The sequence below is a fragment of the Anabaena sp. CCY 9613 genome (genome assembly GCF_963920895.1).
Lineage (GTDB): Bacteria > Cyanobacteriota > Cyanobacteriia > Cyanobacteriales > Nostocaceae > Cyanocohniella.
Genome location: NZ_CAWUDE010000002.1, coordinates 173015 through 403700, shown reverse-complemented (window position 1 = coordinate 403700; position 230686 = coordinate 173015). Strand labels below are relative to the sequence as shown.

At 41.1% G+C, this 230686-nt stretch carries 198 protein-coding genes, 1 tRNA gene, 4 pseudogenes and 1 riboswitch (2 of these 204 cut by a window edge); of the genes and pseudogenes, 108 read left to right on the top strand and 95 right to left on the bottom strand.

From position 1 onward, the window contains the following. The 4 genes from glpK to ACM0OT_RS03610 form a co-directional block, all read right to left on the bottom strand. A protein-coding gene (gene glpK / locus ACM0OT_RS03625; RefSeq protein ID WP_414562793.1) for a glycerol kinase GlpK crosses the window boundary here: on the bottom strand, nt 1–195 show its beginning. The gene continues 1308 nt to the left of window position 1, outside the view; only the first 195 of its 1503 coding nucleotides appear in the window; it begins with the start codon at nt 193–195; the stop codon falls past the left edge of the window. 39 nt (nt 196–234) lie between these two features. Then, nucleotides 235–759: a GNAT family N-acetyltransferase gene (locus ACM0OT_RS03620; protein WP_414562791.1), complete on the bottom strand. Its 525-nt coding sequence runs from the start codon at nt 757–759 to the stop codon at nt 235–237. Nucleotides 760–936: 177 nt separating this feature from the next. Further along, the gene (locus tag ACM0OT_RS03615; protein ID WP_414562789.1) at nt 937–2103 is read right to left on the bottom strand and encodes a PAS domain-containing protein; all 1167 of its coding nucleotides are present in this window, start codon (nt 2101–2103) and stop codon (nt 937–939) included. 1121 nt (nt 2104–3224) lie between these two features. Next, nucleotides 3225–4460: a glycosyltransferase family 4 protein gene (locus tag ACM0OT_RS03610; RefSeq protein WP_414562787.1), complete on the bottom strand. Its 1236-nt coding sequence runs from the start codon at nt 4458–4460 to the stop codon at nt 3225–3227. Between the two features lie 218 nt (nt 4461–4678). On the opposite strand from ACM0OT_RS03610, the gene ACM0OT_RS03605 reads away from it, so the two are divergent. From ACM0OT_RS03605 to ACM0OT_RS03595, 3 genes are all read left to right on the top strand, one after another. After that, on the top strand, nt 4679–5695 hold the full coding sequence (locus tag ACM0OT_RS03605; RefSeq protein ID WP_414562786.1) for an Npun_R2821/Npun_R2822 family protein: 1017 nt from the start codon (nt 4679–4681) through the stop codon (nt 5693–5695). A gap of 163 nt (nt 5696–5858) precedes the next feature. Continuing rightward, nucleotides 5859–6653 carry a glycosyltransferase family A protein gene (locus ACM0OT_RS03600; RefSeq protein ID WP_414562785.1) on the top strand — a complete coding sequence of 265 codons (795 nt, stop codon included), beginning with the start codon at nt 5859–5861 and terminating at the stop codon, nt 6651–6653. A 223-nt stretch (nt 6654–6876) separates the two neighbouring features. After that, entirely contained in the window at nt 6877–7866 is a 990-nt protein-coding gene (locus tag ACM0OT_RS03595; protein WP_414562783.1) for a glycosyltransferase family 2 protein, read from the top strand. Between the two features lie 20 nt (nt 7867–7886). Here the strand turns inward: ACM0OT_RS03595 and ACM0OT_RS03590 are convergent, their stop codons facing one another. The 3 genes from ACM0OT_RS03590 to ACM0OT_RS03580 all read right to left on the bottom strand — a co-directional run bounded on the left by ACM0OT_RS03590 (nt 7887) and on the right by ACM0OT_RS03580 (nt 10748). Beyond that, nucleotides 7887–8540, bottom strand: a complete 654-nt coding sequence (locus ACM0OT_RS03590; protein WP_414562781.1) for a hypothetical protein — start codon at nt 8538–8540, stop codon at nt 7887–7889. A 98-nt stretch (nt 8541–8638) separates the two neighbouring features. Then, nucleotides 8639–9382, bottom strand: a complete 744-nt coding sequence (locus ACM0OT_RS03585) for a ParB N-terminal domain-containing protein (RefSeq protein ID WP_414562780.1) — start codon at nt 9380–9382, stop codon at nt 8639–8641. Nucleotides 9383–9386: 4 nt separating this feature from the next. Continuing rightward, nucleotides 9387–10748, bottom strand: coding sequence for an AAA family ATPase (locus ACM0OT_RS03580; protein WP_414562779.1), 1362 nt, complete (start codon nt 10746–10748; stop codon nt 9387–9389). Nucleotides 10749–11120: 372 nt separating this feature from the next. On the opposite strand from ACM0OT_RS03580, the gene ACM0OT_RS03575 reads away from it, so the two are divergent. Beyond that, nucleotides 11121–12005 (top strand): ParA family protein, encoded by an 885-nt coding sequence (locus tag ACM0OT_RS03575; RefSeq protein ID WP_414562777.1) that lies wholly within the window; start codon nt 11121–11123, stop codon nt 12003–12005. Between the two features lie 178 nt (nt 12006–12183). On the opposite strand, the gene ACM0OT_RS03570 is transcribed toward ACM0OT_RS03575, so the two are convergent. The 4 genes from ACM0OT_RS03570 to ACM0OT_RS03555 all read right to left on the bottom strand — a co-directional run bounded on the left by ACM0OT_RS03570 (nt 12184) and on the right by ACM0OT_RS03555 (nt 14552). Continuing rightward, entirely contained in the window at nt 12184–12468 is a 285-nt protein-coding gene (locus tag ACM0OT_RS03570) for a hypothetical protein (RefSeq protein WP_414562775.1), read from the bottom strand. Between the two features lie 37 nt (nt 12469–12505). After that, nucleotides 12506–12919 carry a chorismate mutase gene (gene aroH / locus ACM0OT_RS03565; protein WP_414562773.1) on the bottom strand — a complete coding sequence of 138 codons (414 nt, stop codon included), beginning with the start codon at nt 12917–12919 and terminating at the stop codon, nt 12506–12508. Between the two features lie 88 nt (nt 12920–13007). Continuing rightward, entirely contained in the window at nt 13008–13829 is an 822-nt protein-coding gene (gene sppA, locus ACM0OT_RS03560) for a signal peptide peptidase SppA (RefSeq protein WP_414562771.1), read from the bottom strand. Nucleotides 13830–14255: 426 nt separating this feature from the next. After that, nucleotides 14256–14552, bottom strand: a complete 297-nt coding sequence (locus ACM0OT_RS03555; protein ID WP_414562769.1) for a hypothetical protein — start codon at nt 14550–14552, stop codon at nt 14256–14258. 465 nt (nt 14553–15017) lie between these two features. On the opposite strand from ACM0OT_RS03555, the gene ACM0OT_RS03550 reads away from it, so the two are divergent. From ACM0OT_RS03550 to miaB, 5 genes are all read left to right on the top strand, one after another. Further along, a complete protein-coding gene (locus ACM0OT_RS03550; protein ID WP_414562767.1) occupies nt 15018–15815 on the top strand; it encodes an MlaE family lipid ABC transporter permease subunit in 798 nt (265 codons plus the stop codon). Between the two features lie 117 nt (nt 15816–15932). Further along, nucleotides 15933–16319 (top strand): DUF3119 family protein, encoded by a 387-nt coding sequence (locus tag ACM0OT_RS03545; protein ID WP_414562765.1) that lies wholly within the window; start codon nt 15933–15935, stop codon nt 16317–16319. A gap of 75 nt (nt 16320–16394) precedes the next feature. After that, nucleotides 16395–17702: a DUF3086 domain-containing protein gene (locus ACM0OT_RS03540; protein ID WP_414562763.1), complete on the top strand. Its 1308-nt coding sequence runs from the start codon at nt 16395–16397 to the stop codon at nt 17700–17702. A gap of 113 nt (nt 17703–17815) precedes the next feature. Beyond that, complete coding sequence (gene plsY, locus ACM0OT_RS03535; protein ID WP_414562761.1) at nt 17816–18496, top strand: glycerol-3-phosphate 1-O-acyltransferase PlsY; 681 nt, start codon at nt 17816–17818, stop codon at nt 18494–18496. A gap of 184 nt (nt 18497–18680) precedes the next feature. Then, entirely contained in the window at nt 18681–20045 is a 1365-nt protein-coding gene (gene miaB, locus ACM0OT_RS03530; protein ID WP_414562759.1) for a tRNA (N6-isopentenyl adenosine(37)-C2)-methylthiotransferase MiaB, read from the top strand. A gap of 70 nt (nt 20046–20115) precedes the next feature. Here miaB and ACM0OT_RS03525 read toward each other — a convergent pair whose 3' ends face one another. Then, complete coding sequence (locus tag ACM0OT_RS03525; protein ID WP_414562757.1) at nt 20116–22125, bottom strand: cation:proton antiporter; 2010 nt, start codon at nt 22123–22125, stop codon at nt 20116–20118. Between the two features lie 339 nt (nt 22126–22464). Here ACM0OT_RS03525 and ACM0OT_RS03520 point away from each other — a divergent pair, with 339 nt between their 5' ends. Beyond that, nucleotides 22465–22854, top strand: a complete 390-nt coding sequence (locus tag ACM0OT_RS03520; protein WP_414562755.1) for a hypothetical protein — start codon at nt 22465–22467, stop codon at nt 22852–22854. A 90-nt stretch (nt 22855–22944) separates the two neighbouring features. Here ACM0OT_RS03520 and dxs read toward each other — a convergent pair whose 3' ends face one another. Continuing rightward, nucleotides 22945–24852, bottom strand: a complete 1908-nt coding sequence (dxs, locus tag ACM0OT_RS03515) for a 1-deoxy-D-xylulose-5-phosphate synthase (RefSeq protein ID WP_414562753.1) — start codon at nt 24850–24852, stop codon at nt 22945–22947. A 184-nt stretch (nt 24853–25036) separates the two neighbouring features. After that, complete coding sequence (locus ACM0OT_RS03510) at nt 25037–26662, bottom strand: ArnT family glycosyltransferase (RefSeq protein ID WP_414562751.1); 1626 nt, start codon at nt 26660–26662, stop codon at nt 25037–25039. A gap of 96 nt (nt 26663–26758) precedes the next feature. Between ACM0OT_RS03510 and ACM0OT_RS03505 the strand changes: the two genes are divergently transcribed. The 4 genes from ACM0OT_RS03505 to patX all read left to right on the top strand — a co-directional run bounded on the left by ACM0OT_RS03505 (nt 26759) and on the right by patX (nt 30937). Then, entirely contained in the window at nt 26759–27409 is a 651-nt protein-coding gene (locus ACM0OT_RS03505; protein ID WP_414562749.1) for a class I SAM-dependent methyltransferase, read from the top strand. Nucleotides 27410–27630: 221 nt separating this feature from the next. Continuing rightward, on the top strand, nt 27631–28545 hold the full coding sequence (locus ACM0OT_RS03500) for a hypothetical protein (protein WP_414562747.1): 915 nt from the start codon (nt 27631–27633) through the stop codon (nt 28543–28545). A 284-nt stretch (nt 28546–28829) separates the two neighbouring features. Beyond that, the gene (locus ACM0OT_RS03495) at nt 28830–30614 is read left to right on the top strand and encodes an FAD-dependent oxidoreductase (protein ID WP_414562859.1); all 1785 of its coding nucleotides are present in this window, start codon (nt 28830–28832) and stop codon (nt 30612–30614) included. 101 nt (nt 30615–30715) lie between these two features. After that, the gene (patX, locus tag ACM0OT_RS03490) at nt 30716–30937 is read left to right on the top strand and encodes a heterocyst-inhibiting protein PatX (RefSeq protein WP_414562745.1); all 222 of its coding nucleotides are present in this window, start codon (nt 30716–30718) and stop codon (nt 30935–30937) included. 228 nt (nt 30938–31165) lie between these two features. Here patX and gndA read toward each other — a convergent pair whose 3' ends face one another. Further along, nucleotides 31166–32596 carry an NADP-dependent phosphogluconate dehydrogenase gene (gene gndA, locus ACM0OT_RS03485; RefSeq protein ID WP_414541194.1) on the bottom strand — a complete coding sequence of 477 codons (1431 nt, stop codon included), beginning with the start codon at nt 32594–32596 and terminating at the stop codon, nt 31166–31168. A 311-nt stretch (nt 32597–32907) separates the two neighbouring features. Here gndA and ACM0OT_RS03480 point away from each other — a divergent pair, with 311 nt between their 5' ends. Next, nucleotides 32908–33639 carry a Ycf66 family protein gene (locus tag ACM0OT_RS03480; RefSeq protein ID WP_414562744.1) on the top strand — a complete coding sequence of 244 codons (732 nt, stop codon included), beginning with the start codon at nt 32908–32910 and terminating at the stop codon, nt 33637–33639. Between the two features lie 341 nt (nt 33640–33980). On the opposite strand, the gene ACM0OT_RS03475 is transcribed toward ACM0OT_RS03480, so the two are convergent. Next, entirely contained in the window at nt 33981–34169 is a 189-nt protein-coding gene (locus ACM0OT_RS03475; RefSeq protein ID WP_414562742.1) for a hypothetical protein, read from the bottom strand. A 128-nt stretch (nt 34170–34297) separates the two neighbouring features. Between ACM0OT_RS03475 and ACM0OT_RS03470 the strand changes: the two genes are divergently transcribed. After that, complete coding sequence (locus ACM0OT_RS03470; protein WP_414562740.1) at nt 34298–34675, top strand: hypothetical protein; 378 nt, start codon at nt 34298–34300, stop codon at nt 34673–34675. A gap of 131 nt (nt 34676–34806) precedes the next feature. Here the strand turns inward: ACM0OT_RS03470 and ACM0OT_RS03465 are convergent, their stop codons facing one another. From ACM0OT_RS03465 to ACM0OT_RS03450, 4 genes are all read right to left on the bottom strand, one after another. Next, nucleotides 34807–35130, bottom strand: a complete 324-nt coding sequence (locus tag ACM0OT_RS03465; RefSeq protein ID WP_414562739.1) for a hypothetical protein — start codon at nt 35128–35130, stop codon at nt 34807–34809. Then, a complete protein-coding gene (locus ACM0OT_RS03460; RefSeq protein WP_414562738.1) occupies nt 35120–35458 on the bottom strand; it encodes a DUF433 domain-containing protein in 339 nt (112 codons plus the stop codon). Before ACM0OT_RS03460 ends, ACM0OT_RS03465 begins: the two co-directional genes overlap by 11 nt. Nucleotides 35459–35522: 64 nt before the next feature. Next, nucleotides 35523–35771, bottom strand: coding sequence for a DUF4926 domain-containing protein (locus tag ACM0OT_RS03455; RefSeq protein WP_414562737.1), 249 nt, complete (start codon nt 35769–35771; stop codon nt 35523–35525). A gap of 19 nt (nt 35772–35790) precedes the next feature. Further along, nucleotides 35791–36174, bottom strand: a complete 384-nt coding sequence (locus tag ACM0OT_RS03450) for a DUF6883 domain-containing protein (RefSeq protein ID WP_414562736.1) — start codon at nt 36172–36174, stop codon at nt 35791–35793. Nucleotides 36175–36196: 22 nt separating this feature from the next. Between ACM0OT_RS03450 and ileS the strand changes: the two genes are divergently transcribed. The 4 genes and pseudogenes from ileS to ACM0OT_RS03430 form a co-directional block, all read left to right on the top strand. Next, complete coding sequence (gene ileS / locus ACM0OT_RS03445) at nt 36197–39073, top strand: isoleucine--tRNA ligase (RefSeq protein WP_414562734.1); 2877 nt, start codon at nt 36197–36199, stop codon at nt 39071–39073. Between the two features lie 119 nt (nt 39074–39192). Then, the gene (locus ACM0OT_RS03440) at nt 39193–39507 is read left to right on the top strand and encodes a hypothetical protein (protein ID WP_414562733.1); all 315 of its coding nucleotides are present in this window, start codon (nt 39193–39195) and stop codon (nt 39505–39507) included. Next, nucleotides 39504–39920 (top strand): type II toxin-antitoxin system VapC family toxin, encoded by a 417-nt coding sequence (locus ACM0OT_RS03435; RefSeq protein ID WP_414562731.1) that lies wholly within the window; start codon nt 39504–39506, stop codon nt 39918–39920. The genes ACM0OT_RS03440 and ACM0OT_RS03435 overlap by 4 nt, the downstream gene beginning before the upstream one ends. 53 nt (nt 39921–39973) lie before the next feature. Further along, a pseudogene (locus ACM0OT_RS03430) lies at nt 39974–40078 on the top strand (zinc finger domain-containing protein); the annotation flags it as partial. A gap of 77 nt (nt 40079–40155) precedes the next feature. Here ACM0OT_RS03430 and bchD read toward each other — a convergent pair. Beyond that, the gene (gene bchD / locus ACM0OT_RS03425) at nt 40156–42195 is read right to left on the bottom strand and encodes a magnesium chelatase ATPase subunit D (RefSeq protein WP_414562730.1); all 2040 of its coding nucleotides are present in this window, start codon (nt 42193–42195) and stop codon (nt 40156–40158) included. An 87-nt stretch (nt 42196–42282) separates the two neighbouring features. Between bchD and ACM0OT_RS03420 the strand changes: the two genes are divergently transcribed. From ACM0OT_RS03420 to rnc, 4 genes are all read left to right on the top strand, one after another. Next, nucleotides 42283–42864 (top strand): Uma2 family endonuclease, encoded by a 582-nt coding sequence (locus tag ACM0OT_RS03420; RefSeq protein ID WP_414562728.1) that lies wholly within the window; start codon nt 42283–42285, stop codon nt 42862–42864. A 39-nt stretch (nt 42865–42903) separates the two neighbouring features. After that, nucleotides 42904–43182: a hypothetical protein gene (locus tag ACM0OT_RS03415; RefSeq protein WP_414541185.1), complete on the top strand. Its 279-nt coding sequence runs from the start codon at nt 42904–42906 to the stop codon at nt 43180–43182. Next, entirely contained in the window at nt 43182–43568 is a 387-nt protein-coding gene (locus ACM0OT_RS03410; protein ID WP_414562727.1) for a type II toxin-antitoxin system VapC family toxin, read from the top strand. The genes ACM0OT_RS03415 and ACM0OT_RS03410 overlap by 1 nt, the downstream gene beginning before the upstream one ends. Before the next feature lie 77 nt (nt 43569–43645). Continuing rightward, nucleotides 43646–44353 carry a ribonuclease III gene (gene rnc, locus ACM0OT_RS03405; protein ID WP_414562725.1) on the top strand — a complete coding sequence of 236 codons (708 nt, stop codon included), beginning with the start codon at nt 43646–43648 and terminating at the stop codon, nt 44351–44353. An 11-nt stretch (nt 44354–44364) separates the two neighbouring features. Here rnc and ACM0OT_RS03400 read toward each other — a convergent pair whose 3' ends face one another. Then, nucleotides 44365–45564, bottom strand: coding sequence for a sensor histidine kinase (locus ACM0OT_RS03400; protein WP_414562723.1), 1200 nt, complete (start codon nt 45562–45564; stop codon nt 44365–44367). 404 nt (nt 45565–45968) lie between these two features. Then, nucleotides 45969–46101: riboswitch (cyclic di-AMP (ydaO/yuaA leader) on the top strand. 155 nt (nt 46102–46256) lie between these two features. Here ACM0OT_RS03400 and ACM0OT_RS03395 point away from each other — a divergent pair. The 6 genes from ACM0OT_RS03395 to ACM0OT_RS03370 all read left to right on the top strand — a co-directional run bounded on the left by ACM0OT_RS03395 (nt 46257) and on the right by ACM0OT_RS03370 (nt 51588). Continuing rightward, on the top strand, nt 46257–46898 hold the full coding sequence (locus ACM0OT_RS03395; RefSeq protein WP_414562857.1) for a universal stress protein: 642 nt from the start codon (nt 46257–46259) through the stop codon (nt 46896–46898). A 202-nt stretch (nt 46899–47100) separates the two neighbouring features. After that, entirely contained in the window at nt 47101–47697 is a 597-nt protein-coding gene (locus ACM0OT_RS03390) for a hypothetical protein (RefSeq protein ID WP_414562722.1), read from the top strand. A gap of 82 nt (nt 47698–47779) precedes the next feature. Further along, nucleotides 47780–49591: an OmpA family protein gene (locus tag ACM0OT_RS03385; RefSeq protein ID WP_414562720.1), complete on the top strand. Its 1812-nt coding sequence runs from the start codon at nt 47780–47782 to the stop codon at nt 49589–49591. After that, nucleotides 49588–50085 carry a Rab family GTPase gene (locus ACM0OT_RS03380; RefSeq protein WP_414562718.1) on the top strand — a complete coding sequence of 166 codons (498 nt, stop codon included), beginning with the start codon at nt 49588–49590 and terminating at the stop codon, nt 50083–50085. The genes ACM0OT_RS03385 and ACM0OT_RS03380 overlap by 4 nt, the downstream gene beginning before the upstream one ends. Nucleotides 50086–50088: 3 nt before the next feature. Beyond that, the gene (locus ACM0OT_RS03375; RefSeq protein ID WP_414562716.1) at nt 50089–50472 is read left to right on the top strand and encodes a hypothetical protein; all 384 of its coding nucleotides are present in this window, start codon (nt 50089–50091) and stop codon (nt 50470–50472) included. A gap of 3 nt (nt 50473–50475) precedes the next feature. Beyond that, nucleotides 50476–51588: a sensor histidine kinase gene (locus ACM0OT_RS03370; RefSeq protein ID WP_414562715.1), complete on the top strand. Its 1113-nt coding sequence runs from the start codon at nt 50476–50478 to the stop codon at nt 51586–51588. Between the two features lie 78 nt (nt 51589–51666). Here ACM0OT_RS03370 and ACM0OT_RS03365 read toward each other — a convergent pair whose 3' ends face one another. Together ACM0OT_RS03365 and ACM0OT_RS03360 are read right to left on the bottom strand one after the other, a co-directional pair. Then, nucleotides 51667–51879 (bottom strand): chlorophyll a/b-binding protein, encoded by a 213-nt coding sequence (locus ACM0OT_RS03365; RefSeq protein ID WP_414562714.1) that lies wholly within the window; start codon nt 51877–51879, stop codon nt 51667–51669. A 47-nt stretch (nt 51880–51926) separates the two neighbouring features. Further along, entirely contained in the window at nt 51927–52130 is a 204-nt protein-coding gene (locus tag ACM0OT_RS03360) for a chlorophyll a/b-binding protein (RefSeq protein WP_414562712.1), read from the bottom strand. A 519-nt stretch (nt 52131–52649) separates the two neighbouring features. Here ACM0OT_RS03360 and ACM0OT_RS03355 point away from each other — a divergent pair. Further along, entirely contained in the window at nt 52650–55766 is a 3117-nt protein-coding gene (locus ACM0OT_RS03355) for an MFS transporter (RefSeq protein WP_414562711.1), read from the top strand. A gap of 194 nt (nt 55767–55960) precedes the next feature. Then, entirely contained in the window at nt 55961–56536 is a 576-nt protein-coding gene (locus ACM0OT_RS03350; RefSeq protein ID WP_414562709.1) for a Uma2 family endonuclease, read from the top strand. On the opposite strand, the gene ACM0OT_RS03345 is transcribed toward ACM0OT_RS03350, so the two are convergent. The 3 genes from ACM0OT_RS03345 to ACM0OT_RS03335 all read right to left on the bottom strand — a co-directional run bounded on the left by ACM0OT_RS03345 (nt 56537) and on the right by ACM0OT_RS03335 (nt 59501). Further along, on the bottom strand, nt 56537–57415 hold the full coding sequence (locus ACM0OT_RS03345; protein ID WP_414562707.1) for an NAD(P)-dependent oxidoreductase: 879 nt from the start codon (nt 57413–57415) through the stop codon (nt 56537–56539). It lies immediately after the preceding gene. Between the two features lie 341 nt (nt 57416–57756). Beyond that, entirely contained in the window at nt 57757–58926 is a 1170-nt protein-coding gene (locus tag ACM0OT_RS03340; RefSeq protein ID WP_414562705.1) for a class I SAM-dependent methyltransferase, read from the bottom strand. A 53-nt stretch (nt 58927–58979) separates the two neighbouring features. Further along, nucleotides 58980–59501, bottom strand: a complete 522-nt coding sequence (locus ACM0OT_RS03335; protein ID WP_414562704.1) for a pentapeptide repeat-containing protein — start codon at nt 59499–59501, stop codon at nt 58980–58982. 311 nt (nt 59502–59812) lie between these two features. On the opposite strand from ACM0OT_RS03335, the gene ACM0OT_RS03330 reads away from it, so the two are divergent. From ACM0OT_RS03330 to fni, 4 genes are all read left to right on the top strand, one after another. Next, the gene (locus ACM0OT_RS03330; protein WP_414562702.1) at nt 59813–60964 is read left to right on the top strand and encodes a hypothetical protein; all 1152 of its coding nucleotides are present in this window, start codon (nt 59813–59815) and stop codon (nt 60962–60964) included. A gap of 5 nt (nt 60965–60969) precedes the next feature. Next, nucleotides 60970–62328, top strand: coding sequence for a mechanosensitive ion channel family protein (locus ACM0OT_RS03325; RefSeq protein WP_414562701.1), 1359 nt, complete (start codon nt 60970–60972; stop codon nt 62326–62328). A 438-nt stretch (nt 62329–62766) separates the two neighbouring features. Continuing rightward, nucleotides 62767–63804 carry an AI-2E family transporter gene (locus ACM0OT_RS03320; protein ID WP_414562699.1) on the top strand — a complete coding sequence of 346 codons (1038 nt, stop codon included), beginning with the start codon at nt 62767–62769 and terminating at the stop codon, nt 63802–63804. A 116-nt stretch (nt 63805–63920) separates the two neighbouring features. After that, nucleotides 63921–64970: a type 2 isopentenyl-diphosphate Delta-isomerase gene (gene fni / locus ACM0OT_RS03315; RefSeq protein WP_414562697.1), complete on the top strand. Its 1050-nt coding sequence runs from the start codon at nt 63921–63923 to the stop codon at nt 64968–64970. 8 nt (nt 64971–64978) lie between these two features. Here fni and ACM0OT_RS03310 read toward each other — a convergent pair whose 3' ends face one another. Further along, entirely contained in the window at nt 64979–65254 is a 276-nt protein-coding gene (locus ACM0OT_RS03310; protein WP_414562695.1) for a hypothetical protein, read from the bottom strand. A 506-nt stretch (nt 65255–65760) separates the two neighbouring features. On the opposite strand from ACM0OT_RS03310, the gene sppA (ACM0OT_RS03305) reads away from it, so the two are divergent. Both sppA (ACM0OT_RS03305) and ACM0OT_RS03300 read left to right on the top strand, forming a co-directional pair. Further along, nucleotides 65761–67596 carry a signal peptide peptidase SppA gene (gene sppA, locus ACM0OT_RS03305; protein ID WP_414562693.1) on the top strand — a complete coding sequence of 612 codons (1836 nt, stop codon included), beginning with the start codon at nt 65761–65763 and terminating at the stop codon, nt 67594–67596. A 46-nt stretch (nt 67597–67642) separates the two neighbouring features. Then, the gene (locus tag ACM0OT_RS03300; protein WP_414562691.1) at nt 67643–68221 is read left to right on the top strand and encodes a DUF1802 family protein; all 579 of its coding nucleotides are present in this window, start codon (nt 67643–67645) and stop codon (nt 68219–68221) included. A gap of 92 nt (nt 68222–68313) precedes the next feature. Here the strand turns inward: ACM0OT_RS03300 and ACM0OT_RS03295 are convergent, their stop codons facing one another. Both ACM0OT_RS03295 and coaD read right to left on the bottom strand, forming a co-directional pair. Next, on the bottom strand, nt 68314–68976 hold the full coding sequence (locus ACM0OT_RS03295) for a DivIVA domain-containing protein (RefSeq protein WP_414562689.1): 663 nt from the start codon (nt 68974–68976) through the stop codon (nt 68314–68316). Next, complete coding sequence (gene coaD / locus ACM0OT_RS03290; protein ID WP_414562687.1) at nt 68886–69437, bottom strand: pantetheine-phosphate adenylyltransferase; 552 nt, start codon at nt 69435–69437, stop codon at nt 68886–68888. The genes ACM0OT_RS03295 and coaD overlap by 91 nt, the downstream gene beginning before the upstream one ends. Nucleotides 69438–69619: 182 nt before the next feature. Between coaD and lgt the strand changes: the two genes are divergently transcribed. Next, nucleotides 69620–70495, top strand: coding sequence for a prolipoprotein diacylglyceryl transferase (gene lgt, locus ACM0OT_RS03285; protein ID WP_414562686.1), 876 nt, complete (start codon nt 69620–69622; stop codon nt 70493–70495). Between the two features lie 202 nt (nt 70496–70697). Then, nucleotides 70698–71480 (top strand): precorrin-4 C(11)-methyltransferase, encoded by a 783-nt coding sequence (gene cobM / locus ACM0OT_RS03280; RefSeq protein ID WP_414562684.1) that lies wholly within the window; start codon nt 70698–70700, stop codon nt 71478–71480. A 265-nt stretch (nt 71481–71745) separates the two neighbouring features. Here cobM and ACM0OT_RS03275 read toward each other — a convergent pair whose 3' ends face one another. Together ACM0OT_RS03275 and ACM0OT_RS03270 are read right to left on the bottom strand one after the other, a co-directional pair. Further along, nucleotides 71746–75531, bottom strand: coding sequence for a CAAX protease (locus tag ACM0OT_RS03275; RefSeq protein ID WP_414562682.1), 3786 nt, complete (start codon nt 75529–75531; stop codon nt 71746–71748). 23 nt (nt 75532–75554) lie between these two features. After that, nucleotides 75555–75917 (bottom strand): annotated as a pseudogene (locus ACM0OT_RS03270) (DUF3611 family protein); the annotation flags it as partial. Between the two features lie 158 nt (nt 75918–76075). Here ACM0OT_RS03270 and ACM0OT_RS03265 point away from each other — a divergent pair. The 4 genes from ACM0OT_RS03265 (at nt 76076) to recR (ending at nt 79650) form a co-directional block, all read left to right on the top strand. Continuing rightward, the gene (locus ACM0OT_RS03265) at nt 76076–76426 is read left to right on the top strand and encodes a histidine triad nucleotide-binding protein (RefSeq protein WP_414562680.1); all 351 of its coding nucleotides are present in this window, start codon (nt 76076–76078) and stop codon (nt 76424–76426) included. Nucleotides 76427–76598: 172 nt separating this feature from the next. Continuing rightward, nucleotides 76599–77681, top strand: a complete 1083-nt coding sequence (gene psbA / locus ACM0OT_RS03260; protein ID WP_414562678.1) for a photosystem II q(b) protein — start codon at nt 76599–76601, stop codon at nt 77679–77681. A 145-nt stretch (nt 77682–77826) separates the two neighbouring features. Beyond that, nucleotides 77827–78597 carry a CPBP family intramembrane glutamic endopeptidase gene (locus tag ACM0OT_RS03255; protein ID WP_414562676.1) on the top strand — a complete coding sequence of 257 codons (771 nt, stop codon included), beginning with the start codon at nt 77827–77829 and terminating at the stop codon, nt 78595–78597. 495 nt (nt 78598–79092) lie between these two features. Further along, nucleotides 79093–79650, top strand: a complete 558-nt coding sequence (gene recR, locus ACM0OT_RS03250) for a recombination mediator RecR (protein ID WP_414562674.1) — start codon at nt 79093–79095, stop codon at nt 79648–79650. A gap of 220 nt (nt 79651–79870) precedes the next feature. Here recR and ACM0OT_RS03245 read toward each other — a convergent pair whose 3' ends face one another. The 3 genes from ACM0OT_RS03245 to ACM0OT_RS03235 form a co-directional block, all read right to left on the bottom strand. Beyond that, nucleotides 79871–80008, bottom strand: a complete 138-nt coding sequence (locus ACM0OT_RS03245; protein WP_414544284.1) for a hypothetical protein — start codon at nt 80006–80008, stop codon at nt 79871–79873. 468 nt (nt 80009–80476) lie between these two features. Further along, on the bottom strand, nt 80477–81238 hold the full coding sequence (locus tag ACM0OT_RS03240) for a circadian clock KaiB family protein (RefSeq protein ID WP_414562672.1): 762 nt from the start codon (nt 81236–81238) through the stop codon (nt 80477–80479). A gap of 62 nt (nt 81239–81300) precedes the next feature. Further along, the gene (locus ACM0OT_RS03235) at nt 81301–82611 is read right to left on the bottom strand and encodes a type IV pilus twitching motility protein PilT (protein WP_414562670.1); all 1311 of its coding nucleotides are present in this window, start codon (nt 82609–82611) and stop codon (nt 81301–81303) included. Between the two features lie 728 nt (nt 82612–83339). Here ACM0OT_RS03235 and ACM0OT_RS03230 point away from each other — a divergent pair. Both ACM0OT_RS03230 and wecB read left to right on the top strand, forming a co-directional pair. After that, nucleotides 83340–83714, top strand: a complete 375-nt coding sequence (locus tag ACM0OT_RS03230) for a hypothetical protein (RefSeq protein WP_414541323.1) — start codon at nt 83340–83342, stop codon at nt 83712–83714. A gap of 441 nt (nt 83715–84155) precedes the next feature. After that, nucleotides 84156–85277, top strand: coding sequence for a non-hydrolyzing UDP-N-acetylglucosamine 2-epimerase (gene wecB / locus ACM0OT_RS03225; protein WP_414562667.1), 1122 nt, complete (start codon nt 84156–84158; stop codon nt 85275–85277). Here wecB and ACM0OT_RS03220 read toward each other — a convergent pair. The 4 genes from ACM0OT_RS03220 to ACM0OT_RS03205 all read right to left on the bottom strand — a co-directional run bounded on the left by ACM0OT_RS03220 (nt 85263) and on the right by ACM0OT_RS03205 (nt 90284). After that, the gene (locus tag ACM0OT_RS03220; protein ID WP_414562665.1) at nt 85263–86165 is read right to left on the bottom strand and encodes a peptidoglycan-binding protein; all 903 of its coding nucleotides are present in this window, start codon (nt 86163–86165) and stop codon (nt 85263–85265) included. The two genes, wecB and ACM0OT_RS03220, sit on opposite strands and share 15 nt — an antisense overlap. Nucleotides 86166–86415: 250 nt before the next feature. Further along, nucleotides 86416–87276: a M23 family metallopeptidase gene (locus tag ACM0OT_RS03215; protein WP_414562663.1), complete on the bottom strand. Its 861-nt coding sequence runs from the start codon at nt 87274–87276 to the stop codon at nt 86416–86418. Between the two features lie 573 nt (nt 87277–87849). Next, complete coding sequence (locus ACM0OT_RS03210) at nt 87850–88125, bottom strand: TM2 domain-containing protein (protein ID WP_414562661.1); 276 nt, start codon at nt 88123–88125, stop codon at nt 87850–87852. A gap of 590 nt (nt 88126–88715) precedes the next feature. Continuing rightward, nucleotides 88716–90284, bottom strand: coding sequence for a lysostaphin resistance A-like protein (locus ACM0OT_RS03205; RefSeq protein WP_414562659.1), 1569 nt, complete (start codon nt 90282–90284; stop codon nt 88716–88718). Nucleotides 90285–90463: 179 nt separating this feature from the next. Between ACM0OT_RS03205 and ACM0OT_RS03200 the strand changes: the two genes are divergently transcribed. The 5 genes from ACM0OT_RS03200 to ACM0OT_RS03180 all read left to right on the top strand — a co-directional run bounded on the left by ACM0OT_RS03200 (nt 90464) and on the right by ACM0OT_RS03180 (nt 94476). Further along, on the top strand, nt 90464–91144 hold the full coding sequence (locus tag ACM0OT_RS03200; RefSeq protein ID WP_414562657.1) for a uracil-DNA glycosylase: 681 nt from the start codon (nt 90464–90466) through the stop codon (nt 91142–91144). A 339-nt stretch (nt 91145–91483) separates the two neighbouring features. Next, nucleotides 91484–92203: a pyridoxine 5'-phosphate synthase gene (locus tag ACM0OT_RS03195; protein WP_414562656.1), complete on the top strand. Its 720-nt coding sequence runs from the start codon at nt 91484–91486 to the stop codon at nt 92201–92203. A gap of 124 nt (nt 92204–92327) precedes the next feature. Then, nucleotides 92328–93104: an ester cyclase gene (locus ACM0OT_RS03190; protein ID WP_414562654.1), complete on the top strand. Its 777-nt coding sequence runs from the start codon at nt 92328–92330 to the stop codon at nt 93102–93104. Between the two features lie 80 nt (nt 93105–93184). Beyond that, on the top strand, nt 93185–93514 hold the full coding sequence (locus tag ACM0OT_RS03185) for an MgPME-cyclase complex family protein (protein ID WP_414562652.1): 330 nt from the start codon (nt 93185–93187) through the stop codon (nt 93512–93514). 260 nt (nt 93515–93774) lie between these two features. Next, on the top strand, nt 93775–94476 hold the full coding sequence (locus ACM0OT_RS03180; protein ID WP_414562650.1) for a hypothetical protein: 702 nt from the start codon (nt 93775–93777) through the stop codon (nt 94474–94476). A gap of 18 nt (nt 94477–94494) precedes the next feature. Here ACM0OT_RS03180 and ACM0OT_RS03175 read toward each other — a convergent pair whose 3' ends face one another. The 3 genes from ACM0OT_RS03175 to folD form a co-directional block, all read right to left on the bottom strand. Then, entirely contained in the window at nt 94495–94950 is a 456-nt protein-coding gene (locus ACM0OT_RS03175; protein WP_414562648.1) for a divergent PAP2 family protein, read from the bottom strand. 89 nt (nt 94951–95039) lie between these two features. Continuing rightward, on the bottom strand, nt 95040–95969 hold the full coding sequence (gene crtE, locus ACM0OT_RS03170; protein ID WP_414562647.1) for a geranylgeranyl diphosphate synthase CrtE: 930 nt from the start codon (nt 95967–95969) through the stop codon (nt 95040–95042). Nucleotides 95970–96107: 138 nt separating this feature from the next. After that, nucleotides 96108–96983 (bottom strand): bifunctional methylenetetrahydrofolate dehydrogenase/methenyltetrahydrofolate cyclohydrolase FolD, encoded by an 876-nt coding sequence (gene folD / locus ACM0OT_RS03165; RefSeq protein WP_414562645.1) that lies wholly within the window; start codon nt 96981–96983, stop codon nt 96108–96110. A 391-nt stretch (nt 96984–97374) separates the two neighbouring features. Between folD and ACM0OT_RS03160 the strand changes: the two genes are divergently transcribed. The 3 genes from ACM0OT_RS03160 to ACM0OT_RS03150 all read left to right on the top strand — a co-directional run bounded on the left by ACM0OT_RS03160 (nt 97375) and on the right by ACM0OT_RS03150 (nt 98700). Further along, nucleotides 97375–97746 carry a hypothetical protein gene (locus tag ACM0OT_RS03160; RefSeq protein WP_414562644.1) on the top strand — a complete coding sequence of 124 codons (372 nt, stop codon included), beginning with the start codon at nt 97375–97377 and terminating at the stop codon, nt 97744–97746. 21 nt (nt 97747–97767) lie between these two features. Continuing rightward, nucleotides 97768–98190 (top strand): NUDIX hydrolase, encoded by a 423-nt coding sequence (locus ACM0OT_RS03155; RefSeq protein WP_414562643.1) that lies wholly within the window; start codon nt 97768–97770, stop codon nt 98188–98190. Nucleotides 98191–98376: 186 nt separating this feature from the next. Beyond that, nucleotides 98377–98700, top strand: a complete 324-nt coding sequence (locus ACM0OT_RS03150; protein ID WP_414541334.1) for a DUF1825 family protein — start codon at nt 98377–98379, stop codon at nt 98698–98700. Between the two features lie 61 nt (nt 98701–98761). Here ACM0OT_RS03150 and ACM0OT_RS03145 read toward each other — a convergent pair whose 3' ends face one another. After that, nucleotides 98762–100570: a transglycosylase domain-containing protein gene (locus ACM0OT_RS03145; RefSeq protein WP_414562855.1), complete on the bottom strand. Its 1809-nt coding sequence runs from the start codon at nt 100568–100570 to the stop codon at nt 98762–98764. A gap of 287 nt (nt 100571–100857) precedes the next feature. Between ACM0OT_RS03145 and tyrS the strand changes: the two genes are divergently transcribed. The 3 genes from tyrS to ACM0OT_RS03130 are packed head-to-tail and all read left to right on the top strand — an operon-like array spanning nt 100858 to nt 103428. Next, nucleotides 100858–102051 carry a tyrosine--tRNA ligase gene (tyrS, locus tag ACM0OT_RS03140; protein WP_414562640.1) on the top strand — a complete coding sequence of 398 codons (1194 nt, stop codon included), beginning with the start codon at nt 100858–100860 and terminating at the stop codon, nt 102049–102051. Nucleotides 102052–102061: 10 nt separating this feature from the next. Then, complete coding sequence (gene pyrF / locus ACM0OT_RS03135) at nt 102062–102802, top strand: orotidine-5'-phosphate decarboxylase (protein ID WP_414562638.1); 741 nt, start codon at nt 102062–102064, stop codon at nt 102800–102802. After that, nucleotides 102799–103428 carry a hypothetical protein gene (locus ACM0OT_RS03130; RefSeq protein WP_414562636.1) on the top strand — a complete coding sequence of 210 codons (630 nt, stop codon included), beginning with the start codon at nt 102799–102801 and terminating at the stop codon, nt 103426–103428. Before pyrF ends, ACM0OT_RS03130 begins: the two co-directional genes overlap by 4 nt. 106 nt (nt 103429–103534) lie before the next feature. On the opposite strand, the gene ACM0OT_RS03125 is transcribed toward ACM0OT_RS03130, so the two are convergent. Then, a complete protein-coding gene (locus ACM0OT_RS03125; protein WP_414562634.1) occupies nt 103535–104317 on the bottom strand; it encodes an ABC transporter permease in 783 nt (260 codons plus the stop codon). 272 nt (nt 104318–104589) lie between these two features. On the opposite strand from ACM0OT_RS03125, the gene ACM0OT_RS03120 reads away from it, so the two are divergent. From ACM0OT_RS03120 to ACM0OT_RS03105, 4 genes are all read left to right on the top strand, one after another. Then, nucleotides 104590–105213, top strand: coding sequence for an exopolysaccharide biosynthesis protein (locus ACM0OT_RS03120; RefSeq protein ID WP_414562633.1), 624 nt, complete (start codon nt 104590–104592; stop codon nt 105211–105213). A 60-nt stretch (nt 105214–105273) separates the two neighbouring features. Then, on the top strand, nt 105274–105813 hold the full coding sequence (locus ACM0OT_RS03115; protein ID WP_414562631.1) for a hypothetical protein: 540 nt from the start codon (nt 105274–105276) through the stop codon (nt 105811–105813). A gap of 724 nt (nt 105814–106537) precedes the next feature. Beyond that, complete coding sequence (locus tag ACM0OT_RS03110) at nt 106538–106825, top strand: hypothetical protein (protein ID WP_414562630.1); 288 nt, start codon at nt 106538–106540, stop codon at nt 106823–106825. Between the two features lie 115 nt (nt 106826–106940). Beyond that, a complete protein-coding gene (locus ACM0OT_RS03105; protein WP_414562628.1) occupies nt 106941–107918 on the top strand; it encodes a sucrase ferredoxin in 978 nt (325 codons plus the stop codon). Between the two features lie 460 nt (nt 107919–108378). Here the strand turns inward: ACM0OT_RS03105 and ACM0OT_RS03100 are convergent, their stop codons facing one another. From ACM0OT_RS03100 to ACM0OT_RS03090, 3 genes are all read right to left on the bottom strand, one after another. Continuing rightward, nucleotides 108379–110286, bottom strand: a complete 1908-nt coding sequence (locus ACM0OT_RS03100) for an ABC transporter ATP-binding protein (protein ID WP_414562627.1) — start codon at nt 110284–110286, stop codon at nt 108379–108381. Between the two features lie 313 nt (nt 110287–110599). Next, entirely contained in the window at nt 110600–111955 is a 1356-nt protein-coding gene (gor, locus tag ACM0OT_RS03095) for a glutathione-disulfide reductase (protein ID WP_414562625.1), read from the bottom strand. A 153-nt stretch (nt 111956–112108) separates the two neighbouring features. Continuing rightward, nucleotides 112109–112657, bottom strand: a complete 549-nt coding sequence (locus ACM0OT_RS03090; RefSeq protein WP_414562623.1) for a peroxiredoxin — start codon at nt 112655–112657, stop codon at nt 112109–112111. 200 nt (nt 112658–112857) lie between these two features. Here ACM0OT_RS03090 and ACM0OT_RS03085 point away from each other — a divergent pair, with 200 nt between their 5' ends. Beyond that, on the top strand, nt 112858–113280 hold the full coding sequence (locus tag ACM0OT_RS03085; protein ID WP_414562853.1) for a Fur family transcriptional regulator: 423 nt from the start codon (nt 112858–112860) through the stop codon (nt 113278–113280). Between the two features lie 8 nt (nt 113281–113288). On the opposite strand, the gene ACM0OT_RS03080 is transcribed toward ACM0OT_RS03085, so the two are convergent. The 13 genes from ACM0OT_RS03080 to ACM0OT_RS03020 all read right to left on the bottom strand — a co-directional run bounded on the left by ACM0OT_RS03080 (nt 113289) and on the right by ACM0OT_RS03020 (nt 132018). Continuing rightward, a complete protein-coding gene (locus ACM0OT_RS03080) occupies nt 113289–115568 on the bottom strand; it encodes a response regulator (protein WP_414562621.1) in 2280 nt (759 codons plus the stop codon). Between the two features lie 5 nt (nt 115569–115573). Continuing rightward, a complete protein-coding gene (locus tag ACM0OT_RS03075) occupies nt 115574–116014 on the bottom strand; it encodes a response regulator (protein WP_414562619.1) in 441 nt (146 codons plus the stop codon). A 130-nt stretch (nt 116015–116144) separates the two neighbouring features. Next, entirely contained in the window at nt 116145–118706 is a 2562-nt protein-coding gene (locus ACM0OT_RS03070; RefSeq protein WP_414562617.1) for a GAF domain-containing protein, read from the bottom strand. A gap of 353 nt (nt 118707–119059) precedes the next feature. After that, nucleotides 119060–119593: a hypothetical protein gene (locus tag ACM0OT_RS03065; RefSeq protein ID WP_414562615.1), complete on the bottom strand. Its 534-nt coding sequence runs from the start codon at nt 119591–119593 to the stop codon at nt 119060–119062. Nucleotides 119594–119669: 76 nt separating this feature from the next. Continuing rightward, the gene (locus tag ACM0OT_RS03060) at nt 119670–121262 is read right to left on the bottom strand and encodes a TrbI/VirB10 family protein (RefSeq protein ID WP_414562613.1); all 1593 of its coding nucleotides are present in this window, start codon (nt 121260–121262) and stop codon (nt 119670–119672) included. 33 nt (nt 121263–121295) lie between these two features. Further along, nucleotides 121296–121982 carry a hypothetical protein gene (locus tag ACM0OT_RS03055; RefSeq protein ID WP_414562612.1) on the bottom strand — a complete coding sequence of 229 codons (687 nt, stop codon included), beginning with the start codon at nt 121980–121982 and terminating at the stop codon, nt 121296–121298. A 36-nt stretch (nt 121983–122018) separates the two neighbouring features. Next, complete coding sequence (locus ACM0OT_RS03050) at nt 122019–122846, bottom strand: hypothetical protein (RefSeq protein WP_414562610.1); 828 nt, start codon at nt 122844–122846, stop codon at nt 122019–122021. A gap of 29 nt (nt 122847–122875) precedes the next feature. Beyond that, nucleotides 122876–123925: a hypothetical protein gene (locus ACM0OT_RS03045; protein ID WP_414562608.1), complete on the bottom strand. Its 1050-nt coding sequence runs from the start codon at nt 123923–123925 to the stop codon at nt 122876–122878. A gap of 118 nt (nt 123926–124043) precedes the next feature. Next, nucleotides 124044–124811: a hypothetical protein gene (locus ACM0OT_RS03040; RefSeq protein ID WP_414562606.1), complete on the bottom strand. Its 768-nt coding sequence runs from the start codon at nt 124809–124811 to the stop codon at nt 124044–124046. 76 nt (nt 124812–124887) lie between these two features. Then, on the bottom strand, nt 124888–127635 hold the full coding sequence (locus tag ACM0OT_RS03035) for a hypothetical protein (protein ID WP_414562604.1): 2748 nt from the start codon (nt 127633–127635) through the stop codon (nt 124888–124890). Next, nucleotides 127583–127960: a hypothetical protein gene (locus tag ACM0OT_RS03030; protein ID WP_414562603.1), complete on the bottom strand. Its 378-nt coding sequence runs from the start codon at nt 127958–127960 to the stop codon at nt 127583–127585. Before ACM0OT_RS03030 ends, ACM0OT_RS03035 begins: the two co-directional genes overlap by 53 nt. Before the next feature lie 44 nt (nt 127961–128004). After that, nucleotides 128005–128619, bottom strand: a complete 615-nt coding sequence (locus ACM0OT_RS03025; protein ID WP_414562601.1) for a hypothetical protein — start codon at nt 128617–128619, stop codon at nt 128005–128007. A gap of 2043 nt (nt 128620–130662) precedes the next feature. Next, nucleotides 130663–132018 carry a UDP-N-acetylmuramoyl-tripeptide--D-alanyl-D-alanine ligase gene (locus ACM0OT_RS03020; protein ID WP_414562851.1) on the bottom strand — a complete coding sequence of 452 codons (1356 nt, stop codon included), beginning with the start codon at nt 132016–132018 and terminating at the stop codon, nt 130663–130665. A 290-nt stretch (nt 132019–132308) separates the two neighbouring features. Between ACM0OT_RS03020 and ACM0OT_RS03015 the strand changes: the two genes are divergently transcribed. Then, complete coding sequence (locus ACM0OT_RS03015) at nt 132309–132884, top strand: hypothetical protein (RefSeq protein ID WP_414562599.1); 576 nt, start codon at nt 132309–132311, stop codon at nt 132882–132884. Nucleotides 132885–133044: 160 nt separating this feature from the next. Here the strand turns inward: ACM0OT_RS03015 and ACM0OT_RS03010 are convergent, their stop codons facing one another. Further along, complete coding sequence (locus tag ACM0OT_RS03010; protein WP_414562597.1) at nt 133045–133512, bottom strand: Hsp20/alpha crystallin family protein; 468 nt, start codon at nt 133510–133512, stop codon at nt 133045–133047. Between the two features lie 283 nt (nt 133513–133795). Between ACM0OT_RS03010 and ACM0OT_RS03005 the strand changes: the two genes are divergently transcribed. Genes ACM0OT_RS03005 through ACM0OT_RS02995 form a run of 3 tightly spaced genes read left to right on the top strand, consistent with a single transcriptional unit; the run spans nt 133796 to nt 136942 of the window. Beyond that, nucleotides 133796–134896 carry a class I SAM-dependent methyltransferase gene (locus tag ACM0OT_RS03005; RefSeq protein ID WP_414562596.1) on the top strand — a complete coding sequence of 367 codons (1101 nt, stop codon included), beginning with the start codon at nt 133796–133798 and terminating at the stop codon, nt 134894–134896. Nucleotides 134897–134944: 48 nt separating this feature from the next. Beyond that, nucleotides 134945–135607: a glycosyltransferase family 2 protein gene (locus ACM0OT_RS03000; RefSeq protein ID WP_414562594.1), complete on the top strand. Its 663-nt coding sequence runs from the start codon at nt 134945–134947 to the stop codon at nt 135605–135607. A 9-nt stretch (nt 135608–135616) separates the two neighbouring features. Beyond that, entirely contained in the window at nt 135617–136942 is a 1326-nt protein-coding gene (locus ACM0OT_RS02995) for an ABC transporter substrate-binding protein (protein ID WP_414562593.1), read from the top strand. Nucleotides 136943–137015: 73 nt separating this feature from the next. Here ACM0OT_RS02995 and ACM0OT_RS02990 read toward each other — a convergent pair whose 3' ends face one another. From ACM0OT_RS02990 to ACM0OT_RS02980, 3 genes are all read right to left on the bottom strand, one after another. Next, complete coding sequence (locus ACM0OT_RS02990; protein WP_414562591.1) at nt 137016–137726, bottom strand: class I SAM-dependent methyltransferase; 711 nt, start codon at nt 137724–137726, stop codon at nt 137016–137018. Nucleotides 137727–137922: 196 nt separating this feature from the next. Further along, nucleotides 137923–139995, bottom strand: a complete 2073-nt coding sequence (locus tag ACM0OT_RS02985; protein ID WP_414562589.1) for a S9 family peptidase — start codon at nt 139993–139995, stop codon at nt 137923–137925. A gap of 30 nt (nt 139996–140025) precedes the next feature. Next, on the bottom strand, nt 140026–140772 hold the full coding sequence (locus ACM0OT_RS02980; RefSeq protein WP_414562588.1) for a hypothetical protein: 747 nt from the start codon (nt 140770–140772) through the stop codon (nt 140026–140028). 198 nt (nt 140773–140970) lie between these two features. Between ACM0OT_RS02980 and hemE the strand changes: the two genes are divergently transcribed. The 4 genes and pseudogenes from hemE to ACM0OT_RS02960 all read left to right on the top strand — a co-directional run bounded on the left by hemE (nt 140971) and on the right by ACM0OT_RS02960 (nt 146725). Beyond that, complete coding sequence (gene hemE / locus ACM0OT_RS02975) at nt 140971–142026, top strand: uroporphyrinogen decarboxylase (protein ID WP_414562586.1); 1056 nt, start codon at nt 140971–140973, stop codon at nt 142024–142026. 355 nt (nt 142027–142381) lie between these two features. Then, nucleotides 142382–143338 (top strand): NAD-dependent epimerase/dehydratase family protein, encoded by a 957-nt coding sequence (locus tag ACM0OT_RS02970; protein WP_414562584.1) that lies wholly within the window; start codon nt 142382–142384, stop codon nt 143336–143338. Nucleotides 143339–143715: 377 nt separating this feature from the next. Next, nucleotides 143716–146022, top strand: a pseudogene (gene nrdJ / locus ACM0OT_RS02965) (ribonucleoside-triphosphate reductase, adenosylcobalamin-dependent); the annotation flags it as partial. A 484-nt stretch (nt 146023–146506) separates the two neighbouring features. Continuing rightward, nucleotides 146507–146725, top strand: a complete 219-nt coding sequence (locus ACM0OT_RS02960) for a hypothetical protein (RefSeq protein WP_414562583.1) — start codon at nt 146507–146509, stop codon at nt 146723–146725. 228 nt (nt 146726–146953) lie between these two features. On the opposite strand, the gene ACM0OT_RS02955 is transcribed toward ACM0OT_RS02960, so the two are convergent. After that, entirely contained in the window at nt 146954–147970 is a 1017-nt protein-coding gene (locus ACM0OT_RS02955; protein WP_414562849.1) for a mechanosensitive ion channel family protein, read from the bottom strand. A gap of 155 nt (nt 147971–148125) precedes the next feature. On the opposite strand from ACM0OT_RS02955, the gene ACM0OT_RS02950 reads away from it, so the two are divergent. From ACM0OT_RS02950 to ACM0OT_RS02920, 7 genes are all read left to right on the top strand, one after another. Further along, nucleotides 148126–149043, top strand: a complete 918-nt coding sequence (locus tag ACM0OT_RS02950) for a histone deacetylase (protein ID WP_414562581.1) — start codon at nt 148126–148128, stop codon at nt 149041–149043. A 178-nt stretch (nt 149044–149221) separates the two neighbouring features. Then, nucleotides 149222–153439: a DEAD/DEAH box helicase gene (locus ACM0OT_RS02945; RefSeq protein ID WP_414562579.1), complete on the top strand. Its 4218-nt coding sequence runs from the start codon at nt 149222–149224 to the stop codon at nt 153437–153439. After that, a complete protein-coding gene (locus ACM0OT_RS02940) occupies nt 153402–154961 on the top strand; it encodes a hypothetical protein (RefSeq protein WP_414562578.1) in 1560 nt (519 codons plus the stop codon). The genes ACM0OT_RS02945 and ACM0OT_RS02940 overlap by 38 nt, the downstream gene beginning before the upstream one ends. Before the next feature lie 294 nt (nt 154962–155255). Next, on the top strand, nt 155256–156395 hold the full coding sequence (gshA, locus tag ACM0OT_RS02935; RefSeq protein ID WP_414562576.1) for a glutamate--cysteine ligase: 1140 nt from the start codon (nt 155256–155258) through the stop codon (nt 156393–156395). Between the two features lie 325 nt (nt 156396–156720). Next, nucleotides 156721–157182 carry a tRNA (cytidine(34)-2'-O)-methyltransferase gene (locus ACM0OT_RS02930; protein WP_414562574.1) on the top strand — a complete coding sequence of 154 codons (462 nt, stop codon included), beginning with the start codon at nt 156721–156723 and terminating at the stop codon, nt 157180–157182. Nucleotides 157183–158013: 831 nt separating this feature from the next. Continuing rightward, nucleotides 158014–160542, top strand: a complete 2529-nt coding sequence (locus tag ACM0OT_RS02925) for a peptidoglycan DD-metalloendopeptidase family protein (RefSeq protein ID WP_414562572.1) — start codon at nt 158014–158016, stop codon at nt 160540–160542. A gap of 164 nt (nt 160543–160706) precedes the next feature. Further along, nucleotides 160707–160780 (top strand) — tRNA-Met (locus ACM0OT_RS02920). Between the two features lie 113 nt (nt 160781–160893). Here the strand turns inward: ACM0OT_RS02920 and ACM0OT_RS02915 are convergent. The 3 genes from ACM0OT_RS02915 to ACM0OT_RS02905 all read right to left on the bottom strand — a co-directional run bounded on the left by ACM0OT_RS02915 (nt 160894) and on the right by ACM0OT_RS02905 (nt 164391). Beyond that, nucleotides 160894–162141, bottom strand: a complete 1248-nt coding sequence (locus ACM0OT_RS02915; RefSeq protein WP_414562570.1) for a DUF445 domain-containing protein — start codon at nt 162139–162141, stop codon at nt 160894–160896. Between the two features lie 154 nt (nt 162142–162295). Beyond that, on the bottom strand, nt 162296–162988 hold the full coding sequence (ubiE, locus tag ACM0OT_RS02910) for a bifunctional demethylmenaquinone methyltransferase/2-methoxy-6-polyprenyl-1,4-benzoquinol methylase UbiE (RefSeq protein ID WP_414562569.1): 693 nt from the start codon (nt 162986–162988) through the stop codon (nt 162296–162298). A 446-nt stretch (nt 162989–163434) separates the two neighbouring features. Continuing rightward, nucleotides 163435–164391, bottom strand: a complete 957-nt coding sequence (locus ACM0OT_RS02905; RefSeq protein ID WP_414562567.1) for a response regulator — start codon at nt 164389–164391, stop codon at nt 163435–163437. A 294-nt stretch (nt 164392–164685) separates the two neighbouring features. On the opposite strand from ACM0OT_RS02905, the gene ACM0OT_RS02900 reads away from it, so the two are divergent. Next, nucleotides 164686–165774: a RuBisCO accumulation factor 1 gene (locus tag ACM0OT_RS02900; RefSeq protein WP_414562565.1), complete on the top strand. Its 1089-nt coding sequence runs from the start codon at nt 164686–164688 to the stop codon at nt 165772–165774. Between the two features lie 34 nt (nt 165775–165808). Here the strand turns inward: ACM0OT_RS02900 and ACM0OT_RS02895 are convergent, their stop codons facing one another. Further along, nucleotides 165809–167476: a hypothetical protein gene (locus ACM0OT_RS02895; protein ID WP_414562564.1), complete on the bottom strand. Its 1668-nt coding sequence runs from the start codon at nt 167474–167476 to the stop codon at nt 165809–165811. A 203-nt stretch (nt 167477–167679) separates the two neighbouring features. Here ACM0OT_RS02895 and ACM0OT_RS02890 point away from each other — a divergent pair, with 203 nt between their 5' ends. The 7 genes from ACM0OT_RS02890 (at nt 167680) to bchB (ending at nt 174482) form a co-directional block, all read left to right on the top strand. Then, on the top strand, nt 167680–170073 hold the full coding sequence (locus tag ACM0OT_RS02890; protein WP_414562562.1) for an ATP-dependent helicase: 2394 nt from the start codon (nt 167680–167682) through the stop codon (nt 170071–170073). Nucleotide 170074: 1 nt separating this feature from the next. Then, nucleotides 170075–170518, top strand: coding sequence for a hypothetical protein (locus ACM0OT_RS02885; RefSeq protein WP_414562561.1), 444 nt, complete (start codon nt 170075–170077; stop codon nt 170516–170518). A gap of 37 nt (nt 170519–170555) precedes the next feature. Further along, nucleotides 170556–170753: a 50S ribosomal protein L35 gene (gene rpmI / locus ACM0OT_RS02880; protein WP_414562559.1), complete on the top strand. Its 198-nt coding sequence runs from the start codon at nt 170556–170558 to the stop codon at nt 170751–170753. A gap of 28 nt (nt 170754–170781) precedes the next feature. Continuing rightward, nucleotides 170782–171138, top strand: a complete 357-nt coding sequence (gene rplT / locus ACM0OT_RS02875; protein ID WP_414541400.1) for a 50S ribosomal protein L20 — start codon at nt 170782–170784, stop codon at nt 171136–171138. A 12-nt stretch (nt 171139–171150) separates the two neighbouring features. After that, nucleotides 171151–171975 carry a transporter substrate-binding domain-containing protein gene (locus ACM0OT_RS02870; protein ID WP_414562557.1) on the top strand — a complete coding sequence of 275 codons (825 nt, stop codon included), beginning with the start codon at nt 171151–171153 and terminating at the stop codon, nt 171973–171975. A gap of 72 nt (nt 171976–172047) precedes the next feature. Next, complete coding sequence (locus ACM0OT_RS02865; protein ID WP_414562555.1) at nt 172048–172569, top strand: tetratricopeptide repeat protein; 522 nt, start codon at nt 172048–172050, stop codon at nt 172567–172569. A 386-nt stretch (nt 172570–172955) separates the two neighbouring features. After that, nucleotides 172956–174482 (top strand): ferredoxin:protochlorophyllide reductase (ATP-dependent) subunit B, encoded by a 1527-nt coding sequence (bchB, locus tag ACM0OT_RS02860; protein ID WP_414562553.1) that lies wholly within the window; start codon nt 172956–172958, stop codon nt 174480–174482. Nucleotides 174483–174606: 124 nt separating this feature from the next. On the opposite strand, the gene ACM0OT_RS02855 is transcribed toward bchB, so the two are convergent. The 8 genes from ACM0OT_RS02855 to ACM0OT_RS02820 form a co-directional block, all read right to left on the bottom strand. Continuing rightward, nucleotides 174607–175395, bottom strand: coding sequence for a DUF1868 domain-containing protein (locus ACM0OT_RS02855; protein ID WP_414562551.1), 789 nt, complete (start codon nt 175393–175395; stop codon nt 174607–174609). 263 nt (nt 175396–175658) lie between these two features. Beyond that, nucleotides 175659–176273 (bottom strand): cytochrome c oxidase subunit 3, encoded by a 615-nt coding sequence (locus ACM0OT_RS02850; RefSeq protein WP_414562549.1) that lies wholly within the window; start codon nt 176271–176273, stop codon nt 175659–175661. A gap of 47 nt (nt 176274–176320) precedes the next feature. Next, nucleotides 176321–177982, bottom strand: a complete 1662-nt coding sequence (gene ctaD, locus ACM0OT_RS02845; RefSeq protein ID WP_414562548.1) for a cytochrome c oxidase subunit I — start codon at nt 177980–177982, stop codon at nt 176321–176323. Nucleotides 177983–177994: 12 nt separating this feature from the next. Continuing rightward, nucleotides 177995–178921, bottom strand: a complete 927-nt coding sequence (locus tag ACM0OT_RS02840; RefSeq protein WP_414562547.1) for a cytochrome c oxidase subunit II — start codon at nt 178919–178921, stop codon at nt 177995–177997. A gap of 54 nt (nt 178922–178975) precedes the next feature. Then, nucleotides 178976–179581 (bottom strand): DUF2231 domain-containing protein, encoded by a 606-nt coding sequence (locus tag ACM0OT_RS02835; RefSeq protein ID WP_414562546.1) that lies wholly within the window; start codon nt 179579–179581, stop codon nt 178976–178978. Beyond that, nucleotides 179578–180078, bottom strand: a complete 501-nt coding sequence (locus ACM0OT_RS02830) for a DUF2231 domain-containing protein (RefSeq protein ID WP_414546210.1) — start codon at nt 180076–180078, stop codon at nt 179578–179580. Before ACM0OT_RS02830 ends, ACM0OT_RS02835 begins: the two co-directional genes overlap by 4 nt. Nucleotides 180079–181115: 1037 nt before the next feature. Next, nucleotides 181116–181514, bottom strand: a complete 399-nt coding sequence (locus tag ACM0OT_RS02825) for a TIGR02588 family protein (RefSeq protein WP_414562544.1) — start codon at nt 181512–181514, stop codon at nt 181116–181118. Continuing rightward, nucleotides 181511–182395: a TIGR02587 family membrane protein gene (locus ACM0OT_RS02820; protein ID WP_414562542.1), complete on the bottom strand. Its 885-nt coding sequence runs from the start codon at nt 182393–182395 to the stop codon at nt 181511–181513. The genes ACM0OT_RS02825 and ACM0OT_RS02820 overlap by 4 nt, the downstream gene beginning before the upstream one ends. Nucleotides 182396–182734: 339 nt before the next feature. On the opposite strand from ACM0OT_RS02820, the pseudogene xseA (ACM0OT_RS02815) reads away from it, so the two are divergent. The 3 genes and pseudogenes from xseA (ACM0OT_RS02815) to ACM0OT_RS02805 all read left to right on the top strand — a co-directional run bounded on the left by xseA (ACM0OT_RS02815) (nt 182735) and on the right by ACM0OT_RS02805 (nt 184451). Beyond that, a pseudogene (xseA, locus tag ACM0OT_RS02815) lies at nt 182735–183668 on the top strand (exodeoxyribonuclease VII large subunit). After that, complete coding sequence (locus tag ACM0OT_RS02810) at nt 183661–183795, top strand: hypothetical protein (protein ID WP_414562540.1); 135 nt, start codon at nt 183661–183663, stop codon at nt 183793–183795. Before xseA (ACM0OT_RS02815) ends, ACM0OT_RS02810 begins: the two are co-directional and overlap by 8 nt. A gap of 200 nt (nt 183796–183995) precedes the next feature. After that, nucleotides 183996–184451, top strand: coding sequence for a hypothetical protein (locus ACM0OT_RS02805; protein WP_414562539.1), 456 nt, complete (start codon nt 183996–183998; stop codon nt 184449–184451). A 72-nt stretch (nt 184452–184523) separates the two neighbouring features. Here the strand turns inward: ACM0OT_RS02805 and ACM0OT_RS02800 are convergent, their stop codons facing one another. From ACM0OT_RS02800 to ACM0OT_RS02790, 3 genes are all read right to left on the bottom strand, one after another. Then, complete coding sequence (locus ACM0OT_RS02800; RefSeq protein ID WP_414562537.1) at nt 184524–188099, bottom strand: tetratricopeptide repeat protein; 3576 nt, start codon at nt 188097–188099, stop codon at nt 184524–184526. An 88-nt stretch (nt 188100–188187) separates the two neighbouring features. Then, entirely contained in the window at nt 188188–188619 is a 432-nt protein-coding gene (locus tag ACM0OT_RS02795; RefSeq protein ID WP_414562535.1) for a type II toxin-antitoxin system VapC family toxin, read from the bottom strand. Beyond that, nucleotides 188612–188845 (bottom strand): hypothetical protein, encoded by a 234-nt coding sequence (locus tag ACM0OT_RS02790; protein ID WP_414562533.1) that lies wholly within the window; start codon nt 188843–188845, stop codon nt 188612–188614. The genes ACM0OT_RS02795 and ACM0OT_RS02790 overlap by 8 nt, the downstream gene beginning before the upstream one ends. A gap of 92 nt (nt 188846–188937) precedes the next feature. Here ACM0OT_RS02790 and xseA (ACM0OT_RS02785) point away from each other — a divergent pair, with 92 nt between their 5' ends. Genes xseA (ACM0OT_RS02785) through ACM0OT_RS02770 form a run of 4 tightly spaced genes read left to right on the top strand, consistent with a single transcriptional unit; the run spans nt 188938 to nt 192433 of the window. After that, a complete protein-coding gene (gene xseA, locus ACM0OT_RS02785) occupies nt 188938–190197 on the top strand; it encodes an exodeoxyribonuclease VII large subunit (protein ID WP_414562531.1) in 1260 nt (419 codons plus the stop codon). Beyond that, nucleotides 190190–190435, top strand: coding sequence for an exodeoxyribonuclease VII small subunit (gene xseB, locus ACM0OT_RS02780; protein WP_414545838.1), 246 nt, complete (start codon nt 190190–190192; stop codon nt 190433–190435). The genes xseA (ACM0OT_RS02785) and xseB overlap by 8 nt, the downstream gene beginning before the upstream one ends. After that, nucleotides 190432–191550, top strand: coding sequence for a hypothetical protein (locus ACM0OT_RS02775; protein WP_414562529.1), 1119 nt, complete (start codon nt 190432–190434; stop codon nt 191548–191550). The genes xseB and ACM0OT_RS02775 overlap by 4 nt, the downstream gene beginning before the upstream one ends. 4 nt (nt 191551–191554) lie before the next feature. Then, on the top strand, nt 191555–192433 hold the full coding sequence (locus tag ACM0OT_RS02770; RefSeq protein WP_414562527.1) for a mechanosensitive ion channel family protein: 879 nt from the start codon (nt 191555–191557) through the stop codon (nt 192431–192433). On the opposite strand, the gene ACM0OT_RS02765 is transcribed toward ACM0OT_RS02770, so the two are convergent. Continuing rightward, nucleotides 192420–192683 (bottom strand): hypothetical protein, encoded by a 264-nt coding sequence (locus ACM0OT_RS02765; protein ID WP_414562525.1) that lies wholly within the window; start codon nt 192681–192683, stop codon nt 192420–192422. The genes ACM0OT_RS02770 and ACM0OT_RS02765 overlap by 14 nt on opposite strands. 102 nt (nt 192684–192785) lie before the next feature. Here ACM0OT_RS02765 and ACM0OT_RS02760 point away from each other — a divergent pair, with 102 nt between their 5' ends. Beyond that, nucleotides 192786–193127, top strand: coding sequence for a hypothetical protein (locus ACM0OT_RS02760; protein ID WP_414562524.1), 342 nt, complete (start codon nt 192786–192788; stop codon nt 193125–193127). A gap of 123 nt (nt 193128–193250) precedes the next feature. Here the strand turns inward: ACM0OT_RS02760 and ACM0OT_RS02755 are convergent, their stop codons facing one another. Further along, the gene (locus tag ACM0OT_RS02755; protein ID WP_414562522.1) at nt 193251–193649 is read right to left on the bottom strand and encodes a DoxX family protein; all 399 of its coding nucleotides are present in this window, start codon (nt 193647–193649) and stop codon (nt 193251–193253) included. A gap of 264 nt (nt 193650–193913) precedes the next feature. Here ACM0OT_RS02755 and ACM0OT_RS02750 point away from each other — a divergent pair, with 264 nt between their 5' ends. From ACM0OT_RS02750 to ACM0OT_RS02720, 7 genes are all read left to right on the top strand, one after another. Beyond that, the gene (locus ACM0OT_RS02750; protein ID WP_414545833.1) at nt 193914–194663 is read left to right on the top strand and encodes a sucrose-phosphate phosphatase; all 750 of its coding nucleotides are present in this window, start codon (nt 193914–193916) and stop codon (nt 194661–194663) included. After that, the gene (gene ruvA, locus ACM0OT_RS02745; protein WP_414545832.1) at nt 194660–195304 is read left to right on the top strand and encodes a Holliday junction branch migration protein RuvA; all 645 of its coding nucleotides are present in this window, start codon (nt 194660–194662) and stop codon (nt 195302–195304) included. Before ACM0OT_RS02750 ends, ruvA begins: the two co-directional genes overlap by 4 nt. Nucleotides 195305–195355: 51 nt before the next feature. Continuing rightward, on the top strand, nt 195356–196519 hold the full coding sequence (bioF, locus tag ACM0OT_RS02740; RefSeq protein ID WP_414562520.1) for an 8-amino-7-oxononanoate synthase: 1164 nt from the start codon (nt 195356–195358) through the stop codon (nt 196517–196519). Nucleotides 196520–196711: 192 nt separating this feature from the next. Further along, on the top strand, nt 196712–200470 hold the full coding sequence (locus ACM0OT_RS02735) for a PAS domain S-box protein (RefSeq protein ID WP_414562518.1): 3759 nt from the start codon (nt 196712–196714) through the stop codon (nt 200468–200470). Nucleotides 200471–200760: 290 nt separating this feature from the next. Next, nucleotides 200761–201729: a sodium-dependent bicarbonate transport family permease gene (locus tag ACM0OT_RS02730; protein ID WP_414562516.1), complete on the top strand. Its 969-nt coding sequence runs from the start codon at nt 200761–200763 to the stop codon at nt 201727–201729. 4 nt (nt 201730–201733) lie between these two features. Continuing rightward, complete coding sequence (locus ACM0OT_RS02725; RefSeq protein WP_414544581.1) at nt 201734–202045, top strand: P-II family nitrogen regulator; 312 nt, start codon at nt 201734–201736, stop codon at nt 202043–202045. A 16-nt stretch (nt 202046–202061) separates the two neighbouring features. Continuing rightward, nucleotides 202062–202769 (top strand): carbonic anhydrase, encoded by a 708-nt coding sequence (locus ACM0OT_RS02720; protein ID WP_414562514.1) that lies wholly within the window; start codon nt 202062–202064, stop codon nt 202767–202769. A gap of 186 nt (nt 202770–202955) precedes the next feature. Here the strand turns inward: ACM0OT_RS02720 and ACM0OT_RS02715 are convergent, their stop codons facing one another. From ACM0OT_RS02715 to ACM0OT_RS02705, 3 genes are read right to left on the bottom strand one after another with little or no spacing between them, the layout of a single operon-like run. After that, nucleotides 202956–203798, bottom strand: coding sequence for a DNA adenine methylase (locus ACM0OT_RS02715; protein ID WP_414562512.1), 843 nt, complete (start codon nt 203796–203798; stop codon nt 202956–202958). 23 nt (nt 203799–203821) lie between these two features. Beyond that, a complete protein-coding gene (locus ACM0OT_RS02710; protein ID WP_414562510.1) occupies nt 203822–206236 on the bottom strand; it encodes an exonuclease domain-containing protein in 2415 nt (804 codons plus the stop codon). A 53-nt stretch (nt 206237–206289) separates the two neighbouring features. Continuing rightward, complete coding sequence (locus tag ACM0OT_RS02705; RefSeq protein ID WP_414562508.1) at nt 206290–208353, bottom strand: amylo-alpha-1,6-glucosidase; 2064 nt, start codon at nt 208351–208353, stop codon at nt 206290–206292. 138 nt (nt 208354–208491) lie between these two features. On the opposite strand from ACM0OT_RS02705, the gene ACM0OT_RS02700 reads away from it, so the two are divergent. The 3 genes from ACM0OT_RS02700 to ACM0OT_RS02690 all read left to right on the top strand — a co-directional run bounded on the left by ACM0OT_RS02700 (nt 208492) and on the right by ACM0OT_RS02690 (nt 210051). Further along, a complete protein-coding gene (locus ACM0OT_RS02700; protein ID WP_414546453.1) occupies nt 208492–209103 on the top strand; it encodes a peroxiredoxin in 612 nt (203 codons plus the stop codon). Between the two features lie 185 nt (nt 209104–209288). After that, complete coding sequence (locus tag ACM0OT_RS02695) at nt 209289–209822, top strand: peroxiredoxin family protein (RefSeq protein ID WP_414562507.1); 534 nt, start codon at nt 209289–209291, stop codon at nt 209820–209822. Nucleotides 209823–209871: 49 nt separating this feature from the next. Beyond that, the gene (locus tag ACM0OT_RS02690; RefSeq protein WP_414562505.1) at nt 209872–210051 is read left to right on the top strand and encodes a hypothetical protein; all 180 of its coding nucleotides are present in this window, start codon (nt 209872–209874) and stop codon (nt 210049–210051) included. Between the two features lie 76 nt (nt 210052–210127). Here the strand turns inward: ACM0OT_RS02690 and ACM0OT_RS02685 are convergent, their stop codons facing one another. Continuing rightward, nucleotides 210128–210490 (bottom strand): four-helix bundle copper-binding protein, encoded by a 363-nt coding sequence (locus ACM0OT_RS02685; protein WP_414562504.1) that lies wholly within the window; start codon nt 210488–210490, stop codon nt 210128–210130. Nucleotides 210491–211073: 583 nt separating this feature from the next. Here ACM0OT_RS02685 and ACM0OT_RS02680 point away from each other — a divergent pair. Beyond that, nucleotides 211074–211673 carry an MBL fold metallo-hydrolase gene (locus ACM0OT_RS02680; protein WP_414562502.1) on the top strand — a complete coding sequence of 200 codons (600 nt, stop codon included), beginning with the start codon at nt 211074–211076 and terminating at the stop codon, nt 211671–211673. A 6-nt stretch (nt 211674–211679) separates the two neighbouring features. Here the strand turns inward: ACM0OT_RS02680 and ACM0OT_RS02675 are convergent, their stop codons facing one another. Further along, nucleotides 211680–211931, bottom strand: coding sequence for a hypothetical protein (locus ACM0OT_RS02675; RefSeq protein ID WP_414562500.1), 252 nt, complete (start codon nt 211929–211931; stop codon nt 211680–211682). A 319-nt stretch (nt 211932–212250) separates the two neighbouring features. Between ACM0OT_RS02675 and ACM0OT_RS02670 the strand changes: the two genes are divergently transcribed. After that, nucleotides 212251–212718 (top strand): hypothetical protein, encoded by a 468-nt coding sequence (locus tag ACM0OT_RS02670; RefSeq protein ID WP_414562498.1) that lies wholly within the window; start codon nt 212251–212253, stop codon nt 212716–212718. A 131-nt stretch (nt 212719–212849) separates the two neighbouring features. Here ACM0OT_RS02670 and ACM0OT_RS02665 read toward each other — a convergent pair whose 3' ends face one another. The 3 genes from ACM0OT_RS02665 to ACM0OT_RS02655 all read right to left on the bottom strand — a co-directional run bounded on the left by ACM0OT_RS02665 (nt 212850) and on the right by ACM0OT_RS02655 (nt 219457). After that, on the bottom strand, nt 212850–215603 hold the full coding sequence (locus tag ACM0OT_RS02665) for a hypothetical protein (protein WP_414562497.1): 2754 nt from the start codon (nt 215601–215603) through the stop codon (nt 212850–212852). Nucleotides 215604–215848: 245 nt separating this feature from the next. Continuing rightward, nucleotides 215849–218431 carry a GAF domain-containing protein gene (locus ACM0OT_RS02660; RefSeq protein ID WP_414562495.1) on the bottom strand — a complete coding sequence of 861 codons (2583 nt, stop codon included), beginning with the start codon at nt 218429–218431 and terminating at the stop codon, nt 215849–215851. Nucleotides 218432–218944: 513 nt separating this feature from the next. Next, nucleotides 218945–219457 carry a hypothetical protein gene (locus tag ACM0OT_RS02655; RefSeq protein ID WP_414562493.1) on the bottom strand — a complete coding sequence of 171 codons (513 nt, stop codon included), beginning with the start codon at nt 219455–219457 and terminating at the stop codon, nt 218945–218947. A gap of 452 nt (nt 219458–219909) precedes the next feature. Between ACM0OT_RS02655 and aroA the strand changes: the two genes are divergently transcribed. Next, complete coding sequence (aroA, locus tag ACM0OT_RS02650) at nt 219910–221265, top strand: 3-phosphoshikimate 1-carboxyvinyltransferase (RefSeq protein WP_414562492.1); 1356 nt, start codon at nt 219910–219912, stop codon at nt 221263–221265. 82 nt (nt 221266–221347) lie between these two features. On the opposite strand, the gene ACM0OT_RS02645 is transcribed toward aroA, so the two are convergent. The 5 genes from ACM0OT_RS02645 to ACM0OT_RS02625 all read right to left on the bottom strand — a co-directional run bounded on the left by ACM0OT_RS02645 (nt 221348) and on the right by ACM0OT_RS02625 (nt 228444). Next, nucleotides 221348–221842 carry a pentapeptide repeat-containing protein gene (locus ACM0OT_RS02645; protein ID WP_414562490.1) on the bottom strand — a complete coding sequence of 165 codons (495 nt, stop codon included), beginning with the start codon at nt 221840–221842 and terminating at the stop codon, nt 221348–221350. A 181-nt stretch (nt 221843–222023) separates the two neighbouring features. Next, nucleotides 222024–222953, bottom strand: a complete 930-nt coding sequence (gene crtE, locus ACM0OT_RS02640) for a geranylgeranyl diphosphate synthase CrtE (protein ID WP_414562489.1) — start codon at nt 222951–222953, stop codon at nt 222024–222026. 80 nt (nt 222954–223033) lie between these two features. Further along, nucleotides 223034–224440 (bottom strand): family 2B encapsulin nanocompartment shell protein, encoded by a 1407-nt coding sequence (locus tag ACM0OT_RS02635; protein WP_414562487.1) that lies wholly within the window; start codon nt 224438–224440, stop codon nt 223034–223036. A gap of 223 nt (nt 224441–224663) precedes the next feature. Continuing rightward, nucleotides 224664–226073 carry a family 2B encapsulin nanocompartment shell protein gene (locus ACM0OT_RS02630; RefSeq protein ID WP_414562485.1) on the bottom strand — a complete coding sequence of 470 codons (1410 nt, stop codon included), beginning with the start codon at nt 226071–226073 and terminating at the stop codon, nt 224664–224666. Between the two features lie 79 nt (nt 226074–226152). Next, the gene (locus tag ACM0OT_RS02625) at nt 226153–228444 is read right to left on the bottom strand and encodes a family 2 encapsulin nanocompartment cargo protein terpene cyclase (RefSeq protein WP_414562483.1); all 2292 of its coding nucleotides are present in this window, start codon (nt 228442–228444) and stop codon (nt 226153–226155) included. A 752-nt stretch (nt 228445–229196) separates the two neighbouring features. Between ACM0OT_RS02625 and gcvT the strand changes: the two genes are divergently transcribed. Both gcvT and gcvH read left to right on the top strand, forming a co-directional pair. Continuing rightward, nucleotides 229197–230333 carry a glycine cleavage system aminomethyltransferase GcvT gene (gene gcvT / locus ACM0OT_RS02620; protein WP_414562481.1) on the top strand — a complete coding sequence of 379 codons (1137 nt, stop codon included), beginning with the start codon at nt 229197–229199 and terminating at the stop codon, nt 230331–230333. Nucleotides 230334–230458: 125 nt separating this feature from the next. Next, nucleotides 230459–230686 carry the 5' portion of a glycine cleavage system protein GcvH gene (gene gcvH, locus ACM0OT_RS02615; protein WP_414562479.1) on the top strand. 162 nt of this gene lie beyond the right edge of the window, so the window shows 228 of its 390 coding nt (coding positions 1–228); the start codon lies at nt 230459–230461; the stop codon falls past the right edge of the window.

Here is a 230686-nt window from a genome sequence, read left to right as displayed (position 1 = left end):
AGCGGTTTGCATCACCCAACAAGTATCACGCCAAATTTCCTCAGGGTCGTGTTCCAACCATCCCGCCTGAGGATAATATTGTGTAAGTTCTTTGTATGCTTGCCCAATAATCTCGCCGTTTATATTAAATACAAAAGCCCGATTACCAGTTGTTCCTAAATCTAATGCTAGGATATAGCCTGATGATGTTTGCATCTGAAAAAATTCATACTATATTGCTTAAACACCATATTCCTACATCATCTGCCAATCTTCTCGAAGTATCCCGTAAATTAGCACCTCATTTCCCAAAATTTTTGTTGTCCCTTGCAATTTTGCCCCTAACTTTTGGGCAACTCGGATAGAAGCAATATTCTCTGGAACAATTAAATGAATTACCTGGGACTGGTTTAAATCCTCAAAAGCATAATTAATAGCGGCTTTTGCACCTTCTGTAGCCAAACCACATCCCCAAAAAGCCTGGCGTAAACTCCAGCCAATTTCAAAACCTGGCCAACCCTCTGGTTGCCAACAACCAATACGACCAATTATTTCCCCACTTTGACGTTCCTCAACCGCCCACATTCCATAACCCCGTAGTTGCCAGTGACCAACAATCATGGCCATATTTCGCCAAGCATCTTCACGTGATAGAGGTTTTCCCATACCGATGTAGCGCATAACTTCTGAATCACCACACATCTCGGCATAAGCATCAAAATCTGCTGCACACCATCCACGCAGAATCAGACGTGGAGTATCAACTTGAGGAACCAACATATCAAAATTACGAATTAAGTAAGTCGGCGAGAAAAAATCAAACTATGTTAAGCAATATAAAATAATTAAAATTCATTTCGTAGTAAGGGCTACCCTACGGGTTCTGCGAGGCAGTACAGCCCTTATTTGAGGACTAAAGTCCTCACTACAAACCTTTAATTATTTACTTCGTCCTAGTTACGAATTATGAATTATGATATATTTTTTGGCATCAAAACTAATTAAACCCTGTTGTTGTAATTTGCCCATCAATCGGGTAATTGTGACTCTGGTAGTACAGCAAGCACTAGCAATATCTTCATGAGTAAAGCGTACAGTTAGGCGAGTTCCTTCTGCTACAGGTTCACCTATTTCTTGCTTTAACAGTTGCAAGAGATGGTGCAATCGTTCTTCTACTCGCCGTCTACCAGTAATGGCTAACAAAGATTCAGTCTGCTTTAAACGTTGATTGATTTTTGGTAATAGAGTATGACTCAGTAAGGGATCTGTGGCTATTTCTGTCACATAAATTGAGACTAATTCTACATCTGACAGGGCTGTGGCTTGATAAATAGGTAATGAGGTCATGTTAGAGCCAAAAACCATATCTTGACTAGCTAGTCCTATTAATATTTCTTCGCCGGTTTCACAAAAGGTACTTAATTTGACTAAACCCTGACGAACATACCAAATTAATAAGGGATTGAGGGAAATGGTATCTCCTTTAGGATGTTTATGTATAGGACGATCCTGACTGAGATCATGTTCATTGTTGAGTAGTTCAAATTTTTTTCGCTGACGCTGATTGATATCACGTAACTGCCAGCGAATAGAGTTTACCCTACCTTGTTGATTGCGAACTACTGCCACTGTTAAGGCCGCGTTAAATAATTCACCATGATTTTTTTGTAAACTGACAACTAATTCTTTAAATCGATCCGATTGGGATAGGTGGTTGAGTTCCAGGCGAAAAGGTTGCCTTTCTTCGGGGTTGACAAAGTTAACTATTGATGTGCCTATCAACAACTGTCGGGAAACGTTAAGCAATTTAGCTGCGGCGAGATTCGCTTCTTGGATAATTCCTTCGGCATTTGTGACTAAATAGCCGTCGGGGGCTAACTCGAATAAATCTTGGTAGCGTTGGCGTTCTACTTCTAAAAAATTGCGTGTTTGGATGAGTTCTTCGTTTTGCTGATAAAGTTCTTCTGCCGCTAATTGCACCATTTTTGAAGTGCTATAGAGTTCCTTAAATGCTTGCGGCAATAGTTCAGGCGGAATCCAAGGCAGAACGCTAGCTGTTTGATACAAGTCTGCTAAACGGCTATGTAATACTTCTGTTCTTTGGATAAATTGTTCTATATTCACCTTAACTTCCCTCTACTTGCTTGCAGAGGTTGAGCCAAAATTTTACTATATCCATCATGTGAGAAATTTCATCACTCTTGCATCTGGCAGGTGATAGAACTTGCAATAAACTGCCATTGCTGTCCACATGAACTCTGAATATGCACATATATTCTAGTGTTCTACTAATTTTTGAACCTACCACGAAATCGGTAACTCAGTACTTTAGTTACTAAAATGTTGCAATTAAATTTTAATTATCATTCATCTCCAGTGGCTAATTGATGATATGTATTTACATACATATTTCCTGGTAAAACTTGATATTTCGTCATAAAAGCTTATTTTTATCTTTGGTGGGACAAGTCTGAATATTTAGCTAAACGCCCTCAGATCGTCAAGATTTTTGACAAAATCGACGAATAAATCAAAGTTGTGATTAAGGAAGATATTCAATAAGCTGGTATGGTAGGTAACTTCTAAATCTCTAACAGAGAGACAAAGGCTATACCAATAAAAATGGTAGTTCTGATAAAAATAGGACTTACGCACTCGCTACGAAAATTAAGGCATTGAGATTGCTTCCCTACGGTCGCAATGACGAAAATACGTGGTTGGTTACGTAAGTCCTGAAAAGGATTTAGACCAAGTTGTTTTTATATAGCATCTCAGTACTAAAACTTATCTTTGTGAAACAGCTTTGTGTTGATTATTTCCATTCTTCATTAAGATAACTATTATTGTTTTCTTTAACTTCCACCTCCAGAGTCAGTTCATTACTAACTCAGACATAGGGCACAGTTCACGTAAAATTGTGTTACTGAATACAATTATTTTATGGCTCTGGCAGCAGTTTTAAAGGTCTTTTTGGGGAATATAGTGATTTGTACGACAATAAATTTATCAAAATATGGGACTTCTCAATCACACAATAAGTCCAAAAGTGTATAGAAAATTACGTAAAATCTTAATAATTATTAGCAACTTTAGTTAGAGAAAAGTTAAGAATTTATTTGCTGTATTTGTAGGTAAGCATAACAGCTGATCAACGCGCGAGGTCAAAGGAGTGATCAACACAGTGTGAAATTATCGCTGCTGATCATTCCTCTTTCTTGTTTTTTCGCTCGAGTTACAGATGGGATTTATCTATATGGTGTATTGTGCGTTCCTAAACAAACTTGTTCGTAACGTTGACCAGCAATTTCCCAGGTAAATGCTGTTTCTACTAGTTGTCTACCGTTATCAGACAATTGAGAACGTAGTTGTGGATGATCGAATAGTTGACTAATGGCTTTGAGATACTCGGCTGGTTCGTTGGCGCGTAATGCTCGGATGGGAGTATCTGCACCATCTACAGCTAGTCCTTCTAGACCGCGATCGCTTGCTACTATGGGTATACCGGCAGCCATTGCTTCTAAGGTTTTATTTTTAATACCAAATCCTGTCCGCATGGGGACAACACAGACGGTGGCTTTGTGTAGGTAATCTACCATTGAAGGCACACTCCCTGTGACATTAACTCCTGGTTTTTCTTTGAGTGCTAAAACTTCTGGAGTTGGACGAGAACCGACAATATCAAAGGTGGTATCTGGATAAGATTTTTGAATTTCGGGTAAGACTTGGTTGACAAAAAAGCACACAGAATCAATGTTAGCTAAGTTATCCATAGCACCGATAAATACTAATTTATGTCCTCCCGGATCATTGGTACGGTTGGGAAATGTTTCTAAGTCTACGCCATTAGGAATTACCGTAATTTCACTGTCAGGGTTAAATGCTTGCAGTTGAATTTTATCTTCTTCGGTTGTCACTACTATTGCTGAGAACTTAGAGCAGTATCTTTGTTCATAACGTCGTAGTAAGGGTAAATTAATTTTATCTCGCAAGAGATTGTCAGAAACCCCCGTGGCTATCTGGTTACGACAACTACCATAGACAGAACTATGAATATTGACTATGGTTTTGAGAGATTTCTGGAAATGCGATCGCACATAAATTTCATTGACGCTATGCTCGCAGGTAATCACATCATATTTTTTTACTTGCACTGCGTCATCAATCCATGCTTGCATCTCGCTGGAATAGCGGTTAGTCACACTAGGTGGCGTTCCCTGAAGCAGGAATTGGCCCAAGCGCTGCACTTTTTTCCAGGGATTTGTCGCTGTACCGTCATCTATTGGACGATTAAAAACCACCAGATGCTCTACACAATCCCTTAAACTGGTTATTTCCGCATCTATAACACTGCGATCGTGTTGAGTTACCAAGGTGATCGCATGACGTTGACTCAAATATTTTAGTAAATTAAACGTCCTGACTTGAGTTCCTCCCCGTGTTGGTGGATAAGGGAAGGTAGCCGAGAGTATCAAAATATTCATAGAAGTAAATCAAACGATGATACACATACCATGACCTGATTTAAGACTGGATGTCATCATAAATATCTCTTATTCATTTTTTTGTAAAGTTTTCATAAGTTCCTGATAATCAAAAGTTCATCACTATATTCACAGCTGATATGTTGCTTTTATCGTGAAGTATACGTAAAGATATAACTGTCATCAGTAATTTTTTCAGTTAACTAGGATTTAGCAAGATGAAACCCTCCGGTATTTATACCCTTGCCAATGATGCTGTATTTGATCAACTAGTCGCTTTGCTCAATAGCATTGAGGTTAATGTTAGTGGAGACATTCCAGTATGTGTAATTCCGTATAATGACCAACTAGAGCGAGTACAACAGGAAATCAAATCTCGAAAAAACGTCACTCTGTTTGATAACAAGGAATCTATCCAGCGCTGGGATAATTTTGCTCATGAAATTTGTACAGTGCATCCAGCCTTAAAGCAAGGAAATTCATCACGAAACACTTGGTCTCGTACCCCCTTATTAAGAAAGCTATGCGCTTATGATGGGGAATTTGAAAAATTCGTGTTTTATGATGCTGATAGTTTAGCTATGAAACCAATAGATAATCTATTAGAACAACTAGATAATTATGATTTTATTTTTGACGATTGGGAACATAAAAAATCAAGAGAAAAGGCAGCTTTAGATTTATCGGTGATAGAAAATGCTGGTTTATATAAAGAAGCAGATGTAATTCCTAAGTTACATTGTTCTAGTTTTTTTGGTTCTAAGAAAGGGATTTTTGCTCCATCTGAGCTAGAATTTCTCAAAAAATTATTAATTGAAGACAATGAAATTCAGTGGCTACGGGAATGGTATTTCTCAGATGCGTTTTTGTTTTGCTACATGACATTGCGGTGCGATCGCCCGTTATTTAACTATACACTTAGCCCCAATGGTCAAGATAGAACAGGTAATTGTGCCAATGCAGACCCGTTTGTGAACATTAACAATGTTCTTTATAACCAAGAAAAATTAAAACCCATTTTCCGGCTGCACTACATGAATTATTCTGCTACCGATTTTGCCCGATTATGTCGAGGAGAAGATGTAAATATTCGTTATCGAGATGAGTTTCTGCACTATCGCTTTCTCAAGAATCCAGAGCAAAAGCCACAACAATTAAAAGCACCTAGCTTGATGACAAAAAGTAATCGAGTTCTCAATAAAGTAGCAAAAAAAATCACAGCCAGTATATTTTAAGCTGAGGTTTTACAGCAGATTGAAACTAAATTACTCTCATCCAAAATTTAGATTCACTGCTGTTAGGTGTATGAATTAATAACCATTCAAAATTCATGCACAAAATATTTGGTGTTTTTTGTATGTCAATAAAAAGATAATTTAGCTACATTCGAGGTATCAAATGTTAGTATTTATCATACCGCTCAAAAGCAAAAAAATTTGCCAGTCATGGGACAATGTATGTAAATTATTTGAGAGAACAGTAAAATCAATTTGCAATCAAACTACAAATAACTTTAAAGTAATTGTTGTTTGTAACGAAAAGCCAAATATTGAATTTACCCATCCTAATATCACATATATTGAGCGTGATTTTTTCATACCAGTACTAGATTGGCGAAATAAAAATTTAGATAGAACACGTAAACTAATTACTGGTTTAATTTATGCTAAAAATATGGATATCAAGCCCACACATGTTATGTGTGTTGATGCTGATGATTGTATAAGTAAGCATCTAGCTGCATTTGTAAATAGTCATCCTCAAGCTAATGGATGGTTCATCAACAAAGGCTACATTTATTATGATGGTAGTCAATTCATACGCAGTATGAGAAAAGGATTTGATCAATACTGTGGAACCAGTAATATAGTTAGACTTGATTTATATAATGTACCAGAAAGTATTGATGATCTAACTGATAATAAATATGTAGATTATATATTTGATTACTATCGTCATCGAAAAATAACAGCTACCCTAGCACAAAAAGGTAAAGCATTAGAACCTCTACCTTTCGCGGGTGCTATTTATACAAATAATGGCGAAAATAACTACTTTGGTATTTTAGATAAAAATAAGTCAATTAAACTCAAATCAAGAATTTTGCGGGCAAAAGCTTTATTAGATTATCGATGGGTAACACAATCAATACGTGAAGAATTTAAATTGTACAATTTCATGACAATAAACTAAATAAATTATTTAGTGAGTGAGTGTACGCGTATTTACTTAAAATTTACCAATATATACAACGGTATGACAGTAAAACTACAGTTTAAAGTTTATGTTAAAAAAGTATAGCGGTTACTAGACAACTGAAAACATCAAAAGATGATAAAACGCTAACGCCAAGAGATTATCAAACCTGTTGCTTGTTGTCTGTTACTAGTTATATGTTTAGTAAATTTTTTTTATTATGCCTAAAGTTAGTGTTTGCATTCCTACGTACAACCGAGAAAATTTGCTACCTTACGCTGTCAATAGCGTGCTAGCCCAAACTTATACAGATTTTGAACTAATTATATGTGACGATGGTTCTACAGATGATACTTCCCAAATAGTCAGTCAATGGGATGACCAACGTATTCGCTATGTTAGACAGCCTGTAAATGGTGGACGTAGCCGCAATATGCGCGCTGGGTTTGAGGCTGCTTGTGGTAGCTACTTTATCAAATTTGATGATGATGATGCTCTGACTCCTGAATTCTTAGAGAAAACTGTGGCGATTTTAGAAGCAGAGCCGAGTATAGATTTTGTTTGTACGAATCACTGGATTATTAATCAAAACAACGAAAGAATTGAGTCAGCAACTCAGGAAAATTCTAGTAAATGGGGTAAAGATAAACTCGCACAAGGAGTAATTTCTGACTTGCTCAGAGAAACTTTTTTATACCAAAGCTTACAAGTAGGTTCAACTTTATTTCGTCGAGCTGCTTTAGCAGAGATTGATTATATGCGTCCCCAAGCAGACGGATGTGAGGATTTTGACTTACTAGTACGGTTAGCGATCGCTGGTAAACAGGGGTATTTTCTGCCAGAATTTCTCATGGAATATCGTTTTCACGGTGGACAGACTAGTTTGAAACAAAACTTGCACTTTTTATCTGCAAAGGTTTTCTGTATCAGTAGTTATCAATTCCCCGACGCAGAGTTAGAGAAACTGCGATCGCAGAAATTAGCGGGTACACAGCGCGCTTTGGGTTTAAGGCTAATTGAAAAAGGTGATAGTGTAGAAGGGCGTAAATTATTACATCAGTCTACTGAGGTATTGGGAAGCGATCGCAAAGTTATGCTTGGTCTGATGCTATCTTATTTACCAATCAGTTTACGCAAGTTAGCTTTACAGATGTTTCGTCAAGCTCGTCCTAAAGACTACACAGAGCAAGTGCGAGAAGCTACTATTTAATATTTTTTTATTTAGTAAATTTACTGAGACTGGGGAGTTGTTGGGGTAATTTGATTATTGGAACCTAGTCTTAGTTGATTGGTGATCCATATTGTACCAAGAACTAAGGCGATGGATATTGCTGCTGCGATCGCTATACGATTATTCTTCCAAAGACTGAGTTTTCCTTGTTTATAAGCAGTACTGGCTATCCTTACTTCATGTTTAGCCTGTTCCAAAATTGATTGGAGAGCATTAATTTGTTCATCTTCTAGTTCTGCAAATTTATCTTGTCTAAAAACATTTTCTATAATTTTTATCTTTTCTTCTGAAGAGACTTGATTGAGTTCGTTCCTCACAACTTCATAAGGATTACTTTGTCTTCCAGGTCGTGAAGTTGGATTAAGTTTTGTTGGCGGATTAAGAGGGGGATCTTGGTGAATATTATTTTTTGTCAGTCTATACGGGGTATTTGGAGTTGTCGGCTTAGATACTGGAGTTTGAGGTGTTCGAGGCGGAGTGTTTACAGGTTTAGATACTGAAGCTTGAGGTGTCCGGGGTCGAGTAGGTGTAGGCTGAGGAATACTTATGTGATTGGTCTTCAATGACCATTTATAGTCACTGTCTTGCACAACTAAATGCTTCAATGAACTGTATAAGTAATGGTTTACTTCACGTTTTTCAACTCCGAGCATATTAGCAATTTTAACTGCTCTTAGTGGAGTTCCTTGCTTTAATATTTCAAATATTTTGGATTCCAGTTTATCCATAATTTTAATGAAATATCATAAAATCACATAGCAGCTTCAGAAAAACTGTCTATAATCTTAAGCATTGTTTTATCACCTAAGCCTTTAATACGTTCAACAACATTACTAAAGGATGTAAAATTACCATTAGCTTCTCGTTCATTGACAATTTTTTCAATTATTTGAGTTTTAACGTTAACACGTTTCAACCTAGAAACTAGCTCATGTAATTTTAAATTATTAAGTGCTACCAACGGTTCCATTGGTTTGGGAATCATTGTTTCGATTGCATTTAATCTATCATTAATTTTTTTGATTTCATTTCTAAAATCAGTTTGTAATTCTTGAGTATAATTATCAAAGCGAGATTCAATATTTGTCATGCGAGATTCATTATTAGTAACTCTCAAGTCTATATTTGTTGAAAGAGTTTGTTGACTATCTGAATTAGTGGATGCACTACTAGAAATAAGAGATTTCGATTTTCTAAATAACTCTACTTGCTTCGTTAAAACCTCCTCATTTTCTGGTTCAATAATAAATACACTAATCATTTCACCTTTGCGAGGATCTATTTCTCTAGCTCTAGCAGCAGCATAAAATTCAAAGGCTCCATCTACTAACTCATATGATTTTAGACTGGTTCGACGAATTACTATAGGGTTAATAACTCCTTCAGATTCCAAAATAGACTGAGCAGCCTTTTCTAACTCATCATCTGAAAAAAGGGAGCGCGGTTTGGTGCAAGAAATTTTTTTGACTGCTACCAGTGAAGTAGATAATTTCATTGAATTACAATCCTATTTTTTGTAATACTTCTTTGGCTAGTAATTCAAACTCTTGTGCAGATATTGAATCAGGTTTAAAGTCCAAAACAGACATAGGATCTGGTATTTCTATATCTCCTACAATCAAAACTTTTTCTGCACATTTAGCCAAATCATCTCTTTCATAAATTACAGTATCCATCATTGTAATATCATACCTTTCTGGAATTTTTTCCATGCGTTTTCTCAAGGTAGATTGTACAAACTTATGATTTGTCGATATTTTAGAAGCAAGAACTCCTAAGATTTCAATAGGTGGTTTTCTTACTTGTTTTCTAAATCCATTAATAGCTTTTACAAAATCTTTAACGTTTGTCAATCCTTGATTTGCAAAAGGTTTTAAGTCTGATGGAATAATGAGATAATCTGTAGCAATTAAAGCAATTTTGGCATACAAGTTCAAAGAAGGCGGTGTGTCAATCAATACAACGTCATACTGGTCTTTTACTTCCTCCAGTTTTTCAATGAGTATCAACCTACTGTAGTCTAGTGCATTCAGTTCAGTTTCTTGTTTTATCAAATTTATATGTGCAGGAAGTACCTGAATTCCTGGGTCACAAAAATCTGATTTTCTGGAAATTTCTGAAACTGGAAAGAAATCCTCTGTACTTAGTATATGAAAAACATTAGAATCCTTAATATCATCAAATTCTTCATCATCAAATTTCACTAAACCAGTTGCAAATGTAGTATTAGCTTGACTATCAAGGTCAATTATCAATACTTTTTTACCTTTTTTACGAATCGCAGCAGCTAAATTAACTACAGTTGTTGTTTTACCGACACCACCTTTATTATGGTAAACCGCAATTATTTTCATTTTATTTTGCCTCTTATTTTCCAGATTAAAATCATTATCAAATATTTTAATATTTGATTTTTTTAATAACTGATTTTCTTTTAAAATTTCCCTACCAATGAGTTTTTCAATTTCCTTTATTTTCTCCTCAACTTCCTTTCCTAAACATTGAAATACCAAAATAACATCATATTCTAATTTTTCATAAATTCTGATTTCCTTACCATTAGTCAGCAACCCATATCTAATATTCAACTTTGTTAAATAATGCCTGAGCCGGGATACATGATTATTTAAATTTTGTTTAGGATGCTTTGCCTCCATCACCACACTCAATGGTGAGTTTGCATCTAAAACTAAGGGAATTACTTGTGCAGCAAATGCTAAGAAATCTAAACGGATGCTACCCAGTGCAACCTCTTGATGCCAGGTATCAGGAGTATAACCTAGCTGTGGTAGTAAATATTGCACTATAAGTTTGCTTTCTACTTCGCTTTCATTACGGCAAAGCTCAGGATTAAAAGGCAAGTTCTTTACCTCTAAACAGAAAATTGAGTTAAGTAAGAAATACTTAATGTGTGTTCTATTATGCCACAGCCTCAATTATTTCAGCCAAAATAGTTACTTATTTTTATGTATAAATATCAAATTATGTATCGTAATATTACTTAAAATAGAAGTTTATAAGAAATCAAATAAATCTATTCCCAGATTTATTGAGAGACAAATGTTACTGCCAGAATTACACAATTCCAGCATAGTTGCTATATACTCTATCGAGGCAATATTGCGGATACAACTTTTAACGTTCCGGAAAATATTAAATTTACCAGAAGTTTCAATTGTTCAACACGGGTGTACGCTACCTAAGTGGGAAAGCGTCATCAGAGGAATCAACCAATGGGATATGTAATTGCTACTGCAAATATGAAAGGCGGCGTTGGTAAAACCACCCTCACCGTCAACATCGCTACTTGTTTGGCTAAAAATCATGGTAAGCGAGTGCTTGTCCTGGACTTAGACAGCCAAATCAGTGCCACACTTAGTCTGATGTCGCCTTTAGACTTTGCCAAACGTCGCAAACAACGCAAAACATTTAGATATTTAATAGACCAAGTTATTAATCCAGAACCAGAAGCAACACTGACAATTCAAGATATTATTCACGCACAGGTTTGTAATCTCCCTGGACTAGATTTATTACCGGGAGATATTGACTTATATGATGAGTTTGTGGTGTCAGAAATGCTGCATCAACAAGCCACTGCTTTAGGTGAACAGGACTTTGAAACAGTTTGGAATCGCTTTGAAAGGGTCTTGATAAATAATATTTTGAAACCTGTGCGCCAAGAGTATGATTTTATTCTTCTAGATTGTGCGCCTGGTTATAATTTATTGACTCGTAGCGCTTTAGCTGCCAGTGATTTCTACATTTTACCTGCTAAACCAGAACCTTTATCTGTAGTGGGTATTCAACTGCTAGAAAGACGCATTGCTCAATTAAAAGACAGTCACGAACAGGAAGCAAAAATAGATATTAAAATGCTGGGAATTGTTTTCAGTATGGCTAGTTCTAATTTGCTAAATGGTAGATATTACAAACAAGTAATGCACCGGGTTGTGGAAGATTTTGGTGTAGAAAAAATTTGTAAGGCACAAATACCAGTTGATTTCAATGTAGCTAAGGCTGTGGATAGTTTTATGCCAGTTGTGTTAAATGCTCCCCAATCATCGGGTTCTAAAGCATTCTCTCAGTTGACTCAGGAATTGTTGCAGAAGTTATAAGGAACTAGAAGGGGAAAAGAACGAGAATATTTCCATCCTTTGGGAAGCCACAGAAGCGTATAACTTTCTTCCATTTCCAAGAAGTTTTCCTTTTTGTGGCTGACATCTTTAATTTAAATTCCAGAAGCATCAGTATTAATAGTTATGATTACGGGAGGTAGTTGCACTCTAGTTAACTTTAAATATCAGTGCATAGACTCTGAGCGTGAATCACTTCAACATTGCTAGGAAATTCCAAGCGGTCTAAAGACTCTGTAAAAAACACAAAACCTTTGTATGCTGTGACATACTTGTAGATTTTGGTGAAATACCCTTCACTTGTGAAAATTACTAGTGGTTGCTCCATTTTGGCAATAAGGCTCAAAAAATCTGCTAATTTTACGCATACGCCAGTTCCCCGCTCAGTAAACATTCTGCCGCCAATGGCAGTAGGTTGAGCAGTATCACCACTGTAATAGTTCATTTTGTGCTGATTCTTACATATAATTTACAGAGGTATTTTAAACTTTTGACTTAATTGCTTGCTGTGATGCTTGTAACGACTGAGGTAAACTCCAGTCTGGACGTAAGCTAGCAGCTTGGCGCAAATAAATATGATTAATTGGTGTAGAGGCTGGCAGATAAGCGTGGATGAGAAACCGAATGCAACGCTGTAAGCTACCTTCGACGTGCATTTGCTGTACATCCAACATAGCAACATTATCCCAACCACAACGCGATCGCGCGATCGCAGCGGGAAAAACAGCATCCAAATCGCGTGTCACGGAGAAAGTCACACTAATCATCTCTTCTGGTTGGAGTTGATTTCGTTGTTCTAGTTCATCTAGTAGTTCTGTCACCGCTTCTCTAATCGCTTCAATATTATTTTCCGAAACAGTTGTCGCTCCACGAATAGCCCTCATTTGCCACTCCACGCCAAAATCCTCCTTAATTAGTCATGAGTCATGAGTCATGAGTCATTGGTCATTAATGAAAAACTATTGACCAATGACTGTTAGTTCTTTATGGTCGATATAACCACAGTGGTAGACCACTAGTAGACATTTCAAATTCCAGCCAATCGACTCCCGCCCCTAGTCCAGACGAAATCTGACGACTTCCAGGAAGAACGCGACTCAATAAAGGTTTACGTTCTTCTAGGGTATAGCAAGGTGTTTTATCAGGATCAAGACCAACCATTTCTGCTGTCCAACAACGCGCATCTTCTTCGGTTCCCAGACGGTCTACAACACCCAATTCTAGGGCTTGCTGTCCGGTAAATATCCGACCATCCGCGAAACTTTTCACAGTTTCGACTTCCAAAGAACGCGCCTCGGCTATTGTGTGGACAAACTGTTGATAACTGATGTCAATCAATTCTTGCAAGATGCCTTGTTCTGCTTGAGTCAGTTCCCGGTCAAATGCCAAAATATCTTTGTAAGGGCCAGACTTAATTACCTTAAACGAAACACCGACTTTTTCCAGCAGGCGTTCCAAGTTATTGCCCCGCAAAATTACACCAATACTCCCGGTAATTGTACCAGGGTTAGCTATGATGTGTTCAGCACCCATACCAATGTAGACACCGCCAGAAGCCGAAATATTGCCAAAACTGGCGACAATTTTCATTTTCTTGCGTAACCTTTTCAGGGCGCTGTAGATTTCTTGAGAATCTCCTACTGTACCCCCAGGGCTATCAATGCGTAGAAGTAAAGCCGGAAACTTTTTCTCTTCTACGGTTTTCAAGGCTTCTAACACGCGTTTGCGAGTAGAACCTGCGATCGCACCAGTAATTTCAATCCGGGCAATTTGTTTACGAAACTTGGATTTAAAAGGCCAAACCATGAGCAGTTCAAAAACCTCTATAATACACTCAATATAAAATGGCCAGCAGTCAAACGACCTAATTTGCTCTGTTGAGAAACATCAACAGGTGTTGTGCCATCTAAAATCTTAATTAAATTTTTATGTTTGGCAAAGATGTTTATCTGCTATGGTCATACCATGTTGATATAGCCTTTTCAGGTTTAAAAGCCAGGAAAGTTGCCTAAATTACCCATTGCTAAACCGCAAATAGCTGAACATAGCACCAGCTAAAATTGCCACTCTTCCGCAGTTATGCCTTAGAAGCACAGCAGATCTTTATCTGAGACTTAATTTATAAAAACAGCCTAAATTTAAAATAATATCCAGCAACAATAATTCCTGCCTAGTATAGATCTAGCAGGCTATTAGCTATGTCCTAAATTTTGCCAAACCTATTCTTACCGCTTAAGAGTCTATGCGTAAAATTTGACAACGGTAGTAAGCATAACTATCAAACAGCGCCCCGACAAAACTACAAGTCGAACTAATGATGAGTAGTCCATGCAGGGGAGTCCCGCTACCGAAAATGGCGAGAAAATGTATGATTCGAGTAGCGCTGGACTCAGCCGCCGCTTGTAAAGCCGGAACATGACCAATGAGTGGTAAAACAAAGACGACACCACCGACCAAGAGCATGGGAGCGGCAAAACTAAAAAGCATGGTTAGCAGTAGGGAGCGAAGAAAGTTAGTGAAAACAGTCATTTATAGAAAGCTCCGTAAAGGAAGTGAACAATAACTAAAAAGTCATATGTCATCTTCCACAATACGTGCGATCGCTCCACAACAGACGATATGTCAAAAATCTTAAGTTTTCATTAAAATAAACAGCTACTTTTCACATTCAATTATTCGAGCCTTAAAACGGCTAAAAACCTCCGAAAAGATTATCAAATAAAGCTTTTAGACAATGTAGTTTCGTAAAGATGCCACATCACAGGTCTTATCGCCGCTGATCTTTCTGAGATGAGGTTTAATTTAAGTTAATGTTTCTGCTAGGAATTAGGGGCTAAGGACTAGGCTTCGCCGTGAGCGTCAGCCGTTAGTGTATGTAGCTTCCCCAAGGGTACGGGGCTAGAGGCTAGGGACGAAGAAGAAAGTTTATTCCCCATTCCCCTACCAACAGACATCCGCTATCCTTAATGCAGTTACCTAGTTAGCTACAAAACATTGAGTGAGACTACATCCAAATCCAGTTTAGGGGCATGGAGTCAGCGACTGCTGGCAGCGATTTTCTTAGGTGGACAAGTAATAGTTCACCTACTGAGAGGCAAAATTAATTGGCGCAACACCATAGAGCAAATGGCAGCCGTTGGCCCAGATTCACTATTTATTGCCTTGTTGACAGCTGTATTTGTCGGCGCAGTGTTTACTATTCAAGTGGCGCGGGAGTTTATCAATTTTGGTGCAAGTAATCTTGTAGGGGGAGTGCTGGCGGTAGCATTGACACGAGAATTAGCGCCTGTACTCACCGCGGTAGTTTTGGCAGGACGAGTTGGTTCTGCTTTTGCCGCTGAAATCGGCACCATGAAGGTGACTGAACAAATTGATGCTTTGTTGATCTTAAAAACAGATCCCATTGATTACCTCGTTATCCCCCGCGTACTTGCGTGCTGTTTAATGCTGCCCATTTTAACCCTTCTGTCTTTGGTGACAGGAATTTTAGGGGGATTGATTATTGCGACCAATGTATATGATATTGCCGACACAGTATTTCTAGATTCAGCCCGGAATCTTCTGGGGATTTGGGATATTTGTACTGCCTTAATTAAGGCGTGTTGCTTTGGCTTATTAATCGCCGTTATTGGTTGCAGTTGGGGCTTGACGACTACAGGAGGAGCCAAAGGCGTGGGACAATCAACCACTACCGCTGTGGTTACTTCTTTGCTGATTATATTTGTTAGCAACTTCTTTCTTTCATGGTTGATGTTTCAAGGAACCGGCAGTGCCTTGATACAAGGATTATGAGGAGGATGAGGAAAGTATTTTCATTCTTATCCCCTTGTTCCTTTATCCCCTACTCTCCCTGCTCCCCTAGCTTCTAAAATAGGAGGGACATCTATTAACAAAACAGGATTTGCAACTGTGACCAGTTCATTTGCGCCTCAATCTACATCAACGGTGGAACTTAAGCCTAGCTACAATATCCCCATATTTTTGGTGATTGCTGCCATTCCATTACTGGTGGTGCAACCTTGGGTGGGAGCGGTAATTGCTTTGTTAGGCTTGTTTCTTTTGTTTCAAACTGTAACGATACGTTTGCACTTTACGGCTACAGACTTAGATATTTACAGAGGCGAAAAATTACTGCGGCGTTTTCCTTACCAGGAATGGCAAAATTGGCGTATCTTCTGGAATAGAGTTCCTATCCTGTTTTATTTTAAAGAAATTAACAGCATTCACTTTTTACCGATTTTGTTTGACCCCAACACCTTAAAATCTTGTCTAGAACAACGTTGTCCACGTATATAAGTACTGGGTAGTGGGAAATTTAGACTGTATTTCAAAAAGCTATTTATTTGCATCATAGGAATTGCATTATTGTTTATGAACCCAGAGGCATCTCAAACCCCAGAACCAATTGATGAGTGGTTGGAGCAAATACAAGCAGAAAACCCTAAGGTTGACAATTCAGAAAATTCATCTGTAGAGTCAGTCCTGGAAACAGAAACGGAAACTTTATCTGTGGACACACAACCAGATAATGAGTCAATGACTTCTCCTACAGAAGTACCAGATTCTGCAACTGAGTCCACAGAAGAGTCAACTGTGGAATTTTCAGTGCAGTTAGCCTCAGAAACTCCTGTACCAGAGTCAGAAACAAACTTAGAACCAGATAATTCACTGTATACTCAAGCAGAGCAGCGAGTAGCAGATTTACAACGCACCGAAGCCGCCCTGAGGGAAGAAATAGCTAACCTGCAAGCTTTATCGAAAACTCTTCAGGCACAATTAAGTGAAACTCAAAGTTCAATGGGACGACTGGTGCAAGAGTCGCTGGTGCAGTTAGAACAACGCAAACAAGCCCTGCAAATTTCTGTAGAACAGCTAGAACGCCGTCAAGAACGCATCCGTAACGAAATGCGAACCACGTTTGCGGGAGCATCTCAAGATTTGGCAATTCGTGTCCAGGGTTTTAAAGACTATCTCACCGGGAGTTTACAAGATTTAGCAGCAGCAGCAGAACAACTGCAATTGATGCCATCTGTCGTAGAACAAGAAGTGCCAGTGATTGTCAAACAGGAACGACCGACTGAACTCCAGCCAGGAACACCGCAATTTGCCCAACAACAGTTTCAAGATACTACCAAAAAAATTCGCCGCTTAATTGACCAATATCGCAGCAAACCAGATTACTATGGCCCGCCCTGGCAACTGCGCCGCACCTTTGAACCTGTCCATGCTGAACGTGTCTCTAATTGGTTTTTCAGCCAAGGGGGACGAGGTGCTTTGCGGACGATGGGTAGCCGCTTGCAGAATATTTTGGTTGCTTCAGCCGCGATTTCGATCCTACACAGGTTATATAGCGATAGCGCCAGCGCTGACTTGTCAGTTCGCCTCCGCACTTTAGTATTGGCTAATACACCGGAGCGCTTAGGCGAATGGCGGCGCGGTTTACAAGACTGCTTAGGTATAGGTCGCCCAGATTTCGGCCCCGAAAGAGGCGTGGTATTGTTTGAAACAGCGGAAGCTTTGGCACAGAAAGCAGATAGATTGGTGAAAGCTAATCAAATGCCCTTAATTATCATTGATGATTCGGAAGAACAAATCAGTTTGGTAATGCTGCAATTTCCTTTGTGGTTAGCCTTTGCTCCCGACCCCAAAGTCATGAGAAATTATAATGATGACTTTTAAGTAAAGTGGGAGTGGGGAGTGGGGAGTGGGGAGTGCGAAAAAAAGGGGTAATGGGGAAGTTATTTTCCCAATGACTCATGAACAATATTAAATATTACAGTTTTTAACTTTTTATGGCTATTTGGCTCACTTTATGCAGTGTGACTTTGGTTGTAGCTTATCTCTTGGGTTCTTTTCCTACCGGCTACATCACTGTGAAGCAGTTAAAAGGTATTGATATTCGAGAAGTTGGCTCAGGTTCCACTGGTGCAACCAATGTGTTAAGAACTTTGGGTAAAGGGCCAGGAGCGATGGTTTTAGTTGTGGATTGTTTAAAGGGCGTATTAGCGATCGCTCTTGTTTACTGGTTGTTTAGCTTTGCCTCTATACAAAATTTTATCCCGGCAACGGTAGATGTTAACCTATGGCAACCTTGGATGATTACTTTAGCTGGAATAGCCGCCATCCTGGGACATAGTAAATCGATTTTTTTAGGCTTTACTGGAGGAAAATCAGTTGCTACCAGTTTAGGAATTTTATTAGCGATAAATTGGCAAGTAGGTTTAGCCACAGCAGGTGTATTTGCCGTTATTGTAGCTATATCGAGGATAGTATCTTTGAGTTCTATGGCTGGTGCGATCGCTGTTGCTTTTTTGATGGTAATTCTACATCAACCCTTGCCCTACATTTTGTTTGGTATCGCTGGCGGTTTGTATGTAATTTTGCGTCACCGTAGTAATATTGAGCGACTGCTGGCGGGAACGGAACCCAAAATCGGGCAGAAGTTAACAACAGAATTAGAACAAAGTGGTTAGCTAGGGATTAGGAATTGGGCGATCGCCTCAGCACTCAGGTTGCTTTTTCTATACTTTTATAGAATGAGAATATAGTGTCATCAATACTTTTCCTCTAAATGAGGTACATTACTCTAGCCCCTAGCCTTTAGCCTCTTTCCCCAATAAACACTGTATTACAACACTTAAATAAACATAATTTCCCATGACCACTTCTAAACGCCGCTACCACATTATTACCTTCGGTTGCCAAATGAATAAAGCCGACTCTGAGCGCATGGCTGGTATTTTAGAAGACATGGACTTTGAGTTTATAGAAGACCCCAATCAAGCAGATTTAATTCTCTACAATACTTGTACCATTCGTGATAATGCTGAACAGAAAGTATATTCTTACCTCGGTAGACAAGCCAAGCGTAAGCATGAACAGCCGGATTTAACATTGATTGTCGCTGGTTGTGTTGCCCAACAAGAAGGCGAAACTCTGTTGCGGCGAGTGCCAGAAATAGACTTGGTGATGGGGCCACAACACGCCAATCGTCTCAAAGACTTGCTAGAAACCGTGTTCGAGGGTCAGCAAGTTGTGGCTACTGAGGCGGTTCACATCATGGAGGATATCACCCAGCCGCGACGGGATAGCAAAGTGACCTCGTGGGTGAATGTGATTTACGGCTGTAATGAACGCTGCACTTATTGCGTAGTGCCTAATGTGCGGGGTGTAGAACAATCTCGTACGCCGACAGCAATTCGCGCAGAAATGGAGGAGCTAGGACGACAAGGTTACAAAGAAGTGACCCTACTCGGTCAAAATATTGATGCTTATGGCAGAGATTTACCTGGTGCAACTCCAGAAGGTCGGCATCTGCACACACTCACGGATTTGCTTTATTATGTCCATGATGTGCCAGGAATTGAGCGGCTAAGATTTGCTACTAGTCACCCTCGTTATTTCACGGAGAGATTAATTCAAGCTTGTGCCGAGTTACCCAAAGTGTGCGAACACTTCCACATTCCTTTTCAATCTGGAGATAACGAAATTTTGAAAGCGATGTCGCGGGGTTATACCCACGAAAAATATCGCCGGATTATTGATACTGTTCGCCGCTATATGCCTGATGCATCAATTAGTGGTGATGCCATTGTCGGCTTTCCAGGAGAAACAGAAGCACAATTTGCAAAGACTTTGCAACTGGTAGAAGATATTGGCTTTGATTTATTGAACACAGCCGCATATTCGCCACGTCCTGGAACACCAGCCGCTATCTGGGAAAATCAACTCAGCGAAGAAGTGAAAAGCGATCGCCTACAAAGATTAAACCATTTAGTCAACGTCAAAGCCTCTGAGCGATCGCAGCGTTACATGGGACGCGTTGAAGAAGTGTTGGTAGAAGAGCAAAACTCTAAAGATCCTACCCAAGTAATGGGACGTACACGCGGTAATCGTTTAACCTTCTTTACTGGCGATATCAATGAATTAAGAGGGCAGTTGGTACAGGTAAAAATTACCGAAGTCCGCGCTTTTAGCTTGACAGGCGAACCTGTAGAAGTGCGACAAGCCGTGCCAGTTTAATCATATGATTCTAGCCTGCGTAGGCAGGCTTAGTTTGTATAGCCCCAGACTTCCAGTCTGAGGGGCTGTTTTATTGCGGAAAATAAGCAATAATCATTGCTACCTCAGGGTGACTACGAGCGATCGCCTCTGGTGCATGACCGAGCAGTGAAAATAGTTGTGTCTTCTGTTCCACAGTGCCATTTAATACTAGTAAGTCGTTGGTTGTGAGTAACCGAGAAACTTGGCGAACAAAATTACCTCGCACCTGTTGAATTGGTGTATCAGCGGGAATATCAGCATTAGTTAAATCAACCTTGGCTCCTCTAACTGGGACTACTTGTAATAGTTGTAGAGATGCTTTGAGTTCCGTCGCCAAACTTTTAGCTAATTGGATACTCTGCCCAAAAGAACTAGCGTAAGTTTGCTGGGTAGTGAATGCCAAAAATACTCGATTTGTATGCTCAATTGGTAGTGGGAATCGACTGACTAAAACGGGTACTGAGCTACGTTGAACAATTTTGTCAATGACACCACCAAATAAGTTTTCTTGATATGTAGAGTAACCTTTCCAACCGCAGATAATGACACTGGCTTGTTTTTCTTCTGCTACGCGGGCAATACCTTTATCAATCGATTCGTCAATTCGCCCAATGGAGGTGACATCAACAACCGCAGCATGAGCAATCATTTCGGCGGTTGATAGTAATTGGTTTTGTCTGGTTTTATCTTCTAGGGAAATGGGGGCACTTTTTTCTAGTAAAATATGCAGCGGTAATAAAGTACCCGTAGATGATTTTGCTAATAAAATCGCCAACTGAAGCAAGTTGTCTTCAGTACTCGGGTTAGCAACTGGAACTAACACGCGATCGCCTATATTTGCTGTCTGCGGAGTGGTAATAGTGGTTTCTCCGGGCTTGAGGTTTTGTCCCCACTGATTTGTAATCCAAGGAGAAGCAATGCAGGTAACTAAAATCATGGCGATGGTGCCGTTGACTGTTAATTGGTCAACCAACTCAATATTAAAAGCAACTGTAATCGCCGCCAGAGTCGAGGCTGCTTGCGCTACTGATAGTCCAAACAGCACCATAATGTTGTCAAAGTTGAATCCAAATAACTTACCTACACCCCAAGCCGGAATGAATTTGGTACCAACAGCAGCAGCCACCATGACACCTGATACTACTAGGGCTTGCGGTTCCTGAATCAGAATTAAGGGATTCACCAACATGCCTACAGAAATCAGGAAAAATGGTACAAATAGCGTATTACCAATGAACTGAATCCGATTCATCAAGGGGCTAAGGTGCGGTATCAGTTGGGTAATGGCAACACCCGCTAAGAAAGCACCAATAATCGGCTCAACTTGAATTAATTCGGCGCCATAGGAAACTACAAATAAAGTAGCTAAAACAAAGGTAAACTCTGCCCCTTCGTCGTGTCCAAAGCGCTGAAAAAACCAGCGTCCCAAACGCGGTAGTCCCCAAAGTGTGAGGAAGGTGTAGACAATCAGTGAAGGAATCAAGGTTAGCCAAAACTGTAAGGTTAAATTACCTTGATGCGCCCTTACCACCACTGCTAACACCAACAACGCCAAAACATTGGTAATTAACGTCCCTCCCAGAGTGGTAGTCATCACCTGAGAACGCATAATTCCCAGTTTGCTAGCTACAGGTAGCGCCAATAGGGTATGAGAGGCAAAACAGGATGCCACCAAAACAGCTGGCAACAAACCGTAACCAATGGCCATCATGGCTCCCGTACCCAAGATCATCGGTACGAGAAAAGTAGCCAGTCCAAAGAGAACTGCCTTATCAGCGTTATATTTCAGGTCATCTAGGCTTGTTTCCAGCCCGGCCATGAACATGAGAAATAACAAACCCACTGTGCCCAGCAGGATAATCGTGCTATCTCGTGCCAACAGTCCTAGTCCATTTGGCCCGACTATGACCCCAGCCAAAATTAATCCTACAATCCCAGGTAGGCGAATTTTTTCAAATAACAGGGGGGCGATGAGCATAATCCCCAAAATCATCAGAAAAACCGGTACCGGTTCTTTAATGGGGGTGGATATTAGGGTAGTCATTAAAAAGTCAGTCATACTCTGCCCTCAGGTTGCGATAGCCTCTGGTTTTTTAGCTGTTTTTCAGGCACTATAGTTAGTTGCACTGACTCAAATATTAGTACCTTCTGAAAACTTCAATCGCATTGACAGTGTTGAAATACGTATTTTGTACTTAAGTATTGGGTATGAGCGACTAAAGACTGGGGACTGGCTAATCCCTAGCAGCGCGTTCAAATTAATAACAATATTAATTTTACCAACGTTAAATGTTAAGTCAGTTTAAAGTTAGAGATATTATTTTTCAGTAAATTGCCCCTGAGATTTAAAATATCAAAACTCCTAGAATAAATACACTAACTAAAGTTGTATTTTTCTATGAAAATTTGCTCTCAAAGTTTGGCATTTTTAAGTTATACTTGGGGACTTTTAACAATTAATTTTGTTGCTTCTCTGCCTGCTCAAGCATCAATTGTTTGTGAACCCGGAACAATTAGTCATTATGCCAATAACTCACTAGCAACTTGTGTGCTTGGCCAAGACATGACAGTACAGCTATCTAGTTCCAGTTCAGGGACATCTAATTTTTATTGCCAAGCTCAAAGATATATATCTTTTGATGATCAAGGGCAGTTTCAAAGTTGCCAGCTTGCACAAGATATTCAAATTAGACAAGGTAACTCTATACAAACATGTCCAGCCGAATATAGAGTATATGTTTCAGTTTCCACTAATGGTATGACAACAATTAGTTGCAGCCCTCATTAATTACCCATAAACCAAACTGCTTGGCTTTAAAAATCCCATTAGATATAGAAGAGTGGGAAAATAACCCACTCTTTTTTCATTAACTATTAACTAAACAACAGCCGATAATTTTTGCTGAAAGAAAGCTGCCATAACTCTTTCGGCTATTTGACGGCTAGTTAAACCTAGTTCTGCCTTAGATTCATCTGGTGTAGCATGGTCGACCAATATATCTGGCACACCAATACGCTTCACTGGAACTACGACATCAGCATCTAGTAAGGCTTCTGCCACCGCAGAACCGAAACCGCCCATCACACAGCCTTCTTCTAAAGTGACGACACGGCCGATTTGTTTCGCTAAAGGCAAAATCAATTCAGTATCCAAAGGCTTGACAAACCGGGCATTGATCACAGTTGCTTGAATGCCATGTTCACTGAGAATTTCCGCCGCTTGCATACTCGGATAAACCATTGTGCCGTAACCCAGAATTAACACATCATCTCCGTGGCGGAGAATTTCGGCTTTCCCGATTTCTAAAGGTTCCCAGCCTTCTTCCATCAAAGGCACACCGTAACCGTTACCACGAGGGAAACGCATAGATATTGGCCCACTAGTATGGTTAATACCAGTCACTATCATGCGTTGCAGTTCGGCTTCGTCTTTGGGTGCCATCATCACCATGTTAGGTATGCAACGTAGATAGGCAATATCATACATACCTTGGTGAGTAGGGCCATCAGCACCAACGATACCTGCTCTGTCTAGACAAAAGAACACCGGCAGATTTTGAATACAGACATCATGAATGATTTGGTCGTAACCCCGTTGCAGGAAAGTGGAATAGATAGCTGCCACAGGGCGCATCCCTTCAGATGCTAGTCCCGCAGCTAGGGTGACAGCATGTTGTTCGGCAATACCGACATCAATATATTGATGAGGTAATTTGGCTTGCAGCTTATCTAAACCTGTTCCTGTAGCCATTGCTGCCGTAATCCCAATAATTTTGGGGTTTTGTTCGGCCAGTTTGACTAGGGTGTGAGAAAAGACTTTGGCATAAGCCGGGGGTTTGGGTTTGCTGGAGGGAACAGCTTTGCCTGTTGTCAGGTTGAAGGGACTTTGAGCATGATAGCCTACTTGATCTTTTTCGGCGATTTCATAACCTTTACCCTTGACTGTAATCACATGTACCAATACTGGCCCAATGATTTCGTGTGCCTGTTGGAAAGTGGTGATTAATTCTTCTAAGTTATGCCCGTCTACTGGCCCGATATAGGTAAAGCCTAATTCTTCAAAAACTGCACCGACTTTAGGCACAGCTAAACGCTTCATACCTTCTTTGATGCGTCCGAGTTCAGGGGACAGGGACTCACCAACAAAAGGAATTTGTTTAAGCTGTTCCTCAAGATTCTCCTTGATAAACTGCACCGGTGGACTCAGGCGCATTTTGTTGAGATAACGGGGAATCGCCCCCACATTGGGAGATATGGACATTTCGTTGTCGTTGAGAACAACCAGCAGGTTGGTTTTGGGCATGTGTCCTGCATGGTTGATAGCTTCTAAAGCCATACCCCCAGTTAAAGCACCATCACCAATGACAGCGACTGATTTAAATTTTTCCCCTTTCAAATCTCGCGCTAAAGCCATACCCAGTGCTGCGGAAATACTGGTAGAAGCATGTCCGGCGCCAAAGTGATCGAACTTGTTTTCGCACCGCTTGAGATAACCTGCTACTCCGTTTTTTTGCCTGAGAGTATGAAAGTTACTGTAGCGTCCTGTAAGTAATTTGTGGGGATAAGCTTGGTGTCCTACATCCCAAATGACTTTATCCCGATCCAAGTCCAGCGTTTGGTAAAGCCCCAGTGTTAACTCGACAACACCCAAACCAGGCCCCAGATGTCCTCCACTTGCTGCTACGGTTTGTAGGTGCTTGTCTCTAATCTGACGGGCAATTTGTTGCAGTTGCCGGATCGACAAACCATGCAACTGGTTAGGATGGGTGATTTCACTCAGATGCATATTATAGGGTGTTCCTCTCTAAACTCTACTTCTAGCATGATTTGATTTTCCCACGGTGGGGATGTCTCCAGAATTATCGGCAAGCAACTTAACACTGTAGTTGGGGAATGGGAATTAGGCACTGGAGACATGGGGAAAAATCACTTATATCATTCTCCCTTATTTCCCTAATTCCTTGCTGGTATCATTCAGCAACTTGGATTAATTGATGCTGTTGCACAGTACCGAGAACACGGTAAGGGGTAGTTGATTGCGTCGCCTGAACAGCAGAAGTCCAAGCATAGCTAGAAGCTGGCAATTGGGAAATGGATTCTACTGGTTCACCATGAAGAGGAGTGTAAAAATTGAGTAGTACACCAGTTTTACCTTCCACTTGCACAAAGTAAATCGGATGAGTTTGGAGAATCGAGGCGATCGCAGGCTGTTGGAGAAAATTTTTCACCTCAGGGTTATAATCACTAAATAAGCCCAAACTACCTGCCACAGCCAAAGCTAGCCAACAAGGAATTAACCAACCAGCTAGCCAATAACCAGTAGTGAGAAACTTTTGATGCCATTGGTAACGACCAATCCACACCATCGGCAAAATTAACCAACCCAAACCCATAATTAAGCCGATAAGTGCGTATTTGCGGATATCAACATCATTTACCCACATCACCACAACTGTACCTGCTACCACTAGCAAAATACCTAATCCCCCAAAGGCATAACTGAGATTACGCGAAATTTTCTGGATATAGTCATGGGATAATTTTTTGATATCCCTCATCCCCCGCCCCAACCACTCTAAACCCACAGCCGCCAGCAAAGCTATAAAGGGATAAAGACCAAGACTATAGTGAGATAAACGAGTAGAAAAAACACTGAGTTCGGCAAACAATACTACTGGAAAGCCAACTAATATTAATTGATAGCGATTAATAGGATGACGCAATAATAAAACTAAGCCTAAAAGTCCAAAAAAGAACCAAGGAAATGCTTTGAGTGGCACATTCCATAAATAAAATATTACTCCATTCCCCCCACGTTCATTAGACCCTAATTGGAAAACAAATCTGAGTAATTCCTGATAACTATCATTGCCGTAACGTAGCCAGCTAAACCATAACCAACTAAAGGTAGGAATCAAACCGACTATAAAACCTAAATATAAAATGGGGTTGGTAAGATGACGATGACGGCGCTGTTCTCCAATTAAATAAGGTAATAAAGCGATAATTGGTAAAAAAATCATAAAGCTTCTGACCAAGAAGCCCAGACCTAAACTTAAACCAGCAATAACACTCCAAAAATAGTCATATTGAGGATGTAATTCTGCTTTTAATAAACACCAAATTGCTAACAGTACCAGAAATATCATCGGCACATCAGGCGTGCCTAAACGACAATATTGCAACCAGAGAAATTGCACACTTAAAATCGCCCCAGCTAGCCAAGCTAGTCTTTTATTCAGGATGATTTCGCCAATTGCATATATCAGAAATACGCTCAAAATACCCAGCATCATACTCGGTAGTCGCACACTAGTTTCACTAATACCAAACAACTGATAGGAAATCGCAATGATCCAATAAGGGCCTGGGGTTTTATGGTGGACAGTTCCCCAAGGCGCTATCCAATCACCAGATTCAAACATCACACGCGATCGCCTGGCGTAAAGTCCTTCATCATGTGCCATGAGGCTATTTTCCCCAGAACTGAATAACAATAAGGGGAGTAGCCAAAGTAACAAACTAATATAAGGAAATACCGCTGATAAACGGATTTGCTGCCAAATAGGTTGTAATAAACGTAATTTATATAACATTGAATAGATAATATTAAAATATGTTACAAAATAGTTAATGAATTAATACTGACAATTACGCCATTTTAGGGTGAAATCTCCCAAATTTAGATATTTATGCTATTAAAACCTGATCAACGCCAAAAATTAGATGATACGGATGACAAGTTATTTTACGATTATCCCCGCTTTGTCACCCATGTAGATGAAGGATTTATTCAACGGCTAACAGATTTATATGGCGATCGCCTCCAAGTTAACACGCGGATACTTGACCTGATGAGCAGTTGGGTATCTCATCTACCAGAAGAGATGGAATTTGCCCATGTGGAAGGACATGGACTCAATGCAGAAGAACTAGGACGTAATCCCCGGCTAAATCATTACTTTGTCCAAAATATCAACGATAATCCGCAATTACCCCTGCCAGATCAAAGTTTTGATGCGGTTCTCAATTGTGTTTCCGTGCAGTATATGCAATATCCGGAAGCCGTTTTTTCAGAAATTCACCGCATCCTTAAACCGGGTGGTGTAGCAATTATCAGCTTTTCCAACCGCATGTTTTACCAAAAGGCGATTCAGGCTTGGCGAGATGCTTCAGAAGCCACGCGGGTAGAATTAGTCAAGCGCTACTTCACCGCAGTACCCGGATTTACAGATCCAGAGATCATCGTTCATCAATCAACAGTACCGAATTTTTTGCAGTGGTTGGGCGCACCCGGAGGAGATCCATTTTACGCTGCGATCGCTTACCGCATTCATGAATAACTTTGCCGTGCAGGGAAGAAAATAGCTAATTAATTGTAAAGAATTGGTATTAGTAGCACCAGTATGCGGAATCGTACAATGTGCGCTTGATTACTTAATTACACCAGAAAAACTCCACCCTCTAATCTCATCCCCATAGACGAAAAGGTTAGATAAAGCAAGGCTTTAGCAAGGTGGGGACAACTAGTGTTTACTTACTTATACCAATCTAGAAAAATCAAATGTTTCGTTCAAGACTTACTAAAATTGCTACGTTTGCTCTCAGTGTGATTACGTTTAGCTATATTTCTAACTTGTCAATCAATCAGAACGCGATTCAACTGCCATTGGCTCAAGCTGCTAGCGGCCACTGTGGTCCAAGTGGTAGTGCAGCCGGAACCGCTGCAACGAAGTTTTTCTTATTTCCTTATTACGCCACCTTTGATCCTGCATGTAAACAGCATGATATTTGTTATGCCACGTTGACGCAAACAGGTAAAAATAAAGAACAGTGCGAAGCGGAATTTCGCAAGGATCTCTACAAGATTTGCGAAGATCGCTCTCTCTGGGAAAAAATCAGTCGGGACTCCTTTGGTTATCTCACCAATCCCAAACTATGGGGTGGAATTGGCATGACTGGGCCTTGTAAGCGCCAAGCAGATTACGCTTATTGGGCGGTGAGTCAATTGGGTGAAAAGGCCTTGGGTAATCAAGCCATTCATAGTCTGAAAGTGGCCAGTGTTACAGCTAATCGCATCTATGATCGCTGGAGTGATGATGAACTCAAGGTATGTGTCAAAGTCCGCAACGATGGTAACTTGGCCACAGAGTGGGATCTCGTACTACTGGATAAAAAAGGCGCGATTGTCGATACTGAACCGGACACCTACGAACGTAATATCAAAGTGGGTCAAACCGATGAAGAATGTGTTACCACCAGGGGAAGCAGGTATTCTATTTCTGATTTGGGAACGAATGCACAAGTAGTAGTGCGTATGGACGATTATCCTGGTGTGGCACCATTTGCGATGGTAACTAAAATCTCAGTATCAACTCAACGCACACGTGATAAATTTACGTCTGTATCCCACAGTCATCAGAGCCGGATTGAAGCATACAGAGAGTTGCAGCAGATTGGAGCCGGTGCTAATAGGTAAGGTGATTTAATTAGTCAAGAGAGCATATCTGGTATGTTTTTCTACTTCCGCTATGCTCTCACAAGAGTCTAATACAACCAATTGGTTAGCCAATTTCAAGGTTAAAGAATCCTATTCGCAAAATCCGGCTTCTTGACTCATTTGAGTTAGCTTAGTCAAGAATTTATCACGTTTCACGAAATATCCGCAAAATCAAATAAATCATCATAATTTGATGCCAAGTTACAGCAATTGCCCTGTTTGCTATATCTTAGGAGAATTTGCCAACTCAGAGGGTTTTAGTCATGGTACATCAGACATATACAGCAGATATCTTAGTTGTGGGTGGGGGAACCGGAGGAACAGCTGCTGCAATCCAAGCGGCGAGACGGGGAGCGAAAACTATTTTGGTGAGTGAATTTCCTTGGTTGGGGGGAATGCTCACATCGGCTGGGGTATCTGCACCAGATGGGAATGAATTAATGGCTTTCCAAACTGGGTTATGGGGGGCATTTTTACAAGAATTACGGCTGCGTCAGCCAGGAGGATTAGATAATAGCTGGGTCAGCTTTTTTAGTTATGATCCACGTGTTGGGGCAGAGATTTTTGCAGATTGGGTGCAGGAATTATCAAATCTGCATTGGATTTCTGGAAAAGTTCCTTTGGAAGTCTTGCAACAGGAAAACTGTATAACTGGTGTGCGCTTTGCAGATTTGACAGTTACAGCCAAGGTTATTCTCGACGGTACAGAATTAGGTGATTTATTGGCTTTAGCAGAGATACCTCACCGTTGGGGATGGGAGTTGCAATCTGAGTGGGGAGAAATTAGCGCCCCAGTAGATTTTAATCATCTCACAGAGAAATATCCAGTGCAAGCGCCGACTTGGGTAATAGTTATGCAAGACTTTGGCGAAGCCGATGCCCCAGAAATCCTGGCTGCACCTACTTATGATGCATCGTTGTTTGTTGGTGCTTGGGATGATTATGGCCCAGAGAAATTTTTGAATTATGGACGTTGGTCAGGAGGTCGCTTGATGATCAATTGGCCTATCTGTGGCAATGACTATGCTGAAGGAGTGGGACGATTAATCAAGTCAGAACAAGATAAACAAGAATTTTTCCAAGAATCTCGCTGGCATAGTCAAAATTTTGCTCATTTTATCCAAAAAAACTTAGGTAGACGCTATGGTTTAGCGGAGTCAGTCTTTCCCTGTAACCCTAGTGCTTTTGCATTGCATCCTTATTACCGCGAAAGTCGCCGCTTGGTGGGATTAACTACTGTGCGAGAACAGGATATTTTGCCCATGACGGGGGGTATGGTAGCATCACTATTTCCCGATACCATTGCGGTGGGTAACTATGCCAACGATCATCATTATCCTGGGTTTGATTTACCACTACAACCTAAATCTATCTGCTGGGGGGGACGTTGGACTGGTACACCCTTTACGATTCCCTATCGGTGCTTGATTCCCGCTATTGCAGATGGTTTATTAGTTTGTGAAAAGAATATTTCTGTATCTCATATTGCCAATGGCGCTACCAGATTGCAACCTGTAGTCATGGGTATCGGTCAAGCGGCGGGAATGGCAGCGGCTATGTGCGTTGAGTTGAACTGTCAGCCGAGAGATTTACCTGTTAGGCAACTACAAGAGGCTTTGTTAAAAGATTTACAATCTCCTGCATCAATTATACCTTTATTTAATTTAGATTTATCACCCAAATATCCGGAATGGCTTAATTGGCAAGCGTATTACTTAAATGAACCCCAAGCTTATCCATTAAATGGTAATCACCCTAATTCATCTTTAATTAAATATTATTACGCAGAAGATACTTCAGTATTAACACGGCACAGCGACTGTTTTACAGGCGCTTTTCAGCGTCTAAATCAGCAGGATTACCGATTCACGATCGCAACGCCAGGCGCTTATCATGGACAAACTTGGCAGATTGTCACTTGGCGATCGCACATAGATGAGCAGCTACAAGCCGCTGTAAATGGGCAAATGCTGACTATTTGGGGCCGCATGAATCATTCTGGTCAATGGTTATTAGCTGAAAAAATTGAATACGTATCGTTAAAGTAGTTTTTTTTCAGTAAAACACACTACTTTTTTCAAAAATTTCCGGACACACCACAAGAAATTAAGTAGCTCTAAATAAGAAAGTTTAAAAATAGACATTTGTTATGCGAGCTACAACTTCCCTTTTAGTGTCTAGTCTGGTGTTCAGTACCTTAGCTTTTAATTGCCAAGCTAAAGTAAATCGTGCGTCTGAGATCTTACTTTCGCCTTCTGGTTCACAACAATATCAAGCTCAATTTAGTGAACCAGAAAGACCAGTACCACATCGGGGTAGTGGACGCAGAGATTTCATGGAAAAGTCTAGTGCAAATGCTTTTAATTCGTAATTCGTCATCCTGTGTGGGAAGACCTATAGAGCGCGTCTACGTAATTCATCATTGAACGTGAAGTGTCTTGATAAATCAATGGAGACAACGAATTATGATGAAATACCAAGAAATTAATTCACTGGTTTCAGGTATGAAGAGAGTGACCCTGAAACTCAGAGTCACTCTCAAATCTTCAGCCTAAGCAATTTTATCTTTCACAATATGCCGATTTAGAGGCGTGAAAGTTTACTTTTTAGCTTCAGCAATGGGAACCCACTCAGTGTGGAATGTTCCATCTTTGTCAAGACGCTTGTAAGTATGTGCGCCAAAGTAGTCACGTTGTGCTTGAGTCAAGTTTTGAGGCAGGCGATCGCGGCGATAGCTGTCAAAATAATCTAAGGATGCACTAAATGCAGGTACGGGAATACCCAGTTTTGCTGCTGTGATAATCACTTCCCGCCAAGCATCTTGTCTGTCAAGAATTGTCTGCTTAAATTCGGGAGCAAGTAGCAGGTTAGGTAATGCGGGATTTTCGTGAAATGCCTTCTTAATTTTGTTCAAGAAGCCAGCGCGAATAATACAACCGCCCTTCCAAATCCGTGCCATTTCACCCAAATTCAGATCCCAGTTATAAGTCTTGGAAGCTGTAGATAACAGCGCCATACCCTGAGCGTAAGAACAAATTTTGGAACAATAAAGGGCATCACGCACCTTATTCACAAAATCCTTCACATCGCCATCAAACTTAGCACTGGGGCCGGTGAGGCTCTTAGAAGCTGCTACCCGTTCATCTTTAATTGAAGATAGAATCCGGGCATTAACTGCTGCTGTGATGGTGGGAATCGCTACACCCAATTCCAAAGCAGTTTGTACAGTCCAGCGTCCAGTTCCCTTTTGACCGGCTGCGTCAACAATTAAATCGACTAAGGGTTTTTTGGTGTCAGGGTCGATGTAAGGGAAAATATTGGATGTAATCTCAATCAAAAATGAATTGAGTTCGTCGGTGGTGTTCCACTCAGTGAACACTTCATGTAGCTGATTATGATCTAATCCAGCTACGTTTTTCAGCAAGTCATAGGCTTCTGCAATTAACTGCATATCACCGTACTCAATGCCGTTGTGTACCATTTTGACATAGTGACCCGAACCACCGGGGCCAATATAGGTTACACAAGGGCCATCATCAACTTGGGCAGCAATTTTGTTGAAAATTGGTGACAGATACTCATAGGAACTTGGTGTACCACCAGGCATGAGAGAAGGGCCATTGAGAGCGCCTTCTTCACCGCCGCTGACACCCATACCCAGAAACCGCAGTCCAGCGGGTTCTAGTTCCTGAGTGCGGCGTTCTGTATCTTCAAACCAAGAGTTGCCACCGTCGATAATGATATCGCCTTCATCTAGTAAAGGTTTGAGTTGGGCAATCACCGCATCCACTGGCTTACCAGCTTGCACCATCACGAGGATTTTGCGGGGACGTTCCAATGAAGCGACAAATTCTTCTAAGGTAAAGGCGGCTTTGACGTTCCTTCCAGGCGCCCGCTGCGCCATAAACGCGTCCGTTTTTTCTCTGGAGCGGTTATAAACTGCAATTGGGAAGCCATTACGCTCAACATTAAGAGCGATATTCTCGCCCATTACGGCTAATCCAATCACACCAAAGCTTTGTAGTGTCATAAATTAATTTTGGCTAACTCTTGCAGATCCTTTTATCTTTAGGGTAGACCGAGATTTTCGCATCTCTTATAAAGAAGACCTTAAGACTTGAATAAATGACAAAAATCCATAATTAACACAAGGAATTGATTTTATTTTGTATCTAAATCGACAATTGAGTGACAAAATTTGCAAAATTGTTAGTTGAGGGACTGGAGGAAGAAGCAGGGGAGCAGGGAGCAGGGGGGAAATAACTTTCTCACTTTAACCTCTCGCCTCTAGCCTCTATCCTCTAAATTAAAAGACGTATTTTATGAAGGAGTAACCAAAAAATGCTGGCATATGTCCTAGCTTTTGTGGTTGGACTTGGTAGTTTAGCCCTTTACATATCAGCTTTCTTTTTTCCAGAAATCCACCGTAAGAATGATTTTATTTGGAGTGGTGTTGGACTTTTTTATGCCCTGATGTTATGGGTATTTGCACCGCGCATTTCTGGGGGTCTTTTACTCGGTCATGTGGCTAGCGTGGCTCTTTTGGTTTGGTTTGGCTGGCAAACTCTTTCATTACGTCGGCAACTAACCCCACTGCTACAACAAACGCCAATACCCAGTCCTGAGACAGTAAAAACTGATATTCAGCAGCAAGTGACTAAATTATCGCTCCAGGATAGGCTGGCGCAGGTGCAGCAGGGTATTGGTCGCACCTTTGGCGGTGTGAAAGATAAAGTACAAAAGCAACCCGTAACTCCTAAACCTGAAGATATTACCTCTGTGTTGGCAGAGAAATCTGCTGTGGAGATTATCGATAAAACCACTCCCACACCAGAACAACCCGTAGAGGAAGAAGTTACTACCGCCGAGACTGAATCTCAAGCTAAGGTTGTACCAGAAGCCACACCACCAAATCCCCCATCTGCTGAAATGGTGGAAACAGCACAAGCAGAAACGGAGACTGAAGAAAAACAACCGATTCCTGCCGAGGAAATTGCACCGGATGCTGCACTTGCTCCCCCAGCAGAAGCGCAATCGGAACAAATACCACCGAATAATAATCAAACTAGTTGATTGGATTGAAACCCAGCGTTACCTAATATAGCGTTGGGTTTCACTTTGGATTAGTTTAGCTCAATGAGGGTAGGCGATAAGCCCCAGATCTTAGATAAACAATGCTGGAGAAACATCAAAAAATTCTCCCAAGCCAAGGCTTTTGCTTGAGCTTTATCGGTTATTTATAAAAAAATCTCTATCTATTTTACAGTCAATTTTTCCAAAACTATATTCATCAAGACAAATTATGCACTCTATTTTTGGGCGTTGTTGATTAATCGGATGATTTTTGTTTCACGCAAAGGCGCAAAGGTGCAAAGAAGGGAAAGAGCTTTAGTTGATTAATTTTAAAATTATTTTTAACTAGATTTATCCTTGTCTAAAGCTTCCTGGATAGCACGGCGACAAAATTCTGATGGGTCATCTTTTGACTTGACTGCTTCTTTCATAGCTTCTGATACCCGAAAACTGAGATTTGCTGTTAATGGTTCTTCTCTATCTGTCTCGTATGGTTTTAAGTTTTCTGGCTTCCCTTTAGGGTTAGGCATTGTTAAGAAGTATGAAAATAGCTATATCGACGTGCGCGCATGAGAATAGAGTTAAATCGGTGGTGTTCTATAGTCTGGAAAACTGGTACACCACCGATACCACTTTTTAAGAGAGGCAATTCTATTTTATGTTCACGCGCACCGAGTTAGAACTGTTGAGCGTTCCCCAGTTAAAAATGCTCTGTAATCGCTATGGCTTAAAGCCTACTGGGAATCCTGGATACAAAACTAGCTACATCACCACCTTGATGGCCTTTCCTGTACTAGCAATACATCAACTAGAGGAAGGTAAAGGTTTAAAATCACCATCCTTCGGTAGTCTCCAGGAAATAGGTACTACTTTGGATGAGATGGGTAGTCCCACACCTGAACAATCTGCACTCATCAGAATTTCTTTTGAGGGTAGGAGGATGGAGATACCTGCTAGGTATGATCAAGAGAAGCTATTAGCCCTTTATAAAGCTAAGAACCATTTAGAGGAAGTAATTAGCTTGCTGACAATTTAGCGAAACCAATAGAAGCCTCTCGCCTGACTAAAGGGAGGCTTTTTGAGCGATGGCGCAAAGCGCCCACCGGAGGTGAACGCACAAAGCACCCACCGAAAGCGATCGCAACTCTTAAAATAAAGGTAAAAACTCTATGCGGTCTTGATACTCGTTATCAACAGTAACTGTTCTAAATTTTCACCAACGCTTAATTTTGGACTGAGAATAAATATTCCTGGTATATGATGATTTTGCGCTATGTGATCTGCCAAATGAACTGGCATAGATTTGCGATGATTGATAACTAAAATAAAATCGTTTGCTTCACACCAAAGTAAAATTTCCGGGTCTAATGTTTCTTTTTGTGGAGTTGTTAAATCTCCAATTGCCAAAACAAATAAATCAGGTTTTAGTCGGCGTAATTGAACTGTATAAATTGGAGCAACGTTCTCATCTATGAGATACTTAAGCGCCATGAGTGATGGAAGTAGCCATTTTTTCAGTTTTTAATCCACGTAGTTTTTCTACAACTGGGTTAGGGTTGCGACGTTGTTCTTCTCTCATGCGATCGCCCCACTCTAACCAATCTTTTATGTAAGCATCTACTGTTTGTTTGTTATGTAAGTAGTAAAGAATCGTTGCATAAACTTGTTCTAAAGTCAATGATGTGTAAGTTTGAGCAATCTCTTCTGGAGTTTTAGCACGGAACAGATAATCAAACAAAATTGTTTCAATTCCTATTCGTGTACCTTTTAGCCGAATATCATCAGGCGCTAGAAAATTAAAGTAGTCTTCAAGTTGCATAGTTAACTCAGGCTAATAATATATATTCCCTGATCGTAACATTCAGATATTGAGCGATAATTAATTACACTGCCACTATTTCCGGCTTTAAATTAGGGTCTGCTGGTTCAAAATGTAACACCATAACTTGTGCTGGACGTAAACCAACCGATTCATAGGTTTGTCCATTGCGATCGCTAAATTCTACTTCAAATGCAGCACCATCAGCTAACATTTCCACGATTGTTCCGACTTGACCGCGCAATAAATTATATTCGGGTATATCTTCTGTCAGTGCGACTATATCCAGCAGTTTGGGTGTGCTTTGATTCATTTCAGATACCCTCAAGATATTACAACAAAGGATAGCAACTGGTTAACCTGGGAATATCACTATCAGCTTGAATTATCCAACCAGTGCGGATAGTTGCACTTTTATTTTGCCATTCTAGAGTAAAATCCAGTGTGTAACGTTGCCCAAATTCATCACACCGATTTAAACTAGCTGCTTGAGTTTTGACTTTTGCCAAAATAATTTGACGCAATTCTTCGGCATTATCAGCAGTTATCCCCAAAATTGAGGAAAAAAGACGGGCTTTATCCTTACCTGTAGGATGATTTGCATTAAGACAGTAGTCACGCAGTTTACGAATATCAATGATTGCGTTTTCGGCATTGGGCAGCAAAGGATTTTGGGGAATCATGCCATCTTCTATAATTGATTGGATAACCTGCACATATAATCTTAGGCATGAGACTGTGACAGAACCTGGAAGCTACAAAGATACGGTAAACTTACCCAAGACTAAATTCGATATGCGGGCGAACGCCATCAAGCGGGAACCCGAAATCCAGAAGTTCTGGGAAGAAAATAATATTTACGATCGCCTGTCGCAAAATAACCCCGGCGAATTATTTATACTTCATGATGGGCCTCCCTACGCTAACGGCTCATTCCATAGCGGTCATGCTTTGGGTAAAATTCTTAAAGATATTATTAATCGCTACCAACTGCTAAAAGGGCGTAAGATTCGCTACATTCCTGGTTGGGACTGTCATGGTTTGCCGATTGAGTTAAAGGTTTTGCAGAACATGAAGTCAGCAGAACGGCAAAACTTAACGCCTTTACAATTGCGGCAAAAAGCTAAACAATTTGCACTAGAAGCAGTAGCAGATCAAAGAAAAAGTTGTATACGCTTTGGAATGTGGGGCGATTTTGAACACCCTTACCTGACTTTACAGCCGGAATATGAAGCGGCGCAGATTGGTGTGTTTGGTCAGATGTTTTTGAAAGGATACATCTATCGTGGTTTGAAGCCGGTGCATTGGAGTCCTAGTTCTAAGACGGCTTTGGCTGAGGCGGAGTTGGAATATCCTGAAGGTCACACTTCTCGCAGTATTTATGCGGCTTTCCCTGTGACTGGGTTGGCTGAGGCGGTGAAGCCTGTTTTGGGGGAATATTTGCCGCATTTGAGTGTCGCTATCTGGACTACTACTCCTTGGACGATTCCAGGGAATTTGGCTGTGGCGGTGAATGGTGATTTGAATTATGCGGTGGTGGAGGTTTCGCGCAAAGACGCAAAGACGCAAAGTGAGTATTTGATTGTGGCGGCTGATTTGGTGGAAAGGTTGGCTGCTACTTTGGATGTGGATTTAACGGTGAGGGCTACTTTTAAGGGGCGGGAGTTAGAAGGTTCCACTTATCGTCATCCTTTGTTTGACCGTGAAAGTCCGGTGGTGCTTGGTGGTGATTATATTACTACTGAGTCTGGTACTGGGTTGGTACATACTGCGCCTGGTCATGGTCAGGAGGACTATATTGTTGGTCAGCGTTACAAGTTACCTATCCTTGCACCTGTGGATGATAATGGTGATTTTACTCAGGAGGCGGGTGAGTTTGCTGGGTTGAATGTGCTGGGTGAGGGAAATCAGGCGGTTATTGATGCGTTGACGGCTGCTGGTTCTTTGTTGAAGGAGGAAGCTTACGCCCACAAGTATCCTTATGATTGGCGGACTAAGAAGCCGACGATTTTTCGAGCGACGGAACAATGGTTTGCTTCGGTGGCTGGTTTTAGAGATGAAGCTTTGAAGGCGATCGCCAGTGTAAAATGGATTCCAGCCCAAGGGGAAAATCGCATCACGCCGATGGTGGCTGAACGTTCTGATTGGTGTATTTCTCGTCAGCGTAGTTGGGGTGTACCGATTCCGGTGTTTTACGATGAAGCGACCGGGGAACCGTTATTAAATGAGGAAACTATCAACCATGTCCAAGCTATCATTGCTGAAAAAGGTTCTGATGCTTGGTGGGAACTTTCAGTAGAGGAGTTATTACCCCCGTCTTACCGCAACGATGGTAAGTCTTACCGCAAAGGTACGGACACTATGGATGTGTGGTTTGATTCTGGTTCGTCTTGGGCGGCTGTGGCTAAACAGCGTCCTGAGTTACGTTACCCGGCTGATATGTATTTGGAAGGTTCTGACCAACACCGGGGATGGTTCCAGTCAAGTTTGCTGACTAGTGTAGCTGTAAATGGCATTGCACCTTATAAAACTGTATTGACTCACGGCTTTGTTTTAGATGAACAAGGGCGGAAGATGAGTAAGTCAGAAGGAAATGTAGTTGACCCAAATACATTTATTGAAGGCGGAAAAAATAAAAAAGAAGAACCACCTTATGGTGCAGATGTATTGCGGCTGTGGGTGTCGTCAGTAGATTACTCCTCTGATGTCCGTATTGGTAAAAATATCATCAGGCAGCTCAATGATGTTAGAGGTAAGATTCGCAATACAGCCAGGTTTTTGTTGGGAAGCTTGCATGATTTTGACCCCGAAAAAGATGCAGTACCTCTAGAAGATTTACCAGAACTCGACCGCTATATGCTGCACCGCATGACAGAGGTGTTTGCAGAAGTGACGGCTGCTTTTGAAAGTTTTCAATTCTTCCGCTTCTTCCAAACAGTGCAGAATTTCTGCGTTGTGGATTTATCCAACTTTTATTTAGATGTTGCCAAAGATAGACTGTATATCAGTGCTGCTGATGCTTTCCGTCGTCGCAGCTGTCAAACAGTATTGCAGATTGCTTTAGAGAATTTAGCCAGAGCGATCGCACCTGTGTTGTGTCATACTGCTGAGGATATCTGGCAATATATCCCCTATAAAACACCTTATAAATCGGTATTTGAAGCCGGTTGGGTGCAGGTAGACCAAGCCTGGAGTGACCCAGATTTAGGGGAATTTTGGGAAACTCTGCGACAACTCCGCACCGATGTTAACAAGGTATTGGAACAAGCCAGGGTAGAAAAAATGATTGGTTCTTCCCTAGAAGCGAAAGCCTTAATTCACATCCCCCACAAACAGTTAGGCGATGCTATCAAAGCCTTTAACCCCAAAAAAGGTAACGGGATTGACGAACTGCGGTATTTATTGCTGACTTCCCAAGTGGAAATTTTAGATTCTGGTGAGAAACTGCAAGGATTAAAATATACAGCCAAAACAGTAGATTGGGAAATTGGCGTAGTCAATGCAGATGGACAAAAGTGCGATCGCTGCTGGAATTACTCTGTCCATGTGGGAGAATCACAAGAGCATCCCTTATTATGTGAACGGTGCGTTCCCGCCTTAGCCGGAGAGTTTTAGAGAGTAGAAATACTCCGGTTTGATGCAACCCAGCGTTTCCTAGTGAAGCGTTGGGTTTTGCTGATCAGATGAATATATAAGTAGTAAAATTAAATAGTAAATACTTATCATATAAAATTATGAGTGAAACATTAATAGTTACATTTGATGGTCAATTTTTGCGTCCAGATTTACCTTTAAATTTGGAACCTAACAAGCGTTATGTTATCAAAATTGAATCTGCCATTGAATCAGTGCCTAATGGTAATGCTTGGGATGTATTAGAAGCTCTCATCGGGACAGTTGAGATAGAAAATGAAATGTGTCAAATACCCATAGATTTTATGCAATTTGCTGGTATTGCTAGTGGTGAGGAAGCCACAATTTTACAAACTCTCGAACATGAAATTGAAGAACAGCGATCGTTAGATTTACAAAGACAAATCGACCTGTGAAAAAAGCTTTATTAGATACAAATATCTTGTCATACTTTTTGCGAGGTGAAAAACAAGTTGTCAAAAAATTCAGTGAATACCAACAATTTCACAATAAATTGACTTTTTCTATTCTCACCTACTACGAAATCAAAAGTGGTTTACTCTACAAAGATGCACGAAAACTGTTGCAAAAATTTGAAATACTTGCCAATAGCAGTGAAATTTTTCCACTAGATTTAGAAACAGCTAACATTGCAAGTCTCATTTACACAGACTTACGTCAAAAAGGTTTACTCATTGCTCCGATTGACTTGCTTATTGCAGCATCAGCAATTCAACATGAATGCGTTTTAATTACTGCAAATATCAAACATTTTCAAAATATATCTAATCTAGAATATGACAATTGGGCAGCATCTCCCTTGTCATAAAGATTTACTCTGATGCGCCTTTAGAACAAAGAAAGAAACTCTAACTCTATAGGAAGAAATGCGATCGCTGCTGGAATTACTCTGTCCATGTGGGAGAATCAGCAGAGCATCTCTTGTTGTGTGAACGCTGCATCCCAGCTTTAGCGGGAGAGTTTTAAGAGTCGGGAATAGGCGATAAAACCGAAGAATTAAACCCAGCGTTTCCTAGCGAAGCGTTGGGTTTTACTTTATGCCCTTATCGAGATTTTAAATCAGCGATCGCACCTTTAGTCATAGCAGCTATGGTTTTATCGTTGGCTTTGGGCAAATGATAATACTTGCCTCCGGCTGTTTGCGATAATTCTTTAGCAAAACCAGTTGATACAAATTTACTTTCTGTATCAATTACCAATAGTTGCATTCCTGCGGCGCGAATCCTTGCAGCAATATCTAATAATTCTGCTTTGATATCTGGCTTTTCTCCTGGTTCTAGTTGTTCACCCAAAGAACGCGCCAAGGGAATATTACCCCGGCCATCGGTGATGGCCACAATCACAACTTGCCCAACATCGCCACTCATCTGGGCATTAACGCCAACACGTACAGCTTGAGTTAAACCATGTGCTAAGGGCGAACCACCGCCACAGGGTAATCTTTCTAAACGGTTACGTGCTAAAGCAATGGAACGTGTGGGGGGTAATAATACCTCTGCTTGTTCTCCCCGAAAGGGAATCAATGCTACTTGGTCACGGTTTTGATAAGCTTCTGTTAATAGTTGCATGACTGCGCCTTTAGCCGATTGCATCCTGTTAAGTGCCATTGAACCAGAAGCATCTACCACAAATACAACCAACGCCCCGGCTTTACGTACCAAGCGTTTGGAACGAATATCACTTTGTTCGACAATGACGTTTCTACCTGGGTTTTTTTCGCGTCTAGCTTTTTGATAGGGTGCAGCTGACCTCAGGGTGGCATCTACAGCAATGCGTCGTACTTTACCCTTGGGTAACATCGGCTTAATATAGCGTCCCCGGTCTTCGGAAAAAATTATACTGCGACTACCAGATTTGCCTTGCCGTTTCGCCATTTGGGCAAAATACAGGATGCTATCATCTAAAATCACCCCTTCTGGATCAAAAACAAATTCCTCTGGAATATCAGGTGGTTCTTGTTCTTGATTTTCGTCTTGGTCTTGTTCTTCTTGGTCTTCCTGGTCGTCTTCGTCGTCTTGGTCTTCCTGTTCTGCTTGGTCTTGTGGTGGTGGTGGCGGCGGTGGCGGTGGTTGGTCAGGGGGTGGCGTTTGGACGATGGTTGACCGGGGGACAATGACTAATTCCACAGCCCGGCGTAAATCTTCGGCGTTGACTGTAGTGCGTCCTTCCAAGGCCGCCGCAGCTTTTGCAACGCGCACAGCAAATAATTCAGCGCGATGTCCTTGGACTCCACCACGAATCGCTTCATCTACTAAATAGGCAATTTGTTCTTGGGTAATGGTGACTTCTTTTAACCATTCCCGCGCCAAGATAATTTGAGTTTTCAGGCCGTCTAAGTCTTCGTTATATTGCTGGAGAAACTCTTGGGGAGATTGAGAGTAGGCGATCGCTTGCTCTACTGCTGCTACTCTTTGATCTAAGCCCAGTACACCATCAGCAGAAAGGGAGATGGCAATTCTATCAAGTAAATGCTCCCGTAATCCGCCTTCTTCTGGATTATAGGTGGCAATAAATAAGGATTTGCAAGGATGCTGAAAACTAATTCCCTCACGTTCTATTTGGTTGCGCCCTTCAGATAATACTGTGAGTAGCTGATTGGAGATTTGATCATCTAATAAATTCAATTCATCCACATACAGCACACCTCGGTTGGCTGTGGCGAGTAACCCAGGCTGAAAAATGGTATCACCTTGTTGGACAGATTTTTCGACATCCACAGAACCCAAAAGTCTGTCTTCTGTCACTCCCAAGGGTATCTGCACAAAAGGTGCTGGGACAATTTCGGTGGGGACATGGTTAATATCTTGATCTGCGTACTCTGCTGATAGATAATCATCCCAATCTTCTGGACGGTTGGGGTCGCAGTTGCTAATGGAGCCTTTAACAATTTCGATGGGTGGTAGTAAGGCATGAATAGCACGAGCCATAACTGATTTTGCCGTACCACGACGACCTGCGATCGCTACTCCCCCCAAACCAGGATCGACTGCTGCTAACAGCAAGGCTAATTTAATTGCTTCTTGGCCGACTACGGCTGTCAAGGGAAAGGCTGTAATTGTAGGGTTTAAAGTAGGCGCGGGCATGGTTAGCAAAATAGCTGGTCTCGGCTTTTAGCATAGCAATTTCTGGCACACTTAGAATATACGATATAGAAATTTGGGAGCAAGTTGATGAGTATTGCTCAAGCTAAACGTTTTACTTTGGATGAATACCACAGGCTTACAGAACTGGGCTTTTTTCATGAAGATGATCATATTGAATTAATTAATGGAGAAATTATTCAAATGGTATCCAAGGGTACAGCCCACGAAACTTGTTTACGAAATTTGTTGCGGGAACTGCCAAAACTTGTAGGAGATAGGGCAACATTGCAATCTCAAGCCCCAATTGCTTTACCACCTAACAGCGAACCTGAGCCAGATTTTGCCATTGTCAAAAATCGAGATGATAATTATCTTTCATCTCACCCTGTCCCTGTGGATATTTTATTGGTCATGGAAGTTGCTGATTCTTCTTTAGCTTACGACCAAGATGTCAAAATACCTCTTTATGCCCAAGCAGGTATTCATGATTATTGGATCTTTAATTTATTTGATCATCATCTGGAATGTTACAGTGAACCATATTTAGACAATCAAGGAAGATATGGTTATTTAAATAAGCGTATTGTTTTGCCTAATCAGGTAATAGCTTTGCCTTGTTTCCCTGATTTATTGCTCGACTTAAATAAAGTATTTCCACCAAACATTTAAAGTAGCTATAATGCTGGTAATGAGTAGGGCATAAACAAAATGTCACCAAAAACTTTTGATATTGCTGATTTATCGAATAATGTAGCTGATTTATTGTCAGATATTCAAAATCATGTTGAAGTTACCCTAACTCATCAGGGTATTCCTTTTGCAAAAGTTTTGCCATTGCCTCAACCTGAACCTAAAGTTACTGAAACTGAGGTAAATGATGCCTTAAAACCAAGAGTTGCAGGTTTTTGGCAAGGACAAGTTAAGATTGCTGATGATTTTGATGAGACTTCAGAAGAAGTAATTGCAGCATTTTATGGGGATGAGTAGTGAGTTTTTTGTTAGATACTCATGTTTTGTTGTGGTTTTTAGAAAATGATTCTAAATTGTCATATCAGGTAAGAGAGGTAATTACTAATCCTGAAAATTTAATTTTTGTTAGTGCGATTAGTGCTTGGGAGATTTCAATTAAACAGTCTTTAGGAAAGTTAATTGCTCCTAATAATTTGGAGGAGGCTTTACGATTTAGTCGTTTTGAGATTTTGTCTATGACGTTGGCACATGGAATAAAGGTTGCGGATTTACCTCTACACCATAAAGATCCTTTTGATAGGATATTAATTGCTCAAGCTTTGGTAGAAGGTTTAACAATTATAACAGTAGACCAAAAGTTTAAATTTTATGATGTCCCATTATTATCTGATGATTGGGGATAGTTCAAAATTATCGAAATTTACTAGATAATATGCCTTTATGCTGTGATTAACAAGCAGTATCAAGACAATTAAACAAAATGAATAAAAAAATTACGGAAACACTTCCACTTCTAATATTCCGCGATGAAAAACTTTTACGTCGTGCGTTGACACATCGTTCTTATGTAAATGAAAACCCAGAAGAAGGTGAACACAATGAACGTTTAGAATTTCTCGGTGATGCTATATTGAATTTTTTAAGTGGTGAATATCTTTATCGTCGTCATCCAGAAAGAGGAGAAGATGAATTAACTCGACGGCGTTCGGCTTTGGTAGACGAGAAGCAATTAGCTAAGTTTGCGCTTGAGGTGGGTTTAGATTTGAGAATGCGGTTAGGAAAAGGTGCTATTAGAGATGGCGGCTACCAAAATCCTAATTTGCTGAGTAGTACTTTTGAATCAGTGATTGCTGCTTACTATCTAGATAACAATTTAGATATTGAAGCAGTTCGCGCCATTGTCGAACCATTATTTGATGCTGTACCTGAGCAAATTGTCATGTCTCGCTCGAATGTAGACTGCAAAAATCGCTTTCAAGAATGGGTACAACGCAACGTAACGCCCAATCCTCCTAAATATGTCACAGTTCAAGTAGGTGGTTTGTCTCATGCACCAGAATTTATCGCTAAAGTTTTAGTGGATGACAAAGAATATGGAGAAGGTAAGGGGCGCAACAAAAAAACAGCAGAAAAAGCTGCTGCGGAAGATGCGTTAGCTAAGTTAGAAAAACAAGGTTTGTTGTTATAGTAATTTGGGATTCACTCTTGCGGTATATTTAGTTTCAAAGGCAGAGTAATTGTAAAAGTAGAACCCACATCCACCTCAGATACTAAATCAATTTCACCTTGCAATAATTTAACTAAACGAGAAACTATTGCCAAGCCCAAACCAGTGCTATCTGGTAGATAAGGCTGATTACCTGCATTAGCCCGAAAATAAGGTTCAAATATCTGCTCTAGGTTTTCTGGTGCAATACCAATTCCGGTATCAGCAACTGCGATCGCCCATCTGTCATTATTTACTAGCTGACATTTTATTTCAATAGTCCCAGACTTGGTGTAACGAATTGCATTACTCACAAGATTGGTCATAATCTGTTGTAAATGAAACTCGTCTGTGACTATTTCCTCAGGGATGCTATCGTAATCCACCACTACACGCAAATTTTTTTCCTCTGTTAAAGGCTGCAACATTTCACATATGTTGTCGATTAACTCACGCACATCAGTCTTGACTGGGTTGAGTTTCATCTGTCCGGCGTCATACCGAGAAATTTCTAACACATCGTTAATCAAACGCAGTAAATGTCTGCCATTGCGTAGTACGCGCTCAATATGTTCTAAATTGGTGTAAGTATCTCTGACGTTTGGCTTCTTGCGTTGTTGGCGTAAAAATAGATCGGAGTAACCAATAATCGAACTTAAAGGGTGTTTTAAATCATGGGCTAGTTGAGCAATATAATCTTGATTAGCCACAATTAAGCGATTTAATTGCTGATTATGCAGTGTTAATGACAACTGCAAATGCTTTAACTCACGCAAGCGTTCTTCAACATAACTATTAACACAGCGGGCGATCGCTTCATCGATTACTGCATCAATCAAACGCATTGCTCGAATGATCTCTAAAGGTGTTCCTTTTAATAAATCAGATTCCAAAGTATCAAATACTACCATTCGTAGCAAATGATATTCATGGGCAATTTCTGTGGGGTCAAAGCCTTGTTTAGCCCGCAGAACCCCATGATTCCAGCTAGCCGTAATTATCGACTGGACATCACTTCCCTGAGACTTAGAAAGTACTGTTACCATTGCGTCTAAGACATCAGGAAGATCATTTTGAATGGCTGTATAAGTTAAATCATCAGCACTTTCAATCTCTCTATCTTTACGAACTGCTGTAACCCATTTATTGAGAATAATATCAGTATTTTCAGCCAGTAATAGACTAAAATCCATTATTTTAAGGTGAGTCCGGAGTAGGTGGATAAATTTACATATACGCTTAGTTTAGCGATAGCGGTACGGCTCATCAAAATCAGTGATATAGTTCAACTGCCAAAAGAAATAGATATCATAATATTATATTGAAAATTGCCCCTAAATTTGACGCACATGGGAAATAAGGCGATCGCCTATGCTGCGTTCTTCATGTATTGTCAATAGAAAATGGGCTTGATCTCTGGTGTAGCAACCTAAAACCAGAATATGTGTCTGTTAATGACTGTATATAATTAGCGATCGCCTACATAAAAAGTTATAGTTGTCACGCCAAACTCAAAAGGCCATTAAGTAATTTTAATCAGACCTTCAATGTACTCGATAAATACTTTTGCAAAATTGGTAAATTAGACTATCATTTTTTTAGTGGGTAGCCTAATTCAAATTCATCGACACTGGATTTGAAACGGAGGAACCAATGTTTGGGGCTAATCTTACGAGAGACATCTTCCAGTCTTAGCCCGTCAGCTAACTCCGTCGGCAATGGAAGGAAACCCCCAAAGTATTGGCTTTAATACCAGTTGTTATTGGGGCTTCCTTGCGGATATCACATGTATATCCTCTGGGATATGGGCTATCTGTGTTCTACCCTGCTTCTCATTCATTATTCGTTTCCTTGGGGAGAAGGTAAAGCTGTGAAAATCAAGCCAATGTTAGTGCGCCTGCAAAGCGCCATAGGTCGAGATGACTTAATTGGTCAAATGGTATTATTACCAGAACCGAAAAAACCTTTTTCTCAAAAAGATCACAAAACAGAATCTGTTAGCTTAATCGTTGGCTATGATGCCTCTCCTAACAGTCACACCGCGCTAGATATAGCTTTTTGGATTGCTCATCAAACGCGTTTAGCTACCAATGTCCAAGTTACAGTACAAGCTGTTTATGTAGTAGAAAATAATTATAGCAGTCAGTATCCAGAGGTGTTGAGCTTTGCTAAACCTGTGCCTACCTTGGAATGTCCTGTTAGTGAAGTTTCCCATTCTTTTACCCCCGTTTTAACTCCAGCAAAATTACGGGGTATTAATTCCTGTTTACAAGAAAATCCTACAACTCATCTCCAGCAAGCAGATATAATTCTTTGGCAAGCACGTAGTTTGGCTGAAGAATGGGAAGGTTCCTTTAAATCTCATTTGCGGTTTGGCTGTGTGGGAACCGAACTCACAAAAGTTGTGGAATCGGAAGCGGCTGATGCGTTATTTTTGGGATGCAAATCAGTTAACCACCCCATTATCCAGACACTAGGTGCTAATTTTCCTTGTGGTGTTTTAGGTATACCCAATCGGATTGATTGATCTAATCACCCCCAATCCTTTATAAGGGTGTGTTGTCGCGTAGCGCAATGCACCTTCAATAATTCAATTTATCTCTTCAGGTAGATGCAAAGTAATTCTGTATTTAAATATACTTCGTTTTGACTAGAACCTAAACCCCATATTATGATATCTCCATTGCTAAAAATTACACCAAACTTCAGATTTAATCAGGATTAAAAGTATGAACCCACCTGAAGAATACATCAATAATAATTCAGGAGAACTAGTTAAACAGGGGTCAAATCAGCTGACTAGTAATGGTATTAGTGAAGTTAACAATTTAGATAAAGTTAGAGATATTCTTTTTGGTAGCCAATCACGGGAATTTGAAAAAAGGTTTTTCCGCTTAGAAGAACGCTTATTAAAAGAATTTTCTAATGGGCGAGATGAAACAAGAAAACGTTTAGATGCTTTAGAAAGTTATGTTAAACAAGAAGTAGATTCTTTAGCAGAAAGATTGAAAAATGAACAAGTAGAACGTGACCATAAAGTCACCCTACTTACTGAAGAACATAAAAACATATCTATATCATTAGAGAAAAAAATTGCTCAAGTTGATGAGCAGAATACTAATAGTCAAAGGGAATTACGCGAACAAATTCTCAACCAATCTAAAAGTTTGCAAGATGACATCCAGCACAAATATGAAGAGATTTTGGCTTTACTAGAACGAGAAGCACAGGAACTGCGGAGAAACAAAACTGATCGCTCTAATTTAGCAGCCTTATTTACCGATTTAGCTATTCGATTAAGTACGGAAAATAAATCAGAATTTTAAGTCAAAATCCCCTGATTATTTGATGAATTTATATCGAATCAATGCAACTTAATATTAATTATGAATTAAGGGGAGTTGGGTAATGAAAGACTACGCTCCTAATCCCAGAAGTAAAGTATCTACTCAAGTTGTGAGTAGTCATAGCCAACCCTCTGATTTGTCTGTCAATAACAAAGATCAAAAAGTTATTGATGATCTGAGTGAACTGCGTAGTTTGCTGCTGGGACTTGAACCGACTAAAGTTAAAAATCTTTATCAGCGATTAGATAATCCTCACATTCACCCAGAAGATATTAGCCGTTTATTACCAGAAGCAGTACTGTTGCGATCGCAGCAAGATAAAAAATTGGGTGAAGCTATTGTATCAACGGTGGAAGACGCCATTCAAGCTTCTGTACAGCAAGACCAAAATGTGCTATCCGAAGCATTTTTTCCTATTATCGGCCCAGCCACCCGCAAAGCAATTGCGACAGCTCTCAATGAGATGATGCAATCCTTGAATCAAACCTTGGAACATAGCTTATCACCAGAGAGCCTCAAATGGAGACTAGAAGCAAAACGCACTGGCAAATCATTTGCAGAAATTGTCCTACTGCGATCGCTTGTTTATCGCGTTGAGCAAGTATTTTTAATACATAAACAAACTGGGTTATTACTGCAACATTTAGTCGCAACTGAGGTAACAACTCAAGATCCAGATTTGGTGTCTGCGATGTTGACAGCTATTCAAGATTTTGTCCAGGACTCTTTTAATGTATCTCAAGAAACTGGGATAAAAAGTTTACGCTTTGGAGAACTGACAATTTGGATTGAAGCAGGGCCTCAAGCGTTAGTTGCAGGTATTATTCGGGGTATCCCTCCCCAAGATTTAAGGTTAGTTTTTCAAGAAGCTATCGAAAAAATTCACCTCAAACTCGCACAAGAAATTAATGCTTTTACTGGGGATACAGCAGTATTGCAGCCTAGTAAATCTTATTTAGAACCCTGTCTGGCAATCCAATATAAAACGCCAGCTAAAAAAAATTATACTTACGCATGGGCTTTTTTAGGTACTGCTGCGATCGCTTGTAGTATTTGGGGCTTTTTTGCTATTAGAGAACAACTCCGCTGGCGCAACTATCTGCAACAACTCAATTCCCAACCAGGAATAGTGGTGATTAACACCAAGCAGCGTTATGGAAAATATCACATTTCGGGAATGCGTGATCCATTAGCAGTAGATCCTCATACTCTGATACCAGCCACAAATCTGAAATCCCAAAATGTCATCAGTCATTGGCAACCTTACTTGTCCCTTGAGTCACCATTCATCACTAAAAGAGTTAAAGCATTACTCCAACCACCAACAACTGTATCATTACAAGTTGACAACAATGGCATTCTGCAAGCTACTGGTTCTGCACCTCATCAATGGATATTAGAAGCACGTAAATTATGGCGTTATCTTCCGGGAATTATTCAATTTGATGAGCAAAATCTTGTAGCTACAGAACTAAGTCAACTAGAGTCATACAAAAAACAACTCGAACAAGCAACATTCTTTTTTAATGAAGGAACTACTAACTTGGTGGCTGGTAGTAACAATCAATTAAATAACTTAGTATTAATTATTAATCAAATTTTAAATACTGCTAAAGATTTAAACAAAGATGTCCAAATTCAAATTATAGGACACACGGATATCACTGGAACAAAAGAGCAAAATGTTCTTCTCAGTCAAGCACGTGCTAATAGAATATTATCTTATTTAAATTCTCAAGGCATCAATACCAGTAAATTTATAGCCCAAGGAATGAGTCATCAGGCGCTTTTACAGTCAGACTTGACATCAAAATCCCCAGAGAATCATCGCCGAGTATCTTTTAAAGTATTGATAACGAATATTCAATTATGATGCAAAAAAAAATTTGTATGGTAGGTGCATTTGCTACAGGTAAAACTAGTTTAGTTACGCGCTTCGTTCACAGCATATTTTCGGAAAAATATCAGACTACCGTAGGTGTAAAAATTGATAAAAAAACTGTAAATATACAAGATAATAAATTAAATTTTATCCTCTGGGATATTCATGGAGAAGACGAATTTCAAAAAATTAGAATGTCTTACCTCAGAGGTTCAGCAGGATATTTATTAGTCGTAGATGGTACCCGGAAAAATACCTTAGAAAAAGCTTTTGATATTCAAACAAGAGTAGAAGCCGCAATTGGTAAAGTTCCCTTTATTCTGGTACTGAACAAAGAAGACATGACAGATGAATGGGAAATTGAAAAGACTGACATAGATGCTGTTGTTAAGAAGGGTTGGACTATGATTAAAACTAGCGCTAAAAATGGACTAGGTGTTGAAGAAGTTTTTCAAACTCTTGCTAGACAAATACTGGATAAATAAACAGTGAATATTCCTAACTCTGTAAATAGTTATATTTTTAACTTTCTCATAGAAGAGCGTTCCCTGGCCTATCTATTAGTCAAAAAAGATGGTGAACTATTAACTTGGGGCGGTAAACTAACAGAATACGGCATTAAAAACCTCTGCAAAGGAAAGAATGTCACAGAACAAGTTTTCTTTTTAGAAGGGTTGCTACCATTAGATAATGTCACTATTTTTTTACCACTTGTAAATATAGGACAAAAAATCTTTGCCGATGTCCATCTATTTCCTTCCGAAGAAGGAGATTGGGTATTACTATTAGATAATGTTTGGGATCATCAGTACCTTTCCTTGCTGCAACAAAAAGCTAATGCTTTTAGCTTATTACAAGAAAAATTAAGATAATTTATGAATGCATCTATAAATAAGGCACTATTTGCAGCTTTAAACATTCTCGCTTTAGAAAGAATGAGTGCAGGATCATTTAAAATAATTGGAGATATACCTAATTGGTTACAGCGATTTAATCTACAAAATCTGATATCTGATACAGATAAATTTCTTCCCCATAATCATATACCATTTTTGGAGAATTTCTTAATTGATGCCGAGGAATTTTGGCTGCAAAATAGTGAATTAAAGCTGAAGTCTGGCTTATGGAATGAAATAGATGTAAATGGCAAAGAATACCAATTTGAAGCCTATGCACTTTGTGTCAATTCTCAAAAAATTCTCTTAATCAAATTATTAACTGACCCCTTTGAAAACAACAAATATATTATTCAAAAAGCCAGAGAAAATAATTTAAATTATCAAAAAATCTTAAAAGAAAATCAAAAAAAAGAAATATTAATTCACTGTATCGTGCATGATATAGCGGGACAACTAAGTGCCATTAATTGTTGTTTAGCTTTACTAGAATTTGAAAACTTGACCCCAAAAGGTAAAGAATATTTAGAAGTTGCTAGAAAGCAGTCTCTTAATCAAGAAATGCTCATTAGGCAAATTTTAGATGTCTTTTCTGTTGAGGTAATGTCACTAGAAAATTTTACAGTTGAAAGTGAAATGTTGCCTAACATTTTAAGTTCTGCACAGGATGTATTCGAGCTATTAAACCCAAGTTTCACACTAAATAATATCCAGTTGCAGCTAAGTGCTGATATTGACAGGCAAGCAGACTGGAAGGTCATCGGGGATAAATCACGTTTGGATAGAGTGATTTCCAATCTCGTAGAAAATGCTTATCGCCACAGTTCACCACAGTCTACTGTAACCATTAATTTACAACCTGATGGAGAATATGTACTCTTGTCCGTAGATGACGAAGGTAGTGGTGTACCACCAGAGATGGTAGATACTTTATTTAAAAAGTTTTCCCAAGGCAAATACAAGTCAGGTAAGGCTGGGTTAGGACTTTATTTTTGCCGAATTACCATTGAGCGCTGGGGAGGAACCATTGGTTATCTCCCACGTGCAAAAGGCGGTTCCCGATTTTGGTTCCGCCTACCTAGACCAGTATGAGTGAGGAGTTAAGAATTTTTTGTGAGGTATCTGTGGAAATTACCAGATAATTTGTCTATCCCAACTCCTCATTTATCACTAATACCCCACAATATGTAGAATGTCGCGTAAGACACTATATCCTGCTAAATCCCAAATTAAGTAAGCAAGAAAGCCAATCATTGCCAAACGACCATTCCACAATTCAGCTTGAGGATTTAAGCCAAATATAAAAGCATTGCGGTCTACACCATTATACGCTTTAGCAACAGGTGGTAAATCTGTAGATGGACGATTTTCTCTAGTTTCCATTTTTTTCTCCCAAATCCAATTTATTTTTGAACGATTAATCTTTATCTTTAGTAACCGATGAGATGTAACACGTCTCTAAGAACGCTATATCCTGCTAAATCCCACAGTAAATAAGCGAGAAAGCCAATCATTGCAAACCGACCATTCCAGATTTCTGCTTGGGGAGTCCAGCCGAAAAGAAAAGCATTGCGATCTCTACCGTTATATTCGTTTGCAATTGTTGGTAAATCAGAGGAAGATCGAGTTTCCATATTTTTGTCCTGAAAAATTTATTGCTTAACTTTACTTTACCTAATTATCAATAAGCTGCTTTCTGTCTGGAGGTACAAACTACATGCACATATTGTGGACGATTTCAACAACGTATGACTACAGACAAATCCACCTTGAGGGGGTGATAAAATTTATATTTGTAAATAAATGTAAATCTCTCCTCAAGAAATCAGAATCAATTTATGATTTAAACAGATAAACTCGCTATTGTAGCTGTTATAAATAGTTAGAAAATAAATTGCTTATTCTACCATGATTCAGCTTTTAGCTGCATAATACTTACAAATTTTATGTGAATTCCTGCTATTAAATAACAAACTTCCATCTAGCGCTAGATATACTTTTCAAACCTTAGAGAGATGCATTGAACAGCTAAATTCCTGGATTCTGAAAGTTATCAAGACTTGGGTACTGCCATAGATACAGACATAATTACACAGTTGCTTCTCATGAAATTCTTAATCCCCCCAAATTTAACCCTAGAAGAAGGAAATATAATGTTTCAACATCCGGAAAACTTGTTGGCAGCCTACAAGCCGCTATTGTGGGTAGCACAGGTTCCAGTAGTTCCCACAGGTATTACACCAGAGCAAGCATCAGTGATCAATTCAGGGCCGCGCTTTTTTGTAGCTTTAATTTCTGGTGTCATCCTAGCGTTTGCCTTTCAATTAGTATTAACTAACCTCTCCGTCGCAGCAGGTATTTCCTACTTGGGGCATTCCTCTGACTCAGATTCGGGTAGTGGGGAAGTAGGAAGTTTGGGTGGCACAATTCGCAAAATTGGCACAGCAGTGGGGATTTGGACATTAATCACTGTGACGATCGCCTTATTGCTGGCTTGTTTCCTCGCAGTTAAATTAAGTCTACTAGTTTTAGATGCCCGACTCGGTGCAATTCTGGGATTAGTAATTTGGGGTGCATACTTTTTATTACTAGTGTGGGTGAGTTCCACTACCGTAGGTTCTTTAATCGGTTCGGTGGTCAATTCAGCTACTTCCGGTTTTCAAGCGATTATGGGGACTGCAACGGCAGCATTAGGGGCCAAAGCTGTTAATCAGCAAGTAGTAGCCACAGCCGAAGCGGCGGCGGCCGCTGTGCGCCGAGAAATAGGCAGCGCTGTTGACCCCGATAGTATCCGGGAGAACGTAGAAGACTACCTCGAAAAGATTCGTCCCCCCGAATTAGATTTATCCAAGATTCGTGGTGATTTTGAAAATCTCCTCAAAGATCCCAACCTGCAAGCCATTGCAGGTAGTCCTGATCTGCGCCACATTGACCGCCAGAAGTTTATCGATTTAGTTAGCAGTCGCACTGACCTTTCCAAACGAGACGTTAACCGTATAGCTGACACACTATACAAAGTTTGGCAGCAGGTAGTCAGTCAACAACCCAACCAAGACCGTTTAGGTGAGTTAGTAGATTATCTCAAGTCACTACCACCAGGGCAAACCAAGACAGATGAACTTAGTGCCAAACTAGATCGGTTAATTTCAGAAACCAAGACCTCCAAGGAAGCACCAGCAGCACAAAAAACTGGTTTGATGCAACAGACCTTACAACAAGGCCTGACAGCACTAACTGGGATTACCCTGGGACGGACTGATTTGTCAGATTTAGATGTGGAAAAAATCTGGCACGCCCTGACTCAAGCCAAAGACAAAGCCACCGAACAAGCAGATAAACTGGGTTTACCCACACCATCACAACCCTACAGCCCCATTCGCGCTGATGTAGAAAACTACCTACTCAACACATATGCTTGGCAATTGAGTCGGGAAAGAATCGCCCAAGAATTTCGTGATGTCATCTACGACCCAGCAGCCGACCCTGGTATAATTCGGCGGGAATTAGAGAAAATGTCTCGCAGCGATTTTGCCAAGACCCTGCAACAACGAGGATTACTAACTCAAAGACAAATTCAGCAAATTGCTAACCAACTAGAAGCTGTTCGCCGAGAAGTTTTGGTCATCGTCACCGCTGATGAAGAAAGGGAAATAGCACAAGACTTACAACGTCAAGTCGCCAGTTATCTCTTAGTAACCAGTAAAGCAGATTTAACTCCAGAAGGTATTGAGCATAACTTTAAACCCATACTAGAAGACCCAGAAGCAGATTACGAAACTCTGTCGCTGCGACTAGCTCAATTTGACCGTAAAGGAATGAGCGATATTCTCTTAGAACGTAATGATGTTTATATAGGAGAAGTAGACCCGATTCTGGATGAATTGGAAAAACAGATTGAACATGTCTTGGTAGAATCCAAAGGACTGGCAGACCAAGCCAAATATCAAGCAGAAACCCTGTGGCTGAATGTAGAGTCATATCTGCGTAACACTGGAAAAGCTGAATTAAATCCTGATGCTATCCGCGCTGATTTGCAAAAGTTGCTAGAAGATCCCCAAGCAGGTATGACAGCCATTCGCGCCCGATTGGCTCGCTTTGACGAGGATACTTTGGTACAGTTATTGAGTCAACGCCAAGACTTGAGCGAAGAGCAAGTTAATCAAATCGTTCATGCAGTGGAAGACTCTTGGCATAGCGTCCGCCATGCACCTCAAGCCTTAGCACACAGAGCCAAAGAGCAATACGACTCTGTAACTACGACCATCGCAGATTACTTGCGGAACACTGGCAAAACTGAATTGAATCCCGAAGGTATCCAACGTGATCTCAACAGATTATTTGAAAACCCCAAAGAAGGAGCCTTAGCACTGCGTCGTCGCTTGTCACAGCTAGACAGAGATACGTTGGTACAGTTATTAAGTCAACGTCAAGACTTAAGTGAACAGCAAGTCAATGAAGTCATTGATTCTGTACAAACTTCCATTCGTGATATTGTGCGATCGCCCCGTCGCTTGGCAATCCGGACACAGCAGAGAGTGGAAACATTCCAAGCTTATTTGGAAGAGTATCTGCGACAAACAGGCAAAGAAGAACTGAATCCCGAAGGTATCAAACGCGACTTGCAATTATTGTTGCATGATCCACGAGTAGGAATGGAAAGCTTTAGCGATCGCCTGGCTCATTTTGACCGTTCAACAATTATTGCCTTGCTGAAAATTCGGGAAGATATGACCGATGAAGAAGCAGCCAGAATTGCCGATAATATCGTCTCAGTCCGAGATCAATTTGTCGAACAGATACGGGGTATCCAACGGCGGATTCAAGATGTCGTTGACGGGATTTTTGCCAGTATCCGGAACTATCTCAACTCCTTAGATCGTCCTGAACTCAACTACGATGGCGTTAAACACGATGTCCGCCAATTGTTTGACGATCCCCAAGCTGGTTTTGATGCCCTACGCGATCGCCTGTCTTCTTTCAACCGCGATACCCTAGTAGCCATTATGAGTTCCCGTGAGGATATCTCCGAAGCAGATGCCAACCGGATTATTGACCAAGTTGAACGGGCACGTAACACAGTATTACAACGCGCCGAGCGCATCCAACATGAAGCGCAACGCCGCCTAGAAGAAATCAAGCATCAAGCACAACGGCAAGCAGAAGAAACCCGTAAAGCCGCAGCTACAGCGTCCTGGTGGTTATTTGCCACAGCATTCGTTTCCGCAGTATTCTCCGCCTTAGGAGGAGCGCTGGCTGTGCTTGCAGTGTAAAATTACAAGTTTTCTCCGCTAAATTTAAGCCTCCCGATATGGGGGGTTTTTTTGTAGAAACTATTTGCACAGGAATGTTAAAACAACCGTATTGCTGAAGACGAGGAATTTTGCACCCATAACCTAACTTGATTTTTGTTAGACTACTACCTAAAAGCAATTCGCTCTTGCTGTTGAATTTGGAGCAAAACGACGTGACTGCCCTGATTCTAAACCTTAGCCCCGCCATTGATTTAACAGATGAACAGTTCTTTCAACTCTGTGTTAACAATCGAGAGCTACGACTTGAGCGCACAGCTGAGGGTGAGTTAATTATTATGCCGCCAACTGGATGGAAAAGCGGAAATCGCAATAGTAAACTGACACAACGTTTGGCTAATTGGGCTGATGCTGATGATACTGGACTAGTTTTTGACTCGTCTACAGGTTTTAAGTTGCCTAATGGTGCAAACCGTTCTCCTGATGCATCTTGGGTGAGTCGAGAACGATTAGAGGCTTTAAATCCTGACCCTACTCGATTTTTGCCAATGGCCCCTGATTTTGCTGTAGAGTTACGCTCTGCTTCTGATAACTTGGAGAGTCTACAACAAAAAATGCAGGAGTATTTAAATAATGGGGTGCGTCTCGGCTGGTTGATTGACCCCCAAAACCAACGAGTAGAAATTTACCGTCCAGGGGAAGAAGTCGAAATTCTACAATCACCTACTAGCTTGTCGGGAGAGGATATTTTACCGGGGTTTGTATTGGATTTATCAGGCATTTTAAATTAACTATTCCCCACTAGCTTCTCCCCATTCATTCATGGCAGAGAATATTGACGAGTAGTCATCATTAGCAAATGACATTTTCATGGCTGTTTGTAAAATGTGTCGCACAGCTTCAACACTAGTGAGATCTAAACCTAGTGCTTTGGCTTCCGAAATAAATAAATCTGTATCTTTGAGTAAGTGTTTGGTGGGAAAGTTAGGATTGGTATAATTTCCATCCAACATTCTTCGCAGCTTTTTGTCAAAGGTCGGTGCATACAAGGCACTATCACGCAGGATTTGCATGAATAAATCTACATCTATACCTTGACGTTCTACAAAAGCTAGACTGAGGGCAAAACCAGTTGTCAGAGAAGCAATCAGTTGATTGAGTGCTAACTTTAAGCCAGAAGCCGCTCCTACTGGCCCTATAAGTATTGGTTCTGACCCAAAATTTTGCAGTATTTTTAAGTGGCGTTGATATTGTTCTGGTTCAGCGCCTACCATGACAATTAGTTTGCCAGATTTGGCTTCGGGAATGCTACCTAATACTGGTGCTTCTATATACTCTCCACCGCCGCCAATCACAGCATCTCTAATTTCTTGGCTTTCTGTGGGAGTAATTGTCCCCATTTGAATCACAGTCCGCCCTTCTAGGGTGCGCCAAGATGTATCTGATAGCAAAACATGATAAATGGCCGCAGCATTAGTCAGCATGAGAATAATATACTCAGCCTCACGTATGGCTTGGCGAGGATGTGTGACAATTTCCGCACCAGCTGCCTGTAGTGGAGCTAATTTTTCTGGGGTGCGGTTGTAAGCCACTAACTCTATGTTGGCTGCTAACAACCTTTGAGCCATCGGTAATCCCATGAGTCCAGTTCCCAGAAATGCCACCTTCATTTTTCACGTTCCTTTGGTACAGCGTAGGCGTAGCCTGTTGTAGACATCGCGTTTCTCTTGTTTGATTCTATTGCCAGTGAACAATTATCAGTGTCCACAGATAACTGTTCACCGTTGATTCATTACTGATTATTGATCAACCACCTGCGGCAAAAGTTACCATAATTATCACTGAAAGTAAGATGCCGGGAGTAAGTAGTGTCACTAATAATAGCAATTCATGGGGAGTCATAATTAATACTTTCCTATGATTTTTGTCTGCACAGTAGCCAATGATATGCTAGTCCATATCAGGTTGATCTAGCATTCTTACATAGAGTTTTAACTTTTTACACTGACTTTTACTCTGGCACAGTTAATCCTTTGAGGGGTTGAGAACTTTCTGCCTTGTGCAGTCCTTTACTTTGAACTAAAACCCCAAAGCCGCCTAGTTCTGTGGGGTCTATCAGCTGGTGTAGTGCAGCTCGCCGCTGTAATAGTTGGGCTAAAGGCAGTTTTTGATCAGAGATAGCAGCGATGCGATCGCCTAGACCCAACGCCATCAAAAATAAACCCTGCTGGATAAAACCCAGGTTCTCTAAGCCGTATTGCTCACCCCATCTTTCCAAGGCAGTAAAGTCAACGTGGGCTGTGATGTCTTGCTGTCCAATATTAATATAAGGGTTGTTGTGATAACGATGCTGGTAGTAGCACTGTAATGTTCCTTGCGATCGCCTGGGGTTATAATAACGATGGGCAGGATAGCCATAATCAATTGTTAACACATACCCCCGTTGCAAGTGGTCAGCTACTATACTCAACCAGTCTAAAGCCGCTAAGTTAATTTCACTGCGATAACCATCTTCATAGACAGTAGGTGCTAGATCAATACCCACTAAATTAAAATATTCTCTTAATCGGGGCGTAGAAACTTCCCCCGTAACTTCCACAAATAATGTATCTTCTTCATCCCCTGTCGTCACATAGACTTCTCGCATCTCCCCAGCTTCTAAAATAAACTGGTGTACTGGCAAAGCATCCACCAACTCATTAGAAAAAAAACAGCCAGTAATGGCATCAGTGGGGATATCTGCTAAATTACACCAGCGTACAGGAAAATTCTGCAAGCATTGCTGTTGTTGTTGCCTTAACCCTGGAGATTTCTCCACAATTACATATTCCAACGCCTCAAACAAATCTGGGTGGTGCAGATGTAAGTAACTGAGGATATGTAAAGCCAAAAGTCCTTGACCTGCGCCCATTTCTACCACAGAAAAAGGTACAGGTCGTCCTAAAATCTCCCACATCTGCACAAACTGTACTGCTAGTAACTCACCAAAGTCAGTACCGAGACTGGGAGATGTGAAAAAATCACCGTCTTTAAAGCCGATTTTGACTGCATTACTGGAATAATAGCCGTATTCAGGATGATATAAGGCCAAATCCATATATTCAGCAAAAGTAATTCGCCTTTGGGGACTATTGGCAATTTGTTCTGCTATGGCTGCACACAACGCTGGATGAAAATCCATAGAAAAGCTAGAAATTAAGAATTATTTGGGCGATCGTACAGTCATCATCCTACCTAATCTAGAATTGTTCCGCCTAAATCAGTCCCATCTAAATTAGCTCCATTTAAATTGGCCTCATTCAAATCTGCTTCGTTAAGATTCGCTTGAGTTAAGTCAGCTACAGCTAAATCTGCACCACTTAAATCTGCTTGATCTAAGTTTGCTGCTTGTAAGTTTGCTGCTTGTAACTCTGCATCACTTAAATTTGCTCCAATGAGATTGGCTATAGTTAAATCTGCTTGACTTAAATTAGCTCCATCTAAAATGGCTCCGTCTAAAATTGCACCATCTAAAATTGCACCAACTAAGTTACTTTCACTAAGATTGGCATTACTCAAATCCGCTCCATTGAGGTCTGCTTCTATTAAACTGGTTTGGGCTAAATTAGCATGATTGAGTTTAGCTCCATCTAATATGGCTTGATCTAAAACTGCTCCACTAAGGTCAGATCCTCTTAAGTCCGCTTCGCTAAGATTGACACCAGTAAAGTCTCTGACACCTGCATTGTAGTTTTTCAGTAATTCATCTACTTTCATCTGTTTTAGTGTCTGTTGATTTGCTAAGAAACGTTTATGGGAGTAGTTAAAATATATGAGACAATCCAGCCAAAGTTATGTATCCTCAGTACGCGCAACGTGAGGATTTTGTAGTGAAATACTGGACTACCTATAACTACAATAACTAATCTGAATTACTGGTGCCACTATCTAGAGTTATTAATTAATTTCATACCTCAGAGGGTTATCTAGAAATGAAAATGCTTAGACATTAGTGCAAGGCGATCGCTCTGGTTTTAGTCCAGTGATGTCCTGATATTTTGTCAAAATTACTAAGGAGAAAAACTAAGTTGAAATTATTTTCTATTGACGAACTGGCAATATTAGCAGCAGCTAAAGATACTTGCGTTTCAATTTTTCTACCAACCGAGCGTCGAGGAGTAGAGACTCAACAGAACCCCATTCGGTTTAAAAATTTACTCCGGGAAGCTGAAGAACAACTAATTGCTACCGGAATGCGGCCACAAGATGCTAGAGACTTACTCAAACCTGCTCAAGAATTAGATGAATATGATTTTTGGCAACATCAAAGTGATGGATTAGCAATTTTTATCTCTGGCGATGTATTTAGTTACTACTGTGTGCCACTCGATTTTGCGGAATTAGTAGTAGTAAGTGACCGTTTTCACTTCAAGCCTCTGCTACCTTTGCTCACAGGCGATGGACAATTTTATATTTTGGCACTCAGTCAAAATCAAGTGCGATTGTTCCAAGGTAGTCGCTACAGTGTCAGCGAGATGGAGTTAGGCGATGTGCCTCAAAGTATTGCGGAGGCACTAAAATATGATGATCCCGAAAAAAGCCTCCAGTTTCATACTGGCATATCACAAGGGGGAGGAGGGGGCGATCGCTCCGCTATATTTCATGGTCAAGGTGCCGGCAATGAGGAGCAAAAAGATGACTTGTTGCGTTACTTCCAAAAGGTGAATGGCGGTTTACACGAGTTGCTGAACAATCAAAGATCGCCTCTGGTGGTAGCAGGTGTTGACTACCTTTTACCCATTTATAAGCAAGCTAATACTTATCCTCACTTAATGGATGAAGGCATTACAGGTAATCCAGAGGAGATACAAGCTGAAGAATTACAGCAACAAGCTTGGAATATTGTCCAGCCATACTTTGAGCAAGCACAACATGCAGCAATGGAACGCTATCAAGAAATGGCAGGGACAGGACAAACTGCAAGTAATGTCTCAGAAGCTGTTTCCGCCGCTTATTACCAACGAGTTGATTCTTTATTCGTTCCTGTGGGACAACAAAAGTGGGGACATTTTGATCCAGAGACAGGCAGAGTAGAGGTACATCCTCAACAAGAAGTCGGCGATGAGGACTTGATGGATTTAGCAGCTGTACATACACTGTTAAACGGTGGTACTGTATATGCCGTTGAGCCAGAACAATTACCAGGAGCAGCTCCTTTAGCGGCGGTATTGCGTTATTAAAGATCATGGTGAGACGGTTTCTCAAGGGTATTGGCAGATTTCATACCCGTAAATTTCTAGTTGTCATATTTTTTTTGAGTTTGCTGCTTGTACCTATGGGAAAGGGGCTAACACAGGCAATTCCCCCCATACCTGTAACGCCCCCACCAGGGGAAACTCAATCAATTCCCGCAGCCGGCCCATTTTTTGCCGATATAGTCGTCAGGGGACAGCCTGTGTTTCAACTTGGTAGCCTGGGAAAACTCAGTGCTACTGAACGGGCGCAGATTATTAACCGTCGTATTGCCAGCGTTTTAGTCCAAAATCCAGTTAATAGGACTGTTTCTGTGGTCCTAGACCCCCAGCGTGATATCGCCACGTTGCAACTCAATAACCGGGTGTTAATGACTGTCACCCAACAGGATGCCCAAGACTTTAACCTAGAAGTAGAAACATTAGCACAACAGTGGGCACAGCAGTTGACTCAAGCATTTGAGCAACCTCCCCTAGCCATTGATGTGGGGCAACGACTATTATCTACTCTGCGGCAGTTTCAGCGAGACACTATTGATAACCTACCATCCTTTATAGGTATGATTTTAGTGGCGATCGCCACTGGGTTAATCGCTACTAGTATGCGTCGTCTGACTTTGGCAGGGGCACATCGCTGGGAAATAGATCGTAGCTCCAAAATTTTAGTTAGCCGCCTGGTATATGGCGTGGTGTGGGTGGTAGGTGCAATTGTGGCATTGGGAGTCCTGGGATTAGACTTTGCCACTTTACTGGGAACTTTGGGGTTAACTAGTGTGGCCATAGGTTTTAGTCTCAAAGATATTTTGAGCAACTATTTTTCCGGTATTATTTTGCTGGTATCTCGTCCTTTTCATTTAGGGGATCAGATAGTCATTCAAGAATTTGAAGGTACAGTTACTCAAATTCAACTACGAGCGACAACATTGAAAACCTATGATGGGCGTGTTGTTTATATTCCCAATCAAGAAGTTTTTGGTGCCACTATTGTTAATAACACTGCGTCAACTGTTCGCCGCAATTCCATTATTTTTGGTATTGATTACAATGCCGACATCACAAAAGCCAAACAAATTATCAAAGACACGGTGTTAGGAGTTGAAGGCATCGAAAAAGAACCAAAACCAGATATTTTAGTGCGCGAACTTGCAGCAAGTACAGTGAATATTGAGGTGCGCTGTTGGGTAAATTCTCGACGATTACCATTTTTAGAAACTACATCTTTGATGGCTCAAGCAATTAAAGAAGCACTAGAACAAGCAGGAATTGGAATGCCTACAGAAATACATACTTTACAATTTCGTGATTCATTAAAAATTTCTAATAATGGCACAGGAGTAGCAAGTAGGGAGTAGACAAATAAGGGGAATAACTCTAACTACATTCAGTAATGTAAAAAAGTCCACGGGAAATCTAACTTCCAAATCAGGAATTCAGATCTTTTTAGTAGGGCGGTATTTTTTTGGTCTATTTCTTGGTCAAACTGATTTTGGTTCTGCTTATGGTGTAGCTGGGTCGTTTGTAATTGTGATCACTTGGATTTTTTATGTTGCCCACATTTTGTTTTTAGGAGCAGAGTTTACCAAAGTTTACGTCAAACAGCGCGGCGCGGCAATTGTACCTTCTGAGTATGCTATACATATTTCTGAAGAAGAACAGTATAACCATTCGTCTTCCAAAAAAAAGCGTCACCGTAGGTAGATGAAATTATCTTTTATTACTTGACAAAATGCTTGGCAGAAGATTTTGGTAATCATTATGCAAAAAAAAGAATATCAAATTAATTTAAATTTATGAATGAGCCAAGTGTTAAAAAATTTTGGGATCAACTGAATAATACAAGACTGATTCGTTATGTATTACTATTTGCGCTGGGTTGGGCAATTATCCAAGTTTTGGCTTATTTTGAAACAGTACTTATCGTTTTTATATTTGCGGGAATTTTAGCCTTTTTACTAAATTATCCAGTTAAATGGGCTGAACGTTTTTTACCACATGGTATTGCAGTTATTATAATTTTTTTACTTAGTCTGTTGATTTTAGGTGGTTTAGTAGCAACTCTCGGTTTTGCTATCTTATCTCAGTTCCAAGAATTACTCAATCAGGCACCTCAATTTCTTGATTATGTAATTTCTCTATTAGATACATTACAAAATTTGCTCACAAGATTTAATTTTCAAGTAGATTTGCAAGCAGTTGAGGAAGAATTACGCAATCAAATTTTAGCAGGTATTGGTACGGGTTGGACGACATTTCAAATTATAATAACTAATTTAGTTGATTTAGTTTTGATAGCTGTGGTCGCTTTTTTTATGTTGTTAGATGGGAAAAGAATTTGGAATTTTATTATAAAGATTTTTCCACCCAATACACGGGATAAACTCACTTCTGCCATCCAGCAAAATTTTTTGGGATTCTTTTGGGGGCGTTTATTATTATCCTTATTTTTTGGTATTTCAATATTTATTGTTTTTATTTTTATGCAACTACCTTATGCTTTATTTTTAGCCGCGATCGCAGGTGTATTTGACTTAATTCCTGGCATTGGTGCCACCATCGGTATTACCCTAGTTTCTTTAATTGTTTTACCTCAAGGAATTTTGGTAAGTTTACAAGTATTAATTGGTTGTGTTCTCCTCCAGCAGGTAGAAGAAAACTTACTCATGCCGCGAATTATGCAAGGTTCAATAAATATGAATCCAGTCTTCATGTTCTTTGCCTTATTAGTAGGAGCGAAAGTCGCTGGTTTAGTAGGAGTGTTTCTATCAATTCCCCTTGCTGGAGTATTGATTAGTATGTTTGAAGTTGAAGAAATTCAGGGCGGAAATTAGAAAAGTGTAATTAATTTTGTTTAACTACTTATCCTATACCGATTTTGAAGAATTGGGCTTTCCCGCTGACTTCCTGTAACAATAGAGATCAAAACTGCTTTGACTCATATTTACCAGTGAACGCCTCTACCAGCAACTCTGCCCAAACCCAGTCACGCAAAGCGGATCACATCCGGATTTGTCTAGAAGAAGATGTTCAATGTCACCAAATTACCAATGGACTAGAACATTATCGGTTTACTCATTGCTGTTTACCGGAACTCAACAGCGAAGATATTGATATCAGTACAACTTTTTTCGGCAAACACCTCGGCGCACCCCTGTTAATTTCGTCCATGACTGGCGGTACAGCACAAGCCGCAATGATTAACCAACGTTTAGCGCAAGTAGCCCAACATTACAAAATCCCGATGGGTGTTGGTTCCCAGCGTGTAGTTGTGGAAAAACCTCAAGTGGCTGATACTTTTGCTGTGCGTAAATACGCACCGGATGTGCTTCTGTTTGCTAATCTGGGCGCTGTCCAACTTAACTATAAGTATGGTTTGGATGAATGCCGACGAATTATCGATATTTTAGAAGCTGATGCGTTGATTTTGCACATTAACCCTCTGCAAGAGTTTATTCAACCCAGAGGTGATACTAATTTCCGTGGTGTGCTTGATAAAATCGCTGATTTATGTATTAAATTACCAGTACCAGTAATTGCCAAGGAAGTAGGTAACGGGATTTCCGCCGCAATGGCAGAAAAACTCATAGCAGCGGGAGTACAAGCAATTGATGTCGCTGGTGCTGGTGGTACTTCTTGGGCCAAGGTAGAAGGTGAACGCGCGGAAAATGCTTTGCAAAGACGCTTAGGACAAACCTTTGCTGATTGGGGTTTACCGACAGCAGAATGTCTCACCAGTATTCAGGCGATCGCTCCTCACATACCCTTGATTGCTTCAGGGGGGTTACGTCACGGACTAGATGTAGCTAAGGCGATCGCTTTAGGAGCAGATTTAGCTGGTTTAGCTATGCCCTTTTTGCAAGCAGCCGCAGCATCAGAAGCAGCAGTCTATGATTTAGCTGAGGTGTTAATTGCAGAAATTACTACGGTATTATTTTGCACTGGTAATGCTACTTTGAAAAATTTGCAGGATTCCGGAAATTTACAGCGAATTTCCTAATTCTCACTTTAGGGAATGGAAAGAAAAATTTGACAATTATGTTTTTCCCAGCAAATTGTTCTCAGTCGCCAACCAAAACTTTTAACGGAATCACGGAAGTCCCCACTTTCAGCGAAGCAAGGTGGGGATGGACAGTGGGCGGTGACGATTGACCCCCGACTAATATCAACTACTAGGTTGATGAGGGAGTGGGGTCGTTGAGGAGTCGCCAATTGTTTGGGATGGCAGTCTATCAATCCAATCTTCAACAAGTTGCGTGATTGTTTTTTCTTTGCTTTGTGCATAAAGTCGTAGCTTGTTCAACCTGTTTTCGGAAAGCCTCAAATTCAATCTTCCAGTTTTCATATAAAGACGTACAATGTATGTCTTTATATGTTAGTGTATAAATGGTTGTTGACCCACCCACTCGACTCATCACAAACGGTCACAGTAGCGGTCGCACGCTTACCAAGTCTAAGAGCGAGAGAAAGGGGGAAAGACCTCGGTCACTGGTTCGCAAGGTTACGTCCTGCGGTAAAAATAAGCCATACAGAGGTGTACGAGAAAGTAATCAAACTGTCCCAGGAAGTGGGATGGCTGCGCGGGTTCTTCCTTGAGAAGATCAAGGTAGCAATACCAGAGACGCTGTGTAAGACCATGATCGGGTTTAGTCCCGAATATCTTTGTGATATACCCAACGTGGCAACGACGAATGAGACGCGAAACGATGATGGTTGTTTTACTGAAGCTCCGGTTTCAGCGAAGCAAGCCGGAGTACTTCACTTATTGTCTATTGTGATTTATAACTAAAATGCGTAATTTTGTTAAACAAACTTTTGCTAGCTTACTCGGTACTATTTTAGGACTGTTTATTTTCTTCGGTATCGGCACAACAGGAATTTTTTTACTGTTAATTGCAGCTACAAGTACCAGAGAAAGTAGTCCACCGGTGAGAGATAAATCTGTGGTAGTTTTTGACTTATCGATGAATATCACTGACAGGGAACCCGGTTCTGGCGAATTGTTTCAAAGAGCATTATCTGGAGCAGAAGTAGAAAGGATGACACTGCGTCGTGTTCTCGAAACCATAGAAAAGGCCAGGCTTGATCCGCGCATTGTCGGTATTTATTTAGATGCTAGCCGCACCAGAACAGTTGGGAATATGGGCTTTGCTTCCCTGACAGAAATTCGTCAAGCATTAGCAGAATTTCGCGCCTCCGGAAAGAAGATTGTTGCCTATGGTGTAGGTTTGGGACAAAGGGAATATTACTTAAGTTCGGTGGCAGATACTATTGTCATTAACCCTTTAGGTTTGATGGAAATTCAGGGTTTGAGTAGTCAACCCTTATTTCTGACGGGAGCTTTAGACAAATTCGGCATTGGTGTTCAGGTGGTGCGCGTGGGGAAATTTAAAGGAGGAGTGGAACCATTTACCCTCACTCAGATGAGTCCAGAAAACCGCGAACAAATACAAACCTTGTTGAACGATGTTTGGGGAGATTGGCGGACTACGGTAGGTTCTAGCCGGAAACTGACCCCCCAACAGTTGCAAGCGATCGCAGATACTCAAGCCATTCTCGCACCGGAAGAAGCTAAAGCCAGTGGTTTGGTAGATCAGGTAGGATACATCGATCAGGTGGTGACTGACTTAAAAAAATTGACGGACAGCAGTCAGTCTGATCGGACATTCCGACAAATCAACTTGATAAATTACGCCCAAGTTTCCGGCAAAAATCTCGGTGTAGAACGTAACTCCAAAAACCGCATTGCTGTGGTTTATGCTGAGGGCGAAATTGTCGATGGTAGAGGTGAAGAGGGTCAAGTAGGAGGCGATCGCTTTGCCAGAATTTTCAATCGACTACGCCAAGATGATGATGTCAAGGCGGTTGTTTTACGAATTAACACCCCCGGCGGTAGTGCGACAGCATCTGAGATCATGCAGCGAGAAGTACAACTCACCCGTGAAGTCAAACCTGTTGTTGTATCTATGGGAGATGTCGCCGCCTCTGGTGGTTACTGGATTGCTAGCGATTCCAGTCGCATTTTTGCCGAACCAAACACCATTACAGGTTCCATAGGTGTATTTGGTGTGCTGTTTAATGGACAGGAATTAGCAAATGATAATGGCATTACTTGGGATTCCGTGAAAACAGCACAGTTTGCTGATACTCAAACAGTAACTCGCCCAAAAACAACCCAAGAGATAGCTATTTATCAGCGTAGTGTTGACCGTATTTATAATCTATTCCTCGACAAAGTTGTGCAAGGACGCAAACTATCACAACAAAAAGTCTCAGAAATTGCCCAGGGTAGAGTTTGGTCTGGTTCTGCGGCTAAAGAACTTGGTTTGGTCGATGAAATAGGTGGTCTTAGTGCTGCTATTGAATATGCTGCTGAACAAGCGCAACTGGGTAAAGATTGGCAATTGCAAGAGTATCCTCAAGTCAGCAGCTTTGAAGAAAGATTTTTCGGGCGCGCTACTGAAGAAATACTGACCGTTTTCAAAAATATGGGAATACAAACTCAAACATCTAACTTCTTGACAGCTGAATTGCAAAAAATACAACAAGAAATGGCAATTTTGCAAAATATGAACGATCCATTAGGGGTTTACGCTCGTTTACCCTTCAATTTCCAGATTGAATAGTACAGCCAGAATTTTTCCTAGCGATAAATTTAAAAATTAACAGCTAATGGAATTAACTACAACTTCACATGCACTCAAAGAATGGGCAGTTGCCATAAATGCCTTAGAACACGGTAAAACTATTATGTTGCTCCGGAAAGGTGGGATTCATGAAAAAAACGGACGTTTCCAGGTAGCCCATGAGCAAATTTTGCTTTACCCTACTTATGAACATCAACAATCTTTGATGCTTAAGTCTGAGTATGCCAATCTCGTATCTCCTGTTACTCCGGGTTGGCATCCTGAAATGGTTCCTATAAGTAGTTGGGCGCAAATCACCGATATTTTGCCAGTTAATGACGAGTTGATTGTTAACGCCTTGCTTCCCTTTCATATCTGGAACGAGCATTTCATTAGCGATCGCCTCAAATGGAAGCCTCGTCAATCAATGTATATTCTTTTACTTAGAACTTATAAATTACCCCAAGTTGTAGAAATTCCTTATCTTCAGGAATACGGTGGTTGCAAGTCATGGATTGATTTAGCGCCAACTATTCCCATACAAGATACAGACGCAGTGTTATCGGACTCTCACTACACAGAATTAGTCCACAAAATTCGCAGTGTAATTTTGGGCAACACATAAACTTATGTCTTAATTTTTACTTTTACTATGATAAAACCCAAACCTTGGTATTTTCTTGGCAACTCTTTGATCCCATATTCTGCATATCAGTGTTAGCCTTTCTTGTAAGGATGACGTTGTGTTGTGGCATCATGTCTTAGTTGTTGCCGCCCATTTGTAATAATACGTAACATATCTTTGAGGTCTTGCTCGATACCTTCGAGGACATTATCAGCGTATTCATCAGCGCCATTTTCAATATCTTGGGCTTGGGCGATCGCAGTTTGTCGCATTTCCTCCAACTCTTGTTGGCAAATACGCCGTCTGTTATCAATTTCTGTGAGGGTTTCTTGCATCATCGCCTCACATTGTTGTTGCACTTGTCGCCGCAACTGATCAGCTTCCTGTTCTGCCTGTCGAATAATATCGCTTTCCGCCAAAATTTGCGCTCTTTTAGCTTGGGCTGCCTCAATAACTTGCTGCCCATATTCTTCCGCTTCCAACAACACCTCTTCCTTATGTTGTAGGAGTGAGGCCGATTGCTGAAAAATCGATGGCAAAGAAAGCCTGATGAAATCTAACTGTTCTAATAACAGTTCTTCATCTATTAATGTGCGTCCTGTTAGGGGAATGCGAAGACCATCCAGAATCAACTCTTCTAAACGGTTGAGTTCTTGTTGAAGATCTAAGCTTCCCGTTCCGTTGGGAGACTCTTGAGAGGGGGGATAGCTTCCGTTGTAATTTGGTTCGCCATTGGAGAGGTGTGGTTGTAGCATTTGTATATATCTAGGGCAATTTGTTCGGGAACAAGATGATCAACAGATCCGCCAAACCTTGCAATCTCTTTTACCACACTACTACTTAAAAAACTATACTCATTTGATGTTGCGAGAAAAACTGTCTCGATTTGAGTGGATATAGTTTTATTAGTATGAGCCATTTGCAACTCCACTTCAAAATCAGAAATTGCCCGTAAACCTCGTAACAACACTTGTGCGTGCCGCTTTTGAGCATAATTGACAGTTAAACCGTCAAAAGCATCCGCCTCTACATTAGTCAGATGTTGAGTAGTCCGACGAATTTGTTCTAATCTTTCCTGCACAGTAAACAATGGTACTTTATTAGGATTCCCCAGAACAGCGACAATCACCTGCTCAAACAACCGACTTCCACGCTGAATAATGTCAAGGTGACCTAAAGTGATAGGGTCAAAGCTACCAGGATAAATAGCAATCACAATATTTTTGATGTATCAAAGCTACTTAGGTCAGTATAGGTCATTGGTCATTAGTCATTAGTTATTAGCCATCGGTTAAACTTCTCACATCTCCCTAGCCCCTAGTCCCTAGCCTCTAGCCCCAAAAAACCTGCTCTAATTGTTTATAACGCTTAACAATGTAGTCAACTAGGTAGTTTTGCATGATATTGGATCTTTCGGCTTTGCCTTTAGCGTTTCAATTTACTTCTCCAGGCCCCGTTCTAGTAGAGATAGGGCCAATAACTATTCGTTGGTATGGTTTATTAATTGCCTCAGCAGTCTTAATCGGTGTCAGCCTTTCCCAATATCTGGCAAAGCGCCGTAACGTGAACCCAGATTTGGTGAGCGATTTGTCAATTTGGCTGGTGATTGGGGCAATTCCCGCAGCACGACTTTATTATGTTTTGTTTCAATGGCCAGAATATTCCCAACAACCAGGGCGGATTATCGCTATTTGGGAGGGAGGTATTGCCATTCACGGAGCAATTCTTGGTGGGACTTTGGCGACTATAATTTTTGCCAAACTCAAACAAATTTCTTTTTGGCAACTTGCTGATTTAGTGGCTCCTTCGCTGATTTTAGGTCAGGCCATCGGACGTTGGGGAAATTTCTTTAACTCGGAAGCTTTTGGTCGTCCCACCGATTTACCGTGGAAGTTATATATTCCCTTGGCAAATCGCCCGCCAGCATTAGCTAATTTTGAATACTTTCATCCCACCTTCCTCTACGAATCTTTGTGGAATTTAATTGTTTTTGCCTTGCTGATCACTTTATTTTTTCGAGGTTTATCTGGCAAGCCATATCTGCGCTTAGGGACGATATTTCTGGTTTATTTGGCAACCTACAGTTTAGGCCGGGTATGGATTGAAGGTTTTCGCCTTGATAGTTTAATGCTGGGGCCACTGCGAATTGCCCAAGTTGTGAGTTTCACCGGCATTATTTTGGGATTAGCTGGATTAGCTTGGCTGTATTTGCTGAAACGGCCCTTACCTGATGTAGTTTCTCACCCGAAAAGTAATGAGGAGATGAGGGGATAAGGGGAAGTGATTTCCCAAGGATTAATGACCAAAATAAAAAATGCCCCAGAGTATTCTCTAGGGCTTAACCAGGGTGCATCTACCATTCATCTCTACTAGAGATAAAGGGTAAATCCGGAAAGTTACTGAGTGAACACCAAAAAAAATTTCTTGAGAATTTTATTCTTAAGTTTAAATACGTAGAAAATTTTAAAGTTTTTGTATGAAAAGCAATTTATATTCTGTAGAACCCGCAGTTTACATTGTAGGAGCAGGCCCCGGAGATCCAGATTTATTAACGGTTAAAGCGCAGAAACTACTGGCTGTGGCAGATGTAATTTTATTTGCTGATTCTTTAGTACCAGAACATATTTTGCATCTTTGCCGACAAGATGCGGAAATAATTCGGACTGCGAGTAAAACTTTAGAAGAAATTTTGGCGCTGATGATAGAACGGGTGCGATCGCACAAGTCTGTAGTTCGTCTGCATTCTGGTGACCCTAGTCTTTACAGCGCTGTCCATGAGCAAATGCAGCTTTTAGCGGAGGCTAACATTCCCTTTGAAGTCATACCAGGTATTAGCGCTTTTCAAGCCGCAGCAGCCAAGCTCAAAATAGAGTTGACTGTTCCTGGTTTAGTCCAAACTATTATTTTGACGCGCATTAGTGGACGCACAGAAGTCCCAAAGAGTGAAGAATTAGCTAGTCTGGCTGCACATCAGGCTAGTCTGTGTCTTTATCTGAGTGCGCGTCATATCGAAAAGGCCCAAGCCAAACTCCTAGAACACTACTCACCAGAAACCCCAATAGCGATTTGCTTTCGCATCGGATGGCCCGATGAAAAAATCATGGTTGTTCCCCTCAAGCAAATGGCAAATTACACTCATCAAGAAAACCTGATTCGGACGACACTTTATCTCATCAGTCCAGCACTTGCACCCACAACCGGGCGATCGCGTTTATATCATCCTGAACATAATCATCTATTTCGTTCATCTCATCGTTAGAGACTGGGGAACTCGCGGCCCCCTCTGGTTCGATAAACTTAACAATGTCAACAAAAATCAAAATTTGAATTCGATACTATGCCTTTGTCTTGGTTCCACTTTTGCCCTGTTTGGATAATTAGTTGAGTGGGTTTTGAGGGCAGGATATTAGATCGAATAAATTGAATCATATTATTGATTCTTGATTCTGATTTTTTTAACTAAGGCAACTCCAAAAACTACTCAATTATTACATCAAATTTCTTCTCCCCAATTGGGAAGTTATTCATAGCGTTATAGGGGCGATTGGTTCAATTTCCGGGTCATATCCACCAATTTGATTAGTTCGCAATACCCAAATAGTTGCACCATGATCCAGGAATATTTTGACTAAGGTATCACTAGCAAGCCTGGGTAACATTGTCCGCCAACTGCCCAAACCCATAATCAAATTGCGGAGTGGCTCATCTTCTAAAGTGCTACCCAGATTGTACTCATTTTCTTCCCAACCTGATTGAGCAGCACTCAAGGGTTGCAACTTGAGTTTGAGTTTTCTACCCAGCCTGAGGAGTTCTTTAAATTGTTGTGCCTGTTCGGGATTATCTGTACTCCATCGACGCAGAGATTCTATATTGGCGCGAACCTGTTGTTTCATCTGGCGCATACTAGTGAACAAAGCTTGATTGGAATCTTGGGCGCAGTTATTAGCAAGTCCGACGTAAGTGCCTCCGGTGCCGTCTCCGATGCGATAACGCGCTGTCATCACCTCTAGTTGCAACATGATCACATCCAATGGTGAATGCTGCCCAGAGGCAAAGTTATAGTAGCCAGTCAAAGCATCATGTTTGATTAAAATGTCACAAACTGGTCGAGTACCAGCCCAACCAAATTGGCGATCGCCCATATAGCGAGACCAGTGAAATGTGCCGGCAATTAGACCATCTGTATTGTGAGTATAGACCTGATGATAGCGGACATCGAAGCGTAGATCATCACTGAGTGGGTCACGAATCACTTGCGCTAAACCCAAGGCAAAGTGTCCAAAAAATATCGGCGTTTTAGCAGCAGGTTCGGCTTTTTTTCCGCCAATACCACCATAAACATGAATCAACAGTGCGCGATCGCCTTCTTGCCAATTATTAATGGCATTCTGAATTGCTGGAGGTGAAATGTTCTTATTTGCTGTGCATAATACAGATGAGATTTGTCCTTTCTGCGCCTTAATATCTGCCCAACAGCGTTTACGTATGTAGCGATAAGATGCTTGTTTGCCAAACACAACTTCACCGGGTTGCAGGCGAAACAAAGCTCGCGGTGCTAAAGACTGCACTACAAATCGACCTTGAGCATCTTTGGCACCGTAGATATACCAACCTATCTCATTAAAAATAGACTTTTCTAAATCACGGGTAGTAGATGGGGAACTACCTTGATTGGCTGAAATCACGACTTCTGGTAAGCGGACAATTTCTGCTGTGCCATTAAACTCACGCTCCGCAGAGTTAAAGTGAACTACCCGAAATTGGTCGGTATTAGCAATGGGCTGGATAAACTTTACTAGTGCATAGAAGCGCCCAGTAATTTGCACTGGCTGGTTGCCAATGCCAAGAGAAATGGGGAGATAAGATAAGGAAGTAGAGGCATCAGAAGATTGCCACGTTTCCAGACTTTCATTACCAGTTTGTTCAATTTCCACAGGTTCATTGAGCATCACAACTATGTCATCTATGGGATGAGAACCTGCAAGTGATTCGAGAGGGTCAACTTGTTGCCAATGATTGAGACGTTCTGGGTGAATCAGTCCTTCGTATTTGCTGGAGTACTCGGCATCGGGACTGAAGTGAACATCGTGAGTTGTGACTTGCCGCAAATGTTTGACAAATGAAGTTTTAGCCCAACGCAGTCTGACAGTTTTTCCCACTAAATGCTGATAATCGGCAGGGGCATGATGTACTTCAAATAGAACACCTTTGATCATTGACCGAGCCTCACGATGCGGTAAAATCAAACGTCCCATCCAAGGTGCGATCGCTTGATATTCTGGCCCATGAACTGTCTGATTCAAAGGGTAATAGGCAGTATCGTTAAAAGCAGCTTGTTTGTAGTGTGCGTAACTACTTAGTTTGACAGGAAACTTTTCTTCTGGTTGCAGTAGATTTCCTTGCAAAATTTGCACGATGACTTCAACAGTGTGTTGTAGATTGCTGCGGCCATTGGACAAAAATTTTGCCGCATCCATATACCCCCCAGGAACTTGATGCCCTAATGCTCCTATGGACAGAATCGAGATTTTGCCCTTGCGTTTTGCTCGATTCCAGTAAGACAAGGGAATCATTTTCCAGCGTCCAGGAAACATCAGCACACCTAACTGCTGCACCACATCCTGATCGCCCATCAAATGATATAGATGTTCTAGCTTCAGGTAATTGTTGTTAGCACTCATCACACCACCCAGGGATATCACATCAATGGGCGCTCTCAGTGCTTGTCTTAAGTAAGGCGCAGAAGCCACAGCCATCTGTCCACCGCCACTGTAGCCAATCAGGGTAATTGGTGTCAGACTATCTATTTGGTAGCCTTGTGCAACTAAGCCATTGTAAAGTACCTGGGCAATACCCCGGTTGTAGATGGGGCCATAGCGCTGATCGGCAGACACCGCCACAATTAAAACGTTCCGCAGGTTCACTAGCATTCCCAGTAATGCCTGAGGATTCTGCCAACGCAACTTGTCTGCTAATTGCCAAAGAAAAGCTAATGGACGGTCTTCATGCAGGGGCTTATTTAAGACGGAATACATCATCAGTCCCCGCACCAATTTCACATCCTGGGGTAGCTCATCTGCTAACACCGTGAGAAAATCTTCGACGTCGGGGGTATATGCCTCACCTGACTGGCCAACGCCATCTAGATAGATGATATAGCGAGAAAACGGTTTACCATTGTTGCTTTGTGGCTCTTGAGGTTCAGCAAGAGTAGCATTGAGTGAAGTTTCGTCTACTTGTTCACCAAACCATCCTGCCCACCATCCTAAGGTTTCAAAGGGAGCTAACAATCCTGAAAAAACCAAGGCAATCACGCCAATCCATCCCAAATCAAACATTAACCGCGAGAATCTAGGTAGTGTTTGATACCAACCAAAGACTCCGCTGCGAATAGGTCGCAGTAGAATGCTCACAACAACAAACAACGCAATTAAACCCAACAAACTCAACAGCAGCTTGATGGGTTGAGGAATGCTATTAGCTTGGTGAGATAAATGAATAAAGCGATCGCTTGTATGAGTTCCTGGAGTAAGAGTGACCCTCGCAGCAGGTGTGGTTTGAACAGTAACTCCTTGAGTACCTTGAGAATGGGAGCGACCTCTGGCCGGAATTACATGTTGCACCTCAGGTAAAGTAGTTTGGGAAGCCGCAATCAGTGGTGAAGGAACTGTTTCCAAAAAGGCAGACCTGATTTTTTCGGCAATTTCTTCACGATTTGCCGCCAAATTTACACCCGCAACTCGATTGGCAATAATTTTACCCAATTGGGCAATCGGCTGACCGATGGTATTTTCTAAAATTTCTTTAACAAACCAGCCAACTGCTACATAACCAAAGGAAAAGCTGAGATCGATGTTAGCAACAGCACTAAATCCCACTACCATTGCTAACAAGTTCCAGATGGACAGGATTCTTAAAAGCGGAAACCCCAAGTAAGGTAAAGCGCCTAAAAAGCTAAATAGTAATGGTGCGTAACCCAGCCCAAGAACAATTAATAAAGTGGTAAACGGTATATAAACTGACCAAGGAAGCAAACAAATTAACCAGGTACTCAGTACTAAAAATAGAAATTCAAATAAAGATAAAATCGCGCTGACGAATAAACTCCAAACAAAGCGTAGCGGTTGAACACGGTTAATAAATAAAATAATACTTTGAGCGATCGCCAGTGATAATTGCGACAGTAAGACCACGACAATGGCCAACATCAAGCCTCTCGGTAAAGTGGCAACTTTTTGGAACACTTCGCCGTTCAGTACAAAAACCCAACCAAGAATTTCCCAAACGCGATCCATTGCTGTAGATGTCATGAGTAGATAATGGGAAATAGAAATTAATACTGTTCAGTGGGATGACAATGTTGCCCAAGTTGATAGAGCAACAGCAATGCCACAATAGTTCCCACTAATCCAGCTGCGATCGCATTCACCATTGCTTGAATAGCAATCATATTTGATGGGGTAATTATTGCTCCTTGAGTCACCATCGTGGCTGTTTGATTGGGAGTAATCATGGTGGAACCTTGAGGCATAATCAACATTTTAAATGTCAATGTACCTACTTGCGACAAGGCAATTAGTACTGCAATCGCCATGATGCCAATGTTGGCAAGTAGTCCCAGTTTGAGATTTTGGCTCACCTGAGACTTGGCTGGACGCAAATGTGGAATTTCTAATTGATTTGCCAATTGTGTGTAGCGAAAGCACCAATCTTATAGAGCAAGTAAGTGAGTTGGCAGCACAACTTATCAATATGTAACAAAAATTTAACCTACTCCCCACTCCCCACTCCCAGCATTAGCTATGCCGTCAGGCGATCGCCTAAAATCTCTAGCAGATGAGTAATTAAATCGGCATGAGTGAAACCACAGAAACAATTTTCAGTAAAATTATTCGCCACGAAATTCCCGCGAATATAGTTTATGAGGATGATTTAGCTTTAGCATTTACAGACGTTAACCCCCAAGCACCAGTTCATATCTTGGTCATTCCCAAACAACCCATTGTTAAGTTAGCTGATGCTGAACCGGAGGATCAGGCTCTTTTAGGACATCTTTTATTAACAGCCAAGCATGTTGCCGCAGAAGCTGGATTAAAAAACGGTTATCGAGTTGTCATCAATACCGATGTTGATGGTGGTCAAAGTGTCTACCACTTGCATTTGCATATCCTCGGAGGACGGCCAATGGACTGGCCTCCTGGTTGATCTAACTAGATGAATCGTGTCTGGAGATGCGATTCATAAGAAAAATAAATCAATTTAATAAATAAAACTTAATTAAAATTGCTTTACAAAACTCAATTTATCCTCTAAGGTTGTAAACAAGTAGGCAAGTTTACCTACCTCATTCATAAAAAACCAAAGCAATCATAAAAATATGACCACTACCTTACAACAGCGTCAAAGCGCTAACGTATGGGATCGCTTCTGCGAGTGGATCACCAGCACCGACAACCGGATTTACATCGGTTGGTTCGGCGTCCTCATGATCCCAACCCTACTAGCAGCTACCACCTGCTTCATCATCGCCTTCGTTGCCGCACCTCCAGTAGACATCGATGGTATCCGTGAACCAGTAGCAGGTTCATTGATCTACGGAAACAACATCATCTCTGGTGCAGTTGTTCCTTCTTCCAACGCTATTGGCTTGCACTTCTACCCCATCTGGGAAGCAGCTTCCTTAGATGAGTGGTTGTACAACGGCGGCCCTTACCAATTGGTAATTTTCCACTTCTTGATCGGTTGCGCCTGCTACCTAGGTCGTCAGTGGGAACTATCTTACCGTTTAGGTATGCGTCCTTGGATCTGTGTAGCTTACTCTGCGCCTTTGGCATCAGCTACAGCAGTATTCTTGATCTACCCCATCGGTCAAGGTTCATTCTCTGATGGTATGCCTTTGGGTATCTCCGGAACCTTCAACTTCATGATCGTGTTCCAAGCAGAACACAACATCTTGATGCACCCCTTCCACATGTTAGGTGTGGCAGGTGTCTTCGGCGGTTCTTTGTTCTCCGCGATGCACGGTTCCTTGGTAACCTCATCCTTGGTACGTGAAACCACCGAAACCGAATCACAAAACTACGGTTACAAGTTCGGACAAGAAGAAGAAACCTACAACATCGTTGCAGCCCACGGCTACTTCGGTCGGTTGATCTTCCAATACGCATCATTCAACAACAGCCGTTCCTTGCACTTCTTCTTGGCTGCATGGCCAGTAATCGGTATTTGGTTTACCGCACTGGGTATCAGCACAATGGCGTTCAACTTGAACGGTTTCAACTTCAACCAATCAGTAATTGATTCTCAAGGTCGCGTCATCGCTACTTGGGCAGACGTAATCAACCGCGCTAACTTAGGTATGGAAGTAATGCACGAGCGTAACGCTCACAACTTCCCCCTAGACTTGGCTGCTGGTGACGTTGCACCTGTTGCATTGACTGCACCTGCAATCAACGGCTAATCTTCAAGCTTAGTTGCATAAGAAACGCCTCCTGGAAACGGGGGGCGTTTTTTATGTATGTATATTTGTGAAGATTATTTTTAACCACAGAGGACGCAGAGAACACAGAGTTGAGAGAAGCATTAAGAATGGAGAAACTTCAGATATGAGAGTTGATATTGACTCAAAAATTCCTCATGATACCTGGTTTTCATTCAAAGTTCTAGGTATTTTACTCCTGGCTTCGGTCTTCGCTTCGATGGGAACTATTCTTTACGGTTTGATTATTGCCCATCAGGTTGTTTCTTTACCTGAAGTTTTATTGTTTGCAGGTCTGTTAACGGCTATTGTGACTGCACCTTTAGCTGTATTGGGATTGTGGTCACGAAGTAGACAAGGTTTAGAAGTTTCTAGTTTGGCAAAACTTTTAATTAAAGATGGTTTGCTTATTAACAGTCTGTTATTAGCTGTTGCTTTCGGCTGTTTTTGTGGGATTTTTGTTGTTTTCTCGGATAAAGCGTTTTATTCTTTTCTTCCTACTGAATACAGAGATATAGAATTACCCGGTTCTCTACCGGGGTTCCTTGCTGCCTTTGGCGCAGGGATAAATGAAGAAATTTGGTTCCGGTTAGGTATGCTGACTGGGTTAATGACATTTGGATGCTGGCTGCTGAAACAATATCAAGCAAGTACAGCATTATTTTGGAGTACTAATATAATTTCGGCTTTGTTGTTTGGTGTAGCGCATTTACCTCAATTTGCACTCATGATGAGTGGATTATCATTAGCCGTTATTGGGGCCGTATTACTGCAAAATGGTATCGTAGGGTTAATTTTTGGGTGGTTGTACTGGCACAGAGGGTTGCTCGCTGCTATGTTGGCTCATATTACTGCCGATATTGCTATTCATTTGATTGTTCCAACATTTTTTGCCTAACAACGCTTTACAAAAAACAAGGAAAATCATCCTGCGCCAACGGGATGTTATTAAGTTTAGCTAAAGAAGAAACGCCTCCTCGCAACAGGGGGCGTTTTTTCATGCAATGGAATTTTCACTCGGGTTATTACCTTTAATTAAAAACACAAAAGTATCTTGGAAGCTCCAATCATATCAATCCTAATTATCCATTCAGGCTCACTTACTTTGTGTAGGTGTTGGTCACCTATGTTTTAATAAATAATTATTGTTCTATAAATTCACTAACCCAAAGTAATAAAATACGGTGAAACAATTATGTCTGATGATAGAGAGTGCTAAATATTTTAATTTTTTATCATCTTTTTTAACGCATTCTAACTTGATCTAATTTTACAATCAGTATTATCCCCGAAAGATAATACTACGCGAAAAATGTCATCATAGTTAAGTTGAGAAAATACTGGAGATAAGACTACGGTTTACGCACGTCCTTTAGCACGGTTAATTGAGCAATTGCAACGCCTACCAGGAGTTGGCCCCAAATCAGCCCAACGCCTAGCTTTGCACATCCTGAAGCGCCCAGAAGCAGAAGTAGAAGCTTTAGCACAAGCTTTGATTGAAGCGAAAAAGCAGATAGGCTTGTGTTCCGTTTGCTTTCACCTATCTGCTGATCCTGTTTGTGAAATTTGTCGCAATCCTAACCGTGACAATACCTCTATCTGTGTGGTAGGGGATTCTCGTGATTTGATTGCACTGGAGAAAACCCGCGAATATAAAGGCAAGTATCACGTCTTGGGTGGTGTGATTTCCCCTATTGATGGTATTGGCCCAGAACAGCTAACTATCCAAGCTTTGGTGCGGCGGGTGAGTCAGCAAAAAACTCAAGAAGTGATTTTGGCAATTAGTCCGAGTATAGAAGGGGAGACGACAACCCTGTATATTGGTCAACTACTGAAACCATTTACCAAGGTGACACGAATAGCCTTTGGTTTGCCTGTGGGTGGTGATTTGGAGTATGCCGATGAAGTGACATTGGCAAGAGCCTTGGAAGGGCGGCGGGAGTTAGATTAAGTTTTATTGACAATTCCCACAGATGGATTTAACAAATTCACTGTTGTGGATTCTTGCTGTCTGTCCCAGTGGCGGTACAGTTAATTACCTAGGCATGTGTTGAATTTCAGGTAAGACTGCAACACTTTGAGACTTACATGGTTTAGTGTTGTGAGAATTTCTTCATTGTCAACACTATCAAACAATGGTTTGTCACAAGAAGCATACCACCAGGGTTGATTTAGCGTTCTCCTGCTTTTTCAATAGTTTCGATCACAGCCAAGCCTATACCGGAAGCTGCAATTAGCAGTACTGCTGATAGCAAATAGGCGTTGGTAAATATCCGAAGGGCATCTTCAAAGAAAATGTAGGTGGTCATTGCTTCACCTTTTGAAATGTATGCTACTGGTACTGTTTATTTCTCCACACGCTGAGCTAATAATTCCCGTGGAAAAACTGCTAGCATTAGCATCTTAACAAAACTTTAGCTCTTTCATCAGACTGCTAAGATTTTTTTTTCTGAAGATTTGATGAATTTATGGGAATTTTTGTCCTCGACAATACAGAAAAATTTTTAATGTAACGTGCGGCTTCCTTGGAGACTCACGTTAATTCAAGTGCTATTTTAATTAAACCATCGACTCCAGATGCATTCTTGGGAGACAATTGTTTAAAGTGGTTGGATAATGAGACGCAAATTATTTATTATTTATTTAAAGTATTCTTCCATCCGGATTCATGGTTCCATCGTGGATGATTGAGGGAACCCGCCCACGGCGCTGTTTCCCCAACGCACTGGCTACTTTTGATTTCCAAGGGAGCGAGCGAATTGGAGTTCTGGGGTACTTCACACTTTTTGGGTAGCACCTAACATATTTAAAAGTTTATCTACATTATCTATATCCCCAACAATACGCCGAATTGGTTGTGGCGAAACTTTAACCAGGGTGGGAGTTGCAGAAACTTGATCAATCTCTGCTTGTTCAGGATTAGTTAAAACATCAATCACTTTCATTGTGTAAGGATACCCCAGCGATCGCTCCAACAGTTCATGCAAATTCTGGAGGATACGTTCTGTATTTATACTATGTCCAGCGACAAACAGACGCAAAACATAACATTGTGCTGGCGTTTGTAGTTTTGGCGTATTAATAACTGGTGGATGGTACTTGGGTTTGGGTTGGGAACAGTCCAAATCTATGATTAAATCATGGTCTTCCCACAGTTGGGGAAATGAAGCGCGATAAGTAGTTAATACCATGCGATCGCACAAACCTTCTTGCCAAGGTGCTGTTTGCCAAACTAGCTCACCAGTGCCAAAAATAGCATTAAGTACAGCCTGATGTTGCATGACGGCTGGATAAGCTTCTGCGAAGGTTCGCACCTGGTGGGTATGGGGATCTAACCAGTGATCAATTGTTGCAGTATAACAAGGCACTAAAAAATGTGGCGGTTCTGGTAAGTCTAAAATTTCCTGTAAAGCCGCACACAAATGCAAATGCCATCGACCCTGTTTATTAGGGTCGATGCAGTAAATTAAATCACCTCCCGGTGTAAAAAGGGCAATGCCTTTGAACAACTGGGGTTTAGATAGTTTATCTGTGATCAAGGAGTTACAAGGGTTAGGGAACTCAAAGGTAAAAATTTTTTACTTTTTATCTTTTACTGTAACTAAACTCTTCCTCGGAGAAACTGCGCCATTTCGTTAGGAGTTGGTGACATTTCCAAAGCCGTTTCTTCTGTAATGCGGCCTTCTTGGTAGAGGTTGAGCAAAGACTGATTCATGGTAATCATACCGTCAAAACTGGCTTGCTTCATCAACTCACCAATTTCATCATATTTACCGTCTTTGACCCATTCTTTAATGGCTTCGGTATTAATCAAGATATCGTGGAACGCTGCCCGTTTGCCATCGGTAGTGCGGCACAAACCTTGAGCAATTACTGCCACTAAAGATTCAGCCAGTGCTACCCGCATCGCATCCTGTTCCTCACCTGAGTAAAGGTTGAGAATCCGTTCAATGGTTTTCACAGCACTATTGGTGTGTAGAGTTCCCATGACTAAGTGACCAGTTTGCGCTGCTTTCAGGGCAGTATTGACTGTTTCTTTATCCCGCATTTCCCCCACCAGAATCAAATCTGGATCTTCGCGCAAAGCTGCTTTTAAAGCGTTGTCAAACTTTTGGGTGTGCATCCCCACTTCCCGTTGCTTTACTAGGGACTTACGGCTTTGGTGTACAAATTCAATGGGATCTTCAATAGTGATGATATGTTTGGCCATCTCTCTATTGATGTAATCGATCATTGCCGCCATTGTGGTCGATTTACCAGAACCAGTGGGCCCAGTAACTAAGATTAAGCCTTTGTGGTGGTGGCAAATCTCCCGAAAAACCGTCGGTAATCTCAACTGTTCCATAGACAAGATTTTCAGGGGAATTAACCGCAGCACCATTGAATAGCCTTTGAGGGAACCAAAAACATTAATCCGCACACGGGCAAAATCGTACTGTGTTGCACCATCAAATTCGAGATATTCTTGAAAACGCTGAATTTCTGCTTCTGTCAACACTTCCTGCAACCATCTCAGAAAAGTATCTGGGTCTGTTTCTGGATAATCTGTTGGCTGAATTTCTCCCCGGTTGCGGAAGCGGGGAATTTCACCTACTCCCAAATGAATATCAGAATATCCTTGATCATAAGCTTCTCTAATAATCTGCGCTAAACTTAGCCCCGAACTGTTACTTTTAGTAGTCGCCGAACTAGCCATTGGTGGGGGCGTTCCTGGACGATGGGCAGAACTTGGGGGTGGCGGTGGTGCAGCGTGAGTAGCAGGTTGACCGGAACTTCTATGGGCTGACATATCCAACGTTTGAGTAGACTGGCGCTGCGTCGTTAATGATGATGGTGGTGGTGGTGGTGGTATAGGCGGTATCTGACGGGAAGCAACAGGATGAGAATTTGATGGAAGCTGTGATTCTGTCATATATGTTTACAATGCGGGATTAATTAACGAAAATTAGCAAAAAATCTCTGATGGTGGCTCTAATGGCGGTGAGAAGAGGAGTTGCTGGCATTTGTCTATGCAAAACTGTCTTGTAACAATCTGTTACATTACTTTTTCCTACCTGTATCTTTTTAATTAAAATCTTGGATGTTGTTGATAAAGAGACAATTTTAATTTTTCTCTCATACAAACTGGTTTAACACATTACAGCCCTGTAAGTACTTCAGTAATATTTACTATAAATAAATGTCATAAATGATGCATGAAATGGTTTTGTAAATACTTTCCCCTGAGAGATGAGAATTTTTGCTGCCAAATAAGGAGACAAAATGCTAGCAACAAGCGGCAAAATCAGTAATAGATCATTTTTCAGCTTTGTTTGAGAATTATGAGAATTAGGAACAACTATTATAAGAAATGTTAAGCAAAGTCGACTTAAAGAGTTAAAAATGCAATTGATTTACTGAAGTTGATTACCCTCTATGCCTAAAGATAGATAGCCTAAGCTGTGTTAAAGCTGCAATGTAACGTGGGCTTTACATTCATATTTATAAAAAGTTAACTGTAAAGTTTAGTAAATAAATGCTCATTTTATCAATAGCTTTTTATATACTGAAACTTCAATTGAACGAATTCAGTTAAATCGTTAGAAACGAAAGAAAACTGAAAATAAAATTATTGCTGTGTATTATTGGGAGGAAAAGTCAATGGTTTCTGCTCAAAGCTCTAATCTAGGAAAGACCTACTCCTTGATGATGATCAAAAGCTTTTTGATCTGGACTTTCACATTAGCAGTGTGCTTGTTAGTTGTCGGTTTTCCATTAGTCTTTTTGATGGCTACGGTCGGATGCTTGTTGTCGATTGTTCTGCAATCAGTAATGCCTGCTAGTGCGGTTTTACTGGTGTCAGGCGGTTTAATTTTGTTGAATGTTATGGCAGTTGTGGTGGCCGCCGGCGTGTTGACTTTTAAAGGTATACATCCAAATGAAGTCAAATGGTTAAGCTGGTTGCATGGAGAAGCAGAGCAGATGCAAACTACTGTATATGCGGCTTGTCCCTTGACTTGTGACATCGAAGTATAGTTGATTGAACTAAATTCGATAAACAACGCATCTGCCCGGTTTAGCCGGGTTTTTTCATGCTTTTTTAGGGGCTAGTACCGCTGCTTTGGAAGTCAAAAGTCAAAAGTCAAAAGTCAAAAAGCTTATCAAACAGGCTGTTTGACGATTTCAAATGGTATGCCTATTTACGCCGTGCTGTACTAGAGGCTAGACGTTAGGGGCTAGAGAAGAGAAGTTTTAAAATTTTTGTGCGGAAAAACGGGATGCGTAAGGTTTGCTCTGCGTTTATCTTCTTCTGTCACTGCTTAACTTCGTTTTGATATACCTCTCGAATAGAGGAATTGCTTGATTGATCAAGCTCAAGAGAAAAAATTAAATTTAAAATAGTTTTTTAGTTCCGAATGAGTGCGTTAGCCCTTAAGATAACGAAATAATTTCGTTTATTTATATCTTCATGAACTAATGACTATTAAAAAGAAAGTTTGTATTATTTTGGGTACACGTCCGGAAGCGATTAAACTGGCTCCGGTAATTCAAGTCTTCCAAAACTCTCCAGACTTTGATTTGCAGGTAATTTTAACTGGACAGCATCGCGAGATGGTTGAACAAGTGATGCAGTTATTTAACCTGAAAGCAGATGATGATCTAGAGATTATGCAGCCTCAGCAGACTTTAAATGATATTACTTGTCGTAGCTTGCGGGGATTAGAAGCTTTATTTCAAAAAAATAAGCCAGATTTAGTTATAGTCCAGGGAGATACTACTACAGCTTTCGCCGCTGCTTTGGCAGCTTTTTACCAACAAATTCCCATTGGTCATGTAGAGGCGGGGTTAAGAACTGATGATTTATTTAATCCATATCCTGAAGAAGCTAATCGACGGTTGATTTCTCAACTGACTCAGTTGCATTTTGCACCCACGGCTTGGGCTGCGGAGAATTTACAACGTTCTGGGGTGTTAGGTGAAATTCATTTGACGGGTAACACTGTCATTGATGCTTTATTAAATGTAGCTGCAACCCAACCAGCCTGTAATATTCCAAATTTAAACTGGAACTCATACCGCACCTTGCTAGCCACAGTCCATCGGCGAGAAAATTGGGGAGAACCACTGCAAGCGATCGCCCAGGCTTTTTTACAGATATTAGATAAGTTTCCCGATACAGCCTTGCTGTTACCATTACACCGTAACCCTACCGTGCGAGAACCATTGCAGGTACTTTTAGGTAATCATCCGCGAGTGTTTTTAACAGAACCCTTAGATTATGGTGAACTAGTAGGTGCCATCGGGCGATCGCATTTCTTATTGACTGATTCTGGTGGTTTGCAAGAAGAAGCCCCTAGTCTGGGAAAACCAGTATTAGTGATGAGAGACACTACAGAAAGACCAGAGGCTGTGACTGCGGGGACAGCCAAGCTTGTGGGAACTATCACTACAAATATTGTTCAAGCTGCGGGTGAGTTGTTAAGTAACCCCAGCGTCTATGAAGCAATGGCAAACGCCATAAATCCCTATGGAGATGGTCATGCAGCAGAACGTATTTTGCAAATTGTGCAAAATTATTTAGGTTTAGCTTCTAAATAAAGCACTGCGAGTTTGTGGGCCGACAATCCCATCTGCCAGTAAATTATTTCTTGCTTGAAATTCTCTAACTACACGAGCTGTAGTAGGGCCATAATATCCTGTCGGTTCCACACCCAAAACTCGTTGAACATCTGTCACCGCTGCACCACTCGCTCCCAAACTGAGAATCATAGGGCCACCAGTGGGGCTTGGTGGGGTGCTAGTTCTAAATAAAGCGCTGCGGGTTTGTGGGCCGACAATCCCATCTACACGCAAATTATTTCGTGCCTGAAAATTCCTGACTGCGCGAGTAGTCGTAGTGCCATAATATCCTGTTGGTTGTACACCTAAAGCTCGTTGTACTTCTGTTACAGCCGCACTGCGCGATCCCAATCTTAAATTTACTGGGCCACCCACACCAGCTGTAGGAGTAACAGTAATGGGTCTGGCAGCAATATTATTAGGTGTACTACCAATCCATCTAGCAGCAACGTATTTATTTTCAGATAGCCGGACAAAACCGTTCATAGTTCCCGTATTCGATATTTGGGTACGGTTAGGAATACAGCCCACAACTGGGGAATTGAGGGTTGCTGCTGTACGCACACGAAGACAACTACCATTAGTCCTGACATAGGATGTAGAAATTGTCTGCGCGTGGGTAACTGTGGCAAACAGTACACTGATCCCAGCTAAAGCTAACCAAGCTGATGATTTGAGAAAATTTTTCCAGTTAAATTGCAACTTGGGAAAATCAATCCTTTGGGCTTTCTCTGATTTGGCTGGAACTGTTGCAGAAGATTTAAACAGCTTTTTCCAATCGAACTCAAATTTGGGAAAATGACATTCAATATTTTCCGCCCCCTCTTCATTAGCCATAAACATATGGGAATAGGCCATAGAGTCCATAATGCGCTCCTTGGTGTAATAAATGGCAAAGTTATAGTGAATTAATTGTTTTCACTCTATATCCAATTTTAGTGTATTTTAAATTACAACAATCTCAATGTGATTTTATTGTCAGCAAAATCAAACAACAACAAAAATGAAACTAGTATTAAGAAAACCTACTAAATTGGATTTTTATGAAAATAAGTAAATTTTCGTTGAGACTCTCCTATTTTCGGGAACAAAACTAATAGAAAAAATTGTTATTCAATCACTTAGAAGTATTAAAAATTTCAGTCCGCAGAAGAATACCGTTACGCCAGACTTCTATGCCTTGAGGATTAACTAAGTACGAAAAACTACCATTATCTGCGCGATATTTATCTTGACCAATATTTCTAGCTGTGATTTTAATCGGCTGGCTTAAGTCTTGCTTTAACTGCCCAACATAAAATAGCCGCCCATTATTTTCACAGACTTTGATCAGATTGTTTGCAGTTTCACCTTGAATAATCGTGACTCCAGTGCATTTAGTTTCTACATTCACAGGTGCCAGATTTACAGAAATTTGTGGCAGAGGTGAAACTGGTTGTTGGGGATGCGGTGTTGTTATCTGTGCGGTTGTAGATGCTAAGAGGCGAGAGGGATCAGCCGCTATCCGACCATTGGGATAAATTTCAAAATGCAGATGGGGTGCAGAACTATTACCAGTAGAACCCATTTCTGCAATGATTTGACCTTGATTTACCTGTTGACCCTTACTAACCAACAAACGGCGGTTATGACCATAAACTGTGATACTTCCATCCAAATGTTTAATTTCTACAGCATTCCCTAATCCCCAGTTGTCCCAACCAGCTTTGACAACTGTACCGGATGTCACAGCCACTATGGGAGTTCCCGATGGCCCAGCAATATCGATGCCTTCATGTTGATATTTACGGAAGCCTTGAGAAATATAACCTTGAGTCGGCCAAATGAAGTTAGCAGCCGACGGGATATTTGGTGCTGAAGAATCTTTTGCTATCTGAGTCAGGGCTGAGGTATTGAGACTGAGTACAAGGATTAAGGATGTGATCCCAATTAAGGCATAGGTACAAAATCGACGAATATTGTAAATATTTTTTTTCATAACTCAACGTGTATACACTTGCTGGTTATTTTGTTGTTTCAACTTAACACTGACTAAATCAGGAGAGTATATGTGTCAAATTGGCAACTTTTGTTTAATAACCTGTGTCAACGTGAGTTTAATTTTATAGCCCCTCAGACTGGGCGCCGACTGCTTTCCCCAGGAAAGCCTACCTACGTAGGTAAGAATCAGTCATTTAATTGTAAAAAAGCCTCAAGGGTTAGGACTACTAAACCTTGTCTACGGTAACCAAGATGGTGAGATTGCTTCCTGACGTCGCAATGACAAAAACTCTACTTTTGACAATAGACGAGGTTTAGATTATCGATTTACAATTCAACTCCGATTCCAACGCAGATAAGTTGTGTAGACAATGACTATAACTTGGATCGGCATGATGGCAATCAGGCTTTTGAAAAAATAGTTAAGTTCTAAACTAGACATAAAGTTAAAATAGCCCATACCCACTAACAATAAAAATGCCCATAAAAGATATTTACGTTTAATAGTCAGCATCCCTGTCAAATAAATTAAAAATATGCATCCAGAATTGGTAGTCAGTCAGAGAAATTTTTAAAACCATCCCTGTTTATTCACAAAGTAAGTATTGACAAAACCCTCTGATGACTTATTGAGGTAGATCATGCCTTCCATCAAACCTACAAGCTGCATAATTAATAAACTAACGCCGTAAGTAAAAGAACCTCCAATTAAGGAAATAACGAGCATGATAAATCCTTCCTGGGCATAGCCTAAAATAAATTTATGAATGCCAAATCCTCCAAGAATAATGCCGCAGTAACCAGCTAGCAGTTGTTTAGTCGGTTGGCTAGGATTGAGATTTGTCATATGGTTGCTGTTCCTGAAAAAGTGAATATAGAACTAAAATTTTAATTTTAATTACTGCTAGAAAATATATTAAATTAATAAAAAAATGGTAAAATCTTTGTAAGAATAAATACTTTTATATATCAACAATAAGTACTAATTTGCTCACATATGAAAAAACTAATAACAAAATTAAGCAAATGATTTAGTCCTAATTTTGCGATACTGAAAATATCTAAAATTTGGGTAGTTTTTATGCAGATGTTCTGAACTGAATTATTTTTTGTCGTCAAAACAGTTTGACCATACCAACTTTTACAAGTCCATTATTTTTATGTCCGGACTTTTTTGAGATAGTTATTTATGATCTCTTGCCATTTAATTTATGTCTGGGGAGGGCAAGAAATATTTTAGCGATCGCCTAACTGATCTAGATAATACTAAATGTTGACCCAGATATTTTGTCTTCTACTTTACGAGATTGCGGTAATGATAATTACTAACCGTATACTGATATTGAAAAATAGTCATATAAAAACTATTTGATGATGAGTGCATATGCAGACAAAAGCAAATGCTTTGATATTTTATAACCGTAAATCAACGTTATTTTAATTACCGCTGCCCAAGAGAAATAGGCTGAGTAAAGTACCACTATTCCATAGACTATGAAGCAGCATAGGTGCTAAGAGATTACGCGATCGCGTGTAAACGACCCCTAAGACCATACCTAAAGCTGTAAGGGGCAGAATTTCCGACAAGCTGAGGTGAGCGATGGCAAATAGCAAACTGCTGAGGATAATTGATCCCCACACGGGTACGTAACGAGTCAAAGAAGGCAATAAAAAGCCCCGAAACAATAGTTCTTCAAAAATAGGAGCTGCGATCGCAGCTGTAAAGAAAAACATTCCCAAAGCGACAGTATCTCGACTTTCCAAAGCTAGTTGTAATAAGGGGTTACTACCACCTTGTCCTTGCCATAGCTGTTGATTAATTAATGACACCACCACCACTATTGGTAAAGCCGCACAATAACCACCAAATCCCCACAAAAACCATTTATCTCCCAATCGGAAGCGAAACCAGTTTTCTGGTAAGGGAAAAAAGCGCTTGAGTGAAAAATAAAGCACTCCCAACGCACCTGCGGCCACCATCATGTAACTTACCAACACAGACAAAGCCTGAAGTCTGACATTAACAATGGGACGGGGGATGGGAAGTAGCAATAACAAAGAGGGTACAAAAAGTTGCCCCATGAAGAAAAAGCCGACGACAAAAACCTGCAAAATCGTTTCCACATCCCAAGGGGTTGACCAAGGTAAATCGGCATTTTGAGCAAATATGGCAGCTTTACCCTTCCACAAACGCTGACCTATTAAGAAAACTAGTAATATTAGACCAATTAATGCCGCTAGTGTGGGAATCGTGCCAATTAAGACTAATTTTCCCACAGCTTCAGCCGCAGCTTCTTGCTGTGTAGCTTGAACTGTAGCTAAAGCTTCTTGTCGTTGCTGAAGTTCATATAGTTGAATTAAAGCAGTAGAGCAAAACCAACCATCTAAATTTTTTTGGATCACCTGTTGAGCATTAGGCAGAATCCGCGGAGGATCACTCCACAAACCACTCAACACCGCTGCCGTTTCGGGAAATTCAGCATTAATATCAGTAGCTTGCTGTAATTTATTCCAAGTTTCGATGGCTGTATCCATCTTTCCTTGCTTGGCTTGTAAAATTCCCAGTCGCAAATCTAATTCAGCCAGTAACTTTTGTAGTTGCTGAAGAGACTGCTGCAATTTTTGCGGCTTTTCCTGGCTAGGCGTTTGAGTTTCGAGAGAGTTTGTTGGTAAAGGTTTAGGGGGGATGGGCAGAGTTTTTGGTTGTCCCAGTTGGTTTTGAGCTTTATCTAAATTAGCTTGAACTGATTCACGTGCTGCCTGATATTGCTTTGTAGCACTTTCTAGCGGTTGTTCACCCAGTATTGATTGCCGAATCGTCTGCAAATTCTGATCATTAATCTCTTCTGGTTGCCAAGCTTGTGCTTGCAGGGCAATGTTGGTTTGATAGAGTTCTAAGCGACTTTGAAACTGGGGTTGTTGCCAACTACCAAATAAAGACGAAACTGATAACACAACTGCTATCGGTGTCAGTACAAAAAATAAAACCAACCGCTTAATTGTCATCTATCCCCCTTTGGAACGTTAGAGGGCAAAGCATCCCCCTTGAAAATTATCGCAAGAAAAAGCCAGAGGTTGATATCTCTCATCAATATTGGGTTTGGAGTCAGGACTTTAGTCCTCACAAAGTCACTGATACAATACTCATATAAGCATCTGGTGCTGATCCCAATATCCCGATTTTCATGAGTAGCGAAATCCAACTCAGTCTCTTTGATAACTCCAACTCGAACCAACAAGATTTAATTCCCACAGACGCGAAAATTCCCATTACGTCTGGGACATACAATAATATGACCGAATTGGCACAGCATTGCAATCAGTGCCACCGTTGCAGTTTAGGAGACACCAGGACTCATGCTGTTGTGGGACGCGGTAACCTCCAAGCACCAATCATGGTTATCGGGGAAGCACCAGGCCAAAACGAAGATGAAACAGGCTTACCATTTGTCGGTAGATCAGGCCAGTTGCTCGAAAAAATCTTGGCATCTGTGAATCTGAGTACCGAACATGATGTATATATTGCCAATATCAATAAATGCCGTCCACCAAATAACCGAGTTCCCACCCCCGACGAAATGGCGGCTTGTAAACCTTACTTATTAGAACAAATTCGCCTTGTTGACCCAAAAATGATTTTATTAACAGGTGCAACTGCCGTCAAAGGGATTACTGGTGATAAGCGAGGGATTACGAAAATTCGCGGTCAGTGGTTAGAGTGGGAAGGGCGTTTGTGTATGCCAATTTTTCACCCCTCTTATTTATTGCGTAACCCTTCAAAAGAAAAAGGTGCGCCTAAATGGTTGATGTGGCAAGATATTCAAGCAGTACGTGCCAAGCTGAATGAAATTAGAAAAAATAGTTAAAATTCTCAACTTAACTTTAAATAGCTGGGCGCAGTGAAGAGTATCCAGCCAAATTTTTAAGTTGCTAATTGGGCAAGTTTTTATTCTTCAGTTGCAAGTACAACATTTTTACATAGCAGTTCCCTGACATATTGACAATGCTCCTAACTTAGAGTTTTTGAAAAATTCTCAAACATTGTGGAAACCTCCGGTGAGTTGGCGAACGGCAACTTCTGATGATGCAACTTAATCCTTAGATTAGGCGATCGCACCTGATGTGTATCCAAATTAGCTGATCAGGCAATATCTAAATTCCGATAAAATCAAAACCTAAGGAATAATGGATAGGGAGATACAAGGGTGCCTACACTTGGCGTTAACATTGACCACATTGCCACCATCCGACAAGCACGGCGGACAGTGGAACCAGACCCCGTAGCCGCTGCGGTACTAGCAGAATTAGGCGGTGCCGATGGCATTACCGTGCATCTGCGGGAAGATAGAAGACATATTCAAGATAGAGATGTCCGACTATTGCGGCAGACAGTGCGATCGCACCTAAACTTAGAAATGGCCGCCACCGATGAAATGGTAGGAATCGCCCTGGAAATCAAACCCGATTATGTAACTTTAGTACCCGAAAAACGGGAAGAAGTCACCACAGAAGGCGGATTAGATATAATTGGGCAAATTGGTAGAATAGGAGAGATAGTCGATAAATTACAGAGTGCTAGTATTCCTGTGAGTTTATTTATCGACGCTCAAGAATCACAAATTGAAGCATCTGTCAAGGTACAAGCACAGTTTATTGAACTGCACACCGGGCAATATGCAGAGGCGAAAACTGAAGGCGATCGCCAGCGAGAGTTAGCAGTATTAAAGACAGGGTGTGAACAAGCGATTAAAGCCGGCTTGCGTGTGAACGCTGGTCACGGACTCACCTACTGGAACGTTTATCCGGTAGCTGCACTTCCAGGTATGGAAGAACTGAACATTGGTCATACCATTATCAGTCGGGCAGCATTAGTAGGAATAGAACGAGCAGTCCGTGAAATGAAACAAGCCATACAAGTTCAGTAGTAATTAGCATGGGCTACATCCTGTACGGAAAAAACTCATTTTTCTAGCCTCTAGCCTCTAACCAGAGGGGTTATCACTGCGAAATCCAAAAAATGTGGAGTTAAATCTTTCAGCAAAAACTTCTATGACCTCAACAGAGTCTAACAGCCTGCCGCTTTGGGTACAACACAGAGATAAAGTGCTAGAACAGAGCAATGACGTTGAGTGGCGCTACGGTAAATTTCCTGACTATACCCGCTCCAACGAAAATCTGGCTAAGGAAAGCATCAAGAATCATCCGAATGGTTCCTTAGAAGCGATCGTGCAGAACTTGGTGAGAACCTTCGATGTAGAAGCCAACTTCAAAACCAACCCCCAGCAGTGGATATCGGTTGTCAATGAAAAGTTCCGTATGAGTACTAATGGAGGCCCTAGCTACACGGTATCAGACGTGGTAGAGTCAGGTACTTACAAGCTCTTAATTGGCAACACTGAACATTACAAAGCTGCTGAGGAAAACTTTGAAACATCGACAAATCTTTTCCACACAGCATTTCCTGAAGGATTTCAATGGGAAGTTCTAGAGGTGTTTTCAGCCCCTCCAACTGTGGCCTTTAAGTGGCGGCATTGGGGACATTTCAACGGTTTATACAAAGACCACCCACCAACAGGAGAGACAATAGAAGTTATCGGCATGAGCATTGCCCGTGTCACCGACGACTTAAAAATTCTTTCCTTAGAACACTATTACGACAACACCAAGTTCTTAGATAAGCTGACAGCAGGACGCAAACAAGGAACTAGTGAACAAAAGCAACCAACTTTTTGGAGTTTTTTCCAACGTCTTTGGCATGGAGAAGCAAAACCCCAAACGGGTGAACCTAAAGTTAGTGCTTGTCCCTTTAGTGCTTTGATCAGGTAATTCCGGTTTAATTATTTTTTAGGGGTACAGAATACAATCTTGTACCCTGAAATTATTCAATAGCCAGCAAAGGACGAAAAATGCAAACATACTATTACGTTTTGGCAAGTCAACAGTTTTTAATACAAGAAGAACCCACCGATGAAGTGCTGAAAGAACGCACTCGTTATTACCACGAACAAGAAAAAGAAATTGATTTTTGGTTAGTCAAGCAGCCAGCTTTTTTAGAAGCACCTGAGATGGCAAATATCAAGGCAAATTGCCCCAAACCAGCAGCCGCAATTATTTCCACCAATTCCCAGTTTATTACCTGGCTCAAATTGCGATTAGAGTACGTTGTTACCGGAGAATTTCAGGCTCCCTCTGAAACTATATCTGATCCTTTGGCCTCTCTGACATCAGTGTCTTAATATACTCTTGTATTCTTGGCAATTGCCCTCTTAGAGAACACCAGAAAATAAATTATCCCATCTTGTGGGATAGGTAGTGTATGGCTTCGCCACGCAAGCTATCGACTGACTTGTACTGAGCGTTGTCAAAGTAGCGCTCACGCCCAAGTCCTTCCCGTCCTTGGTGATTAGCGAGGATAAATTAGGGTGGGTGATGTACCTGCCCTAACATCAAAGGAACTCTAAATGCACTTTTGAAATCTTGGGAAAAAATCCAGTTTATGCGTTCTAATTTTGTGCAAAAATTTGATCCTTTATCCAGTGCATTAGTACTAACAACAGCAGGCTTGATAGCTAGCATGACTTCTGTCACTGCTCAACAAAATATTCCCATTTGCCAACCTCCCAGTCCTGGGGAATATCTTTTGTTAATAGTCAGTCCCACGGCAAATAGTCAGACGCAGTTGCGTAAAGCCTTACCAAGTGAAATTCAAACTACAACTTGTCAATATCTCACCGATACAGTAACGCGCATCGGGGGATTTAACAGAATCGACGATGCTAATCGGTGGGCAAGATATGTCAATAATATTGTTGGGTTGTCTGCCATCGTCGCTACACGTCCTGCCGTGACAAATGCAGTACAATCTCCACCATCTACACAGACACCGACACTGGCACCTGCACCTACTCCTGTTCCCACTCAGACCATCAGCTTTAATCCCCAAGTATTAGGAGGTGGTTATGCTGTATTGGTAGATTATTTTAACCGCCCAGAACTTGCCAATAGCGTGCAACAAGTGGTTGGAGGTAATATAGGTTTTGCTTCCTACGGACAACGCCCTTACTTGCTAGCTGTTCATACAGCTAACCAACAAGAAGCATATAATACACTGCAAAAGCTCAATGAGCGTGGTTTTTTTGCTGTTTTAGTGGACAGTAGCAAGGTAATGTTACTGCGGTCAGCTGTGCGTTTACAGTAATTCGTAATTTTGAAATACTTAATAAGCATACCTAGCTAACCAATAAATAGTTATGCCCAATACTGAACCAGCTATTACTTGTACTGGTGTATGACCCAACAATTCCTTGAGCCTGTCTTGGCTAAAGTCTGGTTTTTCGTGAAATAATTCATCAATCATTTGATTAAGAATTCGAGCTTGCTTACCAGCAGCCTGGCGAACTCCGGCTGCATCGTACATGACGATGATGGCAAAAATTGTAGCCAAAGCAAAGTCAGGGGAAGCCCAACCAAGAGTTTGCCCAACACCTGCGGCTAGAGCTGTGACTAAAGCTGAATGGGCACTGGGCATACCTCCCGTTGTTACTAAAACACGCACATTCAGCTTACGATTTTTGACTAGCTCAACTACGAGCTTTAATGCTTGAGCAATTAAACAAGCTACCAGAGCAACCAGCAGCACCCGGTTGTCTAAAATGTCGCCTATGTCCTGCATGGTGTTTTGGTTCGGTTAGTAAATTTAGCAGCAGTAGTTTTCTGAGGAAACATTTCGATGCAGCCCAAAATCCCCAAGCCAATATTGACCTAGTGATTGCGACTAGTAATAAAGTGAGCGAGTGCTTGGAGTGGCTGTGCCAGTTCCCCAAATGTATCTAATTCTATACAAGCGGACTCAACTAATTGTTGGGCTTTGGAGCGCGATTCTTCAATTCCCCACAAGCTAGGATAAGTAACTTTTTGAGCAATTAAGTCTTTACCCGCGGTCTTACCTAATTGCTCTTGGGTCGCAGTAACATCCAGAATATCATCGATGATCTGAAATGCCAGTCCAATATTTTGCGAATAGCGAGAAAGTCGTTGCAAATCTGCCGCTGACGCTCCTGCTACCATACCTCCACACACAACAGCGGCTTCTAAAAGGGCAGCTGTTTTGTGGTTATGAATGAAATTTAGGGTTTCTAAAGAAGTATCAGACTTACCTTCCGAGTCTAGATCAACCACTTGACCACCCACCAAACCAGCTGCACCCAATGCTTTTCCCAGACGAGCAATTACCTGCAAAACTCTTTCTCTAGCAACGCTTTCAGGGGTTTGCATGGCAACTAACTCAAATGCATAAGCCAACAAACCATCACCAGCCAAAATTGCGATATCTTCGCCATATACCTTATGATTTGTCAGCTGACCACGACGATAATCATCATTATCCATTGCTGGCAGATCATCGTGAATTAACGACATGGTATGGATCATTTCCACAGCACAAGCTGTAGGCATAGCCATTTCGATTGTGCCACCGATCATTTCACAGGCAGCAAGGCAGAGAATGGGTCTTAAACGCTTACCGCCAGCTAATAACGAGTAGCGCATTGATTCATAAATCTTTTCTGGATAAATGATGGGAATAGACTTATCCAGGGCAGTTTCACAAAGCTTTTGTCGCTCTTTAAGATAAGCTGCCAAGTTAAAAGTGGTATCCTTTGGCATTTTCTGAAGGTTATCAGCTGCTACCATTCTTCAATTCCTTCAATTTTGGGCTGTTGGCTATTTGTGGTATACGTCACAATTTTAAGATGCTCTGGCGCTGAAAAAGTCATGAGTCAAGATTGAAGAGCCAAAAATTCAGAATTAATAACTCACCATGCATAACTCCTAACTAACTGTCTTCAAATAGCTGGCAACTGTATTTTGCAACAAAATGGCGACAGTCATAGGGCCAACACCACCAGGAACCGGAGTCATAAATTCTGCCACACTAGCAGTTGATTCCCAGTGAACATCACCAACTAAGCGACTTTTGCCACTAGCATCTGTAACGCGATTCATCCCCACATCTACCACAACAGCGCCCGCTTTCACCATCTCGGCTGTAATTAATCCTGGACAACCTACCGCAGCGATGAGAATATCAGCACTCTTAGTGATACTACCGAGGTCTTGCGATCGCGAATGAGCAATAGTAACAGTAGCATCAGCTTCCAGTAACATCAAGGCCATGGGCTTACCCACCAAGATACTACGTCCCACCACCACAGCTTGTTTTCCCTGTAAAGGAATTTTATATTCCTGCAATAACCGCATGACACCAGCTGGTGTACAACTACGTAAACCGTCTTCCCCCCGCACTAACCGCCCTAGGTTCACTGGGTGTAAACCATCAGCATCTTTATCTGGATCTATCTTATTTAGCAGGGCCACAGCATCCAAATGGTTAGGTAAGGGTAACTGCACCAGAATGCCATCCACCCGTTCATCCTGGTTAAGTGCAGTAATCATTTCCTCTAGTTCTGCTTGAGTAGTTTCTGTGGGAAAATGCTTGCCAAAAGAAGCAATCCCGACCTTAGTGCAAGCGCGTTCTTTATTGCGTACATAAGCCGCTGAAGCTGGATTATCGCCCACCATGAGTACAGCTAAACCAGGAGGTCGTCCAACTTTTACTTGTAATTCTGTAGTCAGAGCAGATAATTCCTGATGAATTTTTTCAGCTAAAGCTTTACCATCGAGAAGTTTGGCAGTTTTTATTTCCATGAAAATCCCCAGAAGACTCGCCTTAATACCAAATTTCAATTGTTTGTAGCGGAGTCAACAGTTACAAATAATGTTTGCCTATTGACTATTGATGGAGTTGCTGTTTGTTGCCGTAACGTCTCTCCCATGTTCATCTTCTCAGATTCAATGCCTCAAGGGAATGGGGCGATGGAGGAGATGAGGAAGAAAATTGTAGGACTGGCCGGACGTCTTCCCTCCTGTACCCTGTCCCCCTGCTTTTTCACCCCAGTCCCCACCTCTGTGACTAAAAAAGGGAACTGACACCATAAAACTGGCGACAAAGCAAGCATTAATACACAAATTTGCTCAACCAATGCCTGTCATGCAACCTCAAAAAAACTTTTTACTTTCGTTTTTAAACAGGCGTAGCATGATTTCTTGCCGCCTAGGATTTACATTGTTACTTGTAGTGGGACTTTTTGGTTGTGGTTATTTGACAACACCTGGATTACAAGCCAGTAACTTAAGTTTTGGCAGCAATGTCACGCCAATTCGGTCAATTAAACCAGAACAAGAACAGCAGGATACCACCGTTTATGTGCAAGGTAAGGTAGAAACACAAGTGCCACTACTGAATCAGTGGGCGTATCAAATTAACGATTCCACCGGCAAAATTTGGGTTGTTACGAATCAGCCCAATCTTCAAGAAGGACAGCAAGTAGTAATTAAAGGTAAAGTTCGTTACAAAAGTATTCCCTTAGCTAACCAAGAGTTTGGGGAAATATACATAGAAGAAAGGTAATATTTTTACAAACATCCAAGTATGAAAAAGCCCCCAGTACATGTAGCGATCGCAATTCTCTACCAAGAAGACAAGTTTCTCATGCAACTGCGAGATAATATCCCTGGTATTCTCTACCCTGGTTACTGGGGGCTATTTGGTGGTCATATTGAACCAGGTGAAACGCCAGATGTAGCTGTGAAGCGAGAGATATTAGAAGAAATCACCTACACCCTACCACCATATTTTGAGTTTGGCTGTTATGCCGATGATGTAGCTATTCGTCATGTTTTTCATGCACCGCTCTTAGTCGAATTAAATCAACTCACCTTAAACGAAGGGTGGGATATGGGTTTATTAACACCAAAAGATATTCAACAGGGTCAGTACTATTCATCAATAGCCGATGAAGTCAGACCTTTAGGCCCCATACATCAGCAAATTATGCTGGATTTTATCAATTAGTCATTAGGAAGAAAATTCTCTAGTCTCTAGTCTCTAGTCGCCACTCCCCAGTCAAGTGTTGAAATTCCGGTAAAAAACCGTACTTAAACCGAAACGTATTCCCTAGATGAATCCCCTAGACTAGAATAAAAATAGAGGCGAAACTATAAGCTGCTGAGTCTAAATACTCAGTTGAATATAAGCAAAATGGGATTCTTTGACTCTGATATCGTTCAGCAAGAAGCAAAACAGCTGTTTGAAGATTATCAAGCGCTGATCAACCTTGGCAACAACTACGGCAAGTTTGATCGCGAAGGTAAGAAGCTGTTTATTGACCAAATGGAAGCTATGATGGATCGCTATCGCGTCTTTATGAAGCGATTTGAGCTATCAGAAGATTTTATGGCACAGATGACGGTGCAGCAACTCAAAACTCAGTTAGGGCAATTTGGTGTGACTCCGCAACAGATGTTTGAGCAGATGAACCTTACCCTAGAGCGGATGAAAACTGAGTTAGAAAAACAGCCATAGTGAATTTTAAATTTTACGTTTGGGATTTTGGATGGGCAATTATCCAAAATCCACAATTTATTTATGATTTGGGGCGCGGAAACTGAGAAGGTGGCTTAAAGTTTTCCGAAGGTATACCTTTGAGGGCTTGCTGCATAAAATCTTTCCAAATGGGAGCTACCATCCCACCACCTGTAGCGCCTCTAGCTAATGGTCCGTTATCATCTCTCCCCACCCAAACAGCAGTGGTTAACTGGGGTACAGTACCCACATACCAAATATCTCTTTCAGAAGAAGTTGTTCCTGTCTTCCCTGCACTGGGCCGACCTATATCGGCACCTTTACCAGTACCGTCAGTCACGACTGAACGCATTACGTCGATAATAGCTGCCGATGCCCATTGGTCTAGAACTAGCTGGGGTTTGGGCGTATTATCTAACAAGATATTGCCACTGCTGTCGGTAACACGAGCCATAACCGTCGCTGGTGACTGCCAGCCATAATTGGCAAATGTGGCATAAGCACTAGCCATTTCTAATGGTGTCATCCCTACAGCACCCAAAGGCAAGGAAGTCACCGGTTCCATTGGACTGTTAATTCCTAAGGTACGGCAAACTTCTACGACTTTATTCATACCTATAGTCATACCTAGCTTAATCACAGGAATATTCCGAGATTGGGCTAGAGCCGTGCGAATAGGCATTGGGCCTTTAAAGCTACTATCATAGTTTTTCGGACTATACCAACCGCTACCATCTCGGTAACGAACTGGTGTATCTTGCACAATTGAGTCTGGAGCAAATTTACCAGTGGCAAAGGCAGCATAATATACAAACGGTTTAAAAGCAGAGCCTGGTTGGCGCTGGGCTTGAATTGCCCGGTTGAATTCGCTACTTCTGGAATTTACACCGCCCACTAGTGCCTTAACAAAATGTGTACGGGGATCAACGGCTACTAAAGCAATTTGATTATTACGTAAGCCTTGACCAGATAGGGATTTATGCCATTTGCTGACAGTTTGTTCGGCCATGGTTTGGAACTCGGCATCAACTGTGGTTTGCACCCGCATTCCACCTTTAAGCAGTGCCTCGCGCCCGAACTTCTGAGCCAATTCTTGAGCGACAGCATTGGTCACATAAGGTAGGGCACTACCTTGAAATGACCTGATTCGGCCTAATTTGATTTCTTGTTTGAGAGCATCATCATATTCTTGCTGGCTAATCCACTTCAAGTCCAGCATCCGCCCCAAAACTTCCTTTTGTTTCTGTTTGGCCAATCTCTCACTGGCAAATGGGCTGAATTCTTCTGGCGCTTGGATTAAACCCGCCATCATTGCTGACTCAGCCAAGTTTAAAATTTCTGCTGACTTGTCAAAGTAAGTGCGTGCTGCTGTTTGGACACCATAGTTATTGTGACCCCAATAAACTTGATTGAGGTACATTTCTAAAATTTGGTCTTTGCTGAGAATTTGTTCTAGGCGAATTGCCAGTACCCCTTCAGCTAACTTCCGAGTAAAAGCACGTCTTTGAGATAAGAACAAATTTTTTACCAGCTGCATGGTGATGGTGGAACCTCCCTCCCGCACACCACCTGCTGCCAAGTTAACTATTAAAGCCCGCCCCACACCGCTAGGATTGATACCGTGGTGATCATAAAAATGACCATCTTCACTAGCTAATACCGCCCGTTTTAAATGGGGGGAAATTCTATCTAGGGGCATGACTTCTCGGTTAGCTTCACCGTGGATACTCGCTAACAGTTTGCCTTTAATGTCATAGATATATGTTGTTTCCGACGGTAAAAAGTTACGCAACTGCCTCACATCGGGCAAGTTCCGGAAACTAATGGCCAGTCCCACCAGCCCTCCAGCTACAATAGAGCTTGCCAGCATAGTGATTGATAGTAAAGTACCGCCAGTGATCTGACCTACTCCTTTCAAAAACTCAAAACCTGGTGAAGCCTGACGTTGTGTTTGCTTATTTGTAAAAGTCCTAGAAGACGACACGGCGTTCTTATTTCCTCACTTGTAAATGTAACTGTAATTTATTTCATGAAGCAGGGCGGTTAATTTTTTGCAATTATATTAATTTGGCAGATTCAAAAACGGACAAATTGCCAGTGAACATAACCAACCTAACTTATAAAGTAAAAAGCGTAGTTGATAGCGAATCTCTGAGTATGACACAAGATTTTTCGTGGTTGCATCGTGGGACAGTAGAAATTTTTCCCCAATCAAATGATGCTGAAAGTGAAAGTTTAGAGAAGCGCTTGGTAACTACTAATCGACCTTTGAGGGTCAAATTGGGCATTGACCCCACAGGTGCTGATATTCACCTTGGTCATAGCATACCAGTACGCAAACTGCGAGCATTTCAAGATGCTGGTCATACAGCAGTTCTAATTATTGGTGATTTTACGGCACGGATTGGCGATCCGACGGGTAAATCTGAGGTGCGTCGTCAGCTGAGTGAAGCAGACGTAAAACACAATGCTCAAACTTACCTTGACCAAGTGCGCCCTATTTTGGATTTTGACACACCAGGCCGGTTGGAAGTGCGTTATAACTCTGAATGGCTTTCCCGGCTGAATTTAGGGAAAGTTTTAGAGTTACTTTCTACCATGACGGTAGGGCAGATGTTAGCGAAAGAGGGATTCGCTGAACGCTATAAAAAAGAGAATCCGATTTTTATCCATGAGTTCCTATATCCGTTGATGCAAGGCTATGATTCTGTTGCTGTCGAGGCAGATGTGGAGCTAGGGGGAACTGATCAAAAGTTTAACATTGCTGTAGGTAGAGATTTGCAACGCCATTTTGGGCAAAAGCCGCAATTTGGGTTACTGCTGCCGATTTTAATTGGGACAGATGGTGTGCAAAAAATGTCTAAGTCTCTAAGTAATTATGTCGGCTTATCGGAACACCCGGCACAAAAATATCAAAAATTACAAGGTGTTCCCGACAATTTGCTGTCACAGTATTTTGAACTACTGACGAATTTACCTTTGGAGAAGTTGCCAGAAAATCCCCGCGATCGCCAGATGCTTTTAGCCTGGGAAGTGGTAAAACAGTACAACGGTGAAACAGCCGCTAATGAAGCGAAAGAAGCCGCCAAAAGCGGGGGAAAAGAAGGTGCTGTACCAGAATTTTCGTTATCAGGAGGGACGACACAGTTTCCCGCCAAATTAGCATATCTGCTCAATGTCAGTGGCTTATGCAAAAGTACTGGGGAAGGCAAGCGAAAAATTCAAGAAGGTGGGGTACGCTTAGATGGCGATCGCATTACTGATGTGGATACCATTTTTGAGCAGCCTAGTGAATTACACGGACGAGTGCTGCAAGTTGGTAAAAATAAGTTTGTCCGCCTTGTGAATTAACTAATGACTAATGATTTATCCTGAGCGTAGCCGCAGGGCTAATAATCAAATAATTGTGCCTTTGGATGTGCCGGATCTGCAAAGTGCGATCGCTCTTGTGGATCGATTGCCGCAAGTTAGTTTCTGGAAAGTGGGTTTAGAATTATTTACTAGTTCTGGCCCCACAATCCTGGAAGTTTTAAAATCTCGGCAAAAGCGCATTTTTCTAGATTTGAAGTTTCACGATATCCCCAACACTGTGGCTGGGGCTTGTCGTGGTGCGGCTAGTTACGGAGTAGATTTATTGACTATTCACGCCACGGCTGGCAGAGATGCCCTCAAAGCTGCCACAGAAGCGGTACAGGTAGGGGCTGCACAAGCTGGTGTCAAACCACCTCAATTAATTGCCATTACTCTGTTAACAAGTATCTCTACTAGACAACTGGCTTTTGATTTAAAAATTCCTCTAGAACTGCCAGAATATGCCTTAGAAATGGCACTCATAGCCCAAGAGTCGGGGTTAAATGGCGCAGTATGTTCGCCTCAAGAGGTGGCACAGTTACGGCAAACTTGTGGAAATGACTTTTTGCTCGTTTGTCCGGGGGTGAGGCCAACCTGGGCAGAGAAAACAGATCAAAAGCGATCGCTTACCCCAGCCCAAGCCATTAAAGCTGGTGCAGATTATTTGGTGATTGGACGTCCTATCACTGCGGCGGCTGAACCTGAGTTAGCCTGGAATACGATTGTTGAGGAGTTAACTACAGTGCTATGAAGGCAACAGTCCAAAAGAAAAATTATGGCTTGTGGCTTGTAGTTTTTGCTTTGTGTCTTGTAGCAGCAGATAGCATTAATAACTCAGTATTTGCCCATACACCTGTTTTAGCAACTCAGAAGAAAAACATTAAAGATGGTCTGAGTTCTGTTTGTTCTGAGCAAAATTCTGAAAATTTAACTACTTACTTATTGCGTGATTTACCTAGTTATGCTAATCGTGTAACTCAACGCGCCCGGCGTCGCAGCAGAAGCAGTGATATTTACAGTTATATGTTGGTTGCAGGAAAACCTGAGTTTCAACCTCTACCTCTTAACCCTGATGAATATCACTCAGATCATCAAAAAAATGCCACAACAGAAGTTGAGCAGGTTTTTTTTACTACCTTAGAACGGCAGTACATTGGAGGCAAAGCAGTAGAATCACAGCAATTTCATTGGCTGCTATTGACAAAAACTCAAAGCGGCTGGCGTTTGATCATGATGTTTACCCAAATTGGTGCGTATCCCCAACAACAAGTAGTATCGCCTCCACGGGATAGTAGTAATGGTGTTGTGGCCCAAGCCGTGAAAACTTGGTTGCGTGATTGTCAAGCAGGAAGTGTGCGGATGCGTACTGGGGTTTAAAAGTGAAAAAATACCTGACAAAGGAATTGGCTACAATCAAACCAAGACTATTTTTGGCTAGGTGTTTCAAGGTAATGATCAGGTATATACCAGCGTCACTTTCAGGCTAACTCGACGCACTAGTATAAAAGCGTAGTGCAAACCGCCAAAATCCACTGGAAACCCATAATAAAACTACCGTTAATACAGCTGCACCTATTAACCAGTTACTTTGACCCCGACCGAGCATTGTTTCTGCTGGTATGGTTGTTAAAAAAGCTACTGGGATAACAAAGGTGAAGAAAAAGCGGTAAGCAGCAGGGTAAGCTATGATTGGATATCTCCCAGCTTCCAATAAACCCCGTAACACTTCTGTGGCGTTGTATATTTTGACAAACCAAATGCTAGTTGCACCCAGCATAAACCACAGGCTGTAGAGAATTGCCAAGCCAAATAATAATGGCACTGCACTCAAAAGGTAATTATTAATACTCAAACTCAGGCTTCTACCTGCATAACCAATAATCATACTGCCGAAAATTAAATCTGGTAGTCCCCAAGGTGAAAGGGTATGAGTAGAGAGCCAAAACTGACTGCGGATAGGTTTAAGAAGGATAAAATCTAATGTGCCTTCTTGGACATGGCGCACAATGCGGTTGAGGTTGGGGGCTAAAAAAGTAGCAGCAAAGCCTTGGAGTAAGGTAAAAATTCCCAAAACTACTAAAGCTGCTTCCCATGACCAGCCATCAAAGGTGTAGCCAGTACGGTAAAACAAAAATAAGCTAAAAAGACTACCTGCGAGATTACCCAAGCTACTCAAGGTAGCTATGAGAAAGTTGAGGCGATACTCCATCTCTGCGGCTATGGCTGTACTCCAAAATAGCCCTAGTACTTTCCAATATCTTCCCATTTTGCACCCTTAAGCCATACTTAGCGCTGCTCATGACATCTCTAAGAAGGCAGAATAAATTTACTCAAACTTGATAATATTCGGCATTTTATGGGTTTAATTATAATTGTTTCTTGAGTACAACTGATTATTTATTTAACTCCAGTAAATAGAGTTGGGTTGCAAGACTTAAGCACAAAAAAGCAGACTGGATTGTGCTTTAGGGTATGCTGTTTATTTGTATAAGAAACAGGTATATTGTTTTACCAAATTACACTAGGATTCGGTAATCTATGGCTAGACTATCCCATGAGTTACAACGCTATTTTTTTGAGGAAGAGCGACCTGCACAAGTAACTTTGGCAGAGATTTTATTGCTAGCAAAGGAAAGAATTTTTGGCTTTTTGCTGGTTATTTTGTCTTTACCTTCGGCTTTACCTGTTCCTGCGCCTGGTTACTCGATTCCTTTCGGTATTTTGATTTTTTTACTGGCTGTACAGTTGATTATCGGGGCGAAAATTCCTTGGCTACCCCAGCGCATGATGAACCATCCCATAAAACTGGAAACAGTCCAGAAGTTTTTGAAAGCCGGGATTCCGTGGTTACGCAGGATTGAAGCGATCGCTCGGCCGCGTTTTACTTATATATGTACTACTTTACCAGGTAGAGTTACCCTTGGCAGTGCGATCGCCTTAATGGCTATTTCCATGATGATTCCTATTCCCGGAACCAATACCTTACCAGCCATTGGGGTGTTCGTTACTAGCTTCGGTTTACTGGAAGATGATGGTGCTATTAGCTTGGGTGGATTAGTTCTGTGCCTCATGGGGGCAATTTTAAGTACCTCAATTATCATCGCAGTGATTTGGGGAGGTTCCAGTATCCTGGATTTAATCAAAGTTTGGCTGGGGCGTTAATTTCCTAAAATACTACTAGAGGAGTATGGCAGTAAAACTTGAGGGGTGAATAATACTGTCATGACTGCCTTTAATATTCATCTCTACCTATTTTGGGAAAACTGCCTGTTTTTCCTATCTGCGACATCTTTTTTTGTCGCCGTGGCTTGGGCGTGGAAAAATACCCAGCCCTTCCATCTACCACAACCATTTCCGAGATGGTTTACCCCCTGGTTTAGCACAATGCAAGTACTGGGAGGATTACTACCTGTGGTGGTAATGCTGTTATGGGGTGTATTGTGGGGCTACACGTCGGTATTCAGCATACTACTTTGGTACTTTGTGATGTTAGGGTTACAAATCCTCTCAGAAAGTATCACATTAAGACTGTTTCATAGCGTAGTTTGGGTAATGATACCTTACTTATACGTGCCTTACCGCATTTGGCAAATGTATGAAGGGATGAAATTAGTTGGCTCGACAACTGAGCTGTTTTGGGTACACAATTTATTAGTTTTAGAAATTTTGCTGTGGACTGGGAACTATGCTTTAGATGTATCACAGCTACCAAGGTTATTTCGCTGGGGTGTCAAACATAACTCTGATATTAATATCAATTAATTATGGAGAAGTTAATCATAAATACTTGATATCAAAAAAGTTAAGTAAAATTATTAACACTTCAAAGGCATATCTATGGCATTAAAAATCCCAATACTTATGATAGAAAGTTTCTTGTTAAATCAATTCTGATGAATTTAAAATCGAATGAGTTTTTCCGCAGAAAAAAATCAACAAACTTCATAAAAATTATCTAACACTTGCATTTCGTATTAACTTCAGCTAAAGTCGAGATATCAACCTGAAATACATCTAAATAGCTCTAGTACCGTCAGGCGTTAATAAGGATACTCTTGTAAAAAAGTTTTTGAGACTTCCTCCTAGTAGTACTACCTTTCAGTAGATGAGATAATATAAGCTTTATTTATATAATTTACAGACTACAAATAAATTGTATAGATCATTGCTTATAAACTATAATATTTTATTTTTTTGCTTGTTAATTGAGAATTATTTGCAACATGAACTTATTTTTTGTTATATTAAAAGTACCCAGTGTCATAGCAATATTCCCACAACGTCGGCTAAATCAAGCAGATTTTATCCGGGAATTTACGCAAAATCAACTATTAAGGTTATGCAATCTCAGCTTAGGAATGTATATTCACAAAGATTTCTACAGATGGAAATGGTTAGCTAAACCACCAAATTACTTACAAAAGTGCTGTATACGTCAGATCTGGGATATTGATATCAAGATAATAGCTAGATATGTCAAAGATTTATGGGAACTCCTGAAATGTATCAAGTAGCTATAAAGTACATACGAGACTATTTCCTTCAGCACACAGAAACCAAAAGTTATTGTGATATTGCTGCTAATAATAAATTCAGAGCATCAGCACTCCCACAAGTCATTTTTTTTGCCCTGCTAGATAAGAAACAATACAAAATTAATTTTCAATTTACGGTAATATCTCTCCCAAGATTAGTTGACACCAATATGGAAATTTTATTAACCAAAAAGACGTTTAGTGAAAATGATGTTATAACGTGGCTACCTAGTTTTTAGCAGTAAATGCAGATTATTCTCGTTTATTTTTCGAGTTGAAGATATTGTAGCCAAGATAACAATATCACCTTTTCATAGTCCTTTGTCCAAAAAATTAACTAATGAGTAAAGTTCGATGAATACTTTTTTTTGTTCTGACCATGCGCGAGAAGTAGGAGAAGATATTATTGGTAGTGCTACCAATTACCAAACTTATATTTTAGTGGAATGTCCTCAACCGTGGACATATAATGCCTTTAATTCTAAATGGGTTCCCAGCAATTTACAAAAGTTGGTAGAAGAAGTATCTCGTGCTAAATTGCCCGTCAGGTTTTTGTTGATTGCTAATGATGTGTCCCATAAAGTAGACTATACAACTCTGTTGATTTATCAAAAACAAGAGGGGCTAAGTAGTGGATTCCAAAAACACGAATTCAAACTACCACATATTGAGCAAGTAGCCGCTGTAGTCAAACAATGCTTGTGGGGCAAAATGCCTGATGCAGAAACAGAAACAAACATCACCAGAGATATTTTAGTCTGTACCCACGGTAGCCATGATCAGTGCTGTGCTAGATATGGTAATCCTTTTTATTTTCATGCAGCTGCTAGTATTACTAATTTGGCATTGGATAATATGCGGATTTGGAAATCTAGTCATTTGGGTGGACATCGATTTGCACCAACAGCTATAGACTTTCCTAATGGCAGATATTACGGGTTTCTAGATCAAGAATCATTTCAGTCAATTTTGACACATACAGGTGATATTCAATGCCTAAATAAAGTATACCGAGGCTGGGGGATTATCCCAAATCCCCTTCAGATATTAGAAAAAGAACTAATGCTTTGTCATGGATGGAACTGGTTTAATTACAAAGTAGCCGGCAAAATCATTCAGCAAAGTTTAGATAATAATACGATATTAGCTGAATTAACATTTGAAGAACCCTGTGGTTCTCTATCCACGTATCAAGCTCAACTGATTAAAGATCAAACTAAGACGCTAAAACTGAAGAGTTCTTGTAATTCTAAAGAAGATTCTGTAATTGTTAAATATGTTGTAGATAGACTAGGCATTGTCTGTAATAAAGTGGCAACTTATAGTATATAAAAAGCTAAGTTAACAACTCATTTAAGGGTTGCTATCTACCAAATAATTATTGTAAAAAAATAAGTTTGTTTCAAATCATCTTATGTAAAGCCTTGAATCATTGGTGATTTTCTACAAATTACAGCAGATTTCGTAGCAGTGAGGGATACAATGGCGGGCAAGATGCCCACCCTACAAGATTTAAAATATACAAGTTTGTGCCTCATTTACTTGCAAAGCGCTGTATATTTATGGCTATTTATAAATTAATCCAGTAAGAATAATTAATAAGTTTAGATGCGTTCGCCCTGGATGTTGGGTTACACACTGATGAACGCCAATAAATGGCAATAAAAGTAGGTTGGTTTATTCGCGTCAGCGTTGCGAAGCAATATAACGCGAAACCTAAAGCTGATAAAAATATTGGGTTTCCTGATGTCAACCCAACCTAAAAATTTTGGATCTTATTTAATTTCCCATCCTAAGTACCCAACATTTGCAAATTATGTAAAGTAGCGTACAATCCTCCCTGTTGCAACAATTCCTCATGACTTCCCTGTTCAATTAATTCGCCTCGTTTCAATACCAAAATTCGATCTACATTGCGAATTGTTGATAGACGGTGAGCAATAATAATGGCTGTACGTTTTACCAAAAGTTTGTTTAATGCCTCTTGCACTAAAGCTTCTGTACTCACGTCTAAACTAGCGGTGGCTTCATCCAGTACCAAAATTTGGGGATTGCGAATTGCAGCACGAGCAAAAGCTAAAAGTTGTTTTTGACCACTAGAAATATTTGTACCTCGTTGTCGCAGTTGAGTATTGTAACCTTGAGGTAATTGCTCAATAAACTCAGCAATATTTGTGTTATTTGCAGCTTGTTTAATGGCATCAAAAGTGTAGCTATCACCTAAAGTGATGTTGCTTTTGACATTACCCGCAAACACAAAGCCTTCCTGCAAAATTACCGCCATGTAACGCCGTAAGTCTGCTTGTGGTAAATCTCGGATATCGATACCATCAACTAAAATCCTGCCTTTTGTGGGTTCGTAAAGTCGGCACAAAAGACGAATAATCGAACTTTTACCGGCACCAGTAGGGCCTACTAATGCCACTTTTTCACCTGGATGAATAATCAAGTCTAAGTCTTTAATGACATAATCATCATCTTTATAGGCAAACCAGACGTGTTCAAAGCGAATTTCTCCCAATTCCTGTGAAGTAGTGAAGTCTTGAGATTCCAAACTGGCAATAATTTCATCTATGTAACCAAGTCGAGAATCAATGATGGAAAGGTTGTGATCAGTCTCTGAATCTAAGTTCTCAACCTTAGTGGCATCTTTGATTTCTATCGGTTCATCTAAAATGTCGGTAATCCGTTCAATGGCAGTGAAGCCTGCTTGAATAACGGTGAATTTTTCGGCAAAATCTCTTAAAGGGTCAAATAAGCGTTGGGCATATAAAATAAACGCAGATAACACTCCAAATGTGAGATCTTCGCCTAAAAGCAACCAACCACCTAGCCAAAGAACTCCAGCGATCGCAACTAGTCCAATCCATTCTAGGGTAGCCGAAACCGATGAATCATAAAAGATGGTTTGATCTACCTGCTGGGTATAGCGTTTGTTAGTGTGGCGAAACAATTCAGCATTGAATCTTTCTCGGCGGAACAACTGTACGACATTAATGCCAACCACATTCTCTTGTAGTTGGGAGTTTAGAGCAGACAGTTCTTCCCGCGCTTTATAATTGGCTTTACGGTATTGTTGCTGAAAGATAATGATTAACCAAGTGATGGGCAATAACATCACCAGCAGCAAGCAAGCAAGTTTCCACTCAATAGACAGCATAATCCCGATGATTACCAGCATGGTAAACACATTGGAGATAATACCGATAGCCCCAGTGGAAAAAACATCCCCCAGGACTTCTACATCACTGGTGAGTCGAGTAATTAATTTACCGATGGGTGTCCGATCAAAGAAACGCACCGCTAGAGATGTCACATGATGAAATAAGTCTTGGCGGATGGCGGCTGTGATTTTTTGTCCCAGCTTCTGTAAGAGATAACCTTGAACACCATTTAAGAGCAATCGGATGGCGATCGCAATTAAAATGATTACTTGCAGGATATTTAGCCCTTGCGACAAGGGGCGATTCCTGAGAAACTCATAAGTGCTGGGTTCGTTGCGAATTAAAGAAATCACCTGGCCAATCAGCAGTGGTTGTACAGCGTTAGCTAATGCAATGGGCACAAGTAACACCATTGCCAGTGTCAGCAATAGTCCACTGCGACGGGCATAAGGCACTAGACGTAAAAACAACCGCCAGTCACTGTTACCCCAGCGGTTTTGTCTATAAGATTTTTTTAAGGTCTGGTAGATGCTCATAGTAAGAGCAATTATATTAATTTTTGCAATAGGAAAAACACGTTTTCTTAATGTAGCATTCTCACTGATGCTTTGATGCTATGTATGGAAGATTGGACGATAGCTCAAAGCGATAGGTAATTCGCAGAGCGTACCGGAGGTAATTGCCTTGAAGAAATTTAAAATTGTAGTATTTATAGCACAATAAATATGTAATTATACTAACATGATCAACAGAAGTGCGATCGCTTCATGGTCACATCATATATTTTGCAAAAAATGCCCTCATATCAGTAGATATAGGGCATTTTCAAATTTATTTAGCTGATCAGCTTCAGCGCATAGTCACAAATTCTTCAGCAGAAGTAGGATGGATTCCCACTGTGGCATCAAAATTAGCTTTAGTAGCACCCATCTTAACTGCGATCGCTACTCCTTGAATAATCTCTGCGGCCCCAGTTCCCACCATATGTGCCCCTACCACTTTATCGGTGTTCTGGTCAACCACTAATTTCATCATGGTTTTTTCCTCTTTACCAGCCAATGTGTAGTACATCGGGCGAAAGCGACTACGGTAAACCTTCACCGCATCACCATATTTTTCTCTGGCTTCCGCTTCTGTTAAACCAACAGTGGCCGCTTCTGGTGTGGTAAAAATGGCGGTGGGCACATTCTCATAACTCATGGTGCGCGACTTGTTGCCAAAGACTGTATCTGCTAACGCTCGACCTTCATTAATGGCTACGGGAGTTAAATTAATGTTGTCTGTACAATCGCCCACTGCATAGATATTATCTTCAGCAGTTTGACTGTATTCATCAACTATAATTGCTCCATTATCGTCTAGCTGGACTTTGGTGTTTTCCAAGCCCAGTTTTTGGGTATTGGGTTTGCGACCGGTGGCTGCTAAACTCACTGCATCCACAACTACCGTCTCTTCCCCATCACCATCTTTGCGAACTTTTACTAGAAGGCCTGTGTCGCTTTTCTCTATTTTCGTTAATTGGGAGTTGTTGAGAATCCGAATGCCGTGGTTACCCATTGCTTGCTGAATTTCAGTCTGCAAATCTTCATCGAAACCACGTAAAATTTTGTCATGACGAATCACTTGGGTAACTTCGCTTCCCAGCCCATTGAGAATACAAGCAAATTCCGAACCGATGTAACCTCCTCCCAAAATTACGATGCGTTTTGGTTGTTGTTTGAGGTGGAAAATATCATCGGAGGTCATGGCATATTCAATACCGGGAATATCTGGCTTTACAGGACGCCCACCCACAGCAATTAATATCTTGTCGGCGGTGACTTGACGTTCCCCTACCTGAATTGTATGAGCATCAATAAACTTGCCATAACCCTGCAAAATTTCCACTTTGGAGTTATCCAGCATTCGTTGATAAATGCCATTCAGACGAGTCACTTCATCGTTGACCGCCGTAATCATTTTTTCCCAATCTAGAGAACTCTTGACTGCACTCCAGCCATATCCTTGGGCATCTGCAAACAGTTCTGGAAAGTGGGAAGCGTAGACCATTAACTTTTTGGGGACACAGCCACGATTTACGCAGGTTCCGCCTAGTCTATCAAACTCAGCAACCCCTACTTTGGCACCATATTCGGCAGATCGTCTGGCGGTTGCAATGCCACCAGACCCTGCACCAATTACAACTAAATCGAAATCGTGCTTCATGTGTCCCTCAAGTTTTAGATTTTCAATATAGGGGAATGGGGAAATCGGGGCCCCCTCTGGGGATAAAGGGCAATGGGGACTGGGAAGTTTTTCTCCCCTGCCCCCTACTCCCTGCCCCCCTGCTTCTATTTTCGTACCCATTCCCTAAAAACGTTACACAGCGGCAGCTGTTCTAGCTTCTTTGAGGTAACCCAACATGGTGTCGGCATCCGAAACTTCAAAAGGATCGGTGGGGCAGTTATCAGTGTGGCCTGCCTCAGTAAAAATCTTTTCGATTTTGCCGTCATTGACTACCATCGAATAGCGCCAAGAACGCATTCCGAAGCCTAGGTTGGATTTATCAACTAACATCCCCATTCTACGGGTGAATTCGCCATTGCCGTCAGGGAGTAAAAATACTTTTTGTGCGCCTTGCTGTTTGCCCCACTGGAACATGACAAAGGCATCATTTACAGATACACATACTATTTCATCAACTCCCAGGGCTTTGAACTCGTCATAGAGTTCTTCATAGCGGGGAAGGTGGGAGGTAGAACAGGTGGGTGTAAAAGCTCCAGGTAGTGAAAACACTACAACACGCTTGCCACCGAAAATGTCTTGAGTTGTGCGGTCTTCCCAGCGATAAGGGTTGGGGCCAGAAATAGACTCATCTCGCACGCGGGTTTTAAATACAACGTCGGGAACTCTTTCGATAACAGCCATATTAATCTTGATTGATGAGTTAGTTTTTTAGTTTGTGATTGCATGTCGCTTACACCATCTCAGAATAATTCTGATTTAAGAAAAACTCAATAGTTATAAATACTTATTTATTTGATTAATTAAAACATAATATTAATTAATTACTGGTGGCGATTATAATAGAAGCACAAATCATTAACAGGCAAGATGTAGCAGCAAATATGCAGCAAGAGGCACACACAATTATTCAAACCTTAAAATCCAAGGGTTTGAGGGTGACTCCTCAGCGGTTTGCAGTCTATGCAAATTTGTTATCTCGAGCAGACCACCCCACAGTTGAAATTATCCTGGCGGATCTCAATAAAGATTTTCCAGTGTCATCTCAGGCGACTATATATAGTTCGTTACAAGCCCTGCGAGAAGTGGGACTGGTGCGGGAGGTGCTGCTAGAAGAGGGGGTTTGTCGCTATGATGCGAAGGTTGAACCCCATCATCACTTTTGTTGTCACCGTTGTGGGGCCATTGAAGATATTGCTTGGGAAACTTTCCAATGCATAGATATGCAGAAGTTAGGACCTGGTGTGCGCGGCGAAAGCTATGAAGTAATTGTGCGGGGTTGGTGCGATCGCTGTCATGTAGAATAGGCTAGGGGCTACTTGAGGACTTTATGTAAAGCTAGTAGCAATTCGTTGATAGTGTAGGGCTTTGGTAGAAATGTCTGCGTACCAGTGTTCATCACTTCCCCTAACCTACTTTTGGACATCAGACCGCTGGTGGCAATGATTTTCACCTGGGGGTTGATTTTTTGCAAGGTGCGGATAGCAATTATTCCATCTAATGAAGGCAACATGATATCCATCAGTACAGCACTAATTTTGTCTGCATATTTAGCATATAGGGCGATCGCCTCGATGCCATCACCAGCAATCATGGTTTGGTATTGGTGCGTTTCCAGCGATATGCGGGTAATATCCTGAATCGAAGCCTCATCATCGACAATCAAAATTAATTCCCCATGTCCTATGGATGTTGTTAAATCTTCGGGAATGGGTGTTTCGGTTTCCCCGACTGCTGGCAAATACACCTTAAAACTGGTACCACGTCCCATTTCACTATAAACATTTACGAAACCACCGTGGCTTTTGGTGATGCCAATGACGGTAGAAAGACCTAAACCGGTGCCTTGTCCTACGGGTTTGGTAGTAAAAAATGGTTCAAAAATTCTATCTAAGACTTCCTCGGAAATACCAGTTCCAGTATCCGAAACCGTAATTACTATATATAGTCCTTCTTGGGCTTCCAGATTCATTTGAACGTAATTTTCGTCTAGCCATACATTTTCCGCAGAGATGCTTAAAGTGCCACCATTGGGCATAGCATCGCGGGCATTGACGCATAAGTTCATTAGTACCTGATGCAATTGGGTACTATCTCCAGACACCATCCATAAGTCGTGGGGGATATCAGTAGAAATTTCGATGGATTTGGGGAAGGTTTCTTTGAGAATTTTTGATACTTCCACAATCAGGTGTCTCACTTGCAAAGTGATGCGCTTACCTTCTACACCCCTAGCAAACGACAACACTTGCTTGACTAAATCGGCTCCTCGTCTAGCGTTAATTTCCAGAATTTCCAACAGTCGCTGAGTCCGCTCATCAGCATCGGGGAACTTTAACGGTAGTAGTTGCGCTCCGGCGAGAATTGGCGTCAAAATATTGTTGAGGTCGTGAGCAATACCACTAGCTAAAGTGCCAATGCTTTCTAAGCGTTGAGCGCGAAATAATTGAGATTCTAAATGCTTCTTCTCAGTAATATCCGTATCAACGATGAGAATTGATTTCGGTTGTCCCTGGGGATCGCGTACCAAACTCCAACGACTGGCTACTAAAACTTCTTTCCCTGCTTTAGTGACTTTAGTAAGTTCGCCTTGCCATTTACCTTTGGTAATCACATTTAACAAAGCCACTTGAACTTCTTGAGAGGTTTCATTATAAAGAAACTCATTGACATTTCTACCCAGAGTTTCTTCAGCCTGCCAGCCATAAAGATTTTCTGCGCCTTGATTCCAAAAGAGAATCAGGTTTTCTAAATCGCGCACACAAATGGCATCAGTGGTGATATCTAATAATGCTGCTTGTTCACGAATTTTGGCTTCGGCCAGCTTGCGTTCTTGAAGTGCAGCTTGCTGTTCGCTAATATCGATACTTGCACAAGTGATGCCGATGATTTCCTGGGACTCATTCCGTAATGGCTCAACAGTCAAATCGTAATAACGGGTTCCTTGGGGAGTAGTGATAGATACTTCCTCCCTAGTACCGATGCCGTTACTCAGCACACTATGTTTAATAGCCGTTAGACGTTGGGCATCTTTAACTGGGATCAGATCGAAGTCATCTTTACCCAACATTTCTTCAACTGTCCACCCAGGAATGGGGTTATAAACCCAGGTATAATTTAAATTTCTGTCTTGGTTAAAAACAAATATAGGAGAATTTTTCAGGGCAACCCGAAATCTTTCTTCACTCTGGCGCAGGGCATTTTCTGAACTTTGACGTTCAATGGCGTAGCGCATGGAGCGTACTAGTAAGTCGCCATTCACTTGACCTTTGACTAAATAATCTTGAGCGCCTTCTTGCATTGCCCGCAGTGCTAGGGTTTCATCATTGATCCCCGTTAGCACAATAATCGGAGTTGCTTTCGCCTTCCGAGTTGCTCTGACAAAGGTTTCTAGTCCCTGGCTATCGGGTAACGATAGGTCTAACAACATCACATCAAAGCTATCTTGAGCTAAATACTCAAGGGCTTCTGAGAGTCGCTCCACTGGCTGCAACTCGACTTGGACTGTAGTTACTTCTTGTAATATCTCTTGTAATAAAAAGACATCACCAGGATTATCTTCAACTAATAAGACTTTAATAAATGCACCTGCCATTTTGATTACTCCGGTGGCAGTTTTACGATGGCAAACCAAAAATTTTCGATGGATTTTACAATTTTAACGAATTGGTCAAAATCAACTGGCTTTGTAATAAAGCAATTAGCCGAGAGGTTATAAGCTTTGAGAATATCTTCTTCTGATTGAGATGTGGTCAACACAACTACAGGAATGCGCTTGAGATTTTGATCAGCTTTAATTTCCGCCAATACCTCCCGCCCGTCTTTTCGGGGTAAGTTTAAATCAAGCAGCACAATATCTGGATGGGGAACCTTAATATATTTGTCTTCCTTGCGTAAAAATGCCATGGCCTCTACGCCATCCTCAACCACATTTAGGTTAATTGAGATTTTGCTATCTTCCAAGGCGATGCGTGTCAATTGGGCATCGCCGGGATTATCTTCTACTAACAAAACCTCAATGGGCATAATTGCTGCTGTCATCTTTACGATAGTTTACCGAATTTGGTATTAGGTATTGAGTAATGGGATCAATTGGAACTTTTTGATCCCCATTACACTTTATCCCCAGAGAGGTCCCCGATTTTGCCGAATCCTCCTCCCTAATTCAATATCAAGCACTTTTAACTTGTGTTTCGGGAATTGTGAAGTAGAAAGTCGAGCCTTGACTCGGTTCCGACTCAACCCAGATTCGTCCGCCGTGGCGTTCTATAATCTTCCTACATATTGCCAACCCAATTCCAGTACCTGGGTACTTACTTCTACCGTGCAACCGTTGAAAAATGACAAAAATGCGTTCAGCGTATTGGGATTCTATGCCGATACCGTTATCACATACAGAGAACAGCCATTCGTTGGCGGGAACTGGGAGGTGTTCATCTGTTTGTGCTGTTTCATCTGAACCTCTAACTGCGGCCAGATGAATTTTTAGTGGTAATTTCCCCCGAAATTTAATGGCATTACCAATTAAGTTTTGTAACACTTGGGTAAGTTGGGTAGGATCAGCCATAACTATGGGTAGGGGGTCATGGGTGATTATGGCACCACATTCTTCAATAGCAATTTTGAGATTAGCGATCGCTCGGTCAAAAACTTCCTGAACATCAACTTCCACAAAGGGCTGTCCCCGACTGGTGACACGGGAATAGTTCAACAAATCATTAATCAAACTCTGCATCCGGCGAGCCCCATCTACAGCATAAGTAATGAACTGTTCGGCATTGGCATCGAGTTGATTGTGATATTTGCGTTCTAGTAGTTGTAAATAACTAGTCACCATTCGTAGTGGTTCTTGTAAATCATGGGAAGCTACATAAGCAAACTGTTCTAGTTCGGCATTAGAACGAGCTAGTTCTTGGGCTTGGTGGATTTCTTTTTCTAATAGCTGTGATTGAGATAAGGCAATACCAATTTGGTCGGCTAACTGTTGTAGTAACTCCAATTCAAAGTTGTTCCACTGTCTAGGGGTGGCGCACTGATGAGCAATTAGTAAACCCCAAATGCCGTCTCGGACACGAATCGGGACTACAAGGTTAGCTTTGACACCAAAATTTTGCAAAAATTGGCGATGGCAGTCTCGGATATTTGCTTTGTCAATGTCTACAATGGCACTGACTCGGCCTTGTCGATATTTTTCTACGTAATCTTGCTGGAAGCAGGGGTCAAGAATATAGTGTCCCAGCACCACAGGCCAACCAGGTAGCACCGCTTCTTGGACTACTGTTCCTGAACCATCAGCCGCTAGTTGAAAAATTAATACTCGGTCAGCTTGCAGGAGATTTTGGACTTCATTGACAGTAGTTTGGAGAATTTCTGCTAGTTGGAGACTTTCACGAATTTTCAGGGTAATTTCTGCAAATAATTGCGATCGCCTATTTTGGCGTTTTAATTCTTCTTCTGCCCGCTTACGTTCGGTAATATCAGTATGGGAACCCACCATCCGCACCACATTACCCGTTTCATCCCAGAGTGCTTGTCCCCGATCTAAAATCCATTTATAACTGCCGTTTTTGCATAAGACACGATGCTCGGTCACATAAAACGGTGTTTTTTTGGCAAAGTGATCCTGAATAGATTGCAGTACCCAATTTAAATCATCGGGATAGACATGTTTTTTCCATTCATCCCAATTATGGGGAATTTCATGGTCTGCATATCCCAGCATTTCCTTCCAGCGAGTGGAAAAGAACACTTCATTAGTTGTGACATTCCAGTCCCAAATCCCGTCATTGTTACCATGTAAAGCTAAGTGCCAACGTTCTTCGCTAGCCCGTAATGCTGCTGCTGTATACTGCCGTTCGGTAATATCTTGGAAATACACCGATATACCATCTCGTGCTGGGTATGCGTGAACATTAAACCAACAGTTAAGCGGCGAATAGAATTCTTCCAATTCCACGCTCACTTGTGTGGCGATCGCTCGCTGATACTCATGGTAAAATTTGGTTCCTACCAGTGCAGGTAAAGCTTCCCAGATGTTTTTACCCAATAGCTCATTTTGGGTTTTCTGCAACAACCTTTCTGCTTGACTGTTGACATAGGTAAACTGCGATTTTTCATCTAAGGCAAAAAAAGCATCAGTAATACTCTCAAGAATATTAGTAATCCGAGTTTTAGCAGCTTCCACAGTGGCCCTAGCTGCTTGCTCTTGGGTAATTAATTCCTCACTAATCCGCGATACCTCAGAAACATTACGTCTGAGTTCCAGTTGGTTAATGACTAAACGACTCAGTGCCACAAGTGCGTCTACTTGTTGTTGACTCAACTCTCGTGGTACCTTGTCAATTACACATAGGGTTCCCAACATATACCCCTTTGGTGTAATTAAGGGTACACCTGCATAAAAGCGTACATAAGGCTCACAAGTTACTACCTGATTTTTTGCCAGTCGTTCATCAGCCCAAGCATCTGGTACGATCACAACATCCTGGCGCTCTTGGCAGAGGTAAGATAACCCAACATTCCGGGGCATTTCCCGGACATCTAAACCTAGTTTGGCTTTAAACCATTGCCGATTTTCATCAATAAAATTGACTAAGGCTATGGGTGTACCACAAATAAAAGCAGCTAACTGGGCGAGATTTTCATAGACTTCTTCCGGTTCCGTATCCAAAATCTGATACTCACGGAGAGCTTGTAGTCTCGCCGCTTCTTGATTATTCGATGCCGTGTTCATTAAGTTTTATTAAAAGAGCAAAAAATTAAAAGTTTATACCAATTAAAAAAAATGTTGGTGACAATATGTGCGCTATTAGGCATCCACCCCACATGCCTACAGTTTACACAACAAGTAACCAAAACTGGGAGCAATCCAATTTGGTGAGATGGCAAGGCTAGGGAATTAGGAAAACGTCAGTTCGGGTTAAGAACTAAATATTATATCCAGTAGAAAAATTGTCATTGCGATCACAGGGTAATAAAAATGCGTGTATTTATTATTTAGTAGAGATTTTAGGCATGAGACTTATCTTGATAAGAGGGCGATCGCCTGTTGAATCCAAACTCAGAATTTGCGATTTGCGGATAAGTCTATTGTGGAGGTCTGACACAAGTTGCTCCTCCAGGAGAAGATGGATCTGGATAAATTGCTAGAGTATGATAATCAGGCGCTGTATCTTCATAAAGTATTCTGAAAGTATATAAACTAGACGTCCCTTGATCTTCGGTAATTACGGTTAACAGAGTATTATCAGTCTTAGGTAATCCCCGAATGTTGAGCCGGGGAATACGCCGTAGGTGAATAACATTCGCGGCAGAATTTTTACAATCGCCTGAATTAAAATTACGTTCTGCACCAAACTGCATACACATGGGCCCATCAAAATCCATCGTTACTTGTGATGGGTCATTTAACCAAACTTTTTTAATAGTTTTACCAGTGGGAAGAAAGCTTAAATTGGTACCTTGCTGATAAGAAACTGCGATAGTTGGTACTACTCCCCCTAACCCTTGTGCTTGGCAAGAAAACATGGAACGCAGAACAGCGTTGTTAGCTACAGCACGACCTGTCAACAATAACATTGCTGTAGAAAAAATTAGGGAGGCTAAGTGAATAGGTTTCATGACTGTAAATAGGATAGCAGGGGAGTAGGTAAAGTTGATTTTCCTAATGACCAATGATCAATGACTCAATTACAAATTAGAACTGCATCATGCGGTTAACATATATTTCTACTTCTTTGCCAGCTGGTATATACCAAACATTAGTTTGTTGCATCATTTGGGAAATTGCTTGTTGATTACGTTGGGAAATTTGGGGAACTACAGAGTTTAAACCACCTTCCACAATTCCCGCTGCTAGATTCCGTTGGGGATTAGAGCTGGTAACTTGAGTACTACCACCATTGTTGATGACAACTTGGGAATCAGTCCGGTTAAATAATTCTGCGGCTTTACCAATACCCCCCAAAACGAATAGTCCCGCATCCATCCCGGCTATAGATGAACCTTTATCGGGAAACTTATCGGCTACTAAAGGTCTACCTTGGGGCGCGCGGACAATTAGGGCATTGCTGGGTAAGCTTCTTTCTGTGAGTTCGCCGTTTTCTTGGGATATCACTTTGACCACATTTAGCCGCAGCAAACCTTGTTCAGAAATAGAATTAATTTCCGCTAGTAATTCGGTATTGGTAGGTAAAACAACTTCGCCATCCGCATTTTTTAGTGGTTCTTTCAACTGCAAAACAAATATATTGGCGCTTTCATCGGCTTCATTATTTCTAGCTCTAGTAGTTTCACCAAATACAGCTGTTGCTAACACAGCTTTGGCACTAGTACCAGCTTTAACGGATTTCGAGTTGGCTGATTGTGCTTGGCTGATTAAAGACTCTTGCTGTGGAGGTGGCTCTGGGTTGTAGTTATTTGGTTGTGTTTCTGCATTATGAGAATTATTAGGAGGAATGTTTTCTGGGGTATTTCTAGCGGCTTGAACACTTGATTGGCCCGTAACAGCAACTTGACCATAACTACCTAATTTGGCTAACCTTGTCCATTCCTCAAGGGGGTCTGGTGGAGATGGTGGAGTTGCTGGTGGAGTCGGTACGGGAGCAGGTAATGGAGCAGGTGCAGGAGTTGGAGCCACTGCAATTGGGGGTAAGGTCGGTGGAACTGAGTAAGGTCTTTCCACGACGCGCTCAACTACCCGTGGTGCTGCGGCGGTTTGTACAGGTATGGGTATTCTGGTAACGGTAGGCGATGGTGTGTTAACCCGTGCAGTTTCTACCCTTGTAGCAGGTCTATTTCTGAGATTTTGTTGGGCTGCGGTGATTGCTTGTGATTGTTCTGCAAGAGCTAATTTGGTTTTGAGAGTTTCTATTTCTTGTTCTAAGTTTTGCTGGCGGGGTTCACTAATTGGTGGTGATGGGGCTGTAGAAGACGCGAGATTATTACTACTGGGTCTTTGATTGCTGGAGTTCATCATCTGTGATAAGAACAAACCAGCTACTAAAACTACACTCAAGGTCGCACCAGCCACCAACAATAATTTCGCAAAGGGGTTGGATGAAAGAGGTTGTTGAGTGGCAATTTCTTGGGGCTGAGGCTCTGGTGGCTGCTCGCTGACTGCTTCTTCTACTTCGTTAACTTTGACCTTTGGGGCTTCTTCTTGAAAGCCAACCAATCTAGCCATCCTCGATTCCCAATCTAAAGAGTCTACTTCCGGTTGATAGGTATCAGCGATTGGTTGAATGAAATTTTGTGCGGTAAGTTCTGACTGAATTGAATAAGAAGTCATAATGTATTGCTTGGTTGTAAAATTTACTGAATTTTAATTTCCGGAGCAGTTACTTTCTTTTATGTCACATATTTGATAAATTTCTAGTCTAGCTTCACCTAGACGATAAGCTGCTAAATGCCACGGTAGTGGATTTGCCGGTAGTGAAGCTGCTGGTTGATCGATGGCTCGTACTAAAATTTGTTTATTGAATGGGGTTGATGTTCCCAGATTATTAGAACCACTAAAGGTTAATTGATTAGCCAGCATTTCTACTTTCCAACTACCATCATCTAAGGTAACTGGTTGAGAAATTCTTTCGATTACTAAGACATATTCTGTTCCTTGATTGATATTTGCAAATTGTGCGGATGAATTTAAATTAGTAATTTCTGCCTGAAACTTTGGTTTTAAATTATTAGCTAAAAGTTGTGAACTAATTTCCCATACTGTCATGGGCGGCTGTTGACGTGACCAAGTAAGCATCAGGGTCATGGTTTCACCCACAAAGCGGCGAATTGTTTCTGGATGTCGCTCATAACTTGGATTGGGATCGACGGTAATTGCCCGGCCATCTGTGAGTTGTACTAGACTTCTGGGTGTTAATTGCTGTTTTAAATCCTGCAACAGAGAACCGTTGAACAAGAGTAAGAGTAAAGTAAATAGATGCAAACCGAATGTGACTACGGCTAAAAGTGGCAGGATGCTACTTTTTTTATTTTCTGGTTTGATTAGTTGCATGAATATTCAAAATTGATCATGTTTAAAGTTCTTGTTTTATCTTGTAAAGTTATTATTGTTAGAGCCATTTACACAGGGATTGAATTTATCATCATTCAGACCACTATAGTCATCTACTAAACACAAGTTTCTCATTTCATAAATTTCTAATTTATTGGCACGATTACTATAAATTGCTTTTTGAATATCTGTACGAGTATCCGATAGGGGATAGGGAAAATAATCTACTGCTCTGACTAAAAAATCTTTATTAAAAGGTGTAATACTTTTACGATCATCATCTCTTTTTTTCTGCACCAGGTCGGCTACCATACCAACTCGCCACTGACCAGGAGCAATTTGTTCGGGAGGATAAATGCGTTGAATTACTAACTCTGCTGACATAGCTTGGTTAGGATTATTGGAAAATACTTCCGGCGGTGTCATTTCGGCGATCGCACTTAAAAAACCTTTACGAAAATCTTCGGAGATGGCAAAACCGGCTACCCAACTACTGGTAGTTACTTTTTGGCTACCACCTTGTGGTGTTCTGACTGTAATTCCTGGGTCTGGTTGGGGTTTTGCGGCTTCTTCAATGGTTTGCACTGGGAGAGTTCCCGACCAGTTAAACATAGTTGTCATGGTTTGACTGACAAATTGGCGAATAACTTCGGAGTCTCTAGCTAAATCATCAGTAGCAACTAGCGGTTGTCCGTCGATCATCTGGACAAAGTTGGGTGGCTTTCTCAGGCTGAGTTGACGAATATTCAATCCTTGCAAGATGAATAAAAATAATACCAAGACGTGCAAACTGAAGGTAGCGATCGCAAAGCTCGTTAAAATACTACTACCTGTTTGTTTTCTTTTGTTAAGTAAATTCACCATTGTCTTATTTTCACCCTGTCTACCCAAAGTTAAATTCTGTCTTTTACCAAAGCCGCTGTATTACTAATAGCACTAAAAACCGCAAATCCCCCAGCACCAGCTACCACTAAAGATAACAATGGGGCTAAAATTCCTAGAAAGATTATGAACCACATTAAGTCAGGATTAGCATTAGGATTTTCTGCTGGCCCATTAATAATTACCGCAGCCGTCACCGCAGCAATGATATTAAATGATATTTTGGCAATTCCCGCCGAGAAAAACCCTGTCATCCAGGCAAAAATCGGCTTTCCTGCCCCAGGTAGCAAAGACGCGCCTACAGCTAATGGCCCTAAAGCTGCTATCAGCAACATTGTCGCTTCAATTAAATTTTGAAAGGCATATTGCAACGAAATCAAAAAGCTTTTGATGCTGGTTTGGGCTGTATTACCCAATAATGAATTAAAGGTAGTATCCGAGATATTTCCTGTACCAAACTTCAGCGAAATTACCTGATTTTCTAGTCTTTGAATCCAAATTCTATTACCATATAAATTTCTATATTCTCGCCACAAATTATCAATTTGGTCGCTGGCTTTAGCAAAACATTGGGTTTGTTGTTCTCCAGTCAAAGACTGACAAGGACGTAGTAAAGAACCAGCTACTTCTTCCGCCAAACTCATATTTAATGCTTGCTGATAAGTTTGTTCCGCATCGGCTGTGGTGACTACTTGCTGATTGACTGTGTTGATAAAGTTTCGTACACCCAATGTCAATGTCGAAAGTATACTGCCATTTCCGGCATTACTTAATAGTACAACGACAATAAAAGGCCAAATCAAACCGGATATGGGGCGAGAATATTCACTGTAGATGACATCTTTGAGCCACTGCACCATGAAAAATAATAAAGTGCCCACAGCGAAAAACACACCCAGATTTGTTAGCGCTCCATATAAGTTGTTGCTAGTATTATTTTGTAATAAATCTAGCCATTGATTATCCCAACCTTCTGCCATACTTCTGGCAGTTGCTGCACCACTGTCTAGGGTTTCATTAATGCCAATTTCAGGAAATATTTGTAAAAGATGCAGATGCATTTTGGTTCACGGGTTTTTAGGGAAGGTAATTAAATGCAGGGATAGTTTGCTTGATGTTGTAGTCAGGTCTTTTTTAACGAACCGCAAAAGACGCTATTAAGTATTTAAGATTGTTTTACTAATTTTCTTCTCTACCCCACAAATCTACTTGGGAAGTTGTGCGAAGTAGTCTAGCCGCCTCAGTTGATCCATCTACTCTGCGAGAGCGATTCATTTCTTCCATTTGCTGGGAAATATTGGCTAAATTTAAGTTGGAGTATTGCAGAGATTGCTGGGTTTGAATTGATTGCGCTAGGGTTTCACTAATAATTTTTGTTTGTTCTTGTTGGAGTTTAATGGCTTGTAATTGCAAATTACCTTTCTGGCTTTCTAGGGAAGCTAATGGATTTTGCTCGGCTAACTTAGCAGCAGCATCAACAAGTCTTTGAAAAATATTATCTGAATCCTGAGAAAGTTGTTCAATGTTATCTAGAATAGCCTCAGTATTTTGCAACTTGGATTTTAATCGTACTTGTCCATCTCTACCCATAATACTTTCTATGGAACTACGGGTAATTAAACGATTAATTTCATTGCTTAATGCATTGGCTCGCACAACTGGATTATTCTCAAACTTATCTGTTGTGGGATTAAACAATAAATCCTGGCGCGCTTTGTTACCAGCCTCTATGGGGTTAGGTATATTCAATTCTCCTGAGGAATTATTTAAAGCATTTTGACTTCTTGTTTCCAGAGGTCTTACGGTTTCGCTGAGATTATTTCTGAGATAATTTTGCATATCTACAGAGTAAGATTGAAAGTCAGTCCAAACATTGCCTAATTGTGCCATTGCTGGTAGGACTAACAACCCTGAAAAAGCCAGTGTAAAAAAGGTAGTTTTTCGCATATATCCCTGAAATAACATGAAAAAAGTGTGTAGCTATTCTCGGTCAATATTGAATGTTTACTAGTTTTTATCTCAATTAACTACCACGCAACGAAGCTACTAATTGCCGGGCAAATACAGAAATTGCTTCATATTTATCGTTGTAACGTAGCATTGTTTGTTGGCGTGCAGTTTGTTCATTGGGGTTGTTAGCAACTACTGCCAATTGTTCATATCCTGGATAGTAACGACAGAAGGTATAAATGCCGTTATCATCTAACAACCATTGGCTATAAATGCCTTCTTTACGAGGGAAAAAGCTTTCTGTGGCATTGCGAGAAATAATATCGCGGGGATATTTTAAGATGCTGACAAAACTATCTACTGCTACTGGCTGGATACGACCAATTAAACGTGTGGTTAAGTTTTGCAGAATTTTGGATGCGGCTTTGGATTTGGCAATGGTATCAGGGTCTTGTGCTGATAAAATTACCCGAATCCCTGCTTTAGCACCGTTGGCGCAAATTCTGCCGACTAAATCAGAAATTTGGTCAAATTCAAATAAAATTGGGGCTTCGTCAATAAAGAAGATGGAAGCTGGACTGCTTAATGCACGTCGCAACGCCGCAGAATAAGCACTTAAAGATAATACGGCTGCATCTTCGTTATCTGATAAGTTTCGCAGGGCAAAAACTAAAAGTTGGGCATCTGTGGGAAAGCTAGATGGTGCAGAAATGGATTGTCCTACGCGGCTAGAAAGCCAAAACCGCAGGCGCAGTTGAATTTGACTGAGGGCATCATCAACTCTGCCACTGAGAGATTCTAATTGCAGATGTTCTGGTGAACAAAAATACAGAAAGTCTTTTAAGGTAGGGGTTTTTTGCCAAGCTTCACTACCAAATCCTCCAGCTATAGCTTGTTTATATCGCTCTTGAATACCTGCATCAGCAAAGAAAGCACTTAAAGCTAAGTTGATGAGGGAACGTACTGTTTGGGCTAGCAGTTGACTTTCGGTGGATGACCCCAAAACCATTGTCATGAGAGCCGATTCTAAAAAGCCAGTATAATCGAGCAGGCGATCGCGCTGTTGTTCTAGAGAAAGCGATCGCAAATCTGGTTGTTCAAATAAGTTATTTGATTGTTTGGAAATATCAAAATAAGCGCCATTGCCCTCCATGAACTCGGTATAGTCGGTAAAGGTGGATGAGCCATCAGGTTTGGGAAAGTCCAAGGCGACTACGGGAATACCATGAGCTAAGGCTTGAGTTAAAATTCCTGACACTAATACTGATTTACCAGCACGAGTTGTCGCAAATAGTGCTAAATTTTTGTGTTGGTTAAATAAATCTAGATGTATGGGTGTTCCTCCTTCTTCAGCAATCAACTCAAAGCCGTGGCTATCTCCAGCTTTGGTGATGACTAAGGGCATTAACCCAGGAACTTCACTAGTTAAATACAATTGACGACGGTTAAAGGGTTTAACTAACAAACCTTCCCAAACTATGGGTAAAGATTGTAGCCAAATTTTCCAGGTATACTCTATTTCTCTAATTACCTGGGCTGGGCGTTGAAAGCAGTTTTCAATATATCTTGTGGCTTGGTCTAATTGTTCCACGCTGGGACGATGCACAAAAATCGCTACACTCGTATATATTGGCACCGCTCCTTCATACAATTGTTCCTGGGCTGCTACGGATTTTTTTAACTTTAATTGCGCGTTGACATCAATAGTTTTACTTTTTTCTTGAGCCATGAGTGCTGTCATGTTTGACTGTTTTAACACTCGTTGCAAAGTAGTTTTGACTAATGCTGGGTTAGCAGCTGTTAACTCACAAAAAATTTCTGTATCTACTACTGTTTCTCTAGCCAGTAGCTCCCATAAATAACGCAGCTGAGAAAATTTATTCTGCCAACCACCAGGTTTTTCTAAAAATGTCAACGCGCCAATATACTTGTTTTTCACATTAACCCAACGGCGGTCGGCACAAGGTACACCAGACTCCATCAACAAGGTTGTGCTGTGAATATTTTCTATCAGTAATTTGGTACTAGGTAAATCTGAATTTACTTGTTCGTGTAATCCATTTTCATCTAAATGAATTAATTGGGGAATTTCTATAGGTGGGGTATCATTAAATCGCTGCCAAGCGTGTGCCCATAATTCATCAGCATTTAAAGGTTTAACATCTAAACCCATTTTGTTAGATAACAACTGTTCCCATCGGGAAAAACCTTGTTGGTAAGCTTTGATGATTAATGTTTCAATGCGCTGATTCTGCACATCTGCCAGTTCACCTTTGAATTTTAACCACCATACTTCAGCTTTGGATAAAAGTTTTTCAATCCAGTCGTCTGCTTGGGTTGTATTTGGTTCTATGGTATAAGTAACATAAATTTTGAGAAATTTTGGCTTGCGAATCCCCGAATTAGTCAGTTCTTGAATTCTGGCTCTTTCGGCTGTCAGTAAATATTTGATATCCCGTGATGGTGTGTGCTTTACCAAGTCGCCTAGTTCGTGTTGGCGTTGTTTATCTGAACTAAAAGACCCCATATGTAAGGTCATTTTTTCACCTTCAGGAATATCTTTTAACCCTGATTCGATGTTATTAAAAATCGTGTCTATTTGTTCACTTCTTAAGGTGGTATGGATACCTCGGCATTCAAAACCAAAGACAAAGCAAAACTTATCTTTTTGAGTTCCTTTATTTAAAATGTAAGCGCCGATATCGCGTCCGTTCAGCGAAATGCGGAGCATTGTCGCCAAATGTAACGCATCTTCAAATGGAGTCAATCTACTTTCTTGACCTGCGAGAACGACGCTTTGTTTTCCGATTTTTTGCTTCATGATTAACTTCTAGCAAGCTTTGATAACGAGCAAAGCCTCTTGTCCAAGTGGGAACTCCAACAAATTTGCTTAAAAACCGCCAACTCCTACCACCAGTTAATATCCACCAAGTTGCTATCCCCCAGCCGGCAATCAATACTGTCCACAACCATCTTTGGAAATCGTCGGCAAAAATTCCTCCGAAAACTCCATTGACAATAAAATAAGCAGCTAACACAATTACCAGCCAAGGGAAAATTTGATCAGCTGGAATTGGCCCTAATGATGGTTGTGATCCTAGGATTTGATTGACTGGACGAAATTCTGGTTCTCGTTCTTGAGACATAAGACATTTCTTAACTTTACTTCATCTGACTCATAAGAGATGAATTAGTTACTGCTATCCCCAATTACAAAGCCTGTCAGCACATCAGCGACAGTTACAGCAACCACTACTAATAAGGGAACTCTAGCGATACTTTGCCAATCTTCATCTTTACGGACGGCATTAATGACACCAATGAGAGAAACAGCTATATAGAGTAGATAAATTGCTCGCAACACGTTGAATATTAAACTGACTGCTGCTTGGGTATTAGTATTGCTGCCTGTACCTTCTGTTAAAGTAGTTCTAAAAAAATTTTCGGCTCTACCAAAAAATTGTGCGTTTGCCGTCCCTGCAAAATAGTCTAACCAAAATAAACTGAGGATGATGGCTGCTGCAAATATTTGTAATAGTATCAGCCATCGCTGCGGTAAACTAACGAGCTGACCAACTTGCTGGAAGATTATTGTTATTAAACTACCAACCAGCAAACAAAATACCAGCATGGGGCTTTTCAGGCTAACAACGCTTAAAAATACAGCGCAAGCAATCAAAAAAGGCAGCGATTCTACCACCCGCAGTCGCCATAATGACCATATTTTTCTTGACTTGCCAGATGTTATCGTTGCACTATCATTTAAATTTTGGTCGAATTTTCTCACACTGTGATTTCTAAACATTTACTCATTTCCCTGTTATCTATAACAACTATTAGTGATATTCATCCTTAAAAGTTTTACCATTTAACGCCCGCTAAGATTTCATCTTTAGAAATCAGTGTGAGTAAATGAAACACATAAAACATCATATATGTTCATTTAGGAACATGTTATTAAGGATGTATTAATCAATTCTTAACATTAAGTTAAGTACTTTATTTAAAATACATAGCCATTCCCTCATGTGTGAGGTATTACAAGTAAGAATTAACTGCCCAGAAAAGAAGATGGATGCAGATAAATTTGTAATTCGGCAGCCGAAGATACTCTCTATTATAGTCATTATAAATGTTAGTTTTTTTACCTATTGATTACCTGATTTATGAGTGAGGTGAGTAGTGATAATGAAAAAATTTTTTTCCTCTAAACCTAAATTGTGATCAAAATGAGATTTGATATGAGATGCCTAAAATCTTTCATGTTATTTACTTGACATGTTAGGCAGCAAGTAGTCCAGAGATGGGTGGATTTTTGGGAAGTTGGCTTACAGAACAACTGATGCCAGCTAAAAGTAATTTTCACAACTTCAAGATGATAAGATGATGACTGAAAAACCTACTTGTGGAAAACACTAGATAGGCACGGAGAATGGCGTAACTGTTTACACTGCATTGAGCTAATGATTTGGCGATCGCTTAGTTCATTTCGTGTAGGCTTCCAGTCTTAAATATTAACAGTGTTCGGATATCCTTTATGTATTTTTTACTTGATTGTCAACAGAAATCTGAGATTAGTTGAGTAATATCTGGTGTTTTTCAGTTCAATTCGGGGATTGTAGCTAGTGAGATGTTGTTGATTGAGTGTTTGTTCGGTGAAATTCATCATAACTCTACAATCAAGGTCAAACTTTACGTAGTACTATCATTTGTTACCCGTTTATTATCCCTTATTTGCGACCAACAGGATTAGGTTACTGGATAGGTAGCAAAATGTCCAGTGTAGAAACACACAAGAATGAATGACAATAGTAAAGATACAGAAAAATAGAGTTTAACTGCAACAATTTGGTACTAGTAGAAGAGAGCAAGGAGAGCCGGGGAAGAAAGGGTGACTGGGCTACGTGTACACACCTAACTTTTTACGGTATCTGGAAAACCTCTCTCTAAATCTTTCTCCTGCGATGAGCTACGGTGTACACACATCTTTGTGCTGCGTACAAAATGTGGCTTGATCCCCCTAAATCCACGCCACTTGCTACAAGTCGGGGAACCCGCCCATCGCGCTGTCTCTATGTTTGAATAACAAAGATATAGTCAGGTATACGTGACTTCTAGTTATACGAGATTCACAGGACTTACGCACTCGCTACGAAAATCAAGGCTTTGAGATTGCTAGAGCCTCCGGTACGCTACGCGGTAAGCGCAGCCATCCATCGTTAGTTAGGGCTTTACCCTACGGTTGCAATGACGAACATACGTGTTTGGTTGCATAAGTCCTGTTGTCCTATTCCTAGTTTCCTAGCTCCATAAATAGATTTAATTTTCGCCAACTATTTATTTCCCATAAGCCAAGAATACAGACATAATTTTCTGATTTATATCTGTTTGATAAGTGATATAAATTACTCTGGGCGCAACCACAAATCAAGTGTGGCATTTTCAGAATAAATTACTGAAAAAACAGGCAGTAAAAACTCTGTATTGTTGATGTAATATTTCATTTGTTAGAAAAGACATAAATATAGGAATTAAGTCTAAAGTCTATTTGAGAGATACTTGATTTTTTTTAGTTATGCATAAACAATAAAGATAACCTCTAACAAGTTGTAGTCCATCTTGTTAAGAACCTAACCTTATCCAATTTAAAAGTCCGCTGGTGCGGACTTTTTTTTTGTCTACTCAAATTTGGTTTTTCATATAATAATTGATGTCTAAATATTTCATCCCATAGGCTTGATTATTTAAATTAATCACCAAAAAAAAGATGTTATGTGACATTATTGTTGACCTTTTGAGTGACAATTAGCTCTGATATAACAATGTTTTTCCACATTTGTTTTGAGGATTAAGGAGAAAATTCTGCACGCAACTGATTAACAACGCGATCTAGTCCCACCGAATGGGCGGCTTTGAATAATAAGCGATCGCCTGCTTGGACAAATGTAGTTAATCTGGCTAGTAAATCGGCATGAGTAGCAAAACACTCACAGGGTATACCTGTGGCACTTTTAGCCATCGCTTCGGCATCTTGTCCATCCACCAATACCAGCAAACCATCTAATTGCAACTGTTGTACTGTTTCACCGACTTTTTCATGCAATTGTTGCGATCGCTCGCCTAATTCTTTCATGGCACCCAACACCGCAATCTTACGTTTTCCGGGTGTATCTGCCAATAAATGCAACGCTGCTAACATCGCTTCTGGTGCAGCATTATAAGTCTCATCTAAAATTAAGACATCATTGGGCAAACTAAATTGTTGCGATCGCCCCGTGGGCATATTCACTACAACACCCTGTTTTAAATGTGACCAATCAATGCCCAAAACCTTCGCCACTGCTAAAGCCGCTAAAAAATTTGTGGCATTATGACGGCCAGCCAAAGGTAAAGGCAATTCCATTCCGGAAACGTTGATTGTCTGATGATCAATTAATGATCCTTGGATGTCACCACCAGTTAAACCATAAGTTAAAACTTCCCCTGACCAAACTTTCGCCGCCGTAGCCATCAGTAAGGGATTGTCATGATTGAGAATGGCTACACTATCTGGGGGCATTTGGGCCAATAACTCACATTTAGCCTCTGCGATCGCCTCTTCCGAACCCAGCAACTCAATATGCGCTGTGCCTACATTGGTAATTACCCCCACAGTCGGACGTGCTATGTGCGTTAATTCAGCAATTTGACCCCGGCCGCGCATTGCCATTTCAATTACAGCATAGTTATGATCTATACCGAGTTCTAATAAGGTTTTAGGTACACCAATTTCGTTATTAAAATTTCCATAGGTTTTGTGAACCTTACCTTGGGTTGCCAAAACGGCTGCAATCAGTTCCTTCGTTGTGGTTTTGCCCACAGAACCCGTCACCCCAATCACCGGAATATCAAAGCGATCGCGCCACCATCTGCCAATTTTTTGATATGCCTCTAAAGTATTACCAACCCGCAATACAGGCAATTCGGTATTTTCATAAGAAAAATCGACAATAGCAGCTAAAGCACCCTTAGCGATCGCCGTAGCCACAAACTCATGTCCATCAAAATTTTCGCCTCGTAACGCCAAAAACACTCCACCTGGTTGCAAAATCCGAGTATCTGTTTGGATAGTGCTACCTACTTGGGCTAAAGCAGTCTCAGATAAATTCACAGGTTGAGCCGAAAGAACTTCTAACAGTTGGGAAAGGGTAGCAGACAAAGGCATAAATATCAGGTATAAATTTAGTTGCAGTTGGGAAACAACCAAGTATACAAATTTTCTGGTGTTGTGGGGACTGGAAACTGGGGAAGATGAAGGAGAAAAATTTTTAGCCCCTAACCCCTAGCCCATCACTTTTTGGTAATAAAACTATATGGTTTGCTTTGCAATTCGTTACAGTTTTCGTAACGGGACGCTGAGTGGTTAGCTATCTATGCATAAAATGACCTTCATTGAAGACGGACTGTTTCAGATGTGAGGTTAATGACAGAATGAAGAGAAAATATTTGACCCTGATGGGTACAGCTCTAACATTGGCGCTAACCACTAATGTTGCCACCGCTGAAGTTAAAGAAATCGAGTTGTCACCCGAAGGTCTCGAAATTTTGTGTGAGGCATCTCCGCTCAATTCTCGTTGTCCAGGTGGTACCCCACTATCACCGAGAGCCGAATCTGACAGCCTTACCGAAGAAGAAACTCCCACCAAACCAGGTGCTACAACTCCAGGTAGCTCTACCGAACCAGAAATCATTACACCAGCACCAGCACCTGGCACTTTAAATAACTCTACCGAACCAGAAACCATTACACCAGCACCTGATACTACCATTCCAGGTAGCTCTACCGAACCAGAAACCATTACACCAGCACCTGGTACTACCATTCCAGATAGCTCTACCGAACCAGAAACCATTACACCAGCACCTGGTACTACCATTCCAGATAGCTCCGAACCAGGAATGATCGCGCCAGACGCTGGCACTCCAGAAAGCCCTGCTGAAGAAGAAAACGAATCAGAAACCATGACACCAGCGCCAGGCACTGAAGAAAGCCCTGCTGAACCAGGAATCACCCCGCTACCGATGAATTAAAAACTCAGTTTCGTTGGTCAATTAAAGACAAAAATAGTGCCAAGGAAGTTAGACTTCTTTGGCACACTTAAGTTTTATCTGTAGAGCGATCGCCCCAGAACTTGGGCAAAAATTCATTCAGGAGCAGATTACTTGCCTACTCGCCACTTCCTCATTCACATCAACCAACATTCACTTTGACAACTTTGTGTCTTTCTGATTCAGCTTTTGGCAAGGTCAAGCGGAGAATACCGTGTTGATAATCAGCTTGCACTTTGTCGTTTTGAATTAGTGAAGGTAAGGGAATTACCCGTTGAAATTGGCCATACTGAAATTCAGACCGAGTGACACCGTGGTCTTCAGTTCTAGATTCAGACTTCCTCTCACCACTAATAGAAACTGATTCAGGAGTTACTTCTATATCTATATCTTTGGCTTCTAAACCAGGAACTTCGAGTTTCAAGTGAATTGCATCCTCGGTTTCTTCAAGTTCAGCCGCAGGGGTGAAGAGAAATCCCATTCTTTCACCACCATCACTTGGGCTTATCCTTTCTAACAAGCGATTCATTTGCCGCTGTAAGGTGTCAATTTCCCGAAACGGTTCCCAACGTTCAAACCCTCGGAATGGTTCCCAACGAGTTATTGCCATAGCTATCACCTCTAAGATGTCTTAAGTATTCTGTTTAGTCTTAGGAGGCTCAATCTCAAGCTTCTGGACTATTTATTGTCAATCTTGTATCTATTAAAGCTTAATCTTCAGCTTCCTAATAACACATTAGATTCACGTTAAATCAAGTAGGTTCGGTTCTATCGTCAGGTGCGATCGCAATAACCGTACTCCATAATTAATTTCATATTTCGTTACAAACCCGGAAATAGCTTATAATACCTGAGTCAATCTGAACTCCTAGCAAATTCCGATAATTAATTGCATGGCTAAACAATATGTTCCCAATGCTTTTTTGAAAATAGAAGATGCCAAGTTATATGCCATTTTTGCGTGGAGTCAGCGCACAGCAGAAATGATTCCGGTCAAGTCATGGTTAATTATTCTAGAAATTTTTGTCCATGAACATTCTTTAGAAACATCCTACGAAATATTTCAAAAAATTAAATTAACAAATTATCAATATATTAATGAACTAAACAAATATGAACAATTGATGCCAGATGCCATAGTCTATTTAGCAGATGGCAGTGTCACAATTTTTGGTAAAGGATTTCGCAGTTTTATCGAAAAAGAGATGCAATTTGAACTTGGTTCGTTAAGTCAAGAAAATTACCAAGTTTTGCTACAATTGTTCTCTCAATGTGAATTAAATGATGACCTAGACTCAATTCAAAATTTAGAAGACTTCCGCAAAATAGTAGAAATCTTAGAAAATATAGGTTTACTTTCACCTGCTACTGGCTCTATAGACTGGGGCGATTTGAAAAAAACAGTGCCTATTTGTCAGGCATTTGGCTTAACTAGGGGAACTCCTGTTGATAGATACTACCTCAGTAAATTTATTGCCGAAATTCGTCCACAAATTGTCGGTAATGTGTTAGAAATTGGCGGAACACCAAAAGATAAAGATTTTTATGAAGTTAACTCAGGAACTTCATATCAAATTCTCAACTTAGAAGCAGGCCCAGGCATTGATATAGTGGGTGATGTTCACGAAGTCTCAGTCATCGAGCCAGAATCTTTCGATTCAATTATCATCTTCAATGTATTAGAACATTGTTATGCCCCTTGGATAGCAGTAGAAAATATTCACACATGGTTAAAACCTGGTGGGAAATGTTTTGCTATGGTACCAAGCGCTATCAGAGTTCATGCTACCCCTATGGATTACTGGCGACCTTTACCTGATGCTTTTGCATCGATATTTAGACATTTCTCCCAACAACAGTTATACGTCTATGGTAATCCTATCAGCGTCATCGCCAGTTATCATGGAATTGCCGTAGAAGAACTAACTACCGAAGAACTAGACGCTTTTCATCCAGATTACCCCGTCGCCACTTGTATGATGGCTGAAAAATAAACATAGATGATGCCTAATATACTTTTAATACACAATTAATCACGATTTATGAGTTGTATCAACTTTGATGTAAAACCAGAAATATCAGTTATTCTCTGTACTTATAACCGTGCAGAATATCTAAATAACTGTATTAATAGTGTTATTGATCAAACTTTTGCTGATTGGGAATTAGTTGTAGTAGATGACGGTAGTCAAGATAATACCTTTGAAATTGTCAACCCATATCTGCAAAAATTCCACAATGTTCGTTATTTGAGACATCAAAATCGGAAATTAGGATACTCTAAAAATGCAGGGATTCAGGCATCATTTGGCAATTACATTACATTTCTCGACAGTGATGATGCTTACAAACCTAATCATCTAGATTCCCGACTAGAATATATGCAAGCTAATCCCGAAATTGACTTAATCCAAGGTGGATTTTACTCTACAGAAGAAATTTGGGTAGCAGATTATTTTCAACCTGGAAAAACAATTAATTTACGAGAATGCGTTTTAGGCCCCACCTTTTTTGGGAAAAGGAAAGTATTTTTTGAATTAAAGGGATTTAATGATATTCCTTATGGAGAAGATACCGACTTTTGGGAACGGGCAGAAAAAATCTTCCATACCCAAAAAGTCAGTGAACCGCAAACTTATATTTATACCAGAGCCGAAACTAGTATAACTAAAAGTGTTTTAGAAAAAATTTCTTCATCTAGCTAATCAGTTGGTATGAAAAGTATCCCTTTACTACACCCAATCAGAAGTTCTTGGCGTCAATTAATTGCTTCTACTTGGAAGCTATTATTTTTAGGAATTGTTCTAAGTTCGTGTCTCATATTTTTATCGGGTTGTCAAGCTTCAGCACAAAAAGATGATGGAGTAATTCGCCTAACACTATGGCAAGGAATTAATCCCCCAGCTAATCGGGATGTGTTTCAAAAACTAGTAGATAAATTTAATCAAACTCATCCTGATATCCAAGTAGAATCTATCTTTGCAGGTGGACTAGACCAACAATTGCCGAAAATTCTCGCCGCAGTTGTGGGGAATGTACCTCCAGATATTTTAACTTTTTACCCGCAAATTACAGGTCAGTTTGTCGAACTAGATGCGATTCGACCTTTAGAAGATTTGCTGGAAAAATCACCCGTCAAATCGGAAGTTAGCCCCAATTTATTGGAGGCATTAACATTAGATAATCACCTTTGGTCAGTTCCACTTTACACCAGTAATATTGGCATTTTTTACCGCCCCGATTTGTTTCAAGCAGCAGGAATTACACAAACACCAAAAACTTGGGAGGAATTAAGAGAAGCTGCGAAAAAATTGACTATAGACAAAGATGGTGATGGTCAACCCGAACAGCATGGTATGTTATTACCTTTAGGTAAAGGTGAATGGACTGTATTTAGTTGGTTGCCCTTTTTATGGAGTGCTGGAGGAGAAATTATTACTGATAATCGACCCAATTTGACTACTGATGCTGCTGTGACGGCTTTGCAATTTTGGCAAGATTTAATTAAAGATGGTTCGGTTAAATTGTCTGCACCTGAACGGGGTTATGAAGAAGACGACTTTATTGCTGGTCGTGTTGCTATGCAGATTACTGGCCCTTGGACTTATATCATGAAGTCTGATGTGGATTATCAAGTCTTTCCTATGCCGGCTAGTGTGGAACAAGCTACAGCTATTGGTGATGGTAATTTGTATGTGATGAAAACCACACCAGAGAGAGAACAAGCCGCTTTCAAATTTTTAGAGTTTGTTTTAAGTGAAGGATTTCAAACAGAATGGAGTATTGGGACGGGTTTTTTGCCAGTAAATATTAAATCTACCCAAAGTGAAGCTTTTCAGCAATTTATTAATCAAAAACCTGTGCTGAAGGTGTTTCTAGAACAAATGCCCGCAGCACGTGGTCGGCCAATTCTTGCAGGTTATAGTAGTCTATCTGATAGCCTTGGTCGAGCCATTGAGGCCTCCTTGTTGGGTGAGTCTCCAGAAAAAGCTCTGAAAACAGCCCAAGAGCGTCTAGAACTAATTTGGCAAAATAAGTAAAGGTTTGTGTTTGTAGTCAGGACTTTAGTCCTGTCTTACCAACCCCTACGCGCATACCCTGTCCTGACACCCTTTAATCATCCAACACAATTAACCCCTGTTCCTGGAGCGCATAAAGTTTAGAACGTTGTTCATAATAAGCTGTAGTAGCAGCAGATTCCGATGCAATTAAGCGACGAATAACTTCATCAGGTTGGGGAATTTGTGCATGGTCAATATGAACATAATCCAAAATATTGAGACGATACCAATGTGCAATACTAGGATGCAGGCGTAACTTTTCCCGTATGCGGTCAGCGGCTATAAAATTAGCTTGAGTAAATAAGCTGTGCCAATAATCACGGGGACGTAAATTGATATGTCCATGCGCTTCTTGACCGGGAACCCCTGCGGAAAATATGACAACGGGAGCAATTTTAGTTAGCCAATTAGCTATGGTAGGAGAAACTTCTGGTTCTAGGTGTTCGGCTACTTCTAGCGATAAAGCTAAATCAAAAGATTTATTGGTGAAAAGGTGAGCGATCGCAGTAGGATCGTTGAGGTTTAGAGAATGAAATTCTACTGCTAATTCGGCAAAATCTGGTTGAGAATAACCGTCAACTGCTGTAACTTGTACCCCTAGTTTAGCCAGTTCTCGACTGAGGTGACCGGGGCCGCAACCAAACTCGACGACTGTTTTTGGTTGATAAATTTCCCAAATAATCGCAGCTATAGTTTGATAATCTGTTTCAAAAAACCAACTTTTAAAATAATCGGCAGGGTACGAAACAGTTTCATTAGTCATAATGCTTTTGCTCTAGGTATGTGTATGTACAGTTATGATTACGCGCTAATTTTATCAGGCTCTGCGATAGATGTGCCTGTAGTGAGCGTAGACGAAAAAATACTTGCCTATTCTGATGTCAAAACTATTTCTCCCTATTGATTAAAGTTTGTTCAATCCATTAGGTCAATTGGTGATCAATGTTAGATAATTGTGCTTATTTTCCTAAACCCAATCTATCGAGAATAAAAGCATATTCAAAAGCCAATTCGCGCAAGCTTTCATAACGTCCAGATGCGCCGCTATGTCCTGCACCCATGTTGGTTTTTAACAACAAAATATGATTATCTGTTTTCATTTCTCGGAGTTTAGCTGTCCATTTGGCGGGTTCCCAATATTTAACGCGAGAATCATTTAAGCCGGCTGTAATTAATAAATCTGGGTAGTCTTTAGATTCTACGTTATCGTAGGGTGAGTAAGATTTCATGTAGTCATAATAAACCTTGTCGTTGGGATTTCCCCATTCTTCCCATTCCATTGCTGACAATGGTAGGGAGGTATCTAAAATTGTGGTGACAACATCTACAAAGGGGACATTAGCAACAACGACTTTAAACAAATCAGGACGCATATTGATGACTGCACCCATTAATAAACCGCCTGCACTCCCGCCAGTAATTGCTAGGCGATCGCTTGCTGTCCAACCTTGATTAATTAAATACTCTCCACAGGCGATAAAATCTGTAAAGGTATTCTTTTTTTGTAAGAATTTGCCGTCTTCATACCACTTGCGCCCCATTTCTTCACCGCCGCGAATATGGGCAATGGCACACACTACTCCCCGGTCTAACAATGTTAATCTTGTTGATGAAAATGATGCCGGGTAAGAAGAACCATAAGCACCATATCCTGTTAATAACAAGGGATTTTTGCCGTCTTTTTGCATTCCTTGTTTGTAAACAATAGATATGGGAATATTTGTCCCATCTGGGGCGGTGGCCATTAGCCACTCACTCTGATATTGAGTTTTATCGTAGCCACCTAAAACTTCTGTTTGCTTTTTTAACTCTCTTTCATTGGTTTCCATATTGTAATCGAAAACAGATGCCGGCGTAATGAAAGAGGTGTAATGAAAGCGGAGGATTTTAGTATTAAATTCTGGATTATTGCCTTCGTAAAATTCATAAGTTGGTTCAGGAAAAAGAATATCATTTTCCTCACCTGTGGATAAATTTTGTACCCTAGCAGTTGGTAATCCGCCTTTTCTTTCATAAATTACTAAGTGGTTGGCAAACAGGCTCACATCTAACAGCAATACATCGTCTCGATGGGGTATTATAGTTTGCCAATTTTCCAGTGATGGTTCAGCAACAGGCGTTTTCACTAATTTAAAATTAGTGGCTGCATCGTTGGTAACAATATAAAAGTTATCATTATGATGTTCAACACTGTATTCTATTCCCGTCGTGCGTGGGCGAATAATTTGCAACTCACTCTGGGGATTGTTGGCATCTAAATAATGTACTTCTGTGGTGATGCTACTTTGCAAATGCATCATTATATATGCTTGGCTGCGGGTTTCCCCTACATATAAATGATAAATATCATCTGTTTCTTCATAAAGCAGCACGTCTTGGTTTGCCGCAGTTCCTAACGTGTGTCTAAACAGTTGATAAGGACGGTTGGCATCATCAATTTTAGTGTAAAAGCCTGTTTGGTTATCGTTGCCCCAAGCAAAAGAAAAATAAGTTTCGGGAATTGTTTCTGGATACAATTGATATGTATTTAAATCCAGAAAATACAGTGTGTACTGTTCCGAACCACTAGTATCAAATGAATAAGCTAATATTTGATGATTAGGACTAATTGCGAACACACCTAATTCAAAAAACTCATGTTCTTGGGCTAATTCATTTTCATCGATTAATACTTCTTCAGTAGCTTCTAAACTACCCTTTTTTCGGCAATGAATGGGATATGCTTTACCTTCTTCGGTGCGTGAATAATAATAATATTCATCTTTACGGTATGGCACTGATAAATCCGTTTCTTTGATTCGTGCCAGCATTTCATTGTAAAGCTGGGTTTGCAGAGCTTCTGTATGCTGCATCATCGCTGCTGTATGGGCGTTTTCTGCCTCTAGATAGGCGATGACTTGGGGATTTTCGAGATCGCGCATCCAAAAGTATTTATCTATGCGGCGATCGCCATGTAACTCTAAAACATACGGTTGCTGCTCGGCAACTGGCGGGTGGGTGACGATATTTTGTAAAACGTTATCTTTATTCATAATTTTTAACCTGTAGCAATTATCCAGCAACTAGCTATTGGTAACTGAGGATGAACTAGAAATTTTTGTTGGGCGATGAAAGTTTCTTTTCAAGGTACACAAGCCAATTGCTGGTATAACTCCGAGAATAACAGCCGTAAATCCTTGTTCACTCCAATACAATATCGGAGTACGATTCATTTCTGGAATCAAATCCTGCACTTGAGACAGCGACCAAACAAAAATACTAATCAAAAAAAAGGCAACAGAAGGCAGAAAATTCCATAACCACGCTTGTTTTGTGTAGCGTCGCAACACCAGCCATTGGCACATTCCCAGCCAAATTCCGGAAAGAATGTAAGAGACTGTTGACAAAACGCCGAGAATGATAGTGACTTGTGGAGATGCTGTTTCATTTAAAGAAGCGGCAATAGATGAAATATAGTTTACCCAGGCGATCGCCACATTGTTGGCAATTAACCAACCAGTAGTGGTGGCCAACAGCCATAGCCCACCGGAGAGATAGCGCCGCAAAACCAGGGCTTGATCGGCAGCAAAAATAATCGCAAACACAACGCTACCAAGTAATCTCACCCAGTGAAAAGAATCAGATGGTGGTAGGCTGCCTAAGATTGTTTTCTCTAAACCTATACTGGTAATGCCACCCACAACCCATCCTAAGACCGTCATCAAAGTAAACAAAAGGCAAAATTGCCGTCTATGGGAACGGGGAATCAATAATTTTCTTGGTTGGGAGGTAGATGCAGCACGAGAAGGACTATTAGAGTCAGTTTGCATATTGAGATTGAGGGAGTCGGGAATAGGGAGTAGAGAGTAGAGAGTAGGGAAGAATATTTAATTACGTTCGCGTTAGCGTGCCGTAGGCTCCATTACGAATTACGAATTGCGAATTACGAATTACGAATTACGAAAGCGTAATCCCAGAATGATAAGCTAAACAGTGGCATAAAAAAATGACTTAGGATGAAGTGTTAAATGGGTGTTTCGTTAACGGCTCCTCATCTCCTCCGGGCTGCTCGTGGTGAAGTAGTAGATCGTCCCCCTGTCTGGATGATGCGTCAAGCGGGACGATATATGAAAGCATATCGAGATTTACGGGAAAAATATCCTTCTTTCCGCGATCGCTCAGAAATTCCCGAAGTGGCGATTGAGGTTTCCCTACAACCTTGGAGAGCGTTCCAGCCAGACGGAGTGATTTTATTTTCCGACATTGTTACCCCATTGCCTGGGTTGGGCATTGACATGGACATTGCGGAAGGTAAAGGCCCCATCATCCACTCGCCCCTCCGCACCCAAGAACAAATTGATCGCCTGCGTCCTTTGGAACCAGAAGCAGAACTACCGTTTATCAAAACCATTTTGCAGGCATTACGCCAGGAAGTAGGCAATCAATCCACCGTGTTAGGCTTCGTGGGTGCGCCGTGGACATTAGCGGCTTATGCAGTTGAGGGTAAAGGTTCCAAAACCTACTCTGTGATCAAAAACATGGCGTTTTCCGACCCGACCATGTTACATCAGTTGTTAGCAAAATTAGCTGATGCGATCGCCGTCTATACACGCTATCAAATTGACTGCGGCGCTCAAGTTGTGCAAATGTTCGATTCTTGGGCCGGCCAACTCAGCCCCCAAGATTATGACACTTTTGCTTTGCCTTATCAGCAAAGAGTATTCCAGCAAGTCAAGCAAACTCATCCTGATACACCGTTGATTTTGTTGGTTAGCGGTAGCGCAGGTGTGTTGGAAAGAATGCCCAAATCAGGTGCAGATATTGTCACCGTCGATTGGGCTGTAGATATGGCAGAAGCCAGAGCTAGATTAGGCAAAAACGTGAAAGTCCAAGGAAATCTTGACCCTGGTGTGTTATTTGGTTCCCAAGACTTTATCCGCGATCGAATTTTAGATACTGTTCGCAAAGCTGGTAATTGGGGTCATATTCTCAATCTCGGTCATGGTGTACTACCAGAAACTCCCGAAGAGAATGTTGCTTTCTTCTTTGAAACAGCCAAGCAACTCAAAGCTGTAGGAGTTTAATTGTATTTCCTCAATCTCCTGTGGGGTGGGCATACTTTGGCAAGCTCAGTACAAGTCTTGCCCGCCCTTACGAAACAAGCTTTAATTTAATCGGTGTTAGGTTGTTATTCAATCATGACTTACGTAACCAACCACGTATTTTCGTCATTGCGACCGTAGGGAAGCAATCTCAAAGCCTTGATTTTCGTAGCGATTGCGTAAGTCCTATCAATGACAAAACTTTGGTTTAGGTTTAAAAATAAAAAATAATTTATCTAACCACAGAGACACAGAGGAAACAGAGTTAAGAGGGGAACTTTTAAGTTTATTTTTAATTCTTCATTTTTAATTACTAAGTTTTATTTAAAATTTCATAATGAGTCAAAAGAGAATTTTAGTCACCGGTGCTAGCGGTTGTATAGGTCACTACATAACAGAAACTTTAATTCAAAATACCAATCACGAACTTTATTTATTAGTCAGAAATCCCAGCAAATTGCAAGTTGATACTACGGTGCGCCCTGGTATCAATGTTGTACAGGGTGATATGCAAAAAATTAATTTGTTGGCTGATTTATTACCGACAATTGATATAGCAGTTCTCACAGCTACGGCTTGGGGTGGCGATGAAACATTTGATATTAACGTCGTCAAGACTCTAGATTTGATGAAAATGTTAGATCCCCAACGCTGTGAACAAGTAATTTATTTTTCTACAGCTAGTGTTTTGGATAGAAACAATCAACCCCTCAAAGAAGCTGGGGAAATTGGCACAGATTATATTCGTTCTAAATACGACTGTTTACACAAAACTGCGGAATTAGAAATAGCTCCCAAAATTACTAAAGTTTTCCCAACTTTGGTTTTAGGTGGCGATGACCATAAACCTTATTCTCATCTCACATCGGGAATTACCGAAGTTGTCAAATATATTAATTTAATTCGCTTGTTGCAAGTAGATGGTAGTTTCCATTTTATCCACGGGCGAGACATTGCGACTACGGTGCAACATTTAATTGATCATCCTCCCCAAGCAAACGAACCACGCCAATTGGTTTTGGGACAAACAGCGTTAACAGCAAATCAAGCTGTAGAAGAAGTTTGTGCTTATCTGGGTAAAAAAATTCGTTTTCGTATTCCTTTATCTGTAGCATTAGCTAATTTGATTATTGCTGTGTTCCGCATTCAAATGGCTGCCTGGGATCGGTTCTGCATGAACTATCGCCATTTTAATTATGAAACTGTGGTCAATCCTGCTAGTTTTGGTTTACCAAATTACTGTGCAACTATGAGTGATGTTTTACAAATTAGCGGTGTTAAAGGTGTTAAATAAAAAAGCGGTTAATTAATTAGCTAATTGCTCAATTTTTTCTAGGATCATGCCACATACCAGTCAATGAAAGTGTACTGTTATTTACCTGAATTGGGAACAGTTGCTAAAAACCTTGCCGTGCGCTCTTGCTGGGGGGAATAACAAGCTCCCTCTATGTTTTCTCCCTTGCTCCCTACCCCCTGTTCCCCTGCCTCTTTTGACTCATCTGTTTTAAAACTCAGTAAGGAGATTCCCTCGTAGGGGAAGAATATTATACAACATAAAATTAAGTTGCAATTAAGACCATTAAAGCGGTAGCGCAAATTGGAAAATTTGACAATCTTTAATCCTCCATCTAGTTAGCGTATAGTCATAATCTATTAGCAAGCAACAAGACTGGATTTATGGTTCGAGAGTTAGAAAGAAAACGTCAGAGTGCAGAGTTTCCTGAAACAGCCCCGGCTGCCAATCCGGTATTTTTCAGAACCTACAGCCGTAGGTCAAAAGCAGGATTAAGGGAAACATGGGATGAAGTATGCGATCGCACCCTCCAAGGCATTATAGAATTGGGCAAGCTCACCCCAGCCGAAGTTGCCATCTTAGAGGACATGCAACGTAACCTCAAAGCTTTGCCTAGTGGACGCTGGTTATGGGTAGGCGGTACGGATTGGATAGCTAAACAAAAGAATTTTTCTGGGGCTTATAATTGCACCTCCACCAACCTGCAAGACTGGAGTGCATTTGGATTGATGATGGATTTGGCCATGATGGGCTGTGGTACTGGAGCCATCATTGAACCCCAATATATTAATCAGTTGCCTGCCATCCGCAATTACCTAAATGTTACAGTAGAGGGACAAATTGGTAGCACGCCGAAAGAACAACGTCGTGAATATACGGAAACCCATATAGAAGGTAACAGCGTTGCTATCCACGTGGGAGATAGCCGAGAAGGTTGGGTAGAATCTTATAAAAGCTTGTTGGAACTCTCCACAGATGAAAGATTTTCTGGGGAAGTACAAGTAATAGTTAATATCAGTGATGTCCGGACAGCCGGAGAAACTCTCAATGGCTTTGGCGGAGTTGCCAATCCCGTCAAGTTACCTGCACTTTATCAAAATTGTGCGTCAATTCTTAATAAAGCAGTAGGACGACAATTAAATTCAGTAGAGTGCTGTTTGTTAATTGATCAAGCCGCAGTAACAATTGTTGCAGGCAATATTAGAAGAAGCGCGGGGATGCGTCAGTTCACTGCTGAAGATCAACTAGGAGCTACAGCCAAAGATAATTTATGGCAACAGGATGAAAATGGCAACTGGCGCATTGACCCAGAGCGTGATGCTTTACGGATGGCAAATCATACCAGAGTATTTCACCGCAAGCCCACATTAGAAGAATCTATTGAAGCTGTACGTAAACAATATTACAGTGGCGAAGGTGCGATTCAATGGGCGGGTGAAGCTGTAGCCAGAGCAAACTGTGATTTACTCACAACACACGCCTTAAAAGTTGATTTCTTGAAAGCTTATGAACAAGGAACAGCAAAGCAATGGTTACAAGAACGCCATCCAGAGCTTGATGCTAATGAGCTAGAGCATCGTTTAGGTCGTTACGGTCTGAACCCTTGCGGAGAAATTATAGGTAGCAATTTTCACTGTAATTTATCAGAAATTCACTTAAATCAAATTGATCCACATAACTATAAAGAACAAGAGTCAGCTTTCACCGCCGGGGCGCTATCGGTAGCAGCACTTTTAAACCATCAATTTTTAGAACCCCGCTACCAAGAAAGTCGGGAATTAGATCCCATTGTAGGGGTTTCTTTCACAGGTTTATTTGATTTCTTTGTCCATGCTTTTGGTGTAGACTGGCTGCGTTGGTGGGAAGAAGGCAGACCCGAAACCCCCCAAGGATTAGCCTTTAAGCGCGAAGAAGCAAAATATCTCAGCTTCTGGAAAGATACAGTACATCGAGTTGTGTGGGAATATTGCGATCGCCACAATATTAAACGACCTAATCGCTGTACTACAGTCCAACCCAGTGGCACCAAATCTCTCTTAACTGGTGCTAGTTCGGGATGGCATCCCCCCAAAGCCCAGAGATTTATTCGCCGCATTACCTTCGGGAAAAATGACCCAGTAGCCTTAGCTTGTATAGACTACGGTTACAACGTCATTCCCTCCCAATCTGACAAAGACGAACAGGGTAATTTATTAAATGATCCCTTCGATCCCCGCGTCAGTGAATGGCTGGTAGAAATCCCCGTTGCTGTACCTTGGGCTGATGTACCAGGCGCTGATCAAATTGATGTTTCTCAGTTCTCTGTGTTAGCTCAATTCGATTTTGTTTTGCAAGTTCAACGCTGGTATGTAACACATAATACATCAGCTACCTTAGAATTGCGTTCTGAGGAAGTTGAAGCTTTAGGACAGAAGATTTACGAAACCATCCAAAATGACGAGGGATATATCTCAGCAGCACTTTTAGCCCGTTTTGACGACCTGCAATCATTCCCCCGTTTACCGTTTGAGCCAATAGACAAAGCCACTTATGAGCTTTTAAGTGAAGAAGTGAAAGCGCGACGGCAAACAGACGACTTCTGTGCAGTCCTCAGCCGCTATGATTCTGGTGAGTTGACAGAAGCAGGCCCTAGTGGCTGTGATTCTGATAAGTGTATGTTTCCCGACCAACAGCCGACTAATTAGGGAGTGGGGAGAAGAAGCAGGGGGGCAGGGAGCAGCTGACAGGTGTAGGTATTTTACAAACGTGCCTGAAATGGAGTTTTTACGTTGGTTAACAACTCAAATTTTAGTTTCTGATTTCCCAACCAAGAACGAAATTTCGTTATTTGAACCACGTTTATCGCTCTGTTTGAGAGTGCCTACTCATACCCAAATAAAAAACCTACACTTGTGAGGGCAGGGAGCAGGGGGAAAGACTTCTAGCTATGACGAACATTTTCCCTATTGCCTTGTCCCCTTGTCCCCTTGTCCCCTTGTCCCCTTGTCCCCTTATCCCCTTATCCCCTTGTCCCCTTATCCCCTTATCCCCTTGTCCCCTTATCCCCTTGTCCCCTTGTCCCCTTGTCCCCTTGTCCCCTTGTCCCCTTCCAGTCCCCACTCCCAACCTAAGTTACGATCAATTAAGAACTGATAATTTTTTATGACAATACCAGGAGATTCTTAAAATATGTTCCTTGATGAATTATCACCAATATTTCAACAGATGACTAAGCACCCCATTTCATTTATGGGTGGGTTTTTCTCTGGTGTGTTGCGACTCAACCTCAAGGATGATCCTGTTAAAAGCTGGCTGGATAAACAAATCTACTCCACTGGTTACACTTCCTCAACGGTTGAAATGCATAACGGTAAAGCTACCGGGCCTCAGCAAATTTCAATTGATTGAAATGTTGACTAATTTTTCCCAGAATTTACTTCTTTGTTAAGATAACTTTGCCTTGCTTCACCTGCAACTACTATTTTCTCTGTTCATCAGGTATTGCAGGTGAATTTTTATGCTAGAAATAGCCAAAATTTGTAGCTACATCTAAGACAATATTTTAACTGTGTCAGTTCACTACAGTTCTTAGAAGAGACTTTTTGATTTTTGACTTTTGACTTCCGCGCAGCGGCACTAGGCTTTATTTTGTACATAAATATCTCTGATAGGAAAGGGAATCTCAATTCCTTCTTCCTGATAGCGCTTATGTAGTTTCTTAATAAATAAATGTTTAGCAATTCGCTGGTCAAAATATTCATTGACTCGCATATACAGTCGAAAATCTATACTAAAATCATTAAAAGTATGAAATCGAATATTAGGTTCAATTTCGATTAATTGGGGTGCAATTTCTTGCATGACATCTTTGGCTACTTCTACAGTCACTTTTTCTACATATTCTAAATCTGAATCATAACTAACACCTACATCTAGTGTTAAAGTAATTGCCTTAACTGGTAGATGATAATTAGTAAAAATTGCCGAAGATAGCCGCGAATTGGGTACAATAATTACATTATTAGAAAATTCTTTGATGGTTGTATTTCGCCAATTAATATCTGTGACGTAACCTTCATAACCACCATCTAATTTTAAGTAATCTCCAGTTCTGACTTGCTTAGAAATAATTAGATAAAAACCAGAAAATAAATTTGCCAGTGTATCTTGTAGGGCCAAACCAACGGCTAAACCACCAACGCCTAAAGTAGTGACTATTGGTGTAACTTCTACACCTACAGTTTGTAAAAGTATAAGTGTGCCTAAAGTTAAAACAGCAATTTTTGCTAAATTAGAAATTAGTGATGCGGGTACTCCTTCTTTTCTGCGAATAAATATATTCACGAAACCAGCAGCCAGTCTTGCTAAAACCAAGGTGACTGAATATAGAAAAATAATGGTGATGATTTTTTGCAGCATGATTTTAAAATCATTGCTGATGTTAACAGAAGAATAGACAATTGCCCCAAAGAAACCAGCCAGCACGAACCACAGAAATGTCATGCGGTTTAAGGCGGGAAATATTACTTCACTCCCTGGTATCTGTTTTTCTGTAACAAATTTTCTCAGTTTTTTAAAGATAACTTTTTCCCCAATTAACCCAGCTAGCAAGCCAACTAGAATAAATACGACTGGTACAATCCACTGCTGCATCATCAATTTGGAATTTTAGATTTTGAAGGAAAAATTTGGGACATCTGCCATAGCAACGCCATGATTGCTAGATTTTACCTTGTTTAGTTGCCTCACTGCTCCCTAATCCCAACTCTTTAGTAATTGGTGTCAGACTATGGTTCAAAATAAGAATCATGGAACTGCCAATTATTTACCACCCAGATTATATTGCGCCTCTGCCTACAGGGCATCGCTTCCCCATGTCCAAGTTTCGACAACTATATGAATTGCTGTTGGCTGACGGTGTGGCGCAAACATCACAATTTCACATCCCTAAACGCCCGCCCCTGGAGTTGATAGAGTTAGTTCATACACCAGATTACGTTCAAGCTTACTGTGAGGGAACATTAGAACCCAAAGCACAGCGTCGTATTGGTTTGCCTTGGAGTCCAGACCTAGCTAATCGTACCTGTGTAGCGGTTGGTGGTACAATACTTACTGCCCAGCTAGCACTTAGTCAAGGTTTGGCTTGTAATACAGCTGGTGGTACACATCATGCGTTTCCTAGTTATGGTTCTGGTTTTTGTATTTTCAATGATTTAGCGATCGCCTGTCGCGTTTTACAAAAATTGGGGTTGGTACAAAAAGTTTTAATTGTGGATTTAGATGTGCATCAAGGGGATGGTACAGCTTTTATATTTCAAGAAGATGAGAGTGTTTTCACCTTTTCCATGCACTGTGAAGTTAATTTTCCCGGTACGAAACAAACCAGCGATTTGGATGTACCCCTAGCTGTGGGTATGGAAGACGATACTTATTTGCAAACCTTGGGACATTATTTACCAGATTTATTATCTCAGGTGCAGCCAGATTTAGTATTATACGACGCAGGTGTTGATATTCATGTAGGCGATCGCTTGGGTAAATTAGCCGTGACTGATACCGGAATTTTTCGTCGGGAAATGCAGGTTTTAAGCACTTGTGTAAGTGCAGGTTATCCTGTCGCTTGCGTCATTGGTGGCGGTTACGCCGATGATATGCAGTCTCTCGTCTGGCGACATTCCCTAGTGCATCGTGCGGCTAGTCAGGTTTATCAGCAGTATCGGCTGTGAGTTCAAGATTAAAGTTATGATTTTTTCATGACAGCAAGGTAATTTTATCCCCGAATTTGGGATAATCTAAATTATGTATCTATTAGTGTTTATTTCTTTGTTTTTATTTTTTCTAACCAATTATTAAATTATTTTGGATTAATCATTTAACCCAACATGAGGAGATTCAAGATTATCAATGCCGACTTTTCCAAATAACATTAATTTAGAAAAATGGGGTTATAAATGTGTCGGATCAGCGGCTAATGATGAAATGCTTGATATGTTGGGTGATCAACCTTGTATTTTCTATGTACGTCGTCAAGGCCCAGGGAAACATCCAGCGGAAGAAATTTGGGAATTGACAATAGCAACAGATAGAGATGATTTTACCTTACCCACTAAACTAGAAAAGCAAGGCAAAACTTTAGGACTCAAAGCCGCTGTTCAACAAGATGGATATGGTGGCTTAAAAATATTATCTACGCGGTTACTACAACTACCACGGGGACGCGCCGATGGTTATGCTGTACCCTGTCGCTTGCGTCTACTACCTCAACGTATTGGCATTCCATCAGCAACATGGGCATATATCACAGATATGCCCATATGTGGAGATCATGTCCCTACAGAAGATCAGCTAAAAGCTTGGAAGGCATTTTTACAAGTTGAGGAAAACATTGCTAAAGCTCGACAATTTTGTGTGGCATTTGTCGGTTATGATTATGGTTCAAATGCCAGGCAAATCACCTTAGAAATTGATATTAAATCAGCCACCCTAGATGGTTCTGAAGAAAATTATTTGCAGGTAAATAACTTTTGGGAACGGGTTAAAAAATCAACCAACGAAGATGTAAAAATTTGTGAAACTGTACCTCTAGGAAACAATACTTTTAAAATTCCTAAACTTGGTTCAATTGATAAATTTGACGCTAAACGTTGCTTAATTAAAGTAAAACTAGAACGAGAATTAGCTGAATACATCGCTACCAAACGTTATCAAATACCAGCGAAGGGATTCTTATTTTTTGATGCAGCCGGTGATATTCAACAGGTTCGCCGCAAAAAAGAAGCATTAGAACAGTTAAGGCAAGGATACACACAAAATCCCTACTTGGGTAACTTCTTATTTGACGCTTCCCAAGCCAGACGTAATCGCAAAACTGTGACATTGAAAGCCGAGGATTTATTATTATCTTCTGCCAATGCTGGACAAAAAGCAGCCGTAGAAAAAGTATTAGCATCGGAAGATTTAATTCTCATCCAAGGGCCGCCTGGTACTGGAAAAACTACTGTAATTGCTGAAATTTGTTATCAAATCGCCCTGCGGGGTGGACGCACTCTCATAGCATCTCAAGCCAATTTAGCTGTTGATAATGCCCTCAGTCGCTTAGTTCACAACCCAGTCATCCGGGCTGTACGTAAGGGACGAGCTGAAAGAGTCGGGGAGGAAGGACAGCCTTTTTTAGAAGACCAAGTTATTGGGAGATGGTTAGAAAATACTGCGGCTGACTGCGAAAATAGTTTGGCAAAACGCCAAGAAGACGTGCAAATTATCCGCGAATTGTTGACATCATTACCAAGATTTACAGCTTATTTACAACTCGAAGAAGACTTTCATCAGCAACAAAGTGAATTTAATAAAAATAAAGAAGTAATAGCAGGAAACTTAAAACATCAAGAAACAATTTATCAGGAAACTTTAGCTAAAAAAGATGAAATTGCAGCTTTGATTTTGGGTTTAGATAATTTACTCAAGTCTGCACCCCATGTTAATTGGGAATCTCCGGAAGTTGCCGAGGTATTACCACAACTCCAGCCATATACACAAAATAATAGTTTAATCCAAACTTTCTTAACCAATGTTCGCCAAGCTATTAAGTATACAGGTGAACTAGGCTTAGTTCGTCCAGCTTATGGTGCATTTGGTTTAGCAGTTTGGTTGCGTGAAACAGTAACCACGGAAATTTCTGAATATAGTACAGCATTTGGTTATGCCCAAGATGCAATTATCGCTATGTCAGAACTTACGGCTGCGCTAGAGGTTATTCAACAAAGTGCGACTAAATTAAAGCAAACACAAATAGATGACCAGCAATTACTAGCCCAACAACACAGCCTACAACAAACAATTCATGGTTGGCAAAACCGTAAACGAGAAATTGATTATCTGATTGAAGCAGTTAAAGAATGGAAATCTACAGCACCTTTGGAATTATATCAAATAATCAAAGACTGCCAGCAATCCGGGACACCGTTAACCGAGGAAACAGTACAATTACCACTGGGTTTGTTGCTGTTTGCTAATCAATTAAAATTATCTCTAGTTCCCAAAAAATATCAAATTAATCTACCAGATTGGCAAGCCTTAAAAAAGGCTTTAACTTATGAAGCCGATGGTGGGTTTGTTGATAGAAAAGGCAAACAGCATAACTTTAGTTACTTTTTAGAGCAAAGTTTTAGTCAAATACCGATGGTGTTATCAGCGAGCGATCGCACCCAATGGCGTAAGATATATGAAGAGTTCAATAATTATCAGCTACTTAACCCCAATCAACGAAAGCTGCTAGTAGAAAATACCCAATTTTTTTTGCTGAGAATGCAAAAAATGTATGGTAAAGCCTGGGAATTAGATAACATTGACTCTACCCTAAAACAGATTACTCAAGAATTATTAGAAACAATCCTCACAAATGCTCGCCAATGCGTTGCTAGAATTAAAAGTCAAACTGAACACCAGCTTCAGTATCTACAACAGCAATTAAATGAAGTTCAAAGTCAGATAATTAACCAACAACAAACATCCGCCAATCAAGCGCAGATTGCAGCAGCCAATTTAAAACTTGAGCGCGTTCTGGAGATTTTACAATTACTTAACCAACAAAAAAATGTCCCGGAAAAATTACGTGCTTTAGTTGCAGAATATCTGACAACACAATCAAACATTTGGCAACAGACACAAGAATTTGTCACAAAAGTAAATACTTGGCAAGGTGCTAGCAGTAATTTAGAAAGTTTAATTTTATCGCTAGAGCCTTTTAGTATATTAGAGATCATCAAAAAATCGCTAGATGAACACCTGACTAAGCTAATAGAAGAAAATACACTTGCTAAAAAGCAACTTAAAAAAATTCAAACCCAACTAACTAAATTAGAGAAACAAAACCAGATACAGGCATCAGATGATTTAATTTTAGCCAGGAATTGGTTACAGTCGTTTTGGCAAGCCATACCTGAAAGGTTTCAGCCAGAAAATAGAGATCCAGACTTGTTGAATCTGGACTTTATCCGCAGCCTTCAAACACAGTTTAATTCTTGGCAAAACCAACTTACTCAAGAAGAAACTTATCTCCAGAGATATCAAAATTTTACCGAAGATTGGATCAAAAAAGTCAAAAACCCATCAGAGCGCGATCGCAATGATTTAAGACGCATTTATTTAGATAATGCTAACGTCGTGGGTATCACTTGTGTACAAGCCGCAAATTACAATTTTTCCCAAGAATTTACAACCTTTGATGTAGTCATTATTGATGAAGTTAGTAAGTGTACTCCACCAGAGTTACTCATCCCAGCTTTAAAAGGTAAAAAATTAGTCATGGTAGGTGATCATCGACAACTACCACCCATGCTTGATACTAGCACCGTAGAAGAAGTTGCCCAATCCCTTGGCAGTACAAAATCCCAATTGCAATTTTTAGAAGAATCACTATTTAAAATTCAGTTTGAAGCTGCTGATAATAGCATTAAACAAATGCTAACTACTCAATATCGAATGCATCCCTTTATTATGGGGGCAATTAATCAATTTTATGATGGTAAACTCAAATGTGGATTATTAGAGCCAGATACTAAACGCGCCCATAATTTGGTAGATGAAATAATTCAACCAGAACATCATCTAATTTGGGTAAAAATGCCCTTAGAAAATCAATTTCAAGAACAGCGTGAAGGTACTTCCTTTGTTAACATACAAGAAATTGATGTCATAGAAAGTTTGTGTCAACACTTTGAGAAAACTTGGAGTGCTAAAGTTGCCAATGGGGAAGACAAAAAAGCAATAGCAGTAATTACTTTTTATGGTGCCCAACTGCGAAAAATTGATGAACGTTTACAATCTGAATTTTTTCCTTCATTGGAAATTCGTACTGGTACAGTAGATAGATTTCAGGGTATGGAACGCCCAGTTGTCATTGTCAGTATGGTACGTAATAATAAGCAAGGCGACGTGGGATTTGCCAAAAAACCAGAACGGGTAAATGTGGCATTTTCTCGCGCCCAAGAACTACTAGTAATTGTCGGTTGTCACGATTTATTCACCCGTCAAGGTGGTAAAGTCGGCAGCATGTATTCAGAAGTTGCCAATACTGTTAGTCGTCATGGAGGTTTCGTTGATATTTCACGCCTTTTCAGCTAAACCTATTGACGATAAACTTAAAAATGTAGTAGAAGAAATTGAAATAAAAAAGCCTAATTTATTAGTTTTAGCAGCACGCCAATTTCGCTATAGTTTACATCAAACAACTGTCGAAATATCCATTAAAGAACCGCGTGAATTTAACGTCCTTGAAGAATTTATCATCCGTGCTGGTTTGGAATTTGATCCTCCACTAACAGAAGATGAATTAGCATCTATCTTGGCACTTGATCCTATATTTGTCCGCAGTACCGCTGCAAATTTAAAAAAGTTACAAACTCTATCATCAACATCACCAATTACAGTCACAGATGAAGGGCGCTCCTTCTACGAAAAAGGGTCTGTACCCCAGCCGCCACAATCTGTACAAATTTATGCTATTGCCGATTCTTTAGGCGGAAATCTCAGCTTTCAATTAGAACCATTAAGCGATGTACTGGTAAAATTACCTGATTTAGCAGAATTTATTAAAATCTCTCAAAAAATTCCCGACATAGCTTCCTTTTCTGTTGCAGAAATCCAACAAAGTATGCAATCTTCAGATTTAGATTTTCATACACCAGAAGCAGGGAAAATTGTCACCGCCTGTAAAGTAGTATCTCCCACGAAAACAATTTGGAAAAAAATATCTTTATTTGTGATTTTCGACTCATTGGCAGATAAAATCAGTATCCAAATTAGAGGTGGAAAGCAAATTCAGTCTGCTGCCAAATGGCTAGATTCATTGCAAGCTAAAAATAAAATATCTTTGTCGGCGTTATGTAAATCATCAAATGAAACTATCGATTTTGAACGCGAATCAGCTTTAAAACATAAAAATGTGGAAATAGCAGCTAGACTCGCCAAAATTAATCAAAATCAAAATGCTGTACAGTTACGCGATGGACAAATTGCTACCACCTGCTTAGAAATTTTAAATGCAGCCACAAATCAAATTCTCATTTATTTGCCTTGGTTGAATCAGACTGTAGTTGAGCCAGAATTTTTGAATTTGCTACAAAAATTAGCTAACCGTGGCGTTTGGATTATCATTGGCTATGGAATTTCGCCAGAACAGGAATTAATATCATCAGAAATAGCAGTAAAACTTCGTAATATCAAAACTGCTGATAATTTACCAGGTATACAGCTTTTATACTTGGGAGATTCTCATATTAAAGAAATCATAGTTGATCAAAAAACTTATCTTTGGGGATTTCATAACTACCTTGATTATCGTGGGGAACTTCTTCCAACAGGTGAGTCAGTTTATCAAATGACAACTCCCCAGCAAGTCGAGGAAGCATATCAATTTCTGGTTCATCGCTTGCAAAGCCAAGCAGAAAAACTCTGGAATCATGCTGTAGAAAACCGTGATTCTCAACTAGCCATAGAACCTCTGTGCGTATGGGGTGCCCTGGGAATGGAAGATACAGCATTAAAGTATATAGAAAGCCACAGCTGGCTAGAACTTCCCCCGGAGTGGCGAAACATCATAGTCCGCAACTTAAAATCGCCAAAATTACCAACTGATTTAACGTGAGTCGAACAGGTTGGCTGAAAAGTAGAATACAATTATCCTTCACTTAACCCCATCATGGCTATTCAAGAACTCGAACAACAACTTCTTCAGCTTTCGCCCAACGATAAACTATATAACGATCGCCCTAATTGACTCTGATAGCAACCCCGACATCTTCAAGCAGAATAACATGGGGCAACAATCCCTCTAACCCGGATTTATTTGATTCTTAACTTTAAGTTAAGTCAAACGCGGATGCGAAAATTCGTCTAATTAGATACAATTTTTAGATTAGGAGAGGCGAGGAAAACGAAAGTGGTGCTATTAAAAGGCTTTGAGATTGAGATGTATACTGGCACGCCTCAAGGCGAAATAGTGGGTCTCTCTGACAAAATTGTTGCATCTTTGGATGGATTTGTACGGGAACCAGATAGCCGCAACGTAGAATACATCACCCCGCCATTGAGTAATTACGAAAATATATTGTGTGCCTTGCTGCGTCCCCGGCGGACATTGCGAAAATACCTCCAGACTTTAGGCAACTACACCCTCATTCCCGGCAGTACCCTATCTTTAGGTGGGAGCGATCGCTTCTTTCGCTCCAATCCCGATAACCCCTATCACGACTATATAGAAAATACTTACGGCACAAAAGTCGTTACCGCCAGCGTTCATATCAACATCGGCATCAGTGACCCAGAAATACTGATGCGGGCTTGTCGATTGATTCGCTTAGAAGCACCTTTATTCCTTGCCCTCAGCGCCTCATCTCCCTTCATAGATAGCAAAGCTACTGGCTATCACTCTACCCGTTGGGGTGTGTTTCCCCAAACACCCGCCCATGTCCCCTTATTTGCTAGCCACGCCCATCATATTCAATGGGTGGAAGAACAGATAGCGGCGGGAACCATGCAAAACGTGCGGCATTTATGGACTTCAGTCCGACCCAATGGTAATGACCGTCCTCATGACCTGAATCGCCTAGAATTGCGAATTTGTGACTTGGTAACCGATCCCATTGCCTTATTAGCCATTACAGCCCTCCTAGAAGCGCGCATATTGCAATTAATCGATAACCCTGACCTCGATCCTTTAACTCAAAGTACCTTCTCCCCCGAAGAACTCATTTCTCTCACCGCCAAGAACGAAGCCGCCGCCGCTACTGCTAGTCTTGATGCCCAACTCACCCATTGGCAAGACGGCAGAACCATCCTAGTCAGAGACTGGATTGCTGAACTGTATGCAGAAGTTTGGTCCATCGCTAAACAACATGGTTTTAGCTGCTTCCTTTCTCCCCTGCATAAAATCCTCCGCGAAGGTAACGAAGCCCAGCAGTGGTTACAACTGCACGCAGTTGGTGTTGACTGTCAGCGTGTGATTACTCAGGCGATCGTTGCTACTCAAGAATGCGAAGTCGAATTAGAAAACAAATTGTGTTCTACCCTAAATACTTAGGGACTGGCAAGTCAATCCATCACCAATTGCTGAGTTAACAGCAACAGTAGGGAAAAAACATGTTTGTTTCCAGAAAACTACATCTAAAGGTAGATGTTTCGGGAAATGCCAAAAATTATTTTCTCTACAAACAAATATTATTGACTAGTTTTTAGCCAATAGTATTTTGAAATCAAGCTATTAGAGTGTTTATATTCCGTTTTAAAAATCTAATCTATAGGTGTAGTTTGATAATTATTAACAAAACCTATAGATTGTCTCTATCTTTTGGTAGACTATTTATGTTTAAAAGTATAAAATATTACGTCTTACTGATATACGGACAATGCCTCAGGTCGTTTTAGTTTATCCGCAAATCCCTCCCAATACAGGTAATATTGCGCGTACTTGTGCAGCGACAGGTACAGAATTACATTTAGTAGCTCCATTGGGTTTTGAAATTAGCGATCGCTACCTCAAACGAGCTGGTTTAGATTACTGGCCCTACGTTAAACTGCACTATCACGAATCCCTAGAAGCCTTTAAAGCTATACATCAAGAGCGTGGAGGTAGAAGTTTAGGTTTCACTGTCAGGGGCAATTTTAATTACGCCAGTTTTCAATTTAAAGCCGATGATTGGTTGCTTTTTGGCAGTGAAACTACTGGCTTACCATCCACAATTCTTTCAACTTGTGATGCTACTATCTATATTCCTATGGACGAACCTCAGGTTCGCAGCTTAAATCTTTCGGTAAGTGTGGCAGTAAGTTTGTTTGAAGCCCGTCGCCAACTAGGTTACTTACTGTAAGTAAAGCACAAACTAAATTAAGTATGTTTATTTAATTTAGTTTGTGCTATCAACCTAATAATAGTATTTATGCAAGATGAGGGCTTTATTTATCTAAAAATATACGGTGTGCTTTTATACTAAAAAATCAGAAAATACGTCTTTTTTGCCATCAATACTCACTAGATATAGTAAGTTCATATAAGAAATTTCTATAACTAATCTGCGAGGATACCGAATTTAAATGATAGATTTTGGTGAATTTGGTATGCCCCTAAATGGAGTAAAAAAGATGTGAAACCTTTTCTTCTCAAGCATTTGCGCTATTTTGGCTGAATAGGTATTTTCCAGGAGGACAAAAGTGCTTGGAAGTTTGTACGGTTGTCTTTTAGGGAATAATCAACGTAAAGTCTCCTTTTGAGAAGACGGATCAGGTAGAAAAACCTTGAAGATATCTACAGCAAAGGGCATAGCTTTTCCAGAGTTCGCAGCCGACATATTCCTGAACAGCAACATTGGACTTGGTAAATATATAATTATTCTCCAGTCCCAGCTAGTGCAGGAAAATCGGCGAAGATAACTTAACAAGAGCAAACGTTCTAGGGTGTGTAGGAGTTGAGTGGACAAGTAAGCACAGCAATTTTAAGTTTTGCGTTCCATGTGTGAACTTGTCTAAATCAGAGAAGCAAGTTAATCTTGCGTAAGTATCTCTGGTGAATGTGATCTTGATCTATCGTTCGATGTGATCTAAATCATTGACTAGTATCCGACTGAAAAAATCGAGATCAGTTAAGCGCTAGTGATCATAGGAGGTCGTCTTTGAAACGAGCATTGAAAAAAAGAGAAAAGGCTGTGCTGAAAAATACCCCCAGCGGTGATGATGCCCCAGTGGAACACTTAAACCTAAATGTAGTTAATCCCAAGGTCAACCGCCGGGTGCGGACTCAAGCCGCCATGATTGGCTTGGCAATCTCAATGGGAGCAACCAGCCTTTTGGTGACTCGACAAAGCGATCAAGCCCAAGCAGCAGCACCTGTAGGCAGCCAAAAGGCAGCCTCAACTATTCCAGCTGCTCCTGATAGTGAGGTGAAATTTGCTTCCACAAAGCTGGAGACTCCCATAGTCTCATTAGCCAGTGTGCCAGAAAATCCTGTCATCGTGGAACCTACAGCAATTTCACAGTTGCCAGGGCTTGAAGCTAAATGGCAAGTTGCCGCGGGTGGAATGTCTGTGCCAGTTCGCACTTTAGATAATTTTTCTACTAAAACAGCAGCGAACAAAATTTCCTGGCAACAATCACCAGTGTTGCAGGAATTGCCAACAGGAAACAAGCTAGAGGAGACAGAAAAAGAACTGTCTAGTGACAATAGCATTACTGATGGCCAAACCGCATACCTAAACGCCCAACCAGAAACACAGGCACAAGAAAATCCAGTTGCCAATGGTGAAGTTGATGCTCAACTAAAGGCGCAACAAGAGTTTGCACTAAATCGCTTACAAGAAAAATCGAACCGTTTAAGAAAAAGTCTGGCGGAGTTGCGGTCTGAGGAGACCCAAAATTTATCAAAAGCTGAGATAGCGTTGACGCAGCCGCAAACCATAGAAAACACGCTACAACAACCTAGCGTTATCAATACGGCAGCAGAAGAGTCGTCAACCCTGACCAATGACAGTACAGAAAGTTTCATATCGAGGTTAAAGCAAACACCACAAACAATAGCCCCGCAGCCACAAGCAGTCACAATACCTGTGCCAGCTACACCACAAATTGTGGCATCATCGGTGACTACAGCCTACGAAGTTAAACCTGGAGATACACTAGCGGCCATCGCTAGTAGATACAATACTTCAGTGTCAGAACTAGTCAGGGCAAATAATCTTAGCAATCCGGATCAATTAAAAATCAGCCAAAGACTGATTATTCCTGCTACTGGGGCTAATCGTCCTAGTGCTACTCAGATACCAGTAGTTGTTAACTCCCCTAGCGTGAATCCTGGCAGTACGCCGATGGTAGTTAGTTACTCTAGTAACAACCTGAATCCCAATCCGCCGATTGCTGCATCACAGCTACCATTACCAGTCTTTGCCAATAACAGCAGTGTCAATATCCCTACACCAGTCACTGCCAACAACCAGATACAGGTAAATACTGCGATCGCACCAACAGTAGAATCTACCAGTACTGGCACTAATGGCATCGGTGGTGATACCCCAGTACCGACAGTGTTTGCCGAAATTCAGCAGTCGAGACAAGCAGCTGAGCAAGCGGCAAACACTCAAGATAACGAAGGTATTCGCAGCTTACATGCGGACATTGAGAAATTACGGGAAAAATACCGCACCCAACAATCTGGCAATGCAGTGGCATCTGCACCGGCTACAAACGAGAATGCTTCTATACCCATTCCCGTTACTCAACCAAACAGCCGACAAGCGGATATCCAGCCATCACCTCAGAAACAGCCTAGCCAGCAATCTGAGAATGTAGCTGCACCAGCACCTATAAACAGCCTACAAGCAGAACTCCAGAGATTACAGGCAAAATACCGCACCCAACAATCTGGCAATGCAGTAGCGCCAGCAGCAACTGTCAACGAGAATGCTGCTGTGCCCATTCCTGTGGCGACACCGAAGAATTTTGCAGCATCTCAACCTGTTTCATCACAGAATAGTGCAGCAATATCAATTCCTGTGCCCAGCCCGATGTTACCTGGTGTTAGTAATCAACCTGCAAATTCTCAGTTGCGTGCGACGCGCTCCAACGAGCCAGTCAATCCAGAGTTCTTGCGTAACCAAAGAACTGCTCAACCCTCCAATACATCACCTACCAGAGTCGCAACACCTCCCACTAGTGCTGCTACCTCTGATAATCTAGGAAACTTACGGGGAACTACAGTTTCTCCACAAATGCGTCAACAGCTACCACCTTTGGCAGCAGTAGACCAATACTTACCTAGACCGATTGATGCGACCACAGCACCCCCTTCAACCGCTTCTACAGATTTCATGTGGCCTGCTAAGGGTGTATTGACTTCCGGCTATGGACAGCGCTGGGGAAGGATGCACAGAGGCATTGACATTGCTAACGGCGTTGGCACACCAATTTACGCAGCCGCTGATGGTGTGGTGGAAACATCTGGTTGGAACCGAGGTGGTTACGGCATCCTTGTCGATGTTCGCCATGCTGATGGCAGTATGACTCGCTATGCCCACAATAACCGCACCTTAGTACGTGTAGGTCAAGAGGTGACCCAAGGGCAACAAATTGCCGAAATGGGCAGCACTGGTTTCAGCACAGGGCCACACACCCACTTTGAAATCCATGCATCAGGCAAGGGAGCCGTTAACCCCATTGCCTTATTACCAGCAGAACGCCTGTAATTCTTTACCTGTTGTCAACTACATAATTGTCTTTTTAATTGAGGGGGCTAGACTCCCTCTTTTGCTTTCTATGTCTTGCCAGAAGCACTACCTGAAATTTAATCAAGCCAAATACTAGCCATCACCAAATTCGTATGCTATGCTAGGAAACGATTAAAACGCATGGCTCAGTAGCTCAGTTGGTTAGAGCACGGGACTCATAAGCCTGGGGTCGTTGGTTCAAATCCGACCTGAGCCATTTTGTTAAAGCATCTCTCTAGCCTTTGAGAAGCAATATATATGCCTGTATCTTCATGTTTAGCTATTCTGCTGGTTGAATAGTAGCTGATTCAGGGCAGTTCAAGTAATGAATTACAAGGCCAATGTAGATTGACTCAAGACGAAAAATGCTACCTGGAATAAGCCGACGATAAAACCTAGCACACCGCCCAAAGTGACAATTGCCTGCAATTCATTTTTGACAATTCCCTCAATAGCGTTTTCTAAATCAGCAGGTGAAGTGGACTTCACACGGTCAATAATCACTTGATCTATCGATAAAATCGGGATTACCTGGGCGACAATATTTTCTAAATCTTTTTCTAGATACCGCTCTAAAATTTGGGCTAATTCTTGACTCACCACTTCCAGGGAAGAACTAACTACAGGTGAAGAACTCAAACGATTCAGTAAGAGTGTAGCAATATTGTCCCAGTTCACGGAATCTGTTAATCCTTGGAGTAAATCGCCACCACTCGTTTGGATATAATGACGGACACTTTCGCGTGTAGTTTTGCGGAGTTGTCTGACTGTACCCACGGGCAAATTTTGGAGTGATAAATTTACCAGTACTCGCTTCAGGCGATCGCGCATCTGTAAGACTTCGACTAATTCCTTTAAACGCCCATTGGTAGCATCTTTTTCGTCCAAGCAAAAAGTTCGCAGCCGCGTCAGAGTATTCCGTAAGCCAAATAAATTTGCTACTACCCAATAAGTACCACTAGTTTTTTCCCGAAAGCTTTCATCAATAGTTTGAATCGTGCGATCAGTTAAAAAATCTATAATTATCTGCCGTAATACATCTGGTGGTAAAACCACCTGCAATAGCCAATCAGCCAAACGTGTCGCTTGTTCGTCAGTTAGTTGCAATTCCAGCAACACTTGGTCAAAAATTTGATTGATCTGTGCTTCGAGAAAATCTTCCCGCCGGGCTAAAACTTTTAGCAGACGTGGCAATGATTCTCCTAACAAATCACGCAAAATTCCCGCCACAATTTTGGCGCTTTTTTGGTTTTTATCTGCCTTGATTTGTTCTACAGCCATTCGCAATAACCACAGAATTGCTGACTGTACACGTTCTGTTTGTAACAAGCGCCGCGCCAGATTTTGCAATTCCCCTGGAGTCAACAATGACCCCATAATTGTGTTGGAAATATTCTTAGCCAGACGTTCCTGATTGCGAGGAATCAATCCAGGAGTGAATGGTATTCTTCGCCCACTAATATAAATTGCTCGGTAGGGACGAAATAACATTTTGATGGCTATATCATTCGTGAAATAGCCAATAACCCCACCCAGCACCGGGGGTAATACATAAAACCAGAGTGAAGACGAATCCACAGGATTTTGGATTTGGGATTTGGGATTTTTTCAAAAGTTCTTAGGAAGGTAAGCCACTCCTAAAAGACTTTTCCGGATGGATGTTGGATTTTGAATTGGGGATTGGAGCATTTGCCCATTTCCAGCCTTCAAACTCATATTTTCCATCTCAAATCTAAAATTTAGATAGTACCAGCACTCCCATCATACCGTTCGCAATGGGATAGTGTGTGACTGACGCAAAACCAACTTGGCGGGCTAACTCTACTTGCTCTTTCCCTGTGGGGAAACGATCTAGGCTGGGACTGATGTAAGCGTATTCTTCTTTTACACCCATATGTTGGGCAATTGGTACGACTATATTATCCAAATACCATTGCTGAAAAGTGCGAATTTGCTGATTGTCGGGACGATGAAAGTCTAAAATTGCCGCTTTAGCACCAGGCTTGAGGACGCGATGTAATTCTTGCAGGCTACGGGGAATATCTGTAACGTTTCTTAAACCATAGCCCATCGTGGCTGCATCAAATTGGTTGTCATCGCAGGGTAAATTGAGTACGTCCGCTTCTATCCAAGACACAGTAGGTTGAGGATATTGCTTTTGGGAGCGTTCTTGAGCTGCGGCTAAAAGGTTTGGGGAGAAATCCACACCATGCACATGTCCTGTGGCTCCGACACGACGTGCCAAACGCAAAGCTAAATCACCACTCCCACAACATAAATCAATGCAATTATCTCCCGGTTTGGCTGCGCTCCATTTGACTGTCATTTCCTTCCATATACGATGTTGTCCCAGACTCAAGAAATTATTTAATTGGTCATAAACTGGAGCAATCCGGTTGAAAATATCACGAATTTCTTGATTCATTTGTCAACTAGAAGGACAATTGTCCCTCTTTCCGATAGGTGAAATCTGGGATAAAGCTCCCGCTACAATCGGTACTCCGATTTAGCGGCGAGTTGTTTACGTGTGGCTGATTCGCATTTTAAGAAGTTGATCACCCAGTCCAGCATAGCCAAACCTGTGCCAAATAAAAAGACACTCAAGTTAGGGACTTGCAAATAATTAAAGGATCAAATCCCTGCGGGACGCTACGCGGTAAGCGCAGCTATGCCCGTTAGGGCTTTACGCTTTGGGGAGCAGGGGAAACAGGGGAAGAATAAATCTGATAGTCGTATTAGATGCAGGAATTGAGTAATTTAATTTTTGGATGTCCCTAAATTTTGGAACCTACAGCAGTTTTCAGATCAATAGAGTACCCTAGCCCCTAGCCTCAGTCTCTCCCCCATATTTCATGACCATCCCATAAGCAACTAAACTGCTACTGGTTCGCAGCGATTACTAGTAAGAGCGATCGCTACTAGTTCTGTAGATAAGCGAATTAAATTCAATTCATCTTCTCGCAACGAGCAAGGTTGTTGCCACTGAAGGGACAACACACCTAACATATTATGGCGGTAGATGATGGGAATAACTAAATGTGCTTGTGTACTAGTATCTTGATAATGAGTTACATCAGCTAGTTTGGCATCTTTGGCTACATTTAAGGAAACTTGCATTTGCCCAGTGGCGATCGCTTCACTTGTCAGTGGATCTTGATCTAGCCAGTTGTTGATAGCACCCACACCACAATAACCACCTTGGGTTGGCGCCAGCTTATTTCCCTGAACTAGCTGCAAAATACAACTATCTACGGCAAAACTTTCACTAAATACCGTAGCAATTGGTGTGAGAGTTTCCTCTAAACTATGAGCTGCTTGTGTTACCTGCACCAAAACAGTTAACAATGCCATTTGAGCATTAGCCCGGCGTAATTCTTCTGTTCGTTGCTTGAGTAAGTCGTAAGTTTCTGCGGCCCTCTGCACGACTGCTTTAAGTTCACCAGGGTCCCAAGGCTTGGTGATATATTTGTAGACTTGTCCGGCATTAATTGCCTCTACCAAGTCCTCAATATCAGTAAACCCGGTGAGGATGATTCTGACAGTATCCGGAAACTGAGGCACAGTTTTGCTGAGAAACTCAGTTCCTTTCATTTCTGGCATTCGTTGATCGGAAATGATTACCGCCACTTCCCCTTCTGCTGCCAATACTTCGAGAGCATTAACGCCACTATCGGCTTTGAGGACATTAAAGTCCCGCCGAAAAGTGCGATATAGCAAATCAAGATTATCTGGCTCATCATCAACTACCAAAATTTTGAGTTTTTTTGGTCTTTCTAAATTAGATAATTGACGATGACTTGTATGAGTTTCCGCAATGGGATTATCCATGAGATAATTCTTATCAATATTGATTAATTTTGTTATATTCCATACCCAGGTTATTTGAGAATAGCCGTCAAGCCTTGCGTAAATGTACGAATGTAATTTCAAATTGCTTGACTTTAAGAGATGTTTAGCTTTTTGTCCTATATTCTTAGTTTTTATACCTTACTTGTAAGTATTATTTATAACTCATATTTTTGTTCGGCGGTAGAGTGTAGGGATAGTCAACGGTTAAAGATTACAATAAGATTTGCCGACGAGGAAATCACCCTCTCAAGTTGAAGCTCCCACCCCAGAATTATGACTAATCTACCTCCCAATGCTCAAAATCCTGAAAATGCTACTAACGATGTCGTCATTCCAGAGTTACTCAAAAAACTAAGGCAAAAACAAGGCACCTGGGTAGAATGGGGAATGGCGATCGCTTCCCTACAAAAAGCCGGTTACAATCCCCAGGAGATTTTTGAGGAAACTGGGTTTGAGCCAATTCAACAAAATCAGGTAATTGTTGGTTCCCAAGTTTATAATTCTTTAGAAAAAGGTGGGGCATCAGAAGCCGCGCGATCGCACTTCACTACACGCGGTAGTGATGTTTTGTATGAACTGCGCTTACTCACCCAAGAAGAACGCGCAGCAGCGGCTGAATTGACTTTTGTCCACAAACTTGATGTTGATGAAGCAAGGGAAGTAGCCAAAGCCATTAAAGATTTTTCTCGCTTGCGAAATTTACCAACTGGATTTTCTGCCCACCCTGGTGATGCTGTGGCTTACCAAGCGTGGAAATTAGCACGGCAATATACAGATTTACAAGAGCGATCGCGCCTGATTGCCAAAGGCTTAAAATTTGCCCATACACCCACAGCCAGAAAACAAATTGAACAATTATTAATAGATTTTACGGTAGTATCCCAGCGTCCGGCTCCCATTCTGCCTTTTTATCGATTTGAGTCGGAAGACGAAGTACCACGCATCGTGCCCGTGGTAGGGGAGTTGCCATTAACACCACAAGACTTGCAAGGAGTACCCTTGGTAGAAACGATTCAGCCGTTTGCGATGGTTAAGTTTGCTGGTGAGCAAGCATGGGTACCATTACCAGGATGGCAAGTATTATTGAATGCAGAAGATCCCGTAGCGATTTTGTGTAATAGCGATCGCCTCCCTAATCAAACAAACACCACATCTACACCAGTCCTAGTAGTTGTAGATCGTGCCGATAGACAATGGAGTGACTCTAGCTACTTTGTGGTTGATCAAGGTGGTGAATTAGAATTTCAGTGGTTTGAAACTGATCCAGAAATTCCCCTACTAGGACGAATTGCGGTTATTGTGCGTCCTAAGAAAATCTTTGATGAAGAAATTAGCAAGGATGCTTGGCAGATTGATGAATAGTTGACTGGGGACTGAGAAATTAAAAAACTAAGCTTTAATCGGCGTTGCACCGATAAAGCTGATAGGGAACACCTATGCGATAGTGCTGGGCGGTGTCTATGTTACAAGTTTCTTCCCCAGTAGCTACTTGCGGGGGATAATCTCGTCTTCTCAGTCCTGGTGCAACTATCCATAAATTTAGCTGTGAAGCTTCCGGTGTAGGTATTTCGGCTAATTTTTGCCAAAAAAGGGATAAATCAGGACGTTGATTTAAAATAGCCAAGCTATCAGAGTTATAAAAACTAACTGGAACTTCTGTACTTGTATGACTCCTGAGTTTTTCTAAGGCTAAAGCAAAACTTAACCCTAATGCGACATCCTGATAATTGCTGTATCCCACTACTAGCATCAGGGGAACAGAAGGTTCTAAATTCATATTGTGGGCAACTTGTTCAGGCTGAAAGGGTTTTTGAAACACTAAATTAGAAACTACAAAAACACAACTGAGAATACCCACAAGTAAAATAGTGAATTTTGATTTTTTACTGTTGCTAAAACTGGCTGCTAGCAAAGCACAAACACTGGGATAGTAAACAAAATTGTAACGGGGAACAACAGTAATATCTTTACCTAAAAAATAAGCAATAGTAAAAAATTGGATCAATATCAGAATTGTAAAACTTAAAAGTGTGAATATTGCTAAATGAGTCTGATTATTTAACCATAAAATTTTTATTTTTTTGCAACAGTACCATCCCACCAAAATAGCAAAAATTACCATCAGTAAACCACAGATAATGGTAATTACTAAAGGCTGATTTTCCACAGGTAAAGCAATTAACATTAACACCCAACTAATCAAAGTTTGATATATGGGTGCTATGTGCATAGTAGCAGGTAACCAATTAGTTTCAGAACTTTGAAAATGACTAATAAAAACTATTGCCCAGGGAACAAAACTAATAATAACTCCACTAGTGGATAAAATGAGAGCCAAGCAAACTTGAGATTTTTTTAGTTTAGGATTATACCAATAAATTAATGCCAAAATTGTAGTAATTTCAGCAATAAAAGCCAGAATAAAAAAGTAATGTACATAAATACCAATGCTATTAATAATAGCCCATAAAACCCAAACCCAAACTTTCAGGTGTTGCTGCTCAAAAATATCCTTTTGAATTTGTACGAGTCCCAATAATGCTAACGTGATAAAAAACATAGGCATTGTATAGTGCCTTGCTTCTTGGGAAAGGTAAACAGCAAAAGGAGAAACAGCCATAATTAATGCTGCCATGATTCCAGAAGCGCGAGAAAAGGCTATGCAATTGACTCCATAAATTGCGGCGATCGCTCCGACACCAAATAAAGCTGGTAGCGATCGCAATTTTTCCACCCACTCTGCACCCAAAGGACTCAGCCACCCTAACCAACGGTACATCCCGCAAAAAAATAGTGGCGGATGGGTAGAATGATTAGCCAGATTTGCAGCAATTTGAGAACAGCTAACCCCCGACTGGTAAGTAAAAATTTCTGGTACGCTGGCCAGTGGTAACGCTGTATCCAAGGGCAAATCGTAATAACTTTTGCCTAAACTAAAAATAGCTGTAATGACCTCATCCATCCACAGTGGTTTTAAGTCTAAATGCCAAAATCGCAAAACAGCACCAAGGGCTATCGCCCCAGCTAAACCCAGATAATGTAAATACCGTTTAATATTTGTCATTATTTAGTTATTCGCAATCCTATGGGATATCTACAAAAAAATATAAGGAGGACATATTCATAACTCACTGAAGATTGCTATATATAGATAATTATTTATCTTTGCAGTTTAATACAGCAATGCTAATTTGAGTGAATTTTTTCAGATGCCTTACTTAATAGCAAAATGCTGTAATTTTATTCAAAAACTAAAATTTTCTATTTATGTCAGACGCTAATTTTACGGCTACAGTGCCTCCAGAATCTCGTCAGCCACAATTATCTCAACTTCTTTGGGAAAAAACTTTAAAAATCCGTAATAGTCTGCGTCCGGGACAACAGCAAATGGCTGATTGGCAATCTGGGCCATTAGCTATTTCCGCCGTTCCTGGTGCTGGCAAATCTACAGGTATGGCCGCCGCCGCAGCCATCGCCATTGCGCGTCAGTACGCAATTCCCCCCGAATCGCGCCCATTGTACCGTCGTCAAATTGTCGTTGTGACCTTTACGCGTTCAGCGGCTGCTAATATTAAAGCCAAAATTCGCAAATACTTACGAGAGGATTTATCTTTACCGCAGACAGGCTTTGCTGTGTATACTTTGCATGGTCTAGCTTTGAACATTGCCAGTCGCCATCCTAATTTATCAGGTTTAGAGTTAGATAATGTCACATTAATCACACCTAGTCAAAGCCATCGTTTTATCCGCACAGCCGTAGAACAATGGATTGCTGAACATCCAGGGCGATACCTACGGTTACTAGAAGGGCATCAATTTGACGGGGAGGAAACAGAAAGATTACGCCGTCAATCTGTGCTGCGAACAGAAGTATTACCAGATTTAGCGACTACAGTTATTCATGAAGCCAAAAGTTCTGGGATATCGCCAGAACAACTACGCGATTGGAGTCAGCAAACCACAGACGAATATGCAATTTTGCAGGTAGCCGCAGGATTGTATGAACAATATCAAAACTTAATGCGATCGCGTGACTTCATCGACTACGACGACATGATTTTAGCCGCCCTCCGCGTCCTCGAAAACGACAGCGCCCGTCGCCGAGAACAAAAGGAAGTTTACGCCGTTTTTGAAGACGAAGCCCAAGATTCTAGTCCCTTACAGACGCATCTGTTAGAGATTTTGGCAAGGGATGAGGAAGCAGGAAGCAGGGAGCAGGGGGGAAATTTTTTCACTAGTCTCCAGTCTTCACTAAATCTGGTACGAGTTGGTGATCCTAATCAGGCGATTAACTCAACTTTCACGCCAGCCGATCCGATTTATTTTCGGGAATTTTGCCAACAGTGCGATCGCTCTGGCAAACTAGCAACAATGGATCAAGCCGGTCGCAGTACCAGAATTATCATTGAAGCGGCAAACTTTACCCTGGAATGGGTAAACAAGTTTTATCAAAACAAAAATCAACCATCTCCCCCCACCGCCCCATCCCCCTTTCGGTCGCAAAAAATTCGCCCTGTGGACAGTAACGATCCTCAACTTAATGCCAACCCAGCACCCATAGGTAGAGGATTAGAACTGTATACACCGCGTGATATTCATCATACAGTTGAGTTAATTTCCCAAAGAGTAATTGAATTATTTGCTGAAAACCCTACAGAAGTGAGTGCGGCAATTTTGGTGCGGGAAAATCGCCAAGGAAGATGGCTAGCAGCAGCCTTAACACCTGTATGCAAAGAGCATAATATTACACTTTATGATGTGGGTGAACGCGATCGCCGTTCGCATATTCCCCAAGAAATTTTGGCATTATTGCAATTTTGCCATCGCCCTCATTCCCCGGACTACCTGAAAGCCTCTTTAGAGGTATTGGTACAGCGTCAATTGATTCCTACCCAAGACCTCAACGCTTTAGCTAGTCTCCCAGAAGAATTTTTGTATCCCGGCCCCCTAGCGCCACCCCAGTCAGAACCCATACAAAAAGCCGCTAGTTTGTGCCGTAAATTACTCCGCGCTCGTTTGGAATTGCCTTTATATCAGCTTATTTCCTTTCTGGCCTTAACTTTAAATTACGACCAAGCAGAATTGGCAACGGCTGACAAACTTGCAGAACGAGTAAATCAACAAATAGCCGGCAATAGTTCAATGGGGGCGATGCTCTCAACTTTAAGTGAAATTGTCAGTTCTGAACGGTTTGAACCAGTGGAAACAGATGATTTAGAAGCGCGTTATACCCGTTGCGGTCAATTGACAATTATCACCATGCACAAAGCTAAAGGGTTAGACTGGGACTATGTATTTATGCCCTTTCTTCACGAAAACTTGATTCCTGGCAGATTTTGGGTTCCTCCCCAAAGCCAGTTTTTAGGCGATTTCACCTTATCAGAAGTAGCTCGGGCCCAAATTCGGGCGGCTCTCCACGGTGAATCTGCTATACCCGATGTCACCCAAGCGTGGGAACAAGCAAAACATCTGAAAACGGCTGAGGAATATCGATTACTCTATGTTGCCATGACCAGAGCTAAACGCCTGCTGTGGATGTCTGCATCACAAAAAGCGCCTTTTACTTGGAGTAAACCAGAGAATTTACAAGAACAAGCGCCATGTCCGGTGTTTCCGGCTTTAAAAAGTCACTTTTCTAAATTCGTAATTCGTAATTCGTAATATGAAATCAGTGATTAAGGTACGTGCTTTCATTAACCGCGCCAGCATATTCGCCTTGATGTTGACGAGTCTGCTAACTTGGGGATGTGGCATCACGAATAACAATGCTGTTGCCGATGGATTGGGTACACAAACTCAAATCAGCCAGAATGATTCTCCGAAATTGCCCAAGGCGATCGCAGATAAAATTTTAACCGATGCTTCCCAGTATTCTGGGGTGGCGATTTCTGATTTAAAAATCACTCAAGTTAAATCCCAAACTTTTAGCAATCCCTGTAGATTCAACTTTGGCGAAATCTGTACCCAAGAATACAACCCGGTTCCTGCTTGGGAAGTGATTGTAAAAGTACAAAATCAATCTTGGACTTACCACGTTAATCAATCCGCCTCCCAAATTGTTTTAGATCCTCAATTTAAAGTGGACTCTGGAAATACCAGAAAATAGTATATAATTATGGATTGTGTCGAATTGAAGCCAGACAATGCCTAAACTAAAGACCCGTAAAGCAGCGTCCAAGCGATTCCGTGCCACCGGTAGCGGTAAAATCGTCCGTCGCAAAGCTTTTAAAAACCACCTTTTAGAACACAAGACTTCTAACAAAAAGCGTAGCTTTTCTAAAATGGCAGTTGTCAACGAACGCGATGAAGAAAACGTACGCTTGATGCTTCCTTATTTGTAACTTTTTCAGGAAATACAGGAAATAAACTATGACTCGGGTAAAACGCGGTAACGTAGCTCGTAAACGCCGCAATAAAATTCTCAAACTAGCTAAAGGTTTTCGCGGTTCCCACTCAACTCTATTTAGAACCGCCAACCAACAGGTAATGAAAGCATTGCGGAGTGCTTACCGCGATCGCAAAAAGAAAAAGCGTGATTTTCGTCGCCTGTGGATCACCAGAATTAATGCGGCGGCTAGACAGCATGGTTTGAGCTACAGCCAATTGATTGGTAATTTGAAAAAAGCCGATATTCAACTCAACCGTAAGATGTTGGCGCAATTGGCAGTTCTCGACCCAGCTAGTTTTGGCAAAGTTGCGGAATTAGCACTTCAAGCTAAACAATAAAGGTGGTAACGGATGAATAACCGATGTAACAGATGGCGCATGATAAATCCGTTACATCTGGTATTATCCGCTATCATTTTTTGTATTTTCTGGTGGACAATTTGGGGAACAGGAGCGATAGCGTCAGCCGCCCCAATGCCAGAAATTCAACGACGAGGTTATTTAACTATTGCCGTCAAAGATAACTTGCGTCCCTTAGGATTTAGAGACGAGAGTGGTAACTTACAAGGCTTAGAAATCGACTTAGCAAAGCGTTTGGCATTGGACTTGTTAGGGAAAGCAGATGCTATCAAGTTTCAACCAGTAGCCAACCGCGATCGCCTGTCTGTAGTCTTAAACAATAAAGTTGATTTCGCTATCGCCAGAGTCACAGCCACAGAATCCCGCGCCCGGTTAGTTAGCTTCAGTGTTCCTTACTACTATGATGGGGCTGTCATAGTGACAAAAGATACTACCGTGCGGCGGATCAGTGATTTAACTAACAGGAAAATAGCCGTCATTAACAACTCCAGCACAGTCGCCCAAGTGCGGTACTATGTGCCCGAAGCCGAGTTAGTGGGAGTTAAATCATATCAAGAAGGGCGATCGCTCACAGAAAATAATACCGTAGATGCCTTTGCCGCCGATGCCAGCGTTCTCAGCGGTTGGGTGCAACAATATCCCCAATACAAGATTTTACCCACCAAACTATCCACAGAACCCTTATCTGTAGTCATGCCCAAAGGATTACAGTACGATCAATTAAGAAGACAAGTCAACGAAGCGATCGCTCGATACACAGCAGAAGGTTGGCTCAAAGAACGAGTCCAACATTGGGGACTAGGAACAAGAATGTAAATACTTCCTCATCTCTCCACGTCCCCCAGTATCCGATAATAGATCAAGAAATAATATTTGTATTTGCAGGCAATGGATAAAAACTTAGCTATTATTTATCTCTCAATTTTTGTGGGTTTGCTTTTATTTGCAGTGGTGAATGTATTTCAGCAAATTTTCAAAACTCGCAAACGTGAAACGGCCTTATCACGGTTACGCAAAAAGCTAGAAAAGGAAAAAGGTACGGCTCAAGAATATTACGAGTTGGCTAGTATTTATTCAGAAAAAAAACTATTTTCTCAAGCTGTGGTGTTGTTTCAAAAAGCTCTTAAAGCGGCTGAAGAAGAAGAAGAAAATACTGCGCCTATTTACAACGGACTAGGTTATGTTTACTTTGGTCAAGAGCAATATGACTTAGCAATTCGTCAATACAAAGAAGCTTTAAAACTAAAACCAGATTATGTGACAGCACTGAATAATCTCGGTCACGCCTACGAACGAAAAAAATTAACTGCACAGGCCCTACAAATGTATGAAGATGCACTCAAGTTTGCTCCCAATAATAAAACTGCAAAACGCCGTGCTGAATCTTTGCGCCGCTTGGTTTCTGCGTAGATAGTCAAAGCTCAAAAACTCAGATATTTATTCTACGTCTTTGTGGTTAAATAAATTACTTTTAAACCACAGAGACGCGGAAAATACTGAGAGAAAAAACACAACCTTTGTGGCTAATATATTTTTACCAATAATTTTATAACGAGCATTATCAACAAAAATTAATAAAAATATTTGTCCAATCGTTAAGAGTTATTTAATTAAACAACAAGAATATTGTTAAATACAGAGGCTAGACCCCAATCAGTAACTAGGTTTGAGCTATTAATTACCAACCAAATCGGCAAAAAGTCCTATTTCTTCCTCACTCCAACTTTTGAGACAATCAAAAGCGATTTAATAATCATGCACTCATAGTTATTTGAGTTGAAAAGGGAGAACCAGTCATGAAATTGGCTTACTGGATGTATGCAGGGCCAGCCCACATCGGCACTTTGCGGATTGCGAGTTCATTTAAAAACGTTCATGCGATCATGCACGCCCCACTAGGTGATGACTACTTTAACGTCATGCGCTCTATGCTATCGCGGGAGAGAAACTTCACCCCAGTAACCACCAGTGTTGTTGACCGCAACGTTTTAGCACGGGGTTCTCAAGAAAAGGTGGTAGACAACATCACCCGCAAAGATGCCGAAGAACACCCAGATTTGATTGTGTTAACTCCCACCTGCACCTCTAGCATTTTGCAAGAAGACCTGCACAACTTTGTCGAACGGGCGCAGTTGGAGGCGAAAGGAGACGTAATGCTAGCGGATGTCAACCACTACCGCTTCAACGAACTGCAAGCAGCCGATCGCACTCTACATCAAATCGTCCACTACTACATCGAGAAAGCTCGTAAGAAAGGTGAACTCCCAGAAGGCAAAACCGAAAAACCCTCAGTTAACATCATCGGTAATTCCACCCTTGGGTTTCATAACAACCACGATTGCACCGAACTCAAGCGGCTGATGGCTGATTTGGGAATTGAAATAAATACAATCATTCCCGAAGGTGCGGCGGTGCATGATTTGAAAAAAATGCCCAAAGCCTGGTTTAACTTAGTTCCTTACCGTGAACTGGGCTTAATGACTGCTCATTACTTAGAAGAACAATTTGGCACACCTTACATAGACATTACCCCAATGGGTGTAGTGGAAACAGCACGGTGTATCCGCAAAATTCAGCAGGTAATTAATGCCCAAGGGGCTGATGTTGACTACGAAGACTTCATCAACGAGCAAACTTTACATGTCTCTCAAGCTGCTTGGTTCTCTCGTTCCATTGACTGTCAAAACTTGACTGGTAAAAAAGCTGTGGTGTTTGGTGACAATACCCACGCCGCCGCCATCACCAAAATTTTAGCCAGAGAAATGGGGATTCATGTGGTTTGGGCTGGAACCTACTGTAAATATGATGCCGATTGGTTCCGCGAACAAGTTAGTGAATACTGTGATGAAGTTCTGATTACCGACGATCATGGAGAAATTGGGGATGCGATCGCTCGTGTCGAACCTTCTGCTATATTTGGTACTCAAATGGAACGTCACGTTGGTAAACGCTTAGACATTCCTTGTGGTGTCATTGCTTCACCCATCCACGTGCAAAACTTCCCCATTGGTTACAAACCATTCTTAGGTTATGAAGGTACCAACCAGATTACCGATTTGATCTACAACTCCTTTACCTTAGGAATGGAAGATCACCTCTTAGAAATCTTCGGTGGTCACGACACCAAGGAAGTCATTACCAAAGGCATTTCTGCCGACTCTGACCTGAACTGGACAAAAGACGGTCAAGCCGAATTAAACAAAATTCCTGGTTTTGTCCGTGGTAAAGTCAAACGCAACACCGAGAAATTTGCTCGTGAGCGAGGCATGAAAGAGATTAACGCTGAAGTACTTTACGCAGCTAAGGAAGCTGTTGGTGCTTAGTGAGGGAGTAGGAAGTAGGGAGTAGGGAGTAGAGGGGATGAAGAAGTATTTTTGTTTATCCCCTTATCCCCTTGTCCCCATTGCCCTGATCCCCAGAGGGGGCCCCGAGTTCCCCAATCACTTACTAAAACTCCAAACTCGGCCAGTCCGGTTCACGATAATAGTGCGTCATATCGTCAAATTTCCGCAGTTCGATGCGGTGAATCAAAAATTCCGGAAAATTTAACAACCATTGCTGATTCAATTGGGAAAGCATGGTGCTAAGGTTTGTCCGGTCTAAATCTGAAGACACCTCCCCGAAATAACCTAAGGTCACGTGGGCTGTAAAGTGATAATGCTGCTCAATACCCAAAGCCATTAACTTCGGATTTTGATAAATTGTGCGGCGAAATTGAATAATCTGCTCATAACAACGCTCATCTTTGGGTACTAAACAAATACCAACAGCCCTTGGCATGACAATCAAACCCAACATTTGCCATTGAATTGGATTAGCCCCGTTTGTCATGGATTGTTGATACTGTTGAAAGATTTCAGCACAACAAAGGCGTAATTCTTGTTCAAATTCGGGATTTTTTTCACAAGCGTGATGATAGGCACTGTCCCAAATTAGGTCTGCCAAAGTCAGATGAAAGCTAGCAGGGGGTACAGGAACAATCAAATCACTGTTCACCGGCAGCTGCAAAAGTTCCTGCTGGTAAGCTTGTAACTGGGTATGAAAAGTAGCGTTTTTTGCTTCTTCTCCCGCCGGTGGGGTAATGAGTGAATACCCCGGAAAAGGTGCAGCTTGTCTAGATCCGGATTGCAATTGAAACTTAGCAGATTCCTGGATGTGCTGAATTTGCGATCTGTAAGCTTCTGGCAGCGTCATTCTTGCTACCCGATTCAGGTAAGTTTGATAGTTGTCGTCCAATCTTCGTAGCCTCGCGCTCTCACTGGATAGATTTTAGGGAAGTTTAATCAGATTAACAGAGTGATTTCAAAAGTATTTAGCTTTTTCAAGATGATGATAGAGCAAGACAGTTCAGATCAAACCAAAACTTTTGTAGATATGTAGCCGCGCTCAGTCTTTGAGAACAGGTGAGAAAACCCAGTAATTACGTAAAAAAAGCTCTCAGGGCATAAAATACCACTGAGAGCTATTAGTAAAGCTGATCTTAGCAACCTGATCCCAGATTATTGCCAAAGATAAATCAGGATAAACAAAACAATCCAGATTACATCTACAAAGTGCCAGAATAACGAGGTGGCATTCACACCAAAGTGGCCTGATTCGTAGTTGCCAGGAAAGAAAGAACGGATAAAAATAATCAACTGCAACAGAATACCTGTGAGAACATGCAAACCGTGGAAACCAGTTAGCAGGTAGAACATGCCACCGTATACCCCAGAGGTGAAGCCAAATTCTAGGTGACTCCATTCAATACCTTGCCCTACTAAGAAGTAGCTGCCCATAGCCATTGTGGCCGCGAGATACAGACGAAATCCCTTCAAGTTGTGGCGTTGTAGGGCGCGTTCTGCTAGGTAGATGACAAAACTACTAGAAACAAGAATAACTGTATTGATTGCAGGGTCTTTGATTTCTAGTCCCGAAACTCCGGCTGGTAGCCAGTTAGGAGTTGTGGTTTTGTAGACAATATATCCTGCAAAAAAACTGAGAAAAATAACGCTTTCGGACAGGAGGAAGACAATGAAGCCGAACATTTTGTTGCCTTCTTCGTCGTGTCCGTGTTCAGCGTTTGTGTGATGGGAAGGCAATTGCAACTCGTTGGAGTTGATAGAACTGTCCATTGTGGGAAATTCTCCTTTTGTAAACGCAGAGGAACGTGAAGGGGTAACTATTCTGCGTTTTTCAATGCAGGGTTATTTGCTGTTAAGGGATCTGATTTACCGTAGCCGTAAGGTTCAGAGATGATAATGGGGATTTCTTCAAAGTTTTCTACTGGGGGTGGTGAAGAAACCATCCACTCTAGTCCAATGGCGCGCCAAGGATTATCAGGTGCTTTCTCGCCTTGCAGCCAAGAAATTACCATGTTGAAGATGAAGGGTAAGGTGGACATTCCCAACATAAAGCCGCCCAAACTAGCGATAATGTTCCAAAATTCGTACTCTGGGGCGTAGGAGGAGACACGGCGTAACATGCCTTGCAACCCTAAGGGGTGCATGGGTAAAAAGTTGAGGTTAGTACCAATGAATGTTAACCAAAAGTGTAATTTGCCCCAGCCTTCGTTGTACATTCTGCCGGTCATTTTGGGGAACCAGTGGTAAATGGCTGCATACAAGCCCATGGTCACTGTGCCAAAGAGAACGTAGTGGAAGTGACCGACAACAAAGTAGGTATTATTTACGTGAACATCTACAGGTACAGAGGAAAGCATAATGCCTGTAATCCCTGCAAACACAAACATGATTAAAGCACCCAAGGAAAACAGCATGGCTGTATCTAGCCGCAGTTTACCGCCCCAAATGGTGGCTACCCAAGCAAATACTTTAATTCCTGTGGGTACAGAGACAAACATGGTTGTCAGCATGAAAATCAACCGCATCCAGCCTGGTGTACCACTAACGTACATATGGTGTACCCAGACAATGCCGCTGACTACGGCGATTAACATTGATGAAATGGCAACTACTTTGTAGCCAAATAACGGTTTGCGGGAGTAAACGGGAAAGATTTCGGAGAAAATGCCAAAGATGGGCAAAATAATCACGTAAACCGCAGGGTGGGAATAAAACCAGAAGTAATGCTGGAAGAGAACTGGATTACCCCCATGACTGGGATTGAAAAAAGCAGTACCGGCTGTGAGGTCAAGTAGCAGCATAACTGCACCTGCTGTCAGTGCAGGTAATCCAAACAATTGGATAATTTGGGCGCTGAATACTGCCCAGACAAATAAAGGCATCCGAAAGAAGCCCATACCTGGGGCGCGCATCTTCACAATGGTGGTGACAAAGTTTACTGCCCCCATAATTGAAGATACGCCGGATATGGCTACTGCTAGTAACCACAGCACTTGACCATTAATTAAGTTACCTGTGGGATTTTGCAGACTAACTGGAGGATAAGACCACCAACCGGCTTGGGCTGGGCCACCAGGAACTAAGAAACTGCCCATTAAGAGAAGACCGACCACCGGCACCATCCAAAAGGCGACGGCGTTAAGTCGGGGAAAGGCCATGTCTCGCGCCCCAATCATTAAAGGCACAAGATAATTGGCAAAACCCACTAAAGAGGGGAATGTCCACAAAAACAGCATAATGGTGCCGTGCATTGTAAACATACCGTTATAGACGGTGCGGTCAACTACGTCAGATTCGGGGGTAATGAGTTCTCCCCGAATGACCATTGCAAAGATACCGCCGATGAGAAAGAAAAGAAATGAGGTCACAAGGTACTGAATACCAATTACCTTGTGGTCGGTGCTAAAGCTAAAGTATTCTTTCCAGGCACCTGGCTTCTCACCAGGGTGACTGATGCCTGCAACAGGGATATGTGTCATGGTGAGTTACTATTAACCAGGATAATTGACTAGAGGAGATGCCGCAGGTGCTACGGTAGTCCAACCAGTTTTCACTGACTGACTAGCGGCTTGGGCATATTCAGAAGCTGCTTGATTATGAGCGGGAGTGGGTTTTTGGGTTGCAGCTTGGGCTAGCCATTGTTGGTAATCTGCGGGTGATTCCACGACGACATTGGCTTGCATCGTCGCAAAGTAAGTGCCGCTATATTGAGAATCAGTGAGTCGATACTGACCGGCACGAATGGGAGTAAATTCAAAGTCAATTGTGTGGTTAGGAATAATATCTTGCTTGAGACGAAATGCAGGAATATAAAAGCCATGCAGCACATCTTCTGATTGCAATGCTAAATGTACCCGGCGATCGCTTGGTAAATGTAGTTCGGTACTGGTAACATTTTTTTCAGGATAGTGGAATACCCACGCCCATTGTTTAGCCAGTACGTCGATGTTTTCTACAGGTTCAGCTAAGGTATTGACTGGTTCATCTTTGGGGACTGCATAAGCAGATTCCATACCCACAGGATTATGCAAATGCACAAGTTCCATTGGCCCTTGAATATCCATTTGCTCGTACACTTGGTAGCTGTAGCTAGCAATCCACAGCACTAACATAATGGGAATGGCTGTCCAAACAACTTCTAAGGTGACATTACCTTCAATGTGAGGGCCATCACTGAAGTCGCCTGTTTTAGCACGATGAAAAATTACGGAATACATCAATGTGCTAGTCACACCCAAAAAGATAAATGCACCCAGCGTTACTAAGAAGCTAATCAAATCATCAATTAGCTGAGATTCTGCGGCTGCTTGTGGGGGAAGCCAAGAATAAGCTTGCTGGCCTATCCAAAGACTGATGACAGTCACGATGATTCCACCCACAAACACGGTGAAAATATTGCCAATCTTGCGGACGTTCATAGTTGTTGATTAATTGTTAGTCATTAGTCATTAGTCAAAAATGACCAACATTGGTTACTTGAGCGTTGTGTTGAGGTCTGCGCCCAATCTCAGTAAGGTATCAGCGGTATTATGTACGCCAAATTCGGCGGCCATTTGTGCCCCTAGTGTGCCGTGGATGTACATGATGAACATGATTGCCATTCCTGTGGCCAGATAACTCCACTGGACTTTTTCATCGCCGTCTTGACTCAAAATGAAGCGCTGCCATCCTCTCCAAACAGTCATGCCAACAATTAGTCCTAGCAAGAATACGCCACCGATGCCATGCCAAAGCATCGTTTCCATTGCCTGCATTCCCCAGGCACTCTTGACATCAGTTGGTGGTGTAGCCAGCAGCATTTCATAGAAGCCTGCGGCGACTGTAAAAATAGTAATGATGGTAGAACCTACCATGTTGTACCAACCCACATCAAAAAAGTTGGTACGTTCTACAGAAATGGCAAAAAATTTGAAGACCCACGTTTGCAAGGGAACTAGCATCCCGACAATATCAAAGATGATGCCAATAATGAACAAACCCAAAGTTAAATGGACTAAGTTGGGATGAATGGGAATCGAATAAGGTAATCCATTGGCGCCTAATTGGCTACTTAATTGGTCAATTAGTTCACTATTCATGGTAAAAGACCTTCCTTGACTGCTTCAACAACTGGTACTGTGTGCAGTCCATATACCCAAACAAGTTGATCACCGAGATATACTTGCACACCCACAATCACAGTCAAAAATAACCCGGCTAACATATAGTGAATCGACAATTTGTAAGGGTTGCGGGTACGAATTACATAGCGCCAAGCTGTAATTGCCGCGATAATTCCAGACAACGACCAGCCAACTAATGTATGTACATTTAGTACAGATTTAGCTAAGTCGTAAGGTTGTGCCAAGCCAGCTTCAAACTGACCAAAAATAATGGCAACGAAGATGGCGATCGTGGCTACAAACATATTCCACCAACTCACTTCATAAAGATGAGTTCTACCAGTGAAATAGCCTAATATATCACAGAAAAATGCAAACAAAACCATCGCAATTACGAAGTGGACAACGATGGGATGCATTGTATCTGGATAGGGCAAATTGTGGTCGTTTAAAGATGTCAGATACTCAAGCATTGTGTTCTCCTGGACATATCTATATGCACCTCATTGGTCAATATGAATAGCCACTCACACCGCTACAATTATTAACACTTGACCGATTTTTTTGTTACGCGCGGCGAAATCCGGTTACTCAAGTGTTGGTCTGATTGTAATTCAATGGGATGAAGTTACTACTTATATTGAATGATTGAGTTCAATGCATTTGTTCATACTGATAATTTACAACAGCGATTTTCAATTTATCTCACAAAATTGCTGTTGTTTGTTTTATTTGTGAAACCTATCTTTTAGCTTAAAGATTTTTTTACTAATTGTCAAAAAAATTAAGATAAACTTTCAAAAAAGCTTTTATTAATCAAATAAATAGTTTAGGAGTGTAACTTATCTTGCTATTTCTCATATATTGCATATATAAACAAGATTGAATGTGCAGGAGTTAACAAGCTTAAATTATTGATTTGTGATGTCAAATACAAAAGATATTCTAAACTTATTACTCCATTAGTTAGCAACAACAGGGATATCTTTTAAGCATCCTTATCTTGGGACTACCAAATTAAATCAACATGATTGACATTTTTTAAACTTGACTGTGATTTGATTACAATTTCCCAGGCGATCGCATAATTTAAAAATAAGCTATTTCTGGCTGTAGATAGAAGCCGGGTATTATTAATAACCAACTAAATACATAAAAGTGCGTTTGTATCACCCAAATAAGTAAAATCATAAGCATTTATACTTATTGATTGACAGACAAAATCAATTAGCCAGCCGTAGCACCAACTCAAAATTTTCCAGGACAGAAAAACAGTCAGATTTTGTGAAAATATTGTTAGTTCTTTACAGCATATGGGCATATCAAATATCAAACAACTATACTTTCATCAGGGTAAACAGTATGTTAAAAATACAGTGGCAAGACGAAACTACTGCATTGCAACATAATAGCCACGTCGCCACTGTGAATAATGTCAAAACGGTTCAAGCGCTGTTTAAGTAAAGGCGCAATTACCTAAAACTGGGATAGTCTGTGTTTTTCAATTGGATTACGGTAACTTATAACTAGCAACGCGTACAGTTAATTGTCCTTGAAGCGGATTTTGACTAAATATAAATGCTCCTTCTTCTTTTTCGCCATCAGATAAAAAATCAATTTGTTGCTCTCCTGTTTCCACAACTTTATCAGCAATTTGTAACTCAGCAATAATTTGCACTGATTCAGCAGTTTCACCACCAGTATTAACTATTTCAAAGGGAACATAAAAATTACCATCAATTTCTCGAATCGTTTGTTTTTTATGCACCGACAAAATTGGAGGTTGATTCTTTTCATTCAGCCACATATACCCTACTAAGCCAATAACGATTACGAGAATAGATAAAGAAATCCCGAATGTTATCCACTCAGCGAAAGAACGTTCTGGTTTGGGTTCTGTTTCCATCATATTGCTAACCTACCCGCTGCACCGCCAATAGTTGCAGGTAATCCCAATATTAGAGTATGTTCTAACCACATCATCCACGGGTCTGCAAAAGTTACCTTTTGGAAAAAAAGCAGCATTAATCCACTTGCTAACAAAGATACTAAATAAGATATAGTAGTTTCACTTAATGGGCGCTGAAAAATTCCCTTTTGCTCTCTGCGTTTTTGTTGGTCTGAAAAACCAGCTTGAAAGACAATAGCGTAGGAAATTACTAGAGATGCAACCATTAACGCCAGTAACCAAGGGGGTGAAATGGCAGCTGCTAACATAGGAACTTCATCGGTTGGTGCAATATTAAAGGCAATCACCATTGCACCAATGAGAGTTGCACCTAAATCAGCAAATGTGGCGTACAAACCATTTTGTTTATGTTTGCTGTTTTTGTTACTTTTCTGAGTACTTGATATTGAATTATTTTGATTTCCGTCTTGGAGAACCTGGTTGGCTAATGCCACACCTAGGGTAAATGGTACACCTTCAAATACAATTTTACCCAGGGATTCTTTTAAGGAAGTTTCTGGCGTAATTTCTTGCAACAACCATAACATAAATGCAGAACAAACAAAGCCAATTGCCATTGCCTCTACAGTATCTATGACTGCTTCATCAATTCGACAGGTATTTCTGTGTTTACGAAAACCTTCTGTATAATTGAGTAAAAAGACTACAATAAACATTAAGGCGATCGCCATTACCAGCAATCTTGGTTTTGCTAGCGATCCAATCCACCATACTTCCATAGTATATATTAGTGGAATACCAAATAAAAAACCTCCACAAGTACCACGCACAATATCATTTATTTCTTGTTTCCAAGTGTTTTTATAACGTTTTTTAGCCACTAATAATATGTACCTGATTATTTGATTTTAATATTTTCATATGTTGTAAACTGTCTCACAAAATAAATATCTTTAACATCTATCCTAGGATATTTTACAGACATATGGTTATATACTTCCTGCGGTAGACACAGAAAAAATTGTTTTTTAGCGAATTGGAGCAACTGAGGATAACATTTTGCATCATTCCCACATATTACAATTGGTTATTTTGTGCTTTTTGCTAATAAGTAAAAGTAAAATATTTGCTATCTGTCAAACTTCAAGAATCATTAGCCTCGTTGATTGATTACATTATTTGCTAAGATTTCACTAGGCTTTTGCTAACACACATCTTTGATGACTTTTAACTCTCTCATTCCTGATACGGCGCTTTCGGTATCTGGATTAACTGACTATATTCGCTTGCTGTTAGAGCAAGATGAGCAATTACGGCAAGTTTGGGTGACTGGGGAAGTTTCCAGTGCTAATCACCATCGCAGTGGGTTGTTTTTTACGCTACAAGACCCAGATGGAACAGCTGGTATTAAATGTGTGGTCTGGAATGGTCAAATCCCGAAGTTGGCTCAAATGCCTGTTCCTGGTGAGCAGGTAATTATCTTAGGTAGTATCCGGGTTTACCCGCAAAGGGGAGAGTATCAATTATCTGTATGGCAAGCTTTACCTGCTGGGGCTGGGTTACAAGCTTTACGCTATCAACAATTAAAAAATCGCTTGCTGGCTGAGGGTTTATTCGACTTAGAACGTAAACGTCCTCTACCGCTGCACCCCCAAACGATCGCAGTGGTAACTTCTCCGACAGCAGCGGCTTGGGGGGATATTCAAAAAACTCTTAAGCAACGATATCCCGGTTTACAGGTTTTATTTTCTCCGGCTACAGTACAAGGTGAGCAAGCACCAGAGTCTATCGTCAAGGCGATTAATCGGGTAAATCGTGATAGTCGGACTGAGGTGTTAATTTTATCACGGGGTGGTGGTGCGGTTAAGTTGAAAGAGAAAGCAGCTGTTACAGGTGACTTTGGGGCGATCGCAGCAAGCACAGCAGCGTTTAGAATTGTTACGGGAAAAACTGGCTAGTCTTGACCCTAAGGCGGTTTTGCAGCGTGGTTATGCTGTGGTAAGAAGGGAAGATGGGGCGATCGCTCGTTCTGCTTCTGAGTTAATTGTGGGGGAGGATTTGGTGATTCAGTTGGGGCAGGGGGAGGTTACAGTTAAGGTGGTGGGAATTAACGAATCACAGAGACACAGAGGGCGCAGAGAGTTACGTGGTTAAGCGTCAGGGTGCTTCTAGTTCCGATTCTATGGAGGGTTGGATTTTAGAGCAAATTCATAATATCCCAGATGGCACAGAAATCATCTTAGAATTAGAATTTATTGAAAGTCAAATTACAGCCCACTAGCAACCAATAACAGAGTACAAGAAAAACAATTTAAATATTTCTGTCTTTAAATTACATAAATATTGAAGAAATTTGGTTACCTAATTTACGTAATTACGTGAACTTTGCGTAAGTCCTAATAATTAAAGGTTTGTAGTAAAATGCTAAAGTTTGAAAATTGGGGTCAACTTGAGAACTTAAACCAAAAAACTAACTAAAGTATGGAAGCTCAAATCAGTACTAATGAAATTATGGCTATACGGGAAGTCTTGCAAGATTACAAACCTGCACAGTATGCCCTAGATAACTTAGCCAGACACAATGGTCAAGTTGAACGCTCATTTGAGGATTTATGGACTGAGAAAAATGGCAAAACATTAATGTCAGAGGGCAAATCTCTCTGGAAAGTCACGCTGAATGTACTGCGTAAAGAACTCTGCGATGATGATGGCTTTCGTTGTCAACTTAAAGAATACAAAAAAAATCCAGCGAGTTCACCGTTGCTATCAGGTTTGATTGTCTCTTTAGTAGGTCTTGCAACCACAAGTGGATTACCAATTGATCCAGCTATAGCCACTGTGATTGTTTTGTACATACTCAAAATAGGATTAAATATATTTTGTGACTACACAGAACCACCTGCGGAAAAGGTTGGAACTCTCCCACCGGGAGACTAATATGGTTTAGTTTTATCTTTAAATCTTAGCCCTTTCTTCGCTTGCGGGGAGGGGTAATGCCTCACTTCATGATTAATCTGGTAATTTGTCTAAATTTTCCCGTGTCATCGCTGCATAATATTCATCCTGATACTCAACAAATATCTCTAACGCTGTCTGCAAGTTAGCCCTCGCCTCTGGGTAATTTTCCTCTGCTTCTGCAAGTAGTCCTAAGTTGTGGTATGTGATGGCTTGGGAATAGCGATCGCCATATTCGATTTTGATATTCAAAGCCTGTTGATAATTGTGCCGTGCTTCTTCATATTCTCGCAAATCTTGGGCAACCATTCCCAAATTATGGTAGGTTTTGGCTTGGGAATAATGATCGTTATATTCGATGTCGATATTCAAAGCCTGTTGATAATTGCGCCGTGCCTTTTCATATTCTCGCAATTCGTCGGCAACTGTTCCCAAATTATGGTAGGTTTGAGCTTGGGAATAGCGATCGCCATATTCGATGAAGATATTCAAAGCCTGTTGATAATTGCGCCGTGCTTCTTCATATTCTCGCAATTCGTCGGCAACTGTTCCCAAATTATGGTAGGTTTGAGCTTGGGAATAGCGATCGCCATATTCGATGAAGATGTTCAAAGCCTGTTGATAATTGCGCCGTGCTTCTTCATATTCTCGCAATTTTTGGGCAACATATCCCAAATTATGGTAGGTTTTGGCTTGTTCATAGCGATCGCCATATTCGATAAAAATATTCAAAGCCTGTTGATAATTGCGCCGTGCCTCTCCATATTCTCGCAATTCTTGGGCAACATATCCCAAATTATGGTAGACGACGGCTTGCCAAAGTTGTTTTTGTCTTTCTTCTATACCCACTAAAGTAGGATAAAGTTCTAAAGTCTTTTCGTAAGAACATTTAGCTTGATAGTACTGCTTTGCCTTCAGTTGACAAATACCCAGTCTATCAATTGCCAGTGCTATCTGATAACCTAATTCACTCTGGATAAATGCCGGGGGATAATTTTTTAAATTTTGACAAACCATTTCTGCCAACTTGAGGTTACTTTGGTTATCACTAATCAAATAAAGGTATTGAAATAAACAAAAGTAGATACTAATACTTTCTTGTTTATGCAAACAAATTTGCAGGGCATGATAAAGGTTTTCATATTCCCAGCTACAGAAAGCTATACCCCTTTGACGTTCTTGAGCATCTTGAAAATCCATCCTCTGAGAATAATATCCTGCCAAATCTATATAGTAGTTTTTAAATCCATCTTCTAAAGCTGCCTGTATTGTCTCATCAACAGATCCTAACTTAGTCTTTAAAAAGTAGGGGAAAATAGGTTGAATTTTGAGGAAGTTCTTATTCTTATCAATCAGTGAGAGTAAACCCCAGTTAATTGCCTCTTGAATGGCATCATCTAACTTATCAAAATCATAATCATTTAATGGTTCTAGCTTTTCTAGTTCCTTGATGTAATGCGGAATAGTTCCACGTCCAATAAACCCACTAAAAGGAGCTAAACACAGCAACAACTTCTGTGCATCTGGTGACAAATTACTGTGAGAATATTCCACACATTTCAAAATACTCTTGGTCTTATCCTCACTCACCACATCCAAATTTACATCAGCACTTTGCAACCCCTGCAAAATCTCCTGGGGTGATTGCCTTTGCAAATTCGTCAACACAACTTCCATCGCCAAGGGATACCCTGCCAACAATTTAATCAACTTGTCAAAATCCGCATCTTGACGAATCCCATCAATAAGGTGTGCAGCTACATTCCGTTCTAAAATTTTCTCTGCTAATTCAGTTCGAGCTTCTTTATCTAATCCTTGTAACTCGTAAATATTCTGTTTAAAAGTCTGACTTTGTAGCCATTCTTCCCGACTCCGCGAACCCAAAACCACCCGCGTTTTACCACCTACCAACTTCCCAATAAAATCCCGGATTTGCTGACGTTCTGCCTCTGGTAAAGTATTTTGAATCGCCAGTTGTTGCCCAGTCACCGATTCCAAATTATCCAAAATTACAGCGTAAGCTGCACTCCGCAACTTTGCCACTAATTTCTGTACTTGTGCAGGCTGACTCATGGCTTGAAACTGCACCTGTTCAAACTTACCATACACTTGCTGACCAATATCAAACAGAATTTGTGTCAGTGTCCAGGCTTTTTGGTCATAGCCAAAATAAAATACATCCTCAACAAAATGTGTCCTCTGCCACCATTCCCTTAAATAATTTAACAAAGTAGTTTTACCTGTTCCCCCCATACCTTGCAACAGCAAAACATTATGCCTGATCAAAGCTTTCTCAATTTTGAGAATCTCCAAATCCCGACCAATAAATCCATATTCCGGCAAGGAAAAACTATACTGAATGGCGACAGATTCGTAATATTTCTCTTCTTCTTCTGGTGTAAACTGCCGTAAATTAAAATTCACTACCTGATGAGAATAAACCACAGGTAATAACCAATCTTCTAAATTAATATATTTATTGAAATAGGCTTTACGTTCTTTATCATTGAACAGTTCCAGCCTCCCCAGCCTGATAGCTTCATTCATGGGTTTATGATCAAACAAATGTTGATAAAGCTGTGACATCATCAACTTTGCCGCCGACACAGTGACAGAATACCCCATAGCCACCACCATCTGCATCCCTGCGGTCATTAACCGGCTTCCCAGACTGGTTTCACGAGCATCTTCACTTAACCCCTCCTCGCTGGCGGAGTTCTTCACCTGTTTCCCCGACTGACAAGCATTGAGAATACACACAGGAATCCCCTTTCCTGTCAACAATGCGGCTAACTCTGAAGCTTCTACCAAATCAACCTTACCCTGAGACTCGCCCTCAAAGCAGACAAAAGCTTTCACCCCATCAAAGGGCTGCAAATCACCACGTCCATAGCGCCCTTTATAAAAATAGCGTTCAGGTTTGCTGGAAGACTGAACCTGTTGATAATTTAGCAGCGCCCCGTGCATATCCAAATGAACGATATGGTAAAATCCCGCACCTTTTTCTTGTAAATGCTTAGACAAACTTTCGTAAGTTCCCGGACGCAGCAACTCAACATTTACCCGCAAATTGCTATTATCAATCAACTCTAGCAACGGGCGAGAAATTGTCCGATAGCCCACATCCCTTTCCTCATCTGGACGCGCCACCACTACCAACAGATTAATCACAGGCGATGACTGCACATTAGCTGATACAGGTGGTGCAGGTCTGACATTCTTCCGCAACATTACACAGTCTACCGCCAGTGGTCGGCTTAAATCTGGGTCTTGTAGAGCTTCCCAGTGTAAAGCGTGAAATTCTGGGGTTTTCGCCACGATTTCAATCTGTACTTGACTCAGATTACCCCGCAGTTGTCGATATAAGCTGTAAGCATTGAAATCTGCCTGAAAAACCTGCTTAAATAGGCTTTCACCGTATATTTTAACGCTAGCTGCTGCCCTCTCTGCAATTACAGTATCACTAAAAGGAAACGTTACCCATTCTTCAAAATACCACTCTAGTAGTTTTTCTTCCTTGGGGGTAAAGGGGTCACTAATCGTAACTGGGTATTCTCCGCCATCAAATTGGAGAATTGCTGCAAATCCGGTATCTATTCGCCCTTCTTCCCGAATTGTGATGACTGTCATGGGGTAAGCTGGCCCGCACGTATGATTACATACCTACATACTACACTGATGATTAGTATTGCTGTGCGTAAATTAAATACCCTGATGACTATAAACGCCAATTATTTAGTTTTAGTGAATAACCTAAGTCTTGAATCCTTTGATAGTGAGATAAGTTACCAGTCACTAAAGTCAGATTATGATGGATAGCAATAGCAGCAATCATACAATCAGGATAACCAATCCTTTTTCCTACTACCTCTAAATCTGCATATATTTTTCCAGCTAATACTGCTTCTGTTAATTTAAAAGATAATATTTCCTGTGAATCCAGGATAGTTAAAAATTGCTGTAGACGTTGTTCTTGTCTTCTTTTTTGCCAACCTTCTACAATTTCCATTACAGTGATTACAGAAATTGTGTATTTATCAAATTGGTTCAAATAAGCGTTAGCCTTATCAATCACCCGAGGATTGATTCTTTTAATAATTTCTGAAAGAATATCTGTATCAAGTAGGGACTTATCTATTTTTTCATTCATCCTCTATCCTATGCCCTCTGTTTTCCATCGCTTCAGCAACAATTTCATCTACAATTTCTGGAACATCAGCATATAATCCCATTAATGGATCTTTTTTCTCCTGAATTTCTGCCAACCTTTCAATTACATGACTAATCAATTCTGTTAAACTTGATTGATTAACTATAGCCAGAGTTTTTGCTCGTTCAAAGGTAACTCTATCTAGTTCAAGTTCTATTTTTTCCATAATTATTTAAACCTTTGACATAACGATGTATTTAGTGTAACGCAAAATTATTTGCTAAGATTTCACTAGGCTTTTGCTAACACGCATCTTTGATGACTTTTAACTCTCTCATTCCTGATACGGCGCTTTCGGTATCTGGATTAACTGACTATATTCGCTTGCTGTTAGAGCAAGATGAGCAATTACGGCAAGTTTGGGTGACTGGGGAAGTTTCCAGTGCTAATCACCATCGCAGTGGGTTGTTTTTTACGCTACAAGACCCAGATGGAACAGCTGGTATTAAATGTGTGGTCTGGAATGGTCAAATCCCGAAGTTGGCTCAAATGCCTGTTCCTGGTGAGCAGGTAATTATCTTAGGTAGTATCCGGGTTTACCCGCAAAGGGGAGAGTATCAATTATCTGTATGGCAAGCTTTACCTGCTGGGGCTGGGTTACAAGCTTTACGCTATCAACAATTAAAAAATCGCTTGCTGGCTGAGGGTTTATTCGACTTAGAACGTAAACGTCCTCTACCGCTGCACCCCCAAACGATCGCAGTGGTAACTTCTCCGACAGCAGCGGCTTGGGGGGATATTCAAAAAACTCTTAAGCAACGATATCCCGGTTTACAGGTTTTATTTTCTCCGGCTACGGTACAAGGTGAGCAAGCACCAGAGTCTATAGTTAAGGCGATTAATCGGGTAAATCGTGATGGTCGGGCTGAGGTGTTAATTTTATCACGGGGTGGTGGTGCGGTTGAGGAGTTGGCTTGCTTTAATGATGAACGGGTGGTACGGGCTGTTGCTAGTTGTTCTGTCCCGGTAATTACTGGTATTGGTCATCAACGCGATGAGTCTTTGGCGGATTTAGTTGCTGATTTTTGCGCCCATACACCAACGGCGGCGGCGGAAACTGTGGTACCTGCTATATCTGAGTTATATCATCAGCATCGGCAAAGGGTGATGGCTTTGCGTGAGGCGGTACTGGAATTTGAGGCGAGTGCTGAGAATAAGTTGCAAGGTTTACGTCAGCGATTGCGGCGTTTGGGTTTGGATCGACAGGTACAGCAGGAGATGCTGCGGTTAAGTTGGAAAAAAAAGCAGCTGTTACAGGTGACGTTGGGGCGATCGCAGCAAGCACAGCAGCGTTTAGAATTGTTACGGGAAAAGCTGGCTAGTCTTGACCCTAAGGCGGTTTTGCAGCGTGGTTATGCTGTGGTCAGAAGGGAAGATGGGGCGATCGCTCGTTCTGCTTCTGAGTTGGCTGTGGGGGAGGATTTGTTGATTCAGTTGGGGCAGGGGGAGGTTACAGTTAAGGTGGTGAATGTTAACGAACCGCCGAGGCGCCAAGGACGCCAAGATTTTCATGGTTAAGCGTAAGGGTGCTTCTAGTTCTGACTCGATGGAGGGTTGGAATTATGAGGCGAAGGTTTTGGAGATTGAGGAAATTATCGCTCGTATTGAGGCGGGTGAGTTGGAGTTGGAGGATGTGTTTGCACAGTTCGCTAGTGCTGTTGAGTCTTTGCGTCAGTGTGAGGGTTTTTTGCAGCAGCGACAGCAGCAGGTGAATTTGTTGATTGAGACTTTGAGTGATGATTCAACTATGCAATGATGATGGGTGCAAAACTCAGATCGGCTATCAATTGGTTTCAGTCTGGGCTTTCTCAGGCGAAAACAACTAATCCTGATAATCTGCTTGATAGTCCTCCTGAGGGAATTATTCAGGAATTTGCAGAAAAAATAAATCGGTTATCTCATCCGGTTGATTATACTACCAGCATTCAAGAAGTACTGAAAACGGCTTTGACAAATTGGCAGCAAAATACTAATTCTGCTAATAGTTTGGTGGTTTTAGGTTGTCCTGTGGAACCAATTGCAGAAATTTTGCAGGGAAGTTTGACAGGCGAGTTGTTAAAAGATTTACAAGTTATCAATCCTTTGAGAAGTTGGCGGCGAACAACTGATGCTTCGGCTTTAATAAGGGTAATTGAGGAGGTTTTATCTTCAGATTCTCATCAAGAACTGATTGTAATTCCTTGTTTGGCACAATGTTTTTTGCGATGTATAGGCGGCTGGGAAGGTATCGAGTTTCTGCAAAATGCAGTTGTACATGACCAGTCTAAGTTTTGGTTGATTGGTTGTAATTCTTGGGCTTGGTCATTTTTAGATCAGGTTTGTCAAATAAGTGCTTATTTAGAAGAAGTTCATTACCTACCTCAATTAAATGGGAAAGCACTGGAACAATGGTTAGCACCAGTAACTCAAGAATTATCTACCCAAGATAATCAAGAAAATACAAATTTAGCTGACTCTAAATCACTGGCTAGTTTAGCTGATGGGGTGAGTAGTGTGGCGGCTTATTTGTGGTTGCAAAGACTGCGAATGCGTGCGGCTGATATACCTGATGCTGTTTCTAAATCTCCAGGTGTGACTCAAGAAATGGCTAGTAATCTGCAACAAACTAAGCCGATTTTACCAAGTTTACCTGATTTGACGGCAATTGATCGTTACCTATTGCATTCTCTACTAGTCCACGGTCAAATTACTCGGACTCATTTAGCTTTCAGTTTAGGTGAAAGTGAACAACTGGTGCGATCGCGTGTACAAATGCTGCTACGTGCGGGTGTCATCATCCAACAGCAAGAACAGTTAAGTCTTTATCCCGCTTATTATCCTTCTCTTAAAACTGAGTTGAATAATAACAATTTTTTGATTGGCAAAGACTAAATATATGTCTTTTGATAATTCTACATTTCTACTTTTTATAGCTCAAGTGGCAAATGGTAATCAAGCCATCAGCAAACTTCTGGCTGAAATTACAGTCAACAAAATTCTCAAAGCCTTGATTTGCATTGTCGTCGCCTACACAATCTCAATCACATTTCAATCGTTCTTTAATTGGTTATCTGAACGAGTCCCCCGGCGCTTTCGACTTTTGATTAAACAATCAGTACCTTTTTGGAAAGCGCTAATTTTATTGGCGACTATAGTTTACCTACTGCATCTATTTCTCAAACTTTCCGAAACTAATCTTTTAGCGCTAACTGGTACTGTTGCTGTGGCATTGGGATTTGCTTTTAAAGATTATGTAAGTTCCATTATTGCAGGTATTGTCACCTTATTTGAAGCACCTTATCGAGTAGGCGATCGCATTACTATTGGCGAACACTACGGTGAAGTAATTGGTTACGGTTTACGTGGACTAAGACTACAAACCCCTGATGATAATGTTGTGACTATTCCCCACAATAAAACTTGGACAGATGCTATTTCTAATGCCAACAGTGGCGAGTTAGAAGCACAGGTTGTTACGGAATTTTATTTAAATCATACAGTTGATTTTGAGCAGGTAATCCGCATTCTCTATCAAGCTGCTTACAGTAGCAAATACACACAATTAAAACTACCCATTGTTGTAGTTATGGAAGAATTACCTTGGTGTACCAAATTTAAACTTAAGTCTTACCCAATGGATGCGAGAGAAGAGTTTCTTTACAAAACTGATCTTCTGCGACAAGCTAAACAAGCATTTGCTACACAAAGTCTTTGCTATCCACAACCAGGTGAAACATCTGAGGATAGCACACATATCTTAATTAGAGACACTTAGGAGATGTGTCTAAGTTTTGACTTTCTTGATTCAGTAATTTTAGCCATTTCTGAATGCGCTTTCTTTGTAATTCACAGACTTGCACACTGGATACTGTCAATCCTTGACGGGGAAAGATTTCTCTTAAATCAGCCAGCATATCTATAGATGTACAAGCTTCTAAACATTCTGCAATATATCCCATTGAATCTAAACACAACCACTCCTGAGTCGCCTCTAGCTGACAAATTTTATGCTTTCTCGTTTCCATAAGCTTTGGTTGTGTTAGATACAAAAAATTTTCTCGTTCAATTCTACTTCATCTAGAAACTGATAAACTATAGTTAGCCGCTATGAATACCAATATGTTGAGATGTCTGATTCTATACAGTATGTTACCAATCAAAATGGAGAACGAGTTGGTGTGCTGTTAGATTTAGCAACATACCAAAATTTGACAAATTCATCGGTAGAAGATAGTGAAATTTTAACTGGACTAAGCTTGGATGAATTACAGGCTTTGGCAGCAAGTATGTTGTCACCAAAATCCCAAGTTGAGTTAAATAATTTATTGGAGCGAAATGCAGAGAATTTGCTGTCAGCTGAAGAAAAATCTAATTTAGATAGCTTGTTATCACAGATTGACCAATTAAATATTTTAAAAACTAGGGCTAAATATACTTTAAAAACCAAAGGCATATCAAAAGTGGCGTGAGTGTTTATATTCCTGTTGAATTACAACGCAAAATCCGGGCAAAATTTGCTGATTTTTGTGCTTACTGCCATACTGCTAAATACCTGACAGTTCGTAATGAATCAGAAGCGATCGCCACTACAACTAAGGTTTATCGTCCAAAGTATACCAGTATGCCCAAGCAATCAAAACTGCCTGAAAAGGTAGCCTAGCTAAATACAATAATTGATTATGGGGAATGCCTTCAATCTGAATGTTGTGTATAGTCATGTAAATATTGGCAGGAAAGACACCAATAAATAAAGCAATTAGTCCCCATGCTGCTGTCGCACTGACAAACGGTATCATTAAGCCAATGCCACCGAGAATTTCAAACACACCGCTGACATAGACTGATGTTAATGGCGGAAAAACTGGCGGGACAATGCGGGCGTATTGCTCTGGTATGAGAAAATGAGTAATGCCAACGATGATGATGCATATAGCAAAAATCACACGAAGTAATTCTTTGCGGTGATGAATTTGTTTAAATGCAAAAGACATAGACAATAGCAGAAATACTGATTAAATCGTAGCGATTACTGTGATCTGATACTTCTATCTCAAGATAGCTTTGGTAAATTGCTAGATACAGAATCACAGACCAACAATTACAGAATTATGACATCAGTCAGAATACACAAGAACCAAAATCTGGTAAATTAACTCGGAACGCATCGTCAAGAATCAGTTTCCACAGATTGCATTTGGGCGACTGTGGGATTTTCGGGTATTTCTGCAACTACCAACTTGGAGTACATCAAAATCATGAAACCTTTTCTTTTTGTCACTGATCTAGATCACACCTTCGTGGGTAATGACGCGGCGTTAACAGAACTGAGTCAAAAACTTGACCAACATCGCCAAGCCTACGGAACTAAAATTGTTTATGCTACTGGGCGATCGCCTATACTTTACCGCGAACTTCAGCAAGAAAAAAATCTCATGCAACCCGATGCACTCGTCCTGTCTGTGGGTACAGAAATTTATCTCGATGGTCATGATACCCCCGATGCAGGTTGGTCAGAAATCCTCTCCACTGGCTGGGATCGGGAATTAGTATTAAAAATTGCTAAGTCTTTTCCGGAGTTAGAACTGCAACCAGACTCAGAACAACGTGAATTTAAAGTTAGTTGCTTTATCGATCAACAAGTCGCTGTCACGGTTCTACCAAAACTAGAAGCAGAATTGCAAAAATGTGAACTAAATATAAAGTTAATTTATAGTAGCGGTATTGACCTTGACATTTTGCCCCGTACCAGCGATAAAGGTCAGGCAATGCAGTTTCTGCGTCAAAAGTGGAAATTTGCAGCAGAACAAACAGTTGTCTGTGGTGATTCGGGTAATGATATTGCTTTATTCGCTGTAGGCAACGAACGGGGAATCATAGTCGGGAATGCCCGTCCAGAGTTACTCCAGTGGCACAACGAGTATCCCGCTAACTATCGTTACCTAGCACAAGACTTGTGTGCAGGTGGAATTCTTGAAGGGTTAAAATATTTTGGGTTCTTAGAATGATTAGCTATCTCAAAGGGATCGTTGCTGGTATTCAAACAATTGGCGGGAGTCGCGTGATGTTGACTCTAGAAGTAAATAATTTGGGCTATGATTTGCAAATTCCCCAGCGCCTGTCACAACAGTTGCCAGAATCGGGAGGAGTGATCCAAATTTTCACCCATTTACAAATTCGTGACGAAGTACCATTTCTCTACGGCTTTGCTTCCCCTTCAGAACGTGATTTATTCCGCCACTTACTAACTGTTAGCGGTATCGGCGCAGCCTTAGCTATCGCCTTATTAGACACCTTAGAACTGCCAGATTTAGTCCAAGCCATCATCGCCGCCAACACCCAAGTTTTAATCCAAGCCCCTGGCGTTGGCAAAAAAACTGCTGAACGCATTTGTTTAGAACTGAAAAGCAAACTAGTCGAATGGCGCAAATCAGCAGGCTTCTTCGTGGCTACAGGCGGCCCAGCACCAGGAATACTCGAAGAAGTACAAATGACCCTCTTCGCCTTAGGATATACTGCCCATGAAGTCAGTCACGCCCTCCATGTAGTTAGCGAAGACATTGGACTACCAAAAGACGCCTACGTAGAAGACTGGATCAAACAAGCGATCGCTCATCTTAGCAGCAGCGAACAAGTGAGTCAGTTGTAATTCGTAATTCTTAATTAGTCTCCCCTACTCCCTACTCCCCACTCCCCACAAATGCCCCCAGACCCCTACGCTTGGATAGAAAAATCCCTGGCAACTATTCATCGGGCAGACTGGTATCGTTCTGTAAAAACAATCCACGGTCGCTCCGGTGCAACTGTGTTGTTGGCTGGGGAAGAGGTGATTAATTTTGCTAGTAATGATTATTTGGGATTAGCTGGGGATGAACGCTTAATTAAGGCTGCCGTGAGTGCGATCGCTGAATTTGGTACTGGTAGTACTGGTTCTAGATTACTCAGCGGTCATAGGGAATTACACAGAGAATTGGAACAGGCGATCGCCTCGCTCAAACAAACAGCAGATGCAGTAGTATTTAGTTCTGGGTATCTGGCTAATTTGGGTGCGATCGCCGCTTTGATGGGTAAGCGGGATTTAATTTTATCTGACCAATATAATCATTCCAGTTTGAAAAATGGGGCGATTCTTAGCGGTGCAACGTTAATTGAATACCCCCACTGTGATGTCGCAGTATTAAAAACTCAGTTGCTTGAGCATCGACACAATTATCAACGCTGTTTAATTATTACTGATAGCGTCTTCAGCATGGATGGCGACTTATGCCCATTACCAGCGCTGTTGGATTTAGCTGATGAGTTTAGCTGTATGCTGCTAGTTGATGAAGCTCATGCCACTGGTGTCATGGGAAAAACTGGTGCTGGGTGTGTAGAACATTTTGGTTGCACAGGCAGAAATTTAATTCAAATTGGCACATTGAGTAAAGCCTTGGGTAGTTTAGGCGGTTATGTAGCGGGAAGTGCCACCTTAATTGATTTTTTACGCAATCGCGCACCGAGTTGGATTTATACCACAGCCCTTTCACCCGCAGACACGGCGGCGGCTTTAGCTGCAATTGAGATTGTACAAACAGAACCGCAACGCCGAGTCCAACTTTGGGAGAATGTAGACTACTTGAAAAAGTTAATGCAATCACAGTTATCCCATCTCCCATTACTGCCTACTGCATCACCCATACTATGTTTTCAGTTACCTAGCGCCACCAAAGCCCTCAATATAGGCAAGCAACTCCAACAAGCTGGCATTTTCGCCCCAGCTATTCGGCCACCCACAGTCCCCACCAGTCGCATACGTATATCTGTGATGGCAACTCATCAAGCCTCACACATAGCAAAATTGGTATCAGTTCTCAAGGAAAATTAGCTACCAGTCAATTTTTTAGTCATCTGAATATGCTAGGATTCTTGAATTTCTGATAGTGCTAATATCTGATTAAACTATTTCAACAATTTCTCAGATACTAACTTAGGCTGGGAGTAAGGAGTGGGATTTTTGTGGCATACAACATTTAACTAAAGCATCTGCAATCAGTATAAGTTTTTTCTAAATAGTTTCATGTCTGATATTAATGCTTCTCAGTCACTACGTTATGGCATTGTTGTCTTAATTGTGGGAATTGCTTTAGCACTGATGTTGTTGCTAGATCCTTGGCTCAATATCAGCGTTACTCCATTCCTGCTGTTTTTTGGCGCTGTCATGGTCAGTGCTTGGTATGGTGGTTTAAAAGCAGGGCTGTTAGCAACTTTATTGTCATCTTTTGCCAGTAACTACTTCTTCCTGAATCCCACTTATGAGCTGAGTCTTGACTTCACTAGCTTTGTGCGACTGGGATTGTTTGCATTACAGGGCGTTGTCATTAGTATCTTATGTGAAGTATCTAGAACTGCTAAAAAACAAGCTGAGGTAAATCTCCAAAAGCTGAAAGTAAGTGAGGAACAATTTCGATTAGCCCTCAGTAGTTCCAATATCGTAGTTTTTCAACAAGATAAAAATTTAAACTATCAGTGGATTCATAACCCTCAAGGTAAAAAAACTGTTGCCGAAATTATTGGCAAATCTGACTATGAATTATATCCAACTTCCGTAGCAGACTACTTGACAAAAATAAAAAAAAATGCATTAGAAAGCGGGGTTTCTACCCGTGAAGAAGTTGCTTTGATTTTGGGTGGACAAATCGGTTATTATGATTTGCTGATTGAACCATTCAAAAATAAAGATAATAGGGTTGAGGGTATTACTTGCGCGGCGTTGAATATTACTGAGCGCAAGCAGACAGAATTAGAAAAAGCTAATTTAAATCGAGAACTTCGACAAGCCATTCAGCAAAAAGACGAAACCTTAGCATTACTGAATGCCTGGCTGAGTAGTTCACCAGTAGCACTGGCTTTTCTCGATACAGAACTGCGTTATGTGTACGCAAATGAATCCCTGGCAGCTATCAACGGTGTACCATCCAACCAACACATCGGTCGTACTTTAAGGGAAGTTTTACCCCAATGGTCATCGCAACTAGAACCGATTTTTCATCAACTGATGGCAACCAGAGAACCATTGCTGAATCAAGAAATTAGTGGTGAAACTTATCCACCAGGGACATATCGTTATGGTCTGGTCAACTACTATCCAGTATGTTTACCAAATGGGCAGTTACTAGGAGTAGGTGTTACAGCAATTGATATTACCCAACTCAAGCAAGCTGAACAAGCATTAAGAGAAAGTGAAGAAAGATTTCGCACAATGTTTGACCAAGCTGCCGTAGGTATTGCCCAAGTAGACTTAGATGGACAATTCCTGCAAGTGAATCCCGCTTTGTGTGAGATTACTGGATATAGTCATGAAGAATTAATACAGTTAAACTTCCAAGAAATTACTCATCCTCATGACATAGAACTGGATTGGATCAATACTCAGCGAGTTTTAGCTAAAGAAATTAAAGGTTATTCTTTAGAGAAGCGCTACATCCGCAAAGATAATTCCATTGTGTGGGTGAATCTGACTTCTACAGCTGTGTGGGATAGTGAAGGGAAAGCAAAATATGGATTTGGGATTATTGAAGATATAAGTGAACGCAAACAAGTAGAAGCAGCGCAACAGTTTTTAGTGGAAACTAGCACCATATTGGCGGCTACTCTCGATTATGAAATCACCTTAAACAACCTTGTTAAATTGGCAGTACCCTTCATGGCAGATTGGTGTACTGTCGATATTCTGCAACCAGACTCATCCATGCGACAAGTGGCGATCGCCACAACTAATGTAGCAAAACGTCAGCAATTAGCCCAAATCCAACAGCGTTATCCCCTAGATGGTACGAGAAAACATCCGTTTCGTAAGTCACTCATACAAGGGCAATCTGTTTTTTATCCTGAACTAACAGACGCTTTTCTTGGGGAATTAGCTGAAGATGAAGGACACCTGCAATTACTACGCAATTTGGGTATGCGTTCCTTGATGCTAATTCCTCTCTATTCCAGAGGGCAATTATTTGGAACTTTGTGTTTTGTCACCGCCGAATCTCATCGTCACTACCAACAAACAGATTTAACTTTAGCTGAAGACATTGCCCGGCGTGCAGCTATAGCCATTGATAACGCTAGATTGTATCAAGAAACTCAACAGGCAAAACAAGCAGCAGAACAAGCCGTCAGTCGCATACTACGTCTGCAAAAGGTTACCGCCGCCCTTTCAGAAGCCTTAACTCCCCAACAAGTAGCTGATGTAGTCGTCAACCAAGGAATTGCTGCTTTGGGAGCTACAGCAGGTTCAGTGGTTTTGCTAGCTAAAGGTGCAACTGTCCTCAAGGTGGTACAAGCAGTTGGCTATCCCCAGTCCATAATCAATAGCTGGACAAGTTTCCCCATAACTGCGCCTGTTCCCTTGGCAGAAACATTCAGAACAAGACAGCCCATTTTCATCCAAAATCCACAAGCTTTAATTGACCGATACCCCAACTTAGCAAGTGCTATAAATACAACTGGTAATAGTGCCCAAGCTTCTATTCCCTTAATGGTAGAAGGAAAAGCAATTGGGGCATTGGGATTAAGCTTTGTTAACCCGCAAGCATTTAATGAGGAAGATCGCGGCTTTATTTGGACATTAGGACAGCAATGTGCCCAAGCGATCGCCCGCGCCCAACTTTACGCCGCCGAACAAACTGCACGGGATGAAGCTGAGACAGCCAATCGCATCAAAGATGAATTTTTAGCTGTACTTTCTCATGAACTGCGAACTCCCCTGAATCCAATTTTAGGGTGGGCCAAGTTACTCCGCACTCGTAAGTATGATGAAGCGACTACAGATCGAGCATTGGCAACCATTGAGCGGAATGCTCAGTTACAAACCCAATTAATTGAAGACTTACTGGATGTATCGCGGATTTTACGGGGTAAGCTGAATTTAAATATCTCTGCGGTCGATTTGAAAATGACTATCGCCGCAGCCCTAGAAACAGTGAGTTTAGCCGCAGAAGCTAAGTCAATTCAAATTCAAACAATATTCACCAATGAAAATATACAGGTAATGGGGGATGCCAGTCGCTTGCAACAGGTGTTCTGGAATCTAGTGTCTAATGCTGTAAAATTTACACCTCCAGGGGGCAGGGTAGAGGTACATTTAGCACAGATAGGACTTGATGCTCAAATTCAGGTGATTGATACAGGTCAAGGGATCACTCCAGAATTTTTGCCTCATGTTTTTGAATACTTCCGCCAAGCCGATGCCAAAACCACTAGAGTATTTGGCGGACTGGGACTAGGACTAGCAATTGTCCATCATCTAGTAGAACTTCATGGGGGTACGGTGCAGGTACAAAGCCCCGGAGAAGGACAGGGGGCAACTTTTACAGTCAAGCTACCGTTGCATAAAAAGCCTGAAACCCGCGTCATGAGTGCTAATTCTTTGCCAGCACAAGTCAGCATTCCCGATTCATTGTTAGCGGGAGTGGAAATTCTTTTGGTAGACGATCAAGCTGATGTCCGAGAGTTTTTTACTGTAGCACTATCACATTATGGTGCAGTCGTCAAGTCTGTAGCATCAGCACGTGAGGCACTCAAAGCATTAGCCCAATCCCAGCCAGATATTTTATTAAGTGATATTGGGATGCCCATCATGGATGGCTATATGCTCATGCGCCAAGTGAGAACAAAGCCACCAGAACTAGGCGGACAAATTCCGGCCATCGCCTTGACTGCTTATGCTGGAGAAATCAACCATCAACAAGCCATAGCCGCCGGATTTCAAAAACATATTTCCAAGCCCGTTGATCCAGTAGAGTTAGCCCAAGCGATCGCTAGTCTGATTCCGCCCAAATGTTAGGCGCACTACTACCACCCTTAAGGACTTCCAAAGAATAAATTATCCAATTTACTCAAATAATATTTGTTATCTTCCCCCTTGCCCCCTGCTCCCTGCCCCCCACTCCCCACCCCTATTACTCAAACAAAAGTATATTTTATAACAATAAATAATTACCAAGTTACTCAGTTTCAACTAGCACACAATTGACATGGGGTAACAAGACACGATACATGATGAGTCAACGGTTAAATTGTTTCAAATGAAAAATTTGATTAATTGCAAGTTTCATCAGTATCAGGAGGGTGATAATGGATGCCAACTTAATTGTTTTTAATATCCTGAATCCGCCAATCTTGTTTTTCTTTTTAGGGATGATTGCTGTTTTTGTCAAGTCGGATCTAGAAATTCCGGCACCAATACCCAAACTCTTTTCGCTGTATCTGCTGTTGGCGATTGGCTTTAAAGGGGGAGTGGAACTGATCAAAAGCGGTATTACTCAGGAAGTAGTGCTAACGCTGTTAGCCGCAATGTTGATGGCTTGTTTTGTGCCAGTTTATTCCTTTTTTATCCTGAGACTGAAACTTGATACTTACGATGCAGCTGCGATCGCAGCCACCTACGGCTCTATTAGCGCTGTCACCTTCATTACGGCTAGTGCCTTTCTCAGTGAGCTGGGCATTGATTATGATGGTTATATGGTCGCAGCTCTGGCCCTGATGGAATCTCCAGCAATTATTGTTGGTCTTCTTCTGGTAAATATATTTACTACCGATGGCAAGCGGGACTTATCTTGGACGGAAGTCTTACAAGAGGCATTTCTCAATAGTTCAGTTTTTCTCCTAGTGGGTAGTCTTTTGATTGGTGTTTTAACAGGAGAACATGGTTGGCAGGTATTAGAACCCTTTACTCAGGGCTTATTTTATGGTGTTCTCACCTTCTTTTTACTTGATATGGGAATAATTGCTGCCAAAAGAATTAAAGACTTGCAAAAAACCGGATTTTTTCTGATTTCATTTGCCATACTAATTCCAATAGTCAATGCCGGTCTTGGGTTACTGATTGCCAAAGTCATCGGTATGCCACAGGGAGATTCACTCTTATTTGCTGTACTATGTGCCAGTGCTTCTTATATTGCTGTCCCTGCTGCCATGCGAATGACTGTCCCCGAAGCAAACCCTAGTCTGTACGTTTCTACCGCTTTGGCAGTGACTTTCCCATTCAATATTATTGTGGGAATTCCGTTATATCTCTACGGAATCAACCTGTTCTGGAGGTAATAATATGCACCTAGTTAAAAAGATAGAAGTGATTGCCAACTCCTTTGAACTTGGCAAAATTTTAGATGTTTTAGACAAATCAAGTGTACATAATCATATTGTGATTCGTAATGTGGCTGGTAAAGGATTACGAGGCACAACAGAAGATTTAGACATGACAATGCTCGATAATGTTTACATCATCGCCTTTTGTATGCCAGAGGAAATCAAGCCTGTAGTCGAAAACATTAGACCACTGCTCAACAAATTTGGAGGAACCTGTTACATCTCAGATGTCATGGAGATTCGCTCTGTCAAATGTGTAGCATCTCTGTAAGAGGTTAATCAATTTCATGAAGCATTTTAGAGAACGTCGTGACTTTTTGAAGTTGGGGGTCACAGGAGCATTGGGGATGATGGTAACTGGCGGGGATTTACTTTGGCACAGCGAACAAGCTCAAGCTGCTACCCTAGCTACCTCTGAGTCCCTGAGTGCCGATGCTGTGCTACAAAAGCTAATGGCAGGAAATCAGCGATTTGTGCAACATCAACCTCAATACCCTGATCAATCTGCGGCTAGAGTCCAGGAAGTTTCTCAAGCGCAACATCCATTTGCAACTATCCTCAGTTGTGCTGATTCAAGAGTTTCACCAGAAATTATTTTTGATCAGGGGATTGGTGATATTTTTGATGTCCGGGTTGCGGGAAATATTGCCACGCGGGAAGTACTCGGTAGTATTGAATATGCTGTTGTGTTGTTAGGTACGCCCTTGCTAATGGTGCTGGGTCATGAACGATGCGGTGCAGTTACTGCGGCTGTGCAAAAAGAATCGCTGCTGGGTGACATTGGCAGTTTTGTCAAAGCAATCCAACCAGCTGTGACAAGAGTCAAAAATCAGCCAGGCGATGCAGTTGAGAATGCTGTGGTGGCAAATGTGCAATATCAAATTGAGCGATTAAAGCGCTCAAAGCTTTTAACTGAACGGATAAAGACAGGCAAGTTAGAAATTGTGGGGGGTCGTTACGACTTGGATACAGGTAGTGTCACCATTATTACTTGAGGCACCATAATCATCAAAGTTGGGTTGAGGCGACAAAACCCAACATCTTGTCCCTGTTGGCGATCGCTTGACTTTTAAGACAGTAGCTACGAATTTTGGATCTTATTTCATCCCCGATCCTAACCTCTTCAATCTGTAATTTGTAATTACTATAAATCAGGTATTTAACTGAATAAGTTATGTCTTTTATCCAATAATTCCAGTATCTTGAAACCTGAGAGTGTCAAGATAATTGGTGATAAATAATTCTTTACCTTTAGCAGCATTACTTTGTTTATAATTATTCATTCCATACTGTAATTCCCACTCAAAAATATTAGATGCTGGAAAATTTTCTCTAATTTTAGGTGAGTTATCATAAGTTATTAGCCAACGGTGATCACATCGTGTGACTAATTCAGCAAACCTTTGATGCTCAAAAGATGTATGTAAATCACCATCTTTTCCATACAACCTAGATTTAGTTGCAGCAAAATAAGGCGGATCTAAAAATATAAATACATTTTTACCATCTGCGTGTAATAGTTCACCGTAATCTAAATTAGTAATTTTGACATCACTTGTTAAAATATTTTCTAATTTCTCTAGGCGGTCTATTGATGAGTAAGTAAAGCGTTTGTGAAAAGCTTGCTCAGAAAATCCCCCAGATTCGACAGTTCCAGAAAAAGTAATTCTATTGAGAATAAAAAAGCGTACTGCTCTATCAAAATCAGATAAATTATTGGTATCTATACTTGTTAATTCTGTAAATAATAATTTACCATCTGTATATTTATCTTTAACATGACGGATTTCTTGTACTAATTTTGCTAAATGAGATTGAGAGTATTTCCAAAACAAAAATAGTTCCCGATTTAAATCATTAATCCAAATTTTTAGGTGAGGAAATTCTTGTTTTAAATAAATAAATACAGAACCTCCGCCCACAAAAGGCTCTCTAAACTCCGAAAAGCTATCTGGTAAGTAATCGGCTATTTGTTTAATAGCTTTTGACTTACCACCTGGGTAACGTAGTGGACTTTTGATCATTATTTTAAATCTGGATTAAAATATTATTTAGTTGGCGAATTGAAACCAAATATAGATAGAATCCAGTGATACCATTCTGGAAGAGTAATTAAAACATTTAATGCTGATTCCAAATCTACATTATCTAAATCTTTATTATAAATACTTACGATTAGATCATAAAACAAGTCTAAAAAAACTCTATCTTGTTTATTTAATAAAATAAAATTTCCGTTATGACTATTTTGTAATTGCCTAATATGTTCTTTACCTACCTTACCTGTAATTTCTGGTAGTCGTTCATCTCGAAAAAGTTCAAATTTACTTTGGGGATAAATATTAACTAATTCATTAAAATTGCCAATGCGACTTGTAAAAGAATTACCATTTATTTGCAGAAAACCAATTACATAATTTCGCACACCGTTTTCTATAACAATATGTTCTGGCAATTGTTTTTTACCTAAACGATATTGTGTTAATTTTACGGGCTTAATCTTGTTGAAAGCATCAGCAATAGTTTTTAATTTACCGATATCATCGGAATCAGTAATAATAGCCGAATTGCTATATTTTTGCTCTAGTTCATTTTTATGTTGATTTAGATATTTAATTACAGGATTTACTAAAGTACGTTCAATTTTATCTCTATCAGGTAAAAAAGGTGATAACTTATCATATAGATTGCTAATATCAATAGAACCAGGTTGTTGAATTGCCTGGATAACATGCATTAGAACTTCGATTGATACCTGTTGTTGATGTTGTAAAATTCTCAACTGCTGTTCTGCTTTTTCATCTTTATCTGGTTCATGTATGACTTTTTTCTCAATTGGTAAGGGAATGTCATGAACTTTATAGTTATAGTAATCAGCAGCACGATTTAACACTGCTCTAATGGGTTTGTGTCCTAAAATATCATCTAATTCTTCTGGAGAAAATAACTGCTCTAAAGTTATGCTTGTAGATTGAAGCTTAATTTGTAGAATTGCTTTGATTTCGCTTTCGGTAGGCTGACGTAAATAAACTTGATACTGTGAGATTCTTCCGATAACAGCATAATCAAAAGTTGTTTTAAATTGTTCCCATCTATCAGGAAATAAATTGAGAATAATTAAGCTATTGGGAACATGGGTGAAAATTTCTTTGACAGCTTCCCCAAAGTTTAACAAGATTTCTTTATTATGAGATTGCCCTAATGCTTCTAATTGATCAAAAATAATAATTAACGGCTCATCTAATATAGAAAGCTTACCTAAAACTGAAATAACTTCCAAAGAAAAAGCTTCTTGGCTAACTTCTTCTCCCCAATTAGGTAAACCAACTTTTTCTGCTTCTTCGTCGGTTAAAACATTCCCTGCTAACCAACGAGTAGTAATATTTTTGTATCCATAATCTGTATAGCTACAATACTTAACCATTCCTTTGATGATAGATAAAGCATAACGACCCGCAGCATAATTGCTCATCCACCAATCATTAATAGTTTTTTCAATATACTGCCATGAATCTCGCTTAATTTGGGTATTTTCGCCTAATAAATTATTAATATTATTTGCTGATAAATCATTTAAATTATTGACAAATTCTTTATATTTTTGTGAAACATTTATATTACCTAGATTAATAATCGTCCGAAAAGAATTAATAATTAAATATTCTAACTGAGAAAGATGACCAACTTTCTCAACTAAAGATTCTAAAATTCGGCTATAAATATGATAAAGTATCGCTTGAGCATTATTAGGCTGACGAATAAATAATAATCTGTTACTGGGTAATCGATTTTGAGCCAGTCGCATCATCAAGTGGGTTTTACCGGAACCTGGTTCACCAATAACAACTATACCTTTACTTTGATAATTGATATCTTGTTTGACATCTTCTAAGCCTCTTGTCAAAATGAGAAATTCTCGATGGTAAGTATCAAAATAATCTGGATGATTTTGAAAAGGAGTATCAACTCTGCTGCTACTAAACGGGTTGGCTTGATATTTTAAATTTTCTAGCATGATTTTTTTATAAAGTTGGTATGTAAATTCGGCATCATATCTAGCTGTATGTGCCATAACAGAGTTGAAATATTGATTATTAGCTCGTAAATTTAAATACTTACTCAAGTAGTCTAAAGAATAACTTTCCAATCCTTGCCAATAACTTTTAGCTAAGTTGTAAGTACACTCAAATTGTAAATTGGGACAAGTTAGACCTACTTTGCGGAAACTATATTTAAGAACATCAATATCATGCTCGGCATAATGGCAAATTATTGTTTTACCTTGAACAGTAGTAAGAAATTCTGTTAGCAGAGTTTTCAAACTTTTGAGGTTAGAAAATTTTGGGGATATACGAGGATGTTCATTAGATAAACCCTCATAAATCACTACACCGTGACTGTCTATAATTGCTAATTCGCTTAATTCCGGTTTGCCTTCCGTGTCTACAACAACAAAATTCATATTTAAGTAAATTCACTTAAACGAAAGTAATATTTATCAAGATTATAAACTATTCATTTAAAATGGCGAATTACCTCAGCTACAGACCAAGCTTGAGCGATCGCACCTTGAGGTTGATGAGGCCAGTCACCATCAAAAATTTCCGAAATCGAGTTCAGACAAGCATCAAATAAAAAGTGATCCAATAAAGGTTGCCAATCAAAAGGTAATGGCTCTTCTGGGTAAGAACGCTGCCAAGCTCGAATAAAAGGGCCAATCAGCCAACCCCAAACTGTACCCTGGTGGTAGGAGCGATCGCGCTGTGTTGAGTCGCCTATGTATTGACCTATATAATCTGGATCAGCTGGATCAAGACTGCGAAGTCCATAGGGGGTAAGTAAACGAGCCAGTGCCAAATCAACTATTGCGCGCCCTTGCTGTTGCGAAAACCCACAATGATGCAGCGATAATGCCAAAATCGCATTGGGACGAATCTGGGAATTGCGGCCATCATCCGGATCAATCGAGTCATACAAATAGCCGATCTGGGGATTCCAAAATTTTTGTAGGGAAAATGTAACTTGTTGCGCTTGTTGTGCATAACGCTGTGCCTGTTTTGCAAGACGCGCAGGTTCGCCCAATTCAAGTTGACTCAAACGTTCTGCCCACTGGCTCATCCAACATAAAGCCGAATACCACAGGGCATTAATTTCCACTGGTTTCCCATTTCGGGGGGTTACAGGCTGCCCCTCAATCACCACATCCATCCAAGTAAGAGCTACACCTGGCACATCCCAACTTAGTAGCCCATCGATAGCGTCAACTTGGATGTTGTAACGTGTCCCACCGATAAAGGCTTTGTGAATTTGCTGTACTACAGGGAATTGTTCTGCCAAAAACTGCCAGTCTTGTGTGGCTTCTAAGTAAAGTCCTAAAGTTTCAATCCACCACAAAGCAGCATCAATACTGTTATAAGACGGTTCATCATCGACATCAGGAAAAACATTAGGGATTAAACCGTGGCGACAGTAACGCCCAAAAGTTTGCAGTAGTCCTTTTGCCAACTCAAAGCGCTTTGTGACTAGGGCTAAACCAGGTAAAGCAATTAAGGTATCACGTCCCCAGTCATTGAACCAGTGATAACCAGCAATCACTGTGGGGCCAGCGATGGAAGCTCGATAAACGATAAATTGATCGCTGGCTTTTAGTAGTTGTTGCCAAATTGGGCATGAGGGGGAAGAAGTAGAGGACACGGGGGAAGAAAGTTTTTGATCTTCCAACTCCCTACTAACTTGATTCCAGCCGAAAATCTGGGAAAGCCTTTCTTGTTCTGCTTCTACTGATTCTGTAAAGGTTTCGGAAGTGAGTACACTTTGCAGTGGATCGGGAAAACCCATCTGTGCTTCTAAAGTCACCACATCTCCTGGCTGGAGAGTCACTGTCAAGTAACCAGGGCTGTAGAGTTCTTCGCGATCGCCTAATCCTCTTTTCTTTTCTTCTGGTAACTCATAATCCCAATACCACACTGCGTCTGCTTGATATTCTCCTTGCGTCCAACGCAGGTGCCAAGGTGTACCAAAGTCTCCCGAAAAGATGGCTTGGAGACAGACTTGATTGTGACCAAGTAATTGCGAAAACTGTAAACCTGGATGCTGATGTTGTTGGTGATGAAAATCGCGATCGCCTATTAATAACCGCAGCCGTAAAATGGCGGTGTCACTTCCCTCATAGCGATAGTGAATCAACACCCGATGGGAAAAAGATGGCGTCACTCCCCATTGTCCAACCTCCCCACTTCCCCAACTGTGGGGCATGATTAATTGCCTGCTTAACTGCCAATTATCTTCACCCCAAATCCATTTAGGAACTGGGTTAATATCAAAAGAGCGTAGCTGTTTATAGCCTGCCGGCGAAATTTTACCACTCCCCCAAAAGTTCGTTCCTAAGGCTATCACTCTTCCTGATACTTCCACGCTAGCTTCTAGGTGAGAAAATAGCAGAGTCCGGCTGGAAGGCGGATTAGTCGCCGCAAATAGCCAACCATGATAAGTGCGTGTGCGGACATCAGAAACTGTACCACTGGCAAAACTTCCCAAGCCATTGGTGAGTAACCATTCTCTTGTATCTAAATCAGGCATTTGCTACTCAAAATCGTTATGACTATGATATAGTCGTAACAGAACGTAATTAAATTTGCACAGCGTTAATGGGTAAGTGTTAGCTGACCCAAATTTTAACGCTATTATACGGATATAAGTTGAAGGAGAATTCGGTTAATGTCCCTCACTTACGCAACAGAAGGATGCCTACGTGTAGGCCAGCAGGCTCCTGACTTTACAGCGACAGCTGTGGTAGATCAAGAATTTAAGACGATTAAACTTTCCGACTATCGCGGTAAGTATGTCATCCTGTTTTTCTACCCTCTAGACTTTACCTTTGTTTGTCCCACAGAGATCACAGCATTTAGCGATCGCTACGAAGAATTTAAAAAAGTTAACACCGAAGTTCTAGGTGTTTCCGTTGATAGCGAGTTTTCTCATCTCGCGTGGGTTCAAACTGATCGCAAATCTGGCGGTGTTGGCGACCTCAACTATCCTCTAGTTTCCGACATCAGGAAAGAAATTAGCGCCGCTTACAACGTCCTTGATCCAGCAGCGGGTATTGCCTTACGTGGTCTGTTCATCATTGATAAAGATGGTGTAATTCAGCACGCTACCATCAACAACCTAGCCTTTGGTCGTAGCGTTGATGAAACCCTGCGGACATTACAAGCAATTCAGTATGTTCAGTCCCATCCCGATGAAGTTTGCCCAGCTGGTTGGCAACCTGGGGACAAAACCATGAATCCTGATCCAGTGAAGTCTAAAGTCTACTTCTCTGCTGTCTAGATTTCCCTAGCAGGCAAGATTGCCAAAACCACAGATGCACACAGCGAAAAGTTTACGCGTCCAATTTTCCCGGCGCCAATCTTTTCCAGACAGATGAACACAGATATTTATTATTTAGTGTTAGTTTGTATGCATATCTGTGGTTTTTTAATTTAAAGTTTTTTATAAAAAATTGGCATAAAAATATGTTGACTTCTACTGATTTTAGTGGCTTATTAAATGAGCGGTTCTTTCGCAACTTTTTCCCAATCCCAGCTATAAATCAGCTAAGAATGGGAGTAGGTACACCAGATTTTCAACTGCCAGATATCACCAATGGCACAGTGGTGAAATTATCGAATTACAGAGGCAAACAACCAGTATTGCTCGCCTTTACACGCATATTTACTGAAAAGCAATATTGTCCCTTTTGTTTTCCTCATATCAAAGCTTTGAATGAAAACTACGAACAATTTAAAAATCGTGGTATCGAAGTTTTAATGATTACTAGTACGGATGAAAAACAAAGTCAAATAGTTGTTAAAGATTTGGGTTTAAAAATGCCGTTGCTGAGTGACCCTAGTTGTCGGGTATTTCGCACATACAAAGTAGGACAAGCTTTAGGTGCGCCTTTACCAGCCCAGTTTGTTTTGGATAAAGATGGCAAATTGACCTACAGGCATTTGTTTTCCTTCTTAGATCACAATGCTAGTGTGGAGAGATTATTAACAGAATTTTGAAGGGGCTAGAGAATTTATAGTGCCCAACCCCAATTTCTGATAAAACTTTGTGGACGCAAGTGCAATTCCCTGGTTACCAAATTTAGGTTTTCCCTTGATGGACTACCAAAAACTAAGTGCTTGGACTGAACGCTTAATGACACGTCCTTCATGGCAAGCAACTCAACCCACACCAGAAATAATTGCCGCCTTTAAGTCTCGGATGCAAGCCTTAACTGCAAAACAGTAGCACTTTTAAGCGCCCAGACTTGAAAGCTTGAGCGCTTGCATAATAGTTGCAGAGAAACTTCTGCCAAGTAGTGGAATTAAGCAGGCATCATTTGCATAGATCTGCAAGCTTCTGCACATTTACGACAAGCCGCAGCACATTGCATCATCTTTTGGTCTGCGCTCATTTGTTCGCAAGCCATTGCACAGCGATCGCACATTTCAGCACACAGCATACAAGTGCGTCCCATGAACTCAGAACCACCCATCATCATGTTCATGCACATCATGCACATTTCTGAGCAGTCGCGCATCATGCCCATCATACTTGTGTTCATTTGCTTACCACCTTGACTCATGCAGTAAGTCATAGTTTCCATGCACATTTTGTGACATTCCATGCAGGCATTAATGCAGTTTTGCATTTCGGTAGTCATGGTTTCCGTCATCATCATCATCATCGGAAATACCTCCTGATTTGTTGATGCTTAGATATATTTTTGGCAGGGATACTTTTAACACTAATCATATTTTTTGTATAGTCAATAGTTTTTTATTTGATTTTATCAGGCTACTAACTCGATATAATTACCGGATTTTTTTAGCCAATACTACATAAAATTAGTGTTGTTTTTACAGTAACCTATGTTTGGCAATACTTATAAACTCCCTGCTATTACTGGGGATTTATTTTAGTTATCCAATATTCCATTGGGGATCACTATAGCAACCGATATTTTGCCAGATAATAATGTCTGATTTTTTTACAAAAGCTGTACATAAGCACCTCGCCCTGGCGATTATAAAAATGCCTCCGGCACGCTACTCGGCTATAAAAACTAAGTCCGCCTGCGTGGACTAACGGAAAATCAAGGTTTTTAACCCGCGTATGTGCCTTCCCTTCGGGAAGATGCTATGCGTCTTGCCTGTGTAGCCGTGACTTCCAGTCGCCTGGTGTTCTTTGAACATAGACTGGATTGTTGATACATTATTTATGCTGAGTTATGAATCCAGAATTATTGAAGGTACTGAACCAGAATCGTTATGAAATCTCTACACCGTCCCGATTTATATGGCTGGTCTACTTTCAATCCTGCAAGAAATATTGATTTCAATGGGATTGCCTGGGTTCGTCCAGGGGGCAATATCTTGATTGACCCAGTAGCCCTATCCAACCATGATTGGAATCACTTGCAATCCCTTGGTGGTGTGGTTTGGATTGTGTTGACAAACTCTGAACATGTCAGATCTGCTAAGGAAATTGCTGATCAAACTTATGCCAAGATAGCTGGCCCTGTGGGGGAGAAGGATTGTTTTCCTATACATTGCGATCGCTGGCTGGCGGATGGTGATGAAGTGGTACCAGGATTAAAGGTGCTGGAACTCCACGGTTCTAAAACTCCGGGTGAGTTGGCGTTGTTACTGGAGGACACAACTTTAATTACAGGGGACTTGGTACGCGCCCGCAAGGCTGGTAGTTTAACAATTTTACCAGATGAGAAGTTGCTGAATCGTAAGGCGGCAGTGGCTTCTGTGGAGCGGTTAGCCGCACTACCTCACGTTGAAGCGGTATTAGTGGGTGATGGTTGGCCTGTATTTCGAGATGGACGCGATCGCTTGAAGGAACTTGCAGCAACTCTATGATTTAGGTTACTTTACGCCCCACTTCTGTGTTCTTAAATTCATTTCTGTCATCTTGTCTGCGGGAAACCAACTTTTAATTCTTAATTCTTGCAACAAGATGTCATAAGGAGTGCCTAAGGCAGTGATTGTGGTAAATAAGTTAAAACGTCCCAATAAAACCGCTAATCCTTGGCATTCTCGTCCAGCAAATTGGTTATAAACCTCATCCATCATGAAAAGTGGAGTTTTTGTCATGGCGACGCCAGGAAGCAATCTCATAATCTTGACTACAAACTACAGTTTTCAAAGTAAACAAGGTTTAACTTTGTTTTATTTATAACCGTTATCTTGTTTTTTCCAGTGGCTTCATTCACTAGCAAAATGCCATAAGAATCCAATTTTATTTATGAAAATGCGGTTTTTTTCATTAATCGGAATGATGTTCCCATAAATAATTGAATATGGCTAAAAATTCGTCCATATCTATTGTGGATTCACCGCTATCATTAAAGTAAATTATCAAGCAGACGCTTTCCAGTTGCATTAAACAACTCCCTGACGACAAAGCTCAAGTTCTCATAACACAGGATTTCCTAGTATGAACTTATTTTCTAGCTCTGTTTCAGTTTTTGGGAAAGCTGGTCTATTCTTGGCAGGTTTTATTAGCTTTGTATCTACCCCAGTATCAGCACAAATAGTGGACACCATAGGTACCCTAGAAGCAGAACAAGGCGGTTTAACAGGTTCAATTACATTTATTACTCCTAGTGGTTATATCACCTCGATTGCTGCCGAGAAAGTTTCTCCTGAAGGCACATATTTGGCAGGTATTGGTGGTGGTGGTGTCTATACAGTTACAGGCACAATACTTCATGATTCGATTACTAGAACCACTATTCCAAGCATAACGCTCATTGCTGGCCCAACGGTACCACTAGCAATCTTACTCCCTGGAGAAGATACTCTTGCACGTAATGTTATTAATTTACTCAGATCCGGTACACTCACACTAGACGAATACACAGCAATTCTCCGAGCTTCTCTTGGTCCAGGTGGTTTAGATTAATTATATACTACCAAGATTTATTCACACCTAATCCAGTTAAAAATAAACATCCTCAGAAGTTCATAAAATTATTGAATCAGGGCACTAAATAGTGTCCTTTTTAATATTTTCTATATGAGAGCCAGGAACAGCTAAAATTGCAGCCCTCCTTCAAAACGTACTTCTAAACCATTATCGCTAATTCCTAGACGAGATTCCCAAAAACCACCATTACCTGCAAGATTCTTTTTTATTATTAATCCATAAGATAAATCAGATACTCGATTCTTAATTCCTTGCTCACTAGTTCTAAAGTTTTGCAAATAAGCTCCAATAGACCAATAAGAATTAAGCTGTTGTATACTTTCTAATGAATAGAAAAAATTATCTTTTATTTCCATGAAAGTGCTAAATTCTAATCCACTTATCAGACTCAATTCCCCTTGAAAGAAACCTAATTCTCTTAAATTGCGTTTATTATTAATCAATAAAACTCCTGAGGTCAGTGAATAATTTAAATTTCTATCTTGTCGAGAAAAAGAATAACTTAAATTTAAATAATCAGGATTTGAAGAATTGGCAGCACTATTCCAAGAAAAACGTAAAGCGGGAATATGATTAGTAATTGCTTGGGTTTGTCCTCTTGCATCAACTTCTACATGAGTATTCAGAAACTTTAATAAGCCATTAGCATAAATACCTATATTTGGTTCTGATACACCTAAGTTATTGTTGGCAATATGAAATGCCGAGTCAGAATTTAAGTTAAACCAAATGCCAGAATTAACACTGTAATTCCATTTACCAGAAGAACCTGCCCATAGTGCTTCTGTAGTAGGTAAATATAAATAACCTCTAAAAGATTGAAGATGAGTATTAATTTGACCAATTTGAGAAAGTTCAAGGCGGTCAAAGGCAATATCAAATGAACGTACATTTACTGGTACAGCAATCATATCTACTGAGTTAAAGTTTTGGACAAATTGCTGGCCATTAGGACTAATCAAATTTACCTGGACAGCCGATGAGCGATTACTAGGACTAACAGATGTTTGATCTATAGGAATAGGTACACCTGTAAATGATAAAGGGCCAAAACTATTGTCAGAAAGTCGAACTTTAGTAATGTATGTATTACCTGCATTCCAACTACTATTGCCATGAATAAATTGAACACCCCGTTTATGATTACCAGTACGAATTTGGAAAATATCTGAATTATTAGGTGTAATCAAACTGGGAAAAGTAAATGTTCCAGAAACTTGTTCTAAACCACTGCTACGATTACCCAATAACAATGTTTTGTTAAGTCGTTCATTGATTTGTCTTCTTTGATCTGGAGTTGCTTTTGAGTTAAGTAGTGCAAAGTTTTCTTGCCGCTCTAATCTGGCTTTTGCTTCTGTTAAACTTTGTGATAATGGCTGAGGCTCAATTAATTTAAAAATACCTCCCATTAACATGCCTAAAGTAGAATTAGCACTTTGTAATTTATCTATTTGACTTGAATTACTAGATAAAGATAAGGAAATACCAAGATTAGTAAAAACATTAGTATAAATTACTTTAGTTTCTGCGGCATCATATTGTAATAAAGTCTGATTATGAGGGCGGCTAAATTCAAACTTATGCCAGTTATAACTTTCTGTTCTTTCTGTGCGACGAATAAGTCGAGGCTCTCTTTGACCCAAAGAAACCCAATATAAGGAATTTAGGTAATATTCCTTGCGTTCCTTTTCACTGAGGAAAGGATTAACTAAGATATTCAATAAATCCCGATTGTCGAATTTGCCTAACTGACCGATTTTGATTCCTGGTACAGAGGTAGTTTCTGCTTGAAAATTTGAATTTTCTCCATTTAAAGGGTTTCCCCAAGAAATACCTAACTTTTCTAAAGTTGTTTGAGATACTTGTGAGCCTACAAACAAACCATCTTCTAATAATGGTTGTAAATTATTAGTAGGAAATGCTTGTAAAATTAAAGGAGTATTTTCTATATCTAAGTTTTCAAATAAAGCTCCTCCACCCCTAGAAGTATAAGTTGATGCACTGGATAAATTGATAATATTATTGATGGGTAAACTGGCAGAATTTTTCTCTAAATTCAGTTCCAATTCACTATTGATCATAATTGGAGGTGCAGCAATTTCTCCAGGGTTAAAAGCCTCTGCGGCAATAGATTGAATATATAATTTTTTGATGTCAATTTCACCTGTTAGTTCTTCAAAAGTTTGAGGAATTGCCCAAACTGCTTGCTTTCCCCAGAGCCTTTGAGTTAATTGGACACTTTGTTGCCTTTGAATTTCAGTTGATTGAGCTTGGTAAGATATTCCACTTTGCCAGCCCTGAGTTTCAATGACAACTCGATTATCAGATAATACCCAGTAAAATTGTTCTTGATTGGGAAAATGGGCAAAGTTAAATTTATTAACTATCGGTTCTCCAGTGGCAAATATAAAGGAAACATCAGTATAGTTTTGATGATGGTTAGGATTAAATAAAGATGAGAATTTAATATTGTCTGAGGGATGAACAATCCAAGGGTATCTATTAACACTATTAGTAATAGCATTTAAGATAATTACTTCTTGAGCTTGTCTGGGTAAGAGTTGATTGGTAGTTTCTTCATTGGTATCTCTAGGCTCAGATTCTAAAATTTCTGGAGTATTGAGTATTCCTGGAATATCTATTTTATTAAAATTGGGAAAAATTTGAATTGTGTCTGGAGTTAATGTTTGTGTAATAAATATATCTTCTGTCAAAATTTTGCTTGGCGTATCTTGAGAAGATATGCTAAATTGCTTGTAATCTATATTTGGTTGTATTTTGGCTGCGGATTTTACCGGAAAGAGAATAATAAAGGACAAGAATGTAGTCAATGTTAAGTTGATATAACTCTGACTAATCATTAATTTATTTAATATAAATATTCACTTTTTTTTAAGTGGTAACTTGAATATAGGCATTCACCTTTTGCTCCATATCCTAATCTAGGACGTGGAATTTATTATTCAACCAGAGATAGAATGAATTAAGGAGTTAAAGAGTTATAGTAATGCACCTTGAATTAATGACTAATGCAGTTATTTAACAATAACCGTCCACATAGCGTGTAACGCATACCGCCAAATGCGCCCAGAAAATAAATTTATTGCTATTTTTCTTGGAATGTCCAAACACCTTCATCCCAATCGAAATCTGTTGGAGGTGATTGTAACCAATGTTGACAACGTAAAAGATGCAACATGGCCGCTTTATCTTGATTATCAACAGCTAAAACTTTGGCAAACTCAGCCCTAGCATAAGTGAAATTACGACCAAGATAATACTCACGCCCTTTGTGATAATGTTCAATTACTTGTAATTTTTCACTACTAACAGGATCAGAACGCAAACCGACTAATTCGTAAATTGCTACTGGTTCGTTTCTGCCTTTAACACGAATATAATCTAGTTCTCTAGCCCAAATATATTCTTGGCAAGGTTTAAAAGTATTATCACTGAGAATAATATCGCAACCGTATTGTTTACTCACACTTTCTAAGCGTGAACCGAGGTTAACACCGTCACCAATGGCAGTAAATTCCATGCGTTTACTGGAGCCAATATTACCACTGATGACAGTATCAGAATTGATGCCAATACCAATATTAATTCTCGGCTTACTAGCGGCGTAGCGACGTTGATTAAATTCGTGCAAACGATGGCGCATTTCTACTGATGTTTGTACTGCCATCCAAGCATGGTCTTCTAAAGGTAGGGGGGAACCAAACACAGCCATGATGGCATCACCGATATATTTATCTAAAGTGCCTTTATGTTTAAAAACGGCTTCTACCATCGATTCAAAATAGTCATTGAGCATACTCACCACTTCTTCTGCTTCCAGATTTTCTGTCAAAGTGGTGTAGCCGCGAATATCAGAAAATAAAATCGAAACTTCCTTGCGATCGCCTCCTAGTTTAGCATCATCTAATTTCAATAATTCTTCGGCTAATTCCTGGGTCATGTAGCGATACATGGTACTTTTGAGGCGCTTTTCATCGCTGATATCTTCCATCACCACCAGCGCCCCCCGGACTTGTTGTTGGTCGCTAGCATCCGCAATGGTATTAATCGATAAATTAATACTGTGTTGTTCTGTACCAGTATTTACCAGGGTACGATCAGGATAATATTGCTGACAATGCTTGATATTATTGGCTTGTAAGGCATCGTGACACCACTTACTAAAGTCACCCTCTTTAATTGCGATCGCCTCAGTAATTAATTTACCTTCTAAACGCTCTTCTGCTTCTAGCCCTAACAAACGTTTAGCACTTTCATTAGCCGCAATAATTGACCCAGCTTTATCTGTGGAAATCACACCGTTAGAAAGACTCCGCAAAATATCCCGTTGCATTTGTTCTTGTTGCTTGACTGTGGCAAACAACTGAGCATTTTGTAAAGCCACCCCGGCTTGAATATTAAAAGCTTCCATAAATTCTTCATCGTTGCGGTCGAAACTTGCTTGGAAGCATTCAGGGGCTTTAGGCCAAGTAGCTGGATTATAGGCGGGAAAATCCCCGGATTTCTTTTTATTTACCAGTTGAGTCACCCCAATCAATTGTTGATCAGCGTTGAAGACTGGCATACATAGTAAACTACAAGTACGATAGCCATTTTGCTGGTCAATTTGTTTGGCTGTATCCGAGTCAGGATGGTCATACAAGTCAAAGGGAATATTTAGCTTTTGCCCAGATGCACCGACTATACCTGCAAAGCCCTTACCTATAGGTACTCGTAACTCCCTTTTGGACCCATCATCTTGAGTAATTTTAGTCCATAATTCATGGCGATCGCGGTCTATCAGCCAAAGGGTACTGCGGTCAGCGTTCATTAGTTCCTTGGCTTCATCCATTACCCGCTTCAAGGTATCTTCTAAATCAAGGCTGCTTTGACTTAAAGACTTAATTGCCTTCATCAACGCCGCTACAGCCCTTTGTTTTTGAGTCGCCATATAAAACGAACGCGATGACTCTAAAATCAGTCGAATTGAAGGCGCAAATTCTTGAAATAATTGTTCATCAGCCGTAGTAAAGCCTCTAGTATCGATGCGTTCACCAAGAGGAACTTCTATATGATTGAGCGACTTTAATTTATTCAATAATTGTACTACTGCCACTAATTTTCCTTGTTCATTTAATAGTGGCAAAGCTAGCATTGTATAGGTGCGGTAACCTGTGCGTTTTTCTTGTTCTTGAGCAAATATCGAACGCGGGTCTTGATAGAAATCAAAAGGAATATTCACTACTCTTTTAAAAGTTGCCACCTCACCAGCAATACCTTTATCGGCTGGGATGCGAATTTCTAAATGTTCTCCTTCTCCTGCTGCTAAAATAGACCAAAGTTGTTGTTTTTCTTCATCTAATAAAAATATAGTTGTCCTATCTGCACCGAGTAATTCTCCTGTTTTGAAAGTGATAGAATGCAACATTTCTTGGAGAATTGTTTCAAACCCTTGAGAATCTAACATTGACAGGGTTTGATTCACAATCTGTAGTTTTTGCTCTACTTCCGTAACAACTTGTTTAAAAGTATCTTGAGTTAGGGGAGCAAGAAACGTAGAAAAAGTTGCCTTTTTTTTATCAAGAGTACCCACAGAATCTGACGTGGGTTGCAAGTAGTGATTGTCTTGGTTGTTAACACCAATCATTAAACCAGCAGTATCACTAAAACTACGTTTATCCACTGACATAAATATTTTTTTTGGATATAAAGTTAGATTTTTAGAAATAATCAACATTGTCAAATCAAACAGGAATTACCCATTTAACTGACAATACTCGTAGAGGTACTGAATATAGAGTTCCCCAAAATCTAACTCAATTAACACTTGTAAGATTAAAATAAAATATTCATTAAGTCTTTTTTGAGCCAAAGCTCCTTCTCTACGGGATGCTACTTGATCAGCGAGTTATGTCCACAAAAGTACACTCACCGAAAAACTGCTACTCTACGGAGGTGCAATTCAGCAAGCAGGCTCTGTCAAAGCTCGTCGTTCCCAAAGAATTCAACTGGTTTGTTGCACGACTGGCTACAAATATTTCTGATTACTACAAGGCTCAGGCTCCACTTCAAGGTGGACAATCGCAACTATTTAAACCCCAAAATAATAGTTTTCTACCGGACATAATATTTAGTCCTTAAGCCCCACCCTATCTATGCTTGACGGGTGGGGTCTGCCACGAATCAGTAAAATACTTAATGTTTAGTGCTTAATTTCTAGATTAAGGATGTAACTTCCTAGTTGGACTTTTTCTCCCCACAATTCGTATTCCACCCGCAAATGTTCTGGTAGATGGTGACCGTTGAGTAATAGGGTTTTTGTAAAATTCCGTAAACGAATGGGATTATGCGGTTGTAATGACTCGGTTGGTAACCAATAACGGCTCACGCCATAAACGCCTTGTTCCCAGAAATGACGATAACTTACTTGACCGTTACCTTGCATAGTCATAATTACTCGGTAGGGAGAAATTTCCAGCCACAAAACTCTAGGACTACTAGGGGCATAGACATGACTCTGTTTTGGAAGAATTGTATCTTCTGGAGTGGGGGAAATCGCTACTTCACAACTAATGAGGGGTGGTGCAGTTAACAGTAAATGGAATCTATCAGTATCTTTTTGATACAGTGTCCCGGCAGTTTCCACAACAGACCAGAATGGCAGGTCAGTTGAGATAAGTGATAGACATACGGGCTTGCGGTGATAGGTTAGCATGGGAGCGATAGGGGCTAAAAGCTATTGAACAAGATGAAATTAACACCAATATCTCTAGCAGGTCAGGGAAAGTAAGTAAATAGTAAAACATGCTTAATATTAACTGAAGATGTTGATTTGGTAAGATAAATAAATAAACGTAAAAAGAAAAGAAATAAACTAAAGAAAAAATTTTACACAACTACAATACTTTTTATGTATGTAGTAATTGACCAATAGAGCTTGTGAATAATTATACTTTTATTAATAGTCTCAAGAGACAGCCTCAAGACATATTGTAAAACACAAGCCACTGGGCAAGAAAACATTGACTGAACCTGAAAATTAGTTTTGGTGGATTTTGGTAAATTTCCGATAACAAAAAGCGATACGATACTAGGCAGGAAGTGTCTAATGGTGGCCAATGTAGTCACTGATGAACTTCCGGTGTATTCAAGAGCCAGTGTAACCTAATGTCGGCTTCTGTTATAACCGTAGAAACGCAAAAAGACCTTTCTCATAAGTTAATTATCCAGCGACCCTCTGCTGGCTTATCTTTACAAGGTTGTATTCGTGTACCAGGGGATAAATCTATATCCCATCGAGCTTTGATGTTAGGAGCGATCGCCCAGGGTGAAACTGAGATCCAAGGGTTGCTGTTAGGTGAAGATCCCCGCAGTACCGCTAGCTGTTTTCAAGCTATGGGGGCGGAAATTTCGCCATTGAACACAGAATTAGTCCGGGTGCAGGGCATTGGTTTAGGCAACTTACAAGAACCAGTGGATGTGTTGAATGCTGGTAACTCTGGTACCACACTGAGGCTGATGTTGGGTTTGTTGGCATCCCATCCAGGACGATTTTTCACTGTGACAGGTGATAGTTCCCTGCGATCTCGTCCCATGTCGCGGGTAGTGAAACCTTTGCAACAAATGGGCGCCCAAATTTGGGGACGCAAAGGCAATTCTTTAGCACCTTTAGCAATCCAAGGACAAGTCCTCAAACCGACTCATTACCATTCCCCCATTGCTTCAGCCCAAGTCAAATCCTGCGTATTGCTGGCTGGGTTACTCACCGAAGGAAAAACCACCGTCACCGAACCAGCCCTTTCCCGTGACCACAGTGAAAGGATGCTGCGGGCCTTTGGTGCAGAACTCAGCATTGATCCAGAAACTAACAGTGTGACTGTGGTGGGCCCAGCGCAACTACACGGGCAAAAAGTCATCGTCCCAGGGGATATCAGTTCGGCGGCTTTTTGGTTAGTGGCTGGGGCCATTGTCCCTAATTCGGAACTAGTGATAGAAAACGTCGGTGTCAATCCCACCCGCATCGGTATATTAGAAGCCTTAGAACTCATGGGGGCTGATATTCAACTGGAAAATCAACGAGAAGTCGCCGGGGAACCAGTAGCAGATTTACGGGTACGTTCCAGTCGGTTAAAAAGCTGCACCATTGCCGGTGATATCGTCCCCAGAATGATTGATGAAATTCCTATTTTGGCTGTTGCGGCAGTATTTGCCGAAGGTACAACCATAATTCGAGATGCAGCCGAGTTGCGAGTCAAAGAAAGCGATCGCATCACCGTCATGGCCCAGCAACTCAATAAAATGGGAGCGCAAGTCAGTGAATTACCCGACGGGATGGAAATCACTGGTGGTACACCCTTAGTTGGTACTGATGTCGATAGCCACACAGATCATCGCATTGCCATGAGCCTAGCGATCGCATCTCTTGTCTCCACCGGAATCACCACTATTCACCGTGCAGAAGCAGCCGCAATTTCCTACCCAGACTTTACAGCTACCCTGCAAAAAGTAGTAAGTGAACAGTAAAAGTCAAGGGGGCGAAAGATTTTGATCTTAGTGCAAGAACTTCCCCCCTGCTTTTTTCCTCCCACTCCCCACTCCCGTATTTTTATTTACATTCTAAAGATTCACGAGTATCTGCACCAGTTTGAGAATTCACACCACTAGCTTGAGTACAGAGTTTTTTGATCTGTGGCCCATCTAAAATTGCATTGGTAAAATCAGCACCAGTGATGTCAACATTATCAAAGACAGAACGTAGCATCATGGCATTGGTAAAGACTGCATCACTTAAATCAGCCCCCTTAAACTGGGTCAGATAAGCTATACCCTCACTAAAATCTACCCCATGTAGATTTACGCCTTCCAAGAGAGAGCCATTAAACACGCCACCACGAAAATCAGCGTTACTAAAATTAGTATTCTTTAAAATTACATTAGTAAACTCAGTCCCGTTCAAATTTTGACCAGAGTAATCTTGAGCCTCAACTTCCTCACCTACAGAACGGGTAATACTAGAAGAACTAGCGGCTTGCGCTGTTAGGGGGAACAAAAAAATCACCATAGCTAAAACCAAGCTAGCCAGTAGTTGCTTATACTTCATAATCTCTTGTTAACAAATCTCAACACTTCCACTATTAACTATTAAACCTTACCGGAAAGTCCATTAGTTCAGAAGATTGAGAAATTGGGGATGTCAAAAGAGGCAGGGGAGCAGGGAGCAAGGGGGAGAAGTATATAGTACAGTCCTTGCGAGTTATCTTTAAATTGCACCGCCGTACTTACTAATTTGTTCTAGCTGTAATAAAATCGGCGATCGCCATTAAAGGAATTGCCTTTTCTTCAAAGCAAACCAGTTCTGCTTTTGCTTGCTCAACCAATTGCTGTGCTTTCAATTTTGATTCCTCAAGACCCCATAAACTGGGATACGTGACTTTCTGTGCCTTTTCATCTTTGCCTGGAGTTTTGCCAAGTTCTTCTTGTGTTCCAATTACATCCAAAACATCATCAACAATTTGAAAAGCTAGACCAACATACGAAGCATAGCGAGAAAGCTTTTGCAAAACTTCGTTGTCAGCTCCCGCCAACATTGCACCAGAAACCACGGAAGCCTTCAACAAAGCACCTGTCTTGTGGGCATGAATAAAGTTAAGGGTTTCTATATCAATATTTTGTAATCCTTCACATTGCAGATCAACAACTTGGCCACCGACTAAACCCGCTGCGCCGATGGCATGAGCCAACTGGGAAATCATCTGCACTAATCGGGAAGCCGGAACTCCTTGAGTTTGAACCACAATAAACTCAATGGCATAGGCTAAAAGTGCATCCCCTGCGAAAATAGCGATTGGGTCACCATAAACCTTATGATTGGTTAATTTTCCACGACGATAGTCATCATTATCCATTGCAGGTAAGTCATCATGGATGAGAGAAAAGGTATGAATCATTTCCAGCGCACAGGCAGTAGGCATTGCCATGTCTAGTGTGCCTCCTGCAAGTTCACAACTAGCTAGACAAAGAATTGGGCGCAGGCGTTTTCCTCCAGCCAATAGGGAATACCGCATGGACTCATAGAGTATTTCTGGATAGACAACATTAATTGATCGTTCTAGTGCTGCTTCCACCAAGTCACGCCGTTGAGATAAATAGGCTTTTAAATCAATGGCAATTTCCCCCAAAGATGACTTTTTAATTCCTTGAGTATTTAGCATCAATAATTCTCCTCAATACTTTTTAAAACGTGAAATAAAATCCAGAATGATCATAGTTCCCAAATGCTCCACCCTTTTCCTCAGCGCCCGATTTCCACATCTTCGAGGATGCCGAGTGCGTCAGGGACAAGGACGGCTGCGGAGTAGTAGGCGGTGACGAGGTAGGAGATAATAGCCTTTTCGCTGATGCCCATGAATCGGACAGACAAGCTAGGTTGGTATTCATCGGGGATACCAGTTTGATGAAGTCCAATTACGCCCTCGTCTTTCTCACCGGTGCGGAGGACAAGGATGGAACTGGTCTGAGTCTTGGTGATGGGGATTTTGTTGCAGGGAAGGATGGGTACACCGCGCCAGGCGGCCACCATGTGTCCATCCAGGTCGATGCTTTCTGGATAGATGCCGAGACGGTTGCACTCCCGACCGAAGGCGGCGATGGTGCGGGGATGAGCTAGGAAGAACTTCGACTTCCGCCGCCGGGTAAGCAATTCGTCGAGGTCGTCGGGGGTGGGTGGCCCGTTGCGAGTGTGGATGCGCTGTTTGAGGTCGGCGTTGTGTAGCAAACCGAATTCGCGGTTGTTGATTAATTCGTTTTCTTGACGTTCCCGCAATGCTTCGATAGTCAGCCGCAGTTGTTGTTCGGTCTGGTTCATGGGTTCGTTGTACAGATCCGCCACCCGACTATGCACCCGCAACACTGTTTGAGCCACACTCAACTGATATTCGCGGGGTGAAAGTTCGTAATCTACAAAGGTTCCTGGCAACTCAAGCTCGCCAATATACCCTGAAGTTACCTCAATGGAAGCTTCACCGTACTTGTTCTGTGGGACTTGTGGACGGTTTCTGAAGCGATCAACGTGAGCCTGTAGCGTCTCGGACTGGTTGAGCAGTTCTCGAAACGCCTGTTGTGGTAACGCCAACACCGTACAGCGAGTCAGAGCTTGGACTGTGAAATCCCAATTGCTCTGGGACTCTACCAAGATGCGATCGCCAAAATGATCACCGTCGGCTAGCACACCTAACAAACTTTGCCGATCGTACTCGCCAACACCAATTTTGTTGACTTTACCATGTGCGATCAGAAACACTTGATTGGCTGGTTGACCTACCTCAACAATGATGTCGCCTGGTGCAAATTCCCGCTGCACAAAGCGACTGGACAAAGCAGTCAAAACTTCAATATCATCAAAACCTCGTAGTAAAGGTAACTCAGTAAGTTCTTGAGGAATTACCTGTACATCGGCTCCGGTGTTGATGAAAGTTACTCGCCCATCACCCACAGCATAGGTCAATCGACGGTTCACTCGATATGTGCCACCTTTAGTCTGCACCCACGGCAACATTTTTAATAACCACCGCGAGCTAATATTCTGCATCTGCGGTGCAGATTTAGTCGTTGTGGACAAATTACGCGCCGCTGCGGTACTCAAACTCAGTTGCGGTTGTCCACTTTCAACATCTAAATTTGACTCAATAGATTCTGTCATTAGTTTATCCTCTAGTTACTAATAAAAGTGCCTGACCCATAAGTGAGAGGTTAAGGTTATTAGAATTTTCTCAATAAGTAATGTTGCCAAATAGATGATCTGGCTGGGTGTAAACTAACCCATGAACTTAACGTTTGCGTGAAAAACTCGTGGATTTGACACTTAATTTTCAGCCTCATTTCTCATTAACAAAAATCATTTTGCTTTAACCTCTCATGAATATTTAGCGCCCGATTTCTACATCTTCGAGGATGCCGAGTGCATCAGGAACGAGGACGGCTGCGGAGTAGTAAGCGGTGACGAGATAGGAGATAATAGCTTTTTCGCTGATGCCCATGAATCGGACAGACAAACTGGGTTGGTATTCATCAGGAATACCAGTTTGGTGCAGGCCGATCACCCCTTGTTGTTCCACACCAGTACGCAGCAAGAGGATGGAACTAGTGCGGGTATTGGTAATGGGGATTTTGTTACAGGGAAAGATGGGTATGCCTCGCCAAGCGGGTACTCGGTGTCCGCCCAGATCGATGCTTTGTGGATAGATGCCAAGACGATTGCACTCCCGACCGAAGGCAGCAATGGTGCGGGGATGAGCCAGGAAGAAGCCCGGATCTTTCCATACTGTGCCTAATAATTCGTCGAGGTCATCGGGGGTGGGTGGACCGTTGCGAGTGTGGATGCGTTGTTTGAGGTCAGCGTTGTGTAGCAACCCGAATTCGCGGTTGTTGATTAATTCGTTTTCTTGACGTTCTTTCAATGCTTCGATAGTCAGCCGCAGTTGTTGTTCGGTCTGGTTCATGGGTTCGTTGTACAGATCCGCCACCCGACTATGCACCCGCAACACTGTTTGAGCCACACTCAACTGATATTCGCGGGGTGAAAGTTCGTAATCTACAAAGGTTCCTGGCAACTCAAGCTCGCCAATATACCCTGAAGTTACCTCAATGGAAGCTTCACCGTACTTGTTCTGTGGGACTTGTGGACGGTTTCTGAAGCGATCAACGTGAGCCTGTAGCGTCTCGGACTGGTTGAGCAGTTCTCGAAACGCCTGTTGTGGTAACGCCAACACCGTACAGCGAGTCAGAGCTTGGACTGTGAAATCCCAATTGCTCTGGGACTCTACCAAGATGCGATCGCCAAAATGATCACCGTCGGCTAGCACACCTAACACGGTCTGTTCGTCATACTCACCAACACCAATTTTGTTGACTTTACCATGTGCGATCAGGAACACTTGATTGGCTGGTTGATCTACCTCAACAATGGTGTCACCAGGGGCAAATTCCTGCTGCAAAAACCGACCTGCCAAAGCAGTCAAAACTTCAACATCATCAAACCCTCGTAGTAAGGGCAACTCACAGAGTTCCTGGGGAATTACCCGCACCTCCGCTCCAGTGTTGGTGAAAGTCACCCGCCCATCACCCACAGCATAGGTCAATCGACGGTTCACTCGATACGTGCCACCTTTGGTCTGCACCCACGGCAACATCTTCAACAACCACCGCGAGGTAATACCCTGCATCTGTGGTGCCGATTTAGTAGTTGTGGACAAATTCCGCGCTGCTGCGGTACTCAAACTCAGTTGCGGTTGTCCACTTTCAACATCTAAATTTGACTCAATAGATTCTGTCATAACCTAACCTTCTACTCTTTATTTACTAAAAAAACTGATTGCACTCGCTCAAATAATCTTGGACTCACACCACCAAACTCTATTCACCACCAAAAGAACCCGACCCCACTTGACCAACAATTGAACTTATACCCCCTGCACCGACCAATGATCTGATCCGCGCCGCCGAAGTACCTAACCCTGTAGGGCCAGTGAGCAACCGCTTTTCTGGTGAACTATTACGCAATTCAAATTCCTTATAGCGATCCACCGTCACATGCCACTTGAGTACACCGCACATCCACTGCTGTAGTTTCTCAACGTAGCCTTGCAGTTTCTCGCGAGTACTTGCATCCAGGTTGAAATCATCAAAAAGGGACGGCAGTTCGGTGGCCACAATGTGTTCAAACTGGCGCGCCCGACAAGTCATCAGTCCCTTGACAACCTCAACGGCTTGGGACAAATCACAGTTGAGAAATTGCTGAACGACCAGCACGCCGTTATTGAGTTCGCCCTCGAATTCTATTTCTTTCTGGTAAGAGAAGATATCGTTGGTCAAACACGCGAAGTCGGCGGCCGAATTATCCAGCTGGCGCATCGGTCGGGTGCGGTAGATCTCCGGCGGAATCTCGTCGCCCTGAGATAATCGAGACAGGCTCATGGTTAAATCCGAGCCAAAGGTCTTACGGCGCATCTCAACATAATCTATCGGGTCTGGAATCCGATTTTGGATCTGGTTGGCAAGTTCCCATAACCAGCTTTCGGTCATGTCTTCGATAGCACGACGGAACTGACGCTGGGCGTTTGCGGACATAGGGCCGGCTGTACGAGACCACAGATCAGCCAAGCCGCATTCCACTGGGTTGGTCGGTTCGGGAATAGGACTGGTATCAAGAGGCATGAAAGCCGACAGTCGGGCGTTGAACACTTTCGCACCTGCCATGTTGCGGCTGTGCCCATAGAGCGCCGGGAAGTAATCATCAGCATAAGTTCCCCAAACCAACCAGCACGCCGTTATATTTAGCTCAGAAGCAGACGCATTGGGATGGATCAACGCACCGCATAAGGCCACGTCAGCAACATCGAATTTGTGGTCATCCCAGATGACGGCATCAGGAATGCCAGGTAGTGCGTCCAGCATCCCTATTTGGCGCGCCCATTCCTTGGAATGCTGCCGCGCGGCATCCAGATGGCGATTCAAACTTGTGGAGAACGGCATGTAAAACTGCGGTAGTGTCACTGGGCCCACAGCCTGGTATGGAACGTGAGTGAAACTCTTGAGCCTTGCTAAACCCAAGGCAGCATGTAACGAGCCAATCCGCGCCGCCGATGTACCCAGTCCTGTGGGCCCGCCTAGAAGTAATGTAGGTGTAGAAGAATTGTCCCCTCCTTTATTCATGTAGCGGCTTGACCTCATATGCCACTCATGACCACCCGACTGCCAATCCTGAAGTCCTTTGATATATAACAGAACGTTGACGCGAGCTACCGGGTCTAGTCCGTATTCTTCAAACAGGGATGGTAGCTCTGTGATGGCGGTGTTATCGAACTGCTGTAGCCGTGAAGTTAGCAGTTCATTGGTGAGGTTAGCTGCCTCCTGTGTACTCACATTGAGAAATCGCTCAAAGACCAAGACGCAGTTAGCATTCTCCCCTTCCTCCTCTACTTCTCTCTGATAGGAGAACAGATCATTACGAAGATGCACCCCATCGGCAAATGTGTCTTTGAGTACACGCATCGGTCGAGTTGTGGCGATTTCAGCCGGTATCTCCACAAACACGGCGTGTTCGACGAGATCTGCTGACCACGGAGCGCCACCAACCTTGCGGCGCATCTCAATGTATTCGATGGGATTAGCAACCCGATCCTGGCGGATATTCGAGAGTTCCCACAGAGATTCTTCGAGGAGATGCTTGGTACTCTCGGAGAACCGGAGCCGCCAGTCCGCAGACTTGGTGAACGCAGTGCGAAACCACAGGTCGGCCAAGCCTCGCTCTACGGGGTTGGTGGGTACTGGAAGGGTGTCGGTGGGGTATACTGGCATGAATGTCGGTAGTCTGGCGAGATATTCCTTCGCCCCAGCCATGTCTTGGGTGCGCTTGTATATTTCTAGGAAGTGATCATCAAAGAAGAACACCCAAACATACCAGTCGGTTACTAGGTCAAGTTCCGTACCTGGCGCATCTGGATGGGTATAGGAGCAAAGTAAGGCGTAGTCGTGGGCATCGAATGTCCGCTCGTCCCAGATAGCCGAGCTTTGGGCTTCTTCGGGTGAACCAAGTATCCCCATTTGGTAAGCCCACGCTTTGGAATGTACTCGCGCCGCTTCCAGATTTGGGTTCAGCCGTGCGGGCCAAGGCATATAAAAATCTGGCAGTTCAAAGGGTTGCATGATCTGCGCGTAACCTCCTTGGGGGTCTTTTTGCTGTCTTTATTTCGTGGCTGATTTGAACACTATTGGGGTTCACGAGCATTTTCACCACCCTAGCTACATCCCCACATCTGGTTTGCTTGTGGTGGTTCGTGTCAAGGTGATAATACAAGATATTTCTAATCCAAATAACGAACTATGTATGTTTTATTTGAAGTTCCCCATCCCAAAAAATAGGGCAGTTAAAAAACTTGTTTAAATCATTACTTATTTCCGATGTCGGCAGATAAATTTTTAGGGAATCATCCTGTTTCTTTAACTTTTCATAGTTAGAAGAAAAAAGCAATCCGTAGATTGAAGTCCTTAACTAAATAATTTAATAATTAATTGCCAAGGGATGAGACAGTTAAGACAGTTAAGACAGTTAAGCAAATATTTAAATCAAAAATGGTAAGATCAGAAGACAGTTAAGACAGTTAAGCAGATAGTTAAAAGATTTATTAAAAAATAATTATTAATTGTAAATTTTAAACAACTGATGTTGATTAATAGGGAATAACCTTGTTGCTTAAATAAGTAAGTTTGCAGGAATAAATCAAACTATCTTTCAGTCATACCGGTTCGATGTGAGGTGGTACATTAACACCCTGAAGCTGGAAGCCCGTAGCTCAAAAACAACTAAGAGAAGATCAAGGTGCAAAAGATGCGATCGCAGGGCCCAATAATCGTGCCGTAGGATATATAGATGTTGATATGCGATCGCACAAATACCTGTGGCTCATCAAGAAGATATTACTCAATCCTTGGCACGAACTTTTTTATATCAACTCGGTGTAGAACTCAAAGCCCGCTTTACCAGTTTTGGCGGTTGGGAAATGCCTGTCCAATTTTCTGGTATTAGTCACGAACATGCGGCGGTGAGAAATGACGCTGGCATGTTCGATATTTCCCACATGGGTAAATTTACCCTGGAAGGTCAACATTTAATTGACCAACTTCAGCGTTTGGTACCTTCAGACTTGCAGCGGTTACAACCAGGTCAAGCACAATACACCGTGTTGTTAAATCCCCAGGGCGGTATTATTGACGACATTATTGTTTATTATCAGGGAGAAGATCATACTGGTACACAAAGAGCTGCGATCGTTGTTAACGCGGCAACCACTGATAAAGACAAAACATGGCTATTACAAAACCTTGATTTAAATCAGGTACAGTTCCAAGACCTTTCACCAGAAAAAGTATTAATTGCTGTGCAAGGGCCAACAGCGCTTAAATATCTCCAACCTTGGGTACAAGAAGACTTACAACCAATTCCCGCTTTTGGACATCTTAATACCACCATTCTGAGTCAACCTGCCTTTGTCGCTCGTACAGGGTACACAGGAGAAGATGGCTTTGAAGTGATGCTAGATCCAGATGAGGGCAAACAATTATGGCAAAAGCTGCATCAAGCTGGTGTTACTCCTTGCGGACTGGGCGCAAGAGACACCCTAAGATTAGAAGCAGCAATGGCACTCTACGGGCAAGATATTGACGACAACACAACCCCCTTAGAGGCTGGTTTGGGCTGGCTAGTTCACCTCGATACCAAAGGTGATTTTATCGGTCGGGAAGTTTTAGCACAGCAAAAAGCCGAGGGGGTACAACGCCGACTCATTGGCTTACAAATGTCAGGACGGAATATTGCCCGTCATGGCTACCCAGTTTTATCAGCAGGGCAAGTGGTGGGAGAGGTAACTAGTGGAACTTTGTCGCCTACACTAGGTTATCCCATTGCCTTAGCTTATGTTCCTACCCAGCTAGCAAAAGTGGGGCAGTCGCTAGAAGTAGAAATCCGTGGTAAAGCTTACCCAGGTGTTGTGGTGAAACGTCCCTTTTATCGTTCAAAAAATCGTGTCACCAATTGATATCCTTTGATGTTTTTAAGGAATAATGTGATTTGAGTTACTCAATCTACAGTATGGTTAATTACCAACCATCACTTGAATGACTTTTGGGGCGTTAATTATTTTGATTTGGAAAGGTAAGTGATATGTCGTTTGAATATCCTCAGGATTTTAGATACCTGGATACTCATGAATACGTAAGACTAGATGGTGAAATTGCTACCATCGGCATTACTGAGTTTGCAGTAGACCAAATGGGCGATGTCGTATTTTTGGAACTTCCAGACATTGGTGACCTTCTTACTAAAGGAGAAACTTTTGGTTCAATTGAATCTGTAAAAGCTGTAGAAGACCTGAATGCACCAGTGACCGGC

Coding starts and splice junctions, on each gene's coding strand:
- ACM0OT_RS02795 (WP_414562535.1), bottom strand. CDS start 188,619: ATGAATGAAAAAATAGATAAGTCCCTACTTGATACAGATATTCTTTCA.
- ACM0OT_RS02900 (WP_414562565.1), top strand. CDS start 164,686: ATGACTAATCTACCTCCCAATGCTCAAAATCCTGAAAATGCTACTAAC.
- xseA (WP_414562531.1), top strand. CDS start 188,938: ATGACTTTTAACTCTCTCATTCCTGATACGGCGCTTTCGGTATCTGGA.
- ACM0OT_RS02665 (WP_414562497.1), bottom strand. CDS start 215,603: ATGATTAGTCAGAGTTATATCAACTTAACATTGACTACATTCTTGTCC.
- ACM0OT_RS02790 (WP_414562533.1), bottom strand. CDS start 188,845: ATGGAAAAAATAGAACTTGAACTAGATAGAGTTACCTTTGAACGAGCA.
- ACM0OT_RS03175 (WP_414562648.1), bottom strand. CDS start 94,950: ATGCAGGACATAGGCGACATTTTAGACAACCGGGTGCTGCTGGTTGCT.
- ACM0OT_RS03355 (WP_414562711.1), top strand. CDS start 52,650: ATGTTTCAACATCCGGAAAACTTGTTGGCAGCCTACAAGCCGCTATTG.
- ACM0OT_RS02725 (WP_414544581.1), top strand. CDS start 201,734: ATGCACCTAGTTAAAAAGATAGAAGTGATTGCCAACTCCTTTGAACTT.
- ACM0OT_RS03575 (WP_414562777.1), top strand. CDS start 11,121: ATGGGATATGTAATTGCTACTGCAAATATGAAAGGCGGCGTTGGTAAA.
- ACM0OT_RS03155 (WP_414562643.1), top strand. CDS start 97,768: ATGAAAAAGCCCCCAGTACATGTAGCGATCGCAATTCTCTACCAAGAA.
- ACM0OT_RS03115 (WP_414562631.1), top strand. CDS start 105,274: ATGACTGCCTTTAATATTCATCTCTACCTATTTTGGGAAAACTGCCTG.
- ACM0OT_RS03365 (WP_414562714.1), bottom strand. CDS start 51,879: ATGGAAACTAGAGAAAATCGTCCATCTACAGATTTACCACCTGTTGCT.
- ACM0OT_RS02865 (WP_414562555.1), top strand. CDS start 172,048: ATGGATAAAAACTTAGCTATTATTTATCTCTCAATTTTTGTGGGTTTG.
- ACM0OT_RS03015 (WP_414562599.1), top strand. CDS start 132,309: ATGGGTACAGCTCTAACATTGGCGCTAACCACTAATGTTGCCACCGCT.
- ACM0OT_RS03275 (WP_414562682.1), bottom strand. CDS start 75,531: ATGACATCTACAGCAATGGATCGCGTTTGGGAAATTCTTGGTTGGGTT.
- ACM0OT_RS03145 (WP_414562855.1), bottom strand. CDS start 100,570: ATGCTGGCAAGCTCTATTGTAGCTGGAGGGCTGGTGGGACTGGCCATT.
- ACM0OT_RS02685 (WP_414562504.1), bottom strand. CDS start 210,490: ATGATGATGATGATGACGGAAACCATGACTACCGAAATGCAAAACTGC.
- ACM0OT_RS03395 (WP_414562857.1), top strand. CDS start 46,257: ATGTTAGTGCGCCTGCAAAGCGCCATAGGTCGAGATGACTTAATTGGT.
- ACM0OT_RS03005 (WP_414562596.1), top strand. CDS start 133,796: ATGGCTAAACAATATGTTCCCAATGCTTTTTTGAAAATAGAAGATGCC.
- ACM0OT_RS02730 (WP_414562516.1), top strand. CDS start 200,761: ATGGATGCCAACTTAATTGTTTTTAATATCCTGAATCCGCCAATCTTG.
- ACM0OT_RS02830 (WP_414546210.1), bottom strand. CDS start 180,078: ATGCTTGAGTATCTGACATCTTTAAACGACCACAATTTGCCCTATCCA.
- ACM0OT_RS03045 (WP_414562608.1), bottom strand. CDS start 123,925: ATGCATCTGCATCTTTTACAAATATTTCCTGAAATTGGCATTAATGAA.
- ACM0OT_RS03180 (WP_414562650.1), top strand. CDS start 93,775: ATGCGTTCTAATTTTGTGCAAAAATTTGATCCTTTATCCAGTGCATTA.
- ACM0OT_RS03480 (WP_414562744.1), top strand. CDS start 32,908: ATGCTGGCATATGTCCTAGCTTTTGTGGTTGGACTTGGTAGTTTAGCC.
- ACM0OT_RS02960 (WP_414562583.1), top strand. CDS start 146,507: ATGTTCCTTGATGAATTATCACCAATATTTCAACAGATGACTAAGCAC.
- ACM0OT_RS02710 (WP_414562510.1), bottom strand. CDS start 206,236: ATGAATTTTGTTGTTGTAGACACGGAAGGCAAACCGGAATTAAGCGAA.
- lgt (WP_414562686.1), top strand. CDS start 69,620: ATGATATTGGATCTTTCGGCTTTGCCTTTAGCGTTTCAATTTACTTCT.
- psbA (WP_414562678.1), top strand. CDS start 76,599: ATGACCACTACCTTACAACAGCGTCAAAGCGCTAACGTATGGGATCGC.
- ACM0OT_RS03020 (WP_414562851.1), bottom strand. CDS start 132,018: ATGCCTTTGTCTGCTACCCTTTCCCAACTGTTAGAAGTTCTTTCGGCT.
- ACM0OT_RS03345 (WP_414562707.1), bottom strand. CDS start 57,415: ATGAAGGTGGCATTTCTGGGAACTGGACTCATGGGATTACCGATGGCT.
- ACM0OT_RS03390 (WP_414562722.1), top strand. CDS start 47,101: ATGAACCCACCTGAAGAATACATCAATAATAATTCAGGAGAACTAGTT.
- ACM0OT_RS03125 (WP_414562634.1), bottom strand. CDS start 104,317: ATGGGAAGATATTGGAAAGTACTAGGGCTATTTTGGAGTACAGCCATA.
- ACM0OT_RS03295 (WP_414562689.1), bottom strand. CDS start 68,976: ATGCTACAACCACACCTCTCCAATGGCGAACCAAATTACAACGGAAGC.
- ACM0OT_RS03420 (WP_414562728.1), top strand. CDS start 42,283: ATGAGTATTGCTCAAGCTAAACGTTTTACTTTGGATGAATACCACAGG.
- ACM0OT_RS03370 (WP_414562715.1), top strand. CDS start 50,476: ATGAATGCATCTATAAATAAGGCACTATTTGCAGCTTTAAACATTCTC.
- ACM0OT_RS02630 (WP_414562485.1), bottom strand. CDS start 226,073: ATGACAGAATCTATTGAGTCAAATTTAGATGTTGAAAGTGGACAACCG.
- rplT (WP_414541400.1), top strand. CDS start 170,782: ATGACTCGGGTAAAACGCGGTAACGTAGCTCGTAAACGCCGCAATAAA.
- bioF (WP_414562520.1), top strand. CDS start 195,356: ATGCCCCCAGACCCCTACGCTTGGATAGAAAAATCCCTGGCAACTATT.
- ACM0OT_RS03030 (WP_414562603.1), bottom strand. CDS start 127,960: ATGTCTCAAGAACGAGAACCAGAATTTCGTCCAGTCAATCAAATCCTA.
- ACM0OT_RS03360 (WP_414562712.1), bottom strand. CDS start 52,130: ATGGAAACTCGATCTTCCTCTGATTTACCAACAATTGCAAACGAATAT.
- bchD (WP_414562730.1), bottom strand. CDS start 42,195: ATGCCCGCGCCTACTTTAAACCCTACAATTACAGCCTTTCCCTTGACA.
- ACM0OT_RS02670 (WP_414562498.1), top strand. CDS start 212,251: ATGAACTTATTTTCTAGCTCTGTTTCAGTTTTTGGGAAAGCTGGTCTA.
- ACM0OT_RS03150 (WP_414541334.1), top strand. CDS start 98,377: ATGGGATTCTTTGACTCTGATATCGTTCAGCAAGAAGCAAAACAGCTG.
- ACM0OT_RS03610 (WP_414562787.1), bottom strand. CDS start 4,460: ATGAATATTTTGATACTCTCGGCTACCTTCCCTTATCCACCAACACGG.
- ACM0OT_RS02985 (WP_414562589.1), bottom strand. CDS start 139,995: ATGAATAAAGATAACGTTTTACAAAATATCGTCACCCACCCGCCAGTT.
- ACM0OT_RS03300 (WP_414562691.1), top strand. CDS start 67,643: ATGGAATTAACTACAACTTCACATGCACTCAAAGAATGGGCAGTTGCC.
- ACM0OT_RS03505 (WP_414562749.1), top strand. CDS start 26,759: ATGCTATTAAAACCTGATCAACGCCAAAAATTAGATGATACGGATGAC.
- ACM0OT_RS03380 (WP_414562718.1), top strand. CDS start 49,588: ATGATGCAAAAAAAAATTTGTATGGTAGGTGCATTTGCTACAGGTAAA.
- ACM0OT_RS02870 (WP_414562557.1), top strand. CDS start 171,151: ATGAATAACCGATGTAACAGATGGCGCATGATAAATCCGTTACATCTG.
- ACM0OT_RS02895 (WP_414562564.1), bottom strand. CDS start 167,476: ATGACAAATATTAAACGGTATTTACATTATCTGGGTTTAGCTGGGGCG.
- ACM0OT_RS03340 (WP_414562705.1), bottom strand. CDS start 58,926: ATGGATTTTCATCCAGCGTTGTGTGCAGCCATAGCAGAACAAATTGCC.
- ACM0OT_RS03160 (WP_414562644.1), top strand. CDS start 97,375: ATGATTTCTTGCCGCCTAGGATTTACATTGTTACTTGTAGTGGGACTT.
- ACM0OT_RS03570 (WP_414562775.1), bottom strand. CDS start 12,468: ATGAACTATTACAGTGGTGATACTGCTCAACCTACTGCCATTGGCGGC.
- ACM0OT_RS02945 (WP_414562579.1), top strand. CDS start 149,222: ATGCCGACTTTTCCAAATAACATTAATTTAGAAAAATGGGGTTATAAA.
- ACM0OT_RS03130 (WP_414562636.1), top strand. CDS start 102,799: ATGAAGGCAACAGTCCAAAAGAAAAATTATGGCTTGTGGCTTGTAGTT.
- ACM0OT_RS03060 (WP_414562613.1), bottom strand. CDS start 121,262: ATGACTTCTTATTCAATTCAGTCAGAACTTACCGCACAAAATTTCATT.
- ACM0OT_RS03265 (WP_414562680.1), top strand. CDS start 76,076: ATGAGTGAAACCACAGAAACAATTTTCAGTAAAATTATTCGCCACGAA.
- ACM0OT_RS02885 (WP_414562561.1), top strand. CDS start 170,075: ATGAAATCAGTGATTAAGGTACGTGCTTTCATTAACCGCGCCAGCATA.
- ACM0OT_RS03215 (WP_414562663.1), bottom strand. CDS start 87,276: ATGAAAAAAAATATTTACAATATTCGTCGATTTTGTACCTATGCCTTA.
- ACM0OT_RS02775 (WP_414562529.1), top strand. CDS start 190,432: ATGATGATGGGTGCAAAACTCAGATCGGCTATCAATTGGTTTCAGTCT.
- ACM0OT_RS03080 (WP_414562621.1), bottom strand. CDS start 115,568: ATGGCAGGTGCATTTATTAAAGTCTTATTAGTTGAAGATAATCCTGGT.
- ACM0OT_RS02625 (WP_414562483.1), bottom strand. CDS start 228,444: ATGCAACCCTTTGAACTGCCAGATTTTTATATGCCTTGGCCCGCACGG.
- sppA (WP_414562693.1), top strand. CDS start 65,761: ATGCGTAATTTTGTTAAACAAACTTTTGCTAGCTTACTCGGTACTATT.
- ACM0OT_RS03385 (WP_414562720.1), top strand. CDS start 47,780: ATGAAAGACTACGCTCCTAATCCCAGAAGTAAAGTATCTACTCAAGTT.
- ACM0OT_RS02825 (WP_414562544.1), bottom strand. CDS start 181,514: ATGATGGAAACAGAACCCAAACCAGAACGTTCTTTCGCTGAGTGGATA.
- ACM0OT_RS03325 (WP_414562701.1), top strand. CDS start 60,970: ATGGTGAGACGGTTTCTCAAGGGTATTGGCAGATTTCATACCCGTAAA.
- folD (WP_414562645.1), bottom strand. CDS start 96,983: ATGGAAATAAAAACTGCCAAACTTCTCGATGGTAAAGCTTTAGCTGAA.
- plsY (WP_414562761.1), top strand. CDS start 17,816: ATGGCTATTTGGCTCACTTTATGCAGTGTGACTTTGGTTGTAGCTTAT.
- ACM0OT_RS03555 (WP_414562769.1), bottom strand. CDS start 14,552: ATGACTGTTTTCACTAACTTTCTTCGCTCCCTACTGCTAACCATGCTT.
- ACM0OT_RS02905 (WP_414562567.1), bottom strand. CDS start 164,391: ATGGATAATCCCATTGCGGAAACTCATACAAGTCATCGTCAATTATCT.
- ruvA (WP_414545832.1), top strand. CDS start 194,660: ATGATTAGCTATCTCAAAGGGATCGTTGCTGGTATTCAAACAATTGGC.
- ACM0OT_RS03210 (WP_414562661.1), bottom strand. CDS start 88,125: ATGACAAATCTCAATCCTAGCCAACCGACTAAACAACTGCTAGCTGGT.
- ACM0OT_RS02655 (WP_414562493.1), bottom strand. CDS start 219,457: ATGCTAACCTATCACCGCAAGCCCGTATGTCTATCACTTATCTCAACT.
- ACM0OT_RS03465 (WP_414562739.1), bottom strand. CDS start 35,130: ATGGCGCTTAAGTATCTCATAGATGAGAACGTTGCTCCAATTTATACA.
- ACM0OT_RS03475 (WP_414562742.1), bottom strand. CDS start 34,169: ATGCCTAACCCTAAAGGGAAGCCAGAAAACTTAAAACCATACGAGACA.
- ACM0OT_RS03105 (WP_414562628.1), top strand. CDS start 106,941: ATGAATACTTTTTTTTGTTCTGACCATGCGCGAGAAGTAGGAGAAGAT.
- miaB (WP_414562759.1), top strand. CDS start 18,681: ATGACCACTTCTAAACGCCGCTACCACATTATTACCTTCGGTTGCCAA.
- gor (WP_414562625.1), bottom strand. CDS start 111,955: ATGAAGCACGATTTCGATTTAGTTGTAATTGGTGCAGGGTCTGGTGGC.
- sppA (WP_414562771.1), bottom strand. CDS start 13,829: ATGGTTTGGCCTTTTAAATCCAAGTTTCGTAAACAAATTGCCCGGATT.
- ACM0OT_RS02800 (WP_414562537.1), bottom strand. CDS start 188,099: ATGACAGTCATCACAATTCGGGAAGAAGGGCGAATAGATACCGGATTT.
- ACM0OT_RS03205 (WP_414562659.1), bottom strand. CDS start 90,284: ATGACAATTAAGCGGTTGGTTTTATTTTTTGTACTGACACCGATAGCA.
- ACM0OT_RS02660 (WP_414562495.1), bottom strand. CDS start 218,431: ATGTCAGTGGATAAACGTAGTTTTAGTGATACTGCTGGTTTAATGATT.
- ACM0OT_RS02770 (WP_414562527.1), top strand. CDS start 191,555: ATGTCTTTTGATAATTCTACATTTCTACTTTTTATAGCTCAAGTGGCA.
- ACM0OT_RS03230 (WP_414541323.1), top strand. CDS start 83,340: ATGGTTTCTGCTCAAAGCTCTAATCTAGGAAAGACCTACTCCTTGATG.
- patX (WP_414562745.1), top strand. CDS start 30,716: ATGCGAGCTACAACTTCCCTTTTAGTGTCTAGTCTGGTGTTCAGTACC.
- ACM0OT_RS02950 (WP_414562581.1), top strand. CDS start 148,126: ATGGAACTGCCAATTATTTACCACCCAGATTATATTGCGCCTCTGCCT.
- ACM0OT_RS03470 (WP_414562740.1), top strand. CDS start 34,298: ATGTTCACGCGCACCGAGTTAGAACTGTTGAGCGTTCCCCAGTTAAAA.
- ACM0OT_RS03075 (WP_414562619.1), bottom strand. CDS start 116,014: ATGACAGCAGCAATTATGCCCATTGAGGTTTTGTTAGTAGAAGATAAT.
- ACM0OT_RS03620 (WP_414562791.1), bottom strand. CDS start 759: ATGTTGGTTCCTCAAGTTGATACTCCACGTCTGATTCTGCGTGGATGG.
- ACM0OT_RS02735 (WP_414562518.1), top strand. CDS start 196,712: ATGTCTGATATTAATGCTTCTCAGTCACTACGTTATGGCATTGTTGTC.
- ctaD (WP_414562548.1), bottom strand. CDS start 177,982: ATGACACATATCCCTGTTGCAGGCATCAGTCACCCTGGTGAGAAGCCA.
- ACM0OT_RS02890 (WP_414562562.1), top strand. CDS start 167,680: ATGTCAGACGCTAATTTTACGGCTACAGTGCCTCCAGAATCTCGTCAG.
- ACM0OT_RS03400 (WP_414562723.1), bottom strand. CDS start 45,564: ATGGATTTTAGTCTATTACTGGCTGAAAATACTGATATTATTCTCAAT.
- ACM0OT_RS02970 (WP_414562584.1), top strand. CDS start 142,382: ATGAGTCAAAAGAGAATTTTAGTCACCGGTGCTAGCGGTTGTATAGGT.
- ACM0OT_RS03440 (WP_414562733.1), top strand. CDS start 39,193: ATGAGTGAAACATTAATAGTTACATTTGATGGTCAATTTTTGCGTCCA.
- ACM0OT_RS03310 (WP_414562695.1), bottom strand. CDS start 65,254: ATGCACAAAGCAAAGAAAAAACAATCACGCAACTTGTTGAAGATTGGA.
- gndA (WP_414541194.1), bottom strand. CDS start 32,596: ATGACACTACAAAGCTTTGGTGTGATTGGATTAGCCGTAATGGGCGAG.
- ACM0OT_RS02675 (WP_414562500.1), bottom strand. CDS start 211,931: ATGAGATTGCTTCCTGGCGTCGCCATGACAAAAACTCCACTTTTCATG.
- bchB (WP_414562553.1), top strand. CDS start 172,956: ATGAAATTGGCTTACTGGATGTATGCAGGGCCAGCCCACATCGGCACT.
- ACM0OT_RS03320 (WP_414562699.1), top strand. CDS start 62,767: ATGAATGAGCCAAGTGTTAAAAAATTTTGGGATCAACTGAATAATACA.
- rpmI (WP_414562559.1), top strand. CDS start 170,556: ATGCCTAAACTAAAGACCCGTAAAGCAGCGTCCAAGCGATTCCGTGCC.
- ACM0OT_RS02840 (WP_414562547.1), bottom strand. CDS start 178,921: ATGAACGTCCGCAAGATTGGCAATATTTTCACCGTGTTTGTGGGTGGA.
- ACM0OT_RS03590 (WP_414562781.1), bottom strand. CDS start 8,540: ATGCTCGGAGTTGAAAAACGTGAAGTAAACCATTACTTATACAGTTCA.
- ACM0OT_RS02720 (WP_414562514.1), top strand. CDS start 202,062: ATGAAGCATTTTAGAGAACGTCGTGACTTTTTGAAGTTGGGGGTCACA.
- tyrS (WP_414562640.1), top strand. CDS start 100,858: ATGACACAAGATTTTTCGTGGTTGCATCGTGGGACAGTAGAAATTTTT.
- ACM0OT_RS02715 (WP_414562512.1), bottom strand. CDS start 203,798: ATGATCAAAAGTCCACTACGTTACCCAGGTGGTAAGTCAAAAGCTATT.
- dxs (WP_414562753.1), bottom strand. CDS start 24,852: ATGCATCTGAGTGAAATCACCCATCCTAACCAGTTGCATGGTTTGTCG.
- ACM0OT_RS03050 (WP_414562610.1), bottom strand. CDS start 122,846: ATGGTGAATTTACTTAACAAAAGAAAACAAACAGGTAGTAGTATTTTA.
- ACM0OT_RS03065 (WP_414562615.1), bottom strand. CDS start 119,593: ATGAAACCTATTCACTTAGCCTCCCTAATTTTTTCTACAGCAATGTTA.
- ACM0OT_RS02750 (WP_414545833.1), top strand. CDS start 193,914: ATGAAACCTTTTCTTTTTGTCACTGATCTAGATCACACCTTCGTGGGT.
- ACM0OT_RS02705 (WP_414562508.1), bottom strand. CDS start 208,353: ATGCCTGATTTAGATACAAGAGAATGGTTACTCACCAATGGCTTGGGA.
- ACM0OT_RS03055 (WP_414562612.1), bottom strand. CDS start 121,982: ATGCAACTAATCAAACCAGAAAATAAAAAAAGTAGCATCCTGCCACTT.
- ACM0OT_RS02680 (WP_414562502.1), top strand. CDS start 211,074: ATGAAATCTCTACACCGTCCCGATTTATATGGCTGGTCTACTTTCAAT.
- ACM0OT_RS03185 (WP_414562652.1), top strand. CDS start 93,185: ATGCAAACATACTATTACGTTTTGGCAAGTCAACAGTTTTTAATACAA.
- ACM0OT_RS03110 (WP_414562630.1), top strand. CDS start 106,538: ATGGGAACTCCTGAAATGTATCAAGTAGCTATAAAGTACATACGAGAC.
- ACM0OT_RS02805 (WP_414562539.1), top strand. CDS start 183,996: ATGGAAGCTCAAATCAGTACTAATGAAATTATGGCTATACGGGAAGTC.
- ACM0OT_RS03335 (WP_414562704.1), bottom strand. CDS start 59,501: ATGAAAGTAGATGAATTACTGAAAAACTACAATGCAGGTGTCAGAGAC.
- ACM0OT_RS03200 (WP_414562657.1), top strand. CDS start 90,464: ATGAGTAGCGAAATCCAACTCAGTCTCTTTGATAACTCCAACTCGAAC.
- crtE (WP_414562489.1), bottom strand. CDS start 222,953: ATGCTAAATACTCAAGGAATTAAAAAGTCATCTTTGGGGGAAATTGCC.
- aroA (WP_414562492.1), top strand. CDS start 219,910: ATGTCGGCTTCTGTTATAACCGTAGAAACGCAAAAAGACCTTTCTCAT.
- ACM0OT_RS02940 (WP_414562578.1), top strand. CDS start 153,402: ATGGAGGTTTCGTTGATATTTCACGCCTTTTCAGCTAAACCTATTGAC.
- ACM0OT_RS02850 (WP_414562549.1), bottom strand. CDS start 176,273: ATGGACAGTTCTATCAACTCCAACGAGTTGCAATTGCCTTCCCATCAC.
- ACM0OT_RS03495 (WP_414562859.1), top strand. CDS start 28,830: ATGGTACATCAGACATATACAGCAGATATCTTAGTTGTGGGTGGGGGA.
- ACM0OT_RS02995 (WP_414562593.1), top strand. CDS start 135,617: ATGAAAAGTATCCCTTTACTACACCCAATCAGAAGTTCTTGGCGTCAA.
- pyrF (WP_414562638.1), top strand. CDS start 102,062: ATGATTTATCCTGAGCGTAGCCGCAGGGCTAATAATCAAATAATTGTG.
- ACM0OT_RS02635 (WP_414562487.1), bottom strand. CDS start 224,440: ATGACAGAATCTATTGAGTCAAATTTAGATGTTGAAAGTGGACAACCG.
- ACM0OT_RS02645 (WP_414562490.1), bottom strand. CDS start 221,842: ATGAAGTATAAGCAACTACTGGCTAGCTTGGTTTTAGCTATGGTGATT.
- ACM0OT_RS03525 (WP_414562757.1), bottom strand. CDS start 22,125: ATGACTGACTTTTTAATGACTACCCTAATATCCACCCCCATTAAAGAA.
- ACM0OT_RS02955 (WP_414562849.1), bottom strand. CDS start 147,970: ATGCAGCAGTGGATTGTACCAGTCGTATTTATTCTAGTTGGCTTGCTA.
- ACM0OT_RS03455 (WP_414562737.1), bottom strand. CDS start 35,771: ATGAATCAAAGCACACCCAAACTGCTGGATATAGTCGCACTGACAGAA.
- ACM0OT_RS03070 (WP_414562617.1), bottom strand. CDS start 118,706: ATGAACACGGCATCGAATAATCAAGAAGCGGCGAGACTACAAGCTCTC.
- ACM0OT_RS03220 (WP_414562665.1), bottom strand. CDS start 86,165: ATGGACTCTATGGCCTATTCCCATATGTTTATGGCTAATGAAGAGGGG.
- ACM0OT_RS03520 (WP_414562755.1), top strand. CDS start 22,465: ATGAAAATTTGCTCTCAAAGTTTGGCATTTTTAAGTTATACTTGGGGA.
- ACM0OT_RS03190 (WP_414562654.1), top strand. CDS start 92,328: ATGACCTCAACAGAGTCTAACAGCCTGCCGCTTTGGGTACAACACAGA.
- ACM0OT_RS03600 (WP_414562785.1), top strand. CDS start 5,859: ATGTTAGTATTTATCATACCGCTCAAAAGCAAAAAAATTTGCCAGTCA.
- ACM0OT_RS03040 (WP_414562606.1), bottom strand. CDS start 124,811: ATGCGAAAAACTACCTTTTTTACACTGGCTTTTTCAGGGTTGTTAGTC.
- crtE (WP_414562647.1), bottom strand. CDS start 95,969: ATGGTAGCAGCTGATAACCTTCAGAAAATGCCAAAGGATACCACTTTT.
- ACM0OT_RS03235 (WP_414562670.1), bottom strand. CDS start 82,611: ATGACAGAATCACAGCTTCCATCAAATTCTCATCCTGTTGCTTCCCGT.
- ACM0OT_RS03500 (WP_414562747.1), top strand. CDS start 27,631: ATGTTTCGTTCAAGACTTACTAAAATTGCTACGTTTGCTCTCAGTGTG.
- ACM0OT_RS03035 (WP_414562604.1), bottom strand. CDS start 127,635: ATGAAGCAAAAAATCGGAAAACAAAGCGTCGTTCTCGCAGGTCAAGAA.
- ACM0OT_RS03085 (WP_414562853.1), top strand. CDS start 112,858: ATGCAGCAAGAGGCACACACAATTATTCAAACCTTAAAATCCAAGGGT.
- ubiE (WP_414562569.1), bottom strand. CDS start 162,988: ATGAATCAAGAAATTCGTGATATTTTCAACCGGATTGCTCCAGTTTAT.
- ACM0OT_RS02835 (WP_414562546.1), bottom strand. CDS start 179,581: ATGAATAGTGAACTAATTGACCAATTAAGTAGCCAATTAGGCGCCAAT.
- wecB (WP_414562667.1), top strand. CDS start 84,156: ATGACTATTAAAAAGAAAGTTTGTATTATTTTGGGTACACGTCCGGAA.
- ACM0OT_RS03245 (WP_414544284.1), bottom strand. CDS start 80,008: ATGACCACCTACATTTTCTTTGAAGATGCCCTTCGGATATTTACCAAC.
- hemE (WP_414562586.1), top strand. CDS start 140,971: ATGGGTGTTTCGTTAACGGCTCCTCATCTCCTCCGGGCTGCTCGTGGT.
- ACM0OT_RS03595 (WP_414562783.1), top strand. CDS start 6,877: ATGCCTAAAGTTAGTGTTTGCATTCCTACGTACAACCGAGAAAATTTG.
- ACM0OT_RS02755 (WP_414562522.1), bottom strand. CDS start 193,649: ATGTCTTTTGCATTTAAACAAATTCATCACCGCAAAGAATTACTTCGT.
- ACM0OT_RS03605 (WP_414562786.1), top strand. CDS start 4,679: ATGAAACCCTCCGGTATTTATACCCTTGCCAATGATGCTGTATTTGAT.
- ACM0OT_RS03000 (WP_414562594.1), top strand. CDS start 134,945: ATGAGTTGTATCAACTTTGATGTAAAACCAGAAATATCAGTTATTCTC.
- ACM0OT_RS02760 (WP_414562524.1), top strand. CDS start 192,786: ATGTCTGATTCTATACAGTATGTTACCAATCAAAATGGAGAACGAGTT.
- xseB (WP_414545838.1), top strand. CDS start 190,190: ATGGTTAAGCGTAAGGGTGCTTCTAGTTCTGACTCGATGGAGGGTTGG.
- ACM0OT_RS03585 (WP_414562780.1), bottom strand. CDS start 9,382: ATGAAATTATCTACTTCACTGGTAGCAGTCAAAAAAATTTCTTGCACC.
- cobM (WP_414562684.1), top strand. CDS start 70,698: ATGAAAAGCAATTTATATTCTGTAGAACCCGCAGTTTACATTGTAGGA.
- ACM0OT_RS03510 (WP_414562751.1), bottom strand. CDS start 26,662: ATGTTATATAAATTACGTTTATTACAACCTATTTGGCAGCAAATCCGT.
- ACM0OT_RS03120 (WP_414562633.1), top strand. CDS start 104,590: ATGGCTAGACTATCCCATGAGTTACAACGCTATTTTTTTGAGGAAGAG.
- ACM0OT_RS03460 (WP_414562738.1), bottom strand. CDS start 35,458: ATGCAACTTGAAGACTACTTTAATTTTCTAGCGCCTGATGATATTCGG.
- ACM0OT_RS03100 (WP_414562627.1), bottom strand. CDS start 110,286: ATGAGCATCTACCAGACCTTAAAAAAATCTTATAGACAAAACCGCTGG.
- rnc (WP_414562725.1), top strand. CDS start 43,646: ATGAATAAAAAAATTACGGAAACACTTCCACTTCTAATATTCCGCGAT.
- ACM0OT_RS02980 (WP_414562588.1), bottom strand. CDS start 140,772: ATGCAAACTGACTCTAATAGTCCTTCTCGTGCTGCATCTACCTCCCAA.
- ACM0OT_RS02700 (WP_414546453.1), top strand. CDS start 208,492: ATGTCCCTCACTTACGCAACAGAAGGATGCCTACGTGTAGGCCAGCAG.
- ACM0OT_RS03090 (WP_414562623.1), bottom strand. CDS start 112,657: ATGGCTGTTATCGAAAGAGTTCCCGACGTTGTATTTAAAACCCGCGTG.
- ACM0OT_RS03025 (WP_414562601.1), bottom strand. CDS start 128,619: ATGTTTAGAAATCACAGTGTGAGAAAATTCGACCAAAATTTAAATGAT.
- ACM0OT_RS03010 (WP_414562597.1), bottom strand. CDS start 133,512: ATGGCAATAACTCGTTGGGAACCATTCCGAGGGTTTGAACGTTGGGAA.
- ACM0OT_RS03415 (WP_414541185.1), top strand. CDS start 42,904: ATGTCACCAAAAACTTTTGATATTGCTGATTTATCGAATAATGTAGCT.
- ACM0OT_RS02930 (WP_414562574.1), top strand. CDS start 156,721: ATGCCTCAGGTCGTTTTAGTTTATCCGCAAATCCCTCCCAATACAGGT.
- ACM0OT_RS02765 (WP_414562525.1), bottom strand. CDS start 192,683: ATGGAAACGAGAAAGCATAAAATTTGTCAGCTAGAGGCGACTCAGGAG.
- ACM0OT_RS02695 (WP_414562507.1), top strand. CDS start 209,289: ATGTTGACTTCTACTGATTTTAGTGGCTTATTAAATGAGCGGTTCTTT.
- ACM0OT_RS03255 (WP_414562676.1), top strand. CDS start 77,827: ATGAGAGTTGATATTGACTCAAAAATTCCTCATGATACCTGGTTTTCA.
- ACM0OT_RS03540 (WP_414562763.1), top strand. CDS start 16,395: ATGAACCCAGAGGCATCTCAAACCCCAGAACCAATTGATGAGTGGTTG.
- ACM0OT_RS02990 (WP_414562591.1), bottom strand. CDS start 137,726: ATGACTAATGAAACTGTTTCGTACCCTGCCGATTATTTTAAAAGTTGG.